The sequence below is a fragment of the Buttiauxella sp. AC142 genome, from assembly GCF_979253435.1.
Genome location: NZ_CEEDCH010000001.1, coordinates 3,279,098 through 3,509,783 on the forward strand (window position 1 = coordinate 3,279,098; position 230,686 = coordinate 3,509,783).

General features: G+C 51.1%; 193 protein-coding genes, 7 tRNA genes, 3 rRNA genes, 1 other RNA gene, 5 pseudogenes and 1 other annotated feature (1 of these 210 only partly in view). Of the genes and pseudogenes, 83 read left to right on the forward strand and 126 right to left on the reverse strand.

Annotated elements, in window-relative coordinates; genetic code table 11:
- Positions 1 to 156: 156 nt before the first annotated feature.
- The 6 genes from napC to aegA form a co-directional block, all read right to left on the reverse strand.
- The gene (napC, locus tag AC0IWZ_RS15325) at positions 157 to 759 is read right to left on the reverse strand and encodes a cytochrome c-type protein NapC (RefSeq protein ID WP_120065936.1); all 603 of its coding nucleotides are present in this window, start codon (positions 757 to 759) and stop codon (positions 157 to 159) included.
- An 8-nt stretch (positions 760 to 767) separates the two neighbouring features.
- On the reverse strand, positions 768 to 1,205 hold the full coding sequence (gene napB / locus AC0IWZ_RS15330) for a nitrate reductase cytochrome c-type subunit (protein ID WP_115627644.1): 438 nt from the start codon (positions 1,203 to 1,205) through the stop codon (positions 768 to 770).
- Between the two features lie 10 nt (positions 1,206 to 1,215).
- Entirely contained in the window at positions 1,216 to 3,702 is a 2,487-nt protein-coding gene (napA, locus tag AC0IWZ_RS15335; RefSeq protein ID WP_471678985.1) for a nitrate reductase catalytic subunit NapA, read from the reverse strand.
- A complete protein-coding gene (gene napD / locus AC0IWZ_RS15340) occupies positions 3,699 to 3,962 on the reverse strand; it encodes a chaperone NapD (protein WP_034497534.1) in 264 nt (87 codons plus the stop codon). Before napD ends, napA begins: the two co-directional genes overlap by 4 nt.
- Positions 3,952 to 4,443, reverse strand: a complete 492-nt coding sequence (napF, locus tag AC0IWZ_RS15345; RefSeq protein ID WP_034497536.1) for a ferredoxin-type protein NapF — start codon at positions 4,441 to 4,443, stop codon at positions 3,952 to 3,954. The genes napD and napF overlap by 11 nt, the downstream gene beginning before the upstream one ends.
- A gap of 230 nt (positions 4,444 to 4,673) precedes the next feature.
- Positions 4,674 to 6,671, reverse strand: a complete 1,998-nt coding sequence (gene aegA, locus AC0IWZ_RS15350; protein WP_471678984.1) for a formate-dependent uric acid utilization protein AegA — start codon at positions 6,669 to 6,671, stop codon at positions 4,674 to 4,676.
- Between the two features lie 196 nt (positions 6,672 to 6,867).
- Here aegA and narQ point away from each other — a divergent pair, with 196 nt between their 5' ends.
- From narQ to acrD, 3 genes are all read left to right on the forward strand, one after another.
- On the forward strand, positions 6,868 to 8,583 hold the full coding sequence (gene narQ, locus AC0IWZ_RS15355; protein ID WP_471678983.1) for a nitrate/nitrite two-component system sensor histidine kinase NarQ: 1,716 nt from the start codon (positions 6,868 to 6,870) through the stop codon (positions 8,581 to 8,583).
- Positions 8,584 to 8,614: 31 nt separating this feature from the next.
- Entirely contained in the window at positions 8,615 to 9,259 is a 645-nt protein-coding gene (gene narP, locus AC0IWZ_RS15360; protein WP_172893501.1) for a nitrate/nitrite response regulator protein NarP, read from the forward strand.
- 136 nt (positions 9,260 to 9,395) lie between these two features.
- Positions 9,396 to 12,512, forward strand: a complete 3,117-nt coding sequence (gene acrD / locus AC0IWZ_RS15365; protein ID WP_471678982.1) for a multidrug efflux RND transporter permease AcrD — start codon at positions 9,396 to 9,398, stop codon at positions 12,510 to 12,512.
- Positions 12,513 to 12,613: 101 nt separating this feature from the next.
- On the opposite strand, the gene ypfM is transcribed toward acrD, so the two are convergent.
- Complete coding sequence (gene ypfM, locus AC0IWZ_RS15370; protein WP_087867655.1) at positions 12,614 to 12,673, reverse strand: protein YpfM; 60 nt, start codon at positions 12,671 to 12,673, stop codon at positions 12,614 to 12,616.
- A gap of 411 nt (positions 12,674 to 13,084) precedes the next feature.
- Between ypfM and AC0IWZ_RS15375 the strand changes: the two genes are divergently transcribed.
- The 3 genes from AC0IWZ_RS15375 to AC0IWZ_RS15385 all read left to right on the forward strand — a co-directional run bounded on the left by AC0IWZ_RS15375 (position 13,085) and on the right by AC0IWZ_RS15385 (position 14,924).
- The gene (locus AC0IWZ_RS15375; protein WP_034497549.1) at positions 13,085 to 13,441 is read left to right on the forward strand and encodes an ArsC family reductase; all 357 of its coding nucleotides are present in this window, start codon (positions 13,085 to 13,087) and stop codon (positions 13,439 to 13,441) included.
- Positions 13,442 to 13,445: 4 nt separating this feature from the next.
- On the forward strand, positions 13,446 to 14,573 hold the full coding sequence (dapE, locus tag AC0IWZ_RS15380) for a succinyl-diaminopimelate desuccinylase (protein WP_034497551.1): 1,128 nt from the start codon (positions 13,446 to 13,448) through the stop codon (positions 14,571 to 14,573).
- Positions 14,574 to 14,732: 159 nt separating this feature from the next.
- Complete coding sequence (locus AC0IWZ_RS15385) at positions 14,733 to 14,924, forward strand: YpfN family protein (protein WP_034459091.1); 192 nt, start codon at positions 14,733 to 14,735, stop codon at positions 14,922 to 14,924.
- Positions 14,925 to 15,018: 94 nt separating this feature from the next.
- Here the strand turns inward: AC0IWZ_RS15385 and ypfH are convergent, their stop codons facing one another.
- The 6 genes from ypfH to dapA all read right to left on the reverse strand — a co-directional run bounded on the left by ypfH (position 15,019) and on the right by dapA (position 21,588).
- Complete coding sequence (gene ypfH, locus AC0IWZ_RS15390; protein ID WP_471678981.1) at positions 15,019 to 15,717, reverse strand: esterase; 699 nt, start codon at positions 15,715 to 15,717, stop codon at positions 15,019 to 15,021.
- A gap of 74 nt (positions 15,718 to 15,791) precedes the next feature.
- Entirely contained in the window at positions 15,792 to 17,807 is a 2,016-nt protein-coding gene (locus AC0IWZ_RS15395; protein WP_471678980.1) for a tRNA(Met) cytidine acetyltransferase TmcA, read from the reverse strand.
- Between the two features lie 24 nt (positions 17,808 to 17,831).
- Positions 17,832 to 18,707 carry a KPN_02809 family neutral zinc metallopeptidase gene (ypfJ, locus tag AC0IWZ_RS15400; protein WP_034497560.1) on the reverse strand — a complete coding sequence of 292 codons (876 nt, stop codon included), beginning with the start codon at positions 18,705 to 18,707 and terminating at the stop codon, positions 17,832 to 17,834.
- A 129-nt stretch (positions 18,708 to 18,836) separates the two neighbouring features.
- The gene (gene purC / locus AC0IWZ_RS15405) at positions 18,837 to 19,550 is read right to left on the reverse strand and encodes a phosphoribosylaminoimidazolesuccinocarboxamide synthase (RefSeq protein ID WP_034497563.1); all 714 of its coding nucleotides are present in this window, start codon (positions 19,548 to 19,550) and stop codon (positions 18,837 to 18,839) included.
- A gap of 108 nt (positions 19,551 to 19,658) precedes the next feature.
- Positions 19,659 to 20,693, reverse strand: a complete 1,035-nt coding sequence (bamC, locus tag AC0IWZ_RS15410) for an outer membrane protein assembly factor BamC (protein ID WP_410373465.1) — start codon at positions 20,691 to 20,693, stop codon at positions 19,659 to 19,661.
- Between the two features lie 16 nt (positions 20,694 to 20,709).
- A complete protein-coding gene (gene dapA / locus AC0IWZ_RS15415; protein WP_471678979.1) occupies positions 20,710 to 21,588 on the reverse strand; it encodes a 4-hydroxy-tetrahydrodipicolinate synthase in 879 nt (292 codons plus the stop codon).
- A gap of 145 nt (positions 21,589 to 21,733) precedes the next feature.
- On the opposite strand from dapA, the gene AC0IWZ_RS15420 reads away from it, so the two are divergent.
- Together AC0IWZ_RS15420 and bcp are read left to right on the forward strand one after the other, a co-directional pair.
- Positions 21,734 to 22,291 carry a glycine cleavage system transcriptional repressor gene (locus AC0IWZ_RS15420; protein WP_034497570.1) on the forward strand — a complete coding sequence of 186 codons (558 nt, stop codon included), beginning with the start codon at positions 21,734 to 21,736 and terminating at the stop codon, positions 22,289 to 22,291.
- A 14-nt stretch (positions 22,292 to 22,305) separates the two neighbouring features.
- Positions 22,306 to 22,776: a thioredoxin-dependent thiol peroxidase gene (bcp, locus tag AC0IWZ_RS15425; protein ID WP_034497573.1), complete on the forward strand. Its 471-nt coding sequence runs from the start codon at positions 22,306 to 22,308 to the stop codon at positions 22,774 to 22,776.
- 54 nt (positions 22,777 to 22,830) lie between these two features.
- Here the strand turns inward: bcp and AC0IWZ_RS15430 are convergent, their stop codons facing one another.
- Positions 22,831 to 23,901 (reverse strand): AI-2E family transporter, encoded by a 1,071-nt coding sequence (locus AC0IWZ_RS15430; protein ID WP_034497575.1) that lies wholly within the window; start codon positions 23,899 to 23,901, stop codon positions 22,831 to 22,833.
- A 211-nt stretch (positions 23,902 to 24,112) separates the two neighbouring features.
- On the opposite strand from AC0IWZ_RS15430, the gene bepA reads away from it, so the two are divergent.
- Together bepA and arsC are read left to right on the forward strand one after the other, a co-directional pair.
- Complete coding sequence (gene bepA, locus AC0IWZ_RS15435; protein ID WP_471678978.1) at positions 24,113 to 25,576, forward strand: beta-barrel assembly-enhancing protease; 1,464 nt, start codon at positions 24,113 to 24,115, stop codon at positions 25,574 to 25,576.
- An 11-nt stretch (positions 25,577 to 25,587) separates the two neighbouring features.
- Positions 25,588 to 25,941: an arsenate reductase (glutaredoxin) gene (arsC, locus tag AC0IWZ_RS15440; protein WP_471678977.1), complete on the forward strand. Its 354-nt coding sequence runs from the start codon at positions 25,588 to 25,590 to the stop codon at positions 25,939 to 25,941.
- A 78-nt stretch (positions 25,942 to 26,019) separates the two neighbouring features.
- Here the strand turns inward: arsC and AC0IWZ_RS15445 are convergent, their stop codons facing one another.
- The 3 genes from AC0IWZ_RS15445 to upp all read right to left on the reverse strand — a co-directional run bounded on the left by AC0IWZ_RS15445 (position 26,020) and on the right by upp (position 28,817).
- Positions 26,020 to 26,721: a DnaA inactivator Hda gene (locus tag AC0IWZ_RS15445; RefSeq protein WP_246864883.1), complete on the reverse strand. Its 702-nt coding sequence runs from the start codon at positions 26,719 to 26,721 to the stop codon at positions 26,020 to 26,022.
- A 102-nt stretch (positions 26,722 to 26,823) separates the two neighbouring features.
- Positions 26,824 to 28,107 carry a uracil permease gene (gene uraA / locus AC0IWZ_RS15450; RefSeq protein WP_034497586.1) on the reverse strand — a complete coding sequence of 428 codons (1,284 nt, stop codon included), beginning with the start codon at positions 28,105 to 28,107 and terminating at the stop codon, positions 26,824 to 26,826.
- An 83-nt stretch (positions 28,108 to 28,190) separates the two neighbouring features.
- Positions 28,191 to 28,817 (reverse strand): uracil phosphoribosyltransferase, encoded by a 627-nt coding sequence (upp, locus tag AC0IWZ_RS15455; protein ID WP_034459132.1) that lies wholly within the window; start codon positions 28,815 to 28,817, stop codon positions 28,191 to 28,193.
- Positions 28,818 to 29,031: 214 nt separating this feature from the next.
- Between upp and purM the strand changes: the two genes are divergently transcribed.
- The 4 genes from purM to ppx all read left to right on the forward strand — a co-directional run bounded on the left by purM (position 29,032) and on the right by ppx (position 34,518).
- Complete coding sequence (purM, locus tag AC0IWZ_RS15460; RefSeq protein WP_471678976.1) at positions 29,032 to 30,069, forward strand: phosphoribosylformylglycinamidine cyclo-ligase; 1,038 nt, start codon at positions 29,032 to 29,034, stop codon at positions 30,067 to 30,069.
- Positions 30,069 to 30,710: a phosphoribosylglycinamide formyltransferase gene (gene purN, locus AC0IWZ_RS15465; RefSeq protein ID WP_034497590.1), complete on the forward strand. Its 642-nt coding sequence runs from the start codon at positions 30,069 to 30,071 to the stop codon at positions 30,708 to 30,710. Before purM ends, purN begins: the two co-directional genes overlap by 1 nt.
- Before the next feature lie 182 nt (positions 30,711 to 30,892).
- Complete coding sequence (ppk1, locus tag AC0IWZ_RS15470) at positions 30,893 to 32,953, forward strand: polyphosphate kinase 1 (RefSeq protein WP_034497592.1); 2,061 nt, start codon at positions 30,893 to 30,895, stop codon at positions 32,951 to 32,953.
- A gap of 23 nt (positions 32,954 to 32,976) precedes the next feature.
- Positions 32,977 to 34,518: an exopolyphosphatase gene (gene ppx, locus AC0IWZ_RS15475; RefSeq protein WP_471678975.1), complete on the forward strand. Its 1,542-nt coding sequence runs from the start codon at positions 32,977 to 32,979 to the stop codon at positions 34,516 to 34,518.
- Positions 34,519 to 34,550: 32 nt separating this feature from the next.
- Here the strand turns inward: ppx and AC0IWZ_RS15480 are convergent, their stop codons facing one another.
- Complete coding sequence (locus AC0IWZ_RS15480; RefSeq protein ID WP_471678974.1) at positions 34,551 to 36,797, reverse strand: sensor domain-containing phosphodiesterase; 2,247 nt, start codon at positions 36,795 to 36,797, stop codon at positions 34,551 to 34,553.
- A gap of 348 nt (positions 36,798 to 37,145) precedes the next feature.
- Here AC0IWZ_RS15480 and AC0IWZ_RS15485 point away from each other — a divergent pair, with 348 nt between their 5' ends.
- Positions 37,146 to 37,334 carry a YfgG family protein gene (locus tag AC0IWZ_RS15485; RefSeq protein ID WP_072011191.1) on the forward strand — a complete coding sequence of 63 codons (189 nt, stop codon included), beginning with the start codon at positions 37,146 to 37,148 and terminating at the stop codon, positions 37,332 to 37,334.
- A gap of 150 nt (positions 37,335 to 37,484) precedes the next feature.
- A complete protein-coding gene (locus AC0IWZ_RS15490; protein ID WP_471678973.1) occupies positions 37,485 to 38,375 on the forward strand; it encodes a manganese-dependent inorganic pyrophosphatase in 891 nt (296 codons plus the stop codon).
- Between the two features lie 83 nt (positions 38,376 to 38,458).
- Here the strand turns inward: AC0IWZ_RS15490 and guaA are convergent, their stop codons facing one another.
- The gene (gene guaA, locus AC0IWZ_RS15495) at positions 38,459 to 40,036 is read right to left on the reverse strand and encodes a glutamine-hydrolyzing GMP synthase (RefSeq protein WP_034497631.1); all 1,578 of its coding nucleotides are present in this window, start codon (positions 40,034 to 40,036) and stop codon (positions 38,459 to 38,461) included.
- A 66-nt stretch (positions 40,037 to 40,102) separates the two neighbouring features.
- Complete coding sequence (guaB, locus tag AC0IWZ_RS15500; protein WP_034497634.1) at positions 40,103 to 41,569, reverse strand: IMP dehydrogenase; 1,467 nt, start codon at positions 41,567 to 41,569, stop codon at positions 40,103 to 40,105.
- Positions 41,570 to 41,738: 169 nt separating this feature from the next.
- On the opposite strand from guaB, the gene xseA reads away from it, so the two are divergent.
- A complete protein-coding gene (xseA, locus tag AC0IWZ_RS15505; protein WP_471680506.1) occupies positions 41,739 to 43,121 on the forward strand; it encodes an exodeoxyribonuclease VII large subunit in 1,383 nt (460 codons plus the stop codon).
- Positions 43,122 to 43,124: 3 nt separating this feature from the next.
- Here the strand turns inward: xseA and AC0IWZ_RS15510 are convergent, their stop codons facing one another.
- Together AC0IWZ_RS15510 and AC0IWZ_RS15515 are read right to left on the reverse strand one after the other, a co-directional pair.
- Positions 43,125 to 43,346, reverse strand: coding sequence for a zinc ribbon domain-containing protein (locus tag AC0IWZ_RS15510; protein WP_172893484.1), 222 nt, complete (start codon positions 43,344 to 43,346; stop codon positions 43,125 to 43,127).
- A gap of 170 nt (positions 43,347 to 43,516) precedes the next feature.
- The gene (locus tag AC0IWZ_RS15515; protein ID WP_471678971.1) at positions 43,517 to 44,512 is read right to left on the reverse strand and encodes a LacI family DNA-binding transcriptional regulator; all 996 of its coding nucleotides are present in this window, start codon (positions 44,510 to 44,512) and stop codon (positions 43,517 to 43,519) included.
- 264 nt (positions 44,513 to 44,776) lie between these two features.
- Here AC0IWZ_RS15515 and AC0IWZ_RS15520 point away from each other — a divergent pair, with 264 nt between their 5' ends.
- The 6 genes from AC0IWZ_RS15520 (at position 44,777) to AC0IWZ_RS15545 (ending at position 52,385) form a co-directional block, all read left to right on the forward strand.
- Positions 44,777 to 46,015, forward strand: coding sequence for an oligosaccharide MFS transporter (locus AC0IWZ_RS15520; RefSeq protein ID WP_471678970.1), 1,239 nt, complete (start codon positions 44,777 to 44,779; stop codon positions 46,013 to 46,015).
- 19 nt (positions 46,016 to 46,034) lie between these two features.
- Positions 46,035 to 47,471 carry a glycoside hydrolase family 32 protein gene (locus tag AC0IWZ_RS15525; RefSeq protein ID WP_471678969.1) on the forward strand — a complete coding sequence of 479 codons (1,437 nt, stop codon included), beginning with the start codon at positions 46,035 to 46,037 and terminating at the stop codon, positions 47,469 to 47,471.
- Between the two features lie 96 nt (positions 47,472 to 47,567).
- Positions 47,568 to 48,836, forward strand: coding sequence for an OmpG porin family protein (locus AC0IWZ_RS15530; RefSeq protein ID WP_471678968.1), 1,269 nt, complete (start codon positions 47,568 to 47,570; stop codon positions 48,834 to 48,836).
- A 14-nt stretch (positions 48,837 to 48,850) separates the two neighbouring features.
- Positions 48,851 to 50,344 carry a glycoside hydrolase domain-containing protein gene (locus tag AC0IWZ_RS15535; protein WP_471678967.1) on the forward strand — a complete coding sequence of 498 codons (1,494 nt, stop codon included), beginning with the start codon at positions 48,851 to 48,853 and terminating at the stop codon, positions 50,342 to 50,344.
- Between the two features lie 12 nt (positions 50,345 to 50,356).
- Positions 50,357 to 51,370: an OmpG porin family protein gene (locus tag AC0IWZ_RS15540; RefSeq protein ID WP_034497655.1), complete on the forward strand. Its 1,014-nt coding sequence runs from the start codon at positions 50,357 to 50,359 to the stop codon at positions 51,368 to 51,370.
- 46 nt (positions 51,371 to 51,416) lie between these two features.
- Positions 51,417 to 52,385: an aminoimidazole riboside kinase gene (locus AC0IWZ_RS15545; RefSeq protein ID WP_034497658.1), complete on the forward strand. Its 969-nt coding sequence runs from the start codon at positions 51,417 to 51,419 to the stop codon at positions 52,383 to 52,385.
- Here AC0IWZ_RS15545 and AC0IWZ_RS15550 read toward each other — a convergent pair.
- Positions 52,363 to 52,485 (reverse strand): annotated as a pseudogene (locus AC0IWZ_RS15550) (hypothetical protein); the annotation flags it as partial. The gene AC0IWZ_RS15545 and the pseudogene AC0IWZ_RS15550 overlap by 23 nt on opposite strands.
- Here AC0IWZ_RS15550 and AC0IWZ_RS15555 point away from each other — a divergent pair.
- Positions 52,480 to 52,650: pseudogene (locus tag AC0IWZ_RS15555) on the forward strand (hypothetical protein); the annotation flags it as partial. The pseudogenes AC0IWZ_RS15550 and AC0IWZ_RS15555 overlap by 6 nt on opposite strands.
- A gap of 9 nt (positions 52,651 to 52,659) precedes the next feature.
- Positions 52,660 to 53,283 (forward strand): lysozyme inhibitor LprI family protein, encoded by a 624-nt coding sequence (locus tag AC0IWZ_RS15560; protein WP_471678966.1) that lies wholly within the window; start codon positions 52,660 to 52,662, stop codon positions 53,281 to 53,283.
- Positions 53,284 to 53,363: 80 nt separating this feature from the next.
- On the opposite strand, the gene der is transcribed toward AC0IWZ_RS15560, so the two are convergent.
- The 10 genes and pseudogenes from der to AC0IWZ_RS15610 form a co-directional block, all read right to left on the reverse strand.
- Entirely contained in the window at positions 53,364 to 54,869 is a 1,506-nt protein-coding gene (gene der / locus AC0IWZ_RS15565; protein ID WP_034497662.1) for a ribosome biogenesis GTPase Der, read from the reverse strand.
- Positions 54,870 to 54,991: 122 nt separating this feature from the next.
- Positions 54,992 to 56,173, reverse strand: a complete 1,182-nt coding sequence (gene bamB, locus AC0IWZ_RS15570; protein ID WP_034497664.1) for an outer membrane protein assembly factor BamB — start codon at positions 56,171 to 56,173, stop codon at positions 54,992 to 54,994.
- Positions 56,174 to 56,183: 10 nt separating this feature from the next.
- Complete coding sequence (locus tag AC0IWZ_RS15575; protein ID WP_034497666.1) at positions 56,184 to 56,804, reverse strand: YfgM family protein; 621 nt, start codon at positions 56,802 to 56,804, stop codon at positions 56,184 to 56,186.
- Positions 56,805 to 56,840: 36 nt separating this feature from the next.
- A complete protein-coding gene (gene hisS, locus AC0IWZ_RS15580) occupies positions 56,841 to 58,115 on the reverse strand; it encodes a histidine--tRNA ligase (RefSeq protein WP_034497669.1) in 1,275 nt (424 codons plus the stop codon).
- A gap of 117 nt (positions 58,116 to 58,232) precedes the next feature.
- On the reverse strand, positions 58,233 to 59,354 hold the full coding sequence (ispG, locus tag AC0IWZ_RS15585; RefSeq protein WP_471678965.1) for a flavodoxin-dependent (E)-4-hydroxy-3-methylbut-2-enyl-diphosphate synthase: 1,122 nt from the start codon (positions 59,352 to 59,354) through the stop codon (positions 58,233 to 58,235).
- Between the two features lie 36 nt (positions 59,355 to 59,390).
- Complete coding sequence (rodZ, locus tag AC0IWZ_RS15590; protein WP_471678964.1) at positions 59,391 to 60,392, reverse strand: cytoskeleton protein RodZ; 1,002 nt, start codon at positions 60,390 to 60,392, stop codon at positions 59,391 to 59,393.
- Between the two features lie 439 nt (positions 60,393 to 60,831).
- A complete protein-coding gene (gene rlmN, locus AC0IWZ_RS15595; RefSeq protein ID WP_034497676.1) occupies positions 60,832 to 61,998 on the reverse strand; it encodes a dual-specificity RNA methyltransferase RlmN in 1,167 nt (388 codons plus the stop codon).
- Positions 61,999 to 62,176: 178 nt separating this feature from the next.
- Positions 62,177 to 62,608 carry a nucleoside-diphosphate kinase gene (gene ndk / locus AC0IWZ_RS15600; protein WP_034459186.1) on the reverse strand — a complete coding sequence of 144 codons (432 nt, stop codon included), beginning with the start codon at positions 62,606 to 62,608 and terminating at the stop codon, positions 62,177 to 62,179.
- A gap of 177 nt (positions 62,609 to 62,785) precedes the next feature.
- Positions 62,786 to 65,067, reverse strand: a pseudogene (gene pbpC, locus AC0IWZ_RS15605) (peptidoglycan glycosyltransferase PbpC).
- Positions 65,068 to 65,119: 52 nt separating this feature from the next.
- Positions 65,120 to 70,084 carry an alpha-2-macroglobulin family protein gene (locus tag AC0IWZ_RS15610; protein WP_471678963.1) on the reverse strand — a complete coding sequence of 1,655 codons (4,965 nt, stop codon included), beginning with the start codon at positions 70,082 to 70,084 and terminating at the stop codon, positions 65,120 to 65,122.
- 323 nt (positions 70,085 to 70,407) lie between these two features.
- Between AC0IWZ_RS15610 and AC0IWZ_RS15615 the strand changes: the two genes are divergently transcribed.
- The 4 genes from AC0IWZ_RS15615 (at position 70,408) to AC0IWZ_RS15630 (ending at position 75,187) form a co-directional block, all read left to right on the forward strand.
- Complete coding sequence (locus AC0IWZ_RS15615; protein WP_471678962.1) at positions 70,408 to 71,952, forward strand: PTS transporter subunit EIIC; 1,545 nt, start codon at positions 70,408 to 70,410, stop codon at positions 71,950 to 71,952.
- A gap of 11 nt (positions 71,953 to 71,963) precedes the next feature.
- Positions 71,964 to 73,331, forward strand: coding sequence for a 6-phospho-alpha-glucosidase (locus AC0IWZ_RS15620; RefSeq protein WP_471678961.1), 1,368 nt, complete (start codon positions 71,964 to 71,966; stop codon positions 73,329 to 73,331).
- 231 nt (positions 73,332 to 73,562) lie between these two features.
- Positions 73,563 to 74,414 (forward strand): 3-mercaptopyruvate sulfurtransferase, encoded by an 852-nt coding sequence (gene sseA / locus AC0IWZ_RS15625; protein ID WP_410373480.1) that lies wholly within the window; start codon positions 73,563 to 73,565, stop codon positions 74,412 to 74,414.
- Positions 74,414 to 75,187, forward strand: coding sequence for a MurR/RpiR family transcriptional regulator (locus AC0IWZ_RS15630; RefSeq protein WP_034497691.1), 774 nt, complete (start codon positions 74,414 to 74,416; stop codon positions 75,185 to 75,187). Before sseA ends, AC0IWZ_RS15630 begins: the two co-directional genes overlap by 1 nt.
- A gap of 4 nt (positions 75,188 to 75,191) precedes the next feature.
- Here AC0IWZ_RS15630 and sseB read toward each other — a convergent pair whose 3' ends face one another.
- The 11 genes from sseB to trmJ all read right to left on the reverse strand — a co-directional run bounded on the left by sseB (position 75,192) and on the right by trmJ (position 83,938).
- Positions 75,192 to 75,968, reverse strand: coding sequence for an enhanced serine sensitivity protein SseB (gene sseB / locus AC0IWZ_RS15635; RefSeq protein ID WP_471678960.1), 777 nt, complete (start codon positions 75,966 to 75,968; stop codon positions 75,192 to 75,194).
- A gap of 136 nt (positions 75,969 to 76,104) precedes the next feature.
- The gene (pepB, locus tag AC0IWZ_RS15640; protein WP_034497709.1) at positions 76,105 to 77,391 is read right to left on the reverse strand and encodes an aminopeptidase PepB; all 1,287 of its coding nucleotides are present in this window, start codon (positions 77,389 to 77,391) and stop codon (positions 76,105 to 76,107) included.
- 70 nt (positions 77,392 to 77,461) lie between these two features.
- Positions 77,462 to 77,662 (reverse strand): Fe-S cluster assembly protein IscX, encoded by a 201-nt coding sequence (iscX, locus tag AC0IWZ_RS15645; protein ID WP_471678959.1) that lies wholly within the window; start codon positions 77,660 to 77,662, stop codon positions 77,462 to 77,464.
- A 12-nt stretch (positions 77,663 to 77,674) separates the two neighbouring features.
- Positions 77,675 to 78,010 (reverse strand): ISC system 2Fe-2S type ferredoxin, encoded by a 336-nt coding sequence (fdx, locus tag AC0IWZ_RS15650; protein ID WP_034459208.1) that lies wholly within the window; start codon positions 78,008 to 78,010, stop codon positions 77,675 to 77,677.
- A 1-nt stretch (position 78,011) separates the two neighbouring features.
- A complete protein-coding gene (gene hscA / locus AC0IWZ_RS15655; RefSeq protein ID WP_471678958.1) occupies positions 78,012 to 79,862 on the reverse strand; it encodes a Fe-S protein assembly chaperone HscA in 1,851 nt (616 codons plus the stop codon).
- A 13-nt stretch (positions 79,863 to 79,875) separates the two neighbouring features.
- Positions 79,876 to 80,391 (reverse strand): co-chaperone HscB, encoded by a 516-nt coding sequence (gene hscB, locus AC0IWZ_RS15660; RefSeq protein ID WP_034497715.1) that lies wholly within the window; start codon positions 80,389 to 80,391, stop codon positions 79,876 to 79,878.
- Positions 80,392 to 80,460: 69 nt separating this feature from the next.
- Positions 80,461 to 80,784 carry an iron-sulfur cluster assembly protein IscA gene (iscA, locus tag AC0IWZ_RS15665; protein WP_034497717.1) on the reverse strand — a complete coding sequence of 108 codons (324 nt, stop codon included), beginning with the start codon at positions 80,782 to 80,784 and terminating at the stop codon, positions 80,461 to 80,463.
- Between the two features lie 24 nt (positions 80,785 to 80,808).
- On the reverse strand, positions 80,809 to 81,195 hold the full coding sequence (iscU, locus tag AC0IWZ_RS15670) for a Fe-S cluster assembly scaffold IscU (protein WP_015703172.1): 387 nt from the start codon (positions 81,193 to 81,195) through the stop codon (positions 80,809 to 80,811).
- 42 nt (positions 81,196 to 81,237) lie between these two features.
- Positions 81,238 to 82,452 (reverse strand): IscS subfamily cysteine desulfurase, encoded by a 1,215-nt coding sequence (locus tag AC0IWZ_RS15675; protein WP_471678957.1) that lies wholly within the window; start codon positions 82,450 to 82,452, stop codon positions 81,238 to 81,240.
- A 126-nt stretch (positions 82,453 to 82,578) separates the two neighbouring features.
- Entirely contained in the window at positions 82,579 to 83,067 is a 489-nt protein-coding gene (iscR, locus tag AC0IWZ_RS15680; RefSeq protein WP_034497720.1) for a Fe-S cluster assembly transcriptional regulator IscR, read from the reverse strand.
- Between the two features lie 130 nt (positions 83,068 to 83,197).
- Complete coding sequence (trmJ, locus tag AC0IWZ_RS15685; protein ID WP_115627589.1) at positions 83,198 to 83,938, reverse strand: tRNA (cytosine(32)/uridine(32)-2'-O)-methyltransferase TrmJ; 741 nt, start codon at positions 83,936 to 83,938, stop codon at positions 83,198 to 83,200.
- A gap of 119 nt (positions 83,939 to 84,057) precedes the next feature.
- Between trmJ and suhB the strand changes: the two genes are divergently transcribed.
- Complete coding sequence (gene suhB / locus AC0IWZ_RS15690; RefSeq protein WP_034497722.1) at positions 84,058 to 84,861, forward strand: inositol-1-monophosphatase; 804 nt, start codon at positions 84,058 to 84,060, stop codon at positions 84,859 to 84,861.
- A gap of 143 nt (positions 84,862 to 85,004) precedes the next feature.
- Here the strand turns inward: suhB and AC0IWZ_RS15695 are convergent, their stop codons facing one another.
- Complete coding sequence (locus AC0IWZ_RS15695; protein ID WP_471678956.1) at positions 85,005 to 85,988, reverse strand: nickel/cobalt transporter; 984 nt, start codon at positions 85,986 to 85,988, stop codon at positions 85,005 to 85,007.
- Positions 85,979 to 86,614, reverse strand: a complete 636-nt coding sequence (locus AC0IWZ_RS15700) for a DUF1007 family protein (protein ID WP_246864884.1) — start codon at positions 86,612 to 86,614, stop codon at positions 85,979 to 85,981. Before AC0IWZ_RS15700 ends, AC0IWZ_RS15695 begins: the two co-directional genes overlap by 10 nt.
- A 138-nt stretch (positions 86,615 to 86,752) precedes the next feature.
- Between AC0IWZ_RS15700 and csiE the strand changes: the two genes are divergently transcribed.
- Entirely contained in the window at positions 86,753 to 88,033 is a 1,281-nt protein-coding gene (csiE, locus tag AC0IWZ_RS15705; RefSeq protein ID WP_034497725.1) for a stationary phase inducible protein CsiE, read from the forward strand.
- On the opposite strand, the gene AC0IWZ_RS15710 is transcribed toward csiE, so the two are convergent.
- The 4 genes from AC0IWZ_RS15710 to AC0IWZ_RS15725 form a co-directional block, all read right to left on the reverse strand.
- Positions 88,020 to 89,171 carry a 3-phenylpropionate MFS transporter gene (locus AC0IWZ_RS15710; protein ID WP_471678955.1) on the reverse strand — a complete coding sequence of 384 codons (1,152 nt, stop codon included), beginning with the start codon at positions 89,169 to 89,171 and terminating at the stop codon, positions 88,020 to 88,022. The genes csiE and AC0IWZ_RS15710 overlap by 14 nt on opposite strands.
- 85 nt (positions 89,172 to 89,256) lie before the next feature.
- Entirely contained in the window at positions 89,257 to 90,099 is an 843-nt protein-coding gene (locus AC0IWZ_RS15715) for an aldose 1-epimerase (protein WP_471678954.1), read from the reverse strand.
- 3 nt (positions 90,100 to 90,102) lie between these two features.
- Positions 90,103 to 91,542 (reverse strand): sugar porter family MFS transporter, encoded by a 1,440-nt coding sequence (locus AC0IWZ_RS15720; protein WP_471678953.1) that lies wholly within the window; start codon positions 91,540 to 91,542, stop codon positions 90,103 to 90,105.
- 65 nt (positions 91,543 to 91,607) lie between these two features.
- A complete protein-coding gene (locus AC0IWZ_RS15725) occupies positions 91,608 to 94,895 on the reverse strand; it encodes a DUF5107 domain-containing protein (RefSeq protein WP_471678952.1) in 3,288 nt (1,095 codons plus the stop codon).
- A gap of 115 nt (positions 94,896 to 95,010) precedes the next feature.
- Between AC0IWZ_RS15725 and AC0IWZ_RS15730 the strand changes: the two genes are divergently transcribed.
- A complete protein-coding gene (locus tag AC0IWZ_RS15730; RefSeq protein WP_259266595.1) occupies positions 95,011 to 96,207 on the forward strand; it encodes an ROK family protein in 1,197 nt (398 codons plus the stop codon).
- Between the two features lie 43 nt (positions 96,208 to 96,250).
- Here the strand turns inward: AC0IWZ_RS15730 and glyA are convergent, their stop codons facing one another.
- Complete coding sequence (glyA, locus tag AC0IWZ_RS15735; protein WP_034497731.1) at positions 96,251 to 97,504, reverse strand: serine hydroxymethyltransferase; 1,254 nt, start codon at positions 97,502 to 97,504, stop codon at positions 96,251 to 96,253.
- Positions 97,505 to 97,850: 346 nt separating this feature from the next.
- On the opposite strand from glyA, the gene hmpA reads away from it, so the two are divergent.
- Positions 97,851 to 99,041: an NO-inducible flavohemoprotein gene (hmpA, locus tag AC0IWZ_RS15740; RefSeq protein WP_471678951.1), complete on the forward strand. Its 1,191-nt coding sequence runs from the start codon at positions 97,851 to 97,853 to the stop codon at positions 99,039 to 99,041.
- Positions 99,042 to 99,134: 93 nt separating this feature from the next.
- Here hmpA and glnB read toward each other — a convergent pair whose 3' ends face one another.
- From glnB to purL, 5 genes are all read right to left on the reverse strand, one after another.
- Positions 99,135 to 99,473, reverse strand: a complete 339-nt coding sequence (glnB, locus tag AC0IWZ_RS15745) for a nitrogen regulatory protein P-II (RefSeq protein ID WP_002438074.1) — start codon at positions 99,471 to 99,473, stop codon at positions 99,135 to 99,137.
- Between the two features lie 50 nt (positions 99,474 to 99,523).
- Positions 99,524 to 100,861, reverse strand: coding sequence for a two-component system response regulator GlrR (gene glrR, locus AC0IWZ_RS15750; protein WP_034497734.1), 1,338 nt, complete (start codon positions 100,859 to 100,861; stop codon positions 99,524 to 99,526).
- The gene (qseG, locus tag AC0IWZ_RS15755) at positions 100,858 to 101,526 is read right to left on the reverse strand and encodes a two-component system QseEF-associated lipoprotein QseG (RefSeq protein WP_471678950.1); all 669 of its coding nucleotides are present in this window, start codon (positions 101,524 to 101,526) and stop codon (positions 100,858 to 100,860) included. Before qseG ends, glrR begins: the two co-directional genes overlap by 4 nt.
- Positions 101,527 to 101,529: 3 nt before the next feature.
- A complete protein-coding gene (locus AC0IWZ_RS15760; protein WP_471678949.1) occupies positions 101,530 to 102,966 on the reverse strand; it encodes a sensor histidine kinase in 1,437 nt (478 codons plus the stop codon).
- A gap of 528 nt (positions 102,967 to 103,494) precedes the next feature.
- Positions 103,495 to 107,382 carry a phosphoribosylformylglycinamidine synthase gene (purL, locus tag AC0IWZ_RS15765; RefSeq protein WP_471678948.1) on the reverse strand — a complete coding sequence of 1,296 codons (3,888 nt, stop codon included), beginning with the start codon at positions 107,380 to 107,382 and terminating at the stop codon, positions 103,495 to 103,497.
- A gap of 270 nt (positions 107,383 to 107,652) precedes the next feature.
- Between purL and mltF the strand changes: the two genes are divergently transcribed.
- Complete coding sequence (mltF, locus tag AC0IWZ_RS15770) at positions 107,653 to 109,209, forward strand: membrane-bound lytic murein transglycosylase MltF (RefSeq protein WP_471678947.1); 1,557 nt, start codon at positions 107,653 to 107,655, stop codon at positions 109,207 to 109,209.
- On the opposite strand, the gene tadA is transcribed toward mltF, so the two are convergent.
- Entirely contained in the window at positions 109,094 to 109,597 is a 504-nt protein-coding gene (gene tadA, locus AC0IWZ_RS15775; protein WP_471678946.1) for a tRNA adenosine(34) deaminase TadA, read from the reverse strand. The two genes, mltF and tadA, sit on opposite strands and share 116 nt — an antisense overlap.
- Positions 109,598 to 109,675: 78 nt before the next feature.
- Positions 109,676 to 110,314, reverse strand: a complete 639-nt coding sequence (gene yfhb, locus AC0IWZ_RS15780; RefSeq protein WP_034497737.1) for a phosphatidylglycerophosphatase C — start codon at positions 110,312 to 110,314, stop codon at positions 109,676 to 109,678.
- Between the two features lie 272 nt (positions 110,315 to 110,586).
- Here yfhb and AC0IWZ_RS15785 point away from each other — a divergent pair, with 272 nt between their 5' ends.
- Both AC0IWZ_RS15785 and AC0IWZ_RS15790 read left to right on the forward strand, forming a co-directional pair.
- On the forward strand, positions 110,587 to 111,435 hold the full coding sequence (locus AC0IWZ_RS15785; protein WP_034497738.1) for a MurR/RpiR family transcriptional regulator: 849 nt from the start codon (positions 110,587 to 110,589) through the stop codon (positions 111,433 to 111,435).
- A gap of 55 nt (positions 111,436 to 111,490) precedes the next feature.
- Positions 111,491 to 111,751 carry a YfhL family 4Fe-4S dicluster ferredoxin gene (locus tag AC0IWZ_RS15790; RefSeq protein WP_034497739.1) on the forward strand — a complete coding sequence of 87 codons (261 nt, stop codon included), beginning with the start codon at positions 111,491 to 111,493 and terminating at the stop codon, positions 111,749 to 111,751.
- Here the strand turns inward: AC0IWZ_RS15790 and acpS are convergent.
- The 12 genes from acpS to AC0IWZ_RS15850 all read right to left on the reverse strand — a co-directional run bounded on the left by acpS (position 111,748) and on the right by AC0IWZ_RS15850 (position 121,198).
- Positions 111,748 to 112,128: a holo-ACP synthase gene (acpS, locus tag AC0IWZ_RS15795; protein WP_034497740.1), complete on the reverse strand. Its 381-nt coding sequence runs from the start codon at positions 112,126 to 112,128 to the stop codon at positions 111,748 to 111,750. The genes AC0IWZ_RS15790 and acpS overlap by 4 nt on opposite strands.
- The gene (gene pdxJ, locus AC0IWZ_RS15800) at positions 112,128 to 112,859 is read right to left on the reverse strand and encodes a pyridoxine 5'-phosphate synthase (protein WP_034497741.1); all 732 of its coding nucleotides are present in this window, start codon (positions 112,857 to 112,859) and stop codon (positions 112,128 to 112,130) included. Before pdxJ ends, acpS begins: the two co-directional genes overlap by 1 nt.
- A 76-nt stretch (positions 112,860 to 112,935) precedes the next feature.
- The gene (gene recO / locus AC0IWZ_RS15805; protein ID WP_034497742.1) at positions 112,936 to 113,673 is read right to left on the reverse strand and encodes a DNA repair protein RecO; all 738 of its coding nucleotides are present in this window, start codon (positions 113,671 to 113,673) and stop codon (positions 112,936 to 112,938) included.
- A 4-nt stretch (positions 113,674 to 113,677) separates the two neighbouring features.
- On the reverse strand, positions 113,678 to 114,586 hold the full coding sequence (gene era / locus AC0IWZ_RS15810; RefSeq protein WP_034497743.1) for a GTPase Era: 909 nt from the start codon (positions 114,584 to 114,586) through the stop codon (positions 113,678 to 113,680).
- Complete coding sequence (gene rnc / locus AC0IWZ_RS15815) at positions 114,586 to 115,266, reverse strand: ribonuclease III (protein ID WP_034459305.1); 681 nt, start codon at positions 115,264 to 115,266, stop codon at positions 114,586 to 114,588. Before rnc ends, era begins: the two co-directional genes overlap by 1 nt.
- A 171-nt stretch (positions 115,267 to 115,437) precedes the next feature.
- A complete protein-coding gene (gene lepB / locus AC0IWZ_RS15820; protein ID WP_115627570.1) occupies positions 115,438 to 116,412 on the reverse strand; it encodes a signal peptidase I in 975 nt (324 codons plus the stop codon).
- Positions 116,413 to 116,426: 14 nt separating this feature from the next.
- Positions 116,427 to 118,226 carry a translation elongation factor 4 gene (lepA, locus tag AC0IWZ_RS15825; RefSeq protein WP_034497745.1) on the reverse strand — a complete coding sequence of 600 codons (1,800 nt, stop codon included), beginning with the start codon at positions 118,224 to 118,226 and terminating at the stop codon, positions 116,427 to 116,429.
- A gap of 206 nt (positions 118,227 to 118,432) precedes the next feature.
- The gene (rseC, locus tag AC0IWZ_RS15830; RefSeq protein ID WP_471678945.1) at positions 118,433 to 118,912 is read right to left on the reverse strand and encodes a SoxR-reducing system protein RseC; all 480 of its coding nucleotides are present in this window, start codon (positions 118,910 to 118,912) and stop codon (positions 118,433 to 118,435) included.
- Positions 118,909 to 119,865, reverse strand: coding sequence for a sigma-E factor regulatory protein RseB (gene rseB / locus AC0IWZ_RS15835; protein WP_410373501.1), 957 nt, complete (start codon positions 119,863 to 119,865; stop codon positions 118,909 to 118,911). The genes rseC and rseB overlap by 4 nt, the downstream gene beginning before the upstream one ends.
- The gene (gene rseA, locus AC0IWZ_RS15840) at positions 119,865 to 120,512 is read right to left on the reverse strand and encodes an anti-sigma-E factor RseA (RefSeq protein ID WP_120065345.1); all 648 of its coding nucleotides are present in this window, start codon (positions 120,510 to 120,512) and stop codon (positions 119,865 to 119,867) included. Before rseA ends, rseB begins: the two co-directional genes overlap by 1 nt.
- Before the next feature lie 31 nt (positions 120,513 to 120,543).
- Positions 120,544 to 121,119: an RNA polymerase sigma factor RpoE gene (gene rpoE, locus AC0IWZ_RS15845; protein ID WP_034497749.1), complete on the reverse strand. Its 576-nt coding sequence runs from the start codon at positions 121,117 to 121,119 to the stop codon at positions 120,544 to 120,546.
- A 22-nt stretch (positions 121,120 to 121,141) separates the two neighbouring features.
- Positions 121,142 to 121,198: a hypothetical protein gene (locus AC0IWZ_RS15850; RefSeq protein ID WP_370511345.1), complete on the reverse strand. Its 57-nt coding sequence runs from the start codon at positions 121,196 to 121,198 to the stop codon at positions 121,142 to 121,144.
- A gap of 356 nt (positions 121,199 to 121,554) precedes the next feature.
- Between AC0IWZ_RS15850 and nadB the strand changes: the two genes are divergently transcribed.
- Positions 121,555 to 123,171 carry an L-aspartate oxidase gene (nadB, locus tag AC0IWZ_RS15855; RefSeq protein WP_034497772.1) on the forward strand — a complete coding sequence of 539 codons (1,617 nt, stop codon included), beginning with the start codon at positions 121,555 to 121,557 and terminating at the stop codon, positions 123,169 to 123,171.
- Here nadB and trmN read toward each other — a convergent pair.
- Complete coding sequence (gene trmN / locus AC0IWZ_RS15860; RefSeq protein WP_471678944.1) at positions 123,156 to 123,893, reverse strand: tRNA(1)(Val) (adenine(37)-N(6))-methyltransferase TrmN; 738 nt, start codon at positions 123,891 to 123,893, stop codon at positions 123,156 to 123,158. The genes nadB and trmN overlap by 16 nt on opposite strands.
- Positions 123,894 to 124,026: 133 nt before the next feature.
- Here trmN and srmB point away from each other — a divergent pair, with 133 nt between their 5' ends.
- The gene (gene srmB / locus AC0IWZ_RS15865) at positions 124,027 to 125,349 is read left to right on the forward strand and encodes an ATP-dependent RNA helicase SrmB (protein WP_034497752.1); all 1,323 of its coding nucleotides are present in this window, start codon (positions 124,027 to 124,029) and stop codon (positions 125,347 to 125,349) included.
- A 145-nt stretch (positions 125,350 to 125,494) separates the two neighbouring features.
- Here the strand turns inward: srmB and grcA are convergent, their stop codons facing one another.
- A complete protein-coding gene (gene grcA, locus AC0IWZ_RS15870; RefSeq protein WP_034497754.1) occupies positions 125,495 to 125,878 on the reverse strand; it encodes an autonomous glycyl radical cofactor GrcA in 384 nt (127 codons plus the stop codon).
- A 320-nt stretch (positions 125,879 to 126,198) separates the two neighbouring features.
- On the opposite strand from grcA, the gene ung reads away from it, so the two are divergent.
- Complete coding sequence (gene ung / locus AC0IWZ_RS15875; RefSeq protein WP_034497756.1) at positions 126,199 to 126,879, forward strand: uracil-DNA glycosylase; 681 nt, start codon at positions 126,199 to 126,201, stop codon at positions 126,877 to 126,879.
- A 54-nt stretch (positions 126,880 to 126,933) separates the two neighbouring features.
- Here the strand turns inward: ung and AC0IWZ_RS15880 are convergent, their stop codons facing one another.
- Complete coding sequence (locus AC0IWZ_RS15880; protein WP_034497757.1) at positions 126,934 to 127,995, reverse strand: tRNA/rRNA methyltransferase; 1,062 nt, start codon at positions 127,993 to 127,995, stop codon at positions 126,934 to 126,936.
- A 211-nt stretch (positions 127,996 to 128,206) separates the two neighbouring features.
- Between AC0IWZ_RS15880 and trxC the strand changes: the two genes are divergently transcribed.
- The 5 genes from trxC to AC0IWZ_RS15905 all read left to right on the forward strand — a co-directional run bounded on the left by trxC (position 128,207) and on the right by AC0IWZ_RS15905 (position 133,948).
- The gene (trxC, locus tag AC0IWZ_RS15885; RefSeq protein ID WP_034497758.1) at positions 128,207 to 128,626 is read left to right on the forward strand and encodes a thioredoxin TrxC; all 420 of its coding nucleotides are present in this window, start codon (positions 128,207 to 128,209) and stop codon (positions 128,624 to 128,626) included.
- 71 nt (positions 128,627 to 128,697) lie between these two features.
- Positions 128,698 to 129,399: a tRNA-uridine aminocarboxypropyltransferase gene (locus AC0IWZ_RS15890; protein ID WP_471678943.1), complete on the forward strand. Its 702-nt coding sequence runs from the start codon at positions 128,698 to 128,700 to the stop codon at positions 129,397 to 129,399.
- A 34-nt stretch (positions 129,400 to 129,433) separates the two neighbouring features.
- The gene (locus AC0IWZ_RS15895) at positions 129,434 to 132,094 is read left to right on the forward strand and encodes a bifunctional acetate--CoA ligase family protein/GNAT family N-acetyltransferase (protein WP_034497761.1); all 2,661 of its coding nucleotides are present in this window, start codon (positions 129,434 to 129,436) and stop codon (positions 132,092 to 132,094) included.
- 114 nt (positions 132,095 to 132,208) lie between these two features.
- Positions 132,209 to 133,564, forward strand: a complete 1,356-nt coding sequence (pssA, locus tag AC0IWZ_RS15900; protein WP_471678942.1) for a CDP-diacylglycerol--serine O-phosphatidyltransferase — start codon at positions 132,209 to 132,211, stop codon at positions 133,562 to 133,564.
- A 60-nt stretch (positions 133,565 to 133,624) separates the two neighbouring features.
- Positions 133,625 to 133,948 carry a YfiM family lipoprotein gene (locus tag AC0IWZ_RS15905; protein WP_471678941.1) on the forward strand — a complete coding sequence of 108 codons (324 nt, stop codon included), beginning with the start codon at positions 133,625 to 133,627 and terminating at the stop codon, positions 133,946 to 133,948.
- On the opposite strand, the gene AC0IWZ_RS15910 is transcribed toward AC0IWZ_RS15905, so the two are convergent.
- The 9 genes from AC0IWZ_RS15910 to rluD form a co-directional block, all read right to left on the reverse strand.
- A complete protein-coding gene (locus tag AC0IWZ_RS15910; protein WP_034497767.1) occupies positions 133,945 to 135,249 on the reverse strand; it encodes an MFS transporter in 1,305 nt (434 codons plus the stop codon). The two genes, AC0IWZ_RS15905 and AC0IWZ_RS15910, sit on opposite strands and share 4 nt — an antisense overlap.
- Before the next feature lie 214 nt (positions 135,250 to 135,463).
- Positions 135,464 to 135,579, reverse strand: a 5S ribosomal RNA gene (gene rrf, locus AC0IWZ_RS15915).
- Positions 135,580 to 135,692: 113 nt separating this feature from the next.
- A 23S ribosomal RNA gene (locus AC0IWZ_RS15920) occupies positions 135,693 to 138,601 on the reverse strand.
- Between the two features lie 206 nt (positions 138,602 to 138,807).
- Positions 138,808 to 138,883, reverse strand: a tRNA-Ala gene (locus tag AC0IWZ_RS15925).
- Positions 138,884 to 138,996: 113 nt separating this feature from the next.
- A tRNA-Ile gene (locus AC0IWZ_RS15930) sits at positions 138,997 to 139,073 on the reverse strand.
- A gap of 69 nt (positions 139,074 to 139,142) precedes the next feature.
- Positions 139,143 to 140,682, reverse strand: a 16S ribosomal RNA gene (locus tag AC0IWZ_RS15935).
- The 16S, 23S and 5S rRNA genes sit together here with 2 tRNA genes alongside, the layout of an rRNA operon.
- A gap of 473 nt (positions 140,683 to 141,155) precedes the next feature.
- Positions 141,156 to 143,729 (reverse strand): ATP-dependent chaperone ClpB, encoded by a 2,574-nt coding sequence (gene clpB / locus AC0IWZ_RS15940; protein ID WP_410373998.1) that lies wholly within the window; start codon positions 143,727 to 143,729, stop codon positions 141,156 to 141,158.
- A 130-nt stretch (positions 143,730 to 143,859) separates the two neighbouring features.
- Positions 143,860 to 144,591 carry a purine nucleoside phosphorylase YfiH gene (gene yfiH, locus AC0IWZ_RS15945; RefSeq protein ID WP_471678940.1) on the reverse strand — a complete coding sequence of 244 codons (732 nt, stop codon included), beginning with the start codon at positions 144,589 to 144,591 and terminating at the stop codon, positions 143,860 to 143,862.
- A complete protein-coding gene (gene rluD / locus AC0IWZ_RS15950) occupies positions 144,588 to 145,568 on the reverse strand; it encodes a 23S rRNA pseudouridine(1911/1915/1917) synthase RluD (protein WP_034497779.1) in 981 nt (326 codons plus the stop codon). Before rluD ends, yfiH begins: the two co-directional genes overlap by 4 nt.
- Positions 145,569 to 145,698: 130 nt before the next feature.
- Between rluD and bamD the strand changes: the two genes are divergently transcribed.
- The 4 genes from bamD to pheA all read left to right on the forward strand — a co-directional run bounded on the left by bamD (position 145,699) and on the right by pheA (position 148,460).
- Positions 145,699 to 146,436 (forward strand): outer membrane protein assembly factor BamD, encoded by a 738-nt coding sequence (gene bamD, locus AC0IWZ_RS15955; protein ID WP_034497781.1) that lies wholly within the window; start codon positions 145,699 to 145,701, stop codon positions 146,434 to 146,436.
- A gap of 272 nt (positions 146,437 to 146,708) precedes the next feature.
- Positions 146,709 to 147,047: a ribosome-associated translation inhibitor RaiA gene (gene raiA, locus AC0IWZ_RS15960; RefSeq protein ID WP_034457302.1), complete on the forward strand. Its 339-nt coding sequence runs from the start codon at positions 146,709 to 146,711 to the stop codon at positions 147,045 to 147,047.
- Positions 147,048 to 147,151: 104 nt separating this feature from the next.
- Positions 147,152 to 147,278: a sequence feature (Phe leader region), on the forward strand.
- Entirely contained in the window at positions 147,153 to 147,200 is a 48-nt protein-coding gene (pheL, locus tag AC0IWZ_RS15965; protein ID WP_193216298.1) for a pheA operon leader peptide PheL, read from the forward strand. Its footprint overlaps the feature before it by 48 nt.
- 21 nt (positions 147,279 to 147,299) lie before the next feature.
- A complete protein-coding gene (gene pheA, locus AC0IWZ_RS15970; protein ID WP_471678939.1) occupies positions 147,300 to 148,460 on the forward strand; it encodes a bifunctional chorismate mutase/prephenate dehydratase in 1,161 nt (386 codons plus the stop codon).
- 29 nt (positions 148,461 to 148,489) lie between these two features.
- Here the strand turns inward: pheA and AC0IWZ_RS15975 are convergent, their stop codons facing one another.
- The 3 genes from AC0IWZ_RS15975 to aroF all read right to left on the reverse strand — a co-directional run bounded on the left by AC0IWZ_RS15975 (position 148,490) and on the right by aroF (position 151,643).
- On the reverse strand, positions 148,490 to 149,365 hold the full coding sequence (locus AC0IWZ_RS15975; RefSeq protein ID WP_471678938.1) for an SMP-30/gluconolactonase/LRE family protein: 876 nt from the start codon (positions 149,363 to 149,365) through the stop codon (positions 148,490 to 148,492).
- Between the two features lie 74 nt (positions 149,366 to 149,439).
- On the reverse strand, positions 149,440 to 150,561 hold the full coding sequence (gene tyrA / locus AC0IWZ_RS15980; RefSeq protein ID WP_471678937.1) for a bifunctional chorismate mutase/prephenate dehydrogenase: 1,122 nt from the start codon (positions 150,559 to 150,561) through the stop codon (positions 149,440 to 149,442).
- 11 nt (positions 150,562 to 150,572) lie between these two features.
- Positions 150,573 to 151,643, reverse strand: a complete 1,071-nt coding sequence (aroF, locus tag AC0IWZ_RS15985; protein ID WP_034497787.1) for a 3-deoxy-7-phosphoheptulonate synthase AroF — start codon at positions 151,641 to 151,643, stop codon at positions 150,573 to 150,575.
- 287 nt (positions 151,644 to 151,930) lie between these two features.
- Between aroF and AC0IWZ_RS15990 the strand changes: the two genes are divergently transcribed.
- On the forward strand, positions 151,931 to 152,302 hold the full coding sequence (locus AC0IWZ_RS15990) for a DUF2799 domain-containing protein (RefSeq protein WP_172893441.1): 372 nt from the start codon (positions 151,931 to 151,933) through the stop codon (positions 152,300 to 152,302).
- Between the two features lie 56 nt (positions 152,303 to 152,358).
- On the opposite strand, the gene rplS is transcribed toward AC0IWZ_RS15990, so the two are convergent.
- The 5 genes and pseudogenes from rplS to ffh all read right to left on the reverse strand — a co-directional run bounded on the left by rplS (position 152,359) and on the right by ffh (position 155,878).
- Entirely contained in the window at positions 152,359 to 152,709 is a 351-nt protein-coding gene (gene rplS / locus AC0IWZ_RS15995) for a 50S ribosomal protein L19 (RefSeq protein ID WP_034457314.1), read from the reverse strand.
- A gap of 40 nt (positions 152,710 to 152,749) precedes the next feature.
- A pseudogene (gene trmD, locus AC0IWZ_RS16000) lies at positions 152,750 to 153,518 on the reverse strand (tRNA (guanosine(37)-N1)-methyltransferase TrmD).
- Positions 153,519 to 153,563: 45 nt separating this feature from the next.
- Entirely contained in the window at positions 153,564 to 154,112 is a 549-nt protein-coding gene (gene rimM, locus AC0IWZ_RS16005; RefSeq protein WP_034497792.1) for a ribosome maturation factor RimM, read from the reverse strand.
- Positions 154,113 to 154,130: 18 nt separating this feature from the next.
- Positions 154,131 to 154,379, reverse strand: coding sequence for a 30S ribosomal protein S16 (gene rpsP, locus AC0IWZ_RS16010; RefSeq protein WP_034457320.1), 249 nt, complete (start codon positions 154,377 to 154,379; stop codon positions 154,131 to 154,133).
- A gap of 137 nt (positions 154,380 to 154,516) precedes the next feature.
- Positions 154,517 to 155,878 carry a signal recognition particle protein gene (ffh, locus tag AC0IWZ_RS16015; protein ID WP_034497794.1) on the reverse strand — a complete coding sequence of 454 codons (1,362 nt, stop codon included), beginning with the start codon at positions 155,876 to 155,878 and terminating at the stop codon, positions 154,517 to 154,519.
- Between the two features lie 172 nt (positions 155,879 to 156,050).
- Between ffh and AC0IWZ_RS16020 the strand changes: the two genes are divergently transcribed.
- Positions 156,051 to 156,839 (forward strand): cytochrome C assembly family protein, encoded by a 789-nt coding sequence (locus tag AC0IWZ_RS16020; RefSeq protein WP_034497796.1) that lies wholly within the window; start codon positions 156,051 to 156,053, stop codon positions 156,837 to 156,839.
- A gap of 25 nt (positions 156,840 to 156,864) precedes the next feature.
- Complete coding sequence (locus AC0IWZ_RS16025; RefSeq protein WP_034497798.1) at positions 156,865 to 158,151, forward strand: HlyC/CorC family transporter; 1,287 nt, start codon at positions 156,865 to 156,867, stop codon at positions 158,149 to 158,151.
- A gap of 70 nt (positions 158,152 to 158,221) precedes the next feature.
- Here the strand turns inward: AC0IWZ_RS16025 and grpE are convergent, their stop codons facing one another.
- The gene (gene grpE, locus AC0IWZ_RS16030) at positions 158,222 to 158,806 is read right to left on the reverse strand and encodes a nucleotide exchange factor GrpE (protein WP_034497825.1); all 585 of its coding nucleotides are present in this window, start codon (positions 158,804 to 158,806) and stop codon (positions 158,222 to 158,224) included.
- A gap of 130 nt (positions 158,807 to 158,936) precedes the next feature.
- Here grpE and nadK point away from each other — a divergent pair, with 130 nt between their 5' ends.
- The 3 genes from nadK to bamE all read left to right on the forward strand — a co-directional run bounded on the left by nadK (position 158,937) and on the right by bamE (position 162,093).
- Entirely contained in the window at positions 158,937 to 159,815 is an 879-nt protein-coding gene (gene nadK / locus AC0IWZ_RS16035) for an NAD(+) kinase (RefSeq protein ID WP_034497800.1), read from the forward strand.
- Between the two features lie 86 nt (positions 159,816 to 159,901).
- Positions 159,902 to 161,563, forward strand: coding sequence for a DNA repair protein RecN (gene recN / locus AC0IWZ_RS16040; RefSeq protein WP_471678936.1), 1,662 nt, complete (start codon positions 159,902 to 159,904; stop codon positions 161,561 to 161,563).
- A 188-nt stretch (positions 161,564 to 161,751) separates the two neighbouring features.
- The gene (gene bamE, locus AC0IWZ_RS16045; protein ID WP_034497803.1) at positions 161,752 to 162,093 is read left to right on the forward strand and encodes an outer membrane protein assembly factor BamE; all 342 of its coding nucleotides are present in this window, start codon (positions 161,752 to 161,754) and stop codon (positions 162,091 to 162,093) included.
- 61 nt (positions 162,094 to 162,154) lie between these two features.
- Here bamE and AC0IWZ_RS16050 read toward each other — a convergent pair whose 3' ends face one another.
- The gene (locus AC0IWZ_RS16050) at positions 162,155 to 162,445 is read right to left on the reverse strand and encodes an RnfH family protein (protein WP_034497805.1); all 291 of its coding nucleotides are present in this window, start codon (positions 162,443 to 162,445) and stop codon (positions 162,155 to 162,157) included.
- Entirely contained in the window at positions 162,435 to 162,872 is a 438-nt protein-coding gene (locus tag AC0IWZ_RS16055; protein WP_034497807.1) for a type II toxin-antitoxin system RatA family toxin, read from the reverse strand. Before AC0IWZ_RS16055 ends, AC0IWZ_RS16050 begins: the two co-directional genes overlap by 11 nt.
- Before the next feature lie 154 nt (positions 162,873 to 163,026).
- On the opposite strand from AC0IWZ_RS16055, the gene smpB reads away from it, so the two are divergent.
- The 6 genes from smpB to ssrA all read left to right on the forward strand — a co-directional run bounded on the left by smpB (position 163,027) and on the right by ssrA (position 182,661).
- On the forward strand, positions 163,027 to 163,509 hold the full coding sequence (smpB, locus tag AC0IWZ_RS16060; RefSeq protein WP_259267724.1) for an SsrA-binding protein SmpB: 483 nt from the start codon (positions 163,027 to 163,029) through the stop codon (positions 163,507 to 163,509).
- A gap of 781 nt (positions 163,510 to 164,290) precedes the next feature.
- Positions 164,291 to 177,334 carry a BapA/Bap/LapF family large adhesin gene (locus tag AC0IWZ_RS16065; RefSeq protein ID WP_471678935.1) on the forward strand — a complete coding sequence of 4,348 codons (13,044 nt, stop codon included), beginning with the start codon at positions 164,291 to 164,293 and terminating at the stop codon, positions 177,332 to 177,334.
- 139 nt (positions 177,335 to 177,473) lie between these two features.
- On the forward strand, positions 177,474 to 178,877 hold the full coding sequence (locus AC0IWZ_RS16070; protein ID WP_471678934.1) for a TolC family outer membrane protein: 1,404 nt from the start codon (positions 177,474 to 177,476) through the stop codon (positions 178,875 to 178,877).
- Entirely contained in the window at positions 178,874 to 181,069 is a 2,196-nt protein-coding gene (locus tag AC0IWZ_RS16075; protein WP_471678933.1) for a type I secretion system permease/ATPase, read from the forward strand. The genes AC0IWZ_RS16070 and AC0IWZ_RS16075 overlap by 4 nt, the downstream gene beginning before the upstream one ends.
- 7 nt (positions 181,070 to 181,076) lie before the next feature.
- Positions 181,077 to 182,240, forward strand: a complete 1,164-nt coding sequence (locus tag AC0IWZ_RS16080; protein WP_156104900.1) for an HlyD family type I secretion periplasmic adaptor subunit — start codon at positions 181,077 to 181,079, stop codon at positions 182,238 to 182,240.
- Between the two features lie 57 nt (positions 182,241 to 182,297).
- Positions 182,298 to 182,661, forward strand: a transfer-messenger RNA (tmRNA) gene (ssrA, locus tag AC0IWZ_RS16085).
- A 494-nt stretch (positions 182,662 to 183,155) separates the two neighbouring features.
- Here the strand turns inward: ssrA and AC0IWZ_RS16090 are convergent.
- The 4 genes and pseudogenes from AC0IWZ_RS16090 to uraH form a co-directional block, all read right to left on the reverse strand.
- Positions 183,156 to 183,350 carry a hypothetical protein gene (locus tag AC0IWZ_RS16090; protein ID WP_034497844.1) on the reverse strand — a complete coding sequence of 65 codons (195 nt, stop codon included), beginning with the start codon at positions 183,348 to 183,350 and terminating at the stop codon, positions 183,156 to 183,158.
- A gap of 585 nt (positions 183,351 to 183,935) precedes the next feature.
- The gene (locus AC0IWZ_RS16095; RefSeq protein ID WP_471678931.1) at positions 183,936 to 184,445 is read right to left on the reverse strand and encodes a hypothetical protein; all 510 of its coding nucleotides are present in this window, start codon (positions 184,443 to 184,445) and stop codon (positions 183,936 to 183,938) included.
- Positions 184,446 to 184,646: 201 nt separating this feature from the next.
- Positions 184,647 to 184,877, reverse strand: a pseudogene (locus AC0IWZ_RS16100) (IS3 family transposase); the annotation flags it as partial.
- 213 nt (positions 184,878 to 185,090) lie between these two features.
- Positions 185,091 to 185,492, reverse strand: coding sequence for a hydroxyisourate hydrolase (uraH, locus tag AC0IWZ_RS16105; protein WP_115627524.1), 402 nt, complete (start codon positions 185,490 to 185,492; stop codon positions 185,091 to 185,093).
- A gap of 442 nt (positions 185,493 to 185,934) precedes the next feature.
- Between uraH and AC0IWZ_RS16110 the strand changes: the two genes are divergently transcribed.
- The 3 genes from AC0IWZ_RS16110 to AC0IWZ_RS16120 all read left to right on the forward strand — a co-directional run bounded on the left by AC0IWZ_RS16110 (position 185,935) and on the right by AC0IWZ_RS16120 (position 188,034).
- Positions 185,935 to 186,222, forward strand: a complete 288-nt coding sequence (locus AC0IWZ_RS16110) for a helix-turn-helix domain-containing protein (RefSeq protein ID WP_471678930.1) — start codon at positions 185,935 to 185,937, stop codon at positions 186,220 to 186,222.
- Positions 186,223 to 186,361: 139 nt separating this feature from the next.
- Positions 186,362 to 187,006 (forward strand): Qnr family pentapeptide repeat protein, encoded by a 645-nt coding sequence (locus AC0IWZ_RS16115; protein ID WP_410373968.1) that lies wholly within the window; start codon positions 186,362 to 186,364, stop codon positions 187,004 to 187,006.
- A 167-nt stretch (positions 187,007 to 187,173) separates the two neighbouring features.
- On the forward strand, positions 187,174 to 188,034 hold the full coding sequence (locus tag AC0IWZ_RS16120) for a PA4780 family RIO1-like protein kinase (RefSeq protein WP_471678929.1): 861 nt from the start codon (positions 187,174 to 187,176) through the stop codon (positions 188,032 to 188,034).
- Positions 188,035 to 188,116: 82 nt separating this feature from the next.
- On the opposite strand, the gene AC0IWZ_RS16125 is transcribed toward AC0IWZ_RS16120, so the two are convergent.
- Entirely contained in the window at positions 188,117 to 188,365 is a 249-nt protein-coding gene (locus tag AC0IWZ_RS16125) for a DUF4282 domain-containing protein (RefSeq protein WP_410373966.1), read from the reverse strand.
- 291 nt (positions 188,366 to 188,656) lie between these two features.
- On the opposite strand from AC0IWZ_RS16125, the gene AC0IWZ_RS16130 reads away from it, so the two are divergent.
- The 3 genes from AC0IWZ_RS16130 to alaE all read left to right on the forward strand — a co-directional run bounded on the left by AC0IWZ_RS16130 (position 188,657) and on the right by alaE (position 190,269).
- A complete protein-coding gene (locus AC0IWZ_RS16130; RefSeq protein WP_471678928.1) occupies positions 188,657 to 189,181 on the forward strand; it encodes a rhodanese family protein in 525 nt (174 codons plus the stop codon).
- Between the two features lie 72 nt (positions 189,182 to 189,253).
- Complete coding sequence (locus tag AC0IWZ_RS16135) at positions 189,254 to 189,433, forward strand: hypothetical protein (RefSeq protein WP_471679119.1); 180 nt, start codon at positions 189,254 to 189,256, stop codon at positions 189,431 to 189,433.
- Between the two features lie 380 nt (positions 189,434 to 189,813).
- Positions 189,814 to 190,269, forward strand: a complete 456-nt coding sequence (gene alaE, locus AC0IWZ_RS16140; protein WP_034497865.1) for an L-alanine exporter AlaE — start codon at positions 189,814 to 189,816, stop codon at positions 190,267 to 190,269.
- A gap of 45 nt (positions 190,270 to 190,314) precedes the next feature.
- On the opposite strand, the gene AC0IWZ_RS16145 is transcribed toward alaE, so the two are convergent.
- A complete protein-coding gene (locus AC0IWZ_RS16145) occupies positions 190,315 to 190,656 on the reverse strand; it encodes a DUF2002 family protein (RefSeq protein WP_034497867.1) in 342 nt (113 codons plus the stop codon).
- Positions 190,657 to 190,815: 159 nt separating this feature from the next.
- Between AC0IWZ_RS16145 and AC0IWZ_RS16150 the strand changes: the two genes are divergently transcribed.
- Positions 190,816 to 191,142, forward strand: a complete 327-nt coding sequence (locus AC0IWZ_RS16150) for an ElaB/YgaM/YqjD family protein (protein ID WP_034497868.1) — start codon at positions 190,816 to 190,818, stop codon at positions 191,140 to 191,142.
- A 116-nt stretch (positions 191,143 to 191,258) separates the two neighbouring features.
- Here the strand turns inward: AC0IWZ_RS16150 and pdxR are convergent, their stop codons facing one another.
- Entirely contained in the window at positions 191,259 to 192,590 is a 1,332-nt protein-coding gene (gene pdxR / locus AC0IWZ_RS16155; protein WP_471679118.1) for a MocR-like pyridoxine biosynthesis transcription factor PdxR, read from the reverse strand.
- A gap of 132 nt (positions 192,591 to 192,722) precedes the next feature.
- Here pdxR and AC0IWZ_RS16160 point away from each other — a divergent pair, with 132 nt between their 5' ends.
- The 15 genes from AC0IWZ_RS16160 to emrB all read left to right on the forward strand — a co-directional run bounded on the left by AC0IWZ_RS16160 (position 192,723) and on the right by emrB (position 207,416).
- On the forward strand, positions 192,723 to 193,151 hold the full coding sequence (locus AC0IWZ_RS16160; RefSeq protein ID WP_034497884.1) for a carboxymuconolactone decarboxylase family protein: 429 nt from the start codon (positions 192,723 to 192,725) through the stop codon (positions 193,149 to 193,151).
- Positions 193,152 to 193,618: 467 nt separating this feature from the next.
- Positions 193,619 to 193,777 carry a hypothetical protein gene (locus tag AC0IWZ_RS16165; protein WP_156104903.1) on the forward strand — a complete coding sequence of 53 codons (159 nt, stop codon included), beginning with the start codon at positions 193,619 to 193,621 and terminating at the stop codon, positions 193,775 to 193,777.
- A gap of 176 nt (positions 193,778 to 193,953) precedes the next feature.
- Entirely contained in the window at positions 193,954 to 194,190 is a 237-nt protein-coding gene (gene nrdH / locus AC0IWZ_RS16170) for a glutaredoxin-like protein NrdH (RefSeq protein WP_034497886.1), read from the forward strand.
- Positions 194,187 to 194,597: a class Ib ribonucleoside-diphosphate reductase assembly flavoprotein NrdI gene (gene nrdI / locus AC0IWZ_RS16175; RefSeq protein WP_034497888.1), complete on the forward strand. Its 411-nt coding sequence runs from the start codon at positions 194,187 to 194,189 to the stop codon at positions 194,595 to 194,597. The genes nrdH and nrdI overlap by 4 nt, the downstream gene beginning before the upstream one ends.
- Positions 194,570 to 196,717, forward strand: a complete 2,148-nt coding sequence (gene nrdE, locus AC0IWZ_RS16180; RefSeq protein ID WP_034497890.1) for a class 1b ribonucleoside-diphosphate reductase subunit alpha — start codon at positions 194,570 to 194,572, stop codon at positions 196,715 to 196,717. The genes nrdI and nrdE overlap by 28 nt, the downstream gene beginning before the upstream one ends.
- Before the next feature lie 9 nt (positions 196,718 to 196,726).
- Complete coding sequence (gene nrdF / locus AC0IWZ_RS16185) at positions 196,727 to 197,689, forward strand: class 1b ribonucleoside-diphosphate reductase subunit beta (protein WP_034497893.1); 963 nt, start codon at positions 196,727 to 196,729, stop codon at positions 197,687 to 197,689.
- Between the two features lie 342 nt (positions 197,690 to 198,031).
- Entirely contained in the window at positions 198,032 to 199,231 is a 1,200-nt protein-coding gene (gene proV / locus AC0IWZ_RS16190; RefSeq protein ID WP_034497895.1) for a glycine betaine/L-proline ABC transporter ATP-binding protein ProV, read from the forward strand.
- A complete protein-coding gene (proW, locus tag AC0IWZ_RS16195) occupies positions 199,228 to 200,310 on the forward strand; it encodes a glycine betaine/L-proline ABC transporter permease ProW (RefSeq protein WP_034497897.1) in 1,083 nt (360 codons plus the stop codon). The genes proV and proW overlap by 4 nt, the downstream gene beginning before the upstream one ends.
- Positions 200,311 to 200,369: 59 nt before the next feature.
- Positions 200,370 to 201,362: a glycine betaine/L-proline ABC transporter substrate-binding protein ProX gene (gene proX, locus AC0IWZ_RS16200; RefSeq protein ID WP_471678927.1), complete on the forward strand. Its 993-nt coding sequence runs from the start codon at positions 200,370 to 200,372 to the stop codon at positions 201,360 to 201,362.
- Positions 201,363 to 201,558: 196 nt separating this feature from the next.
- Positions 201,559 to 202,734: an MFS transporter gene (locus tag AC0IWZ_RS16205; protein ID WP_410373959.1), complete on the forward strand. Its 1,176-nt coding sequence runs from the start codon at positions 201,559 to 201,561 to the stop codon at positions 202,732 to 202,734.
- Positions 202,735 to 202,858: 124 nt separating this feature from the next.
- Entirely contained in the window at positions 202,859 to 203,599 is a 741-nt protein-coding gene (locus AC0IWZ_RS16210; RefSeq protein WP_410373958.1) for an AzlC family ABC transporter permease, read from the forward strand.
- Positions 203,596 to 203,937, forward strand: a complete 342-nt coding sequence (gene ygaH, locus AC0IWZ_RS16215; protein WP_471678926.1) for an L-valine transporter subunit YgaH — start codon at positions 203,596 to 203,598, stop codon at positions 203,935 to 203,937. The genes AC0IWZ_RS16210 and ygaH overlap by 4 nt, the downstream gene beginning before the upstream one ends.
- 84 nt (positions 203,938 to 204,021) lie before the next feature.
- The gene (mprA, locus tag AC0IWZ_RS16220; RefSeq protein ID WP_034497909.1) at positions 204,022 to 204,552 is read left to right on the forward strand and encodes a transcriptional repressor MprA; all 531 of its coding nucleotides are present in this window, start codon (positions 204,022 to 204,024) and stop codon (positions 204,550 to 204,552) included.
- Between the two features lie 134 nt (positions 204,553 to 204,686).
- Positions 204,687 to 205,859, forward strand: coding sequence for a multidrug efflux MFS transporter periplasmic adaptor subunit EmrA (gene emrA, locus AC0IWZ_RS16225; RefSeq protein ID WP_034497911.1), 1,173 nt, complete (start codon positions 204,687 to 204,689; stop codon positions 205,857 to 205,859).
- Between the two features lie 15 nt (positions 205,860 to 205,874).
- Positions 205,875 to 207,416: a multidrug efflux MFS transporter permease subunit EmrB gene (emrB, locus tag AC0IWZ_RS16230; RefSeq protein ID WP_471678925.1), complete on the forward strand. Its 1,542-nt coding sequence runs from the start codon at positions 205,875 to 205,877 to the stop codon at positions 207,414 to 207,416.
- An 88-nt stretch (positions 207,417 to 207,504) separates the two neighbouring features.
- On the opposite strand, the gene luxS is transcribed toward emrB, so the two are convergent.
- The 18 genes from luxS to mltB form a co-directional block, all read right to left on the reverse strand.
- Positions 207,505 to 208,020: an S-ribosylhomocysteine lyase gene (gene luxS / locus AC0IWZ_RS16235; protein WP_115627502.1), complete on the reverse strand. Its 516-nt coding sequence runs from the start codon at positions 208,018 to 208,020 to the stop codon at positions 207,505 to 207,507.
- 154 nt (positions 208,021 to 208,174) lie between these two features.
- Positions 208,175 to 209,731 (reverse strand): glutamate--cysteine ligase, encoded by a 1,557-nt coding sequence (gene gshA, locus AC0IWZ_RS16240; RefSeq protein WP_471678924.1) that lies wholly within the window; start codon positions 209,729 to 209,731, stop codon positions 208,175 to 208,177.
- Positions 209,732 to 209,810: 79 nt separating this feature from the next.
- A complete protein-coding gene (locus AC0IWZ_RS16245; RefSeq protein ID WP_172893415.1) occupies positions 209,811 to 210,239 on the reverse strand; it encodes a YqaA family protein in 429 nt (142 codons plus the stop codon).
- On the reverse strand, positions 210,236 to 210,802 hold the full coding sequence (yqaB, locus tag AC0IWZ_RS16250) for a fructose-1-phosphate/6-phosphogluconate phosphatase (RefSeq protein WP_034497919.1): 567 nt from the start codon (positions 210,800 to 210,802) through the stop codon (positions 210,236 to 210,238). Before yqaB ends, AC0IWZ_RS16245 begins: the two co-directional genes overlap by 4 nt.
- Positions 210,803 to 211,099: 297 nt before the next feature.
- Positions 211,100 to 211,176 (reverse strand) — tRNA-Arg (locus AC0IWZ_RS16255).
- A 62-nt stretch (positions 211,177 to 211,238) separates the two neighbouring features.
- A tRNA-Arg gene (locus tag AC0IWZ_RS16260) sits at positions 211,239 to 211,315 on the reverse strand.
- 62 nt (positions 211,316 to 211,377) lie between these two features.
- Positions 211,378 to 211,454, reverse strand: a tRNA-Arg gene (locus AC0IWZ_RS16265).
- A 196-nt stretch (positions 211,455 to 211,650) separates the two neighbouring features.
- Positions 211,651 to 211,727: transfer RNA gene (locus AC0IWZ_RS16270), tRNA-Arg, on the reverse strand.
- 4 nt (positions 211,728 to 211,731) lie between these two features.
- A tRNA-Ser gene (locus AC0IWZ_RS16275) sits at positions 211,732 to 211,824 on the reverse strand.
- Positions 211,825 to 212,150: 326 nt separating this feature from the next.
- A complete protein-coding gene (csrA, locus tag AC0IWZ_RS16280) occupies positions 212,151 to 212,336 on the reverse strand; it encodes a carbon storage regulator CsrA (RefSeq protein ID WP_013574027.1) in 186 nt (61 codons plus the stop codon).
- A gap of 249 nt (positions 212,337 to 212,585) precedes the next feature.
- Positions 212,586 to 215,213, reverse strand: coding sequence for an alanine--tRNA ligase (gene alaS / locus AC0IWZ_RS16285; protein ID WP_471678923.1), 2,628 nt, complete (start codon positions 215,211 to 215,213; stop codon positions 212,586 to 212,588).
- 161 nt (positions 215,214 to 215,374) lie between these two features.
- A complete protein-coding gene (locus tag AC0IWZ_RS16290) occupies positions 215,375 to 215,875 on the reverse strand; it encodes a regulatory protein RecX (protein ID WP_471678922.1) in 501 nt (166 codons plus the stop codon).
- A 74-nt stretch (positions 215,876 to 215,949) separates the two neighbouring features.
- Complete coding sequence (recA, locus tag AC0IWZ_RS16295) at positions 215,950 to 217,014, reverse strand: recombinase RecA (RefSeq protein ID WP_410373956.1); 1,065 nt, start codon at positions 217,012 to 217,014, stop codon at positions 215,950 to 215,952.
- 83 nt (positions 217,015 to 217,097) lie between these two features.
- Positions 217,098 to 217,607 carry a nicotinamide-nucleotide amidase gene (gene pncC, locus AC0IWZ_RS16300; RefSeq protein WP_471678921.1) on the reverse strand — a complete coding sequence of 170 codons (510 nt, stop codon included), beginning with the start codon at positions 217,605 to 217,607 and terminating at the stop codon, positions 217,098 to 217,100.
- 130 nt (positions 217,608 to 217,737) lie between these two features.
- Positions 217,738 to 218,616: a metal ABC transporter substrate-binding protein gene (locus AC0IWZ_RS16305; RefSeq protein ID WP_471678920.1), complete on the reverse strand. Its 879-nt coding sequence runs from the start codon at positions 218,614 to 218,616 to the stop codon at positions 217,738 to 217,740.
- Entirely contained in the window at positions 218,613 to 219,497 is an 885-nt protein-coding gene (locus tag AC0IWZ_RS16310) for a metal ABC transporter permease (protein WP_471678919.1), read from the reverse strand. Before AC0IWZ_RS16310 ends, AC0IWZ_RS16305 begins: the two co-directional genes overlap by 4 nt.
- Positions 219,494 to 220,222: a metal ABC transporter ATP-binding protein gene (locus AC0IWZ_RS16315; RefSeq protein WP_410373952.1), complete on the reverse strand. Its 729-nt coding sequence runs from the start codon at positions 220,220 to 220,222 to the stop codon at positions 219,494 to 219,496. Before AC0IWZ_RS16315 ends, AC0IWZ_RS16310 begins: the two co-directional genes overlap by 4 nt.
- Positions 220,223 to 220,446: 224 nt before the next feature.
- Positions 220,447 to 221,520 carry a lytic murein transglycosylase B gene (mltB, locus tag AC0IWZ_RS16320; protein ID WP_034497930.1) on the reverse strand — a complete coding sequence of 358 codons (1,074 nt, stop codon included), beginning with the start codon at positions 221,518 to 221,520 and terminating at the stop codon, positions 220,447 to 220,449.
- 250 nt (positions 221,521 to 221,770) lie between these two features.
- On the opposite strand from mltB, the gene mutS reads away from it, so the two are divergent.
- Positions 221,771 to 224,332 carry a DNA mismatch repair protein MutS gene (mutS, locus tag AC0IWZ_RS16325; protein WP_471678918.1) on the forward strand — a complete coding sequence of 854 codons (2,562 nt, stop codon included), beginning with the start codon at positions 221,771 to 221,773 and terminating at the stop codon, positions 224,330 to 224,332.
- A 126-nt stretch (positions 224,333 to 224,458) separates the two neighbouring features.
- Here the strand turns inward: mutS and rpoS are convergent, their stop codons facing one another.
- The 8 genes from rpoS to ftsB form a co-directional block, all read right to left on the reverse strand.
- A complete protein-coding gene (gene rpoS / locus AC0IWZ_RS16330; protein WP_471678917.1) occupies positions 224,459 to 225,451 on the reverse strand; it encodes an RNA polymerase sigma factor RpoS in 993 nt (330 codons plus the stop codon).
- Positions 225,452 to 225,530: 79 nt separating this feature from the next.
- On the reverse strand, positions 225,531 to 226,661 hold the full coding sequence (nlpD, locus tag AC0IWZ_RS16335; protein WP_471678916.1) for a murein hydrolase activator NlpD: 1,131 nt from the start codon (positions 226,659 to 226,661) through the stop codon (positions 225,531 to 225,533).
- Positions 226,662 to 226,793: 132 nt separating this feature from the next.
- The gene (locus AC0IWZ_RS16340; RefSeq protein ID WP_034497944.1) at positions 226,794 to 227,420 is read right to left on the reverse strand and encodes a protein-L-isoaspartate(D-aspartate) O-methyltransferase; all 627 of its coding nucleotides are present in this window, start codon (positions 227,418 to 227,420) and stop codon (positions 226,794 to 226,796) included.
- Positions 227,414 to 228,175, reverse strand: a complete 762-nt coding sequence (surE, locus tag AC0IWZ_RS16345) for a 5'/3'-nucleotidase SurE (protein ID WP_471678915.1) — start codon at positions 228,173 to 228,175, stop codon at positions 227,414 to 227,416. Before surE ends, AC0IWZ_RS16340 begins: the two co-directional genes overlap by 7 nt.
- A 113-nt stretch (positions 228,176 to 228,288) precedes the next feature.
- Positions 228,289 to 229,335 carry a tRNA pseudouridine(13) synthase TruD gene (gene truD, locus AC0IWZ_RS16350; RefSeq protein ID WP_471678914.1) on the reverse strand — a complete coding sequence of 349 codons (1,047 nt, stop codon included), beginning with the start codon at positions 229,333 to 229,335 and terminating at the stop codon, positions 228,289 to 228,291.
- Positions 229,335 to 229,814: a 2-C-methyl-D-erythritol 2,4-cyclodiphosphate synthase gene (ispF, locus tag AC0IWZ_RS16355; protein ID WP_034497950.1), complete on the reverse strand. Its 480-nt coding sequence runs from the start codon at positions 229,812 to 229,814 to the stop codon at positions 229,335 to 229,337. Before ispF ends, truD begins: the two co-directional genes overlap by 1 nt.
- Complete coding sequence (ispD, locus tag AC0IWZ_RS16360) at positions 229,814 to 230,524, reverse strand: 2-C-methyl-D-erythritol 4-phosphate cytidylyltransferase (RefSeq protein WP_471678913.1); 711 nt, start codon at positions 230,522 to 230,524, stop codon at positions 229,814 to 229,816. Before ispD ends, ispF begins: the two co-directional genes overlap by 1 nt.
- Positions 230,525 to 230,544: 20 nt before the next feature.
- Positions 230,545 to 230,686, reverse strand: partial view of a cell division protein FtsB gene (gene ftsB, locus AC0IWZ_RS16365; RefSeq protein ID WP_034497953.1) — the 3' end only. 173 nt of this gene lie beyond the right edge of the window; the window shows 142 of its 315 coding nt (coding positions 174–315); its start codon lies beyond the right edge, outside the window — the gene reads right to left on this strand; the stop codon is at positions 230,545 to 230,547.

Sequence of the window (230,686 nt, forward strand, 5' to 3'; positions counted from 1 at the left end):
CAGTGAGTTAGGGGAGCCGATAATCATAGGCTTTGATATGGTGGTTATCAATCTCGTTGTAAAGGCAAAATGTAGGGTGGATAAGCCGTAGGCGTCATCCACCATTTACACCTCTGGTGTCGGATGACGCTGACGCTTATCCGACCTACGAAGGGGTTAGAAACCGTTCTTCACTTCGCTCATATCCGGGAGTTTGTGCGCAATCCCCTTATGGCAATCCACACAGGTCTGCCCGTCTTTGACCGCTTTATCATGCATTTTCGCCGCCACGGTTTTCTGCGCGGTGAAATCCATGTAATCGAAGTTATGGCAGTTGCGACACTCTTGCGAGTTGTTGTTTTTCATCCTTCGCCACTCGTTTTGCGCCATCGCCAGGCGATGGTCATCAAACTTTTGCGGCGTGTCGATTAAGCCAAATGCTTTGGCATACAACTCTTTGCTGGCCTGAATCTTACGTATGATTTTTGGCCCCCACTCATGTGGAACGTGGCAGTCCGGGCAGGTTGCCCGCACGCCGCTGCGATTGTTGTAGTGCACCGTCTGCATATATTCTTCGTAGACGTTGGCGCGCATTTCGTGGCAACCGATACAGAACTCTTCGCGGTTTGTCATCTCCATGCCGGTGTTAAAGCCGCCCCAGAAAATAATCCCACCAGCGAAACCAATCAGCAATAACGTGCCAAGTGCCAGGCGGCTCGGGCGACGCCACCACTGCCATATACGACGGATGATGCCGGGTTTTCGGGTTGATTTATCCATAATGGCCTCTAGTTTCCAAAGCCTTTAGACGGCGTGAATGTGTTTTCGACAATCGGTGCCGCATCGGTTTGTGGAACGTGGCATTGCAGGCAGAAATAACGGCGCGGGGCGACGTTAGAAAGCACTTTACCGTCGCTGTCCATAAAGTGCGTTGGGCTGACTCGCGGTGCGCCCGTCGTGCGGTAATGCTCAACGCCGTGGCATTGCAGGCAGCGGTTAGTGTTTTTGGAAACCTGATAACCGTCAACGCTGTGCGGGATCATTGGCGGCTGATTCACATAGTTCAGCGCCATACGGCCCTGTTGTTTTGGCATTTTGACTGAGCCTTCCGGGGTACCGGAAACTTCTGGTGATTGCGTAAGATCAACCCCGTTTGCCGCCCATAACGCACCACTGATCAGCAGCGTTAATGCAGCCATCCATTTGAATAACATTCTGTTTTTCATGATACCCCCCTTACACCTTCGCCAGTTTCACAGCGCATTTTTTATAATCCGTCTCTTTGGAAAGCGGATCGGTTGCATCCAGCGTCAGGTTATTCACCAGTTGCGCGGCGTCGAAGAACGGCATGTACACCAGTCCCCGCGGTGGACGGTTGCGGCCACGTGTTTCAACAATCGAAATCAATTCACCACGGCGCGACAGCACTTTCACTTTGTCGCCACGGCGCAAATCACGCGCTTTGGCATCAAGCGGATGGATAAACAGCAGTGCTTCAGGGAACGCACGATGCAGTTCCGGTACGCGGCGCGTCATGCTGCCGGTATGCCAGTGTTCCAGAACGCGTCCGGTGGATAACCACAGGTCATATTCCTCGTCAGGGGACTCTGCCGCAGGCTCAAATGGCAGCGCGAAAATCACCGCTTTTCCGTCTGGTTTGCCATAGAATTTGAAACCCTCACCCGCTTTCACGTAAGGGTCATGCCCTTCGCTATAGCGCCAGAGCGTCTCTTTGCCATCGACCACCGGCCAGCGCAGGCCGCGTGCTTTGTGGTAATCATCAAACGGCGCGAGATCGTGGCCGTGGCCGCGCCCAAATGCGGCGTACTCTTCGAACAACCCTTTTTGCAGGTAGAAACCTAATTCATGGGATTCGTCATTCAACTGCCCTTCGGCCAGTTCAGTCACCAGGAATTTGCTGACGTTAGAGTTGGCGAAAAGCACGTCGAACAGCGTTTTGCCACGATATTCTGGTTTTTGATCGACAAGTTCCGCAGGCCACACTTCTTCGACTTTGAAGCGCTTCGCAAACTGAACCAGCTGCCAGAGATCGGATTTTGCCTCACCCGGCGCTTTAACCTGCTGACGCCAGAATTGAGTGCGGCGTTCGGCGTTACCGTATGCGCCTTCTTTTTCCACCCACATGGCGGTTGGCAGGATCAAATCCGCGCTCAGGGCGCTGATCGTCGGATATGGATCGGAAACGATGATGAAGTTGCGCGGATCGCGCCAGCCCGGCATACGCTCTTCGGTAATGTTCGGTCCGGCCTGCATGTTGTTGTTACACATCACCCAGTAGACATTGAGCTTGCCATCTTTCAGCGCACGGTCTTGTGCTACGGCATGTAAACCGACTTTTGCAGGAATAGTTCCCGCAGGCAGTTGCCACATATTTTCTGCGATTTGGCGGTGCTTTTCGTTGGTCACCACCATGTCAGCAGGCAGGCGGTGAGAGAAAGTGCCCACTTCACGCGCCGTACCACACGCAGATGGCTGCCCGGTTAGCGAGAACGGCCCGCAGCCTGGCTGAGAAATTTTGCCGGTCAACAGGTGGATGTTGTAAACGAGGTTGTTGGCCCACACGCCACGGGAATGCTGGTTGAAGCCCATCGTCCAGTAAGAAATCACTTTCTTATTCGGGTTGGCATAAAGCTTCGCGAGCGCTTCGAGTTGGTCTTCTGGCACGCCGCTCATCTGCGCGGTTTTTTCCAGCGTGTACTCGGCAACGAACGCTTTGTAATCTTCAAAACTCATCGGTTCGGAAGCATCAGAACCCGGGTTTTTAGCGGCCTTTTCTAACGGATGCGTTGGGCGTAAACCATAGCCAATATCCGTCACGCCCTTACGCAGATTCACATGCTGCTTAAAGAATGATTCGTTGATGGCATTGTTTTGAATGATGTAATTGGCGATGTAATTAAGGATCGCCAGGTCGGTTTGTGGCGTAAACACCATGCCGTTATCTGCCAGCTCGAAACTACGATGCTGGAAGGTAGAAAGTACCGCGACTTCAACGTTTTCATTCGACAGGCGGCGGTTAGTGATGCGCGACCACAAAACCGGGTGCATCTCCGCCATGTTCGATCCCCACAGCACGAAAGCATCGCCCTGTTCGATATCGTCGTAGCAGCCCATCGGCTCATCCATACCAAAGGTACGCATAAAGCCGACCACCGCAGAAGCCATGCAATGACGAGCATTAGGATCAAGGTTATTGGTACGGAAACCCGCTTTGAATAATTTTGATGCGGCGTAACCTTCCCAAACCGTCCATTGCCCGGAGCCGAACATGCCGACCGCTTCTGGCCCTTTCTCTTTCAGGCTGGTTTTGAATTTTTCTTCCATGATGTCGAAGGCCTGGTCCCAGGTGATGGGAGCAAACTCGCCTTCTTTATCGTACTGGCCGTCTTTCATGCGCAGTAGCGGCTGCGTGAGACGGTCTTTTCCGTACATGATTTTTGGCAGGAAGTAGCCTTTGATGCAGTTCAGGCCACGGTTAACCGGCGCATCCGGGTCGCCCTGGCTTGCCACCACACGTCCATCCTGAGTGCCGACTAATACGCCACAACCGGTGCCACAAAAACGGCACGGGGCTTTATCCCATTTAATGGCATCTTGTTGCCCGACAACCGCACGGGCAACACTCGGTACGCTAAGGCCAGCGGCGGCCGCCGCGGCTGCAATAGCGTTCGCTTTCATAAAGCTACGACGACTGAGTTTCATGGTGTTTCCTCACCTTGCTCATCCTGCTGGTGATAAACCAGCGACACCGCCAGCACGCCCGCAATATTGCGTGCTGACTCAATTTGATTTAGCAGCACGTCACTACGTTCTGCTTCCATAACCACCACCAATTTGCCGTGTTCAGCATCACTTGCCGCGACTTCGCTGCCCGGTAGCTCGTTTAATGCGGCGCTCACCGCAAGAATATTTTGGGGTTGGGCCTGAACCACCAGGCCTGCGACGTGCCAGTTAGCTTGCATTTGCGTGCCTCATCGTGATGGCGGAAACCGGGCAACCGGAGATGCATGCGCCGCAGGCGGTGCAATCGGTGTGGTTAACTAAAGGTTGTGCGATACCCAATAATGACGGGCGAAACGAGATGGCCTGCGGTTCGCAGATATCCTGACAGCTACGGCATTCGACGCTGTTTTTAGCCAGGCAATTATCGCCAATCGATAACGTATGTTCCCAGGGTGAAACCTCACGCGTAAGAAATAGTTTTTCCGGGCAAGCTTGCGCGCAGGCGTAGCAAAATGTGCATTCGCCGCGCTCAAAGTTAACTTCGGGGTATCCGCCCTGGCCGCGTCTTAACACACGGGTTTCGCAGGCCGATAAGCAGGCATTGCAGCGCGTGCAATCCACCAGAAAATGTTGTTCGTCCCCGCTCCAGGGCGGGCGAAAAGCTGTCGAGGAGCGTTGAAAGCTCCCGGTGAGTAATCCACGTCGGGAAAAATTAGCCATAAAGCACATCCTTGCATCACAAGTGCCAGATTTCGCCATGCAAGAAATCGGCAAACACTTCTGTGTTATTTCCGTAGTTTTCTACGGGTTTTTATTAGGTAATACGTTATGTGACGAAGGGGTGGTAGAGGCATCACCCTTTAGGGGTAAATACCGGTGTGGGATCAAAAAGGAATTCGGTTTGTAAAACAAACACTCACCCCGGCTTTACGTCGGGGCAAGTTTGTCGATTAATTCACGCGTTGAGGCGCAACGTTCAGATACTCCATTATCCCCGCAGCGGCATGACGCCCTTCCGCCATTGCGGTCACAACTAAGTCGGCACCGCGCACCGCATCGCCACCAGCAAAAATTTTCGGGTTGCTGGTCTGGAAACGTATTTTGTCTTCAACGCTGGCGATAATTCGGCCCCAGCTATCCAGTTTTACGCTGTGCTCCTCCAGCCACGGCATGCCGTGTGGGTGGAAACCAAACGCCATAATGACCGCGTCTGCTGGCATGACAAATTCAGAACCGGCAATAGGCTCCGGGCGGCGACGGCCCTGTTCGTCCGATTCACCCATTTGGGTGCGCAGCATCCGAATCCCCATCACACTCCCGCTGTCATTCAGCTCAATGTTCAACGGCTGGACGTTAAATTCAAACTGCGCCCCTTCTTCACGGGCATTTTTCACCTCTTTTTTGGAGCCTGGCATGTTGGCTTCGTCACGGCGATAAGCGCAGGTGACTTGCTCAGCGCCGTGGCGAATTGAGGTGCGCACGCAGTCCATCGCCGTATCACCGCCGCCGAGGACGACCACTTGCTTGCCCGCCATGTTGATGTACGGCTCGTCTTCAAGCTCAGGTAAACCCATCACCTGTTTAGTATTGGCAATCAGGAACGGCAACGCGTCGTAAACGCCCGGCGCGTCTTCGTTTGGCAGCCCGGCTTTCATAGAACGATACGTTCCCACGCCGACAAACACCGCGTCGTAATCGGCCAGAACCTGTTGCAGCGAGATATCACGACCAATCTCGCAATTGAGTTTGAATTTAATGCCCATCGCACTGAAGATTTCACGGCGACGGCTTAACAGCGATTTATCCAGCTTGAACGCCGGAATGCCAAACGTCAGCAAGCCACCGATTTCCGGATGGCGGTCAAACACCGTTGCTTTAATACCGTTACGCGCCAGAATATCTGCACAGGCAAGCCCGGCTGGCCCCGCGCCAATCACCGCTACGCGACGGTCTGTTGGTTTCACATAGGAAAGATCCGGCGTCCAACCGCTGGCAAACGCATTATCAGAAATATAGCGTTCAATGTTGCCGATGGTGACTGCGCCATATTCGTCTTTAAGCGTACAGGCACTTTCGCATAAGCGGTCTTGTGGGCAAACGCGCCCGGTGACTTCTGGCAGGCAGTTGGTCTGATGTGAAAGTTCTACTGCTTCCAGCACGCGCCCCTCTTTGACCAGCTCAATCCACTGCGGAATATGGTTGTGTAGCGGGCAAGTCCACTCGCAAATACTGTGATTGCCACATTTCAGGCAGCGGTCAGCCTGGCTTTCCGCCTGGTTTTTATCGAAGGTACAATAGATTTCGTCGAAGCCTGTTTTGCGCCGTACCAGCTCAATTTTGTCCGGGTCCTGGCGTGCCGGCGTCATGCGCATTTTGTTGGTTTTGGTTAAATCCGCCCCCAATGATTGCTGCTGCGCCATTTGCTGTGCGGTACTGTGCCACGGCTGCGACTCTTGCGCCGCCGAGCGTAAACGTCGGGCTTTCGCCAGCGCGACCAGGGTTTCACTATTGATTAATTTCAGCGCTTTGCTCGGGCAATTTTCCACACAGGCAGGGCCGTTTTCACGGTGCTGACATAAGTCACATTTGTGGGCGTTGGCTTTAACGGGCCGCCCATCATTCATTGGAACGGTGATAATCTGCATCGCGCCAAACGGGCACGCCACCACGCAGGATTTGCAGCCAATACATTTTTGCTGATTCACCTGCACGCTGTCGCTTACTCGCCTGATGGCTTCATTAGGGCAACTGCTGGCACACGGGGCATCTTCGCAATGGCGGCATGTCACGGCATTGCGCCGTCCTTCATGCTTTACCACCGAAATGCGCGGCTGAAATTGTTGGCTGGTCAGAACATGCTTTTCTTCATTGTGGGCCATCACGCAGGCCACTTCACAAGCATGACACCCGATACACTGCTGAGCATTGGCAAGAACAAAACGATTCATTTTACCCCTTTGCCCGTTATTACAAACAGGAGGCTTATTTTTTATGGGGATATGTTATGACCTGGCAAACTATTAACTGGCAATGGTCATTTGCCCAGTTTGCATTGAAATCTGACAATAACCTGGTACGGATCAATTTCTTTTCGTGTTTAATGAAACATCGTTTCCTCCTCCATAATTCTCAGGATATTGACAGGTGATAGTAAAACGCTCGGTCTCAACGAGCCTGGCCCGCGCCTTCTTTTACATTGTTCTGCTATCGCTGCTTTCTACAGGCATTGCGATGCTGACGCTCGCCAGCAGTTTACGTGACGCCGAAGCCGTCAACGTTGCGGGTTCATTGCGCATGCAAAGCTATCGTCTGGGATATGATTTGCAGGGCGACCGCAGAGAATTAGATAAGCATCTTGAGCAATATGCCCAGTCGCTGAGTTCTCCCGCCTTATTGAAAACGGAGAAATTCTGGGTACCAGCCGAAGTTCGGGATCGCTTCAAAGTGATTAATTATGCCTGGCTGGAGATGGAGGAGCATATTCGCAACGGAGATTTAGCGTGGTATCAGGCGCATATTTCCGGCTACGTTGAGCAAATCGATTTATTTGTTCTGGCGCTTCAACATTATGCCGAGCGCAAAATGATGCAGGTGGTTTTCGCCTCAGTAGTCGGCTTTATTGCGATTTTCACGCTGGTGTTTTTCACGCTGCGCCGCTTTCGCCATCAGGTTGTCGCCCCGCTGAATAAATTGATGGAAGCCAGTGCCTCCATTGAGCGTGGCGAATTTGATCACCCTCCTTTGAATACACAATTGCCTAATGAACTGGGGCTCCTGTCGCAAACGTTCACACGCATGTCGGGCGAATTACAAAAACTCTATCGAACACTTGAAGAAAGCGTGCAAGAAAAAACGCGGGATTTGCAGGAAGCGAACCGCACCCTGGAAGTGCTGTACGCCTGCTCGCAAGCGCTGACCGTCAGCACTATCGATAAACAGTGTTTCGAGCGCGTTTTGCAACAGGTACGCCAGAAAACACCGGTTAATTATCTGGAGATGAAAACTGGCGAAAACTGGAAAATTCACGACGGTGAAGAGCAAGACAGCGAGTCATGGCAGACCTTGCCGATTGTTCTTGAGCAAAAAGAGTTAGGATTACTGCGCTGGCAGGCAGCAGAGGGCGTCCCCCCACTGCCGCTGATGCAAAGCCTGGCGAACATGCTGGGGCGCGGCCTGTATTTCAACCAGGCGCAAAAACATTATCAGCAGTTACTGTTGATGGAAGAGCGCGCGACGATTGCCCGGGAGCTACACGACTCACTGGCGCAAGTGCTCTCTTATTTGCGCATTCAACTGACGCTATTAAAACGCACGGTTCCAGTTGAAAACCAGCCTGCGCAGCGCATTATTAATGATTTCTCCCAGGCGCTGAATGACGCATATCGCCAGTTACGCGAATTACTGACCACGTTCCGTCTGACGCTCCAGCAGGCCGATTTGCCTTCTGCGTTACAAGAGATGGTTGCTCCGCTACGCAACCAGACCGATGCCATCATTACGCTTGATTGCGATATTCCGACTCAGGCGCTGGATGCCTCCCAACAGGTGCATTTGTTGCAGATTATTCGTGAAGGCGTTTTAAACGCGATTAAACATGCGCAAGCCCGTAAAATATCCGTAAGCTGTAATACATCCGTATCAGGAATTCATACCGTGAATATTTTTGATGATGGAACCGGGATTGCCAGCCTGACGGAACCCGAAGGGCATTACGGATTAAATATTATGCATGAACGCGCCGCGCGTTTAGGTGGCGAGTTGACTATTTCCCGTCCTGATTCGGGTGGGACGTTGATTACGATGAATTTTCGCTCGCCGCCAGGGGATTTAGCGACCAGCGAAACAACCGTAAATCCATAACGATAATAATGTGAAAGTTCTGGGAGTTGTTATGAATGAGCAAACTGTCTGTCAGGTATTAATCGTCGATGATCATCCTTTAATGCGCCGTGGCATTCGCCAGTTGCTGGAAATTGATGACACTTTTTGTGTGGTGGGTGAAGCCAGTAGCGGTGCCGAAGCGATTAGTATGGCTAACCGTCTGGCGCCCGACCTGATCTTGCTCGATTTAAATATGAAAGGCTTGAGCGGGCTGGATACGTTAAACGCGCTGCGCCGTGACGGCGTCAGTGCGCGCATTATCGTGCTAACAGTTTCTGATTCGCGCAGCGATATTTTCACACTGATTGATGCGGGTGCCGACGGATACTTACTCAAAGATAGCGAACCCGATGTGTTGCTCGATAATATTCGCCGTGGGGCCACCGAAGGCGAAGCTTACAGCGAGCAGGTCGCGGAATATTTACGCAACCGCGGCACCGATAAGCGCAGCGATGACCCGTTCGCCGTACTGACCGAACGCGAACTGGACGTATTGCAGGAAGTCGCCCGAGGTTTATCGAATAAGCAAATTGCCTCCGGCTTGCATATTTCAGAAGAAACGGTGAAGGTTCATATTCGCAATTTACTGCGTAAACTTCAGGTGCGATCCCGAGTTGCGGCGACGGTGCTGTTCCTTGAAAGTCGGGGCTTTTAGGCCGCTCAGGCACTACAAAGGACGAAGATAATTTACATTATCTCCTCAATTTCTCCACGTTTGGACTTGCAGTTAAGGCTACAGTGACGGCTTACCCAAAAATCATAATCTGAAGTACTGACGAGGTCCTGACTGAATGGCGAATTTCTTTATCAATCGCCCCATTTTTGCCTGGGTGTTGGCCATTATTTTGTGCCTCACCGGCTTGCTCGCCATTTTTTCGCTTCCCGTTGAGCAATACCCTGACCTCGCGCCGCCGAATGTGCGCATTACTGCAAACTACCCTGGTGCATCTGCACAAACTCTGGAAAACACGGTAACGCAGGTTATCGAGCAGAATATGACCGGGTTGGACAACATGATGTACATGTCCTCCCAAAGCAGCAGTACCGGCCAGGCTACTATTACGCTGAGTTTTAAAGCCGGGACCGATCCTGACGAAGCGGTGCAACAGGTGCAAAACCAGTTGCAATCCGCATTGCGTAAATTGCCGCAGGCTGTGCAAACCCAGGGTGTTACCGTCAGGAAAACGGGTGATACCAATATTTTGATGGTGGCCTTTGTTTCCACCGATGGCAGCATGGATAAGCAAGATATCGCCGATTATGTTGCCAGTAATATTCAGGACCCGATCAGCCGTATCAATGGCGTGGGCGACGTAGACGCCTATGGTTCGCAATACTCGATGCGTATCTGGCTTGATCCGACCAAACTCACCAGCTACCAGATGACCACGCAAGACGTGGTGGATGCGATTAAATCGCAGAATGCGCAAATTGCCGTCGGTCAATTGGGTGGCACACCTTCGGTCGATACGCAGGCACTGAACGCCACAATTAACTCCCAGTCGCTGCTGCAAACGCCACAGGAATTCAAAGATATTACGTTGCGTGTCAATCAGGATGGTTCGCTGGTTTCGTTAGGCGATGTGGCAGAAGTTGAGTTGGGTGCCGAGAAGTATGACTTTCTCAGCCGTTACAACGGCCAGCCCGCGTCGGGCCTTGGGATCAAACTTGCGTCGGGTGCTAACGAGATGGAAACCGATAAGCTCGCACGCGCCAAAATAGAAGAGTTATCGCAATATTTCCCTCATGGTCTGGAAGCGAAAATCGCTTACGAAACCACGCCATTCGTGAAAGCCTCAATTATTGACGTGGTGAAAACGCTGCTGGAAGCCATCCTGCTGGTGTTCCTCGTCATGTATCTGTTTTTACAAAACTTCCGCGCCACGCTGATTCCCACCATCGCCGTACCAGTGGTGCTGTTGGGGACGTTTTCCGTGCTCTATGCCTTCGGCTACAGCATCAACACCCTGACCATGTTTGCGATGGTTCTGGCCATCGGTTTATTGGTCGATGACGCCATTGTGGTAGTGGAAAACGTTGAACGCATCATGAGCGAGGAAGGATTATCGCCCAAAGAAGCAACCCGAAAATCCATGGGCCAGATTCAGGGCGCACTGGTCGGGATTGCGCTGGTGCTTTCCGCCGTGTTTGTACCTATGGCCTTTTTTGGTGGCACCACCGGGGCGATTTACCGCCAGTTCTCGATAACGATTGTTTCGGCCATGGTGTTGTCGGTATTGGTGGCGATGATCCTGACTCCCGCATTGTGCGCCACGATTTTAAAGCCGCTGCATAAAGGTGAACATCACGGTCAGAAAGGTTTCTTCGGCTGGTTTAACCGCATGTTTAACCGCAATGCGGCCCGTTATGAATCGGGTGTTGGCAAGATTCTGGCGCACAGCCTGCGCTGGATCCTAATTTATGTGCTGCTGATTGGCGGTATGGTGTTCTTGTTCCTGCGCTTGCCGACCTCCTTCCTGCCGCTGGAAGATCAGGGTGTATTCACCACTTCAATACAATTACCGAGCGGCGCCACACAGCAGCAAACCACCAAAGTGGTTGAAAAGCTCGAGCAATATTATCTGACCAAAGAGAAAGATAACGTGCTGTCGGTGTTTGCGACCATCGGTTCAGGCCCTGGCGGTAACGGGCAAAACGTGGCTCGTATGTTTGTGCGCCTGAAAGACTGGGATGAACGCGACCCGAAAACGGCCAGTTCGTTTGCCATTATCGAACGGGCAACCAAAGCCTTCCGTGAGATAAAAGAAGCGCGCGTGATTGCCAGCAGCCCACCAGCCATAAGCGGTTTAGGGAACGCGGCAGGTTTTGATATGGAATTGCAGGATCACGCGGGGGCCGGGCACGATGCGTTAATGCAGGCGCGCGATCAATTGCTGGAGATGGCTGGCGACGAAAAATTGCTGACCCGCGTTCGCCACAATGGTTTGGACGACAGCCCGCAAATGCAGATCGATATCGATCAGCGTAAAGCGCAGGCGCTGGGTGTATCTATTGATGATATCAATAACACGCTGCAAACCGCCTGGGGTTCGAGCTACGTGAACGATTTCATGGATCGTGGTCGTGTGAAGAAGGTGTATGTGCAGGCGGGGGCGAAATACCGCATGCTGCCGGAAGACATTAACCAGTGGTACGTACGTAATAAAGATGGCGGAATGGTGCCTTTCTCCGCGTTTGCCTCTTCGCATTGGGAAACCGGCTCGCCTCGCCTTGAGCGTTACAACGGCTACTCCGCATTAGAAATTGTTGGTGAAGCGGCACCAGGCGTCAGTACCGGGACCGCGATGCAAGTGATGGAAACCCTGGTGCAGAAGTTACCGACAGGTTTTGGCCTCGAATGGACGGGAATGTCCTATCAGGAACGGCTATCTGGGGCGCAGGCTCCGGCGCTGTACGCCATCTCGTTATTGGTGGTGTTCTTGTGTCTGGCGGCACTGTATGAGAGCTGGTCGGTGCCATTCTCGGTGATGCTGGTGGTGCCATTGGGCGTGATTGGTGCACTGCTGGCAACGTGGATGCGCGGCCTGGAAAACGATGTTTACTTCCAGGTAGGACTGTTGACGGTCATCGGTCTTGCCGCCAAGAACGCCATATTAATTGTTGAGTTTGCTAACGATATGAATGCGCAAGGTCGTGAACTGGTAGCGGCAACACTTGATGCCTGCCGCCAGCGCTTACGCCCGATATTAATGACCTCACTGGCGTTTATCTTCGGTGTTCTGCCGATGGCTACCAGCAGCGGCGCAGGTTCCGGTAGCCAGCACGCGGTTGGGACCGGGGTGATGGGCGGAATGATTTCGGCGACAGTGCTGGCTATATTCTTCGTACCGTTATTCTTCGTGCTGGTACGCAGAAGATTCCCGCTCAAAGAACATTCTGAAAACTAACCCACAAAAAAGCGACCTTAAACGGGTCGCTTTTTTGTTTGGCTCAAAGGAATATTGAAAATAAGAGCATCATGCCCTTGAGATTTTTATACCCGGTCAGATCATTTACGAAGCATATCTTCAATGAAATCTTTCCAGTTCCCTAGTTCGTGTTCAATCATAACCGCCTCTCTATTTCTATTCTCATTATACGTAATCCCTTCCCTGGAGTGAAGCCACGTTACTTTGCGGCTTCGCTGGCTATCATCAAATATTAAGAGTCGACTGCGTATTGGCTTAATTATTAGCTGAACAGGTAATTAAAAATGTGACAAAGCACCTGAAACAAAATGTTTCATCTACTTTAAGAATTCGCCCTGGAAGTCACTAAAAATCTGACTTGTCGCCGCAACCAGAGGATCAGAAAAGTGTTGCAGTGAATGGTGAGTAATTAATCAGCCCGGAAAAAAAATACTATTACCTAACCTTTAGAGTAGCAACCAGGTTATATTTTTCCTTGCGACTTTTTTATCATTTTAATTATTCTGATTACCTGCATAAAAAATCATTTTTTAAAGATAAGGATTAACTCCGTGATAATTCTCTACGGTATAAAAAACTGCGACACCATCAAGAAAGCCCGACGCTACCTGGAAACTCAAGGGGTGGAATATCAATTTCATGATTATCGCGTTGACGGCCTTGATGCCGAATTATTGAATAGTTTTATCGCGGAACTCGGGTGGGAAGCATTGCTAAATACACGTGGGACGACCTGGCGTAAGCTCGACGAAGCGCATCGCGCAAGCATTACGGATGCACAAACCGCAGCGAAGCTGATGCTCGAAATGCCAGCAATCATCAAACGCCCATTGCTCTACGCGCCAGGGCAGCCTATGCTGCTGGGTTTCAATGAATCGAACTATCAGCAGTTTATCAACGAGGTATAGTCCTATGTCTTGCCCGGTTATTGAGCTGACGCAACAGCTTATCCGCCGCCCTTCCCTCAGCCCTGACGACGCTGGCTGCCAGGCGCTGATGATTGAGCGACTACGTGCCATCGGTTTTACCATCGAGCATATGGATTTTGGCGACACACAAAACTTCTGGGCATGGCGAGGAAAAGGCGAAACGCTGGCGTTTGCTGGTCATACCGATGTCGTGCCTTCTGGTGACGCTGACCGCTGGATTAACCCGCCGTTTGAACCGACTATTCGCGATGGCATGTTATTTGGCCGTGGCGCTGCGGATATGAAAGGTTCGCTGGCGGCGATGGTAGTGGCTGCCGAGCGTTTCGTTGCACAGTACCCGCACCACAAAGGCCGCCTGGCATTCCTGATTACTTCCGATGAAGAAGCCAGTGCAAAAAATGGCACGGTAAAAGTCGTCGAAACGCTGATGGCACGCCACGAAAGGCTCGATTACTGCCTGGTGGGCGAGCCTTCGAGCACTGAAGTCGTCGGCGATGTGGTGAAGAATGGCCGCCGTGGTTCATTGACCTGCAACTTGACCATTCACGGCGTGCAGGGCCACGTTGCTTATCCGCATCTGGCTGATAACCCGGTTCACCGTGCAGCACCGATGTTGAACGAGTTAGTCACGATTGAGTGGGACAAAGGCAACGAATTCTTCCCGGCGACCAGTATGCAGATTGCCAATGTTCAGGCGGGCACTGGCAGCAACAACGTGATTCCAGGTGATATGTTCGTCCAGTTCAACTTCCGTTTCAGCACGGAACTAACCGACGAAGATATTAAACAGCGCGTGATTGCGCTGCTCGATAAATATGAGTTGCGTTACACGCTGGACTGGTGGCTTTCAGGTCAACCGTTCCTGACGTCACGCGGAAAGTTAGTGGATGCGGTAGTGAATGCAGTTGAGCACTATAATGAAATCAGGCCGCAACTGTTGACCACTGGCGGCACATCCGATGGACGTTTTATCGCGCGGATGGGGGCACAAGTGGTGGAGCTGGGGCCAGTGAACGCGACTATTCATAAAATTAATGAGTGTGTTAACGCCGCTGACCTGCAACTTCTTGCCCGTATGTATCAACGTATTATGGAGCAGCTTGTCGCCTGACAGGTCGCAATTAACATTAACAATCGCCAAATTAATTGGCGTTGTAGCAAGGCAGCCAGAGAGCTTATCCCGATGAGCTTACTTGAGTAAGTGATTCGGGTAAGTGAGTGCAGCTAACGCCGCGACAACGTCAAGTAAGAAGGCGAAAGAGGTATGAGCATGGAATGGCTATCGCATTACTGGTGGATCATCGTACTGGTGCTGCTACTTGGCATTTTCCTTAATGTTATTAAGGATCTGAAACGTATTGATCCGAAAAAATATATGGCGAATAAACCTGAGCTTCCTCCACATCGTGACTTTAACGATAAGTGGGATGACGAAGATGATTTCCCGAAGAAAAAGCCTTAAGTTTCGCCCTCACCCCGGCCCTCTCCCCTAGGAGAGGGGAAAACCGATCTATCCTCTCCCCCTGGGGAGAGGGTTAGGGTGAGGGAGTTCCATCTCAAAGAAACTCAACAATATCGTCGTCGTTCGGTTTACCGCCGCTCAATGCTTCATCGAAGTAATGTTTTGGCACTGTATAGCGCAGGTGATCCAGTGCAATCTGAATACTGCGGTCATCAATGGCGTGACCTAAATCGTCAAGCACGTCCAGCGTCACATCTCCACCCAACTGCGTTAATGCTTCTGATGCATCAAACGCGTGTTTCACATCAATCACTCTATCATCATCACCATGAATCAAATGAATGGTGGTTGCGGTAGAGGCTGCCTGCGGAAGCTGCGCATATCGGCCATTAAATGCCACCACGCGCGAAGCCAGCTCAGCTTCAGCTTTAACGCCCTCAAGTGCCATGATGGCTCCTTGTGAGAAACCAATCAGTGCTGTGGCATTCGCGGGTACACCGCTGTGTTTTTGCCAGTAACGCACGACTTCGACAAACGTTGGCATGATAGCGTTGACCCGCTGCTGCCGGTTTTCTTCCGTCACGCCAGCCACTGAAAACCATTCACGCCCCTGATACGGGCCGCTTGATGCCGGGCCGCCGATGCTGACGACCAGTGCATCCGGGAAATGCGGCGCAAACCAACTGCCGATTTGCCCCATCGCAACCGGGTTATCGCCCACGCCATGAAACAGCAACAACAGTTGTTTTGCAGGTGTCGCCGGGCTTTGGACAACAAAGTGTTCGTGTTTCATGGTTTTCTCCTTAAGTTTCTGGAGTTGACTATACGCTGACTACTTTTGATGACCATGCCATTTGACTGAACGACTTAGTGGAAAAATTGCAATTGCAAAAGCGAGGTTTTCAGAGCAATACACTGTTGCTTATCGAGTTTTTCCAACGCTTTTTGTACCTCCTGGCGCATGACATTGAGCAAGCCCTTACGACCCGAAATCTGTAATTGTTGGCAAATGGTGTCCACATTTGATTGCTGTTGCACTCGCGCACGCAGCGCATTGAGCGGCAAATCACTGGCAAGTAACAGACGATTAAGTGAACCCAGGCAGGCTTCAAGCGGGCGATGGCCAAATGCAAAACCGGTCAGTTCCAGCCAGTCATCACTATTTAGCGCAGCCTCTGCGAGGGAAATCACTGGCAAAGGTTGATCAATCCACGGTTGCAGCCAGCAGATATCGCGCTGTAGCCGGGTTTGTTCGTGTTCAGTCAGCGCTTTGCCTTGCCCCGTCAGTGGCAATAATGCCATCGCGGTGTAGCAGCCGCTGCTGGCCTCACGGTGGCTGCCGACACGCACTAACTCAAATCCACAACATTGCCAGAAGCGCCATAGCTCATCGGTGAAACCGAAGCTGACCGAAAGATAATCAATATCCTGCGGCGCATGCTCCTTCGCCCAGGCAATCATCTGCTGGCCGATTTGCTGACGTTGACGCAGCGGATGCACCGCAATACGGCTGACGCGTAATCCCTTAAGCGTTGCGGCAAGCGGGCTGCCCCCATGCGCGGCCAGCGACTGCGCGACTAAATTACCGCGAGGGCGGCGAAAACCCGCCCACACAGCGCGACTCAGATGCTCATCCAGCCCCCCCTCTTCGACAAGCCAGGTAGCACCTACCGTTTCATCATCGCTGATAGCGGCAATAAAATGCTGACCAGGGGCATCGAGCATACGACGCCAGTCCAGAGGGCTGGTTCGATAATGCGCCCCAGATAGCAGGCGGTACATCCCTTGCCACTGTTCAGAGGGTTGCAATTCGCTGCTACGTTCAATGGTTTGCAGAGAAACCCCGCCTTGTGGTGCCGTCGTCACGTCAGGTTCATCAAACAGCAAAATGGTGTCGATAAGTTGTTCCAACGGATCGTTTACCGCCCAGCGGATGGGAGTCGAGAGGGTGTAACGCGTGAGAGCATCAAGGCTTGCACAGAATTTGAGAACAAACCCGCGCCCGGTGCCTTCATAGCCCTGAACGGTGGTAGTCAGTAAAACTCGCGGAAAATGGGCAATGAGTTCGCGTAACTGTGGCGCGGGAAGTGCCGCCGCTTCATCAATGATCAGCCAGTCGGCCTGAAAAGCTGCGGTATTCGCCAGCAATGCATCAGGGGCGACAAAACTAAAGCCATCGCCCGCATGTTCTGCCAGCACGTCCGTCGCGGCTTTACCGGGTGCGGTGACTAACCCTTTTCCGGCAATCATGCGTAATAACATGCCCGCCAGCGCGGATTTCCCCCGGCCCCGCGGGGCGGTCACTACCGCGACACCTGGCGGCATTTTTACAAGCTCGTTGAGTATGGCTGCCTGCTCATCGAAAGGAGCGCCCTGGGCGGCGTGCCACATAGGACGTGATGCAAATTCGGGGAAACTTAGCGCCTGGTTCTGCTGCCAGAGCACGCACTCGCTATCGGCATCAATGCAGTGTTGCAGGTGAGCGACAAAATGAGGGGTAGGAATCGCTTCCGGTTGTTCACTCCAGCGGTTTGAATCACAGTCCGGTCGCATCGGCCATTCGTTCCACAGCGGTGCCAGAAGCACTAACCAGCTTCCTGCTTTCAGCGTTCCAGCCAGAGCGGCGAGCGCTTCAGCATCCAGCCCGTTGCGCGCATCAAAAACCGCGTGGAGAAATTCGCGACCCAGCAAGGTGCGTATGGCTGAAGTTGCACAGTGCAGCGGCAATTCTGGTGCCGCTCCAACCCACAACCAGTCGCCGGGTAATTGCCGGGCGAGCGCCTGAACATGCTGGCTGCTCCACGCACTCTCGCCCGCCAGAATCATCATCCGGCGAATACCGGCATCAGCCATAATGGCAGTTGCGTGCCTTAGCTGTTCCATAGCATCAATCCTTGCCACATCTCGTTATTTGACGGTATTACCGAAGGTATTGCATTGTGCTGGGTCGCCGCTGTCAAACCCACGTTTAAACCAGGTGTAACGCTGCTCTGAAGTCCCATGAGTGAAGCTGTCTGGCACTACGCGTCCTTGCCCTTGCTGTTGCAGACGGTCATCGCCAATGGCTTCCGCCGCGTTCAGCGCTTCCTGCAAATCTCCGGCATCCAGCACTTCTTGTTTTTGCATGCTGTTGCCCCAGACACCTGCGAAGCAATCAGCCTGTAATTCCATTTTTACGGACAGGCGATTGCCTTCAGCCTGGCTTGCGCTTTGCTGAAGCTGGCGTACTTTCGGCTCAATGCCGAGCAATTTCTGCACATGGTGGCCGACTTCATGAGCAATAACATAGCCCTGAGCAAAATCACCATCCGCACCCAGCTTGCTTTTCATGTCATCGTAGAACGAAAGGTCGATGTACACGGTGCTGTCTGCCGGGCAGTAGAATGGCCCCATCACTGATTGACCCGTTCCGCATCCCGTGCGCGTCGCGCCACGGTACATCACCAGTTTTGGCTGCTGATAGGTACGACCCATTTTCTGGAAAATCTGCCCCCAGGTGTCTTCTGTGGTTGCCAGAATAACCGAGGTGAATTTAGCCGCTTCGTCATCGTTAGGGCTGATAGAACGTTGCGCAGATTGCTGCTGCGGAACCGGTTGGCCACCAAGCATTGAAGTGAGATCGACGCCGTAATAACTCGCTACGACCACAACGATGAGTAAAATGATGCCGCCTTTCCCACCGGGCAAGCGGAACCCGCCGCCTCCCCCACCAAAGCTTGGACCGGAAGAGTTATTTCTTCTGTCTTCAACATTGTCGCTTTCGCGACGACCTTGCCAGCGCATAGGCGGCCTCTTTTAATATTTTGTAATAGATAGATCGTAGGTGGTTAATTCCAGAATTACCATAAGAAACAAGACGTGAAAAAGCCGAATGTGAGAACACATTCGGCTTCATAAGAATCGTGCGAGATTTTAGTCTAATTTAACGCCAATACGCTTCGCGACTTCTTCGTAGGCTTCAATCAGTCCACCCAGGCTTTGGCGGAAACGATCTTTGTCCATTTTATCGAGAGTTTCTTTGTCCCACAGGCGGCTACCGTCTGGGGAAAACTCATCACCCAGTACAACCTCACCGTTGAACAGACCGAACTCCAGCTTGAAATCGACCAGGATCAGGCCCGCGTCGTCAAAGATTTTGCTCAGGACATCGTTAGCTTTGTAGCTGAGCTCACGCATACGCGCCAGATTCTCTTTGCTCACCCAACCAAAGGTTTCGCAGTAAGACTCGTTGACCATCGGGTCATGCATCGCATCGTTTTTCAGGAACAGGTCAAACAGCGGCGGGTTGAGCACAATACCTTCTTCAATACCCAGACGCTTTACCAGAGAACCTGCCGCGCGGTTACGAATGACGCACTCAACCGGCACCATATCGAGCTTTTTTACCAGCACTTCGTTGTCGGAGAGCAGAGCTTCCATTTGCGTAGGAATGCCCGCTTCTTCCAGTTTAGCCATAATGAAATGGTTGAACTTATTGTTCACCATGCCTTTACGGTCAAACTGTTCGATGCGCGCACCGTCTCCTGCTGACGTATCATTGCGGAATTCGAGCACCAACAGATCCGGGTTCTCCGTGCTGTATACGGTCTTCGCTTTTCCACGATACAACTCAGCTTGCTTTTGCATCTTTCTTACTCCAGGTGTGATTTAACTAAAAAATTCCGCTATCTGTGGCTACGCACACGTTTGCGTAGCCTATCAGAAAAAAGGCCAGATTGCTCTGGCCTCTAAATGTTACTTGCTGAAAGCTGCCTGGAATGCGGCTACCAGTGCATCATTCTGCGACTGCGTTAGCGTGTGACCTTTAGGGTCGATGAACTGCAAACTACTGCGGTTATCGAGGTCGCCAACTTGCAGTTTATAGTCGCCACTGGACAGACCTGGGTCTTTCGCCCCTAAATCCTGCCATGCGCTATCAGACAATGGTTTGTACGTCACCGCCACGCTGCCGGTTGAACGCGTTGAGTCGGTAACTTTCATGCCCACTTTTTCAAGCGTTGCAGGTAAACGGCTCCACACCACGTTGTACGGACCACGCACCACCAACATTGGTAAACCAGTGTCATCCGCAGCACTTTGTACATCAAGCTGCGTTGCTACACGGCTGTCTTTGGCGTTTTGCAGGTCAGTCTGGGTTTTGTCCAGACCCGCGCTGATGCTGTTCAGCATTTCTGCGCTGTAACGCTGCATAGAGGCTGCATCTGAAACCGGCTTGCCCGCCTGCTCCAGGTTCAGCAATTTAACCACCACGGCTTGTTGATAGCCCTGTGGTTTCACACTGATTTGATAGCGGCCACGATACTGGTCATCTTCATCAGCACGGTTCCATTGCACCCAGTCAGTCGTCAGGGTTTGTGTCGCGTCATCACGTTTATCGATGCCGTAATTTTTCGCCTGAAGGACGCTAACAACCTGTGGCCAAAGCGTTGCGCTACGCGAACTTTCAACCATCAGTGTTGCGGTATCACCCGTAAACTGAGTTCGTGCGCCACTGACTAATGCCAGAGGTTGAGCTGGCGGACGAATATCCAGCCCTTTGCCTACTGCGCCGCTGCCGTTGGTGACCGGAATGTCATATTGGCCATTCTGCACCGGCAGGATCATCCCGGTCGGTGCGTGAATTTCCGCGAGGGGTGCAGCATCCAGATAGGATTCGTCACCACTAACCTGGCGCTTATAACGCTGGTCGGTGCTGCATGCTGCTAACAGCATTGCAAGCGATACCACTGCAACTTTCGCCACCGTCGACTTCTGTACTGAGTAAGCCATCAAATCTCCCTAAACTTTACAGCAAACCGGCATGCTTGAGCGCGCTAATAATCACCGGACGACTGGCTTCAGTCAGCGGTGTCATTGGCAGGCGCAAGGTATCGGTTGCCACAAGTCCCAACTCTCTACAAGCCCATTTGACTGGGATAGGGTTGGGTTCTACAAATAATTTATTGTGCAGCGGCATCAAACGTTCGTTGATAGCACGCGCTTGCGCATATTGCCCATTGGCGGCCAGTTTACACACTTCTGCCATTTCACGCGCGGCTACGTTTGCCGTCACAGAAATCACACCGTGACCACCCAATTGCATGAAATCGAGCGCACTGGCGTCATCGCCGCTGACCAGGATGAAGTCATCTTCAACCAGCTCTTTGATCTGGTTTACTCGTGTTAAGTTCCCGGTTGCTTCTTTGATACCAATAATATTTTTTATCTTCGCCAGACGGCCTACGGTTTCAGGCAGCATGTCGCAACCGGTACGAGATGGCACATTGTACAGCATCTGCGGCAGGTCGGTGCTTCCAGCGATTGCTTTGAAGTGCTGATACAACCCTTCCTGAGTTGGGCGGTTGTAATATGGCGTGACTGTCAGGCAGCCCACCACTCCGCTGTTTTCAAAACGCTTTGTCAGGGAGATAGCTTCAGAGGTGGCGTTGGCGCCAGTCCCTGCGATAACAGGAATACGGCCATCGGCCAGTTCCAGAGTCATCAGTACCACATCACCGTGCTCGTCGTGACTCAACGTAGCAGACTCTCCGGTAGTACCTACCGATACAATCGCCGATGTTCCGCTGGCGACATGGTAATCAATCAGTTTTTTCAGGCTTGACCGGCAGACATTACCTTTCTCATCCATCGGCGTCACAAGCGCGACAATACTTCCAGTGAACATTGGCCATCCTCTGTGCTAACAAGTGTCTCAATGGTACGTTTGGTGCAGGATCAAAAGCAAGTCACCAAGTGATGCCATACGGTTGTACGCAAGTTTTTTTTATGCTTTCCTTATGTTAACTCACCGATTCACAGGAAGAATACGTTTGACTCCCTCACCACACCATTATTTGGTCATCACGGCCCTTGGGGCTGACCGGCCGGGTATTGTAAATACCATCACCCGCCATGTGAGCAGTTGCGGCTGTAATATTGAAGACAGTCGCCTCGCTATGCTCGGTGAAGAGTTCACGTTTATTATGCTGCTGTCGGGTACCTGGAATGCGATAACCCTGATTGAATCAACGTTACCGCTAAAAGGCGCCGAGCTTGATTTGCTGATTGTTATGAAGCGAACCGCCGCGCAAGAGCGCCCGGCGATGCCTGCGACGGTATGGGTTCAGGTCGAAGTCACTGATTCGCCTCATTTAATTGAGCGCTTTACCAATCTGTTTGATATTCACCACATGAATATCGCGGAGCTTAGCTCACGGACACAACCCGCGCAGGATGGCAATCCGGCACAGCTATACATTCAGATTACGGCGCATAGTCCGGCATCTCAGGATGCGAGCGTTATCGAAGATGCGTTCAAGGCCCTCTGTACAGAACTCAAAGCACAGGGCAGTATTAACGTTGTGAATTATCCACAGCAAGATGATTAAGACGGAGAGTTGTAATGAGCCCACTGAAAGCCGGTGATAGCGCACCGAAATTTAGCTTGCCCGATCAAGACGGTGAGCAAATAAATTTAACCGACTTCCAGGGACAGCGCGTTCTGGTTTATTTCTATCCTAAAGCGATGACGCCAGGCTGTACCGTGCAAGCGTGTGGTTTGCGTGACAACATGGACGAGTTGAAAAAGAAAGGTGTGGAAGTGCTGGGCATCAGCACCGACAAACCCGAAAAACTTTCACGTTTTGCCGAAAAAGAGTTACTCAACTTCACGTTGCTTTCTGACGAAGACCATCAAGTCTGCGAGCAATTTGGCGTCTGGGGTGAGAAATCGTTTATGGGTAAAACCTACGATGGTATCCATCGCATCAGCTTCCTGCTGGATGGCGAAGGAAAAGTTGAGAAAGTGTTTGATGATTTCAAAACCAGCAACCATCACGATATCGTGGTGAACTGGCTGAAAGAAAACGCTTAAATATCGCAGGAACAATATTAAAAAAGCCGACTTCACGTCGGCTTTTTACTGTCTCTAATTCGTCTTGTCGTCTATCAGTAAGCTATCCGGCCAGGCATGAACCACCGCTTTGATAAGCGTAGCGAGTGGAATAGCGAAGAACACGCCCCAGAATCCCCACAAACCGCCAAATATCACGACCGAAAGAATAATCACCAATGGATGCAAATTCACCGCTTCAGAGAATAACACCGGCACCAGCAAGTTGCCGTCCAGCGCCTGAATGATGAGATACACGGCGAAAAGCGTCCAGAATTCGGGGCCAATGCCAAACTGGAACAGCGCCACGCAGACCACTGGAATAGTCACGACAAACGCGCCTATGTAAGGAATCAACACCGAGAACCCCACCAGCACGGCAAGCAGCAGTGAATAGTTCAGCCCAAAAACCACAAAACCGATATACGTCACCACGCCCACGACCAGCATTTCTAATACTTTGCCGCGAATATAGTTAGTGATTTGCTGGTTCATCTCCAGCCAGACCTGCCCTGCCAGCCCGCGATTTCGCGGCAAGACTCGGCGCACTGCATTGAGCATTTGCTCTTTGTCTTTGACCAGGAAGAACACCATCAGCGGAACCAGCACCAGGTAAATCGCCAGCGTGAGTAGACCCACCAACGAAGCCAGCGAGTATTTCACAACCTGGTCACCCATCCCCATCATGCGGCCACGCATATTCTCGGCGATGGCATCAATAATGCCCGCATCAACCAGCGCCGGATAACGTCTTGGGAGTGTGGCGGCATATTCAGAAAGTTTATTCAGCATTCCTGGCATATCGCGAATCAGATAGATGCCTTGCTGCCAGGCCACGGGTGCGACGACCAATACCATCAACAGCAAAATGCCAACGAAAAGCACCAGAATAATCGTCGTCGCCCAGGTTCGGGAACACCCGACACGTTGAAGTCGCGCGGTTGGCCACTCCAGCAAATAAGCCAGAACTATCGCCACCAGCAGCGGCGCTAAAAGCCCGTGGAAGAAGAACAGGATGACAAAACCTGCAACCAGAATAACCAGTAGCGCGATAGCTTCTGGATCGCTAAACCGTCGTCGATACCATTGCAACAACATTTCGAGCATACAACCCTTCCCTGACAGCATTGAGCGAAAAGAGATTGTATCTAAATGTCACTGTAAAGACTTCGCTTTTTATCTCTGTTCAATAGCAGTTTAAAATTGCCACGGCTAAGATAGGTTTCAATCACGGTGTGGGCTAAAGTTCATCAAGGCTGGCGAACAAAACCACCTAATACGTGTCGAAGATTAACTTTGATTAAACAGGACAGGACGTATGTTCAAGCAGTTGAAAAAATCGCTGGTTGCAACTCTGATGGCCGCTCTACTCGCCGGCCCGGCAACACCCGCCTTTGCAGATGTTACCGATCAACTGCCTGATATGGGCACGTCTGCGGGAAGCACTCTGTCGATAGGACAGGAATTGCAGATGGGCGACTATTATGTTCGTCAGTTGCGAGGCAGTGCTCCTTTAATCAATGATCCTTTGCTCGTACAGTATATTAACCAGCTCGGTATGCGTTTAGTTAGCCATGCCAACTCCGTCAAGACACCGTTCCATTTCTTCTTGATCAACAACGATGAAATCAACGCCTTTGCTTTCTTTGGCGGCAACGTGGTGCTGCACTCAGCACTATTCCGTTATGCCGATAACGAAAGCCAGCTTGCATCGGTTATGGCGCACGAAATCTCCCACGTCACGCAACGCCATTTGGCACGCGCTATGGAAGATCAGAAAAAGAACGCCCCACTCACCTGGGTTGGCGCTTTAGGGTCTATTTTACTGGCAATGGCCAGCCCGCAGGCCGGGATGGCGGCATTAAGCGGCACCCTTGCGGGAACGCAGCAAGGCATGATCAGCTTCACGCAGCAAAACGAACAGGAAGCAGACCGCATTGGTATTCAGGTGTTGCAGCGTTCAGGTTTTGATCCGCAAGCGATGCCAACCTTCCTTGAAAAGCTGCTCGATCAATCGCGCTATTCATCACGTCCGCCGGAAATCCTACTGACTCACCCATTGCCGGAAAGCCGTTTGTCGGATGCCCGTAACCGCGCCAACCAAATGCGCCCGGTCGTCGTGCAATCTTCCGAAGATTTTTACATGGCGAAAGCGCGTACGCTCGGCATGTATAATTCTGGCCGTAACCAGTTAACCAGCGATATATTAGATAATTGGGCGAAGGGTAATATCCGTGAACAGTATGCCTCTGCCTATGGCCGCGCACTTCAGGCGATGGGTAACGATAAATGGGATGAAGCTCGCAAGCTGTTGCAACCGCTGCTGGTCGCACAGCCTGCCAATACCTGGTATCTCGACTTAGCGACGGATATCGATCTTGGGCAGAATAAAACGGCAGATGCGGTAAACCGCCTGAAAAACGCCCCGGATCTGAAGCAAAACCCGGTATTGCAACTTAACCTTGCCAACGCTTACGTTCAGGCAAAACAACCCGCTCAGGCCGCAGCCATTCTGAATCGTTATACGTTTAGCCATCCTGATGACAGCAACGGCTGGGATTTGTTAGCGCAAGCCGAGGCGGCATTAGGCAACCGTGACCAGGAACTGGCGGCTCGTGCAGAAGTCATGGCGCTTGTCGGCAAACTCGATCAGGCTATCACGCTGCTCAGTAGCGCCAGTTCACAAGTGAAACTCGGCAGCTTGCAGCAGGCTCGTTATGACGCGAGAATCGATCAGTTCCGCGAATTGCAAAAACGCTTCCTTCAGTATTCTAAGATGTAACAGGAGTTACGATGCCCACCGTTTCTATTTACCACAATCCGCGCTGCTCTAAGAGCCGTGAAACGTTAAGCCTTCTGAAAGCGAATGGTGTAGAACCTGAAGTTGTGCTGTATCTGGAAACCCCGCCAGATGCCGCAACGCTCAAATCGTTATTAAGCAAGTTAGGCTTTGCCAGCGCGCGCGATTTAATGCGTCAGAAAGAGGATTTGTACAAGGAGTTAAAGCTGGCGGATTCCGCGTTAAGCGAAGATCAGTTAATTCAGGCGATGATAGAAAACCCTAAATTGATTGAGCGCCCGATTGTGCTGGCAAATGGTGAAGCAAGAATTGGTCGCCCGCCGGAGTCGGTGCTGGAGATTTTGTAATTTAACGCCCTCTCCCCCAGGAGAGGGAACTGCCGCGTCTCCTTCTCCCTCAGGGAGAAGGCCGGGATGAGGGTGGTTTTACAGGCCTAAAATATCTTTCACAAACGGGATCGTCAGTTTTCTCTGTGCCGTAATCGACGCATGATCAAGCTGATCGAGCGTCATAAACAGTGTGCGCATTTCCCGGTCCAGACGCTTTAACAGGAAACGGCCCACGTCTTCTGGCAATTCAAAACCACGCTGCTTCGCACGCAATTGCAGGGCCTGAAGTTTATCGTCATCCGATAATGGCTGTAGCTTGTAGATTTGCCCCCAATCCAGGCGCGATGCAAGGTCGGGTAATTGCAGATTCAGCTGGCGCGGCGGGCGATCGCCGGTGATCAGCAAGCGGGTTTTCCCAGATTCCAGAATGCGGTTATAGAGATTAAAAATCGCCATTTCCCACAGTTCGTCGCCCGCCACGCACTCGATATTATCGATGCACACCAACGAAAGTTGTTCCATGCCATCAAGCACTTCCGGGACAAACCAGGTGCGTTTATCAAGCGGCACATAGCCGACAGCTTCGCCACGTTGGGATAGTTCCGCACAGGCGGCATGCAGCAGATGGCTGCGCCCTCCTCCTTCTCGCGACCAGAAATAAATATAGCCGCTATGATCCTGGCGGAGCACAGACTGGAGTGCAGCGAGTAAAGCAGGGTTATCACCCGGCCAGAAACTCGCAAAAGTTTCGTCATCAGGTAAATAGAGTGGCAGTGATAGCTGTGCCGGCGTATTCAGAATTACCTCAACCATAACAGGCAGAAAAACGCAGAGAGTCTATCACAGAAATGAGGATCAGGAGAACCGGGCGAGCACGCCGCCCGGCTTTAAGCTAAATGGCTATTTTACGTCGTTTTCTTCGGCATCCAGCACCACTTCTTCCGGGCGCAAGACGCTGATCAATTTGAAGATAAGGCTCAGGCCCACACCCACGATCGTCGCCAGCGCCATGCCTTTCAATTCTGCTGCGCCGATGTGCACTTTCGCGCCACTCACGCCGATGATCAGAATCACTGAAGTCAGGATCAGGTTTTGCGTTTTGTTGTAATCGACTTTTGATTCGATCAACACGCGAATACCGGACGCGCCAATCACGCCGTACAGCAGCAGTGAAACACCACCGATGACCGGAACCGGGATGACTTGAATCGCCGCCGCCAGTTTGCCAATGCAAGAAAGCAGAATGGCCAGAATCGCCGCTCCGCCAATAACCCAAGTGGAATACACGCGGGTAATCGCCATGACGCCGATGTTTTCGCCGTAAGTCGTATTCGGCGTAGAGCCGAAGAAACCTGAGAAAATAGTCGAAATGCCGTTGGCAAACATGGAACGATGCAGACCAGGGTCGCGAATCAAATCTTTCTTCACGATGTTTGCCGTCACGACAAGGTGACCCACATGCTCGGCAATCACCACCAGCGCCGCTGGCAAAATGGTGAGAATGGCGAACCATTCAAAGCGCGGAGTATAGAAGGTTGGCAATGCAAACCAATGCGCTTCGATAATTGGCGTGATGTCTACCACACCCATGGCGAAGGAGAGTGCATAACCCGCCAGCACGCCGATAAGAATCGGAATGATGGCCAGGAAACCACGGAACAACACAGAGCCAAAGATAGTCACGGCAAGCGTAACCAGAGAAATGATGATGGTCGTTGAATCTGGTGAAGTACCATCAGCAGGCAGTAAACCCGCCATATTCGCTGCCACACCCGCCAACTCAAGACCGATAACCGCCACAATCGCGCCCATCGCCGCCGGTGGGAACATCACATCCAGCCAGCCAGTACCGGCTTTTTTCACAATTAGCGCCACAATACAGAACAGCACGCCGCACATGATAAAACCGCCCAGAGCAACTTCATAACCCAGCGGCAGGAGCAGGAGCACTGGCGAAATAAACGCAAAGCTCGAACCGAGATAAGCCGGGATTTTACCTTTACAGATAAAGAGGTACAGTAGCGTCCCGATCCCGTTAAACAGCAGCACAGTCGCCGGGTTGATGTGGAACAAAATAGGCACCAAAACGGTGGCACCAAACATCGCGAACAGGTGTTGCAAACTTAACGGTATCGTTTGCAGCAGGGGTGGTCTTTCGCTCACTCCAATGGCGCGGCGTGTCATTGTGTTTTCCTCTGAGTATTGTTTTTTGAAATAACGGCTCGAACAAATCAAAAAAAAGCCGACTTTCGAAGTCGGCTCAATTTTTACTTAGTACCAAATATTTTGTCCCCGGCATCGCCGAGGCCCGGAATAATGTATCCGTGCTCGTTCAGGCCCTGATCGATAGAAGCGGTGAACAGCTCTACGTCCGGGTGCGCTTTTTCCAGCGCGGCGATACCTTCAGGTGCTGCCACCAAAACCAGCACTTTGATGCTGGTACAACCGGCGTTTTTCAGCAGGTCGATGGTTGCGATCATAGAACCGCCGGTTGCCAGCATAGGGTCAACCACCAGCGCCATACGTTCTTCAATGTTAGAAACCAGTTTCTGGAAGTAAGGGACTGGCTCCAGGGTTTCTTCGTTACGGTAGATACCCACAACGCTGATGCGCGCGCTTGGAACGTTTTCCAGCACACCTTCCATCATGCCCAGGCCTGCACGCAGGATTGGCACAACGGTAATTTTCTTGCCTTTAATCTGATCGATCTCTACCGGGCCGTTCCAGCCTTCGATAGTGACTTTTTCAGTTTCCAGATCCGCCGTAGCTTCGTAAGTCAGCAAGCTGCCAACTTCTGAGGCGAGTTCACGAAAGCGTTTGGTGCTAATGTCGTTCTCACGCATCAGGCCCAGCTTGTGTTTGACGAGTGGGTGTTTGACTTCCACGATCTTCATACTCTTTCTCCCCGAGATAGTTGGCCACCATAAAAAAAATCGCCGGATTATACCGCTTTTTTAACACCGCGCCACCGCTTCGAGATCAAGCTGGGTGAAATCAGTATAGAACGATAATAATTACATCCCGCTGAACAAGAGGCTCGCAAACGTTTGCCTCCACTGTTAGAATTGCGGCGTTTTTTATTTCTAACCCATCCGCGGGGACTTAGCAGTGACCGACAAAACCTCTCTTAGCTATAAAGATGCCGGTGTTGATATTGATGCTGGTAACGCTCTGGTCGATAAAATCAAAGGTGTAGTGAAAAAGACTCGCCGCCCGGAAGTCATGGGTGGGCTGGGTGGTTTCGGTGCGCTGTGCGCGTTGCCTCAGAAGTATCGTGAACCTGTGCTGGTTTCTGGCACCGATGGTGTGGGTACGAAACTGCGTCTGGCGATGGATTTAAAACGTCACGACACAATCGGTATCGACCTGGTCGCAATGTGTGTCAATGACCTGGTTGTTCAGGGTGCTGAGCCGCTGTTTTTCCTCGATTATTATGCGACGGGCAAACTTGAAGTCGAGACCGCTGCCAGTGTTATCTCCGGTATCGCCGAAGGTTGTCTGCAATCTGGTTGTGCGTTAGTCGGCGGTGAAACTGCTGAAATGCCAGGGATGTATCATGGCGAAGATTACGACGTTGCCGGTTTCTGCGTCGGCGTGGTTGAGAAATCTGAAATCATCGACGGTTCCAAAGTAACCGACGGCGATGTGCTGATCGCCTTGGCTTCAAGTGGCCCGCACTCCAACGGTTACTCTCTGGTGCGTAAAGTGCTGGAAGTGAGTGGTGCTGACCCGCTGACCACCGAACTGGAAGGCAAGCCGCTGGCCGATCATCTGCTCGAACCGACCCGCATCTATGTGAAGTCGATTCTTGAATTGATTGAACAGGTGGACGTTCACGCAATTGCACACCTGACCGGTGGCGGTTTCTGGGAAAACATCCCGCGCGTACTGCCGGACAACACTCAGGCCGTGATCGCTGAATCTTCATGGCAATGGCCTGCGGTATTCAACTGGTTGCAACAAGCCGGGAATATCAGCCGCCACGAAATGTACCGCACCTTTAACTGCGGCGTCGGCATGCTGATTGCTCTGCCTGCGGCTGAAGCTGATAAAGCGGTAGCATTCCTGAACGCAAAAGGTGAAAACGCCTGGAAAATCGGTAGTATCAAAGCTTCTGATTCCTCCGAGCGTGTGGTTATTGAATAATGAAACGCATTGTGGTGCTGGTTTCCGGTAACGGAAGCAATCTTCAGGCGATTATTGATGCCTGCAAGCATAAAAAAATTAATGGCACCGTTGCGGCTGTATTCAGCAATAAAACCGATGCTTTTGGGCTTGAACGTGCGCGTGAAACAGAAATTCCTGCGCACGCATTAACGGCCAGCCAGTTCGCCGATCGCGCTGCGTTCGATCGTGAATTGATGCTTGAGATTGACGCCTACGCGCCCGATCTGGTGGTTCTGGCAGGTTACATGCGCATTCTTAGCCCGGAGTTTGTCGGGCACTATGCGGGCCGCCTGATTAACATTCATCCTTCTTTGTTGCCTAAATATCCAGGCCTGAACACACATCGTCAGGTTCTGGAAAATGGCGATGAAGTCCACGGAACGTCGGTGCATTTTGTGACTGATGAACTGGATGGCGGCCCGGTCATTCTTCAGGCTACGGTTCCCGTGTTTGAAGGTGATGATGAAGAAGACATCACCGCGCGCGTGCAAACTCAAGAACACGCTATTTATCCGCTGGTTGTTTCCTGGTTTATCGACGGGAGACTAGAGATGCGCGATAACAGCGCATGGCTTGATGGCACTCAACTGCCACCGCAAGGTTATGCCGCAGACGAATAAAATTAAGGGGCTTTTGCCCCTTTTTCATTTCTCCGACCTACGACGCTTACTTAACGTAAATCACATCTTAAATCGCGTTTTGTCATACTTTACGGCCAGCGTTGGACATTCCCCGCCAAAGCTCGCCATAATGACAGACGTGACGGCATTTTAACGTCCACGAAAACGGAGTGTGAGGGCTAATGGGTCAGGATAAGCTGTACATCGAAAAAGAACTGAGTTGGTTGAATTTTAACGAACGCGTGCTCCAGGAAGCGGCGGATAAAATTAACCCGCTGATCGAGAGAATGCGTTTTCTCGGCATCTATTCGAATAACCTTGATGAATTCTACAAGGTCCGTTTCGCCGAACTTAAACGGCGCATTCTGATCAGTGAAGAACAAGGTACGGCACCTAATTCGCGCCATTTGCTTAATAAAATTCAGGCGCGCGTGCTGAAAGCCGACCAGGAATTTGATGGGCTGTATAACGATTTGCTGTTGGAAATGGCGCGTAATCAGATCTTCTTGATCAACGAACGCCAGCTTTCGCCAAATCAGCAAAACTGGCTGCGTCATTACTTCAAACACTATTTGCGCCAGCACATCACACCGATCCTCATCAATAACGAAACCGATCTGGTGCAGTTCCTTAAAGATGATTACACCTATCTGGCGGTTGAGATTATTCAGGGCAGCGATATTCGTTACGCCCTGCTAGAAATCCCGTCCGATAAAGTGCCCCGTTTCGTGAATTTGCCGCCGGAAGCACCCCGTCGCCGCAAACCAATGATCCTGCTCGATAACATTCTGCGTTATTGCCTGGATGACATTTTCAAAGGGTTCTTCGATTACGATTCGTTGAATGCTTACTCAATGAAAATGACCCGCGACGCAGAATACGACCTGGTGACAGAAATGGAGTCCAGCCTGCTGGAACTGATGTCATCAAGCTTAAAACAGCGCCTCACCGCCGAGCCGGTGCGTTTTGTTTACCAGCGCGATATGCCTGATGCGATGGTCGAAATGCTACGTAATAAGCTGACTATCACTAATTACGACTCCATTATTCCCGGTGGCCGTTACCACAATTTTAAAGATTTCATTAACTTCCCAAATGTTGGCAAAGCCAATTTAATCAACAAACCTCTGCCGCGGCTGCGCCATATCTGGTTCGATAAATTCCGTAACGGATTTGATGCGATTCGTAATCGTGACGTGCTGCTTTATTACCCGTATCACACTTTTGAACACGTGCTGGAATTACTGCGTCAGGCCTCGTTCGACCCGAGCGTACTGGCGATTAAAATCAATATTTACCGCGTCGCGAAAGACTCGCGCATTATTGAGTCGATGATTCATGCCGCACACAATGGCAAGAAAGTCACCGTGGTGGTTGAGCTGCAAGCGCGTTTTGACGAAGAAGCCAATATTCATTGGGCAAAGCGCCTGACCGAAGCCGGGGTGCACGTCATTTTCTCGGCACCGGGTCTGAAGATCCACGCAAAATTATTCCTGATTTCGCGTAAAGAAGGTGAAGAAGTGGTGCGTTATGCCCACATCGGCACCGGTAACTTTAACGAGAAAACCGCTCGTCTATATACCGACTATTCCTTGCTGACCTGCGATGCGCGCATCACCAATGAAGTGCGCCGGGTATTCAACTTTATCGAAAACCCGTATCGCCCGGTGACGTTTGAACATCTGATGGTTTCGCCGCAGAACTCACGCCGCCTGCTTTACGATTTGGTCGATAAAGAAATTGCGAATGCGCAAAACGGCGAACCGTCTGGCATTACTCTGAAACTCAATAACCTGGTCGATAAAGGGCTGGTAGACAGGCTGTATGCTGCGTCAAGCTCGGGTGTGAAGGTGAATTTGCTGGTGCGCGGTATGTGCTCGCTTATCCCAAATCTGGAGGGGATCAGCGATAACATTCGGGTTATCAGTATCGTAGACCGTTATCTGGAACACGACCGGGTCTATATATTTGAAAATGGTGGCGATAAGAAAGTGTATCTTTCGTCTGCCGACTGGATGACGCGCAACATTGATTACCGTATCGAAGTTGCGGTTGCCATCCTCGATCCGCGCCTGAAACAACGGGTGCTGGATATTATTGAAATCTTGTTCAGTGACACGGTGAAAGCCCGCTATCTCGACAAAGAGTTGAGTAACCGCTATGTTCCGCGCGGTAATCGCCGCAAGGTGCGCTCACAGCTGGCGATTTACGATTACATCAAGTCTCTGGAACAACCTGAATAACGCATCATGCTGACTATAAAATCATGCCAATAAAAAAACATGCTCCACGACCGCAAGAATTCGCTGCGGTAGATCTTGGCTCGAACAGCTTCCACATGGTTATTGCCCGTGTGGTTGACGGCGCGATGCAAATCATCGGACGCCTGAAACAACGTGTTCATTTGGCTGATGGCCTGAATGCCGACAACGAGTTAAGCGAAGAGGCGATTGAACGTGGGCTGTCATGCCTTGCGTTATTTGCTGAACGTTTGCAGGGTTTCTCGGCCGATAACGTCTGCATCGTCGGCACGCACAGTTTGCGTCAGGCAGTGAACGCCGAAGAGTTCCTCAAACGTGCCGAGCAGGTTATCCCCTACCCGATTGAGATTATTTCCGGTAATGAAGAAGCGCGCCTGATTTTCATGGGTGTGGAACATACCCAACCTGAAAAAGGCCGCAAACTGGTGATTGATATCGGTGGCGGTTCGACCGAGTTAGTCATCGGCGAAGATTTCGAGCCGATGCTGGTCGAAAGCCGCCGTATGGGCTGTGTGAGCTTTGCGCAAAACTTTTTCCCACGGGGTGCTATTACCGCCGAAAACTTCAAACGCGCGCGGCTTGCTGCGGTACAAAAGCTGGAGAATCTTTCCTGGCAGTACCGTTTACAAGGCTGGAATGTGGCGATGGGCGCTTCTGGCACCATCAAAGCGGCCCACGAAGTGCTGGTCAGCATGGGCGAAAAAGACGGCATTATTACGCCTGAGCGCCTGGAAATGCTGCGCGATGAAGTGTTGAAGTACAAAAGTTTCAGCGCAATGAGCCTGCCGGGTTTATCCGAGGAACGCAAAGCGGTGTTTGTGCCGGGGCTGGCGATTCTGTGCGGCGTGTTTGACTCATTGGCTATCCGTGAACTGCGTTTGTCTGACGGGGCGTTGCGTGAAGGCGTGCTGTATGAAATGGAAGGCCGTTTCCGCCATCAGGACATACGCATCCGTACTGCGCAAAGTCTGGCTGACCAATATCATATCGACAGCGATCAGGCCAAGCGCGTGCTGGCGACAACCGAACATATTTATCAGCAGTGGGAAGTGCAAAACCCGAAACAGGCAAATCCGCAAATGTCCGCGCTGTTGAAATGGTCAGCCATGCTGCATGAGGTCGGGCTGAATATTAACCACAGCGGGCTTCATCGCCATTCGGCTTATATTCTGCAACACAGCGACCTGCCTGGATTTAACCAGGAACAGCAGACGCTCATTGCATCGTTAGTGCGTTATCACCGTAAAGGGGTGAAAATTGACGATCTGCCGCGCTTCACGCTGTTTAAGAAAAAGCAGTTCTTGCCGTTAATCCAGATTCTGCGCCTGGCTGTATTACTCAACAATCAACGCCAGGCGACAACCACGCCACCAACGCTGGTGCTGGAAACGGACGAGCATCAGTGGACGCTGCGTTTCCCCTATGACTGGTTCAGCCAGAACACACTGGTGTTGCTGGACTTAGAGCGGGAACAGCAATACTGGGATAATACGCCAGGCTGGAAACTTAAAATTGAAGAAGAAGCCAGCCCAAACATCGCGGCGTGATGATTAACAAATTTAAGCGCCCAAACGGGCGCTTAGTTTTTCACCTGTAAGCGCTGTTTAATGAGAAGTGATTCAAGTAACCGCGGACGCCCAATTAAATATCCCTGAATGTAATCAATCCCCAGGCTTTGTACTGCCGCTTTCACCGCTTCATTTTCGACATACTCGGCAACTAACTGCATCTTTTTCATGCGCGCTAACTGGCAGATGGACTCAACAATCTGGTAATCCAGACTGCTGGTCAGTATGTTGCGAATAAAACTGCCGTCGATTTTTAGGATGTCGGCACTAATGTCTTTCAGACGCGCATAACTGGCATAACCTGTGCCGAAATCATCGATTGCCACGCGGCATCCCATGTTTTGCAATGTGGTCAGCGTCATATTGGCCTGCTCAAGATTGGTTAATGAGTTACTTTCGGTCACTTCAAAAATGAGCTGCCAGGGCTGAATTTTATACTGCGCCAGCAGGCATTTGACTTCACTGGCAAACTGCAAGCGCCCGACCGAAGCCGGTGTCAGGTTAATCGAAAAACGGCTGCCGGGGAGTTGTTCACGGTGTGCGTCCATGAATTTTAGCGTTGCTTCAATCACCCATTTATCGATTTTAGATGACAAGCCAAACTCATGCGCCACTGGCAAAAAGGTATCAGGCATAAACAAATTATCACCTTCATTATCCCCTTTCATTCGCAACAAAATCTCATGGTAATGGTCGCCTCGAATCCCTTCGATTCGCTGCGCCATCAAAACGAAATCCCCTGAATCAATGGCACTTTGCACACGATTCATCATGGCGACTTTATTTTTTATCGCATTCTGCACAGGGTTTGTGCCCTGCTGCTGCAAGTTCTCAGGCTTAGACGTCGCGAGCGACAAATCCGCCATCGTACTGAGCTCGCCTAACAAGAAATAAATATGAGTCACCGGTTGGCGAATGTAGCAATAACTCATGCCCACTTGCGGCTGCATTGCCATTCCATCCCACATAAAACGGAACTGTTTGACGCGCTGGTCGATAGCTTCAATACGCTCGTGGTAATCATCATAATTTACCCGCACTGCCAGTTCATGCCCCGACAAGTGATAAACCTTTTCTCTATCCTCAAGCACTGGCTGCAAGTAATCATTTAGCTGCTGCTTATATTGAATGCGAAGCTGCACGCCATAGTTGCGACCCAGAAGTTCAAGCTCAGGTATGCGTAAAAAAGCCAGAGCCGAATATGGGTGACGGGATAAATCTCGGTTAAGCGCCCGCAGATTTGGCATCTGTACCACGGGGTCGATAAAAGCAACGCGTCGCGCTTTGTTGTGCAAAAAACGCTGGCGCGTGGTGACGACCGCCATCAAATAAATGGTAATAGAAAAAACCGCATAACAAGATGAGGCAATTGCCAGGTGAAGCTGGAAGCCCATATACGGTGGCAAGTAGTTTTGAAAACCGCTACACAAGATAGTAAGAATCACCATCCAGATCGTGGTGATAAACAGAAAACCAAAGCGCATCGCGCCCCACAACATCAGCGGCAGAATCAGCGTTAAGGTGTAATCGGTCGTGAAAATGCTACTGACATCGTCAATCGGTATTAATAACAAACTCATCAGCGCCATAACAATAACTGCCCATATCGCAATCTCGCCTTTGGTCACGCCCGATTGCATTTGGGCTTTCATTCGCGACAAAAACGAAAAAATAAAGCGCGGGTTTCGGCACATGCGAATGATGGAATAGAAAAATGGCATTCCCGTCAGGCAGCCAACAAGCACAGCCTGGAAATTAATCAATGTACGAGCGTGAAACGGGTTTTCCGCGACCGTTGAGTTGACGCCGTCATACCAGCCGAAGAAAAGCCCAAGCTGATAGATAATCAAAAAAATAAATGAGTTGACGATGACCAGCCACAGCATGCGTTGCGCCGTTAATTTGATGATGCCAAACATCACTGAACTGCGCCGGGGCACGAATATACGGTAGCCTCCCCAGCTAACCGCAATGGGGAGCAGAAAATGAATCACCGACAATAACGCGGTAATTTCCCCTTTCATAGGAACGTAACGGATTAACAACGCGAGAATAATGCCAGGGAAAGCGGCCCAACCGAAAAGCAGTGTGAAAGCCGTCATCAGACCAAGCGGCATATAGACGAGGAAAACGCGGCTCCCTTCCATCACGGTATTAGCATTACACCAAACAGCAATGGGAAGCAGCAGACTCGGCAGCACCAGAGGTAGCGCCCACCATTTGTTCTTATTGTTCTTGTACCAGCTTGCCAGAGACATTGAAATTCGCCAGGAACCCTATCATCCAGCTCGGGTAAGTTTCGAACAGGTATCCAACCCGGACGTTATGCCCATATTGCTATGGGATAGAGTGCAGATTTTAGTTAGGGATTACGTTATGAATATGATCTAAATCAATTTCCTTAATGAGTATGTCCTTTATTTACGATTTATTCAAAAAAGTAACTGGAGATATACTGATCAACTAATATTAAGAAATGTTTATATAACAAGGAGAAATGATTTCGCGTTCATTTCCAGGAAGAACAGGATTTGACCTTCAGGCATCACTATGCCTAAATATTGCTGTCGCCCGCGGTTGACGGGTAAACATCAAGGATCATTTGCGTGACACAGGTTACGAGTATGCGAAGACGACATAAATTTAATAATCGTATGACCCGCATTATTCTGCTCATCAGTTTTCTCTTCCTTTTTGGCCGTTTTGTCTATTCTGCCATCGGTGCCTGGTACCATCATCAGGACAAAGTAGAAGCACAGCAAAGTAGCCTGTCCGTGGACAATACTAGCCGGTAAGGCCTCACTTCAAGACATTGATATTCTAACCGCCAAACAGGTGGTCGATGCCTCACGCCTGAAGGTTGTGAAATGAGCGCGGATGGCATCCTATACTCTAACGACACGCAGTGAAGTGCACAGAATAAATTTGTGACAAGGAGAGAGTAGATGATACATGTCTTTGGCCATCTAAATCCCGATAGCGATACCGTCTGCACAGCGTACATGGCTGCACGCTGGCTGACGATTAAAGGGCGTAATGCCCAGGCGTTTCGTCTCGGTGAGTTAAACAGAGAAACAAACTATATATTCCGCCATGCGGGCCTGACGCCTCCGCCGCTGCTTGATGATTCCCTTGCTGGCAAAGATGTCTGGCTGGTTGATTTCACCGAACCCGCGCAAGGGCCAGCCTCGCTGAATGAAAGCAATGTTGTCGGGATTATCGACCATCACCGTCTTGGCGGCCTGATCACTCAGCTCCCTCCTGAAGTGTGGATAAAACCTGTCGGCAGCAGTGCGACATTGTTATGGCAACTGATGACTCCGACCATTCGCCATGAGATTTCCCGCAGCGAAGCCATTTTGCTTTTGGGAGCGGCGTTGAGTGATACCGTCGCACTTCGCTCGCCGACGACCACTGATGAAGACCGCCAGGCTGTAGATGAGCTCTGCTCTCTCGCCAAAGTGGATCGTGAAGATTTCATTCGTGATTTGCTGACCGCCAAGACAGATATTGTCGGTTTGAACGCAGACGAACTGTTGAATAAAGACAGTAAAATGTTTGATATTTCAGGGAATAAAGTACTGGTCGCACAACTCGAATTGTATTCTCTGGACCAGGCAGAACCGCTTATCGATGAGCTTAAATCAGCGATGGAGCAGCGGGTCACAACTTCGGGAGCTGGCCTGGTGGTTTTGATGCTGACCGATATCAGCGCTGAGTGCTCAAGGCTCTACTTTGCTGGCCCCGCACTTACCGATAACGCTCCCTGCACCATCGCCGGGATGTTAAGTCGCAAAAAACAATTACTTCCCTGGCTGCATGCGCGGCTCGGTTAAATTGCACCATAAAAAAAGCCCATTAAAAAATGGGCTTCGATTTAACTGACTACGAGATAGTGACAGTTATGCCTGACGGCTCGTTATTCCCACTCGATAGTCGCTGGCGGTTTGCCAGAAATATCGTAAACCACACGGGAAATACCGTTAACTTCGTTGATAATGCGGTTGGAAACACGGCCAAGGAAATCGTATGGCAGGTGCGCCCAATGCGCGGTCATAAAGTCGATGGTTTCAACTGCACGCAGTGAGACAACCCAATCGTATTTACGGCCATCGCCCATCACGCCAACAGAGCGTACCGGCAAGAACACGGTAAATGCCTGGCTGACTTTGTTGTAGAGATCTGCTTTATGCAGTTCTTCAATAAAGATCGCATCAGCACGACGCAGCAGGTCGCAATACTCTTTCTTCACTTCACCCAGCACGCGCACGCCTAAACCTGGCCCCGGGAACGGGTGGCGGTAAAGCATGTCGTATGGCAGGCCCAGTTCCAGGCCAATTTTGCGTACTTCGTCTTTGAACAGCTCACGCAGCGGCTCAACCAGACCCATCTTCATCTCTTTCGGCAAGCCGCCCACGTTGTGGTGAGATTTGATGACGTGTGCTTTACCGGTCGCAGAAGCAGCAGATTCGATGACGTCAGGATAAATGGTGCCCTGAGCCAACCACTTCACGTCTTCCAGTTTCAGTGCTTCTTCATCGAACACTTCAACAAACACGCGGCCAATGATTTTACGTTTCGCTTCCGGATCGTTCTCACCCGCCAACGCGGACAAGAAACGTTCTTCGCCTTTAACGTGAATGATGTTCAGACCGAAGTGATCGCCAAACATGTCCATCACTTGTTCAGCTTCGTTCAAACGCAGCAGGCCGTTATCAACGAATACACAAGTCAGACGGTCGCCAATCGCGCGGTGCAGCAGCATGGCGGTAACGGAAGAATCCACGCCACCTGACAAGCCCAGAATCACTTTGTCATTGCCCACTTGTTCACGCAGGCGAACAATCGCATCTTCGATGATTTTTGCCGGAGTCCACAGTGCTTCGCAGCCGCAGATATCCAGAACAAAACGTTCCAGCAAACGCTGGCCCTGACGGGTATGGGTCACTTCCGGGTGGAACTGCACACCATAGAAACGTTTTTCTTCGTTCGCCATAATCGCGAACGGGCATGTTTCGGTGCTGGCAACGGTCACGAAGTCTGAAGGGATCGCGGTGACTTTATCGCCGTGGCTCATCCAGACATCGAGCAGTGGTTTGCCATCTGCACTCAGGGAATCTTCGATACCGCGAACCAGTGCGCTGTCTGTTTTAACTTCGACCTGCGCGTAACCAAATTCACGTTCGTTAGAACCCTCAACGTGGCCGCCAAGCTGCATCGCCATGGTCTGCATGCCGTAGCACACGCCAAATACTGGCACACCTGCGGTGAAGACATATTCAGGCGCACGTGGGCTGTTATGTTCAGTGGTACTTTCCGGGCCACCAGAAAGGATGATACCGCTTGGGTTGAAATCACGAATCTGTGCTTCAGTGACATCCCATGCCCACAGCTCACAGTAAACGCCCAATTCACGCACACGGCGCGCAACGAGTTGAGTGTACTGAGAACCGAAATCAAGGATAAGTATGCGATGTTTATGGATATTTTCCGTCATTGAGGCTAATTCCGAGGCAAGTGAAACAAAATAAAAACACCCGGCATAAAGCCGGGCGCAGAAATTTTAAGAACCCATACGGTAGTTCGGGGACTCTTTAGTAATCGTCACATCGTGAACGTGACTTTCCTGAATGCCCGCACCGCTGATGCGTACAAATTCCGCTTTGGTACGCAGCTCGTCGATAGTACCACAGCCGGTCAGACCCATGCAGGAGCGCAGGCCACCCATTTGCTGGTGAACGATCTCTTTCAGGTGGCCTTTGTAAGCCACGCGGCCTTCGATACCTTCCGGCACCAGTTTGTCCGCTGCGTTGTCAGTCTGGAAGTAACGGTCTGAAGAACCTTTAGACATCGCGCCCAGGGAACCCATACCGCGGTAGGATTTGAAAGAACGGCCCTGGTAAAGTTCGATTTCACCTGGAGATTCTTCAGTCCCTGCCAACATACCGCCAACCATCACCGCAGAAGCGCCTGCTGCGATAGCTTTCGCAATATCGCCGGAGAAGCGGATACCACCGTCAGCAATAACCGGGATGCCGGTACCTTCCAGCGCTTCAACTGCGTCAGCAACCGCAGTGATTTGTGGAACGCCCACGCCAGTAACGATACGAGTGGTACAGATGGAGCCAGGACCGATACCGACTTTAACCGCACTCACACCAGCGTCAGCCAGCGCGCGAGCGCCGTTCGCCGTAGCCACGTTGCCGCCAATGATTTGCAGGTCAGGATATTTAGCGCGAGTTTCACGAATACGTTGCAGAACGCCTTCGGAGTGACCGTGAGAGGAGTCAATCAGCAAAACATCGACACCAGCGGCTACCAGAGCGTCGATACGCTCTTCGTTGCCCGCACCTGCGCCAACGGCAGCCCCAACACGCAGACGGCCCTGGTCGTCTTTACAGGCGTTAGGTTTACGTTCTGCTTTCTGGAAGTCTTTTACGGTAATCATGCCCTGCAGGTGGAAGTTGCCATCGACAACCAATGCCTTCTCAACGCGTTTTTCGTGCATTTTAGACAGCACAACATCACGCGCTTCGCCTTCTTTCACGGTAACCAGACGCTCTTTCGGGGTCATGTACACGCTGACAGGCTGGTTTAAGTCAGTGACGAAGCGAACGTCACGACCGGTGATAATACCGACCAGTTCGTTGGCTTCGGTGACAACAGGATAACCCGCGAAACCATTACGTGCGGTGAGTTCTTTAACTTCGTGCAGAGTGGTTGTCGGCAGCACGGTCTGTGGGTCAGTCACAACGCCACTTTCGTGTTTTTTCACGCGTTTGACTTCTTCAGCCTGGCGCTCAATCGACATATTTTTGTGGATGAAACCAAGTCCACCTTCCTGAGCCAAAGAAATGGCCAGACGGGCTTCCGTTACGGTATCCATGGCTGCGGACAGCATAGGGATATTCAAACGAATAGTTTTGGTCAACTGGGTGCTGAGATCGGCCGTGTTAGGCAGAACTGTAGAGTGAGCTGGAACGAGGAGAACGTCATCAAACGTCAGTGCTTCTTTAGCGATTCGTAGCATGGCAATATCTCAACCTGGGGTGAATGAGAACAGATAAAATATTGCCGCGGCATTATACAGAGCGGAATCGATTGCATCCACACTTTTTTAAGAAAACTCCTTGCCTAGGAGAATACGAAAGGTACTATTGACCGAATAACTTGCTGATTTAGAATTTGATCCAGGTCACATGCCAACGATAAATACTCCATCAATTTTTACCGTCAGCCGTCTGAATCAGACGGTTAGAATGCTGCTGGAACAAGAGATGGGGCAAGTCTGGATCAGCGGTGAAATTTCCAACTTCACCCAACCGGCTTCCGGTCACTGGTACTTCACGCTCAAAGACGATACCGCACAAATTCGTGGTGCAATGTTCCGTAACAGCAATCGTCGCGTCACCTTCCGTCCGCAACATGGGCAGCAGGTTTTGGTGCGTGCGACTCTGACGTTGTACGAGCCACGCGGTGATTACCAGATTATCGTTGAAAGCATGCAACCGGCGGGCGAAGGTTTGTTGCAGCAGCAATACGAAGAGCTGAAACAACGCCTCACCGCTGAAGGGTTGTTTGAACAAATCCATAAGCAGCCGTTACCAACACCGGCACACCAGGTCGGCGTCATTACCTCAAAAACCGGTGCCGCGCTGCATGACATTTTGCACGTGCTCAAACGCCGCGACCCTTCTCTGCCGGTAATTATTTATCCGACCGCTGTTCAGGGCGCTGATGCGCCGATGCAAATCATACGCGCTATTGAGCTGGCAAACGTGCGCAAAGAGTGTGACGTGCTGATTGTCGGGCGCGGCGGCGGCTCGCTGGAAGATTTATGGAGCTTTAACGATGAGCGCGTTGTCAGGGCTATCTTCGCAAGCAAGATCCCGATCGTTAGTGCCGTAGGGCATGAAACTGACGTCACGATCGCCGATTTTGTCGCAGATGTCCGCGCGCCAACGCCTTCAGCCGCAGCGGAAATTGTCAGCCGTAATCAGCTCGAATTACTGCGTCAGTTGCAATCGTCGCAGCAGCGTATGGAAATGGCGATGGATTATTATCTCGCCCAGCGCACGCAGCGCTTCACGCGCTTACAACATCGCCTGCAACAACAACATCCGCAACTGCGCCTGGCTCGCCAACAAACGACGCTTGAGCGTTTACAGCAGCGTTTGACCGTGGCAATGGACGCAAAACTGCGCCGCAGTTCGCAACAGCAGCAGCGCCTGATGCAGCGTTTGAACCAGCAACAACCACAAGCTCGAATTCATCGCGCGCAGACTCGTTTACAGCAGTTGGAATATCGTTTATCGCAGGTGGTCACGGCGCGTCTTAGCCAGACTCGCCAACGCTTCGGCACGGCTATCGCACAGCTTGAAGCAGTCAGTCCGCTGGCGACACTGGCGCGTGGTTATAGCGTCACAACGGCGACAGACGGCAAAGTGCTGAAGAAAACCAAACAGGTGAATTCTGGGGATACGCTAACAACGCGTCTGGAAGATGGCTGGGTGGAAAGCCAGGTCACCGGCATTACACCGGTGAAGCCTGTACGCAAGCGTAAAACGGCGGCGAAAAGCTAAAACTTATTCGACAACAGGCACGAACTCGACGCGTTTCTTCGAGATCAAACCATGTCCATTCTGGCAAAAATAATCCACCGCACCGCAGGCTTTTAAAACTTCCAGCGGCTTGTGGCAATCCGGGCAGCGAGCCTCAAGACGAAAATCCTGTTTGCAGGCTTCACAGTGCGCGCCTGTATCGGTTGGCTGGAGCGGGTTTTCACACACCGGGCATTTCGTTTCCATAATTACTCCTTTCAGTTCTACAACTCTATTCATCTTTTGTTGTACCCAGATGGAAACCTAAGCGCAAACCGATGGAATCGGAACACAACTGCATTTTTATTATTCGCCGGGAAGGTTTATTCCAAATATCGTCATTCGCATGCTGAGAATTATAGTTCCTCAATGCTTTCTCAAAATGATTCTCGCAACAGCCAGGGACTATCGACCAGCACTTTCTCTCGGTGGCTGTCGCCGTTGATGATGTGCAATGTACTTAAGCGCCCAATCTCATAGTGCGGTAGCTGGACAGTGGATAGCGGGGGGATAAACAAATTCCCGATCCCTACGAGGTTATCGTACCCAAGAACAGCAATATCCTGTGGGATTCGGATCCCTTGTGTCAACAGCGTCTGATATACCATAAATGCAATACGGTCATTGCCACAGATAACCGAATCAAATTGCGGTTGCCCCTGATGGATATGCGCCAGCAGAATGTCCGGAATATCACGGTAGTGCTCGTCACCATATTGCATATAGCAGTGCTCAAGCGTATCGGGATTGATATTGGCTTCACGGCAAGCGCGATCAAGCCCCCGACAGCGGCGAAGCGTCGCCAGATGGTTGGCAGGTAAATGCAAGCAGAGAGGGCGACGATACCCCGCCGCTAATAGCGCCTGCACTGCGGTATACTGCCCTTGTTCATCGTTAGGAATATAGCTGGCAACCAGTTCTCCCTTGTTCTCGCAATTGGCGAGTACAAGGGGGTGCTTCAGCAACTTGGGGGAGATGCTCACTTCGCGCAGCCCCATGGTGGTGAAAATAATCCCCCCAGGCCGGTGCGCGAGTAGCAGATCGACAATATCGTCAGGATTGTCATCAGCAAACATGTTAACCACGAAGCTATTCCAGCCATACGCCCGTGCGGTTTCTTCGATAGACAGCGTAATTTCGACTGAAAAAGGGGTAGTGACTGTATCCAGAGCAAGCACGCCAATTGTTTTATTCCTGGAGCCAACACGGCGCACCTGGCGGGCAGACAGATCCGGCACATAGTTGAGCTGTAAGATAGCCTCCTGCACCCGTGAAAGGGTTTCAGGTTTCACGCGTTTCGGATCATTCAGCACCCGCGACACGGTCATTAGAGATACATTGGCCAGTCTGGCCACATCTTTTAAAGACGCCATAACCTTCCATTAAAAAACTAACGATCCAATCCTGGTTTTGCACTCAATCCAGCGATTTAAGGGTTGTGATCAAACGCGAATTCCCTATTTTAAGCATCGAACCCCAAGGCTATGCAAACCACGATAAAAAATTTGATCTTGATCGCAACATATTAATGTTAACGTTAACTTTTGTGATTAACATCGGTTAACAAGCCAAAACTAAGTGTACATCAAAAATGTTAACGTTACCATTTATGCATACCCTCTTATGAGATTACATAAATGAAAAAACGGCCTTCACGCAGCTACCTGCTGCTCAGCGCTCTGCTGTTCTTTTTCTTTGTGACTTGGTCCTCGTCAAGTTCACTTCTCTCCATTTGGCTTAACCAGGAAGTGGGGCTAAAAGCATCGGAAACCGGCATTATCTTTTCCGTCTTATCCGTTTCCGCGCTCTTCGCTCAGGTTTGTTATGGCTTTATCCAGGATCGACTTGGCCTGCGCAAACATCTGTTATGGTTCATCACCGCCCTGCTGATCCTCTCCGGCCCCGCTTATCTGCTGTTTAGCTATTTGCTGAGCATCAACATTCTGTTGGGGAGCGCGTTCGGTGGTTTATTTATCGGGCTGACATTTAATGGTGGTATCGGCGTTCTGGAGTCTTATACCGAGCGCGTTGCGCGTCAGAGTACCTTTGAGTTTGGACGGGCCCGCATGTGGGGGTCTCTGGGCTGGGCTGTCGCCACGTTTTTTGCCGGGTTACTGTTTAATATCAACCCTGACCTTAACTTCCTGGTGGCCTCTTGCTCAGGGATAATCTTCTTCTGCCTGCTGCTCCGCTTAAAAGTCGCGGCTCCGGCATGCATGGAGAAACTCGAAATAGGCGCTAAAAAAGTCTCCCTGACAGATGCCCTGCGCTTGCTCACCTTACCGCACTTCTGGGCACTTATCTTCTTTGTGGTCGGAACCTGCATTTACGGCGTATACGACCAGCAATTCCCGGTCTATTTCTCTTCACAGTTCCCGACATTAAGAGAAGGGAACGCGATGTTTGGCTATTTAAACTCCTTCCAGGTCTTTCTAGAGGCAGCAGGCATGTTTTGTGCACCGTGGCTGGTTAACCGCATTGGCGCTAAAAATGGTCTGATATTCGCAGGGATGGTAATGGCGCTGCGCATGATTGCTTCCGGTCTGGTGGAAGGACCCCTGCTGATTTCAATTACCAAACTGCTTCACGCTGTTGAACTGCCGATACTGTTAGTCGCCATTTTTAAATACAACAGTCTAAATTTCGATAAACGCCTGTCCTCCACGATTTATCTGGTGGGATTCGCCTGCACCAGCTCGATTATTGGCTCCGTGTTATCCCCGCTGGCGGGCTTTAGCTATGAGAAATTCGGCTTCGCTCAGTCCTATCTGATCATGGGCATTACGGTGTTCTGCACCACGTTTATTTCCATTTTCCTTTTGCGCTCAAATCAACCCTCATCTGAGCCATCCTTTCTGCAGCAAAACGCTGTTTAATGTACTGAGAGTAAAGACAATGACATCCTTATTAGAACAGGCTGAACAGACGCTTGAAAAAGCACAATCCGCTATCAATCCACGCTGGTATCCGCGGTATCACCTTGCCGCTCGCGCAGGCTGGATGAATGATCCTAACGGCCTGGTGTGGTTTGATGGTTGGTATCACGCGTTTTATCAACATCACCCCTTTTCCCCTCAATGGGGTCCGATGCACTGGGGGCACGCCCGCAGCAAAGATCTGGTGCACTGGGAACATCTACCGGTTGCGCTGGCCCCGGAAGGCCCGGCGGATAAAGACGGCTGTTTCTCCGGCTCCGCCGTGGTGGACGGCGATACGCTGGCGCTGATTTATACCGGACATAAATTTCACGGTTCGGCAGACACCGACGACAATCTCTACCAGGTGCAGTGCCTGGCAAGCAGCTGTGACGGCATCCATTTTGAACGGCATGGCATGGTGATTGATACACCGCCAGGACTGCATCATTTTCGCGATCCGAAGGTGTGGCGCGAAGGTGAGTTCTGGTACATGGTTGTCGGTTCCCGCGTGGAGAATACTGGCCAGGTGCGCCTGTACCGCTCCACCGATCTCCGTGAGTGGCACGACAAAGGTATTTTCGCCGAGGCTGACGAAGGCATGGGTTTTATGTGGGAATGCCCGGATTTCTTTACCCTGGGAGATAAGCGCGTCCTGATGTTCTCCCCACAAGGGATGGCGGCGGAAGGTTATCATCATCGCAACCTCTTCCAGAGTGGCTATTTGCTCGGGGAATGGCAGCCAGGACAACCGTTCACCCATAATGGAGAATTTATTGAGCTGGACCATGGACACGACTTTTATGCTCCGCAAAGTTTCCTGACCCCGGATAACCGCCGCATTGTCATCGGCTGGCTGGCTATGTGGGAATCGCCGATGCCCGAACAGCAGGATGGATGGGCCGGTATGCTCTCTCTCCCGCGTGAATTAAGCCTTGATGACAATCATCGTGTGAAGATGAAACCCGCTGACGAAGTCACCGCACTGCGCGGCAGCTATTATCCCGCGCCCGTTCGCGACCTGAATAATCAGAAAGTCCTTGTCACGGCAAATGCCGAAGCGGTCGAGGTGCAGCTGGCATGGGATCTGAGCGCGTCTACGGCTGAACAGTTTGGCATGGCGTTAGGCGACGGGCTGAGAATATACGTCGACAATCAGGCCCAGCGTCTGGTGGTGGAGCGTAGCTATCCGAAATATTCACTTGAAGGGACGCGCAGCATTCCGCTGCCCGCAAACAGCTTACTGTCACTGCGAATATTTATTGATCGCTCATCAGTGGAAGTATTTGTTAACGATGGCGACGCTTGCTTAAGCAGCCGAATTTATCCGCAGCCGGATCAACGCGATATTTCACTGTTTGCGAATCACGGTATTGCCTCATTACAAGATGCCGGATACTGGTCTTTGGATAAATAATCCCACTCAGTTTCGACGTGTTTCTTACATTGAAAGCTTTTTATTTCTGCCAGTCTCTGGCTGGCATATTACTGTCTGGAATAATGAGATAGCAAAATGGATGAAATATTAGCACCTCAGCATCGCATTAGAGCGACAAATAAAAAAATATTCGTTTCAAGAAAACAGACACTGGCATTGATACTGTCATTGGTTACATATCCTGCCATTGCTGAAGAAACAACAGAACAGGCAGTAGATTATACAGGAAGCTATGAAAGCTATTTTCAAGATGAATCTGACACCAAAACAACGAGTACATCACTGGCAAAAAAAGAAAATAAGCAATCATCACTTAGCGTTGTTACTGCGGGTAAAGAATCTGAACCCACGGCATCGTCAGTGCCAGTAACATTATCAACTGATAATAAAACAGCTGAAGTGAAAAAAAATAATAACGTAGATAACCCGGAAGATGTCAGCCTATTGCGTTTAAGACAGGAAGACCCGCCGGTTCACTGGAACAGTATTGGTCGCAACATGGAAGTCGGCGGCCTGCACGGAAACATCGGGACTCAGGTAGAAATTGATGATGTTCGCTGGAGTAATAATAAGAAAGACAGCGGAAAATTCAAACTCGCCACCATCCAGGCTTTTTTAAGGCACGATGAATTACCAAACTGGTATTTTGGTTTCTGGAATGCCAGGGAAGATAGTTATAAAGGCCAGTTTAGCAATCAGGACTACAATGGAACCAATACCATCAATGAGATTTTTGTTGGTCATATTGTTGAAACCTGGCGAGGTAATATCGGTACGGAAGTCATGGTCGGTTCCGAAACAGCAACTAAACGCTGGAAGAATAGGTTCAAAGTCTGGCAAGACCTGCGACTGAGCAACAAATGGAGCCTTGCCGGATATGCTTATGGTGAATATCAGCCGCAGGGTAATGAGCCAGGAAATGGCGATCTTGATCAGTATATATTTGAAATTGAACCTGCCATTCAATACCGCGTGAGCTCGGATCTTGGTTTGTATCTTCGACCTTATTATTACTATAACCGTCAGGAGCGTGAAAGCTGGGGCGACATTATTGAAGAAGAATGGAAAGTCACGGCTGGACTCTGGCGAAATTGGTACCCTCTATTAACCTCGCTGTATTTTGGATTCGGTCAGGACAAAATAGATAATGCCAGCAATGCCAAAGAAGTTTTTTATGATGGCCGATATAAATTTATTGGCGGCACCATCAGCTATCCGGTTGTTGGTGAAGTGAGATTATATGGTGAATTCAAAGCGCAATTTACCAAAGAAACCGGACTCTGGACATCTACCGGTCACTCATGGAATCCATTTACCGTGGTTGGCGTGAATTATAACTTCTGACATTCAGGTATAGCATGAAAAAATCAACGTTGGTGGCATTCGTCGCTCTGCTGGCGCTCTCTGTTGGAAATACGACAGCCTGGTCGCAGCCATCTAAAGAAACATTACATAATAAAAGCATTAGTCATATTAATAACTTTTTCCCACGAGTGGAGGGTTCATTTATTGGTGACCCGATGCCTGTTTATAGCGATGGCAAATTTGATATTTTTTATCTTAATGATGTACGCGGTGGTAGCGATGTAGGAGTACACGCAATTCATCTGCTGTCGAGTGCCAACTTATATGATTATCAGAACCATTCGGAAGTGATTCCCTACGTTAACGACGTTGACGATCCTGAACTGCTATTGGGAACCGGCTCGATTATTAAAGTCGGCAATATCTGGCATGCCTGGTACACCGCACATAATGAAAATGTGTTCCCGGTGGAGTCCATTATGCACGCGACCAGTGAAGACCGTCTTCACTGGGTGAAACACCCTCAGGATACGATTCTGCCAGGCGGTAACTATCGGGGTAATGACTTCCGCGATCCCCATATTGCCTGGATTGAAGAAAAGAAAGAATACTGGATGTTAATTACTACCCGCAGCAATGGTCGTGGTGTTATTGCCCGGTACAGCTCAACCGATTTAAAGAACTGGGAAGACCGTGGGGTATTTTTTAATAACGATACTATTACCAGCAACGCAAACCTCGAATGCCCGACGCTTGTGTTCTTCAACGGACGTTGGTATCTCAGCTTTAGCGACCAATGGCCGCTACGCCTGACACAATATCGGGTCGCGGAGAATCCGGACGGGCCGTGGCGGAAAATGGACAATTATGTGGTCGATGGGTCGGGTTTATACGCAGGCAAACTGGCTCTCAAAAACGACCGCTTGTTTGTTTTCGGTTGGATCCCGACCAAAGCGGGAAACCGCGACAGCGGCAACATTGACTGGGCAGGAAATCTGGTAGTTCATGAGCTGACCGCAGATGACAAAGGCCAGCTCAATAGCATCCTCCCCCATGAGCTACTGACGGTCATCGATGACAACCCAGGTCCAGTTACCACCTTAACAAGCAGTAAAACGCTAAAAACGGCAACGCAGTTCGGCTTGTTACAGTCTTCTGTGTACCCACCCCTGCCCAAACGAGGTGAGTTAAGCGCAACGGTAGATGTTCCCTCTGCGGGAATGGTCATGAGCTTTGGGCTGACTGACGACAGAGTCAGTGATGCGACGCTCAACGTTGTGTTCAATAAGAGCAAAGGGAAAGTCTACTTTTTTAACGCTCCGCTCGCGTCGATTCATCAGGCCAACGCTGAATCCTGGGTGAATGTTCCGCTCGATGACAAAGTTGAGTTACGTGTTCTGGTTCAAAACTCAATTGCTGTTTTTTACATAAACAATAAAGCGGCATTCAGCACCCGGATGTATTCCATGCAGGAGAAACCATGGAGTATCAGTCTGCCTCAAAACGATAATTTTCACGCAATGCTGAAAATAAAAGAAATGATTTAACGGGATATTATTATGAAAAACCATCATGCCCTGTCTGTTATTTTTGTTCTTCTTTTTCCAGCGCTGGCGAATGCGAGTATGAGCATCATGAAGGATTCATCGGGAAAGGTTATTGCCGTGGATCCGTGGTCATATCTGGATGAGGATGTCATGTGGACCTCAACTCGCTCCTCCAATCCTGCCGGTGGTCGCGTTCACGGCCAGCTTAAAATGAAATATGCCATTGAGGATAATAACTGGCGTAACAGCCATTTCCACAGCGGGAATGATTCACTGACGTTTGTACAAGGGGTAATGCGTCATGATGCATTACCCGGTTGGTATCTGGCGTTCTCTGATGGCAGAACCACCAACTATAACGGCACGTGGGAGAACCAGACTTACATCAGCCAGAATCAGTGGACTCAGTTGATTATCGGCCACGAATATTTCTATAAGCGCCTTCGTTATGGCTGGGATGTTATGGGCGGGAGTGCGTCAATCGACGATCGTTGGCAAGGACGCGCCAAGTTCTTTACCGATTTGCGTGTTACGGACAATTTATCCTTCTTTAACTACCTGTATCAGCAGATTGACCATCGCCGCAGCGGTGGTTCACAAAATGACCGTGACGTACGTTCATTTCAGATTGAACCAGGGGTGCAATATATTATTAACAACACCACCGGGGTCTGGTTCCGCCAGCAATTTGCTTCTGCCATTTTAGACAGAGCGCAGTGGGGCGATATCGACGAAAAAAGCTGGACCGCTTCATTCGGCGTCTGGCGCAACTGGGGGAAATTATCCACAACACTGAGCGGCGGTTATGGGCATTATAAGAAAAACAATGCGCAGCCTGAAGATGGCGAAGTATTCCAAAATACCCGCAATCGCTTCCTGAAGGTGTCGGTGAATTATCCTTTGACCTCTCGTTTCACAGCATCTGGGGAAGTTACCGGTTCGTTGATAAACCAGAGCGGAAGCTGGGTCACTAATGGCGATGCCCTCACCACCGATTATAAGTTGATGCTGGATTATAACTTTTAAAAAATACGTTTGAATAAAATGAGTTAATTATCATTAAGGAAATATCATGAATATCTGGACTCTTGGCGATGCGGTGGTCGATCTTTTACCGCTTTCAGAGATGCAGTATCAAGCCTGCGCAGGAGGAGCCCCATTCAATGTTGCGGTAGGTGCTGCACGTTTACACAGCCAGAGTGGCTTTATTGGCCGGGTTGGTGATGACGACTTTGGTCATTTTCTAAAAAAAACGCTGTCTGACTCAGGCGTCTCAACCGCATGCCTTCAACTGGATAACCAGCACAAAACCAGTACGGTGCTGGTCTCTCTGAATAGTGGCGGAGAGCGCGAGTTTACGTTTTTAACCACCCCCTCCGCCGATCAATTTTTAACGTCCGATGCCCTTCCAGAATTTAGCAACGATATTCTGCACTTCTGCTCTCTGGCAATGGTCACCGACGTTTGCCGTAATACATTGGTTGCCGCCATCAGCAATGTTAAACAACGCGGGGGATTGCTGAGTTTCGATGTGAACTTACGGGAGCAAATGTGGCTCGACAAGCATGAAATGCTCGAGACGGTGCGCCATTTTTCCTCTCAGGCCGACATTCTTAAACTCTCGGAAGAAGAATGGTACTGGATGACAGGTACCCACAATTTTACCCTGGCGCTTGAAGGTCTTAAGGCGCTACCTGCACAACTGAAAGTAGTGACCTACGGTTCGCAAGGCGCCATGGTGTTATGGCGCGACAGCGTCATCCATTTCAATGGCTATACCGTCGATAGTGTCGATACAACCGGGGCTGGCGACGCTTTCGTCGCCGGTTTGTTGGCCTGGATTGCACATAATGGGATGCCGGAGAGCTTTGAACAGATCCATCAGGCCATTGCTCAGGCTGGTGCCTGTGGTGCCCTCGCGACAACCCGCAAAGGTGCATTGTCTGCCCTGCCGGATACCAAAGCGCTCAATGCCTTTATCAGCCAATTTTCTCTACCGGACTATGAGATAAAAAACCAAACGGGTTCTCGCCTTCCTTGAACTGGATACGGATTAGTGTACCCATAACATCCAGCGATTTGCGGAAGTAGTTCATCAAGTAACGCTTGTAGGAGTCCGGCAGGTCTTTAATCTGGTTGCCTACACCGCTGCCGCGTTTAAAGTTGCATGGCTCCTGGAATAAGCCTTCTTGCGCCGGTTAACCGGGGTGAAGCTGAAAGATGACAGTGATAATCCAGCCTTACATGAGCGTGTTAAATTCCCTGGCATAACGCATACTGAAGCCAGTACGCAAATTTCGACCTAAGGGTTCATCATGAAAAATATCGTTCTCATTGCGTTAGTTTTATTTCCGCTCGCTTCGCAAGCGGCGACTGAAAAGACGACACCTCCGCAGGCGTTCAATTTTAGCTGTGGGAAAACGGGCGGAACTTACAGTGACGGTAAAGGTGGCGTGTGGGTAAATGGTCAAAAAGCGACAATTAAACAGAGCAGCCCGACCTATTGGGAAGCGACCAGCGGTAAAACGGTGATCAGCATTGTGCGTTCAACAGACGGTAATCCTGAGATCTCTTTGACCGGCCCCAATCGTACTCACGGCGTCTGTTTGCCTGAAGATGAAGTAAGCTTCGCACCCACTGAAAATAAAAAATCGCAGCAGCAAACAGGCCCATCGTTTTCTTGCGCGGCCGTCAGCAAAGGCAGCATGGAAGACCTCATTTGCCAAAGTAAAACCCTTTCTGCTCAGGATCTAAAACTTACCGAGACGTACAAGCAAGCGCTGGCTAAATCCAAAAATAATCCGACGCTTAAAGCTGAACAACGAGGCTGGATTAGAGGGCGCAATGAGTGCTGGAAAGAAGACGATAAAAACGCGTGCCTGGCAGGCTCATATCAGCAACGCATCAGTGAGTTGCAAAGCAAATATGGCGTGAAGTGAAGATTAATTGCGAAATTTAAAGATAAAAAAACCCGGTTAAACCGGGTTTTTTTATGGCCAGGATGACTCCTCGCTACGAATTATTTGCTTTTCTTGATGTGTTTGATCAAACGCTTACGTTTACGCATCTGGTTCGGTGTCAGGGTGTTACGTTTGTTGGCAAACGGGTTCTCCCCTTCTTTAAACTGAATACGGATTGGCGTACCCATCACATCCAGCGATTTGCGGAAGTAGTTCATCAAATAGCGCTTGTAGGAATCCGGCAGGTCTTTAACCTGGTTGCCGTGAATCACAACGATTGGTGGGTTATAACCACCGGCATGCGCATATTTCAGCTTAACGCGACGACCACGAACTAACGGCGGCTGGTGATCTTCCGCAGCCATAGTCATGATGCGAGTCAGTAACGCAGTGCTTACGCGACGCGTTGAGCTGTCATAAGCTTCACGAACAGATTCGAACAAGTTACCCACGCCGCTGCCGTGCAGTGCGGAGATAAAGTGCACGCGAGCAAAGTCGATAAAGCCAAGACGGTAATCCAGGGTCTCTTTAACTTGCTCTCTGACTTCGTTGCTCAGACCGTCCCACTTGTTGACGACAATCACCAGTGAGCGCCCACTATTCAGGATAAAGCCGAGCAGAGACAAATCCTGGTCGGAAATACCTTCGCGAGCATCAATCACCAACATAACAACGTTAGCGTCTTCAATCGCTTGCAGGGTTTTGATTACCGAGAATTTCTCAACGGTTTCAGTGATTTTGCCGCGCTTACGCACACCAGCGGTGTCGATAAGAATATATTCACGCTCATCACGTTCCATCGGGATATAGATGCTGTCACGCGTGGTGCCAGGCATGTCATAAACCACTACACGATCTTCACCCAAAATACGGTTGGTAAGCGTTGACTTACCTACGTTTGGACGGCCAACGATAGCCAGTTTGATAGGCAAATCGATAGGATTGAAGGCTTCTTCTTCTTCCTCTTCGATTTCTTCTTCACCTTCAGGAACAATGCCATGCTTAGCATTAAATGCCGCCCAATAGGCTGCATCTTCATCAATTTCTTCTTCTGGTTCGCGCGGGTTTTTATCGTCGATAAACGGAATCAGCACGTGTTCCAGCAAGGTTGTCACACCGCGACCGTGAGAGGCAGCGATTGGGTGAATTTCACCTAAACCCAGGGAGTAAAAATCAATTACCGCCTGATCGGGGTCCATACCGTCTGTTTTGTTCGCCACCAGGAAGGTTGGCTTCTGACGTGAACGCAAATGCTTAGCGATAGCTTCATCTGCAGGCATCAAGCCTGCACGCGCATCAACCATAAATAGCACGACATCAGCTTCTTCAATCGCTAAAAGCGACTGCGCAGCCATATGTGTTTCAACGCCATCTTCAGTGCCATCAATACCACCGGTATCAATAGCAATAAACTCGCGACCTTCCACTTCAGCACGACCATACTTGCGGTCGCGAGTCAGCCCCGGGAAATCCGCGACCAGCGCATCTCGGGTACGCGTCAAGCGGTTAAACAACGTGGATTTTCCGACATTAGGGCGCCCGACGAGCGCAACCACAGGTACCATGATAAAAGCCTCATTACTCAAAATTCATCATAAAACGACGTCAATTCACGTCGTTTCTAAAAACAGGAAACGGCTCCCGGACTACGGGAACCGTTTCGCTCATGCTATTACGTCAGGTAAGTTTAACGCTTGATAGCGTACAACGTACCATCTTTCGCCTGAATCAACAGTTTGTCGCTGGCAACAACGGGCTCAGTCTGGAACCCAGAGCTGTCCACTTTCTGTTGAGCAACAAAGCGACCATCGTCGGCATTGATCCAGTGCATATAGCCTTCGCTGTCGGCTACAACCAGATAACCGTTGTACAGAACAGGAGAGGTCAAATTACGGTGCAGCAAATCGCTTTGCGTCCACAGAGTCACGCCGCCATCAGCGTTTAATGCCACAACGCGGTCATTCTGATCGACGAGGAAAATGCGGTTCGCATCCACGATGAAATCGTTCACTGAACCCAGTTCACGTTTCCACATGACCTGACCCGAACGTAAGTCCAGCGCAGTCAGGTTGCCGTTATATGCCAATGCATATACAACACCATTCACGATAACTGGCGTGGTATCAACATCGCTCAGACGGTCGATTTCAGTCGCACCAGTTGCCTGAGAAATACGTTGCTGCCAAATCAGCTGACCTTGTTTCATCAACACAGCGCTGACACGTCCGTTATCGCCACCGACAATAGCTGCACCAAACGCTACTGCTGGAGCTGATTCGCCGCGCAGGGAAAGCGCTGGCATATCCAGGTTTACGGTCCATTTCACCGCACCGTCAGCTTCATCAAATGCCTGGAGCTGGCCGTTGCTGGTGTGAACCAGAACTAAACCGTCGCTCACAACCGGGCGAGAAAGGACTTCGCCAGCCGCTTTGCTTTGCCACGCAATACTACCATCAGAGGTATTAAGCGCATAAACCTGTGCTTTTTCACTGCCGACGTAAACGTGCGCACCTTCAACCGTTACGCCACCAGAAAGCAGTGCCGGAAGGTTGCTGGAATAGAAATTCGTTTTTTCAGAGAGATCGACGGACCAGACTTCTTTACCGTCGTCCGCGTTTACGGCTTTAACGGTGCCACGGCGGTCAGCGGCATAAACGTTGCCGTCCTGCCACGCTGGGTGCAGATTGGAATAAAAATCACCAATGCCGCTACCAACAGAAGTGCTCCATGTTTTTTCAGGTTCAAACTGGTTTTCAACTGTCGGCAGTGGAGACATTTTAACCACGTCTTCTTCACCGCTAAACAGTGAACAACCGCTGAGCAGCGTCAGAGAAATCAGCCCTGGTACAAGTAGTTTACGCAATTGCATCGGGTCCCTCTTAGCTCGACAAATTATTAATTTTCATCTGCATCATTTCGCGCAGGGCTGGAGAAGCATCAGTGTTTGAGCCTTTGCTCCACGCATCGCGTGCACCTTGCTTATCCCCTTTGCTGAGTAGCGCTTCACCGCGCAAATCAGCAACAATCGCTACCCAACCTTCACCTTTAATGCTGTCGAGGGTTTTCAGCGCCGCATCAGATTGCTTCTGTTGAATTTGAACACGCGCCAGACGTGCGTTGATCAACGCCTGCAGGTTTTCATCAGTTGTGTTGGCAAGACCTTGCTGCAGCTGAGCTGCCGCTTTCGCAAGGTCATTGTTATCAGCATACTTCTGCGCTAATTCCAGTGCTGCCAGAGCACCATAAGTATTTTTTGTGCCGGCTGCGAATTTCTCAGCGGCAGCCAGTGTGGCAGGATTATCTGCGCGCACAGCATCTGTCACTGTTTGGTATTCAAGAGAAGAAGCCATTACGCTTTCAGCTTGATGGCTGTTCCAGTAACGCCAGCCAACCAGTGCGCCAATACCCAGTACGACACCCACAACCAGCGCTTTGCCATTTTCAGCAAAGAAGCGTTTTACCGCATCAACCTGTTCGTTATCGTTTTCGTAAATTTCCACGCAGTCCTTCTCCTTAACGATTAATCACTGGGGAAATTAACCCAGTAGCGCCTGCAAATGAGCCACCGCGTTGGTTTGTTCAACAGTAGTTTGCTCACCTGTGCGCAGATCCTTCACGACCACCTGACCATTTGCGACTTCCGTTTCACCCAGCACCAGAGCCGCACGAGCGCCCCACTTATCTGCACGGACGAACTGTTTCTTGAAGTTGCCACCGCCATAGTTGGTCATCAGTTTGATAGCTGGGACCTGGTCACGCAATTGCTCGGCGAATAACATTGCCGCAGCTTGCGTTCCCTGACCTGACGATATCAGGTAAATATCGACAACAGATTCTGCTTTAAATTCAGGATTAATAGCCTGAACCAGTAAAACAAGACGTTCAAGGCCCATTGCGAAACCAACTGCCGGTGCTGCACGGCCACCGAGCTGCTCGACTAAACCGTCGTAACGGCCACCAGCACAAACGGTGCCCTGAGAACCAAGACTGCTGGTCACCCATTCGAAAACGGTACGGTTGTAGTAATCCAGGCCGCGCACCAGGCGCTGGTTTACGGTATACGCGATACCCGCAGCATCCAGGTACTGACACAGGCCAGCAAAGTGTTCACGAGAATCCTCGTCCAGATAATCGCCAAGCGTTGGCGCATCATCTAACAGTGCCTGTACTTCAGGATTTTTGGAATCGAGCACACGCAGTGGATTGCTGTACATACGACGCTGGCAATCTTCGTCGAGCTTTTCTTTGTGCTGCTCAAGGAATGCCACTAGCGCATCACGATAGTTAGCGCGTGCTTCCAGCGAACCAATAGAGTTCAGCTCAAGGCTGACGTGCTGGTCAATACCCAGCGCACGCCACCAGCGCGCAGTCAGCATGATTAGTTCAGCATCTATATCGGGCCCTTGCAGACCAAAGACTTCAACACCCAACTGATTGAACTGGCGGTAACGCCCTTTTTGCGGGCGCTCATGGCGGAACATCGGCCCGATGTACCACAAGCGCTGTTCCTGATTGTACAGAAGACCATGTTCGATACCGGCACGCACGCAGCCCGCGGTGCCTTCAGGACGCAGAGTCAGGCTATCGCCGTTGCGGTCCTCAAAGGTATACATCTCTTTTTCAACCACGTCGGTGACTTCACCGATGGCGCGTTTGAATAACGGGGTCTGCTCTACAATCGGCAAACGGATTTCACTGTAACCGTAGCTGCCGAGCACCTGTTTCAGAATGCCTTCAATGCGCTGCCAGATGGCGGTTTCGCCAGGCAGGTAATCGTTCATGCCGCGGATGGCTTGAATGTTTTTTGCCACGTTTATTCTCTACCGAATTTATACAAAAAATGAACCCGAAATCAGACTGTTTGCGAAAGCGAAACGTCTGGCGGGTTCAATCATACACGGGAAGCCGAATGCTTCCCATGTTTCGCACTATTTTTCCAACTGCTGGATACTAATCCGCTGCGATTCATCAAGCATGGACGCCTTGGCACGAATACGCGCTTCAAGCTGCGCAATCATGTTGTCGTTATCCATTCGCTCTTTTTGACGCACACCGTCTTCGTAAAAACCACTCTTCTTGTTGCCACCCGTCACACCCAAAGTGGAAACCAACGCTTCACCCGGCCCGTTCACCACACAGCCAATGATCGAAACATCCATTGGGGTGATGATATCTTCCAGGCGCTGCTCGAGAGCGTTAACGGTTCCAATAACATCGAATTCCTGACGCGAGCAGGTTGGGCAGGCGATAAAGTTAATACCGCGAGCGCGAATGCGCAAAGATTTCAGAATATCGAAACCGACCTTAATTTCTTCCACCGGATCAGCAGCTAACGATACGCGCAGCGTGTCACCAATACCTTCAGAAAGCAGTAAGCCCAGACCAATGGCAGATTTTACTGAGCCTGCACGCATGCCACCCGCTTCGGTGATCCCGAGATGCAGCGGCTGATCAATTTGCTTAGCCAGTAAACGATAGGATTCTACCGCCAGAAAAACATCGGAGGCTTTAACGCTGACTTTGAACTGATCAAAGTTAAGACGATCCAGATGATCGACGTGGCGCATCGCTGACTCTAACAATGCCTGCGGCGTTGGCTCGCCATATTTTTCCTGGAGATCTTTTTCCAGAGAGCCGGCATTTACACCGATGCGGATCGGAATGTTTTTATCCCGAGCGCAATCGACAACGCTGCGAATACGCTCTTCGCTGCCAATATTACCTGGGTTGATGCGTAGACAATCGACACCATACTCAGCAACTTTGAGGGCGATACGATAGTCAAAATGGATATCAGCGACCAATGGGACATTGACCTGCTGTTTAATCAGCTTAAAGGCTTCGGCCGCGTCCATAGTGGGAACCGATACACGAACGATATCGGCGCCTACTCTTTCTAACGCTTTGATCTGGTTGACAGTGGCTTCAACATCCGTAGTACGGGTGTTGGTCATTGACTGGACGGCGATCGGTGCCCCGTCGCCGATTGGCACATTCCCGACATAGATCCGTTTGGATTTTCTACGTTGAATTGGGGCTTGGTTATGCATTACAAATCTCCACAATTACGCGTCATGCAGGCTGGATTATTCAGCACTTACTGTAAGACGTGCAACCTGGCTAGTTCTGATAAAACGACTCAGATCGACAGGTTTACCCTGGAACTGAATCTGTACTGCCGCCGGAGCACCAATTTTCAACTTATACGGTGCCTGACCGGCTAAATTTAAATTGCCATCTTTACGCTGCATACCGCTGAACAATTTTTTACCCGTCGCATCGGTCACTTCCAGCCAGCAATCAGCATTGAAGTTCATGACTAATGCATTAGGATCAGCCGCAGGAGTGGTTACCGCAGCCTGGTCAGTTGGCAGAGCTGTATTGGGTGCCGGTGGCGTCGTTGTCTGGGCATTATCAACTGGAGCCTGGCTTGGTGCTACCACAGCGGAAGAGTCCGCCGGGGTAGTTTGTTGAGCCGTTGCTGCCGCAGCCTGACTTTGCGCTGGGTCAGTCGCAGAAGTCGATTGCGGTGCTGGGGTCTGCACAGGTTGCTGTGCAGAGGTATCAGCAGTAGACGAATCGCTGGTAGTCAATGGAACTGACTGGGAGTTACTGTTGCTGGCAGAAAGTTCAGCTGAAGATTGATCAGCCATTGTCGAGATTTCTTCCTGCGCTGCCTTATGGTTTTGCCACCACCAGGCGCCGGTCAGACCGACAACAACAAACAACACGAGCCAGGTAAAGCTCATCAGCCAGCCGTCACGTTTCTTACGGCGTTTCCCCAGAGAAAAACTTTGCATCGGAGCGACAATCGCCGCTCTGACTGGAGCTTGTTTTTCCATCATTGGCAACAGTTCTTCTTCCGGGATACGCACCAGACGTGCATAGGACCGGATATAACCACGCAGGAAGGTCGATGCTAACTCAGCTGGCGCCTTGTCATCTTCAATATCCCGAACGGTAGAAACTTTCAGGCACAGGCGTTCTGCCACGGCTTGTTGGCTAAGACCGAGTTCTTCACGGGCAACACGTAAACGTTCACCCGTGGTTTTTGCTGCATTTGATTCGTGAGTGGCTTCAGTATTCATTAGCTACAACTGCTGGAACTGTTCGATTGAGGAATTAGGCAGGAGCCTTGTCGCACAGCATTTCCGCTACGCCACAACTCCCGCTCCGCGAAACAAATTTGTGTTCTGAAGGCAACACCTTCAGACAACATAACATTTAGTTCAAACAACTTGTTCACTTAAACGAACCGCTTAACCTGAACAACTTCATCACTGATGAATTAACCATAGACAGCATTTGTAATGTTGTCAGCGGATTGCGACTGTGATGGCTTAAATAGATGCGCCTAAACTATTGTTGTACCGTTACATACTGCCTTAAAAGGCAGTGAAACGCACCGTAATTATTAATCTTAAAGACACTCGCGAAACTTGCATAACTGCAAGATATCACTATGTGTTTTTTGCACCACGCAGCAATTCAACCGCGTGGCACGAATCTGATTTAAACGAATGCTAATCAGACTGCTTTAACATCAATAGGTTCACCTTGCATACGTTTACGTAACGTACGCTTGGTGCGGTCGATAACTTCACCCGCCAACTGACCGCATGCTGCGTCAATATCATCACCGCGAGTCTTACGCACGATGGTCGTAAAGCCATAACTCATCAATACTTTTGAGAAACGGTCGATACGGCTATTGGAGCTACGGCCATACGGTGCGCCCGGGAACGGGTTCCATGGGATCAGGTTGATTTTACATGGCGTATCTTTCAGGCATTCTGCCAGTTGATGCGCATGATCAGTCCCATCGTTAACGTGATCCAGCAGAACGTATTCTACGGTGACACGGCCCTGGTTGGCGTTGGATTTCTCCAGATAACGGCGAACCGCAGCCAGGAAAGTCTCGATGTTATACTTTTTGTTGATAGGCATGATTTCGTCACGAATATCATCGGTCGGAGCATGCAGAGAAATGGCCAATGCCACATCAATCATGTCGCCCAATTTATCGAGCGCAGGAACCACACCAGAAGTAGAAAGCGTTACGCGACGTTTGGATAAACCAAAACCGAAATCATCAAGCATGATTTCCATCGCCGGTACCACGTTGTTCAGGTTCAGCAACGGCTCACCCATGCCCATCATCACCACGTTGGTGATAGGACGAACGCCGGTTTTCTTTTGCGCACCGATAATTTTCGCCGCACGCCAGACCTGACCGATGATTTCAGAAACACGCAGGTTACGGTTAAAGCCCTGCTGAGCCGTAGAACAGAATTTGCATTCCAGAGCACAACCTACTTGTGAAGAAACACACAGTGTGGCGCGGTCTTCTTCCGGGATATACACGGTTTCTACCAGCTGATCGGCAATCCTGATAGCCCATTTAATGGTGCCATCAGCAGAACGCTGTTCTTCAGCGACTTCCGGTGCACGGATCTCAGCAACTTCTTTGAGTTTGTTACGCAGAACTTTATTGATGTCAGTCATATCATCGAAGTCATCACTGCAATAGTGATACATCCATTTCATGACTTGATCGGCGCGGAATGGTTTTTCGCCCATTTCAGCGAAGAACTCACGCAGTTGCTGGCGGTTTAGATCCAACAGATTAATTTTTTCTGACTTGTTGGAAACGACTGAAACGGGTGTCTCAGGATTGACAATTTGCTCTGACATATTTTCTTCCGGCCTCGTTGTTACACGTTACGGCCCCAGGTGGGTTAAAAAAAGATACGCCCCGGAGAGCAGGCTCGTCCGGGGCGCAGCATTGTACAAATTCTATGGCACAGATGCCATGACTGAAAGCGAAGTACATACAAATAAAATGTAACTGTCGCTTAACAGTTAATGCTTATTAGCGAGTACGCGGGCAAACTTCGCCTTCAGCGAAGAAATAAGCAATTTCACGAGCCGCTGACTCTACAGAATCAGAACCGTGTGTGCCGTTCTCGGTGAAGCTATCAGCGTAATCTGCACGCAGAGTCCCAGCCAGCGCGTTTGCTGGGTTAGTTGCACCCAGAATATCACGGTGACGCTGAACGGCATTTTCGCCTTCCAGTACGCTAACCATGATTGGACCGGAAGTCATGAACGCAACCAGGCCATCAAAGAAAGGTTTGCCTTCGTGCTCAGCATAGAAACCCTGAGCCTGCTCAGAAGTCAGGTGCAGCATTTTTGCGCCAACAATCTTAAACCCTGCGGATTCAAAACGAGCATAAATGTTACCAATAACGTTTTTTGCCACCGCGTTTGGTTTGATGATGGAAAAAGTACGTTCAATAGCCATGATTACCTCTGTGTCTGTTCTGTTTGCCCGGTCCCTGATGGGATAACCGGTTATGATTTGGCGCCGATTATAATGAGCAAGTCTCGCATTGCCTATGGATGCAGATAACATTTTTTTAAAATAAGATGAATGTCAGCAACATTTTCAATGCGAAAGCCTAAAAATTAGGCTATTAGCTCATTGCAACGTGAAATGAGCGGCCGCTATCTGCCCCGCCTCATCAAGAGCTAAAACCTGATACGCCCCTGGTTTAACCAGATCCAACGCGATTCCATTGCTATTGTCACCCACCGGTTCGCCATTCAAAAACCACCAGCGTTTTCCTTGCCCACCTTGAGCGCTAAGACGAAGCACTAAGCGTAATTCTCCAGGCAGGCGCTTCAAAATAGCGCCCTCACGAACCCCTAACAACAATAAAGGCGTAACTTCATCTTTCTGCTGCGGAGGACATTGCTCTGAAACCGGCGGTAAACGCGCAGACCTTCTTTCACTTGCGGGCAACCACGGCTCAAGCGGCAACGGCCACAAAGAGATAGTTTGTTGTTTCGCGCCCGGGCAATCAGCAGCTACCTGTTTACCGTTATCATCCAACCAGACAACCTTTCTTGCGCCCTGCACGCCCTCTTGTCCCGGCGCTTCAAGCGTGGGCGGTTGGCTATTCTCCAGCAACCAACTGGTTAATCTGCGTCGGCAATTGTTGTCTCCGGCAGCCAGATTTTGCCCACCCGGCCAACAAATTTGCCCTTCAGAAACGGAGGCCGGACGAGGATCAACCGGCAGACGCGCCTTCTGCACGGCGGAACTGGCTTGCAGCAAATTGTTCACCTGGTTTAACAGCGGAATTGCACTGCCCGTTCCGAACTGCCCTGCAACCGGCGTGCTGTCCGGGCGTCCGGTCCAGATACCAATCAGATAGCGAGGATTGATCCCGATAGCCCACGCATCGCGGTAGCCATAACTGGTACCCGTTTTCCATGCCAGCGGCACGACAGCAGGTAATGTTGCGTCCGGTTGCGGTTGTGCTTCACCAGCCAGAACTCGACGAATAATCCAGGCCGCTCCGGCAGACATCAATGGCCGTTCAACGAGTGGTTGTCCGGGCTGCAAGCGCAACTGTGCGGCACGGCCATGGCGTGCAAAGGCGCTATAGGCTGCAACAATCTGATCCAGACGAGCGCCGCCGCCACCCAGAATCAACGAAAGATTAGGCTCACTTCCAGCCGGAAAACGCAGGTCCAACCCCACATTACGCAATTGTGCAGCAAAGCGTTTTGGACCATACGCCTCAAGAACCTGCACAGCCGGAAGATTAAGCGAGCGCACTAACGCTTCGCTCATGCTGACCGGGCCATGAAAGCCAGTGTCAAAATTTCCAGGGCGATAATCGCCAAAGCGCCGGGGAACATCCTGTAACAATGACGTGGGGTGAATCAGGCCATCGTCCAGCGCAAGAGCATAGGCAAAGGGTTTTAATACCGAGCCGGGTGAGCGAATGGCCGTCACCATATCTACATGCCCGAAACGGCTTTGATCATTAATATCAACCGAGCCAACCCAACCGCGAACCTCCATAGTAGTGTGGTCAACGACCAGTATCGCGAGAGACGAGCGTGGAGGAAGCTGCGCTTTCCAGTTCAGAGCCAGTTCTTCGAGTTGGCGCTGCAACGGCGCATCGAGCGTGGTCGTTATTTTCTGCGCTTTGCTGCGGCTCACCAGATAACGCGAAAGCAATGGCGCCAGCTGTGGCATCTGTCTTGGTGCCAGCCAGACCGGTTCTTCAAGGGATTCTTTTACCTGCTGCGGTTCCCAGACGGCTTGCTCCGCCATGCGCATCAGGACTTTATTACGCGCGGCTTGTGCTCTTTCGGGCCAACGATCAGGGCGCAAACGACTAGGCGCTTGCGGCAACACTGCCAATAAAGCGGCTTCTGCATAACTCAACTGCTGCGGGGATTTCCCAAGGTACACCCAACTGGCTGCCCCCACGCCCTGCAACGTACCGCCAAAAGGAGCACGATTCAGATAAAGCGTGAGGATTTGTTCTTTTGAGAGATACCACTCAAGTTGCAACGCTCGCCATACCTGCCGAACTTTGCCACCCAATGTTCGAGGATGCGGATCAAGCAAACGAGCCACTTGCATGGTCAACGTGCTGCCACCAGAAATCACTTTACCACTGAGAAGATCTTGCCAGGCAGCACGAATTATCGACAGCAGATTGATCCCCGGGTGATCCCAAAACCAGCGATCCTCATAATTGATCAAGGCTTCGAGGTAACGGGGGAAACATCGCTAACGGTGACTGGATAGCGCCAGATGCCATTCTCATCGGCAAAGCGCCACAGCGGAGTGCCATCCGCCGCGACCACAACTCGCGCTGGATTTGCCTGAGAAAGCGGTAGCGGCCAAAGCCTGTCCGCCAGCCAAATACCCAGCAATAAAACGAGTGGCAGCACCACGAATAGATAGCGGTGCCGCCAGCGTAAAGGCTTTCGCACTTTGTTTAGCCTTTTACGGATGTATAGTCAGCATACCGGTGCTGGCTCCCGTTGCCCGCCATTGCGGCACATACATTGATTCAACTTGTGATACAGGGACATGGTAGGTTCCCGGTGTGACAGCACGAGCAAGGTAAACCAGGGTCGCATGTTGGCTTTCGTTAAGCGGCAATGCGGCAACAAAGCGATCGTCACGGAATTCCATATGTTGAATGTCAGCCTGCTGCATCTGATTCAGTAAACCCTGAACCTGATTATCACTATCACTCAGGCTGGCACTGCTTTCAGAAAGGTTCTGGTTTTCGAGTTCAAGACCTGCTGGTAACAGATCAACAACTAACGCATCCGGCACATTTTTATCCGCCCAAACATCCAGCCAGACCATCACTAGCTCGCCACTTTTCAGTTCAGACAATGATTTACGATTGCCTTTTGCATCCAGGAACTGACGCTCAATATGCAAAACGTTGCTGTAAGGTGCCGGAGCCTGCTGCGGATAACCCACACTGTCTAAACGCAGGTATAAATTACCCGCACCGGTGTTAGTAACCTGCAACCCTGCGAGCTGCTCGGCATTCAAATTACGCGTGATGGACTGCGTGCCCGCCAGCGGCTCAGCAATAAATGACACCTGCGATTGCCAGTCACCTTTCGCTGTTTGCCAGTTACGACCTGCCAGGAACAGCGCGTTACTTTCCTGAGTGGAAAGCCAGCGTTGGCTGTAAGCAAGATTAGAAAGCTCCATCAGCAATTGATTTTGCTGCTCTGGCAGCAATTTGTTCTCTTCCAGAAGACTCAACTCCATGGCTTTATCACGCAGTTCGCTGCCGTAGTCAGCCATCCAGATACGTTCGTCGCTACGATTGGTTTTCAGTCCTAAAGTGATAGCCTGGTCACCACGTGGCGCATCGCCCATTAGTTTCAGCGCCACACCCAGTTGCACTAAAGGTAAACCAGCACGCGCCCTGTCATGGCGTGACCACAGTTCACGAAGCGCGCCTAATGGTGCTTTTTGCTGACGTGCAAGCACTTGCCCGGCATAAGCCTGCACAGCGAATTTACTGGCAGCAGCATCATCGCTGTAACGCAGCGCAATCAGCCCCGAATCCTGAAGATAACGCAGCAGGCGCTGGTTAGCTTTGTTCAGGGAATCGGTATTTACGCTGTATCCTTGCTCACTGGCACGCACCAGGAAATCAGTAACATAAGCGGTTAACCAGTATTCCTCCGGCCCCTCTTTATCCCACAGGCCAAAACTACCGTCGTCGCGTTGCATATCCAACAGACGCGAGATTCCCAGATCGATTGCAGCGCGACGCTGTTCATCCGTGGTTCCTTTGATTCCCAGAGACGCTAACTGTGCCTGATTGGTATAAAGCGATGGGAAAAGCCCGCTGGTTGTTTGTTCAAGGCAGCCATATGGATACGCTTTAAGTTCACGGATATAGCGTGCCAGGTTCAGCGGCGGACGCCCACTGAGCAGCACTTGTCCTTCAAGTGTTGCGGGAGCTAATCCTGAAATATGCTGCGGCGGAATATCCCATACTTCGCCCGGAGTCAGCACTGCACCGCTATTGATATTTTGTGCCGGGAAAGGAGGACGAACCCCGAGTTTCCATTGTTTCTGAATAGCTGGCAGCGTTTCGCCTGGCAGATTAAGGCCGCTGATTTGCGCCTCTAGCTGACCATCCCCAAAACCCTGCAACCCACGTACCGAAACAAACAACGTTTTACGTGCACCAGGAAGCAGTTGCACCGTCTGCGACGGTGCGGAATCCAGGGCAATCAAGCCACTGGCACTGAGGTTGATACTCAGTTGCTGTGGTTTATCGGTCAGGTTAGTGAGATCCATCGCTAAGCGACTGGTATCCCCACTCGCCATAAAGCGCGGAGCTGCAAGCTCAGTCACCAGCGGTGCGGCGACGACGACTTTATCTTCGCTATTGCCAAAATGATCGTCGGTCCAGGCTTGCGCCATCACGCGCAGTTCCCCATTAAAATCGCCAATTGGCAGGGAGACAGTCCCTTCGCCTTTATCGTTCAATTGCACCGGTTGAGCTTGCTGCGCAATGATAGTGACATGATTTACCGGTTTTTTACCGCCACGGCTGAGTTCATCACCTTCGTCGCCGCTACCACCAAAGCGCAATGCAGCCAAACGCCCTTCACCTTCAATTACCTGACCATAGATATCGTATAGATCCGCGCCGTAACGCTTGCGACCAAAGAAAGCGTCCCATGGATCCGGTGTTTTGTAGTCGGTAATATTCAGCACACCGCTATCAACGGCTGAAACCAGCACGTTAATTTGCTTCGGCATGACGCCATTAATCGCCTTAGTTTTGACTTTCACCGTGAGGTTTTGGTTAGGGCGCATTTTGGCCGGAGCATCTAGCTCGAGCGCCAGGCGGCGGCTTTCATCACCTAGCGGCAGATGTAAAATCCCCACAGCGCGTTTCGGCGTTGCAGCGCGGTTTTTATCACCCGGGCGAATGACCAGCGTGCTCAAATACAAGTCATGGCGCTGCCAGTTTTTGTCGACTGGAATTTCAATATCCAGCCCTTTTTCTGGCACATCAATTTCCTTCCACCACAACGGACCATCGCTGGACTCCACCATCGCGTAGCCTTTACCTGCTGCCGGAGCAGAGATATGCAGATTGATAGTGTCGCCTGCTTTGTAGCTCGGCTTGTCAATTTTCAACGTGACGCGGTCAGGACGGACAGCACCTTCCCCGTCGCTATTATCTTGCCAGCTGTAACCTGCCCAAAAACGGATACTGCTTATGATATCGTTTTCGGTGTCGCGCACTTCAAGACGGTAAGAACCCCACTCAACCGGGAAGGCTACTTTGCCTGTTTCGCCCGCCGCGAGATCCATTTTTTGTTCCGCTTCTACTAAATCTTTTTGGTCATACTGCGACTGCCAGCCTTGACCCTCTTCCCAACTCCAGAAGTAATCGCGACGTTCGCGAATCAGCCGGACATCGAGGCCAGAAACCGCCAGTTTTTCACCTTTTACATTGGCATAGACAATGTCAAAACCCGCGTTGGTATCTTCGTCGACGATCGGTTGAGTGCGGGTGCTATCGGTGCGGTAATCGTATATTTCTTTACTGGCAAACTGAGGGCGAATACCAGGCAGCGCTTCGGCAGGCCAGATTGCTTGCTCAGCACGTCGCGTGACCGGGCGGCCGCCGGACTCCAGCAAACTTGCTTGCAGCACCAGCTTTAACGGTGAATGAACATCAGACCATTGGCTGTCTGTGCTGACCGTTGTTTTGCCCTGCTCGTCAAGCTGGAGCTGGACTTCATCCAGGTTACGGGTGAGATTTTCTTCGTTTACGTCACCAAACTGGAATCCCGGTAAAGCCGCCACAGCTTCACGCAATGGGCGTAAGAACAGCTGGCCTTGCAGGTTATTCCCGGAGGCAGGCGCGCCATATAAATAACGCCCGGCAATCTGGAAGCTCACAGATTCATCTGGGCTTACGGGTTGTTTACTGTTGGTGATGTTGAGCGCCATACGCTCAGGCATGAAGTCTTCGACTTTAAATGTCCAGATACGTGGCTGGTTGTCACCCGTATTCACACGGACTTGCCAGTTGCCGGTCTGGACATCTTGATTCAATGGATAGCTAAACTGATACAGGCCATTTTCAGGTTTCCAGACTTGCGTTCTGGCAACCTGGCCGTCAGGTTTTACCACTTCCAGTTTTACAGGTTGCTCAGGAAGGACTTTACCATCGCTGTCACGCAGCAGGGCATTCACCAACACTGTTTCACCCGGACGATACAAATCACGAGGACCAAACATAAAGAACTGTTTGCTAAAGCCAGTCTCACCGGCAATGTTAAATTCAGCCAGGTCCAGCGCCGGGCGGCTCAAATCAAGCATGGTGGTTTGCTCAGCGGTACGCGCCAGCAATAACGTCCCTTTATCGGTTTTTTCAAGCGTGGCATGGCCATCACCGTCGCTCTTAGCTTGAGCCACGGTTTGCCCTTTCTCATTGAGCAATGTGATTTCTACACTGGATTGCGCCGCCCCGTTTTCCAGACTCTGCGTAAACACATCTAAACGGTTGTGGTAACGGTGCGCCGAGATACCAATGTCGCTCAGGGTGAACAACGTTGCCGCATTGCTGTAACTGTAATGCCCAGCCTGATTCATGATGGCGATATAGACACCAGGCGCTTGCAGCGGCTTAATTTCGCCTAACGGCAAGAGTAGTTTTTCTCGGGTATTGCGAGCGGGGTTGAGATCAAACCGTCCGGTGTACACCAGGTCTGCAAGCTTGAGTAAATTATCAGACTCCCAGTTAGACACGGAATTTCGGTACTGCCACTGGCTGATAAAGGAGCCCAATGATTCACTTTTTATACGGTAGAAATTGACGTCAATTTTATCAACGTTTAACGCCATTACGGGTAAACCGGCGATCACCTTAGTAGGCAGTAAGGAGCCGCGACTGGCAAAACCAACGCTCGGCTGAATATCACGGGTTGAGATTTTCTTCTCAAAATTCCTGTCGAAGGTCGCTTTATTTAAGGCAATTAGCCCGCTATCAACCGTGAGTATTAATTCGCGTTTGGGTTCAAGATGGCGCAGACGTAATTCTTTGAGGTTTGTGGAAATTTCCCAGGCCCCATCGACTTTACCGCTGGTTTTATCCACCAAATGCGCCACGCGTGAGAAATCCTGGTTGGGGTCTAACGGAATAGAAAATGTGAGAACCAGCGTACTTGCGCCATCGAGCTGTACTTCCGAAGCGTCCAGCAAGTTCAGCGGTTTGCCCGCAGAATTCTTCGCCAGCTTTTCAAGTTGAGAGGCATCTGGTTTTGCCGCTTTTTCAACAGGTTGTTGGGTCGAGGAATGACCTTGATCCACCGCCTGCGGTTTATCGTTATTGTCGCACCCAGAAAGAGACAGTGCAGCCAGCAGAGTCGCAGCCAGCGCGCCCAGACGTATTATTCTCATGCTTTATCCCTGGCCAATATGGCCCATTAGTCCATCCAGTATTACTTCTATTATGCGGGTACATTAAAAAAACGAAAGTATGAAGATTCTGCATTGCGGTATTTCTCGCAAAGGAAAAGATTATTTTTGCAACGCTTTCACTCCGCGTTCGGTTTCAAAGTGGAAGCCCGATCACGCCCTGAAAGGTTACATGTTACCTTCTGAGTCATTTGTTTTTAAAACAATAAGATAGATAGATCACCAGTTCATATTATTGCTACATTTCATGCTGAGTCGCTGCCCCAACGCGGTGTTTAGCCAAAGTGATAATAAGAGACTGCTAAATGAAAAGTGCCGTTAACGCCCTACAAAATTTCGGAAAATCGCTCTATGGCCCAGTGCTTATTTTGCCGATCGTCGGTTTATTTATCGCGTTTGGTAATGTATTGGGCAACGGTAATCTCGCTGAATATTTACCTTTTCTCGGCCATCCTTCGATTCAACATACCGGCGTTCTGATTTCTAAATCTGCCGTTTCGGTGCTGGCAAATCTGGCGCTGGTATTTGGCGTTGGTATTCCCATTGGTCTTGCAGCAAAAGACAAAGGCTATGCGGCTTTGATTGGCCTGGTCACGTTTATCGTCTTCATTAATGCGATGAACGTAACGTTGCAATTGCAGGGCGAGTTAGCACCAGCCGACCAAATGCGTGCCGCCGGGCAAAGCATGGTGCTCGGTGTGCAAGTGCTTGAGATGGGCGTTTTCGCCGGTATCCTGACGGGAGCATTATCGGGATATCTGTACAACCGCTATTCCAGCGTACAGTTTTCCGGGGCAATGGCGATTTACTCAGGCCACTGTTTTGTCGCCATTATTATGCTGCCCGTGTCGATGTTGCTCGGCGTGGTCATGAGCGAACTCTGGCCGTTTGCTCAGCATGGCATCAGCGCTCTGGCGCTGGCGATTAAAGGTGCCGGGGCGTTTGGCGTTGCCATCTACGGTTTCCTGGAACGCATTCTGGTGCCAACAGGTCTGCATCACCTGGTTTATACCCCCTTCTTGTATACCGAATTAGGCGGCACGGCCGATGTTTGCGGCAGCGTTTACCAGGGCGCGCGCAATATTTACTTCGCAGAAATGGCCTGCCCGAGCGTCCATCAACTTAGCAGCACCGTGGTGTGGGATGCACGAGGCATTAGCAAAATGTTCGGTCTGCCTGCCGCCGCTCTCGCCATGTATATGACTGCAAAACCCGAGCGTAAAGCCGCAGCCAAAGCGATTCTGATTCCCGCTGCGCTAACGTCGATGCTGGTTGGTGTGACCGAGCCGCTGGAATTTTCCTTCCTGTTTGTCGCTCCGCTGCTGTTCGGCGTACATGCGGTTCTGACCGGCATAGGCATGATGCTGTTCTATCTGCTGGGCGTTCACGCCATCGGCGCAAACGGCATTATCGATTTCATTCTTTATAACCTGCCGCTAGGCACGGAGAAGTCCAACTGGCCGATGTACATCGCTGTTGGGCTCACGATGTCGGTGATTTATTTCGTGGTGTTCCGCTTCCTGATTCGCCGTTTCGATATGAAAACACCAGGCCGTGAAAGCGATGACGAAGAGACAAAACTGTATAGCAAACAAGAATATCAAGCCAAAGGCAGCAACGATGGCTTGGGTGAAGCAATTATCGAAGGCCTCGGTGGCCGCGCAAATATTGAAGTGGTCGACAACTGTTACACCCGCCTGCGAGTTACGGTGTGCGATGTCTCAGCTATCGACGAGCCCCGCCTGAAATCGACTGGTGCTAAAGGGGTGATTAAACAAGGTAATAACGTTCAGGTGGTCTACGGGCTACATGTCAAAAAAATGCGTGAAGCAGTAGAGACGTTTCTCTAAAGGAGTCAATGATGTTTAAACCCCCATTTATTTTGTCCATTGCCGGTGGCGGTAGTACTTACACGCCGGGCATTGTTAAAAGCCTGATGGTGCGCCTGGCCGATTTCCCGTTAGCTGAAATTCGCCTCTACGATATTGATGGTGAGCGCCAGTCAGTGATTGCGCCGGTGGTTGAGAAAGTCATTCGTGACCACAGCCAAAGCATTAAATTTACCGTCACCACCGACCCGGAAGTGGCGTTTAGCGGAGCTCATTTCGTCTTCGCTCAAATGCGCGTCGGGCAATATAAGATGCGTGAGCAGGATGAAAAGATTCCACTCCGCCATGGTGTTGTCGGGCAAGAAACCTGTGGCCCTGGTGGGCTGGCATACGGTTTGCGCACTATTTTGCCGATGGTCGAGCTTTGCGATTTTGTTGAACGTTACGCCCATCAAAAAGCGTGGATTGTGAACTATTCCAACCCGGCGGCGATTGTCGCAGAAGGCGTGCGACGCCTGCGCCCGAAAGCACGCGTGTTGAACATTTGTGATATGCCCGTCGCCGCCATGCGTAATATGGGTGCCATTCTTGGTGTGGATCGCCACAAGCTGGAAGTCGATTACTTCGGTTTGAACCATTTCGGCTGGTTTACCCGTGTGCTGGTTGATGGTGAAGATCGCCTGCCGGAGTTGCGCCGCCATATCGCTAAGTTTGGCCTGCTGACGGAAGACGCCGCGCAAACCGATCCGCAGCATTCGGATCCTTCATGGGTGAAAACCTGGCGTCATATCAAACCGATTATGGACCATTTCCCGGAATTCCTGCCGAACCCATATTTGCAGTATTACCTGATGCCAAACGACATCGTTGAGCACCAAAACCCTGATTACACTCGCGCCAACGAAGTGATGGATGGGCGCGAGAAGAAACTGTTTGCTGCCGCCGACGAGTATAAAAAAACCGGTATTTTGCCGGATGCGTTCCACGTTGGTGTGCATGGGGCGTTTATCGTTGACGTCGCCTGTTCGCTGGCCTTTGATTTGCGCCAGCGCCATCTGGTGATTGTGGAAAACAAAGGGGCGATTGCCAACCTGCCATATGATGCAATGGTTGAAGTTCCGGCTTACATCACTTCGGAAGGGCCAGAACCTGTGCGCATGGGCGCGGTTCCGCTGTTCCATCAGACACTGCTCATGCAACAGTTAGCCTCTGAACAACTGCTGGTTGAAGCCACCATCGAAGGCAGCTACGAGAAAGCATTGCAGGCGTTTACTCTTAACCGCACCGTGCCGACAATGCAGCATGCAAAAGCAATTCTCGACGATATGATTGAAGCAAACCGCGATTATTGGCCGCAGTTACAGCAAGCGTGGAAAGATGGCGAAACCGTGAAAGCGTAACTTTATCTAATATTTACGGCGCACTTCGCAGCAGTAAACATGGTTGCTTGTCGGTTTGGTGAAAAACACCGACAATCCGTTAGCCCCAAAATAATTCGAGTTGCATCAAGGCGGCAAGTGAAAGAATCCCAAGGAGCTTAGTAAACTAAGTGATTTGGGTGAGTGAACGCAGCCAACGAAGATGTAGCTTGAAGTATGAAGGGGATATCAATTGACGATTCGGAGGCAACCATGTCCACCACTTTCTTCGTTGCGGGCGACTGGCTCGCAGAACATATTAATGACGAAAATATCCAGATTATTGATGCTCGCATGTTGCCTCCGGGCCAGGAGCATCGTGATGTCGCTGGCGAATACCGTGCCGGCCATCTGCCTGGTGCGGTATTTTTCGATATCGAAGCCCTTTCCGACCACACCAGTCCCCTGCCCCACATGATGCCTCGCGCTGAGGCCTTTGCTGTCGCCATGAGAGAGCTGGGTGTCAGCAGTGATAAACATCTGGTGGTTTACGATGAAGGCAACTTGTTCTCCGCACCTCGTGCATGGTGGATGCTGCGGACTTTTGGTGTGGAAAATGTCTCTATTCTGGCAGGCGGCCTGGCCGACTGGCTGCGCGAAGAATTGCCTCTTCAGCAAGGTGATGTTGAATTGCCGGAGGGTGAATTCGACGTGAATTTCGACCCAATGGTCATTAAACGTCTGACCGATGTTTTGCTGGTCAGCCATGAAGGAACGGCACAAATTGTCGATGCCCGCCCTGCTCCGCGTTTTAACGCGCAAGTCGATGAACCTCGTCCAGGTTTGCGACGCGGGCATATTCCTGGTGCGTTCAACGTTCCATGGAATGACCTGGTAGAAAACGGCCAACTGAAAACCACCGACGACTTGAACGAAATATTCACCCGTCAGGGCGTCAGCTTTGATAAGCCGATTATTGCAAGTTGCGGCTCAGGCGTAACGGCCGCCGTAGTTGTTCTGGCATTAACCACACTTGGCGTTAACGGTGTTTCACTGTACGACGGTTCCTGGAGTGAATGGGGAGCACGCTCTGATTTACCCGTTGAACCGGCACAAGCGCAATAATGGATAACCGCCTGGTCGGTTTGCTTGAACGCGGGGATTCATTGACCCGCGCTGAGTATCGCGTGCTCTCGCACCTGACTAACCACCCATTGCTGGTGGGGAATATTACGGTACGGGAACTTGCCCACGCGACGTTTGTTTCCAGCGCGACCATAATGCGGCTGTGCCAGAAGCTCGGATTTAGTGGTTTTAGCGAGTTTATCTGGCACTGCAAACAACTGCTTTCCAGCACGCCGCATATCGCCAATCAACCGGCACAACCCGCCGCCACGCTGCCGATTCTGTTTGACCAGTTCGTGGAGAATTACCGCCAGACGTTCCGATGGGTAACGCCGGAATTAATGGCGCAGTTCGCCACGCTACTGCGTGAAAAAGAGAGCTTCTTTTTGTATGGTGCCGGGTTTTCGTATCTATTCGCCGAATACCTGACCAAAAAACTTCAGGTATTGGGTAAAACGGCGTTCATTTCCGGGCCTGGCGATAGCCGGGGAATTTTCCTGAGTAATGCCTCTAAATATGAGGTTTTTATCGCCATTTCACGCAGCGGTGAAACCGAGCAGGTTTTGGATAAGGCGCGGATTGCGCAAAATGTGGGGATGTCGATTGTGGCGTTCACGCGAGCATCGCCAAACAGTTTGTCTGAACTGGCCGATGTGCATTTTTCTCTGTATGACGAGGCGATCCATTATGCGGCCGAAGCCGCAGGGATTACGTCTTTTGAATCAAACTTGGTGATGCTGATTGATTTACTGCTGCTGCAAGCAACAGCATAAGTCATCAAATAATGCGGTTGGTTTTGAAATCGCGCAGGAAGCTTCCCCAGCGGCGCTCATAGAATGGCGTAATGTGCGCCATCATAAAGTGGCTGATGCCCTTTTCGCCTTCGACAACCTGACAAATATCAACGGGTTCATCGCCCGGTAAAGTATCGGTCGCGACACTTCCCGCCTGGCGAATAATCGCTTCGATATCCCCTTCTGCTTCAATACCAATCAATAAGTTAGGCTGCTCGTCTGCTCGCTCTTTGATGGAACAAATAAACGCGCGCTTCACGGTTTTCAGGTTTTTAAACAGCGTCGTGAGCGAGTCAACCATTTGTGCAGGCGGTTCAGCCACTTCGGAAAGCAGCAAAGAAGTCCCGCCATCCAGCACTTCCTGCTGGGTTAAAGGATCGCTTTCATCGCTGATCAAATGGGTAATTTCGCGTGGAGTAAATTCTTTGCCGGTTGGCAGTTTCGCATTCAGGAATAATGTCGCGCCCTGCGTCATTTCAAATAGCGTGCGCACTGGCATTACGACAAATGCCTGCTCGTGGCTGATAGCTTGTTGCAGCGCTTCAACTGAGGTGAAGAACGGAATGACTGAGGTGCCATCGTCTTTTTCCCAGTGCTGTAATTCAACGGCACTATCGGCATCAATGGCTTCGCCTTCAGCGGCGGTACCGGGCACCCATACGGTGGATTCCAGTAATACGCGAAAGAATGCCGGGCGGTGAGCAGGTTCAGTGGCAGCCTGCTCAAGCAGCGTTTCAAGTTCGTTTTTGAGTTCTGACATGGCCGTTCCAGATTATTCAGGTTTGATCCCCTCTCCCATTGGGAGAGGGTTAGGGTGAGGGGTAAGCATTGATGACAACCATCAAGCCAGGTCGCCCTCATCCCGGCCTTCTCCCCCAGGAGAAGGAGAAAAACAGTTACTGACTAACCAACAGATTCGCAATCGCGCGTACACCAATACCTGTTGCGCCAGCAGACCACTGCTCAACCGCACCTTTACGGTAAGTAGCAGAGCAGTCAATGTGCAGCCAACCTGCGTGGTAGTTTTCCACGAAGTGGGACAAGAAACCCGCCGCCGTGCTGGCACCCGCCGGGAAAGAGGCGTTAGAGGTGTTGTTCAGTTCAGCAAAGTTAGACGGCAACTGGTTGCGGTGGAACTCGGCCAGCGGCAAGCGCCAGAACGGCTCGTTTTCTTCCGCGGCACTTTCCATCAGGCGGTTTACCAGCCCATCGTCGAAGCTAAACAGCGCGTGGTAGTCGTTACCCAATGCGGTTTTCGCCGCACCCGTTAGGGTCGCGCAGTCGATGATAAGCTCAGGTTTTTGCGCACTCGCATCAATCAGGCCATCGGCCAGCACCAGGCGACCTTCGGCATCAGTATTCATCACTTCAACGGTTTTACCGTTGCGATATTTAATGATGTCGCCCAGTTTGAATGCGTTGCCGCTGACCAGGTTGTCCGCGCAGCACAGGAACAGTTTCACACGTTTGTTCAAGCCGCGAGTGATCGCAAATGCCAGAGCGCCGGTAATGGTGGCAGCGCCGCCCATATCAGACTTCATGGAGTCCATGAATGCGCTTTGTTTCATGCTGTAGCCGCCGGAATCAAAGGTGATACCTTTACCGACCAGGCATGCGTAAACCGGTGCATCCGGGTTGCCAGTTGGGTTGTAATCCAGCGCCAGCAGTACCGGTGGGCGCTCTGAACCACGACCTACGGTGTGGATACCCATGTAATTCTGCTCGCGCAGATCTTCACCTTTGGTGATGCGGTAAGAGACGTTATCGCAAGCCACATCACACAGCAGGTCAACGGCGCGGGAGGCGAGTTGCTCCGGGCCGAGTTCTTCGGCTGGCGTGTTGATGGTATGGCGAACCCAATCAATGATTTTCAGGCGGTTATTGAGTTCTTTTTGTTCTTCATCGCTCAGCACAGCCCAGTCAACTTTACGGGTGCCTTTTGGTGCACGGTAGCCCTGCCAGAATGCCCAGCTTTTCTCGACATCCCAGCCTTCGCCCGCCAACTGTACGTGCTTCAAGCCCTGGCCGTCGATTTTACGTGCGGCGCGTTGGATTAACCCCAGGTCATCTTTGCCTGTCAGGTGCAGGGTAATCCCTTCGTCGTTGATGCTATAAGCGGCTTTTTCACCCCAGCGCGCATCGGCAGACGCGGTGGAAAGCGTGATTTTCATGGCTTCTGACATTTTCTTTTCCTTATACTTTTCAGCTCATGCTTCATATAAAAACGGGCCGCCAGAGGCAGCCCGCTTATTGTTATTCTGCTTCATCTAACCAGACTAACAGAATCGCTTCCAGAATTTTTTCATTGGATGCGCCTGGATCGTCATCAAAATCTTCCAGATCGCAGATCCACTGATGCAGATCGGTAAAACGTACCGTTTTAGGATCAAGATCCGGGCGGCTGTCGTACAGAGCTTCACCAATTTCGCGGCTATCGGTCCATTTCAGTCCCATAAGCGACTCCTGTTAGTGCTCACGTGCATGGTTAATGGTGTAACGTGGCATTTCTACCACCAGATCTTCATCCGTTACACGCGCCTGGCAGCTTAAGCGGCTTTCAGGTTCCAGACCCCATGCTTTATCAAGCATGTCGTCTTCGTCTTCCGTGCTTTCAGCAAGGGAGTCGAAACCTTCACGCACCACACAGTGGCAAGTGGTGCAAGCACAGGATTTTTCACAGGCGTGTTCAATCTCGATACCGTTGCGCAGCGCAACATCAAGAATAGTTTCACCGACATTCGCTTCCAAAACTGCGCCATCTGGACACAAATCCTGATGAGGCAGAAAAACAATCTTTGGCATGTTAAACCTCGTCCACGGAGTGGCCTTTCAGCGCCTTACGGATTGATTCATCCATACGACGTGCGGCGAAATCCTGTGTTTGTTTGTCTACGTTTTTAATGGCTTGTTCAATAGCATCGGTGTCATCGCCCGCAGCTGCGGCGCTTAACGCCACCATCGCTGAGTCAATTTCCGCACGCTCTGCCGCACTTAACAGCGCGGCATCAGTCGCTAACGCACCTTGCAGGCTTTCCAGCACGCGGGCAGCGTCAACTTTTTGCTCAGCCAGCATGCGCGCTTTCACATCATGCTCGGCATAACTCATGGAGTCCTGAATCATGGTGGCGATTTCGCCATCGCTCAGGCCATAAGATGGTTTCACCTGGATAGAGGCTTCAACGCCGGTGGATTTCTCCATCGCGGTGACGCTCAGTAAGCCGTCAGCATCAACCTGGAAGGTCACGCGAATATGCGCCCCACCCGCAGGCATTGCCGGAATACCGCGCAGTGCAAAACGTGCCAGCGAACGGCAATCTTGCACCAGTTCACGTTCGCCCTGCATCACGTGAATCGACATCGCCGTTTGGCCGTCTTTAAAGGTCGTGAAGTCTTGCGCACGCGCTACCGGAATAGTGGTGTTACGCGGAATGACTTTCTCAACCAGGCCGCCCATGGTTTCAAGGCCAAGCGACAGCGGGATCACATCAAGCAGCAGCATTTCGCTGTCCGGCTTGTTACCCACCAGAATATCCGCCTGAATAGCAGCACCAATAGCGACGACTTTATCCGGGTCGATAGATGTCAGCGGCATGCGGCCAAAGAATTCGCCCACACGTTCACGCACCAATGGCACGCGAGTAGAACCGCCGACCATCACCACTTCCAGCACTTCATCGGCTTCGACGCCAGCGTCTTTCAGCGCACGGCGACAAGCCAGCAATGTCCGTTTAACCAGGGCTGCAATCAGTTCGTTGAACTGCTCGCGCGTCACGGTGCCTGTCCAGCCTGCGACTTCTACAGTCGCCGTTTCGACATCGCTCAGGGCGATTTTCGCGGCAATTGCGGCATCCAGTAACTGGCGCTGCACGCGGTCGTCGCTACGGTCAGCCACACCGGCTTGCTCACGCAGCCAGTCGGCTAACAGGTGGTCGAAGTCGTCGCCACCGAGTGCAGAATCACCGCCAGTTGCCAGCACTTCAAACACGCCACGGCTTAAACGCAGAATAGAAATATCGAAAGTGCCACCGCCCAAATCGTAAACGGCAATAACGCCTTCTTTGCCGGAGTCCAGGCCGTAAGCAATAGCGGCGGCGGTCGGTTCATTGAGCAGGCGCAGAACATGCAGGCCCGCCAGACGTGCTGCGTCTTTGGTGCCCTGACGTTGTGCATCGTCGAAATAAGCGGGAACGGTGATCACCACGCCATCAAGCTGACCTTCCAGCGCTTCAGTCGCGCGTGCGGAAAGGGCTTTTAAGATGTCGGATGAGATACGAATAGGGTTCAGCAGACCCGCCGGGGTGTCGATCATCGGCAGGCCATTTTCACTCGCTTTGAGCGCGTAAGGCAGATGCGGGTAACGCGCCTGGATATCGGCAAGCGATCGGCCCATCAGACGTTTTACCGAGCTGATAGTGTTTGCCGGATCGGTTGCGGCTTGCGCACGCGCGTCCCAACCGACATTCAGGCCTTGTTGCTGATAGTGCACCACAGAAGGCAGCAGATGACGGCCTTCATGGTCAGGCAGCGTTTCAGCTTGCCCGCTACGAACAGTTGCAACCAGTGAATTTGTGGTGCCTAAATCGATACCCGCCGCCAGCTTGCGCTGATGCGGTGCCGCACTCAGGCCCGGCTCACTAATTTGTAATAACGCCATATTGAGCTTCCAGTTAAAAATCGAGCAGCTTTTCTTCGAGTTGTTCTATTTGGCTGCGCAGTTTATCGAGAAAACGAAGTTTACGCACAGTATCCGCCGCTTGCGTCCAATCCTGATTATCCAGTTGCTGCACCATTTGCGCCATGCGGGTTTTCACCATCGCATTAACGTTGGCACTGAAGGATTCCAGGCGGTCGCTATCTTTGGCGTGCTCGATATTATCAAGCTCTTCACGTAATTCGAGTTGCTCCATCAAAAACGCGGTATCGCGCACGGTATGCTGCTCGTTAGCCAGATCAAAACCGTTGAGGGAGAGAATGTACTCGGCACGCGGCAGCGGATGACGCAGCGTTTGCCATGCCTGGTTGATGGTCGCAGATTGTTGGACCGCCAGCAGTTGTTCCGCCTGAGGGCGGCTGGTGTACTTGTCAGGGTGGAACTGGCGTTGCAGCTCCTGGTAACGTTTAGCCAGCAACTCGGTGTTAAGGGCGAAGCCTACTGGTAATCCAAAGAGGGTGAAGTAATCCATAACAGACTCGGGGGGGTTACCTGAGATACCCCCACATAACGGTACGTTACGTGGGGGAAGTGGCGAGCATCAGACGTGGAAGCTTTCGCCGCAACCGCACTCATCTTTCACGTTCGGGTTAGTAAATTTAAACCCTTCGTTAAGACCTTCTTTGACGAAGTCCAGCTCGGTGCCGTCTAAAAATTGCAGGCTTTTACCATCGACGACCACTTTCACGCCTTTGTCTTCAAACACGGTGTCTTCTGCCATCGGCTCGTCAACAAACTCAAGAACATAAGCCATGCCAGAACAGCCAGAAGTACGAACGCCTAAACGCAGTCCAAAACCTTTACCGCGATTGGACAAGAAGGCATTCACGCGTGCGGCAGCACTGTCGCTAAGGGTAATCGACATACAACAACCTCTACTCAACAATAATTATTTAGCTTCACGCTTGCTTTTGTAATCCGCAATGGCCGCTTTGATAGCGTCTTCTGCAAGGATTGAGCAGTGAATCTTCACCGGCGGCAGTTCGAGTTCTTCTGCGATGTCGGTGTTTTTGATGGCCTGCGCTTCATCCAGAGATTTACCTTTGACCCATTCGGTCACCAGCGAGCTGGAAGCAATGGCAGAGCCACAGCCGTAGGTTTTGAAGCGAGCGTCTTCAATAATACCTTCATTGTTGACTTTGATCTGCAACTTCATCACGTCGCCACAAGCTGGTGCACCCACCATGCCTGAACCTACGCTGTCATCGCTGTTATCAAAAGAACCAACATTGCGTGGGTTTTCGTAGTGATCGATTACTTTTTCGCTGTAAGCCATTTTTATTCTCCTGAATCCGATATCGACGCTCGAAAAGAGCGATTAGTGATGAGCCCATTCGATGGAATTAATATCCACGCCCTGCTTGAACATTTCCCACAGTGGAGAAAGGTCGCGCAGACGGCCAATGGACTTACGTACCAGTTCGATGGTGTAGTCGATCTCTTCTTCAGTAGTAAAACGACCCAAAGAGAAACGGATAGAACTGTGAGCCAGTTCGTCGGTCATACCCAGTGCGCGCAGCACGTAGGATGGCTCGAGGCTTGCTGATGTACAGGCAGAGCCGGAAGAAACCGCGAGGTCTTTCAGTGCCATAATCAGCGACTCACCTTCAACGTAGTTAAAGCTCACGTTGAGAATCGTTGGAACGCCATTTTCCAGGTCGCCGTTCAGATACACTTCTTCCATATCTTTCACGCCGTTCCACAGACGGTTACGCAGACCGCGCAGACGGGACATTTCTGTTTCCATCTCTTCTTTCGCGATACGGTAAGCTTCGCCCATGCCGACAATCTGGTGAACAGGCAGAGTACCAGAACGCATGCCGCGCTCGTGACCACCGCCGTGTACCTGAGCTTCGATACGAATACGTGGTTTACGACGAACGTACAGTGCGCCGATCCCTTTCGGGCCATAGATTTTGTGACCTGAGAAAGACATCAGGTCAACTTTAAGGCTGCTCAAGTCGATAGGCAATTTGCCTACGCTCTGAGTCGCATCCACGTGATAGATAATGCCACGCGCACGGCAGATTTCACCGATTGCCGCGATATCCTGCACCACGCCGATTTCGTTATTCACATGCATGATGGAAACCAGAATGGTGTCGTCACGCATTGCCGCTTGCAGCACGTTCAGGTCAACGATACCGTTGCTCTGGGGTGCCAGGTAAGTCACTTCAAAACCTTCACGCTCAAGCTGGCGACAGGTGTCCAGCACGGCTTTGTGTTCGGTTTTTACGGTGATGATGTGCTTGCCTTTCTTCTGATAGAAGTTAGCCGCACCTTTGATAGCGAGGTTGTCTGATTCAGTTGCGCCGGAGGTAAAGACGATTTCACGCGGGTCTGCACCAACCAGTTCAGCGATTTGGTTACGGGCGATATCTACTGCTTCTTCCGCCTGCCAACCGAAACGGTGGGAACGAGAAGCCGGGTTACCGAAGGTTCCGTCCATAGTCAAACACTGCATCATTTTCTGCGCAACACGCGGATCAACCGGCGTAGTCGCAGAGTAGTCGAGATAAATCGGTAATTTCATTGCTCTTTAAGCTCCGTACATCACTTCAATACGATACGAAGAACCAGGCCTAAAAATGGAATGCTGCTGTTTTTAAAAGGGAGCGGCAAGCCCCCAAACCTGATTCTAAAAAATCTAATTGTCTGCTTATGCGCGCAGTTTGACGTCGATCGCGTCTTGGGAGCGCGTACTGCGATGGTTTTCATTGTGCTGGCGACCAGAAACATCCAACACTTCCTGGTTATTCACCAGTTCACCCAAGGTGATGTTATTTAAAAAACCGGTCAGACGGTCGCTCAGGTCGCGCCACAGCGCGTGAGTCAGGCATTTATCGCCGCCCTGACAACCACCTTTACCCGCACAACGCGTGGCATCAACAGATTCATCTACTGCGCTAATGACTTCACCAACCGCGATGGCGCTTGCTTCTTTACCCAACAGATAACCGCCGCCAGGACCACGAACGCTGGCAACGAGGCCATTTTTACGCAGACGGGAGAATAACTGCTCCAGATAGGAGAGAGAGATTCCCTGACGTTCAGAAATATCAGCCAGTGGCACTGGGCCTGATTCGGAGTTCAACGCAACGTCAAGCATTGCGGTCACGGCATAACGTCCTTTGGATGTCAGTCTCATGTCTTACTTAACCTCTAATCGCCCCTCGAACCGGGGGTTTTTTATAAATGTGATTGTCACATAGCAGGCCGCAAGTCTGACATTCCCGAGTAAATTGGTCAACTATTTAACCTAGTAATTTACTCAAGTATTATTTGCCGTGTTTTTTCTCGTTATCAATAGAAGAAAGCATGCCGCGCAGAATGTTAAGTTCCTGAGTTTCCGGGCGTGCACGGTTATATAAGCGGCGTAATTTGCTCATAATCTGGCCCGGATGGCTGGTGCGAATAAAGCCGGTTTTCAGCAACACTTGTTCCAGGTGAACGTAAAAACGCTCGAGATCGTCAGCCGACGGATACTGAGTCTGGTCTTCAACCACTGCCGCTTCTTTGCCTTCTTCTTGTGTAGCAAGCCAGGCAATTCTCACTTCATAAGCGAGGATTTGCACGGCCATCGCCAGGTTCAGCGAGCTGTATTCTGGATTTGCCTGAATCGCGACGTGGTAATGGCATTTCTGCAATTCGTCATTGGTCAAACCAACACGTTCACGGCCAAACACAATCGCCACTGGCGCATCTTGCGCTTCAGAAATGGTCTTTAGACCACATTCGCGCGGATCGAGCATCGGCCACGGTAATGTGCGTGAACGCGCACTGGTACCCACGACCAGGCTGCAACCTGCCAACGCTTCATCCAGCGTATCGACAATTTTGGCCTCACCGATAACATCACTGGCACCTGCGGCGAGCGCAATAGCCTGAGAATCAGGTTTAACCAACGGATTTACCAACCAAAGATTTGTCAGCCCCATGGTTTTCATGGCACGAGCGACAGACCCCATGTTGCCGGTGTGGGAGGTTTCAACCAGCACTATACGTACGTTTTGCAGCATTCTAGACTCATTGCCTGAAAAGATTATCGCGATATCCTATCATAACCCTGGGACATATTCCGAACGCTCTGCTATACTCCGCCGCGTTTTCCCGTTCTTTAACATCCAGAGAGAGACCGATGCATCCGATGCTCACCATCGCCGTGCGCGCTGCGCGCAAGGCGGGCAATTTAATTGCCAAGAACTACGAAACCCCTGACGCTGTAGAAGCGAGCCAGAAAGGCAGCAACGATTTTGTGACTAACGTAGATAAAGACGCCGAGCGTCTGATTATCGAAATTATCCGCAAATCCTACCCGCAACACACCATTATCGCTGAAGAATCAGGCGAACTGGCGGGTACCGAGCAGGATGTGCAATGGGTTATCGATCCTCTGGATGGCACTTCAAACTTCATCAAACGTTTGCCACACTTCTCTGTCTCTATCGCTGTCCGTGTTAAGGGCCGCACCGAAGTTGCTGTTGTTTATGACCCAATGCGTAATGAGCTGTTCACAGCCGTTCGTGGTCAAGGCGCACAGCTGAACGGTTACCGTCTGCGCGGCAGCAATGCACGCGACCTCGACGGCACCATTCTGGCAACGGGCTTCCCGTTCAAGCACAAGCAACACGCGACTCCTTATATGAACATCGTGACCAAACTGTTCACGCAGTGTGCTGACTTCCGTCGTACCGGTTCAGCCGCGCTGGATCTGGCATACGTTGCGGCAGGCCGCGTTGACGGTTTCTTTGAGATTGGCCTGAAGCCATGGGATTTCGCAGCAGGTGAACTGATTGCTCGTGAATCCGGTAGCCTGGTGTGTGATTTCACCGGCGGCCACAACTACCTGACCAGCGGCAATATCGTTGCAGGTAACGCGCGAGTTGTTAAAGCGATGCTGGCAGCTATGCGTGATGAATTGAGCGAAGCGCTGAAGCGTTAATCTTTAAAGCCCTCACCCTAACCCTCTCCCCCAGGAGAGGGGACTGTTCGGTTTCCCCCCTCGCCTTCAGGGAGAGGAGACTGTCCGGTTTTCCCCCTCGCCCTCAGGGAGAGGGCCGGGGTGAGGGTTGTTCTAATCAAGAACTAAAACGGTCTAATCCCACGCATGACCGGTTGAGCACTCAGCCACATAACCCCCGCTGCTAATACCAAAATTCCCCCACCTGCAAATGCCAGTGTTGCCCAGGCCACTTGTCGCCACAAAACCGGTGCTTTATTGCCGCTTAAGCGAACCGCCAGCTTGCGGAAACTGTGTACCAATAATGCCAGGCCGGAAATAGTGAGCGATGTCCCCGCCGCCATCGTCAACGCCGACGCAATTCCCCATGTATACACGCCGATCACTTTGCTGAACAACAGCACCATAATGGCTCCGGAACAAGGGCGCATTCCCATCGACAACACAATCATCGCCCGGGCGCGCCAGTCTTCCCCGGCATCAAGTTGTTGTTCAGTCGGCAAATGCTGATGACCGCAGCCACATTTTTCATGATGAACGTGGTGCGGTGTGAAAGAAGTAAAGCGCGCGGGTTTACGCAATATGCGGCGCAATTTGCCCACAGCCCGGCCACATAACATCAAGCCTAAAATCCCCACCAGCAAATAACTCCCCTTCTCCAGCCAGAAACTGCTCATATGTAATTGCCGCGAAGGGAGCGCCAGAATTCCCAGCACCAGCGTCACTAAGCCAATCGCCACCAGTCCTTGTAATAAAGAAGCGGCAAATGTCAGTTTGAGGCTGCTTTTCAGGCGCGACGGGTGCGTGGCAAGCCAGGTGGTGATCACTACTTTTCCATGCCCTGGTCCTAAAGCGTGAAGCACGCCGTAGACAAAACTAAATGACAGCAAAGACCAACCGGCGCGCGCCGGGTTTTCGGCTACCTCGCGCAAAAGCCCACTCATCTGTTGGTTAATGGATTTCTGCCACATCGCACTATTCAGGATGATTTGCGGCCAGTAATGCCAGAGGCTATAAAATGCAGCGGCGCAGACAATAAGGAAAAACGCCAGCGGCCACATATGGAGCCAACGGCGGGATTGCGGTTTGGTCGAAGGCATTACTGACATTGCACGATCACCTGTTGAGCAAATTGTTTACCCAGTTCCATATCTTCGGGCGGCGCGTCGGCTTTATCTAAAGAGAGTGCAAACGCCTGCATGTCTTCCGTCGGCTTAGGCGTTTTCACTGAGATTTTGCATTGTTTGGCTAATGTTTCCGGCAGTTTGGCATCGCTATTATGGTCGTAACTCATATCAACAAAATAGGTCGGGTCGAAGGTGGCGAACTGATAGGTTTGGCCTTTTAGCGGCTGCGGATGCGCCAACGGTAAAATGAAGGTCAGCACCGCCTGATGCCCAACCCGTGCGAGTCCATACTGCGGCGGCAAATTATCAAACGTCACCTTTTGGCCGTTATGCCAGAATTCGGTGAAATAATGTTGCCCCAGAACATTCGCCATCACTTCAGCCGCCAGCTTCTTCCACACGGGTGAATCCGGCTTCGCATTACCTGCGTCATACAGTAGATCGGCTGAAGTAATTTCATCCATCGTCCACTGCATTTTCAGGCCGGTGAGCTGGTCATTTTCAGCCATTACGGTCGTGACCAGGGTAATGAAGCTGTGCGGGTGTGCCAAAGCCATCGGGCTAAAAAGCGCCGTACTCAAGGCAAAAAGCGCAATTCTGTTACACATTTTCCTGCTCATTATTCTCTCAAGATTAAAATTCTGTGAGCCAGTCAGAATTCCGTAATTAAAAAGCTCAAATCCTAAGCTGTACGGCAAAAGCTTTAGCTACTCTTAGCAATAATTAACTTTGACTTGGTTATGCGGATGATGACACTGCTTTCCCCAACACCATCTGTACTCTCCAGTCCGCAGCGTCGCTGCCACCTGCTTTTGTTGCTTTACTTACCGGGCCAAACCGTCACCCCAGAGATCTTAGCCAGACTCAACGGGGTCGATGACGCCAAAGCCCTGCAAGATATAGCCGACACCGGCGATGAAATCCAGCGCTATCACAGGCTGAGCCTCATCACGCAACAGGACGGCAGCTACCGGATTGAGGGCACGCCTCTGAATAGACGCTTGTGCTTATTGCACTGGCTGCGTCGTGCTTTACGTCTAAGCCCACACTTTGTGCAGCAGCATTTTACTCCGGCACTAAAAACCCAACTTAAACAACAGGGCATCCTGACTGCGCTGTATGACGAAAAAAACCTCCAGGCGCTGATAAGCCTGTGCGCCCGCCGTTTGCAGCGCCAGTTTGATGCCCGTGACGTGCAGTTTTTAACGCTGTTTTTGCAGTATTGTCTGCATCAGCATCATGCGGGAATTATTCCAGAATTCACCGAGCAGCAGCGAGCATGGACGCAAATTCGCCCTGAATACCTGGCAGCCCTTGAGATTGCCCGCCACTGGAAGCGGCGAGTGTTGCAAACCGCCAATGAAAACGAGCAGCTATTCCTCGCGTTGCTATTCCAGCTCCTGCGAATGCCCGATCCGATTGGTGATAACCATGAGCAAGATTTACGTCTACGCGGCGCGATTGTCACCATGATTGCGCAGTTTCGTGAACAAGCGGGAATGTCGTTTAGCGATGAACAGGGACTGAGCGATCAGCTCTATATTCATCTCGCTCAGGCGCTGGACCGCTGCCAGTTCGGAATCGGGATTGATAACAGCCTGCCGGAAGAAATCACGCGTTTATATCCACGTCTGATGCGCACCACGCGTGAAGCGTTTAGCGATTTTGAAAGCCATTTTGAGATGCGTTTTTCTGACGAAGAAGTGGGTTTGGTCGCGGTGATTTTCGGCGCGTGGTTAATGCAGGAAAACGATCTGCACGAGAAACAAGTATTGCTGCTGACGGGCAATAATTTAGAGCTTGAGCAAACTATTGAACAACAGCTACGCGAACTCACGCTGCTGCCGCTCAATATCAAACATTTGACGATTCACAGCTATCAAAAAGAGGGCGCGCCAAAAGAAGTGGTGCTGGTGATTTCACCCTATTCCACTACGTTGCCGCTTTACTCTCCACCACTCATTCACGTCGAGCTGCCGCTGGGCGAACACCAGCAGCAGCAAATTCGTAAAATTATTGAGTGTTAACGCAATACGAAATTGGGCGTGGGCGAATCAACAACGCAGGAACGGCGACCAACGCCATAATCCAGAACACCCCACCCTGCATATGCTGGTAAAGATAGCCGGAGAACATGGTCATAATCGCAATACCGCCGCCCATCGCCACCGCAGAATAGACCGCCTGCAAGCGAATCACTTCGTTGCCTTCACGCGCTGAGATATAGCGCATCGCCGCAAGATGGCACACGGTGAAACTGCCGCAATGGAGGATTTGCGCCGCAATCAGCCACGGCAAATCGGTGGTGTATGCCATCAGGCTCCAGCGCAAAATCCCCGTCACGCCAGAAAGCAGCAGCAAATCACGCGCGCTCCAGTTGCGGAACAGTTTGTTGCTCAGCGCAAAAATCACGATTTCTGCCACCACACCCAGCGACCACAAATACCCGACAACCGAGGCGGAATACCCCGCGCCCTGCCAGTAAATTGCGCTGAACCCGTAGTACGCCGCGTGTGCTCCCTGCAACAACGTCACGCATGCGAGAAAACGCCATGAACCCAACACCAGTTTCTTCCACGCTGGCCAGCCCGCGCCTTCGTTGTGTCTCGCTTCGCCCTGCGGCATCACCGATGGACGCAACATCATGCCGATTAACATCGACGCGACGCCGATACTCAGCAGCACCAGAATCGCCTGGTAGCTAAACAAACTCACCAGTTTACCCGTCATGGCAGAGCCAATAACAAACGCCAGCGATCCCCACAGGCGAACTCGGCCGTAATCCATGGTGATTTGTCGCTGCCAGGTTCCAGCCAGTGCATCGGTCAGCGGTACGAGTGGTGAGAAGAATAGGTTAAAGCCGACCATCACAATCAATAGCCAGGCGGAGGTTTGCCCGAACCAAAAAGCGACGGCAAAAAGTAATGTGAGTAAGGCGAGGATTCTGAGGGCAAAGACAAGTCGGGAGGGGTCGGTAACTCGAGGGGCAAGTAACAAGCTGCCGAGGAAACGGGCGATTAAACCAGCCCCTAATAATAACCCGATGGTTTCAGGTGGCAGGCCAACTCCAGCGAGCCAGACGCTCCAGAAAGGTAAGAAAATCCCGTAGCTAAAGAAGTAGGTAAAATAACTGAGCGCCAGCCAGCGCGTTGAATGCAAAACCATGATCCCTCCCGTTTTGGAGGCGTTAGTGTGTCCGAGCGTTGGCTGGCTTGCAAGCATTCATTAACAGACTAATAACACGTAATAATTACGGAGTTTTATCATCACGAGACAAAACCGTAATCTCCATTTTGATCGCCGTTGATTGCTCGTTTTGCAACAACACCAAACCCGGTTGCCCCGCCATATTATGCGCATTCACCGGATGAGTTTGTGGTTCGAGGCAAATAAACGTTTCATCTTCCATGCGGAAAACCATCAAATACGGCGTGGCGCAACGCAGTTGAACACGCATTTCGTCGTTTTCAATTAACGCTCTGCCATTCCAGCCGGAATAGCCGACGTTCAACCACTGGTTATCCGGCGTTTTCGGTTGCAGGAAATCGGTTTGCGCGGTCAGTTCACCCTGCCATTCCAACGGCAAGTGGTTATCTCCTTCCGGCCAGAACCCTGTTGCGCCAAACTGCACGCGAGTGGAAGGTGTGAGATGGAAAAAGGGATGGAAACCCAGGCCATAAACCATCGGCTTACTTCCCCGATGAGACAATTCCAACTCGGCGATAAACCGTATCCCTTCCAGTCGATAAGCGAGCCGCGCCTGATAATCAAATCCGCAGTCGTGCTGGTTTTCCATTGTCAGCACGAGATTCAAAGAATCATGCTTTTCTACCTCCCAGGGTTTCAGCCAGCCATCGCCATGTAGAAAGAATTGCTCATCCACCGGACTTTTTGGCAATTCGATTAACTCGCCGTGTAGCGGAAAACGATTCCCGGCAACGCGGTTTGCCAGCGGCAACATCGGGAACAGCGCTTTATCGCCAGGGTGAAGTATTGGCTGTTGATGTGTGAGCGACTCCAGGCTCCGAATTGCCGCCCCTCGCGGGGCGACGGTTAAACGTAAATGTTCATTTTCAAGTAACAGCATTTCCATATCTTAATGGGCCGTTCTTTCGGCACGCGCTTTCGCCGCTGCACCGTATTGGTCTGCCATACGTTTTTCCAGCGTTTCCAGACTCACACCTTTCGTTTCAGGCACATAACGGCGCACATAGATAAAGCCTGCGGCACAAATCACGCCGTAGAGCAGGAAGCTGCCCGCCGCGCCAAGACTGGCGTTCAACAGCGGGAAGGTATACGTCAGTAAGAAACAGGCGACCCACAGCGCCAGTGTTCCTAAAGACATTGCCAGGCCACGCACACGGTTTGGGAAAATCTCAGACAGCAGAACCCAGGTGACAGGGGCCAGCGTCAGAGCGTAAATCGCAATCGCCGCCAGAACCAAAATCAACACTGGCAGTCCCATAATGCCCAGCCCGTAAGCCGCACCGATTAGCGCATAGATGATGGTCAGACCGGCCGCACCAAACAGCATCAGTTTGCGGCGTCCGATTTTATCCACCAGCGGCAGCGCTGCGAGGGTAAAGATAAGGTTAATCAAACCTGTCGCAACAATGGATTTCAGCGTGCTGTTGATATCAAAGCCTGCGGAGGCAAATATTTCCTGCGCGTAGTTAAATATCACGTTAATGCCGCACCACTGCTGGAACACAGCCAACACCATCCCAATGATAATGATTGGCTTCACTTGCGGCTGCCACAACGCACTCCATGAGACTTTTTGCGTGTCATTGTTCAGCGTTTGCAGAATATCGTTCAGCGTGTCGTCGGCATATTTTTGATTACCGATACGTTTAAGCATCTGATGAGCGCGTTCGTTTTTACCGGCACGCGCCAGCCAGCGTGGCGATTCCGGTACAAAGAACATCAGCACTAAAAATGCCAGCGCAGGAACCAGTTCAGCACCAAACATCCAGCGCCAGCCGACCTGCCCGTTCCAGCTTTCGGTGATTTGCTGCATCGTTGCCGCGCTGCCGACCGGTTCTGCAATCACCAGGTTGATAAGCTGTGCTGCCAGCACGCCAATCACAATTGTTAACTGGTTGATGGCAACAAACTTACCGCGTTTTTCAGCCGGGCTGACTTCTGCGATATACATCGGACTGAGTGCTGATGCGAGGCCAATCCCTACCCCACCGACGATGCGATACACCACAAACATGTCGAAGTTGCTGGCCATGGCAGTGCCCCAGGCCGAGGCGGTGAATAAAATCGCCGACATAATCAGCGGCGTTTTGCGCCCGAACCGGTCTGCGCACCAGCCGGAAATTAATGCCCCGAAAATACAGCCGACCAGGGCGGAACTCATCGCCCAGCCAGATTGCGCGGGGTCGGTTATTGAGAAGTAGGCTTCGTAGAACGGTTTCGCTCCACCAATTACCACCCAGTCATATCCAAACAGCAAACCTCCACAGGCGGCCACCAGACAGATAGTCCAGACATACCCCATGCGTAATTGTGTCTGTGCAGTGTTCATTGTTAATCCTCGTTTAAATCTTGTAGAGATACAGAGGAGCGGGAGTTATCTCCCGCCGTTTATTGTTATTTCAACACCAGGGGAAATACGCCGTTATGCACTGCCAGTTGCAGCAAGTGCGCTTTGTCATGAGCCGGATTTTGTGACAGCAAGGCTTTCAAGGCTGCTTCAAATTCGGCGAGCTCACCCAATCCAAGATGCCCAAGGGCTGCGACAAACAGGCAGTGTTGGTGATGCACAGCCTGACGATCGGCATCTAGCGCCACTAAATCTGGTAGGGAGACAGCAAAGAAATCGGGTTCAGACAGATCGTTAAAGTGCGCATCAGCCCAGGCAATAAAGTGGCGAAACTGCATCTCGGCCTGCTCTTTTTCGCCGATACGGACCAACGCCATGGCCTGGTAGAACAGGTAATCAACCGGCTGATCGTTGTAGTAACGCCCGGCTTCCAGCGTGGAGCCGCCCTCCAGCGCACGTTCGTAGCAATGCTGCGCACGCTCTGGTTGTTGGCTTTGCTGCGCACACCAACCCAGCAGATACCAGATATCGTTATCGCTCTGGCCAACTAAACGTCCTTCGCCGAGGTTTTCCGGGTAACTGAGCGCCTGCTGAAGTCGCTCTTCGGCTTTTCCAAACTGCTTATCGGCAATGTACGCCAGCGCCCTGCGTTGAAGATTTATCAGATACTGCCCGGTGACTTTGCCTTCGCCGCCCTCCCACGGGTGAAATTTACGCTGCGCTAAAACTTGCGCTGCGGCATCTGTTTCTCCATGGATATTCCACAGGCTGAGTAATTCTGCGGTCAGATCGTCACGTTTAAGGACCACGTCGCGGCGAGCCGCAAGATGCGCCAGGCGTTGTTCGGTAGAGCGACCGGTGAGTTTTTGCAAGTAATCCAGTTCAAACAGGAAGCGGGCGTTATCCGGCTCCAGAGCAACCGCGCGTTGCAGATACTGTTCCGCCAGTTCGGCATTGTGTTTTTTATTCCAGGCATGAATGCCCAACACCCGCTGAACCGCAGCAAATTCCGGGAGCTGCTCAGCAGCGAATTGCCAGCAGGCCACCGCGTCGTCATAGCGACGTTTGCTGTACCAGAAACATCCCAGCAGATATTGCGCGAAGCCATCATGCGGCAAACGTTGCAGCATTTGCACTTCGTCCAGCGTGTTCGGGAAGCGAACTTTGCGGGCAAAATTGTCCTGCGCCTGCTGCACAAAAGCATGTTGCTGTGCATGGTCAGTTTCCAGTGCCGCACGCCACAACAGCGGCATCGCTTCTTGTGAATCCATCACACTCAGCAATTCCCGGGCCTGCGTTTCATGGCCCAGACTCACCAGCCAACCCGCGAGAACACTGGCATTCACGCCGCGTTTACCGGTCACGCGCAGCAGTTCAGCACGGTCAGTTTCACTTTGCGTAATCACCCAGCGGGCATAATGCAGAACGTAACTGAGCGGGTATTCTTCAAGCTGCTGCGCAACCCAGCCCAGTGCTTTTTGTGACGCGCCGGTTTGATGAAACGCCAGCGCTTTCAGCCCCATTGCCAGGTGATTGCTGGCGTTAAATTTCAGGCTTTGATTCACAAATGCCAGCGCCTGCGCGGCTTCATCTTTGCGCAGCGCCAGGCGAGCAAGCGCGTAAAATGCGGCATCACGGCAATTGCCACTCCAGCTCGCTTTAAAATAATCGTCAAACGCCCCGGCGCAGTCGTCCTGCCTCTCTTTTGCCGCCCCACGCAACATGCTGGCATCACCGTTTTGCGGGTTTTTGTTCAGACGATGCGCGCGTTTCAGCGCGGCGTCGGCGTACTGTTCGGCAAGCGCCCAGTTTCCCCGGTTCAGCTCGAGCTGGCCTAATGCCACGTTACAACGGTAATCCTCCGGGTCCAGCGCCAGCGCTCGTTGGTAATAATCAAACGCCGAGCGGCTGGCGTGCAGATATTGCTCCAGATGCTGGCCGATGAAATACAGCTCGTCGCAATGGGTGATGTCCTGTGGTTTTGCCGGAACACTGGCAGGCTGCGGCAGCGGTAGATCTTCTGGAACGTGTTCGCAGTAGCTGAGAATAAGTTTGCCCTGCGCATCACGCAGATTCAGCGTCAGGCGCTGTGGCCAGCCGTCGCTGATAGCTTCCTGCCACGCCTGCGCGGGTTGCAGTGAAAGTGGGGTTTTCCACAACGTTCTACCCGCTGATTCAATGTCTAACGTAACGTCTGGCAACGGCGCGATGGCGTAGACTCCGAGGTGCAGTTCACCGTTATGGCGCTCAAGTTTCATCGCCGCCTGAGTGTTGGCGTTTTGCAGCGTGCCCAATTGGCTGTATGGCAGGAAATTCTGCACGAAGATTTTTTCTTCGTAAGGCGCAATCCAGGTGAAATCCGGCTGGTTATCGGTGAACACCCCCGTCATTAACTCGATATAGGGGCCGTTTTCATCCGTCAGATTGCGATCCCACGCCTGGCCGAAATCACAGTTTCCCCACGTCCATTGTTTCTTGCCTGGTGAAACATGGTGATCGGCAATATGCAGCAAACCGCCCTGCTCGCCGTGATGGTAAGCGCCGACAAAATCGTAATCTGATTTATCCGCCATGTAAGACGTTGGCACAGGAATGTTTTTGTAGCGCGAGATATCCACGCCTGCGGAATAGTCGACTTTGTAGTAGGTGCCGTGGGCGATCGGGAAGGCGGAAACATCACGTTTGCCGTGATCGAATACCGCGGTGACATCAGGGGGGAATACGCTTTGGTGATCGTCGCCGCCTTTGACTGCCGGATTCGCCCACCACAGGAAATGGCGCGGCGTGGCGTTGCCGTTGAATACTTTGCCGGTGATTTCAATCAGCGCTTTTTCCGGGTAGAGCGTAAACCCGGTCATGACTTGCAAGCCGCGCATCGGCTCCACTTCACCCAACCAGACGGTTTGTGCGCCGTTGCCATGCTTCTGGAAAGTCACATCGACAGGCATAAAAGTGGTTGGGCGATGATGTTGCGGCCAGTTAAATTCGATACCGCCGGAAATCCACGGCCCGACCAATCCCACCAGCGCCGGTTTCACCACTTCGTTGTAGTAAACGAAATCGCGCTCCATCACTTTGTCATAAGCGCGGTGAATACGCCCCCCCAGTTCTGGTAGCAGCATCACGCGGATAAAATCATTTTCTATCCAGACGGCATTGTAATCACGCATTTCGCGCACACCGCTCAGGGTGTCAATCACGCCGTAGGGATAAACCGCACCGGATGATCCCTGGTAAACACGGCTTTCAAGGAACATCGGATTCGGGTCTTCTGCACCGGTCGTCCATGTGGGTAACGCAATCGTCTCTTGCCAGACGTTAACGGCTCCGTACATTTCGCTTCTCCAGTAAACAAACAACAGTGAAATACGTTATGTTTGCAGTGTAGAGAACTCATTGCGCCTTAGAATGCTTAATGCTCACACAATAAAGTTAACGGAGTTTAGTGAAATGTATGATTCAGGGCTGAACAACCAACGCGTGCGGCAACTCAATCGCCAGACGTTGATGAAACTGGTGTGGCAGCATAAGCGGCTCAGTAAATCGCAGTTTTCGCAGTACACCGGGCTATCGATTCCCGCAGTGAGCAAGATTCTTGATGAATTAGTCGTAGACGGAAAGCTCAGCCATTCCAGTGAAAATCTGAGTAACCGTGGAATCAACAGCGGCAGTTACCAAATCCCGCCCGATGGCGATTTCATTCTTTGCATGAATGTCACCCCCACCAGCATTGAAAGCCAGCTGTGCGATGCACAGCTTTCACCGCAGGGGGAGTTTGAACGGATTCAGGTTAATGCTGCTACGCCACAGGCACTACTCGCGGCTATCGAGAATATCTGGCGCACGCAACGTAAATGCTGGCCGAAAAAGAAAATTAACCTGGCGCTCGGGATCCACGGGCAAGTCGATCCGGTTACGGGAGTGTCGCAAACCATGCCGCAAGCGCCGTGGCGTGAACCGGTCGAAATCAAATATCTTCTGGAAGAAAAGCTCGGCGTAACCGTCAGGGTGGATAACGACTGCGTGATGCTGGCGCTGGCAGAGAAATGGCAGAATCCGGCGAATCGCCAGGATTTCTGTGTGATAAACGTCGATTACGGTATCGGTTCTTCATTTGTGATTAACGGGCAAATTTATCGCGGCAGCCTGTACGGCAGCGGGCAAATCGGCCACACGATTGTGAACCCCGACGGCATGGCGTGTGACTGCGGACGTTATGGCTGCCTGGAAACTGTGGCCTCGTTGACGGCGTTAAAAAAGCAGGCGCGCATCTGGCTAAAATCACAACCCATTTCGCCAAAGCTCGACCCGGAATCTATTACTTCAACACAGTTAATTACCGCCTGGCATGAAGGTAATGAATACGTTTGCCGTTGGGTAGAAAACGCCGCTAACGCCATTGGGTTAAGCCTGTACAACTTCCTCAATATTTTGAATATCAATCAGATTTTGTTTTATGGCAGAAGCTGCGGGTTTGGCGAAAGCTGGCTTGCGACCATCGACAAGCAAATTGGATTTAATCCGTTTGACCATGGCGATTCACTCAAGGCAAATGCGACACAAATCAGTTTCGGGCAGTTGAGTCGACCGCAACAGGTGATGGGAGTGGGTTATTTGTACGCTGAAGAGTCGTTGAATCAGGTGTGATTTGGGCATAAAAAAACCCCGGCGAGCCGGGGTCTTCAACAGATTATGCGTACACCGGTAAGCGTGCGCAGATATCGAGAACTTTCTGCTTAGTGCGCTCGATAACCGCTTCGTCGTTGATGCTATCCAACACATCACACATCCAGCCAGCCAGTTCACGGACGTCAGCTTCAGTGAAGCCACGGCGCGTCACAGCAGGCGTACCGATACGGATACCGGAAGTCACAAACGGGCTCTTAGGATCGTTTGGCACGCTGTTTTTGTTCACGGTGATGTTTGCACGGCCCAGCGCTGCATCAGCTTCTTTACCGGTCAGGTTTTTATCAACCAGGTCCAGCAAGAACAGGTGGTTATCAGTACCGCCAGAAACCACTTTGTAGCCACGTTCCAGGAACACGGCAACCATCGCTTTCGCGTTTTTGGCAACCTGGTGCTGGTAAGTTTTGAACTCAGGTTCCATGGCTTCTTTCAATGCCACAGCTTTGCCCGCGATGACGTGCATCAGTGGGCCGCCCTGCGCGCCTGGGAATACCGCGGAGTTCAGTTTCTTGTACAGCTCTTCGCTGCCGCCTTTCGCGAGGATTAAACCACCGCGTGGGCCTGCCAACGTTTTGTGCGTTGTGGTCGTCACAACATGAGCATGTGGAACCGGGTTCGGGTAAACGCCAGCCGCAATCAGGCCTGCAACGTGCGCCATATCGACGAACAGCTTCGCATCGACCATGTCAGCGATTTCACGCATTTTTGCCCAGTCAACGACGCCGGAATAAGCAGAGAAACCACCGATGATCATTTTCGGTTTGTGTTCTTTGGCTTGTTTTTCCAGATCTGCGTAATCAATGTGACCTGTTTCATCGATGCCGTAAGGAACGATGTTGTACAGCTTGCCGGAGAAGTTAACCGGGGAGCCGTGAGTCAGGTGGCCGCCGTGTGCCAGGTTCATACCCAGAACGGTATCGCCTGGTTCCAGCAAAGTGGTGTATACCGCAAAGTTAGCCTGTGAACCGGAGTGCGGCTGTACGTTAGCGTAATCAGCGCCGAACAGCTCTTTTGCACGGTCGATAGCCAGTTGCTCAACCACGTCGACATATTCACAGCCGCCGTAGTAACGCTTGCCTGGGTAGCCTTCTGCGTATTTGTTGGTTAACTGAGAACCCTGAGCCTGCATCACGCGCGGGCTGGTGTAGTTTTCGGAGGCGATCAGTTCAATGTGCTCTTCCTGACGTACTTTTTCTTGCTCCATAGCCTGCCACAGTTGGGCATCATAATCGGCAATGTTCATTTCACGTTTTAACATTCGCATCTCCAGACTCAGCTAACAGTAAATATTTGAACAGCTTTTTGGCCGCCTTAAATACAACGGGCAACAGTGTAAACCGAAACAGTGTTGCGTGATAGGTCTTGACATAGGTTTTTACGCAAACGATTGGCTTGGCGTCCTGCAAGGGTTTGAAGGCAAAAGTCATCGCTTATTTCAACGGATATTAATTCATCATCAACTTGCAGAAATTTCATGTTCTGTGAGCCGAATCGACTCAGTCAGTATCCATTTACAATGTAGTGCTTTTTTTTTGGCGAAGAGTTTTATAAGATGCATTTAAAATACATCATTAGATTTTAATGTCAGAAAATGGAGCTATACCATGCTTGATGCCCAAACCATCGCTGTTGTGAAATCCACCATTCCCCTGCTTGCCGCGACCGGCCCAAAACTTACCGCACATTTTTACGACCGTATGTTCAGCCATAACCCTGAGCTGAAGGAAATCTTTAATATGAGCAACCAGCGCAACGGCGATCAGCGTGAAGCGCTGTTCAATGCTATTTGCGCGTACGCGACCAATATTGAAAATCTGGCTGTGCTATTGCCTGCGGTAGAAAAAATTGCGCAGAAGCACACCAGCTTCCAGATCAAACCTGAGCAGTACGATATTGTCGGCGGCCATCTTTTGGCTACGCTGGATGAAATGTTCAGCCCGGGCCAGGAAGTGCTGGATGCCTGGGGCAAAGCGTATGGTGTGCTGGCGGGCGTGTTTATCAATCGTGAAGCGGAAATCTATCAGGACAATGCAGCGAAAAATGGCGGTTGGGAGGGCACTCGCGCGTTCCGTATTGTGGCAAAAGAGCCGCAAAGCACGCTGATTACCAGCTTTGAGTTTGAGCCTGTCGATGGCAAATCCGTTGCCGATTATCAGCCAGGCCAATACCTCGGTGTGTGGTTGAAACCAGAAGGTTTCCCGCATCAGGAAATTCGCCAGTATTCACTGACTCGTAAAGCCGATGGCAAAAGCTATCGCATCGCAGTGAAGCGTGAAGATTTGGGCCAGGTTTCAAGCTGGTTGCATAACCACGCACAAGTCGGTGATGAAGTGCATCTGGCTGCGCCTGCCGGTGATTTCTTTATGGACGTGAACGCACAAACTCCGGTTACGCTGATTTCCGCAGGCGTTGGCCAGACGCCAATGTTGGCAATGTTGGATACGCTGGCAAAAACTCAGCATGCAGCCCAGGTGAACTGGTTCCACGCGGCAGACCATAGCGACGTGCACGCATTTGCCGATGAAGTAACTCTGTTGGGTGCGCAATTGCCACGTTTTGAAAGCCACGTGTGGTATCGCCAACCGAGTGAAAACTGCCGCGCGCAGGCGAAGTTTGATAGCGAAGGTTTGATGGATTTAGTCGCTTTTGAGAGCAGAATTAGTGCGCCTGATATGCAGTTTTATCTGTGCGGTCCGGTGAGCTTTATGCGTTTTGCGGCGGAGCAGCTAGTGAAATTGGGCGTTGAGCAGAGCCGAATTCACTATGAGTGTTTTGGCCCGCATAAAGTGATGTAATTTTTCAGCCGAAAACATGCCCTCTCCCACAGGAGAGGGGATTTTCTTTCCCCCTAGCCCCTTTGGGGAGAGGGCCGGGGTGAGGGGTAAAAATTAAATCGCGGCGTCGTCTTCTTCGCCAGTACGGATACGCACCACGCGAGCAACATCGAAGACAAAGATTTTACCATCGCCGATTTTGCCTGTTTGCGCGGTGCGGATGATGGTATCCACGCAGGTATCAACGATATCGTCGGTGACGACAATTTCAATTTTCACTTTCGGCAGGAAATCCACCATGTACTCAGCGCCACGGTACAGTTCGGTATGCCCTTTCTGACGACCAAAACCTTTAACTTCTGTGACCGTCATGCCAGTGATGCCAACTTCTGCCAGCGCTTCGCGAACGTCATCCAGCTTGAACGGTTTAATAATCGCATCAATTTTTTTCATAGTTTTCTCTGTCATCCCGCACTTCATCGATAGCCCAAACTTACCACAGACTACTCTTTAAAGTCATTGGCATCGAGCTCATGCCGTGAGAGTAATTTGTAGAATTCAGTACGGTTACGTCCCGCAACACGCGCCGCCTGAGTCACATTTCCTTTGGTCATTTGCAACAGTTTGCGCAGGTAATTCAGCTCAAACTGATTACGCGCCTCGACAAACGTCGGCAGCGCGGTGTTCTCACCTTCCAGCGCCTGATGCACCAGCGCATCGCTGATAACCGGAGCGGACGTCAACGCTACACATTGTTCAATCACGTTGACCAACTGGCGCACGTTGCCCGGCCAGCTTGCCGCCATCAGCCGCTTCATGGCATCGGTTGAGAAGCTGCGCACAAACGGCTTATGCCTGTCGGCGGACTGGCGTAACAAATGGTTTGCCAGCAACGGCACATCTTCTGCACGCTCTTGCAACGCAGGAATTTTCAGGCTCACCACGTTGAGGCGGTAAAATAAGTCTTCACGAAACTCGCCGCGCTCCATCGCTTTAGGTAAATCACGGTGAGTAGCCGAGAGAATACGCACGTCGATATCCAGGTCGCGGTTGCTGCCCAACGGGCGCACTTTACGCTCCTGCAAAACACGTAACAATTTGACCTGCAAAGGAATCGGCATGTCGCCAATTTCATCGAGGAATAACGTTCCGCCTTCTGCGGCCTGGAATAACCCTTCCCTGCTGCTGACCGCGCCAGTAAACGCACCGCGGGCATGACCAAAAAGCTCGGATTCCAGTAGCTGTTCCGGCAGCGCGCCGCAGTTAATGGCGATAAATGCTTTTTTGCTGCGTGGGCTGGCGTTATGAATGGCCTGCGCCAGAATCTCTTTGCCGGTGCCACTTTGCCCGTTAATCAACACACTGACGTCCGACTGCGCGACCATCCGCGCCTGCTCCAGCAAACGCAGCATAACGGGGCTTCGTGTGACGATGGTATCGCGCCACATGTCGTCCCCGGCGATGACCGAGTGCACCAGCGCATCGTCAATGGCTTTATAAAGCGCGTCTTTATCGACAGGCTTAGTCAGGAAGCTAAACACGCCCTGTTGCGTTGCCGCGACGGCGTCAGGTATCGAGCCGTGAGCGGTCAAAATGATCACCGGCATGCCCGGATACACTTTCTGGATTTCAGCGAACAGCGCCATACCGTCCATTTCGTCCATCCGCAAATCACTGATCACCAGGTCGATTTTTTCACGACCAAGCAGACGCAACCCTTCGGCACCGCTTTCGGCAGTCGAGACGGTGTAACCTTCGCTGGTCAGGCGCATACCGAGAAGTTTCAGCAAGCCCGGATCGTCATCGACCAGCAGTAATCTGGCGGGTTTACGTTGCGTCATGGTTTCGCCTCCTGCGCGGGTTTGGTGTTGTCCGGCAATTCTGTGCTGGCAGGTTTACGGCTGGAAAGCTGACGCTCGATGTCGGTTAAGTTTTCCAGTTTTCGGGTGGTCAAACTTAACTGGCTTCTGAGTCGTTGTTGCTGCTCGCGCAGCGTGTCCAGCTCGCTGTCTGAGGATTGCTGCAATTTACTGTAGCGCGTGCGTTCGTCTGAAAGCGCCAGCAAAGATGCCTGCCCATCACGCCATACCTGGAACAATGAACGCACCTGCGAAGGGACTTCAGCTGTCATCGTATCGAGCTTAACCATATAACGGCGGCGCTCGGTGGGGGAGATTTTGGCATTCGCCAGCAAAATGCCTCGCTTGAAGGTATCGCGCCAGCTATCGGACGGCCAGCGACGTGCTTCCGCTCGCGCCTGTGCAGGCGCTAAACGTTCGGCGCAGTCCATCGCCCGCAGCCAGTACAGCGGGTTGCTCATGGAGTCGTGGCTCTGGTTTTGCCAGATATCTTCACAATCTGTCGATAGGTAATCCGCCAGCTGTTGTTCCGGCTCTTCTGCCACCGGCGGATGTTTTACGTCTTTGGGCGCTGCGTTTTGCACACAACTCGCCAGCAATAAGGGCAGGAGCAATGCTGACAAAGGGCGAAAAATAGTCACTTTCATTTTTTATTTGTTCTCGGGAAAAACAGGCAACTCAATTCGGAAGCAGACATCTGCCGTTTCATCGTCAATCAGATGCAATTCGCCATGCATGCGACGGATACAATCCTGGGCAATACTCAGGCCCAGGCCACTCCCTTTAACCGCACCTTTGCGCTGGTGACTTCCCTGATAAAAAGGTTCAAAAATCATCTCTCGCTCCGCAGGCGGAATAGGATCACCCGTATTACCGACATCAATGTGAAGAGTTTTCCCCACCTGCGTGCTACGTAAATAAATGGTACCGGATTCAGACCCATAGTGCACCGCATTGGAATAGAGATTATCCAGTACGCTCATGAGCAACATGGGTTCGGCGAGGACAGGCTCCGGGCTAAATTCACATACGGTACGCATCATTTTAGCCCGTGCTGGCAAACTGTGAGCGGCAATAATCACATCCACTAACGGTGCCAATTCAACTTTCTCAAGTTCGACCGGAACGTCCGCCAGTTTGCGGTTGTAATCCAGCAGTTGTTCAATCAATTTTTGCAGGTGACGACTGCTGTTATCGAGGATTTCGACCACCTCTTTTTGGTCGTTGGTTAACGGCCCAACAACTTGGTCTGCCAGCAGTTCAGTGCCTTCGCGCATACTGGCGAGGGGAGTTTTTAACTCATGTGAGATATGGCGTAAAAACTCATGGCGCTGAGATTCAAGCCAGGACAGACGTTCGCTTAACCAGACAATTCGCTGCCCCACCGAGCGCAGTTCGCGCGGCCCTTTAAACAACACCGCGTTGCCCAATGAATGACCTTCGCCCAGTAAATTGATCATCCGTTCAATGCCTTTAACTGGGCCGATAATCATGCGCGTGAAGATAATCACCAGCGCGACGCTTAACAAAAACAGCACCAGCGCCTGCCAGCCGAAGAACTGTCCGCGTTCGGCGATTTCTTGCTGGAGTTGCTGCCCACGAGAGAACACCACCGCGCGTGTCGCTTGCACCATTTCAGCATTAGCCGTGGCGAAGGTTTCAAGGTGTGCCGCGGCAGCGGAATCTGGCCCACTGTTTTTGCATTGAATTTCAGCGAGCTCGTTTAGCGACTGGCGCAATGTTTGATAAAGATGGTTGTCCGGCAGGACGCCTGCGTGGGCCTCGAGCATCTGGGCGTAACGTTTGCGCTGCCCCTCATAAACCTTAGCGAGAGTGGTATCGTCCAGCACACAGTACTGTCGATAGCTACGTTCCATTTCCAGCGCCACGTTGGTCATCGCTTCACTGCGACGCGCATCCACAAGCGTTGTGCGATTGGTGACGGCGGCCTGGTCGCTCAGCGCATTCAGGCTTTGCCAGGCTTGCCACGCCAGCACCAGCAAGGGAACCAGAACCAGCAAAAAGGCCATCATGACGAGCTGACGTAGGGAGCGAGGGAAAAAGTGCCACTGGTTCAATAGCTTCATCTCATTGTCTACCTGAATGATTCGATGCTAACGGGGATTGGCGGGAGTTGAAAGTTCAGAAACAACAAAGGCAGAGAATATTCTCTGCCTTTGTTCTGGAATCAGGCGGTGCCTTACTCAACGTTTCGCCCGGAGCATGATAAAGCAGTACAAGACTGACAATAATCAAAAGGTGGACGGCAGGCACCTGGAGTGCGTCATTCTAAGTTTTATGTAGCACAACCCTTGCGGGGGCTGACATAGGAGGGTGAATGAGCCACTGCGCAGTATTATGCATACTATGTGCCATGTTTGCTACAAATAATACATGCCAATGTTTCTATTATGTTTATTTGTTTAATCACTCACACTGCAAGCTGATTGTTTTTCAACCGTAACGTCGCTATTTAGCAACACTTAAATTTCATATTTTACATATCAATTAAAATCAATATGTTAAGTGTCGCAAATTAGAGACACACCAAGAGAGCCATTGTCGGGATAGGGTGACAAAAAAAATCCCTGCCGAGGCAGGGATTCCACAACAACTTAACCGAGTTGCTTACGCGCATTACGGAAAATGCGCATCCATGGGCTATCTTCGCCCCACTCTTCCGGGTGCCAGGAGTTACTTACAGTACGGAACACACGCTCAGGGTGCGGCATCATAATGGTCACGCGCCCGCTTTCGTTGGTCACCGCAGTAATACCGTTCGGGGAACCGTTCGGGTTCGCCGGGTAGTTTTGCGTAACTTTGCCGAAGTTGTCGATAAAGCGTAGTGCCACCAGCCCTTTGCTTTCCAGCGCTGCCAGATGCGCCGCATCACGCACTTCAACGTGCCCTTCGCCGTGAGAAACCGCGATTGGCATGTGGGAGCCGACCATGCCTTGCAGCAGTAAAGACGGGCTGGAGGTGACTTCTACCAGACTGAAGCGCGCTTCAAAGCGGTCTGAATGGTTACGCACAAAGCGCGGCCACAGGTCGCTTCCAGGAATCAGTTCGCGCAGGTTCGACATCATCTGGCAACCGTTACACACGCCCAACGCCAGAGTTTGTGGACGATGGAAGAAGGTTTCGAACTCATCACGCACGCGAGAGTTAAACAGAATGGATTTCGCCCAACCTTCTCCAGCACCCAGTACGTCGCCGTAAGAGAAGCCGCCACACGCCACCAGCGCCTGGAAATCTTCCAGACCACGACGGCCTGCCAGTAAATCACTCATGTGCACGTCAATGGCATCAAAGCCCGCACGGTGGAAGGCGGCCGCCATTTCAACGTGGGAGTTAACGCCCTGCTCGCGCAATACAGCCACTTTCGGACGCGCGCCTTTGACGATAAACGGTGCGGCGATATCTTCTTTAATATCGAAGCTCAGTTTAACGTTCAGGCCAGGATCGTTGTCATTGGCTTTCGCTTCATGTTCTTGATCGGCACATTCCGGGTTATCGCGCAGACGCTGCATCTGCCAGGTGGTTTCTGCCCACCACATGCGAAGCGTGGTGCGGCTTTCGCTAAATACCGTATGACCATCGGCAGTCAGTGTGAAACGGTCCCCCGCCACGGCTTTACCGAGGAAGTGAACGCATTCCGCAAGACCGTGGTCTGCCAACGTTTTCTCAACGGCGGCACGATCGGCTGCTTTCACCTGGATTACTGCACCTAACTCTTCATTAAAGAGTGCAGCCAGATGGTCTTTGCCAAGTGCGGCAATATCCGCTTCCACGCCACAGTGGCCGGCAAATGCCATCTCCGCCAGCGTGACCAACAGACCACCATCAGAACGGTCGTGGTAAGCCAGCAGTTTTTGCTCGGCCACCAGCGCCTGAATGGCGTTGAAGAAGCCTTTGAGTTGTTCGGCACTGCGAACGTCAGCAGGTTTGTCGCCAAGCTGGCGGTAAACCTGAGAAAGCGCAGTAGCGCCCAGCGCGTTGTGGCCCGCGCCCAAATCAATCAGCAACAGGGCGTTATCTTCGGTTTTCAGCTGTGGCGTTACGGTGCGGCGTACATCTTCAACACGGGCAAATGCGGTGATCACCAGCGACAGCGGAGAGGTCATCTCGCGTTGCTCGGTGCCTTCCTGCCAGCGGGTTTTCATCGACATAGAGTCTTTGCCGACTGGAATTGTCAGGCCAAGCGTCGGGCAAAGTTCTTCGCCCACGGCTTTCACCGCTTCGTACAGGCCAGCGTCCTCACCCGGATGACCGGCTGCGGACATCCAGTTTGCCGAGAGTTTAATACGGTTGAGTTCACCAATTTGCGTAGCCGCAATGTTGGTCAACGCTTCACCGACCGCCAGGCGACCTGATGCCGCGAAGTCCAGCAACGCAACCGGCGCACGTTCGCCCAGAGACATCGCTTCGCCGTAATAGCTATCCAGACTTGCGGTCGTGACCGCACAGTTAGCCACCGGGATCTGCCACGGGCCAACCATTTGATCACGCGCGACCATGCCGGTGACTGAGCGGTCGCCGATGGTCACGAGGAACGTTTTTTCCGCAACCGTTGGTAAATGCAGCACACGGTTGACCGCATCAGCAATCGTGATGTTACGGCAATCCAGCGCGTCACCTTTTGCTTTCAGCGTTTCAACGTTACGTTCCATTTTCGGCGTTTTGCCGAGCAACACATCCAGCGGCATATCAATTGGCTGGTTGTCGAAATGGCTATCGTTAAGCGTCAGATGTTTTTCTTCCGTCGCTTCACCAATCACGGCATATGGCGCTCGTTCACGGCGGCACAGTTCGTCAAACAGCGGCAACTGGTCTGGGGCAACGGCCAGAACATAACGTTCCTGGGATTCGTTACACCACACTTCCAACGGGCTCATGCCCGGCTCATCGTTCAGGATATCGCGCAGTTCAAAACGACCACCACGGCCGCCGTCACTCACCAACTCAGGCATGGCGTTGGAAAGGCCACCCGCGCCTACATCGTGAATAAACAGGATTGGGTTGGCATCGCCCAGTTCCCAGCAGCGGTCGATGACTTCCTGGCAACGGCGTTCCATTTCTGGGTTATCACGCTGTACGGAAGCAAAATCCAGATCCGCATCAGACTGGCCTGAAGCCATAGAAGAAGCTGCACCGCCGCCCAGGCCAATGTTCATGGATGGGCCACCGAGGACGATAAGTTTCGCGCCCACGGTGATTTCGCCTTTCTGCACATGATCGGCGCGAATGTTGCCGATACCGCCCGCCAGCATGATTGGCTTGTGGTAGCCGCGCAGTTCGACGCCGTTGTGGCTGTTAACTTGCTCTTCGTAGGTACGGAAGTATCCCGTCAGCGCCGGACGACCAAATTCGTTGTTAAATGCCGCACCGCCCAGAGGGCCGTCGGTCATGATATCCAGCGCGGTCACAATGCGATCGGGCTTGCCGAAATCTTCTTCCCATGGCTGTTCAAAGCCCGGAATACGTAAGTTAGAAACCGAGAAACCCACCAGGCCCGCTTTCGGTTTTGCGCCACGGCCTGTTGCGCCTTCATCACGGATTTCGCCGCCTGAACCGGTCGCCGCACCCGGCCAAGGGGAAATCGCGGTTGGGTGGTTGTGAGTTTCAACTTTCATCAGGATATGTGCGTCTTCCTGGTGATAGTCGTAACGTCCCGCTTCGTGGTCGGCAAAGAAGCGCCCTACCTGCGAGCCTTCCATGACTGCAGCGTTATCTTTATATGCCGATAACACGTAGTCAGGCGTTTTCTCAAAGGTGTTTTTAATCATTTTGAACAGTGATTTAGGCTGTTCCACGCCGTCAATAATCCAGTCGGCGTTAAAAATCTTGTGGCGGCAATGTTCGGAGTTAGCCTGCGCGAACATATACAGCTCGATGTCATTCGGGTTGCGACCCAGTTTAGTGAACGCATCCTGCAAGTAGTCGATTTCATCTTCTGCCAAAGCCAGCCCTAAACGGATGTTGGCTTCTACCAGCGCTTCGCGGCCCTGCGTTAACAGGTCAACGCTTTGCACCGGGGCAGGCGTGTGATGAGAGAACAGTTGCTGTGCATCGTCCAGCGCACCAAACACGCTTTCCATCATGCGGTCGTGCAGCAACGCAGCAACTTCCTGGCGCTGTGCATCGGTCAATGTGCTGGCAGTGATGTAATACGCCACGCCGCGTTCAAGGCGCTTAACTTTGGCGAGATCGCAGTTACGGGCAATGTCGGTGGCTTTGGAGGACCAGGGTGAGATGGTACCAGGACGTGGCGTAACCAGAATCAGGTTGCCAGTCGGGGCGTGGTCGGCAAGGGTTGGACCATATTTCAACAACCGTTGCAGGCGGGCGTGCTCTTCAGCCGTTAGCGGCGCCTCGAGATCGGCAAAGTGAATATACTCGGCATAAATGTCGCTGACCGGAAGGTTGGCGTCATTAAAGCGGGCCAGTAATTTGTTAATACGAAATGCCGATAAAGCGGGCGAACCACGCAGAATTTCCATCATCAAAGATCTCTCGTCTTCGAAACGCCAGGGGGACGCTTCAGTGGGCGCAAGGGGAAAACGGGCGCCATTATAGAGAATCCGCCGCCATGACGAAACCGTTTGCGTATAAATAAACGCATTAGTTTTCACTGATGGAAATTTAACCAGAAATGTTGAATATGTTGCACAGTGGCGTTTTGTTAAGCAAAATGCGCCACACCTTTTGGGAGCACCTCCACTTTTGAAGCCTGTTGTTAGCGAAAACTCTACGCCTCGTTGCAGATTAACTATTTGAAAAGATTTAAGATTAATTATCTGCTTATCGGTGCCGTAACCGTGTTGCTGGCAGTGGCGCTATGGCCCTCCATTCCCTGGTTCGGACAAGCCGAAAACCGTATCGCCGCCATTCAGGCGCGGGGGGTTTTGCGCGTCAGTACCATTCAATCACCTTTGACTTATGCCCAGTATCAGGGAAAAGAAATTGGCCTCGATTACGAGATGGCCGAACAATTTGCCCGTTACCTTGGCGTGAAACTGGAAGTGACCGTTCGTCCAAATATTCAAGAGCTGTTTGATGACATTGATAATGACAAAGCCGATGTGATTGCAGCAGGCCTGGTCTACAACACTCAACGCAGCCAGCATTACCAGGCGGGACCAGCCTACTATTCCGTTTCGCAGCAGATGGTTTATCGCATGGGTAGCCCGCGACCTAAAACATTGGCTGGCGTTAAAGAGAACCAGTTGGTGCTTTCGCCAGGCGTGACCTCGCTTAATGCATTGAAAAAGCTTAAAGAAGAGAAGTACCCAGATTTGAGCTGGCGTATCGACGAGAGGCACAGCAGCACTGAACTGTTGCAACAAGTTGTAGACGGGAAGATCGCTTTTACGATTGCAGATTCCGTCGCGATAAGCACTTTCCAGCGCGTTCATCCGCAACTTGCCGTCGCTCTGGATGTGACTGACGAGCAGCCCGTGACATGGTTTAGCGCGCTGGATGGCGATGATAGCCTTTCTGCGGCCCTTCTCGATTTTTATAACAAATTGAACAGCGACGGGACTTTTGCTCGCCTGGAAGAGAAATATCTTGGCCACGTTGGGGATTTTGATTACGTCGATACCCGCACGTTCCTCAAAGCCGTGGATTCCGTGTTGCCTGAGCTTCAGCCATTATTCGAAAAATATGCCACTGAAATAGACTGGCGTTTACTGGCGGCAATTTCGTATCAGGAATCACACTGGGACAACCAGGCTACGTCGCCAACCGGCGTGCGCGGGTTGATGATGCTGACTAAAAACACGGCACAAAGTCTCGGTGTGACGGACCGACTGGATCCAGAGCAAAGCATTGCAGGTGGAAGCCAGTATCTGAAAGATATGATGGCGAAAGTGCCTGAGAGCGTGCCGGAAGAAGAGCGGATTTGGTTTGCGCTGACAGCGTACAACATGGGGTATGCCCACATGCTGGATGCACGCCAACTAACAGCGAAGCAAAAAGGTAATCCGGATAGCTGGGCGGATGTTAAAATTCGTCTGCCTCTATTGAGCCAGAAACAGTATTACAGCAAAACAACTTATGGTTATGCCCGTGGCCATGAGGCGTATGCGTACGTCGAAAATATCCGTAAGTACCACATAAGCCTGGCAGGGTATTTACTTGAAAAAGAGAGACTGGAAGCGCAGGAAGAAAAATACGCGCAAGCGTATCCTGTCGTCGCGCCTGGAGAGCTGGCTACTCCGCGCTTCGGGCCTTTTCCTTTAGGGCCTTTTTCTCAAGACGACGCGCTCGAAAGAAATCGCTCAGCATTGCCGAACACTCTTCTGCCAGCACACCCTCAGTCACAGTAACCTGGTGGTTCATGCCAGGGTGTCTGAGCACGTCCATCAAAGAACCAATCGCACCCGTTTTGGCATCACGCGCACCAAATACCAGGTTGCCTATACGCCCGTGAACCATGGCTCCAGCACACATGACGCATGGCTCGAGGGTGACATAAAGCGTGGTGTCCAGTAGACGGTAGTTTTGCAAAACGACCCCACCCTGGCGCAGCGCCATGATTTCGGCATGAGCCGTGGGATCGTGTCGGCCAATCGGGCGATTCCAGCCCTCGCCAATCACCTGGTTGTGATGAACCAGCACCGCCCCGACCGGAACCTCACCTTCATCCCATGCGCGACGAGCGAGTACTAACGCATGACGCATCCAGTATTCATGGGTAAATTCACTTTCTGACACGGGATTCTCCGGGCACGGCTATATTCGGGCGCGCATTATACACACTCAACGCACCTATAACTTGAAGTATGAAGGATATTATTCCAACTGCTGCAACTGGCCAAGCGGTGTGACGCGCCAGCGATGCTGGCAAAAATAGAGCAGCGGGTTATCCTGGTTGCTGTCGCTATAACCACTATAAAGCTGTAGCGGTGTGCCAATTTTTTGTTCCAGCTGCGCCACTTTCTCATGCCCAAGACAGCGCAATGTAAGCACCCACCCTCCATGCGAGCGTTCAATCTGGCTGGCAATTAGCTTAACTTTCGGTAGCCACGGCGTGTCGAAATAAACTTGCTGAACAAGCGGTTGCGGTGAACCCGTGATTAACCAGACATCAGCATCTGAACTGGTCAGGTAATCCGTCAGACGCTGCTGGACTATCGGGAAGGCAGTGACACGCCCACGGAACCAGGCAACGAAGTTCGTTTCCAGCTGTTTGAGGCGTGTTTCGCTATGACCAAAGGTTGCTCCCCACAATAACAGGCTCATCGGCCAACGAGCGGCGCGTCCTTTAATCAGCAATGCCCCCCCTATCACCGGCAAAAGCGGAATGACAAGTAACAGATTGAGGGGCAGATGGCGCAACAGATAGCGCAAAAAGCTGCCGAACATATCCTGCTGATGCAGCGTGCCATCTAAATCGAAAAAGACTACCCGACGCTCACTCTGAGTTGCCAAACGTTACTCCTCTGGATCGTTATCACGTAAATATCAAACTAGCGATTACCGCTATCAGAAAGCCTAACAGATAGACCATCACTTTTCCGGTAACGGACAGCAAAGATTGCGAGTATTGGCTTTCGCGAACCTGTGAACCGGACTTTTCCGCCACCTTTGAATAATTAATTCCTTCAGGTTTCATAATAATGGAATATACAATTAATTCAGGCGAGTGAATTTACGTTATTATTGGGCCGCTCAGGTATTTGACCCGGCACACTGGAGAGGAAATGAATTGTTTACTGCGAATCCGAAGCCGCTACTCAACACTGGCACAGAGTGACCGTAAACTGGCCGACTTTCTGCTGGAAAAACCCGATCATGCCCGTCATTTAAGCTCGCAACAGCTTGCGGCTGAAGCTGGTGTAAGCCAATCAAGTGTGGTGAAGTTTTCACAAAAACTGGGCTTTAAGGGCTTCCCTGCCCTCAAACTCGCCATCAGCGAAGCGTTGGCAAGCGGCCAGGATCCACAATCTGTACCGGTTCATAATTTGATTCTTGGTGATGATCCGCTGCGTCTGGTCGGTGAAAAGCTGATTAAAGACAATATGGCGGCGATGCATGCCACGCTTGATATCAATAGCGAAGAAAAGCTGCTTGCCAGTGTGAATATGTTGCGTAATGCGCGGCGTGTCTTGTTGGTGGGGATAGGCGCATCCGGTCTGGTCGCCAAGAATTTTGCCTGGAAGCTGATGAAAATTGGCATTAATGCGGTCGCAGAACAAGATATGCACGCGCTGCTGGCGACCGCCCAAGCTTCAAGTACCGACGACGTATTGTTGGCTATTTCCTATTCTGGTGAACGGCGTGAGATAAATCTCGCCGCGGATGAAACTCTGCGTGCAGGTGCAAAAATCCTCGCCATTACCGGCTTCACGCCAAATGCGTTGCAGCAACGAGCCTCTCTTTGCTTGTATACCATCGCTGAAGAACAGGCGACGCGTAGCGCGGCTATCTCATCCACCAGCGCACAGATGATGCTAACCGATTTGCTGTTTATGGCGCTGGTTCAACGGGATCTGGAACACGCACCAGAACGCATTCGTCATAGTGAAGCGCTGGTAAAAAAACTGGTTTGATCGAGGATTGGGCGTATAATGCCCGCCCTGTTTCTGTTGTTATCGAGATTTTCCCATGGCGCTACTTATCACTAAAAAATGTATCAACTGCGATATGTGCGAACCGGAGTGCCCGAACGAGGCCATTTCCATGGGGGATAGCATTTATGAGATCAACACCGATCGCTGCACTGAGTGTGTTGGTCATTACGAAACACCGACTTGCCAGAAAGTGTGCCCGATCCCGAATACCATCATCAGCGATCCCGCGCATATCGAGAATGAAGAGCAGCTTTGGGACAAGTTTGTTCAGTTGCATCACGCCGACAAACTCTAGTTTTCTATGATCACCGTTGCACACGCATAGTGCCGTTCATCGGCAAGCGTAACGTGCACTGAGCGCACACCCATTCTTTCTGCCAGTCGTTCTGCCTCTTCCCAGAATCGCAGTTGCGGTTTACCTAACGGGTCGTTAAACACTTCAAACTGATTAAACGCCAGGCCATTGCGAATACCGGTGCCGAACGCTTTTGCCGCCGCTTCTTTCACCGCAAAACGTTTTGCCAAAAAGCGCACCGGTTGCTGGTGCGCCTGGTATTGCAGCCATTCATTGGCACTCAGCACACGCTTCGCCAGACGGTCGCCCGAGCGTGAAATAACGCCTTCAATGCGCGCTATCTCAACAATGTCTGTGCCGAGGCCAAGAATCGCCATTAGCTACGCGCTTCCTGCATCAGGCGTTTCATTTCTGCCACCGCTTCTTTCAAACCACTCATTACTGCACGGCCAATAATCGCATGGCCGATATTCAGCTCGTGCATTTCTGGCAGGCGAGCAATGGCTTTTACATTGTGGTAAGTCAGACCGTGTCCGGCATTCACTTTCAGCCCTTTTCCAGCTGCGTAAGTTGCTGCTTCTGCAATACGAGCCAGTTCTTTGGCCTGGGTCACTTCGTCTTGCGCATCCGCATAGCAGCCGGTATGAATTTCGATATAGGGCGCGCCAACGGCCACAGCAGCATCAATTTGCGCGTGGTCAGCATCAATAAACAGAGAAACCAGAATTCCAGCATCCGCGAGGCGTTTGCAGGCGTCGCGCATTTTATCCAGTTGACCGGCGACATCCAGCCCGCCTTCGGTAGTGACTTCCTGGCGTTTTTCCGGCACCAGGCAGCAGAAATGAGGTTTAGTTTCGCAGGCAATACCAATCATCTCCTCGGTAACTGCCATTTCGAGGTTCATACGCGTGTCGAGGGTCTGTCGCAGAATGCGGACATCGCGATCGGTGATATGACGGCGATCTTCACGCAGGTGAACAGTAATACCGTCTGCGCCTGCTTGCTCGCAAATGAATGCGGCCTGGACAGGATCAGGATATGCCGTGCCACGCGCGTTACGCAAAGTTGCGATGTGATCGATGTTGACGCCTAACAGTAATTCAGACATGCCTTTCCTCGGGGTCAGAACGGTTTGAGTTCCGGCAGTTTACACCTGAGAAGGAAAGCATGGCTACGCCCAGGCGTTATTGCGGGTCTTGAGGTGATTTGAGTGGTGGTTTTTTGGGCACAAACTGGCGGAACAATTCGCGGCTTTTGAGGGGTTTTCCTCCCAGATAGGGTTTTAACGCTATGCGAGTAAAACGTTTGGCAGCGCGCAAACTGGCTAAATCTGGAAACTCGCGGTTAGCAAGCGCCTTTAATTCGTGGCCAGTGAAGGTGCGGTTATCCACCACAAGGCTTGCGATAAAGCCTTTCTCTTCACGATAGCGATAAGTCATGGTATCGCTGACTTCTTCGCCGCTACCGGCACAATGCAGGAAATCTACGCCGTAACCCAGATGTCCGAGCAGCGCCAACTCAAAACGACGCAATGCCGGTTCAGGAGAACCGCTGGTTCCGGCTAAAGCCTGAATACAATGGAGGTAATCGAAGAATAATTCAGAGAAACGGGTTTCATCTTCAAGCACGCGTGAAACCAGTTCATTCACGTACAGGCCGCTGTAAAGCGTAATACCGCTCAGAGGAAGTGCCAGCGAGACAGCTTCGGCGCTACGCAGTGTTTTAACTTCACCACGTCCACCCCAGCGAACCAGCAAGGGAGTAAAGGGTTGGAGTGTCCCTTTGAGGTTTGAACGGCGAGAACGAGCGCCTTTCGCAATTAAACGAACACGCCCTGACTCTTCTGAAAAGAGGTCAAGCAGAAGGCTGGTTTCGCTCCAGGGGCGACTATGCAGGACAAAAGCCCGTTGCCAGCCTTCCATATTATTACTTCAGATCGTCGGTATAACCCAGACTACGCAGTGCGCGTTCGTCATCTGCCCAACCGGATTTCACTTTCACCCACAGCTCAAGGTGAATTTTGGCTTCAAACATCTCTTCCATGTCTTTACGCGCTTCGATACCGATGGTTTTGATTTTGGCGCCTTTGTTGCCAATAACCATTTTCTTCTGGCCTTCACGTTCAACCAGAATCAAACCATTAATGTCGTACCCGCCGCGGGCATTCGAGACAAACTGTTCAATTTCAACGGTAACGGAATATGGCAATTCCGCGCCAAGGAAACGCATCAGTTTTTCACGGATGATTTCAGAGGCCATGAAACGCTGTGAACGGTCTGTAACGTACTCTTCCGGGAAGTGATGAGTCGCTTCTGGCAGACGTTTGCGAACGATGCTCGCAATCGTATCTACGTTCATGCCGTTTTCCGCAGAAATAGGCACGATGTCGAGGAAGTTCATCTGGCTACCGAGGAATTGCAGATGCGGCAACAGAATGCCTTTATCTTGCACGTTATCGACTTTGTTCACTGCCAGAATCACCGGCGCTCGCGCGTCACGCAGTTTGTTAAGCACCATTTCATCGTCTGCGGTCCACTTGGTCCCTTCAACGACGAAAATAACCAGCTCAACATCACCGATGGAGCTGCTCGCAGCTTTATTCATCAGGCGGTTGATAGCGCGCTTTTCTTCCATATGCAGCCCTGGGGTATCGACGTAAATCGCCTGATACGGGCCTTCGGTATGGATACCCATAATGCGGTGACGAGTGGTCTGCGCTTTACGGGAAGTGATAGAAATTTTTTGCCCAAGCAACTGGTTTAGCAGCGTGGATTTGCCGACATTAGGGCGACCAACGATGGCCACGAATCCGCAAAAGGTTTGTTCTTCGCTCATTATTCCAGCTCCAGCTTGATAAGCGCCTGCTCAGCTGCAGCCTGTTCCGCCTTCCGGCGGCTTGAACCGGTGCCAATCACCGGCTCAGGCAGGCCACTCACCTGACAGTGAATGGTAAATTCCTGATCGTGCGCTTCACCACGAACCTGCACCACCAAATAAGATGGCAGTGGCAAGTGGCGACCCTGCAAATACTCTTGCAGACGCGTCTTAGGGTCTTTTTGCTTATCGCCTGGGCTAATTTCATCCAGACGAGATTGATACCAGGAAAGAATTAAACGCTCAACATTCTGGATGTCGCTGTCGAGGAAAACGCCACCAATTAAGGCTTCTACGGTATCGGCCAGAATGGATTCGCGGCGGAATCCACCACTTTTTAATTCACCCGGCCCAAGACGCAGACATTCACCTAACTCAAATTCGCGGGCAATTTCTGCCAACGTATTGCCACGCACCAGCGTCGCACGCATACGGCTCATATCACCTTCGTCTACGCGTGGAAAACGATGGTAAAGCGCGTTTGCAATAACATAGCTAAGAATGGAGTCACCCAGAAATTCCAGACGCTCATTGTGTTTGCTGCTGGCACTGCGATGCGTTAATGCCTGCTGCAACAGATCCTGATGTACAAAAGTGTAGCCCAGCTTACGTTGCAGCCTATTAATTACGATGGGGTTCATGCGATACCAATTAATGAATGCGTCAATTATTCAGCACACGGAACAGACCTGAAAAAGAGAACCAACGCTGTTTCGTTTGCCGTGGCTCCTCAGAGAGGAGCCAACCTTAATACGGGGGGATATTCTATAGATAACGACGTGGAAAGTCGTTATCTGAATGGATTTAATTGATCAATGAATTCCGCCAATACGACTTAAACGAACACCCGTTGGCCATTCACCTTCTTGTTTCTCGAAACTCATCCAGATTGCGGTAGCTTTACCGACCAGATTTGCCTCGGGAACAAAGCCCCAATAACGGCTATCAGCGCTGTTATCGCGGTTATCACCCATCATGAAATAATGGCCCGGTGGAACAATCCAGGTCGCCAGTTGTTGGCCCGGTTGCTGGTAGTACATACCCAGCTGATCCTGCGCAATTGGCACGGTCAGAATATTGTGAGTCACATCGCCCAAAGTTTCTTTGCGCTCGGAAAGACGGATACCATTTTCTTTGGTTTGGTTCTGTGGCAACTGGAAGAAACCAGAGTTTGCTTCACTGCCGTTACGACGTGCAAATGTCTGCACAAAATCGCTGGGTTCTACATTGCTGTAAGTGATTGGCAATGCGTTGTCACAGGCCTGGCCTGAACTGCAATTTGGCTGAACAGTGACTTCTTTTGCCACAGGATCGTAACTCACACGATCGCCCGGTAAACCGACTGCACGCTTGATGTAATCAAGACGCGGATCTTGTGGATATTTGAACACCACAATATCGCCGCGTTTTGGATGGCCGGTTTCAATGAGCGTATTCTGGTAAATAGGGTCTTTTATGCCGTAGGCAAATTTCTCTACCAGAATAAAATCGCCGATTAAAAGCGTTGGCATCATGGAGCCGGAAGGTATCTGAAAGGGTTCATAAATAAATGAACGCACAATCAGAACTATCGCGAGCACCGGAAATACGGATGCCCCCGTTTCTAACCAACCTGGTTTCGGTCCGACTTTTTTGAGCGTTTTGCCATCAAGCGCATCACCCGTGGCAGCTTGCGCTGCCGCCTGTTTTTCCCGACGTTTTGGCGCAAAGATAAATTTATCAATGCACCATAAAATACCCGTCACCAGCGTCGCTATCACGAGGATTAGCGCAAACATATTCGCCATGCCAACTCCTTAATTTATTTGCTGTCTTTGCCGACATGCAGAATGGCGAGGAACGCTTCCTGAGGCAGTTCGACGTTACCGACTTGCTTCATACGCTTCTTACCGTCCTTCTGTTTCTGCAACAGCTTTTTCTTACGGCTTACGTCACCGCCGTAGCATTTTGCCAGAACGTTTTTACGCAATTGTTTAACGGTAGAACGCGCAATAATGTGTGCGCCGATAGCCGCCTGAATCGCAATATCAAATTGCTGACGCGGGATCAGCTCTTGCATCTTCTCGACCAGTTGGCGACCACGGAACTGTGAATTGCCACGGTGAGTAATCAATGCGAGGGCATCAACACGATCGCCGTTGATCAGAACATCAACACGCACCATGTCAGAAGCCTGGAAGCGTTTGAAGTTATAGTCCAGAGACGCATAACCACGAGATGTCGATTTCAGACGATCGAAGAAGTCGAGGACCACTTCAGCCATCGGAATTTCATAGGTCAGCGCAACCTGATTACCGTGGTAAACCATGTTGGTTTGCACGCCACGTTTTTCGATACACAGAGTGATTACGCTGCCCAGGTATTCCTGAGGCATCAGCATATGACATTCTGCAATCGGCTCACGTAGTTCGGCGATGTTATTCAGTGCTGGCAGCTTAGATGGGCTATCAACATAGATCGTTTCGCCAGTGGTGGTTTCGACTTCGTAGACTACAGTTGGCGCGGTGGTAATCAGGTCGAGATCGTATTCACGTTCCAGACGTTCCTGAATGATTTCCATGTGCAACAGGCCAAGGAAGCCGCAGCGGAAGCCGAAGCCCAGCGCCGTTGAGCTTTCTGGCTCAAAGAATAAGGAAGCGTCGTTCAGGCTCAACTTGCCGAGCGCATCACGGAAGTTTTCGTAATCGTCTGAGCTAACCGGGAACAGACCTGCATAAACCTGCGGCTTCACTTTTTTGAAGCCTGGCAGCGCTTTATCTGCCGGGTTACGTGCAAGAGTCAAAGTATCACCAACCGGTGCGCCGAGAATGTCTTTAATCGCGCACACCAACCAGCCTACTTCACCACAGCCCAGAACATCACGATCGACACGTTTCGGCGTGAAAATGCCCAGACGGTCAGCGTTATACACCTGGCCGGTGCTCATAACTTTAATTTTGTCGCCCTTTCTCATGGTGCCGTTTTTGATACGCACCAGGGAGACAACACCAAGGTAGTTATCGAACCAGGAGTCAATGATCAGCGCCTGCAATGGTGCTTCTGGATCACCTTCAGGGCCTGGGATGTCGCGCACTAGACGTTCAAGAACATCCGTTACACCAAAACCAGTTTTAGCTGAACAACGAACAGCATCAGTGGCATCGATACCTACGATATCTTCAATTTCTTGCGCAGCACGTTCAGGGTCCGCTGCTGGCAGGTCAATTTTGTTCAGAACAGGAACAACTTCCAGATCCATTTCCATGGCGGTATAGCAGTTTGCCAGGGTCTGAGCTTCTACACCCTGCCCGGCATCCACCACCAGCAACGCGCCTTCGCACGCCGCAAGCGAGCGGGAAACTTCATAAGAGAAGTCAACGTGACCAGGGGTGTCGATGAAATTCAGGTGATAAGTTTCACCATCACTTGCTTTGTAATCCAGAGTAACGCTTTGCGCTTTGATGGTAATCCCGCGCTCACGTTCAAGATCCATGGAGTCAAGAACCTGGGCTTCCATTTCGCGATCGGACAAGCCGCCGCAAATTTGGATAATACGGTCAGACAGCGTCGATTTGCCGTGGTCGATGTGGGCAATAATAGAAAAGTTACGTATATTCTTCATAGTTAGAGGTTTTTATGCCTTACAAATCCGGGAAAGCTCGGCGCTACGCGCTGTACAGAGCATGATGTCAATGGCTGTCTTTTGCCTGAAACGCCGCATTCTACACTACAACCAGAAAGCGAGGAAACAGGTCATCATGCAAGCTTAGCTGAGCGATGAAAAGCCGATGGAGTGAGTGTCAAAACAGATGGTGGGCAGCATGCGCTTCACGGGTTATCTGCAGGCGTCATGGTTTCGACTCTGAGCGCATCTGGCGGCAGAGCAACGCTGAGAATAACCGGCTGCCAGTTTTCACGGCGACTGAGTTTCACAGAGAACCCGCGAGCGATAAGAAAACCGCCTACGCCTCCCAGTAATGCACCACAAATCGCGGCAAGGTTTGTATCAAACATCGCCTGAAAAAGAGCAGATACGATAAACAAACCGACCAGTGGAGACATGTAAACCAGTAATGCAGAACCTATCAGGCTGCCTTCAGCGATGCCCAATTCAACTTTTTGACCGGTTACCAGCGGAGTTTCGCAGGCAACCGATAAGGTGTGACTCGTTTGTGGGCCGAGCTTATTAAGGATGCGACTACCGCAGCCAGCGCGTGAAGCACAGCTGCTGCAAGATGCTTTCACATCGCAGCTTAATAATGCTTCACCTTGTTTCCAGGAGACAACGGTTGCCCACTCTTTGATCATTGCCCATTCCTGAATTTGATGCTGTCCGCAATACGTTTTGCCGTTTGCGGCGGTAGTTCACCCACGATGGTGATTTCAGTTTTATCACGAATCTCAGAACTTACGGTGCGACGCCCCGTGCGTAGAATCTGATCGGTGCTATTACTGGCCGCCCGGCTAATATTGACCGAGAAGCTAAACAGACCATCTGAATAAAGACGTGATTCGATAGGGACATCAACCGTTGGTAATGGCCGACGACTGCTGGAAACTTCACTAAATCCTTGCGGCAGCCAGGTCGGTGCCCAGGTAAAGTTAATTTTTTCAGCACCAGGGACTGACAATAACGGCGGTAAATTCGCCTTTGCCAGACTTTGCATTATGCCGTTCGCTTCTTTACTGACGTTAAAGGAGATCACACGGAACTGTTCCAGCGTTTCGCCATCACGGTCCAGCAAATCAACACGCAGGGGTAATTTGGTTTCTGAATCCATCCACACCATATAGCTGTAACGCGTACCGTCTCTGGCCACCACACGGATGACTTCGCAAAGCCTGTCGGCAATACGAGTGCGTCCGACAGAGATGAAGTCGTAATATGGCGTTAAGCGTTTGAAATCGGTGTAAACGATTGATGGAAGCGAATCAACGATGTAATCCCCGGTGAGCGTAAATGGCTCAAGCCCAGGTTCAAAATAGCTGATTTCGCTGCCACGCTGGACGACTTCTCGGCGCGGGCCGTCCATCTGAAGCAATTGAGCAAGCGGACGATTATCAAGCCTTGCATGGCGATACCGTAAGGATTCTATGCCTTGCTTATTAATGCTGATAAATGCCAACTCATAATTGAGTGACTGACTCGCCTGGTTCATTTGCTGCAACAATGCCCCGGACGAAACAGTGTCCGCCGAGGCATTTGAGCTGAACAACAGGCTGCTTGTCATAAGAGACAGGGCATACCAAAGTTGCTTCATTACTGCGATTGAGTTCCTAAAGTTTGGTTTCCTGGCACTTGTACCGCAGCTTGCTGGGTTTGTGCCTGTTCAAACTGGAGTTGCTCGGCGTGTAAACGACGCTGCAATTCGTAATCTTGCAACATGGCATTGATACGTCGACGCTGTTCCTGTACCTGCTGCTGACCCGTACTGGCTGTGCTGTCAGACGGCACACCTAAACTTACCGGACTCGCTTTACCCATCATAGGCAAAGTGTTGAACACTGGAGCCTCGGGTTGAGCAGGGTTGTCAGACTGGCCATTATAGTGCTGCACACCAACGATTACTGCAAGTGATACACATGCAGCAACACCCATTTGGGTAAGTTGGCTAGCCCACGGACGCACCTTGTTCCAGAATGACATTTTCTGCCATTGTTCTGGTTTTGGTTGCTGTTCAGTAATGAGTGGCGTGACATGACGCACTGGCTCATTTTCAATTGCGGCCATGACATTAGCTGCAATATCAAAATGAAGTAATTCACTGGTATCGCCGCGCATTGTGTCGCGGATTAGGTGGTAGCTCTCCCAGCTTTGCTGCATTGATTCGTCTTTCGACAAAATACTTAGCAGTTCGCTATCCAGAGTTTCCCCATCCATTAAAGCGGAAAGCTGTTCTTTCTGCATGCCTAATTACCCTTCCAGTAACCCGCTATCGTCAACGCCTGATAAGCGGTTGAACTTTATTATCAATAGCTTCCCGCGCACGGAAAATACGAGAACGTACAGTCCCTACCGGACAATCCATGATGGCGGCTATTTCTTCATAGCTCAAACCATCCAACTCCCGCAACGTAATTGCCATACGTAAATCTTCCGGAAGTGACTCAATAGTACGGAAAACTATTTGTCTCAGTTCTTCAGACAACATTAAGTTCTCAGGGTTCGAAATTTCTTTCAATGCGCTGCCACTTTCGTAGTTTTCCGCATCAATTGCGTCCACATCACTTGATGGAGGACGACGACCCTGAGCAACCAGATAATTTTTCGCCGTGTTGACCGCTATACGGTACAACCATGTGTAAAACGCGCTATCGCCACGGAATGAATCCAGTGCGCGATAAGCTTTAATGAAAGATTCCTGCACTACATCAGGGACATCCCCTGATGGTACATAGCGGGAAACCAGGCTCGCCACTTTATGCTGATAACGAATTACCAGTAAATTGAATGACTTCTGATCTCCCTTCTGGACCCGTTCGACGAGGACCTGATCCGTTAACTGCTCGCTCATCCGAGGTAATGTCTCCCCAAACCTATTTCCACGCGTAATTGAAAAGCCACCCGAACTCTGCATACATGAGCAAGTTCACGGTTGGAACGCTCGATTTGAGCAAAGTTCCGTTACGCCTTTGTTTTCCTGATCTGTTCCACAAATTATCTCTTCTTGATTATAAGTTTCGTGGCACAAACGGTGACACCTTTTTTATCGTAAAAGGCGATCGCTAAATTGCATGCAGAGTATCGCATGAATCATGATTTTTCATCAGAAAATCTGCCGCTCACGGTGGCCTGACTGCAAATATGGCTTATTCCGCACATAATTCAGATGAAACTGACTTCTGCACGTCGTCCTGTTTAGTTGATATAACACTGCTTTAAAAAAAGCGTGTTGTAGCCCACATCGGGTGATATGCTGGCCCAACCATTGTTTAGTAAATTAAACACGATGAACGCAAATTCCGAACTCGCTTGTGATGTATTAATCGTCGGTAGCGGAGCTGCTGGCCTCTCTCTTGCTTTACGGCTTGCCGAAAACAGCAAAGTAATAGTTCTGAGTAAAGGGCCGATTAATGAAGGCTCAACCTTATATGCTCAGGGCGGCATTGCCGCTGTGTTTGATGAAACGGACAGCATCGACTCACATGTAGAAGATACTCTGATTGCAGGCGCTGGAATTTGTGACCGTGAGGCGGTGGAGTTTGTCGCCAGTAATGCACGTCACTGCGTGCAATGGCTGATTGACCAGGGCGTGTTATTTGATACCGAAGTTCAGCCAAATGGTGCAGAAAGCTATCATTTAACCCGCGAAGGTGGACATAGCCATCGTCGAATTCTTCATGCCGCTGACGCCACGGGTAAAGAAGTAGAAACCACTCTGGTAGGTAAAGCGCTTAACCACCCGAATATTCGTGTCATCGAACGCAGTAATGCCGTCGATTTAATTGTTTCAGACAAAATAGGTTTACCGGGTACGCGACGCGTGGTTGGGGCCTGGGTCTGGAACCGCAATCGTGAAAAAGTGGAAACCTGCCGTGCGAAAGCGGTGGTTCTGGCCACCGGTGGCGCATCGAAAGTTTATCAGTACACCACTAATCCGGATATTTCTTCAGGCGATGGTATTGCCATGGCCTGGCGCGCCGGTTGCCGCGTCGCGAACCTGGAATTTAATCAGTTCCACCCAACCGCATTGTTCCACCCTCAAGCACGTAATTTCCTACTGACCGAAGCCTTACGCGGCGAAGGTGCTTATCTCAAGCGCCCTGATGGCTCACGGTTCATGCCTGATTTTGATGAGCGTGGTGAACTGGCTCCGCGAGATATCGTCGCTCGCGCCATCGATCATGAGATGAAGCGTCTGGGTGCAGACTGCATGTACCTTGATATCAGCCACAAACCAGAAGAGTTTGTACGCCATCATTTCCCAACAATTTACGAAAAGCTGATGGGGCTGGGTATTGATCTCACCAAAGAACCCGTCCCGGTGGTGCCAGCGGCACATTACACCTGCGGCGGTGTGATGGTCGATGAAAATGGGCGGACTGATGTTGACGGGCTATATGCTATCGGCGAAGTCACTTATACCGGTCTGCATGGTGCAAACCGTATGGCTTCAAATTCGTTGTTAGAATGCCTGGTTTACGGCTGGTCAGCGGCTGAAGATATTATAAAGCGTATGCCATACGCCCGAATTTCCAGAAAACTGCCGGACTGGGATGATAGCCGCGTCGATAATCCAGATGAACAAGTTGTGATTCAACATAACTGGCATGAGCTTCGCCTGTTTATGTGGGATTACGTTGGGATTGTACGATCCACGCGCCGTCTGGAACGCGCACTGCGCCGAATTACGATGTTGCAGCAAGAGATCGACGAATACTATGCCAACTTCCGCGTGTCGAACAATTTGCTGGAACTGCGCAACCTTGTGCAAGTTGCTGAGTTAATCGTGCGCTGTGCCATGATGCGTAAAGAAAGCCGGGGTCTGCACTACACTCTGGACTACCCGGATTTGGCCGAAAACTCTGGGCCAAGCATTCTTTCGCCACTCTACATAAATAAATAGAAATCCTGGGTCAGGCTGCAATAGCCTTCGGAATACTGTTGGTCTGGCCCACGAATGATTAATCGTTCAGTAAAGTATTCACCATCTGTTGGTGACAACGCCAACATGACTCGATGCGGCATACGCGTTTCATTATCTGCGATATCTGTACGGTAACGTACAAACCATCCCTGTGTTTTTGCCAGTTCACAAAAAGCCGTTCCCGACGTTTCAGGCATGATCACACAGAAAAAGCCATCCTCAGTGATCAACTGTGCGGCACTACTCAACAACGCGTTATGATCAAGCGTTGTGGTATAGCGAGCCTGAGCACGCTCCGGCGAAGCACAATCACTGCCCTGGGTAAAAAACGGCGGGTTGCTGACGATTAACGAGTAACGTTGCGTGGCTTGTTGCGCCCATTCACGAATATCAGCGCAATGAACCGATATACGCGAAGACCACTTGCACCCTGCGGCGTTTTCCGCAGCTTGCTCAGCGGCAACAGGATCAAGTTCTACTGCATCGATCGTGACATTATCAGGCGTGCGCTGCGCGAGCATTAATGCCAGTAAGCCGCTTCCGGTGCCAATATCCAATACGTTTTTCACATTTGCTACGGGTACCCATGCGCCCAGCAACGTGCCATCAGTTCCGACTTTCATTGCACATCTGTCGTGCGCTACAAAGAATTGTTTAAAGGTGAATCCATCACGACGCAATACTGCTCTTTGACTGCACATCTTAGCTACCCTGTAGAGAAACGGGTGTAGCATAGGGGAAAGTTGCTGCCAGGAAAAGCGTCAGTTATCCACACAAACAGATGAAGATCGCAGCCATAACGTCTATAATCGGCGCCCTACATAGAGGAAGACCATGACTGTAACCACTTTTTCCGAACTGGAACTTGACGAGAGCTTGTTGCTCGCGCTCCAGGACAAGGGCTTTACCCGCCCGACAGCTATTCAGGCTGCCGCCATTCCACCTGCACTTGAAGGGCGTGATGTCCTCGGTTCCGCACCAACCGGTACCGGTAAAACAGCCGCTTATTTGCTGCCTGTGTTACAGCATTTGGTCGATTTCCCGCGTAAAAAATCTGGCCCACCACGTATTTTAATCGTCACGCCAACGCGTGAACTGGCAATGCAAGTGGCCGATCACGCTCGTGAGCTGGCAAAACATACACATCTTGATATCGCAACTATCACTGGTGGCGTGGCTTATATGAACCACGCTGAAGTGTTTAGTGAAAATCAGGATATCGTTGTCGCAACAACGGGCCGCCTGCTGCAATACATCAAAGAAGAAAACTTTGATTGCCGTGCGGTTGAGACACTGATTCTTGATGAAGCCGATCGCATGTTGGATTTGGGCTTTGCGCAGGATATCGAAACCATTGCTGCAGAGACTCGCTGGCGCAAACAAACCATGCTGTTCTCTGCCACGCTTGAAGGCGATGCAATCAAGAACTTCGCTGAGCGTTTGTTAGAAGATCCTGTTGAAGTTTCAGCAACGTCATCAACACGTGAACGCAAAAAAATCCACCAATGGTACTACCGTGCCGATAATATTGAGCATAAAACCGCTCTGTTGGTACACCTGCTGAAACAACCGGATACCACTCGTTCAATCGTCTTTGTGCGTAAACGCGATCGTGTGCATGAACTGGTTGCCTGGCTTCGCGAAGCGGGGATCAATACCTGCTATCTCGAAGGCGAAATGGTGCAGATGAAACGTACCGAGGCAATCAAGCGTTTGACTGATGGCCGCGTGAACGTTCTGATTGCAACTGATGTTGCCGCGCGTGGTATTGATATTCCAGAAGTGAGCCATGTGTTTAACTTCGATATGCCACGTACTGCTGATACCTATCTGCACCGTATCGGGCGTACGGGTCGTGCCGGTCTGAAAGGCACTGCAATCTCATTGGTTGAAGCGCATGACCATTTGCTGCTAGGCAAAGTCACTCGCTACATGAAAGAACCAATGAAATCTCGCGTGATTGATGAGCTGCGCCCAACCACCCGCGCACCGAGTGAAAAACTCACCGGAAAGCCGTCGAAGAAAGTGCTCGCTAAGCGCGAAGAGAAGAAGAAAGACGAGAAAGAAAAACCGCGTGTGAAAGTGCGTCTTCGCGATAAAAAGAATGTCGGTAAGCGCCGTAAACCAAGCAGTACGAAAACCGATTCAGCTGAATAATTCATCAGCAGCTATATAAACCGTCTCCCAGGAGGCGGTTTTTTTATGATTTGAGTTAGAGTTTTAACCATTTTGTTACATTTCTGAATCAGAACCATAAAAAAAGCCGGTGCAACTGCCACCGGCTTTTTAAATACTTTAGAAATTACAGGCTTGCAGTGAAGGTACGAGCAATCACGTCACGCTGCTGTTCTGCAGTCAGTGAGTTGAAACGTACGGCATAGCCAGAAACACGGATAGTCAGCTGCGGATATTTTTCTGGGTGTTTAACAGCATCTTCCAGAGTTTCACGACGCAGAACGTTCACGTTCAGGTGCTGACCACCTTCTACACGAACTTCAGGTTTTGCTTCCACACCGATTTCACGATATTCGAACTCGCCCAGTTTGCTCACTGCGACAACTTCGTCCTCTGCAAAATCTGCTTTAGCACAGACACAACGCGCTTCGCCTTTCTCGCTGTCCAGCAGCCAGATAGAGTTCAGGAGTGAATCATTTGCAGCTTTAGTAATTTGGATACCAGTAATCATTTTATTTCTCCCTATGGGCTAATTTTGTGATTCTATTTCGGGCCATAAACTGGCTCATTGGTAAAACCATTGTTGCGTTACTGATCTTTATACTAGCCAAACCGGCTTCAAACTTTGATTTAAATCAATTAAATCCATGCCATCAATGTGCCTATGATATCATTTATTTGTTTTACATCAACTTAGCTGGCCTGGTTGAAATTAAAAATTATGTAAATTTTCAAATTTTTTTAGGTTTAAGTCTCAACAGTGACTCATCCATTTTGTTTAGAAGAAAGAAGCCGTTAAGCTAGTGAGATTCCAAATCGCAGGAGAGCGAGATGACGCCCCCCCTCACCTGGCACGATGTGCTGGCTCAAGAAAAGCAACAACCCTATTTCATTCATACGCTAGCAACCGTTGCTGAACGACGCGCTGCTGGAGTCACGGTTTATCCTCCTCAGAAAGACGTATTCAACGCATTCAGATTTACGGAGCTGGGTGACGTGAAAGTGGTCATCCTTGGACAAGACCCTTATCACGGTCCAGGGCAAGCACACGGTCTGGCATTCTCTGTTCTGCCTGGTGTTGCAGTGCCACCGTCTTTAAAGAATATGTACAAAGAATTGCAGAGCGACATTGCTGATTTTGTGCAACCCAATCATGGTTATCTCGAAAGCTGGGCGCGTCAGGGCGTACTTTTACTCAACACAGTATTAACCGTCGAGGCAGGTAATGCGCATTCGCATGCGAAATTAGGCTGGGAAGCATTCACAGATAAGGTAATTGCGCTGATTAACGAACACTGTGAAGGCGTCGTATTTTTACTCTGGGGATCACATGCGCAGAAGAAAGGCAGTTTTATTGACAGAAACCGCCATCACGTTTTACAAGCCCCTCATCCCTCGCCTTTATCGGCGCATCGTGGTTTTCTGGGATGTGGGCATTTCTCTAAAACCAATCAGTATCTGACCGAACGCAACCAGCCCGCAATTGACTGGACGCCGGTCTTGCCAGAATAAAGAGACAAAAAAGCCAGCTTTCGCTGGCTTTTTAAAACGGTCATTCTCAAAGCATTACGCTTTGTTTTGACGCCACCATTCAGACAACAACACACCGGTTGCCACTGATACGTTCAAGCTTTCAACATTACCAGTGCCTGTGATCGCGACGCTCATGTCAGCATTTTCAAAGGTCGCATCAGAAACACCTTCGCGTTCCTGACCTAACACCAGAACCATTTTCTTCGGCAACTCAGCTTTGAAAAGCGGAGTTCCTTTATGGCTTGATGTTGTGACAATCGCGTAACCGGCTTTACGGAATTGCTCCAGGCCTTCTTCGAAAGTCTCGCCGCTGATTGCTTCAACATGCTCCGCACCGCCTTCAGCAGTACGAACCGCAGCGCCAGATTCCAGCATTGCTGCATCTTCCACCAGCAAGCCTTTCACACCGAAATGTGCGCAGCTACGCATAATGCCGCCGAGGTTATGCGGGTTAGCCACGTTTTCCAGCGCCAGAACACAATCTTCTTCGCCAGCTTTAGATAACCAGCTGTCAACAGTAATGCCGCGACGCTTTTTAATGATGAAGCAAACGCCACCGTGGTGTTCTGTACCGGATGCTTTAACCAACTCCGCATCATCTACCACATGGTAGGCTTTACGGTTTGCAGCCATCCAACGCAGTGCTTCTTTGAAACGCGGGGTCACGCTCTGGATGAACCAGGCGCGTACGATGCAATCAGGACGGCTCAGGAACAAAGCCTGACAAGCGTTCTCACCGTAAACACGTGTTTCTTCCGCACGTTGGCGGCGAATGATTTCAGGGTCAACAATAGGTCTGCCATTGGCACCCATTTGCTCGCCTGCTTCAGACACTTCTTCTCTTGGCGGTCGTGAAACCGTGCGCCATGGGTTATCACCACGATCTTCACGATCGTCACTACGATTCCGCTCGCGCCCTGCGCCAGGTTTATCATCGCGACGTGGACCACGACGGCCCTCACCGCGTGACGCTGCTGCCGGACGCCCACCACCTTTACCTGTGCGCGGGTTTTGGCTGCGTTTTTCGCTGTCATCGTCACCGCGGACATACATCACTTTGACCTTGCCGCTTTTACCTTTAAATTCGTCGTTCATGCTTTTCTCCACCTGGCTGAGCGCGTGGCGCGCAGATTACCCGATGTGGCACTGGTTAGCCATTAACTTTGGTCAAAAGCCCACAACTATTGTATTCATCGAATAAATCACTTTGCTGGCACTCGACTAATCGCTGATAATATTTAACATATAAGAAACATCATCTGTGAATTTCGCCATTTTTGGACAACACATCCTTTAGAGGTTAGTTATGAATACCGTTTGTGCCGCCTGCCAGGCAATTAATCGCATCCCCGATGAGCGTATTGATGACGGTGCCAAATGTGGCCGTTGTGGTCATGAGCTGTTCGATGGTGAAGTGATTAATGCCACCAGCGAAACCCTGGATAAATTGCTGCAAGACGACTTACCAGTGGTTGTCGATTTTTGGGCGCCATGGTGCGGCCCATGTGTCAACTTCGCGCCAATCTTTGAAGATGTGGCGGAGGATCGCAGCGGCAAAGTCCGTTTTGTTAAAGTGAATACAGAGGCGGAGCCAGCGCTAAGTGCTCGTTTCCGCATCCGCAGCATTCCGACCATTATGGTGTTTAAAAAAGGTGAAATGGTCGACATGCTAAACGGTGCGATGCCAAAGGCCCCGTTTGAAAGCTGGCTGAACGAAAACATCTAAGCCGCGGGCACGTTTATTGTGCCCGGATACTTCATCTACGTTAGAATGGCGTTTTTAAGCTTGTTTATCTGATGACTGAAAACGCCGTCTTACGTCTTCGCGCTGAACGCCTGGAGCGTGCAACTCGTCCTTTCCTTGCCCGTGGTAATCGCATACGCCGTTGCCAGCGTTGCCTGTTGCCGCTAAAAACCTGTCTGTGTGAAACGCTACAACCTCAGAATGCACGTAGCCGCTTTTGCCTGGTGATGTTTGATACAGAGCCGATGAAGCCAAGCAATACCGGGCGATTAATTGCCGATATTTTACCGGATACCGAAGCATTTCAGTGGTCACGTACAGAACCACCTCAGGCATTGCTCGATTTAGTCAGCTCCCAAGATTACCAACCAATGGTGGTATTCCCGGCATCTTATGCAAGCGTTGGGCGCGAAGTGCTGACCACCCCACCAAAATCTGGCAAGCCACCACTCTTCATTATGTTGGATGGCACGTGGACCGAAGCACGCAAGATGTTCCGCAAAAGTCCTTATCTTGATGGACTTCCGGTGATTTCAGTCGATTTAAGTATTGTCTCTGCCTATCGTCTTCGTGAAGCCCATGCCGAGGGGCAATACTGCACGGCGGAAGTCGCTGCGGCATTGCTTGCCCTGGCAGATGATGAACAAGCCGCCATAGGTCTGACGGAACATTTCACGTTATTCCGTGAGAGGTATCTGGCAGGGAAACCTCATCATCAATCCAGCATCACAGCACCGGAGCCAGAAAGCGTTTAAACTCACTGAGTTAATTCTCAGGAGAGAGAGAGCTATGAGTCAACGTGGGCTGGAGGCGCTGCTGCGCCCCAAATCAATTGCGGTTATCGGGGCTTCTGCAAAAACAGATCGCGCGGGTTATTTAATGATGCGCAATCTCCTGGCTGGCGGTTTCAACGGCCCGGTCATGCCGGTAACACCCAGCCATAAAGCGGTCTGCGGCGTGCTTGCCTGGCCTGATATTGCAAGCCTCCCCTTCGCCCCCGATCTCGCCGTCATCTGCACTCACTCAAAACGTAACCTGGAATTACTGCAATCACTGGGAGAAAAAGGCTGTAAAGCCTGCATTATTCTCTCCTCTCCCCCTGAACAATTGCCTGATTTACTGGCTTGCGCTGCACAGTGGCAGATACGTTTACTTGGCCCAAATAGCCTGGGTTTACTTGCTCCGTGGCAGGGCCTCAATGCGAGCTTCTCACCTGTCCCGATTCAAAAAGGTAAGCTGGCTTTTATCTCCCAATCTGCGGCTGTTTCTAACACCATTCTGGATTGGGCACAGCAACGTGAAATGGGCTTCTCGTGGTTTATTGCGTTAGGCGACAGCCTCGATATTGATGTTGATGAATTACTGGATTATCTGGCTCGCGATACCAAAACGAGCGCCATTTTGCTTTATCTGGAACATTTGAGCGATGCGCGGCGTTTTGTTTCGGCCGCGCGAAGTGCTTCTCGTAACAAACCCATTCTGGTGATTAAAAGCGGCCGTAGCACCAAAGCACAAGAATTGCTGAAAACACATCCCGGACTCGATGCTGCCTGGGATGCGGCGATTCAACGAGCCGGTTTGTTACGGGTGCAAGACACTCATGAACTGTTTTCGGCCGTAGAAACATTGAGCCATATGCGACCGCTTCGCGGCGAACGCCTCATGATTATCAGTAACGGCGCTGCTCCAGCAGCGTTGGCGCTGGATGAGTTATGGTTACGCAATGGCAAACTGGCAACATTGAATGAAGAAATACTCGGTAAGCTAAAAGGTGCTTTGCCCATCAGTGTTGAAAGTGGCAACCCGTTAGACTTACGAGATGATGCCACGCCAGAACGTTATCTTCACGCCGTGGAGATCTTACTTGATAGCCAGGATTTTGATGCACTAATGGTGATCCATGCCCCGAGCGCTGCAGCGCCGGGGACTGAGAGCGCCACCGCATTAATCGACTTAATCCGCAGGCATCCACGAGGGAAATACATCACGTTGATTACCAACTGGTGCGGTGAGTACTCGTCTCAGGAGTCCAGGCGCTTGTTCAGTGATGCCGGTATTCCGACTTATCGCACGCCTGAAGGCGCAGTTACCGCCTTTATGCATATGGTGGAATATCGTCGCAACCAAAAACAGCTGCGTGAAACACCCGCGCTGCCCGCCAATCTGCAAGCGAATGCCAGCGAGGCGCATCAATTGCTGATGCAGGCATTAAAAGAAGGCGCGACTTCACTCGATACACATGAAGTGCGCCCTATCTTGCAGGCCTATGGCTTGAACACATTACCGACCTGGATTGCCGGTGATAGTGCGGAGGCTGTGCATATTGCCGAGCAGATCGGATATCCCGTGGCATTAAAGCTCCGCTCTCCCGATATTCCACATAAATCGGAAGTTCAGGGGGTAATGCTTTACCTCAGAACAGCCGCTGAGGTTCAACAAGCCGCTGATGCCATCATCGACCGTGTGAAAATGGCGTGGCCGCAAGCGCGAATTCATGGGTTATTGGTTCAAAGCATGGCTAATCGCGCAGGCGCTCAGGAACTACGAATCGTGGTTGAGCATGATCCTGTCTTTGGCCCTTTGATTATGCTGGGCGAAGGCGGTGTAGAATGGCGACCAGATCAGCAAGCCGTTGTCGCATTACCTCCGTTGAACATGAACCTTGCCCGCTATTTAGTTATTCAGGCGATAAAAAGCGGAAAAATTCGTGGGCGTAGCGCGCTACGCCCATTAGATGTTCCCGGTATTAGTCAGATTCTGGTTCAGGTTTCTAACTTAATTGTCGATTGTCCGGAAATCCGTCGCCTGGATATTCACCCACTTCTGGCTTCTGGAAACGAATTCACATTGCTGGATGTCACCTTACAGCTCGCTGAATTCGAGGGTGATCCGGAGACCCGGCTGGCTATCCGTCCTTATCCATACCAACTTGAAGAAAACGTGGTCCTCAAGAATGGTGAGCAGTGCCTGTTTCGCCCGATTCTTCCAGAAGATGAACCACTGCTACGACAGTTTATTTCCCTGGTCACCAAAGAAGATCTCTACTACCGATATTTCAGCGAGATCAACGAATTTACCCATGAAGATTTAGCCAATATGACCCAGATCGACTACGATCGAGAAATGGCATTCGTTGCAGTCCGGCAACAAAACGGTAGCAGCGAAATAATCGGCGTAACTCGTGCAATCTCCGACCCAGATAATATTGATGCCGAGTTTGCGGTGCTGGTGCGCTCTGATTTAAAAGGACTTGGATTAGGCCGAAGACTACTGGAGAAACTTATTGCCTATACGTTAGAGCATGGGCTTCAACGACTTAACGGCATAACAATGCCAAATAACCGTGGCATGGTCTCATTGGCCCGAAAACTTGGATTCGATGTCGATATACAACTGGAAGATGGCATTGTCAGCCTGACACTTCCATTGATAAAAAGCATGGATTCGTGAGTAAGGTACTGGAAAACTTACTCACTTTGCGGGTCAGTAGTGGTATTATCAGCAAGTTCTGACGTCTGGATTTTGCAGAAGGCCATCCAATGAATAGAGAAGATACGCACTGTGATGTTGTCTAAATTTAAACGCAATAAACATCAACAACACCTTGCCCAATTGCCGAAGCTTTCTCAGTCAGTTGATGATGTAGAGACCCTTTTCTCCCCAGCGGATTTCCGTGAAGTCCTGCTGCAAAAAATTGCTAGTGCAACTCGCCGCATCTGTATTGTCGCTCTATATCTTGAGCAAGACGATGCGGGTAAAGCCGTGTTAGCTGCACTTTACCAGGCGAAACAACAACGCCCGGAAATTGAAGTGACTGTCCTGGTAGACTGGCATCGTGCTCAGCGAGGCCGAATTGGTGCTGCTGCAACTAACACAAATGCCGACTGGTATTATCGCATGGCCGAAGAACATTCAGGTGTAGATATCCCTGTTCACGGTGTGCCTGTGAATACTCGCGAAGCGTTGGGCGTTCTGCACTTCAAAGGCTTTATTGTTGATGATTGCGTGATTTATAGCGGCGCCAGCGTGAATGACGTTTATCTACATCAGCATGATAAATATCGTTATGACCGCTATCAGGTCATCTGTAATCCGCAGCTTTCCGACATCATGTATAACTGGATGCAGCAAAATCTGGTGCGTGGACGTGCGGTACATCGCCTCGATAGATTACATAGACCAAAAAGCCCTGAGATTAAAAATGATATTCGTTTGTTCCGCCAGGAATTGCGGGATGCGAGTTTCCATTTCCAGGGGAATGCCGATAACGAGCAGCTTGCCGTTACGCCTTTGGTTGGCTTGGGTAAAACAAGCTTGCTCAATAAAACTATCTATCATTTGATGCCGTGTACTGAGCAAAAATTAGTTATTTGCACGCCTTATTTCAATCTTCCGGCGGTACTGGTACGAAATATTATTCAGTTGCTTCGCGAAGGTAAGCAGGTCGAAATTATTGTCGGCGACAAAACGGCGAATGATTTTTATATTCCGGAAGATCAGCCATTTAAGATAATCGGTGCATTGCCTTATCTCTACGAAATTAACCTTCGTCGCTTCCTGAGCCGTTTGCAATATTACGTTAATAGCGGGCAATTAATTGTGCGTTTATGGAAAGATGAAGATAACAGTTATCACTTAAAAGGTATGTGGGTAGATGACGAGTGGATGCTGCTGACGGGAAATAACCTGAACCCGAGAGCATGGCGGCTGGATCTGGAGAATGCGATTCTTATTCATGATCCTAAACACGAACTCACCACGCAACGCGATCATGAACTGGAATTGATCCGCACGCATACTACTGTCATTCAGCATTATCGAGATTTACAGAGTATTGCGGAATATCCTATAAAAGTTCGTAAGCTCATTCGCCGTTTGCGACGTATCCGCATCGACCGTTTGATCAGCCGTATTCTGTAATTCATCGTTATACTGATAAAACCCTGCTTGCAGGGTTTTTTTATAGCCTGAGGATAGTGAATGCTTCGTTTATTACTTCCATTAGTGTTCCTCTTGAGTGGTTGCAGCCATATGGCGCAAGATCAGTGGCACGGGCAGGATAAAGCTCAACATTTTATCGCCTCTGCAATTCTTTCCGCTGCGGGGAATGAATATGGTCATCATCAGAACTGGAGTGATTCCCGTAGTGCTAATTTTGGTTTCTTATTTTCAGTCAGTCTTGGGGCAACAAAAGAGTTTTGGGATAGTCGTGAGGCAGGGAGCGGGTGGAGCTGGAAGGATTTCACGTGGGATGTAGCCGGTGCGGCCACCGGCTATGCAATATGGCAATTTGCCAAATATTAAAGTTTTATTCCTTTACCCTTGCGATGTAGCAACAGTGACACCAGGAATGCTAAAGCTCCCATTCCGGAGACATACCAGAAAAATGCTGTTTCCATACCGATAGATTTGAGGGAAAGCGCAACATATTCCGCTGAACCACCAAACAGCGCATTGGCTACGGCATAAGATAAACCGACACCTAATGCCCGGACTTCTGGCGGGAACATTTCAGCCTTCAAAATCCCGCTGATCGAAGTATAAAAACTGACGATTAACATAGCGAATATGACAAGGCCAAATGCCGCGTAGGGAGAGGTGACGTTTTGCAAAGCGGTAAGAATAGGAACTGTCACTACCGTCGCTAATCCACCAAAGAACAGCATGGAATTACGGCGACCAATTCTATCTGATAAAGCTCCAAAGAAGGGCTGTACCAACATAAATATAAACAATGCGAACGTCATTAATGCGCTGGCAGTATTAGCATGCATTCCTGCTGTATTAACCAAATACTTTTGCATGTAAGTCGTGAAAGTATAAAAACTTAGTGAACCGCCAGCGGTAAATCCAAGAACCATAATAAAAGCGCGGCGGTTTTTCCAAAGGCCGCCCAGAGTCCCTGCATCTTTGTGTTCCCGGGTCGCTTTATCTGAAGTTTCATCTAATGAACGGCGTAAATAGAGGGCGACAACGGCAAGTACTGCGCCCAGTGCGAAAGGTATCCTCCACCCCCATTCACGCAACTCTCCATCACTGAGAACTTGTTGAAGTACAACCACAACGAGTAGCGCTAAAAGCTGCCCACCAATGAGTGTTACGTATTGAAAAGAAGCATAAAATCCTTTACGGCCCTCTACTGCCACTTCACTCATATAAGTTGCACTCGTACCGTATTCCCCTCCTACAGATAGCCCCTGAAATAAGCGAGCCAGTAAAAGCAGTGCTGGGGCCCAGGTGCCAATGGTTTCATAGCCTGGTAAACAGGCGATCACCAAAGATCCGAAGCACATCATACAAACTGAGATTAGCATTGAGTTTTTACGCCCATGCTTGTCGGCAATATAACCAAACAACCAACCACCAATCGGACGCATTAAAAAACCGGCGGCAAATACCCCGGCAGTTTGTAGAAGTTGTGTTGTGTTGTTACCTGAAGGGAAAAAAATATGGGCGAAGTATAGCGAACAGAAGGAATATACGTAGAAATCAAACCACTCAACCAAATTCCCCGATGATGCTCCAACAATGGCCCAAATACGGCGGCGTGTATCTGAACTTGTAAGAGCGGTTTTATCCTGCTGTGTTGATACTGTTTCAGTCATTTTAATTTTCTCCTGTCTTCCTGAATAGGCGAACGCCCAAAGATCCAGTAAAGCAGGAGATAAAACAGATGCGACTCAGAGTTATCTGTTTCGATGTAGTTGCTTAAAAAATTGTGAGCAGGCTAATCTTTTAAAGTGGATTGCGAGAAAATTTCATAAATCACAGACAGCAAAAAGCCCTGTACGTCAGTACAGGGCTTTACACTTATTTGGAGCCTGGCAGTTCCCTACTCTCGCATGGGGAGACCCCACACTACCATCGGCGCTACGGCGTTTCACTTCTGAGTTCGGCATGGGGTCAGGTGGGACCACCGCGCTACTGCCGCCAGGCATATTCTGTTTCATCAACCGTTATGCTGTTCACACAACCATCGACTTAAAATCTCGGTTCAAGCTGAAAATTAAATATCTTAGTCTCTCAACCAAAACACCTTCGGTGTTGTAAGGTTAAGCCTCACGGATCATTAGTACTGGTTAGCTCAACGTATCGCTACGCTTACACACCCAGCCTATCAACGTCGTAGTCTTCAACGTTCCTTCAGGACCCTTAAAGGGTCAGGGAGAACTCATCTCGGGGCAAGTTTCGCGCTTAGATGCTTTCAGCGCTTATCTTTTCCGCATTTAGCTACCGGGCAATGCCATTGGCATGACAACCCGAACACCAGTGATGCGTCCACTCCGGTCCTCTCGTACTAGGAGCAGCCCCCCTCAATTCTCCAGCGCCCACGGCAGATAGGGACCGAACTGTCTCACGACGTTCTAAACCCAGCTCGCGTACCACTTTAAATGGCGAACAGCCATACCCTTGGGACCTACTTCAGCCCCAGGATGTGATGAGCCGACATCGAGGTGCCAAACACCGCCGTCGATATGAACTCTTGGGCGGTATCAGCCTGTTATCCCCGGAGTACCTTTTATCCGTTGAGCGATGGCCCTTCCATTCAGAACCACCGGATCACTAAGACCTGCTTTCGCACCTGCTCGAGCCGTCACTCTCGCAGTCAAGCTAGCTTATGCCTTTGCACTAACCTCACGATGTCCGACCGTGATTAGCTAACCTTCGTGCTCCTCCGTTACGCTTTAGGAGGAGACCGCCCCAGTCAAACTACCCACCAGACACTGTCCGCAACCCGGATCACGGGTCTACGTTAGAACATCAAACATTAAAGGGTGGTATTTCAAGGTTGGCTCCATGCAGACTGGCGTCCACACTTCAAAGCCTCCCACCTATCCTACACATCAAGGCTCAATGTTCAGTGTCAAGCTATAGTAAAGGTTCACGGGGTCTTTCCGTCTTGCCGCGGGTACACTGCATCTTCACAGCGATTTCAATTTCACTGAGTCTCGGGTGGAGACAGCCTGGCCATCATTACGCCATTCGTGCAGGTCGGAACTTACCCGACAAGGAATTTCGCTACCTTAGGACCGTTATAGTTACGGCCGCCGTTTACCGGGGCTTCGATCAAGAGCTTCAGCTTGCGCTTAACCCCATCAATTAACCTTCCGGCACCGGGCAGGCGTCACACCGTATACGTCCACTTTCGTGTTTGCACAGTGCTGTGTTTTTAATAAACAGTTGCAGCCAGCTGGTATCTTCGACTGCCTTCAGCTCCATCCGCGAGGGACTTCACCTACCGACAGCGTGCCTTCTCCCGAAGTTACGGCACCATTTTGCCTAGTTCCTTCACCCGAGTTCTCTCAAGCGCCTTGGTATTCTCTACCTGACCACCTGTGTCGGTTTGGGGTACGATTCGTTGTTACCTGATGCTTAGAGGCTTTTCCTGGAAGTGCGGCATTTGTTACTTCAGCACCGTAGTGCCTCGTCATCACACCTCAGCGTTAGATAAGAGTCCGGATTTACCTAAACTCTCCGCCTACATGCTTAAACCGGGACAACCGTCGCCCGGCTAACATAGCCCTCTCCGTCCCCCCTTCGCAGTAACACCGAGTACAGGAATATTAACCTGTTTCCCATCGACTACGCCTTTCGGCCTCGCCTTAGGGGTCGACTCACCCTGCCCCGATTAACGTTGGACAGGAACCCTTGGTCTTCCGGCGAGCGGGTTTTTCACCCGCTTTATCGTTACTTATGTCAGCATTCGCACTTCTGATACCTCCACCAGACCTCACAGTCCAGCTTCAACGGCTTACAGAACGCTCCCCTACCCAACAACGCATAAGCGTCGCTGCCGCAGCTTCGGTGCATGGTTTAGCCCCGTTACATCTTCCGCGCAGGCCGACTCGACCAGTGAGCTATTACGCTTTCTTTAAATGATGGCTGCTTCTAAGCCAACATCCTGGCTGTCTGTGCCTTCCCACATCGTTTCCCACTTAACCATGACTTTGGGACCTTAGCTGGCGGTCTGGGTTGTTTCCCTCTTCACGACGGACGTTAGCACCCGCCGTGTGTCTCCCGTGATAACATTCTTCGGTATTCGTAGTTTGCATCGGGTTGGTAAGCCGGGATGGCCCCCTAGCCGAAACAGTGCTCTACCCCCGAAGATGAGTTCACGAGGCGCTACCTAAATAGCTTTCGGGGAGAACCAGCTATCTCCCGGTTTGATTGGCCTTTCACCCCCAGCCACAAGTCATCCGCTAATTTTTCAACATTAGTCGGTTCGGTCCTCCAGTTAGTGTTACCCAACCTTCAACCTGCCCATGGCTAGATCACCGGGTTTCGGGTCTATACCCTGCAACTTAACGCCCAGTTAAGACTCGGTTTCCCTGCGGCTCCCCTATACGGTTAACCTTGCTACAGAATATAAGTCGCTGACCCATTATACAAAAGGTACGCAGTCACCCCATAAAAGAGGCTCCCACTGCTTGTACGTACACGGTTTCAGGTTCTGTTTCACTCCCCTCGCCGGGGTTCTTTTCGCCTTTCCCTCACGGTACTGGTTCACTATCGGTCAGTCAGGAGTATTTAGCCTTGGAGGATGGTCCCCCCATATTCAGACAGGATACCACGTGTCCCGCCCTACTCTTCGAGTTCACAGCATGTGCATTTTTGTGTACGGGAGTATCACCCTGTACCCTGCGACTTTCCAGACGCTTCCACTAATACACAAACTGATTCAGACTCTGGGCTGCTCCCCGTTCGCTCGCCGCTACTGGGGGAATCTCGGTTGATTTCTTTTCCTCGGGGTACTTAGATGTTTCAGTTCCCCCGGTTCGCTTCGTTAAGCTATGTATTCACTTAACGATAGTGTGACGAATCACACTGGGTTTCCCCATTCGGAAATCGTCGGTTATAACGGTTCATATCACCTTACCGACGCTTATCGCAGATTAGCACGTCCTTCATCGCCTCTGACTGCCAGGGCATCCACCGTGTACGCTTAGTCGCTTAACCTCACAACCCGAAGATGTCTCGTGAGACACAATCGATGTTGTGAAAATTTGAGAGACTCGAACATATCGTATTCCCATTCCTTATTACGGAGGAATGAGACGACATGTCGTTTCAATTTTCAGCTTGTTCCGGATTTTTAAAGAGCAAATACTTCTCAGCACACTGTTAAACAGTACACTTAGAAGTATTGGGTGAGCATGAAATGATGGTGGAGCTAAGCGGGATCGAACCGCTGACCTCCTGCGTGCAAGGCAGGCGCTCTCCCAGCTGAGCTATAGCCCCATCGATTTCGTAAAACCTTTGATTTACCGTGAATTATTCGCTAGTCAAGGCGCAGCGTCACGAAGCATATTGAAATATGCGAGTGATGCTGTAACGCAGGATAGCGGAGAATCTGGTAGGCCTGAGTGGACTTGAACCACCGACCTCACCCTTATCAGGGGTGCGCTCTAACCACCTGAGCTACAAGCCTATAAGGTTTTACTGCTCGTTTTCTATCAGACAATCTGTGTGAGCACTACGCAAGTTCGTATCTTTCAGGTAAGGAGGTGATCCAACCGCAGGTTCCCCTACGGTTACCTTGTTACGACTTCACCCCAGTCATGAATCACAAAGTGGTAAGCGCCCTCCCGAAGGTTAAGCTACCTACTTCTTTTGCAACCCACTCCCATGGTGTGACGGGCGGTGTGTACAAGGCCCGGGAACGTATTCACCGTAGCATTCTGATCTACGATTACTAGCGATTCCGACTTCACGGAGTCGAGTTGCAGACTCCGATCCGGACTACGACGCACTTTATGAGGTCCGCTTGCTCTCGCGAGGTCGCTTCTCTTTGTATGCGCCATTGTAGCACGTGTGTAGCCCTACTCGTAAGGGCCATGATGACTTGACGTCATCCCCACCTTCCTCCAGTTTATCACTGGCAGTCTCCTTTGAGTTCCCGGCCGAACCGCTGGCAACAAAGGATAAGGGTTGCGCTCGTTGCGGGACTTAACCCAACATTTCACAACACGAGCTGACGACAGCCATGCAGCACCTGTCTCACGGTTCCCGAAGGCACTAAGGCATCTCTGCCGAATTCCGTGGATGTCAAGAGTAGGTAAGGTTCTTCGCGTTGCATCGAATTAAACCACATGCTCCACCGCTTGTGCGGGCCCCCGTCAATTCATTTGAGTTTTAACCTTGCGGCCGTACTCCCCAGGCGGTCGACTTAACGCGTTAGCTCCGGAAGCCACTCCTCAAGGGAACAACCTCCAAGTCGACATCGTTTACGGCGTGGACTACCAGGGTATCTAATCCTGTTTGCTCCCCACGCTTTCGCACCTGAGCGTCAGTCTTTGTCCAGGGGGCCGCCTTCGCCACCGGTATTCCTCCAGATCTCTACGCATTTCACCGCTACACCTGGAATTCTACCCCCCTCTACAAGACTCTAGCCTGCCAGTTTCGAATGCAGTTCCCAGGTTGAGCCCGGGGATTTCACATCCGACTTGACAGACCGCCTGCGTGCGCTTTACGCCCAGTAATTCCGATTAACGCTTGCACCCTCCGTATTACCGCGGCTGCTGGCACGGAGTTAGCCGGTGCTTCTTCTGCGAGTAACGTCAATCACTGCGGTTATTAACCACAATGCCTTCCTCCTCGCTGAAAGTACTTTACAACCCGAAGGCCTTCTTCATACACGCGGCATGGCTGCATCAGGCTTGCGCCCATTGTGCAATATTCCCCACTGCTGCCTCCCGTAGGAGTCTGGACCGTGTCTCAGTTCCAGTGTGGCTGGTCATCCTCTCAGACCAGCTAGGGATCGTCGCCTAGGTGAGCCATTACCTCACCTACTAGCTAATCCCATCTGGGCACATCTGATGGCAAGAGGCCCGAAGGTCCCCCTCTTTGGTCCGAAGACGTTATGCGGTATTAGCTACCGTTTCCAGTAGTTATCCCCCTCCATCAGGCAGTTTCCCAGACATTACTCACCCGTCCGCCGCTCGTCACCCAGGAGCAAGCTCCCTGTGCTACCGCTCGACTTGCATGTGTTAGGCCTGCCGCCAGCGTTCAATCTGAGCCATGATCAAACTCTTCAATTAAAAGCTTGATTTGCTTCAACTCGTGAAGCGGTGCTCAAAAATTAACTTTCGTAATAATTCAACTAAATGAATTACTGCTTGGTCACTCTTCAAGACTTGATATTTTTTTGATACCCGAAGGTATCTGAGATATCAATCCTGCGAGTGCCCACACAGATTGTCTGATAAATTGTTAAAGAGCAGTGAGTTACGCGCTTTCGCTTGCTAACTCGAGGTGGCGTATATTACGCTTTCCTCTTTCAGAGTCAAGCGTTTATTTTCGCTTTTCATCTGAGTGACGGGCCGGTTTGTAAGCCGTTGTGCCGTGTCAGTGGAGGCGCAGTATAGGGATTTTCTGGAGGCTGACAAGTACTAAAATACAAAATACTTATCGACCGCTCACTTTCCAGGCAACACACCTTTAAAAACTCTCACATCGCCTGGTTTTTAAACAAAAACGAGCCCCAAAGGGCTCGTTTTATCTTTTTTGTGACTTACTGCACTGCCACAATATGATTGTCTTTTACTTCCAGATGCACAGATTTCCCAGGAATCAGCTCTCCAGAAAGGATTTGCTGAGCAAGCGGGTTCTCAATTTGCTGCTGGATGGCTCGTTTCAACGGTCTTGCACCATACACCGGGTCATAACCATTCTCGCTAAGCAGCTTCAGAGCCTCTTCAGAGATAGTGACTTCATAGCCACGGTCTTCGAGACGTTTATACAAACGCTGCAACTGAATCTGCGCGATAGAAGCGATGTGTTTTTCACCCAGAGGATGGAACACCACGACTTCATCTATACGGTTAACGAATTCAGGACGGAAGTTCTGGCTAACAACGCCAAGTACAATGTCCTTCATATGACCATAATCCAACTCGCCGAAACGTTCCTGAATCAAATCGGAACCGAGGTTAGAGGTCATAATCACAACCGTATTACGGAAGTCGACCGTTCTCCCCTGCCCATCAGTCAGGCGTCCGTCGTCCAGCACCTGTAATAGGATGTTGAACACATCCGGGTGCGCCTTCTCAACTTCATCCAACAGAATGACAGAGTAAGGACGACGACGAACCGCTTCTGTCAGATAACCGCCCTCTTCGTAACCAACATACCCCGGAGGCGCACCGACCAAACGAGAGACCGAGTGTTTTTCCATAAACTCGGACATATCGATACGCACCATTGCGTCATCGCTATCAAACATAAAGTTCGCCAGCGCTTTGCACAGTTCGGTTTTACCTACACCCGTTGGCCCAAGGAACAGGAACGAGCCTATTGGGCGGTTCGGGTCAGACAAGCCCGCACGGCTACGGCGAATTGCATTCGATACGGCTTCAACCGCTTCATTCTGCCCAATAACACGAGTATGAAGTTGTTGTTCCATACGCAGCAGTTTCTCGCGCTCACCTTCAAGCATTCGCGCCACAGGGATCCCCGTCCAGCGTGCCAGCACTTCCGCAATTTCTGCATCAGTGACTTTATTACGCAAAAGACGCATGGTTTTCCCTTCATTCTGAGTGGCAGCTGCAAGCTGTTTCTCAAGCTCAGGAATTTTCCCGTATTGCAATTCAGACATTCTGGCCAGGTCGCCGACACGGCGAGCCTGTTCAATGGCAATTTTCGCCTGCTCCAGCTCCGCTTTAATTGTCTGTTCACCAGAAAGGGATGCTTTCTCAGCTTTCCACTCTTCTTCCAGCACGGAATACTCACGCTCTTTTTGCCCTAACTCTTCTTCAAGCATACTTAAACGTTTCTGGCTGGCTTCGTCAGACTCTTTCTTCAGTGCCTGCTGTTCCAGTTTGAGTTGGATAATTCGACGATCCAGACGGTCAAGCTCTTCTGGCTTCGAGTCAATCTGCATACGAATGCTGGAAGCCGCTTCATCAATCAGGTCGATGGCTTTATCCGGCAGCTGACGGTCAGCGATGTAACGGTGCGATAGCGTCGCAGCCGCAACAATCGCCGGGTCCGTAATTTGCACGTGGTGGTGCAATTCGTAGCGTTCTTTCAGCCCACGCAAAATCGCGATGGTGTCTTCTACAGTAGGCTCGGCAACAAATACTTTCTGGAAGCGACGCTCAAGTGCCGCATCCTTCTCTATATACTGACGATATTCATCAAGTGTGGTCGCACCGACGCAATGAAGTTCACCGCGAGCCAGTGCTGGTTTGAGCATGTTGCCCGCATCCATTGCACCGTCAGCTTTACCTGCACCAACCATGGTGTGCAATTCGTCAATAAACAGGATGACATTACCTTCCTGTTTAGAAAGGTCGTTCAACACACCTTTAAGACGTTCTTCAAATTCGCCACGATATTTCGCACCAGCCACCAGCGAGCCCATATCCAGAGCCAATACACGACGCCCTTTCAAACCTTCCGGCACTTCACCATTAATAATGCGCTGCGCCAGGCCTTCAACGATGGCGGTTTTACCCACACCTGGTTCACCGATTAATACCGGGTTGTTTTTGGTACGACGTTGCAATACCTGAATAGTACGACGAATTTCTTCATCACGGCCAATCACCGGATCGAGCTTGCCTTGTTCCGCACGCTCGGTCAGATCGACGGTATATTTTTTCAATGCCTGACGTTGGTCTTCGGCACCTTGATCATTCACGTTCTCGCCTCCACGCATTTGCTCAATTGCTGCTGTCACATTTGCCGTGGTAGCACCCGCTGATTTCAGTAAATCAGTTAATGTTCCGCGTGATTCAAGTGCTGCCAGAACAAATAACTCTGACGAAATGAAGTTGTCATTTCTTTTTTGCGCCAGTTTGTCACACAGGTTTAATGCACGGACTAAATCCTGAGAAGGCTGAACGTCACCGCCCGTCCCTTCAACTTGTGGCAAACGGCTTAATGCTTGCTCGATCTCAGTACGCAGCTTTCCGGCATTTACACCAGCAGATGTCAGTAAAGGGCGTACAGATCCGCCTTCCTGATTGAGCAAAGCGCTCATCAAGTGAAGGGGTTCGATAAATTGGTTGTCGTGCCCGAGAGCTAAAGATTGGGCATCGGCGAGAGCAAGCTGGAATTTATTAGTAAGACGATCCAGACGCATAACTCCTCCCATAAACAGGTCAAATTTGCTACTGGAGATTAAATGAGGTCATCCCTCAATTATTCAAGGTTAATGACCTGAAATATTTGAAGCGTTTGTTACCTGCGCTGGATCGTCTTGATTCAATAAGTTATATCAGCCAAATGAAACTTGCCATACGGCCTGCGGTTCTGTCGCGTCGATATGAGAAAAAATCATCCGCTTCGCTGTAGGTACAACGGTCGCCACCATAAATTTGGGTAATGCCTACAGCTGACAAACGCTGGCGGGCCAGCGCGTAGATGTCTGCGAGGTATTTATCCCCAGACGGGCGAAATGCGCTGTCGGCCTGAATATCTTTGGCCATAAACGCTTCACGCACTTCAGGGCCAACTTCAAATGCTTCAGGTCCGATAGCCGGGCCAAGCCACGCCATAATATTTTCTGGCGCGTCTTTAAAACAAGCTACGGTTTCTTCAAGAACGCCTTCGCACAGGCCGCGCCATCCAGCATGAGCAGCCGCAACTTCCGTTCCGGCCTTATTACAGAATAGCACCGGCAGGCAATCAGCAGTCATTACCGCACAAACAGTACCTGGCGTTGAGCTATATGAAGCATCAGCACGTTTGGACAGATAAGGTTCACCGGTCAGCTTTAATACTTCTTTGCCGTGAACCTGCTCTAACCAAACAGGCTTAGAGGGCAACATTGCTGCGGCAAAGAAAAGGCGACGGTTTTCTTCGACATCATCCAGATTATCACCGCAGTGAGCACCCAGATTAAGCGAGTCGTAAGGCGGCTGACTCACGCCGCCAATACGTGTCGAACTGCACGCAGCCACTCCTTGAGTAAGCGGCCAATGCGGGACGATCAATTTACTCATAGCCAGTCCAGTTGGTCCTTGTGGAGTTCTGTATCAACGCGCAACGCTTCAATTAACTCGACCATATCCTGAGGAATTGGCGCATGCCATTCCATCAACATACCGCTGATCGGGTGATGGAGGCGCAGCATAGTTGCGTGTAAAGCCTGCCTGTCAAACTTACGCAGCACGCTGACAAACTCTTCCGATGCACCTTTTGGTGGGCGTGGACGACCGCCATAAAGCTGATCGCCAACCAACGGATGAGTGATATGCGACATGTGTACACGAATCTGGTGAGTACGACCGGTTTCCAGACGCAGGCGCAGACGCGTATGAACACGGAAATGCTCCATGATTCGATAGTGTGTAACCGCAGGTTTACCCATTGGATGCACAGCCATATGTGTACGTTTGGTCGAATGGCGACTGATTGGCTCATCTACTGTGCCACCTGCCGTCATATGACCAATTGCGACTGCTTCATACTCACGCGTGATTTCGCGTAATTGCAAAGCCTCAACCAGGTGAGTTTGCGCCGGTACTGTTTTCGCCACCACCATCAAACCGGTGGTGTCTTTATCCAGACGATGCACAATGCCCGCACGCGGCACATCGGCAATCGGTGGATAATAATGCAGCAGTGCATTTAGTACGGTTCCGTCAGGATTACCCGCACCAGGATGCACAACGAAATCTCGCGGCTTGTTAATCACCAGAATATCGTCATCTTCATAGACAATATTAAGCGGGATATCTTGTGGTTCCCAGCGCACATCCTCTTCGATTTCTGCATTGATTGTGACGCTCTCGCCACCCAATACTTTTTCTTTTGGCTTGTCGCTGATCGTGCCGTTGACCAGCACGCGTTGTTCAAGAATCCATTCTTTTATGCGCGATCGTGAATAATCAGGGAACAATTCGGCCAAAGCTTGATCTAAGCGTTGACCGAGTTGAGATTCGGACACTGTTGCGGTGAGTTGTACTAGTTGTGCCATAGACAGCTTCTTCGTTAACGTTGGGTTTTACGGCAATGCCGTTTAATATAGTGTGCTATTGTAGCTGGTCTTTATCGGGAGCTGGTACTGTGAGCCTCCCGGATAACATTCTGAGGAAAGTCAAAACGTCATGACGCGTATGAAATATCTGGTGGCAGCAGCCACGTTGAGCCTGGCTTTGGCTGGTTGCTCCAGTTCCAAGGATGAGGTTCCTGATAATCCACCTTCTGAGATCTATGCGACTGCCCAGCAAAAGTTGCAGGACGGTAACTTTAAAGCGGCGATAACGCAACTGGAAGCGCTGGATAACCGTTATCCGTTCGGGCCTTACTCACAGCAAGTGCAGTTAGATCTTATTTACGCTTACTATAAGAACGCTGATTTGCCGCTGGCTCAGGCTGCGATCGATCGCTTTATGCGTCTGAATCCTACCCATCCAAACATCGACTACGTACTTTACATGCGTGGTCTGACGGATATGGCGTTGGATGATAGCGCATTACAAGGTTTCTTCGGTGTAGATCGTTCAGACCGAGATCCTGCTCATGCTCGTGATGCTTTCAACGATTTCTCTAAACTGGTTCGTGGTTATCCGAACAGCCAGTATGTCACCGATGCCACCAAGCGTCTGGTGTTCCTGAAAGATCGTTTAGCGAAATATGAGCTTTCGGTGGCGCAATACTACACTAAACGCGGCGCGTGGGTTGCAGTAGTTAACCGTGTCGAAGGAATGTTGCGCGATTTCCCTGATACTCAGGCCACTCGTGATGGTCTGAAGTTGATGGAAAATGCTTACCGCGAAATGCAAATGCCGGCTCAGGCCGATAAAGTTGCTAAAATTATCGCGGCTAATAGCAGCAAAGCCTGATTCGCTGATTTATAAAAACAAAATGGCAGCCCTGGTGGCTGCCATTTTTATTGCCTGAAACACCAAACTGAAACGGTTTAGCGTCAGGTCATCCCATCAAATATGGACGCAATTTCTTCGTTCCACAAGCTTTAAAAACAGAGATCCTGTCCTGCCTCACAAAAAGGGTTTGCTGACAAAATGTGACAAAATAGTGTGATTCACATCACGCATTTTGACATTCAGAAAGGTATGCTGGAGTTACCAAGACGGGAAAGACAAGAGGTAACTTTATGACAATGAACATTACCAGCAAGCAAATGGAAATCACCCCAGCTATTCGTCAGCACGTCGCAGACCGTCTCACTAAACTGGACAAGTGGCAAACTCATCTAATTAATCCACACATTGTTTTGTCCAAAGAACCGAAAGGATTTGTGGCTGATGCCACCATTAATACGCCAAACGGCCAGCTCGTAGCGAGCGCTAAACACGATGATATGTATACGGCTATCAACGATTTGATTAACAAACTGGAGCGGCAGTTGAATAAAGTGCAACACAAAGGTGAAGCGCGTCGCACAGCAGGCTCAGTGAAAGACGTTGCTATCGCGGAAATTGAAGAAGAGTAAATTTTAGCTTTATCAATCACACCAACGCGCCTCCGGGCGCGTTTTTTATTGACAGAGCGAAAACAGACCGGGTACCTTACTTGTACGACTTATCAGGAACCGCCCATGAAATTATTTCCGTTTTTCTTCGCATTCTTTTTTACCTTCCCCTGAATGGGAGGCAATTCGTCGTGTGATAAAGAATGCGAAGACGAACAAACAGGCCTCCCCCAGCGGGGAGGCCTTTTTTATGGAATTTAAAAAGGTAGCGTTATGAGTGAGACAAACCCATTGCTGGCACTACGCGATAAAATCAGTGCACTGGATGTAAAACTGCTGGCTTTGCTGGCAGAACGTCGCTTGTTGGCTGTAGAAGTCGGAAAGGCGAAACTTGCGACTCATCGCCCAGTGCGTGATATCGATCGTGAGCGAGATTTGCTGGAGCGCCTGATTACTCTGGGTAAAACGCATAATCTGGACGCCCATTACATCACTCGTCTGTTTCAACTTATCATTGAAGACTCAGTCCTGACACAGCAAACGCTATTGCAGCAGCATCTTAATAAAACTAATCCGCAATCAGCTCGAATCGCGTTCCTCGGCCCAAAAGGTTCTTACTCGCACCTTGCCGCTCGTCAGTATGCCGCTCGTCACTTTGAACAGTTTATTGAAAGTGGCTGCGCTAAGTTCCATGACATCTTCAACCAGGTTGAAACGGGCCAGGCCGATTACGCCGTCGTACCGCTAGAAAACACCAGCTCAGGTGCCATCAATGATGTGTACGATTTATTACAACACACCAGCTTGTCTATCGTTGCTGAAATGACCGTGCCAATCGACCACTGTGTGTTAGTTAATGGCACAACCGATCTGAACACTATCCAGACGGTGTACAGTCATCCGCAACCGTTCCAGCAATGCAGCCAGTTCATTAATCGCTACCCGCACTGGAAAATTGAATATTGCGAAAGCACCTCTGCGGCGATGGAAAAAGTGGCTCAGGCAAATTCTCCACTTGTTGCAGCTCTGGGCAACGAAGCCGGCGGTGCGCTTTATGGTTTACAAGTTCTTGAACGCAACCTGGCAAACCAGACACAGAACATTACCCGTTTCATTGTGTTGGCACGCAAAGCGGTAGAAGTGACCGACCAGGTCCCTGCCAAAACGACCTTGCTGATCGCTACCGGTCAACAAGCCGGTGCTCTTGTAGAAGCGCTGCTGGTTCTGCGTAATCACAATCTGATTATGACGAAACTGGAATCTCGCCCGATTAACGGCAATCCGTGGGAAGAGATGTTTTATCTGGATGTTCAGGCAAACCTGAACGATGAAACGATGCGTAAAGCTCTGCGCGAACTGGGTGAAATCACTCGCTCCATGAAAGTGCTCGGCTGCTATCCAAGCGAAAACGTAGTGCCTGTCGATCCGGTATAACACTGGCAGTAAGCCAGCGCCATGCTGGCTTACTGCGTCTGTTTAAACTTCAGTTTGGGCATTCCCGCAACCGCGACGCCGAGCATAAAAATCGCCCCAGATAATGGCTTCGCAGCAACTTCTGCATCATCCATATTTTCTCGCGTCGTTGTGATAAACAACGTTTTCATATCATCGCCGCCAAAGCACACCATTGTCGGGCATCGCACCGGTAAACGGTATTCTTCAAGTATTTCACCGGTCGGCGATATACGGGCAATCCGATAACCATCAAACAATGCTGTCCAGTAGCAGCCTTCCACGTCAATTGCGGCGCCGTCAGGAATGCCTTGCCCTGGCTCGAAACGCTTAAACACTTCGCGTTTGCCCGGTTCACCTTGCTCATTTAAAGGGGTTCGGTAAATCACTCGATTTGGGGTATCGGAGGTAAACATCCATTTTTTATCTTCACTAAACGCTAAACCATTAGCCCCGTGAATATCATGTTGGATGACATGCGGCGTCAGATCGTTGTCCACGCGGCACAGTAACGCACCGTTGTAATCGCCCGGTCCCCAAAATGTTCCGGCGTAAAAACGCCCTTCTCTGTCAGTTCCACCATCATTAAAACGAGCCAAAGCCGGATTATTGGGATTATCACAAACTTTATGAGTGATAAGCCCAGTGCGATTCGTGAGATAAATTCCACTTCGCAGCGCAACAATAAAACCGCCCGTTTCGCATAAAGCAAAACAGCCGACTTCCTCTGAAAATTGGATTACATCGTGTTTTTTGCTTTCGACGTTATAGCGATGAATTTCATTTTCGAGAATGTCTGTCCAGTAGAGGCAATTTTCTTCTGCACTCCATGTCGGGCATTCAGGTAAGTGACCGGTGTAATCGAACAGAACCTGCGGCTGTGCCATTTCTCTATCCTTTTGCCAATAAAAAAAGCCAACGAGTTTCCCCGATGGCTTTCAATTATAAAACTATTTCACAATTACGGGCGGCTATCATTAGCCTGGCGTAATAAAGTGCGGCTTTCACTCTGGAAGCGCTGTGCGTAATCACCAAACCAGTGTTCAACCTTACGGAAGCTGTCGATAAATGCTTGTTTATCGCCATGCTCTAGTAAGCCTATGGCCTCACCAAAACGTTTGTAATAGCGCTTAATCAGATCCAGATTGCTTTCTGAAGACATAATAATGTCTGCGTAAAGCTGCGGATCTTGTGCGAACAAGCGCCCTACCATTGCCAGTTCCAGACGATAAATCGGCGATGAAAGCGCAAGCAACTGCTCTAACTGAACATTCTCTTCAGCCAGATGCAAACCATAGGCAAAGGTTGCGAAGTGGCGCAGCGCCTGAATAAACGCCATATTCTGATCGTGTTCAACTGCGGTGGAGCGATGTAAACGTGCCCCCCAAACCTGAATCTGCTCCAGGAACCACTGGTACGCTTCCGGCTGGCGACCATCACAATAAACCACGACTTGCTTCGCAAGGCTTCCACTATCAGGGCCAAACATAGGATGCAGACCGAGCACAGGTCCCTGATGTGCAGCCAACATAGCTTGCAATGGGCCATTCTTCACGGATGCGAGATCGACCAGAATACAGTCATCAGGCAGCCGGGGTAATTGAGCGATAACCTGTTCTGTGATGTGAATCGGAACACTCACAATCACCATACCAGAATCAGCCATTAACTCTGGCGCTTTAGCCCAGTCTTCTTTTTCAAGAATACGAACCTGATAGCCTGACAAAGTGAGCATCTTTTCAAACATGCGCCCCATCTGACCGCCACCACCGACGATAACCACCGGGCGTAACGCAGGAAACAGTGTTTTGAAACCTTTGTCGTTCTCGCTTGAGTAAGACTCTCGCATCACGCGGCGCAGAACATCTTCAATCAGATCAGGTGGAACTCCCAAAGCTTCAGCTTCTTTGCGGCGTGAAGCCAACATTGCAGCTTCACGTTCCGGGACATAAATCGGTAAACCATACTGGCTTTTGACTTCGCCAACTTCTGCTACCAGTTCCAGGCGGCGTGCCAGTAGCCCCAGCAACGCCTTATCCACTTCGTCAATTTGATCGCGTAGCGCGGTCAATTCAGCCACCATAGTAAAACCTCTTATGCCTGACGCGCCGCAAGCGTACCGTTCAGATCTTTATGAATCTCACGCAGTAAAGTCTCTGTCGTTTCCCAATCGATGCATGCATCTGTTACAGAAACACCGTATTTCATTTCACTGCGAGGTTGCTCTGAAGATTGATTTCCCTCGTGGATGTTACTTTCAATCATCAGGCCAATAATAGAACGATTGCCATCTTTGATTTGAGCGACAGCTGATTCAGCGACGCCCGGCTGGCGGCGGTAGTCTTTGTTTGAGTTGCCATGGCTGCAATCTATCATCAAGGCCGGGCGGAGTCCCGCCTGCTCCATCTCTTTTTCACACTGCGCGACATCTGCCGGGCTGTAGTTTGGCGCTTTGCCGCCGCGTAAAATCACGTGGCCATCAGGATTTCCCTGAGTTTGCAGTAAGCAAACCTGGCCCGCCTGATTGATGCCGACGAAACGGTGCGGCATAGATGCGGCACGCATCGCATTGATCGCAGTACCGAGGCTGCCATCAGTACCATTTTTGAAACCAACTGGCATAGAAAGGCCGGACGCCATTTCACGGTGAGTCTGAGATTCAGTAGTACGCGCACCGATTGCAGACCAACTGAACAGATCGCCTAAGTATTGCGGGCTGTTTGGATCAAGCGCTTCGGTCGCCAACGGCAGGCCCATGCTGACCAGCTCTACCAGCAAGTTACGTGCGATTTTCAAACCACCTTCAACATCAAACGAACCGTCCATATGAGGATCGTTAATCAATCCTTTCCAGCCCACAGTAGTACGTGGCTTTTCAAAATAGACGCGCATCACGAGGTACAGACTATCGCTGACTTGTTCAGACAGTGTTTTAAAACGACGAGCATATTCAATCGCGGTTTCAGGATCGTGGATTGAGCAAGGTCCACACACCACCAACAGACGAGGATCGCGGCCAGCGATAATGTTGGAAATCGTCTGACGGGACTGTTCAATCTGCGCTTCCTGAGCGGCAGTCAGCGGGAATTCCGCTTTCAATTGGTCCGGAGTGATAAGTACCTGTTCGTCAGAAATATGAACGTTGTTCAGCGCGTCTTTTTGCATGATGGCGATCCTGTTAGCTCGTTTGCGATAGTCGTTTCCTCAGTGAGGATGGAGCTACCTTATCATCTTTAGTAAAGATTGCAATCCATTTTACGTAAACAATTCGTTACACCAAAAAAATAATTGCCGTTTAAGGCACATTTAAACATTATAAGCGTAAATAAAAATATACACTCTGCATAAACAAGTCCGTTTCCTGCGCATTCATGCATTCTTTAAAAAATAACGTCATGGGAACCATAACCACTCTATGCTCAGAGAATACCCTTTGAAATGGATATCCCGGAATGCGTTACCTAGCTCTGATTCCTGCCTTGTTATTGACTGGCTGTTATGTCGACCCCTATACCCATGCCCCAACGCCCGCCCCCACCGACTGGTATCAGGCTGGCTGGGATGATGCGATGTCGGGACAACCCATAAGAAGCAACCCTGTCATTGCGCATTTGCATAACGATGAAAATGTTGACCGTGAGGAATGGTTAAAAGGTTATGCCGGTGGCCAGGAGCGGATTTGTGATCCTAAATTTTTAGAGATCCTGGGAGAAAGCGGAAAGTCGTTCCCAGCCAGCTGCGAAACACTTCCGGATGTAGCCGAGCGGCAAGCGCAATGGGAAAAAGCGAGTCGTAAAGGCTTTCAGGACTCTTTCATGCATTAAGCAAAAAAAGGGCTGCCAAATGGCAGCCCTTTATATGGATGTCGCGTTAGCGAATCTTACTTAGTCAGACGCTCTTTAATACGAGCAGACTTACCAGTGCGCTCACGCAGGTAGTACAGTTTAGCTTTACGAACGGCACCACGACGTTTAACAGTAATGCTATCGATTACTGGGGAGTGAGTCTGGAATACACGCTCAACACCTTCGCCGTTGGAAATCTTACGAACAGTGAATGCAGAGTGCAGACCGCGGTTACGGATTGCAATAACCACGCCCTCAAATGCCTGCAGACGTTTTTTAGAACCTTCAACGACCCATACTTTCACTTCCACGGAATCACCCGGACGGAATGAAGGTACATCCTGTTTCATCTGTTCTTGTTCAATTTGCTTAATAATGTTGCTCATAATTTTGTCTCTTATCCTGGGTAAACTGATAATCGGGGGCTTACGCCATCCCATCATGTTTATGTTGCTGTATTTGCGTGTTCACGTTGGAACTCCGCCAGCAACCTTGCTTGCTCTTCAGTCAGAGCCAGGTTTTCCAGAAGTTCAGGTCTTCTAAGCCAGGTACGGCCCAGCGACTGTTTCAGGCGCCAACGGCGAATATCAGCATGGTTTCCCGACAGCAAAACTGGCGGAACCTCCATGCCTTCTAACACTTCAGGACGAGTATAGTGTGGGCAGTCCAGCAATCCATCGGCAAACGAATCTTCGATTGCTGATGCCTGATGACCCAAAACTCCCGGAATAAACCGTGAAACTGAGTCAATCAATACCATTGCTGGTAACTCACCACCACTGAGAACGTAATCGCCGATTGACCATTCTTCATCAATTTCGGTTTGGATTACACGCTCATCTATCCCTTCGTAACGGCCACAAACCAGAATTAACTTCTCATTTGTTGCCAGTTCACAGACGCCTTCTTGATCAAGCTTGCGTCCCTGAGGTGACAGATAGATAACCTTAGCACCTTCCCCCGCCGCTGCTTTCGCTGCGTGGATAGCTTCCCGCAAAGGATTTACCATCATGAGCATACCCGGTCCGCCGCCGTAAGGACGATCGTCCACGGTACGGTGTCGGTCATAAGTGAAGTCACGTGGACTCCAGCTCTGGATGCTCAGCAGGCCATTTTTTACTGCCCGGCCAGTTACCCCGAAATCGGTAATTGCACGAAACATCTCTGGAAACAGGCTAACTACACCAATAAACACAAGCCAATCCCCATAACGCCGTCTTTTACCGTTTATCCGGAGGTTTTAAAAACCAGGATCCCAATCTACTTCAATGGTTTGAGTAGCGAGATCGACTTTCTTGATAACCTGCCCATCGAGGAACGGAACCAGCCGCTCCTTGATACCGAACGCATCTTTCAGGTTTGCCTTAATGACGAGAACGTCATTTGAGCCGGTTTCCATCATGTCGATGACTTTACCGAGCTGATATCCCTGAGTCGTTACCACCTGGCAACCCATAAGGTCTTTCCAGTAGTAATCGCCCTCTTCGAGACCTGGCAATTGCGCTGAATCAATCACAATTTCGCAATTAGTGAGTAGATTCGCCGCATCCCGATCGTCAACGCCTTTCAGCTTGATGATCAGATCCTGATTGTGGTGCTTCCAGCTTTCCAGCTGTACTTGCTGCCACTGACCCGCCTTCTGGATAAACCAGGGCTGATAGTCAAAAATGCTATCGGCGTCTTCGGTGGAGGAAAACACTCTGAGCCAACCTCGAATACCGTAGCAGGATCCCATCTTACCCAATACGATTGGGTTAACAGGTGCCTTTGCGGAGATTTGATTGCTCATCATGACCACCGTGACAGATTAAGCTGCTTTTTTTGCTGCTTTGATCAGCGCAGATACGCGATCAGAAACGGTTGCGCCTTGGCCAACCCAATGCTCGATGCGATCCAGATCCAGGCGAGTTGCCTCGTCTTTTTCGCCAGCGATAGGGTTGAAGAAACCAACGCGCTCAATGAAGCGACCGTTACGTGCATTACGGCTGTCAGTAACAACAACCTGGTAGAACGGACGCTTTTTAGCGCCGTGACGTGCTAAACGAATAGTTACCATAACATCCTCTTTAGTGAATAAAACACCAGGCCCCATCGAGGGATGGAGCCTGGTGTCATATTAAAAGCCCGAAAATTGTACTCATTCCTGAGCGGAAATCAATTTTTGTTTTACAAGCAAAACAAAAATTACAGAAATTAACGGCCTGGGAAACCTGGCGGCATCATACCTTTCATGCCGCGCATCATTTTCGCCATTCCGCCTTTCTTCATCTTTTTCATCATGCGTTGCATGTCGTCGAACTGCTTAAGCAGACGGTTGACGTCTTGCACCTGCATACCCGCACCCATCGCGATACGACGTTTACGTGAACCTTTGATAATCTCTGGCTGCGCACGCTCTTTGAGCGTCATGGAATTAATAATCGCTTCCATACGCACCAGAACTTTGTCATCCATTTGCGACTTAACGTTATCCGGCAACTGCCCCATACCTGGCAGTTTGCTCATCATACTCGCCATGCCGCCCATGTTTTTCATTTGCTTGAGCTGGTCAAGGAAGTCGTTGAGATCAAACCCATCGCCCTTCTTGAGTTTGGTGGCAAGTTTTTCCGCCTGAGCACGGTCAACTTTGCTCTCAATATCTTCGATAAGTGACAGAACATCGCCCATCCCCAGAATACGAGAAGCGATACGATCCGGGTGGAAAGGCTCCAGCGCTTCGGTCTTTTCGCCCACGCCGAGGAATTTAATCGGCTTGCCGGTGATATGACGAATGGAAAGAGCCGCACCACCGCGTGCATCACCGTCGACTTTGGTCAGTACGACACCCGTCAATGGCAACGCTTCGTTGAAAGCTTTTGCGGTATTTGCCGCATCCTGGCCGGTCATGGCGTCGACAACAAACAGAGTTTCAACTGGGTTAATCGCAGCGTGAACCTGTTTAATTTCGTCCATCATCGCTTCATCAACGTGCAAACGACCGGCGGTATCCACCAGCAGCACGTCAAAGAATTTCAGCTTCGCTTCTTTCAGCGCAGCATTAACGATATCGACCGGTTTTTGACCAACATCAGACGGGAAGAAATCGACACCGACTTGTTCAGCCAGCGTTTCCAACTGTTTGATCGCCGCGGGGCGATAAACGTCAGCAGACACCACCAGCACTTTTTTCTTGTGCTTCTCACGCAGGAATTTACCTAACTTACCTACGCTTGTGGTTTTACCTGCACCTTGCAGACCCGCCATCAGCACAACGGCTGGCGGCTGTGCTGCAAGATTCAGGCTGGCATTCTCGTCGCCCATCGCCGCAACCAGTTCGGCGCGCACGATTTTGACGAACTCCTGACCCGGAGTCAGGCTTTTGTTAACTTCATGGCCAACCGCTTTTTCTTTTACGCGGCTGATAAAGTCACGCACCACCGGCAGCGCAACGTCCGCTTCCAGCAATGCCATGCGCACTTCGCGCAGTGTTTCTTTTACATTCTCTTCAGTCAGCCGCCCGCGGCCGCTGATATTGCGCAGTGTGCGCGACAGACGGTCAGTTAAATTATCAAACATTGTCTTTTGCCTAACGTGGTAACTTAGGGCCGCAGCTTGCGACACAAAACAGAATTTGGCGGATTATAACATGAAGCCGCCTTTGGTGTGATGCAACGGTTAGAGTTGGAGCAGGCGGCAGGTAACGTTATACTGGTTTTTTTCTTCTCTGGCTAATTGACCGACACTTTATATGCCTGTTTTCGCAATCCTTGCGCTTGTAGCCTATTCCAGCAGCCTCGCGCTGATTATCCCAAGTCTGCTGACAAAAAACAGCGGATGGCGGCGTTTCGCTATCATCTCTGCTGTTATCGCGCTGGTAAGTCACGGCCTGGCGCTTGAAGCACGTATTTTTAACGCTGACGGGGGGCAGAACCTCAGCTTGCTTAACGTCGGCTCACTCGTCAGTTTGATGATTTGCACGGTGATGACCATCGTTGCGTCACGTAATCGCGGTTGGCTACTGTTGCCAATTGTTTACGCATTTGCGCTCATCAATCTGGCGCTTGCCACCTTTATGCCCAATGAATTCATCACCCATCTGGAAACAACACCGGGTATGATGGTGCATATTGGTCTGTCACTCTTTGCCTACGCCACGCTGATTATTGCGGCACTTTACGCGCTACAGCTGGCATGGATTGACTACCAGCTCAAAAATAAAAAACTCGCCTTCCGTGCTGAAATGCCGCCGTTGATGAGCATTGAGCGCAAAATGTTTCATATCACCCAAGTCGGCGTGGTCCTGCTGACGCTAACTCTGTGCACCGGCCTGTTTTATCTGAAAAATCTTTTCAGTCTCGAAAACGTCGATAAAGCGGTGTTGTCGATTCTCGCATGGTTTGTCTACATCGTTTTACTTTGGGGACACTATCATGAAGGTTGGCGTGGCCGCCGTGTGGTGTGGTTTAACGTCGCGGGTGCAGCGATTCTGACTCTCGCCTATTTTGGTAGCCGCGTCCTGCAACAATTCGTCGGCTAATGTTGTCTTTATAAAGGAAATCCTTTTGGAACAGATCTCAACGACTACGTTGATTGTCACACTGATCATCATGGTAGTCGTTTCAGCGTACTTCTCCGGCTCTGAAACCGGCATGATGACGCTTAACCGTTACAAGCTGCGCCACCTCGCCAAACAGGGCAACCGCGCCGCTAAACGGGTCGAAAAACTGCTGCGCAAGCCAGACCGCCTGATTAGCCTTGTGCTCATCGGGAATAACCTGGTCAACATTCTGGCCTCAGCCATTGGCACAATCGTCGGCATGCGTTTATACGGTGATGCTGGCGTTGCTATCGCAACCGGTATCCTCACCTTCGTGGTTCTGGTCTTTGCTGAGGTGCTGCCAAAAACTATCGCCGCGCTGTATCCAGAAAAAGTCGCCTTCCCGAGCAGCTTCCTGCTCGGCCCGCTGCAAATCCTGATGATGCCACTGGTGTGGTTGCTAAACATCATCACGCGTATGTTGATGCGCCTGATGGGTATCAAAAATGTCAGCACCGTCAGTAGCGCGCTAAACAAAGACGAATTACGTACCCTGGTGCATGAGTCACACACAAAAATCTCCCGCCGCAACCAGGATATGCTGCTCTCGGTTCTGGATCTCGAAAAAATGAGCGTCGACGACATCATGGTGCCGCGAAATGAAATCGTCGGTATCAATATCAACGACGACTGGAAATCTATCGTTCGCCAACTGACGCACTCCCCTCACGGGCGCATTGTGCTGTATCGCGACACGCTGGATGACGCCATCAGCATGCTGCGAGTGCGTGAAGCCTACCGTTTAATGACGGAAAAGCAGGAGTTCACCAAGGAAACCTTGCTGCGTGCATCCGATGAAATTTACTTTGTCCCGGAAGGCACGCCGCTCAGCGTGCAACTGGTAAAATTCCAGCGCAATAAGAAGAAGGTCGGCCTGGTTGTTGATGAATACGGCGACATTCAGGGATTAGTCACGGTCGAAGATATTCTTGAAGAGATTGTCGGCGACTTCACCACGTCAATGTCCCCAACACTCGCCGAAGAAGTGATGCCGCAAAACGATGGCTCCGTGATTATCGAAGGCAGTGCGAACGTGCGTGAAATCAACAAAGCGTTCAACTGGACGTTACCGGAAGATGAAGCACGCACCATCAACGGTATGTTGCTCGAAGAGCTGCAAGAGATTCCGGCTGTTGAAACGCGCGTGCGCTTAAGCCACTACGATATTGATATTCTCGATGTGCAGGACAACATGATTAAGCAAGTCCGCGTGACCCCAGTTACGCCGCTTCGCGAGAGTGTTCAAGAGTAAATCGCTTTTGTAGCAGACACAAAAAAGCCAGCCGCGAAGGCTGGCTTTTTATTTAAAGCAATAGTGCGAATTACGCTTTGGCTTTAGCCACAGAAACCATTGCTGCGCGCAGTGTGCGGCCATTAAGGGTGTAACCCTTTTGCATCACCATCAGCACATGGTTTGGTGCAACATCTTCGGACTCAACCATTGCAATCGCCTGATGGACATCCGGGTTGAACGGAACATTGGTCTCGCCAACCACTTCCACACCAAATTTACGCACCACATCCAGCATTGATTTCTGAGTTAATTCAATGCCTTCAATCATCGCGGCTAAATCGGTGTTGGATTTGTCTGCCACTTCCAGAGCGCGATCCAGGCTGTCGATAACCGGCAGCAGCTCGTTGACAAATTTGTCCAGAGCGAACTTGTGCGCCTTCTCAATATCGAGTTCGGTACGGCGACGGAGGTTTTCCATTTCCGCTTTATTGCGTAACACGCTGTCACGCTCGCGCTGCTGAACTTCTTCCAGTTGCGCTGTTAAATCGGCAATTTGTTCATCGCGCGGATCAACCACTTCGGCACCCTCTACGGCCTCGACTTCTTCGTGGCTTTCCATTGCAATTTCGTCCGAGACTTGCTCGTCTGGTGTTTTCTGATCTTTACTACTCATGAATTTCTCCGCGTTTTTAGCATTCATCTCGCTGGTTCGCTTATTATGGGGATCAGTTTCCGGGATTCAAGGGAACGTGACATATTGTCATAATAAGACGGCATATCTGCGCATAAGGACCTTCAGCATAATGAACAAACATTTCAACTGCATTGGTATTGTCGGGCATCCACGTCACCCTACAGCCCTCACCACGCATGAAATGCTGTATCGCTGGCTATGCAAAAAAGGCTACGACGTGATTGTCGAGCAGCAAATCGCCCAGGAACTTAACCTCCAGAATGTGAAAACTGGCACGCTGGCGGAAATCGGGCAACAAGCTGATCTTGCGGTCGTGGTCGGTGGCGACGGCAATATGCTAGGTGCCGCGCGTGTACTTGCCCGTTACGATATCAAAGTCATCGGCATCAACCGTGGCAATCTCGGTTTTCTGACCGACCTTGACCCAGACAACGCGCAACAACAACTGGCCGATGTGCTCGAAGGGCATTACATCGCCGAGCGCCGCTTCTTACTCGAAGCACAGGTGTGCCAGCAGGACACGCCGACGCGCCTGAGCACCGCTATCAACGAAGTGGTTCTGCACCCTGGCAAAGTCGCCCATATGATTGAATTCGAAGTCTATATCGATGAAGTCTTCGCATTCTCACAACGTTCCGATGGGCTAATAATTTCGACCCCCACTGGCTCAACGGCCTACTCACTCTCGGCAGGCGGGCCTATTCTTACCCCGTCGCTGGACGCCATCACACTGGTGCCGATGTTCCCGCACACGCTTTCTGCTCGCCCGTTGGTCATTAACAGCAGCAGTACCATCCGTCTGCGTTTCTCGCATATGCGCAGTGACCTTGAAATCAGTTGCGATAGTCAGATTGCCCTGCCAATTCAGGAAGGGGAAGATGTTTTAATTCGCCGCTGCGACTATCACCTCAATCTCATTCACCCTAAAGATTACAGTTATTTCAACACATTAAGCTCAAAACTTGGCTGGTCGAAAAAATTATTCTAAAAAGTGCCACTAGTTCTTTACTGTATATAAAACCAGTTTATACTGTATGAAAACACAGTCATGTCTTTTCATACAGGAAAGCTATTATGCTGGCACAACTCACCATCAGTAACTTCGCAATCGTTCGTGAACTGGAAATCGATTTTCATCACGGCATGACCGCCATTACCGGTGAAACGGGTGCCGGTAAATCTATTGCTATTGATGCCTTAGGATTGTGTCTTGGGGGCCGCGCTGAAGCTGATATGGTTCGTCAGGGTGCCAGCCGCGCTGATCTTTGCGCCCGCTTCTCTTTGAAAGACACCCCTGCCGCCCTGCGTTGGCTAGAAGAAAATCAACTTGATGATGGTCGTGAATGCTTGCTGCGCCGCGTTATCAGCAGCGATGGCCGCTCACGTGGCTTTATTAACGGCACGGCGGTTCCTCTTTCTCAATTGCGCGACCTCGGCCAGATGCTGATTCAAATTCATGGTCAACATGCGCACCAGCTTTTGTTAAAACCTGAGCATCAAAAAAATCTGCTGGATGGATATGCAGGTGAATCCGCACTGCTTTTGAAAATGGCAGAGAACTATCGCGACTGGCATCAAAGCTGCCGCACTCTGGCACAACACCAACAACTTGCTCAGGAACGCGCATCCCGCAGCGAATTACTGAATTATCAATTGAAAGAACTCAATGAGTTCTCACCGATTGCAGGTGAATTTGAGCAAATCGACGAAGAGTACAAACGTCTGGCCAACAGCGGGCAATTGATCTCCTTCAGCCAGCAAGCGCTGGCGATCCTTGCTGATGGCGAAGACAATAACCTGCAAAGCCAGCTGTATACCGTTCGTCATTTGATGGAAGAACTGGCGGGAATGGATAGCAAACTCTCCGGCGTATTAAATATGCTCGAAGAAGCTAACATTCAGATTTCGGAAGCCAGTGACGAGCTACGCCATTACTGCGACCGCCTCGATCTCGACCCGAACCGTTTGTACGAACTGGAACAGCGTATCTCGCGGCAAATCTCGCTGGCACGCAAACACCATATTTCTCCGGAAGAGCTGCCCGCTTTTCATCAGCAATTGCTCGAAGAACTTCAACAGTTGGACGATCAGGCCAGCTCTCAGGATGAACTGATGCAGGCGGTAGCCATCCATCATCAGCAAGCGCTTAGCACCGCACGCGAGTTACACCAGCGTCGCGCGCACTACGCGGCGGAACTTTGTGAGCTGATCACCGAAAGCATGCATTCCTTGTCTATGCCTCACGGCAAACTCGCCATTGACGTTGAATTCAATGAAAACCACCTGACAGCAGAAGGTGCGGACCGCATTGATTTCCGCGTCAGCACCAACCCTGGTCAGCCGTTGCAACCGCTGGCGAAAGTGGCCTCAGGTGGCGAGCTTTCACGTATTGCGCTGGCAATTCAAGTGATCACCGCACGTAAAATGGAAACACCAGCGCTGATTTTCGATGAAGTGGATGTCGGTATCAGCGGCCCAACAGCAGCAGTGGTGGGTAAATTATTGCGCCAGCTCGGCGAGTCAACCCAGGTTATGTGCGTCACGCATCTGCCGCAAGTTGCAGGCTGTGGCCATCATCACTTCTTTGTCAGTAAAGAAACCGACGGTGAAATGACAGAAACTCACATGCAGCCGCTTGATAAGCGCTCACGCTTGCAAGAATTGGCTCGTTTACTTGGTGGCAGCGAAGTCACCCGTAATACACTGGCTAACGCAAAAGAGTTGTTGGCGGCATAACCTCATCGTTCAAAAAAGCACCAATCAGCTAGCATATTGTTAATTGAGCAGGTTTTAAGCCAACTTTTTTGCCGTACCAGGGTCAGAGTTAAGCGCCTTAATGTTTTAAACTGCGTAAAGGTTTATTATCATCGGCATATTATGAATGAGCCATGTGCTGCTCGGGCCCGAAAAGGAATCAAATCACTATGCGCTGTAAAACGCTGACTGCTGCCGCAGCGGTTCTTCTTATGCTGACCGCAGGCTGTTCCACTCTGGAGCGAGTGGTTTACCGCCCCGACATTAACCAGGGGAACTACCTGACACAGAACGATGTGTCAAAGATTCGTACTGGCATGACTCAACAACAAGTTGCGTATGCTCTGGGTACGCCAATGATGACCGATCCATTCGGTACAAGTACCTGGTTCTATGTCTTCCGCCAGCAACCAGGGCATGAAGGCGTAACTCAGCAAACACTCACTCTGAGTTTCAACAGCAGCGGTGTGTTGACCAACATCGACAACAAACCGAAGCTGGAAAAAGAATAACCAACAAAAAAGGTGCCGATGGGCACCTTTTTTTTGGCTACTGTTTTGACTACTTATTTGTCTACTTCTGAGCAGCCTTTTCAGCGCGCTGGCGTCTTAACTCTTTCGGGTCAGCAATGAGCGGCCGATAAATCTCCACCCGATCTCCGTCGTTAAGCGTGTCGGTCAGTTTTACCGGGCGGCTAAAAATCCCAACCTTATTCTTCGTCAAATCAATATCGGTACGCAATTCAAGGATGCCCGATGCGGCAATCGCCTGCTCAACGGTACTCCCGTACGCCAGCCGGACTTTAAGCAAGTACTGCTTTTCAGGCAGCGCATAAACCACTTCGACCTTAATTTCAGGCGACACTGTAGACCTCTTTCGCACGCACGGTAAACGCCTGAACCATGTTACCCGCAAGCTCTTTGAAGATACGCCCAAATGCCAACTCAATAAGTTTGTTGGTAAATTCAAAATCAAGCTGGAACTCAATACGGCATGCTTCAGCGCTTAATGGCGTGAACTTCCAGCCCCCCATTAATGACTTAAACGGCCCATCGACAAGATGCATCAAAATACTTTGATTGCTGGTCAAGGTGTTACGCGTCGTGAAAGTTTTGCTGATCCCAGCTTTGGAAACATCGACCGCCGCCGTCATCTGTTCGGCCGACGCGTTAAGCACCCGGCTGCCAGTGCAACCCGGTAAAAAATCTGGATAGGATTTCACGTCGTTCACTAATTGATACATCTGCTCCGCGCTGTAAGGCACTAGCGCAGTACGGGTAATCTGAGGCATAGCATTTCCTGAGAGTCACAAAACGGGCAAATAATAACATTTATCATCACGCAAAGAAAAACTCTTAGCCTGGAGCCGTGCTAAGATATGCCTTCATCCTCGCAGCGAAGCGGGGTGTATTTGAACTCCTGGATTACATATACTGAGCAGCACTATGACAAAGAAAAAAGCATTCAAACCAGGTTCAGCCACCATTGCGCAAAACAAACGCGCCCGCCATGAATACTTTATCGAAGATGAGTATGAAGCGGGGCTAGTGCTACAAGGCTGGGAAGTAAAATCTCTACGTGCCGGGAAGGCCAACATAGGTGATAGCTACGTCATTTTGAAAGACGGCGAAGCATACTTGTTCGGTGCCAACTTTACCCCACTAAATGTGGCTTCAAGCCATGTGGTCTGCGACCCTACACGCACGCGTAAACTCCTGCTTAATCAGCGCGAACTGGACAATCTTTACGGCCGTATCAACCGTGATGGTTATACCGTCGTGGCTCTGTCGATGTACTGGAAAAATGCCTGGTGTAAAGTCAAAATCGGCGTTGCAAAAGGTAAGAAACAACACGACAAGCGTACAGATTTGAAAGACAAAGAATGGGCGCTGGATAAAGCTCGCATCATGAAGCACGCCGGTCGATAACCCTTATTCTATAACCTCCAGATATCATTACCGGTTCTTATTACTAAGAACCGGTAATGTATTTTACATTCCTGTTTTATAAATAAGTTAAATATAAAATTATCATTCTGAACAATTAGTTTCGGTAAGTTATTTATGGAAAATATATTCCACACGTTTATTAGTTGTGTGCTACCCCTCATAAACACATTCAGTGTTATCCGCAACAACCCGCTTCGTTGGATAAACCCTGCTTAATAAAAGCAAAATTTTTCACCTCTATTTCAACTCAAACAGATAAATGAACAACTTTCCCATCGGGAAATAACCTTATAAAAAAAGCGCCTTAAGTTGTTCTAGTCATCATATCCCCAGCCCAAACAAACCCTGTAACACATTGAATGAATACAAATTTAACCACCGCTAACTGTATAGCCACCCTTCAGGTAAATCCCGAAAATCTAGTCCCGATAACTCATGTTTTGGCAAAATGATAGTTCATAGATACTAAAGATTTTCTTTAGCAATCCTTAATTTGCGCTTTCATACTTTCCTGTCTATATCTTCAATAACCCTGAAATAAAATGATAAGAAAGTATGAAGTTTCCATTTATATAAATATGTGACCCGGTAGAAAACCTAATTCATCAATAATGCTAGTCGTCATCATTCTGATGTCCGGATTCGCTCGCTTCAAATTTATAGATCAATGGAATCATTTTAACACTTTGTTCAGGGGAAGTTATTTGCGTGCATCAGCTGTGTCAAAGCCCCTACGTTCACATTGAATGGAGTGATAATAATGCGTTCAATATCAATCATCTCAAAACTGACTGGCGTAACGAATAATGTTGAAAGCTCAGAAATCACGCTGAATGCTCCCTCAATTGTAGAACTCAGGGCCGAGCGTGCTGATATCGCCAGTATTGCTCGCACTAATCAGGATATGGTTATCACTCTGCGAGATGGTGAAGTGATTACCGTTAAAAATTTCTATGCGTTTGCCGATCAGGGCGGCAACCAATTAGTTCTTGAAGACAGCAAAGGCGCGCTGTGGTGGGTGCAGGATACCGACTCTGCTTTTCACTTCGAAAACATCGCCAATATTGATGAGCTGATGGCCGCCACGGGTGCCGAATCCCATGGCGGCGGAGCGATTTGGCCCTGGGTGCTGGGCGGAGTCGCGGTTGCAGGGGGGATTGCCCTTGCTGCTGGCGGAGGCGGCGGAGGTGGTGGCGGGAGCGACAACTCTAACGGCAACGGTAGCCCTGGTTCACCAAACCCTCCACCGCCAGCGGCTGACACCACCCCACCCGCAGCACCGACAAATCTGAACGTCTCGGCTGACGGTAAAACTATTACCGGCAGAGCAGAACCTGGCAGTACCGTGACCATTACCGATAGCGCAGGCCAGGTTATCGGAACAGGGACGGCTGATGGTAATGGCAATTTTTCAATCCCACTGACCAATCCGCAAATTAACGGCGAAGATCTCACAGCGCACGCCACCGATCCCGCAGGAAACATTGGCCCTGATGCCACAGTCACCGCCCCGCTAATTCCCGATCCTGTCGAACCCGTGGTAACCGCTGTAAATGATGACGCTGACCCGACAATCGGCCTGGTTTTGGACGGACAATCGACGAACGATAACACTCCGACAATAGAAGGCGTCGCACTCGCAAACTCCACTGTACGTATTTTCGACAACGGTCAGCAAATTGGCACCGTAGTCACTGATGCCAGCGGCAACTGGAGCTTTACACCAGGCACCCCCCTCGCTGATGGAACGCATAATTTCACCGCCACCGCCACCAATGAAAAAGGTGAAAGTGATCCATCCGGCAGCTATACCGTCACTATTGATAGCCAGGGGCCTGCCGCCCCCGAAAATCTTGATGTGTCTGATGATGGAGCAAGAGTCACCGGCATCGCCGAATCGGGCTGCATGGTGATAATTACCGACGCCAATGGCAACGAAATTGGCAAAGGAATGGCAGATGCCGCGACAGGTGTCTTCACCATCACACTTTCTCCTGCGCAAACAGCGGGTGAAGAACTCTTCGCTGTTGGTGTTGATGCGCTGGGAAATATTGGCACGGAAGCTGAATTCACCGCTTTCGACGCCCTCCCGCCATCCACGCCTGTGATTACCAGCGTAGTGGATGATGTCACACCCGTAACCGGCAGCCTGACTAACGGCCAACTCAGCAACGATCCTCGTCCAACGCTCAATGGCACTGGCGAAGCCGGTAGTACCGTGGCGATTTTCGATAATGGAACAACATTGCTGGGCACCACTCAGGTCCAGGCCAATGGAACCTGGAACTTCACGCCAGACACAAACCTGGGCGATGGAAGCCACGTTTTCACCACCAGCGCGACGGATGCTGCGGGTAATCTAAGCGGAACATCGCCAGGATTTGCAGTGACTATTGATGCGACAGCGCCTGCGCTACCGTCAATCACAGGCGTATACAGCGAGAACGGTTCGCTGGAGACACCTATTCTTGCCAACCGCGACACCAACGAAAATCACCCTTCTCTCAAAGGGTTAGGCGAAGCTAACACCACCCTCACCCTCAAAGACAATGGTGTGGTTATTGGAACTATCACCGTTGATGGAACGGGTCACTGGAGCTACACCCCAACCGCCCCGCTGGGAAATGGCAGCCATAATCTGACCCTCACCGCCACCGATGAAGCAGGCAACGTTAGCCAGCCTTCTACGGGCTTCGCCTTTACGGTCGATACCACCGCACCGGACGCGCCGGTCATTTTGAATGCCGACGATAATGTCGGTGATCTCCAGCAACCAGTGCTCAGCGGCGGTATTACTGACGACACGACCCCCACCTTCCACGGAACGGGTGTCGATGGCGATATCATCAAGCTCTACAACGGCAGCACCTTGCTTGGTATCACAACCGTTTCAGGCGGAGTCTGGAGCATCACCCCAACAGAGGCGCTGGCGGGTGGCCCATTAAATCTGACCGCAACCGCGACCGATGCAGTCGGTAACGTCAGCGATCCTTCGGCCAATTTTGCCTTGACCATTTACACCACCCCGCTCACCGAACCTGTGGTAACAGGCATTGTGGATGACGTAGGGGCGATTCAAACCCCGCTGACCGATGGCAGTTTCACGGACGACAAAACGCCAACCTTTAACGGCACAGGCACCGCGGGCAGCACGATTAATATTTATGATAACGGCGGAAGCACGCCGATTGGCACGACCGTTGTCGCCCCGGATGGTAGCTGGTCAATTACGCTGCCAGAACTTAGCGAAACGGAGCACTCTCTGACTATCGGTGCGACCGATCCTGCGGGTAATTCCGTCGGGCCATCAGCACCGATTGTCATTACTGTCGATAACACAGCGCCGCCTGTACCTCAAATCACTCAGCCCGTTGAAACCACCGGAACGCAGGTTAGCGGGACCGCCGAAGCAGGCAGCACCGTCATTATTAAAGATGCAGGTGGAACTGAAATCGGCAGAGGGACGGCCGACAGTAGCACCGGCACATTCACGGTTAATATTTCCCCGGCGCAAACCGCAGGGGGAACGCTGACTGCCATTGCCCAGGATCCTGCCGGAAATACCAGCGATTCAACCAGCTTCACTGCCAGCAACTCCGGCCTGCCGCAGCCGCCTGTCATCACACTGCTTGTTGATGACGTGGATCCGGTGAGCGGGAATCTCACCAGCGGGCAATCTACCAATGACACGCTGCCAGAAGTTCACGGTACGGCAGCCCCGAATGCCATCGTAAATCTCTATCTTGATGGCATCCCGGTGCTGGGGCCTATCATCGCGGACGTAAACGGCAACTGGACTTATCAATCCTTGTTCCCGATGTCAGAAGGCCCACATACCTTCACGGCAACCCAAACAACCAATGGCGAAACCAGCGGATTTACCGTCACCTTTACCGTCACTATTGATACTGCGGCGCCTGGCGCGCCTGCGATCACTGGCGTGATTGATGACGTCACGCCGGGAACGGGTGAGCTAACAAACAATCAGGCGACCAACGATTCGCGTCCAACCATTCACGGCACAGGTGAAGCGGGTACAACAGTGACCATTTTCGACAATGGTGTCCTGCTGGACACCGCTGTCGTCAATACCGACGGAACCTGGACATTCACACCTAGTTCGAATCTGCCTGATGGCCCACATATCTTTACCGCCCAGGCAACGGATTTAGCCGGTAACGTCGGCACCACATCGACAATTTTTACGATTGATATTGATGCAACCGCACCGATTGCGCCCGTTATCACGGGTGCCATTGACGACAACGGCACAGCGCAAGTGGCTGTGATCTCCGGGCAATCGACCAACGACACAACGCCGATCCTCAGCGGAACAACAGAAGCTAATTCCACCATTACCATCAGCGATAACGGTACCGTCATTGACACAATTCTTGTCGATGGCACAGGTACCTGGAGCTATACGCCGACGGCTCTGGGTGAAGGCAGCCACAGTTTCACCGTCACCGCCAAGGACGCCGTGGGCAACGTCAGCACCGTATCAAATACCTATACCGTGATTGTTGACACCACTCCCCCCGCCGCCCCAACCGGTCTGCAAGTTTCAGTCGATGGTCTGCATGTCACCGGCACGGCGGAAGCCGGCAGCATTATTACCGTCACCGACGGGAATGGTCTGGTGCTGGGAACGGGTACTGCGGATATCAATGGCGCATTCGATGTCACTCCGCTGACGACGGCGCAAACTAATGGCGAAGCGCTGTTGGTCAGCGCCACAGATGCGGCAGGTAACGAAGGCCCGAATACCGGCGTACTGGCCCAGGACACCACCGACCCTGGCGCCCCGACCAATCTGGCGGTTAACGACGAAGGAACTGTGGTCACCGGTAACGCCGAACCCGGCAGTACCGTGACGGTTAGCGACAGTAGCGGCAACCCGCTGGGTGATGGAAAAGCCGGGGATGACGGCAGCTTTAGCGTCACCATAACGCCTGCACAAACCAACGGCGAAACGCTGGAAGTCACCGCCACGGATAAAGCCGGGAACACCGGGCCAGAAGCGCCGGTTGATGCCCCCGACTCCACGCCACCAGCAGTTCCGGTGATTGGCGCGGTGATTGACGATGTTGCCAATATCACAGGCAATCTGAACAACGGCGATACTACCAACGACAATAAACCGACGCTGCAAGGCACCGCCGAACCAGGTGCAACAATCAACATCTATGATAACGGCGGGACCACGCCAATCGGCACTGTTACCGCTGACCCTGGCGGCATCTGGAGTTTCACGCCGACGACTGCGCTGGGGCAAGGGCTGCATAACCTGACGGTCACCGCGACCGATGCCGATAACAACATAAGCCCAGCCGCATCGTTTAGCCTGACTGTCGACTCCATCGCCCCGCTCGCTCCGGCAATCACTTTGGTGAGTGATGATGTTGGAACAATTACCGGTTCCGTGCCGAATAATGGCGTCACTAACGACACGACCCCAACCCTCCAGGGCACCGGTGAACCTGGCTCGACGGTGACTCTGACGCTCGACGGCACAACGACGCTGACGACGTTTACTGTTGATGCCTCCGGCACCTGGAGTTACACGCTGACCACCGCACTTAGCGAAAGCGAGCACCGCTTTACGGTCACGGCTTCAGACTCCGCGGGTAACGTCATTGCTCCGTCTACCGAGTTTGTGATTACGGTAGACACCACGCCGCCAGCAACCCCGGTCATTACTGGCGCGGTGGATGATATCGGCAGCGTAATCGCCCCGCTTGGCAACAATTCTTCCACCGATGATACCCGTCCGCAATTCAACGGCACCGGGGCGCCAGGCTCAACCATCACGCTTTACGATGGCGCAACAGCCATCGGCTCATTCACCATAGGAATAGATGGCCAATGGAGTATCACGCCAGCGCAACCTCTGACGGAGGGAGCGCACGCACTTACCGCGGTGGCGACCGATGCGGCGGGCAACGCCAGCCCTGCGGCCAACTATAATCTGACGATAGACACCACGCCTCCGGCTGCACCGTTGATTGTGAACGCCGTGGGTGAAGTCGGCGGTGCCAACGCCACACTGGTCAGCGGCGGCAGCATACAAAACGGGACTCCAACGCTTTCAGGAACCGGGGAAGTGGGGGCCACCATCAGGATTTACGATAATGGCGGCACCACGCCTATTGGCACGATTACCGTTCCGGCTGGCGGAAACTGGACATTTACCCCAACCACAGCATTAACTGAAGGCGCTCATACGCTCACCGCCGTGGCGACCGATCCCGTAGGTAACGTCGGCCTACCATCGGCTGGCTTTACGTTAACCGTGGACTCCTCGATCCCAGCCACACCGGGCATTCCAACCGTGACTGACGATGTGTCCCCAGGGCTTGGAACCATCGCCAATAACGGCAGCACCAACGACACCACACCGACCTTCTCCGGCACGGGAACGGCGGGCGATACCATCACGATCCTCGATAATGGCGATCCTATTGGCACCACGACCGTCCTGGCAGATGGCACCTGGAGCTTTACGCCGGGTACGCCATTCACCACGCCAGACCATTCGGTAAGCGTGACCGAAAGCGATGCAGCGGGTAACAAAAGCCCGGCCTCAGGCACCATTAACTTCACCCTCGATACCGAGCCGCCTGCTGCGCCAACCATTGATTCCGCGGACGATAACGTCGGTGCGGTGCAACAAACATTGCTGACCAATGGCGTCACCGATGACAATACGCCGACCTTCCACGGCACTGGAATCAATGGCGATACCATCACGCTGTACAACGGCAGCACCGTGCTTGGCACCGCTCTCGTCACAGGTGGTGTGTGGACGATTACGCCTGCTACCGCGTTGCCGAACGGCACGCTGAACATTACCGCCACCGCAACCGATCCGGCAGGTAACGTCAGCGACCCGACAGCGGCCTTTACCTTAACCGTTGATAACACGCCGCTCACCGCTCCGGTGGTGATAGAAATTGTTGATAACGAAGGCGTCATTCAAACTCCGCTAACGAGTGGCAGCGTTACCGACGACAAAACCCCGACCTTCAACGGCACTGGCACCGTTGGCAGCACGATTAATATTTATGACAACGGCGGAGCCACGCCCATTGCGACAACAACCGTTGGCGCGAATGGTACCTGGAGTGTGACGTTGCCTGAGCTGGCAGAAAACGGGCATTCGCTGACGATTGGCGCAACCGATCCGGCGGGTAACTCGGTTGGGCCATCTGCGCCAATTTTGATTACGGTGGATACAGCTCCGCCAGCCGCGCCGACTGTTTTAGTCCCTGATGGCACAGTTGTCAGCGGCACTGCCGAAGTTGGCAGTACTGTCATCATCAGAAACAGTACAACGGAGCTGGGCCGTGGCATCGCTGATGCAGATGGAAAATGGGCTATCACTCTGTCGCCTGCCCAGTTACCTGGCACATCGCTGATAGCGATAGCGCAGGATATTGCAGGAAACCAAAGCCCATCAGCAGGCTTTGATACAACTCTCTCACTCACCCTTCAACCTCCAACCATTGACCATGTTGTGGATGACGCGGGAACAATTACCGGAGATATCGCCAATGGAAAAACAACCAACGACACCACGCCGACACTGAATGGCTCAAACGCTGCATCTCTCGCAACTGTTCATATCTTTGTGGATGGTGCAGAAGTTGCCACTGTGACTGCCACTCTTTCAGGCACATGGAGCTACCAGATCCCAGCAGCGCTGGCCCAAGGCTCGCATACCTTTGCCGTCAGCCAGAGCACACTCCTTGAGACCAGCGGCCAGTCGCCGGCCTTTACTGTCATCGTTGATACAGCCGCACCGACGATTCCAGTTATCACATCTGTTACTGACGATGTGGCACCGATAACAGGCAATGTCAGTAGCGGGCAAGCCACCAACGATCCGCGCCCAACCCTTACCGGCAGCGGGGAAGCAGGCTCGACAATCACCATCCTTGATAACGGCTCGTCAATCGGCACCGCCGTAGTAGGCGCTGGGGGCACCTGGACCTTTACGCCGACGGTGGATTTGGGCAATGGTTCGCATCCGATAACCGTCACCTCAACCGATGCCGCCGGGAACGTCAGCGTACCGTCTGCAGGTTTTTCATTAAACGTGGATACCACCGCGCCCCTTGCACCAGTGATTAGCAGCGTGACGGATGACGGCACCACACCAGGAGCGGTGGTTTCTGGTCAACCAACCAACGACAACACGCCAACCTTTAGCGGAACCGTTGAACCCAATACCACGCTGATTATTAGCGATAACGGTACGGTGGTTGCGACGATTCCTGTCGGTATATCCGGTAACTGGACATGGACACCAAATCCAGCGCTGACCGAAGGCAGCCACCCGCTCACACTCACCACCACCGACGCGGCGGGGAACGTGAGCCCGGCCACCACCTTTACTGCGGTGGTCGATACCAGCGCGCCGATACTTCCGGCGATCACGTTGGTGGTTGATGACCAGACACAAACGGGAACCGATCTAACGTTAACCAGCGGGCAAGCGACCAAGGATACGTTGCCAACATTGAGCGGCACCAGCGAAGCCAACGCCATTATCACGCTCAAAGATGGCAATACGATTATTGGCACCACGACGGCGAACGGTGCAGGTGAGTGGTCATTGGATCCGACTACCGCTCTCGGCCAGGGCAGCCACAACCTGACCGTAACCGCCACAGACGCCGCCGGAAACGTCAGCAATCCATCCGGTGTCTTTACGGTCGTCATCGACTCGGTGGCACCAATCGCCCCGTTGATTGTGACCGTCACCGACAACACCGTGCCAAACATTGGGCCAATCACCAGCGGCGTGCCAACCAACGAAACGCGTCCGGTGATTACCGGCTCAGGGGAAGTGGGCGCGACCATTACGGTTTCTGACGGCAACCAGGTGCTGGGCACGACCACCGTGGGTGCTGGCGGAACGTGGAGCTTTACGCCAGGCACACCGCTCACCAGCGGGTCGCATAATTTGACCGTTACCGCCACGGATGCCACCGGAAACGTCAGTGCGCCATCAGCAGGCTTTAACGTCGTGGTTGATGTCGCGGCTCCCACCGCGCCAGCGATTACTAATATTGTTGACGATATCGGTTCAGCCACCGGTGATTTGGCTAATAACCAGGTGACGGACGACACTCGCCCGGCGCTAAGCGGCACCGCCGAAGCCGGTGCAAGCGTCAATATTTACGATAACGGCGCATTGATTGGCACCGTGACTGCAACGGGCGGCGTGTGGAACTTTACGCCACCAGCAGGCGCACCGTTGGGTAACGGTAATCACGCGTTTACCGTCACCGCCACCGATGCGGCGGGCAATATCAGCGCGTTGTCGCCAGCCTTCAATATTGTGGTGGACACTGCCGCCCCAACGTCCCCAATCGTGATTCAGGCATTCGATGATGTCGGCCCGGTTACGGGGCCGTTAGTCAGCGGGCAAACCACCAACGACAAACAGCCGTTGCTCAGTGGTACGGCTGAAGCCAACTCCACGGTGAATATTTACGACAACGGCGGCACCACACCAATCGGCACCGTCACTGCTTTGCCGAACGGCACCTGGAGCTTCACTCCTTCTGGCGATTTGGGCGAAGGGGCGCATGTGTTCACCGCCACCTCTACCGATGCGGCAGGCAACCTGGGGGCAGTATCAGGCACCTTTACGCTGAATATCGACAGCTTTGCACCGGCCACGCCAACGCTCACCACGGTAGTGGACGATGTGGCTGGCGGCGCAGTAGGTTCGCTGGGCAACGGGCAAGTCACCAACGATGCGCGGCCTACGCTTAACGGCACGGCAGAAGCAGGCAGCACGCTTGCCATCTTTGACGGCGCAACACAAATTGGCACCGTGACGGTTCCTGTTGGCGGCAACTGGACATTCACCCCGACCACGCCGCTGACAACAGGTCTGCATACCTTTACGCTCACCTCAACGGATGCAGCGGGTAACGTCAGCCCCACCAGCGCGGGCTTTGCCATTGTGGTTGATACCACCGCGCCGACTGTCCCGATTATCACCTCGATTGTCGATGATGTTGCGGGTGGCGTATTTAACGGTTCACTCGCCAATAACCAGGCGACCAACGACAGATTGCCAACGCTTAACGGCACGGCGGAAGCCAATGCCACGGTGAATATTTATGACAACGGCACGCTGTACACCACCGTCACCGCCAATGGCAGCGGCATCTGGACGTATACGCCGATGGTAGATTTGCCTGAAGGTAGCCATTCCTTCACCGTCACCGCTACCGATTTAGCGGGTAACATCAGCGCCCTTTCGCAGCCAGCGGCGATTGTCGTCGATGTCACACCGCCTGCGTTGCCGACCGGACTGGCGGTTAACGCCACAGGGACGAGCGTCACGGGAACTGCCGAAGCGGGCAGCACCGTGACGATTACCACCAGCGGCGGAACGGTGCTCGGCACCGCAACGGCGGACGGCACAGGCGCGTTCACCGTCGCCATTTCTCCGGCACAAACCAACTCGCAAGTCCTACAAGCGTTTGCTCAGGATGCGGCGGGCAACACAGGTAACGCCGCCAGCGTGACCGCACCTTCAACGGCATTGCCTGGCGTGCCGGTCATCACCAGCGTGGTGGATGACTTCGCCGCAGTGACCGGGAATGTCGCCAACGGGCAAAGCACTAACGATGCCACGCCAACCATCAATGGCATCGCGGATGTCGGAGCGACTGTCAACGTCTACAACAATGGCGTGCTGATGGGCACCACTGTTGCGGGAGTCGGCGGGGTCTGGAGCTATACGCCAACGGGCGCGTTGAGTGAAGGCTCCCATGCCTTTACCGCGACGGCCACCAACGTCAACGGCACCGGCGGCTTCTCCACTCCGGCAACGGTCGTTGTGGATACCATCGCCCCGCTGGCACCAACAGCCTCCATCAGCGCCGATGGCACAACCATCAGCGGCACCGCCGAAGCCAACAGCACCGTGACCATCACATTGCCTGGCGGCGCAACCGTCACCACCACCGCCAACGCCGGGGGCAGTTACAGCCTGACGCTACCGACACGTGAAATTAGCGGGGAAGTGATTTCCGTCAAAGCCACCGATGCGGCGGGTAACACCTCGCCGTCCATTACGGCGACTGCGCCGGTTCTGCCACTGGCGGCAGACGACAACGTGGTGAACCTGGCGTTAACCACCGACGCGCAAGTGACAACTTCGCATGCCAGCGACTACGGCGTATTGCTGGTCGGCGCACTGGGTAATGTGGCATCAGTTCTCGGCAATGACACCGCGCAGGTTGGCTTTAATATCGCCGCGGGTGGCAGCGGCAATATCACCATTGATGCATCCGCCACGGGAGTGGTGCTTTCACTGCTCAATACACTGGAAGTGGCGGTTCAGAAATACGATGCAAATACCGGAACATGGAGCACCATTATCGACTCGTCGATGCCGCAGTTTGCCAACCTGCTAACGTTGGGTGCCAGCGGCGTGACGATGAATATCACCGGGCTGCCGGAGGGTTCGTACCGTGTTCTGAGTTACAACACCAGCCTGCTGGCGACAGGTTCGCTGACCAACCTCGACGTTTCCGTGGTGCAAACCAGTGCGGGAACGATCACCAGCGGCACCACGCATCCGGGTAACGTGATTACCGACGCAGGCCCGACTGGCAGTTCAGACACCGCTCCGGCAGGAACGGTGGTGAGTTCCGTCACCAATGCGCAGGGCGTTACCACCCTGATTGGTGCGGGCGGGGCTGATATTCAGGGCCAGTATGGCGTGCTGCATATCAACCAGGACGGCAGTTATACCTACACTCTGACCAACACGTCCGCCACGGTTCTTGGACATACAGAAAACTTCACCTACACCATCACTTTCAACGGCGTGAGCAATTCGGCACAACTGGTCGTGACGCTGGGTAATGGCGCTCCGGCGAACACCGTTACCGCAACGGATAACACCGCATCGCTGACCTACAACACCGACGTTGAAGCGGTCAACCACGGGGCGTCATCGCAAAATGGCTTCTCGGTAGTCGGCGTCGGGCTTGGGAATGTGTTGAATCTAGATGTGCTGGCGAACATGTCGAACCCGATAATCTTTGATGTTGATGACGGTTCGACGCGCACCATGACGTTGCAGGCAAGCGTAGGCGGTGTGGCATTGCTGTCAACCTTCGACCTGTACATCTACAAGTTCAACGATGTCACCCAGCAGTTTGAGCAATATAAAGTGGTGAATACCTGGCTGACCGCGCCGTTGCTGGGCGGAACTTCGGGGCAATTAACGTTAACGCTGCCGGGCGGCGAGTACCTGTTCCTGCTCAATAATGCCAGCGGCGTCACCGTGCTAACGGGCTACACGCTGAACATTTTGCAGGATCATACTTATGCGGTGGAAAGCGTTACCGCTTCGACGACGGGTAATGTGCTGGCAGACGATGTGGCTCCGGTGAATAGCCACATCACGCAGGTCAACGGCGTTGCTGTCGCAGCCAGCGGAACCACCACCATTGTTGGCGAATACGGCACGCTGACGATTGATGCCAACGGCAACTACACCTACAAACTGAATGCGGGTGTGGGTGCTGACAGCATCAAAACGCCGGATAGTTTCATCTATACCGTGACCGCGCCAAATGGCGACACCGATACCGCGTCGTTAAATGTCACTGCCACACCGACCCCGGTGAATGCCATTGACGACGTCAGCACGGCAATGGCGGTTAGCACCGCGCAAACCACCGCGAATTACTCCGATACCACGGTGGGTTCGGCGGTCTGGAACGCAGCATTGCTTTCGCCAACCAGCAAAAGCGGCAGTGGGACATTTGTCGTCGGCGCGAATGACGTTTTGCACAATCCGGTTCTGCATTTCAACGTAGCGTCGTTGCTGTCTCTGGGCGGATTAAACGTGACCTGGAATATCACTGATGGCTCGGGCGCGGTGGTCAGAAACGGTTCGTTTAGCGGTGGTATTTTGCTCGGTGGCGTAGCAGATATTAACTTAACCGGGCTGGATCTTCAGGCTGGCACCTACACCCTGAACTACACCGGGAGCATGGGGCCGCTGGCATTAGGCCAGGTAAGCATCACCCCAACAGTCACCGGCACCACCATTGATCTGGATAATTATTTAACGCAAGGCGGCAGCACCGTTCACGGTAACTTGTACGATGGAACGGACTCCTCAGGCGCGATTGATCAGTTAGGCACCGTGCACACGCTACTGAGCATTACCGGCTTTAACGGCAGCACCGCAACGCTTGATCCGCTCACTAACAGCAGCGCCTCCGCCACCATTCAGGGGCATTACGGCACGCTGCAAATTGGCATCGACGGGGCGTATACCTACACGCTCAATAACGGGATTAACCCGGCGTCGATCACCACCAGGGAGACATTCACCTACACGCTGAACGACCAGAACGGTCATTCCGACAGCGCGACATTAACCATCAATATGAACCCGCAATTCGTCAGCACCGCGTTAAGCGATGTGATAACCGGCTCGGCTTATGGTGACACGCTGGTTTATGACCTGCTCAATAACGCCAACGCCACGGGCGGCAATGGCGCAGATACCTGGAAAAACTTCTCGCTGGCTCAGGGCGATAAAATAGACATCCACGATTTGTTAGTGGGCTGGAACCCGGCAAGCTCCAACATCGCCAACTACCTGAACGTCACCACCAGCGGCAATAACACGGTGATTTCCATCGACCGTGACGGCACCGGCACGACTCACAACGTAACCCCACTCGTCACTCTGGAGAATGTTCAGACCACGCTCGATGAGCTGGTACAGCAACACCATATTATTACCTGAACGGCGTAAATGGTGGATGACGCTAACGCTTATCCCCCCTACAAAATCAAAAATGTAGGTCGGATAAGCGCAGCGTCATCCGACAAAAGCAGGCAAGCCATACCAATTAGAACGTAGTGACTTTTAAAAGGGACTAACTATGGGAAAATTACAGCCGTTTGCACTGTGGCTGGCATGCAGCCTGTGTATAGCCCAGGCGCATGCCGATGACACACCACAATTTATCAGTACTCAGGAACTCTCTGAGCAACAACTACCGGCACTTGATGGCTCCACCAGCTTACCGTTGGACGCCCCCGCGCCGGGAACGCTGACTCTCAATGATGCGGTCAACCGCGCCGTTACCTGGCATCCGAGCATTCACGAAGCCATCGGTAAACTGGCCGGGCAATCTGAACAGGTCAACGTCGCAAAATCAAAATACTATCCGCAAGTCACGGCGGGCATGAATAACGGCTACAGCAACGGTTACACCGACAGCGGTTTTAGCCCATCGCTGGTGCTGTCCGTTTCGCAGATGCTGTATGACTTCGGCAAAGTCTCAAGCCAGGTACGAGCCGAAAGCGCAGGCGTGGCACAAGAGCAAGCAAACGTGCTGGTGAGCATCGACAATGTCGGCCACGACACCGCTAATGCCATGATTCAGGTGCAGATGTGGCAGCAAATGGTTGATATCGCCAAAGATCAATTAGCTGCCCTGAGCGCGATTGGGAAGTTAACCGAGAAGCGCAACGATGAAGGAGCCACGTCAATGTCGGACGTGGTGCAAACCAATGCGCGTATTGAATCTGCTCGTTCACAACTCATTCAATATCAGTCCAATCTCGACAGCGCCCAGGCCACATTAACGAGCTGGCTGGGCTGGAACAACCTCAACGGTATCAGCAACGAGTTCCCTGATAAGCTAGCAAAAAGCTGTGACATCGCCAAACCGGATGACCGGTTAGTCCCTGCGGTTCTCGCCTCGTGGGCGCAGGCCAGTGTCGCCCAGGCCAATCTTGATTACGCCAACGCGCAGATGACGCCAACCATCTCACTGGAGCCGCAGGTTCAGCACTATCTGAATGACAAATACGCCAGCCACGAAGTGCTGGATCGCACCCAATATTCCGCGTTTATCAAAGTCGAAATGCCGCTTTACCAGGGCGGCGGCTTAACGGCGCGTCGCAATGCGGCCAGCCACGCGGTGGAAGCGGCACAATCTGGAGTGCAACGCACCCGCCTCGACATTCGCCAGAAACTGATGGAATCGCGCAGCCAGGCACTCGGGCTGATGGGCGCGGTTCAGGTGCTGCAACGCCAGGAACAATTGAGCGAACGCACCCGCGAACTCTATCAACAGCAATATCTGGATTTAGGTTCACGCCCGTTGCTCGACGTACTCAACGCGGAACAGGAAGTTTTTCAGGCCCGTTTCGCGCAGCTACAAATCCTCAGCCAACTTCATCAATTGCAGCTCAACTGTTTGTATAACTCTGGCCGCTTACGCAACGCATTTGGCCTGGAGCACCGCACCATCCAGTCACTGGAGATCCAGCCATGAGCCAAACACCGCCTCCTGTTGATGAACACCTGACTGAACATGCGCTAAGCCACTGGGCGCAGTTGATTAGCCACGTCGCCGCGCATTATCGCGTCGCCTGCTCTCCCGGCACCCTCCAGGCAAACGCCCCGTGGTTTAAAGACAAAAACATGCTCTCGGCACTCACACAGTTATCGCGCCAGGCGGGGCTTTCATTTCATATGATGAGCGCCCCGGAACTGGCGATTGGCAAATGGCGGTTGCCTCTTGCGGCGAGCCTGAACAACGGGCAACTGGCGGTCATCGAACATTTCGACGGCGAGGATACGGTTGAAATTTGCGTTATTGACGGCGAACGCCAGACCAACCGGGTATCGCTCACTACGCTGCTGCCGGAAATCCGTTTTGTAGCCGCACTTCGCCCGCTGTCGGCGCTCAAAGACAGCCGCGTGGATGCGTATATCTCACGCTTTAGCCCAGACTGGCTAAAAGAGCTGGTGATGCAGGATCTGCGCCCTTACGGCCCGGTGATGCTGGCGGCTTTCCTCATCAATGTGCTGTCGCTTTCCGGCATCCTTTTCTCGATGCAGGTTTATGACCGCGTGATCCCCGCACAGTCGTACCCCACGCTGTATGTGCTGGCTTCCGGCGTGTTGCTGGCGGTGATATTTGGTTTTGTGCTGCGCGTGGCGCGTGGTCATATTATGGATGTGCTCGGCAAACGGGCGGATATGCGTGTTTCCGATCGCGTATTCAGTCACGCGCTGCGCCTGCGCAACAGCGCCATCCCCCGCTCCACCGGCAGCTTTATTTCCCAGCTTCGCGAACTCGAACAGATCCGCGAAATGATCACCTCATCAACGATCTCGACGATCGTCGATTTGCCGTTCTTCTTTATGTTCATCATCGTACTGGCGATTATTGCCCCGCAACTGGCGTGGATTGCGCCGGTCGCCGCCGTACTGATGGTGCTGCCGGGCATCCTGCTACAGAAAAAACTGGCGATGCTCGCCAACCAGTCAGCCCATGAAGCGACGCTGCGTAATGCGGTATTAGTGGAGAGTGTTCAGGGGCTGGAGGACATCAAACTGATGCAGGCGGAGAACCGTTTCCTGCAACAATGGAACAGCTACATTCGCATTACGGCGGAATCTGGCCTGCGCACCCGCCAGCTTTCGCAAGGGCTGATTAGCTGGGGAATGACGGTGCAAAGCCTGGTGTATGCGGCGGTGATTCTGTTCGGCGCACCGCTGGTCATCGAAGGCGATATGACCACCGGTGCGATGGTTGCCGCCTCAATGTTAGCCTCAAGAATGATTGCCCCGATGGCAAACCTGTGCGGCGTGCTGGCTCGCTGGCAGCAGGTCAAAGCCGCGAAACAGGGACTGGACAGCATTATGCAGTTGCCGGTGGAAACCCAGCGCGACGAAAGCCTGGTGCATCAGGATATCTTCCACGGCCACTATCTGTTTGAAAACGCGCAGTTTCGTTACCACAACGAAGACCAGCGCATCCCTTTACGCATTACTCGCCTCGAGATCCAGCAAGGCGAGCGCGTGGCAGTTTTAGGGCGCAACGGCGCGGGGAAATCCACGCTATTGCAGGCGTTAGCGGGCGGCGTCGATTTAATCAGCGGTGATGCGCGGCTCGACAACCTGAGCATGACGCAAATTGATATGGCGGATTTGCGCCGCAATATCGGCTTTATGAGCCAGAACGCCCGTCTGTTTTACGGCACGCTGCGCGAAAACCTCACGCTTGGCGCACCGAATGCCAGCGACGAAAATATCTTCGAGGTGCTGGAAATCAGCGGTGCGGGCAACTTTGTTAAGAGTCTGCCAAAAGGACTCGACCACGCCATTATGGAAGGCGGAACCGGTTTATCCGGCGGGCAACGCCAGTCGATTTTGCTCGCCCGAATGCTGTTACGCTCGCCCAATATTGTGCTGCTCGATGAACCGACTGCCTCGCTCGACGACCACACCGAACGCGAGTTCATTCAGCGCCTGGGTCTTTGGCTTGGGCATCGCACATTGATTGTCGCCACTCACCGCGTACCGATGCTTGAACTGGTCGAGCGCGTGCTGGTTCTCAAGGAAGGCCAACTGGTGATGGATGCACCGAAAGCTCAGGCGCTCAGTAACAGTAACAACAGCCGCGCCACCGTACAGCCAAATGGGCGGGAGTGGAAAAATGAAAACCAATCAGCGTGACGTCGCCATGGACGACCCGGATATTCAGCGCGAGCGCGAGTTTTCCGGTGCCAGCCGTATCATCATCATCAGCGTGCTGCTGTTTATTTTGCTCGGCGTGTGGGCGTGGTTTGGCACACTCGATGAAGTCTCGACCGGCACCGGGAAAGTGGTGCCGAGTTCGCGTGAACAGGTACTACAATCGATGGATGGCGGCATCGTCACCGAAGTGTTGGTCCACGAAGGCGACAAAGTTGAAGCCGGGCAAATCGTGGCGCGCCTCGACCCAACCCGTTCGGAATCAAACGTGGGCGAAAGTGCTGCGCGTTACCGTGCGTCCCTGGCCTCCAGCGTGCGGCTTAACGCGGAAGTGAACGATTCGCCGCTGGTTTTCCCCGATTCGCTCAAAGCCTGGCCGGAACTTATCGCCTCCGAAACGCGCCTGTATAAAAGCCGCCGTGCACAGCTCAACGACTCCGCATCCGACATACAAGATGCGCTGGTTTCGGTGAACAAGGAACTGGCGATAACGCAACGGCTGGCGAAAAGCGGTGCGGCGAGTAACGTCGAAGTGCTGCGTTTACAGCGGCAAAAAAGCGATCTGCAACTCAAAATCACCGACCTGCGCTCGCAATATTACGTCCAGGCACGCGAGGCGCTTTCCAAAGCGAACGCTGAAGTCGATATGTTATCGGCCATTATCAAAGGCCGTGAAGATTCCGTGAGCCGCATGACTGTGCGTTCGCCGATGCGCGGCATCGTGAAAAATATCCAGGTGACCACCATCGGCGGCGTGATCCCGCCCAACGGGGAAATGATGGAGATCGTGCCTGTAGATGACCATTTGCTGATTGAAGCTCGTCTCTCCCCGCGCGACATTGCGTTTATCCACCCCGGCCAGCGTGCGCTGGTGAAAGTCACCGCCTACGATTACGCCATTTACGGTGGGCTGGAAGGCGAAGTTGAAACCATTTCACCGGACACTATTCAGGACAAAGTTAAGCCAGAAATCGTTTATTACCGGGTATTTATCCGCACCCATCAGGATTATCTGGTGAATAAAGTCGGGCATCATTTTTCGATATCGCCGGGGATGGTCGCCACCGTAGACATTAAAACCGGGCAAAAAACCATCGTCGATTACCTGATAAAACCGTTTAACCGCGCCCGCGAAGCGCTGCGTGAACGTTAGCGCAGATGAGGGGTGGTAAGTGGCGCTACAACTCTGTTATACTTACAAAACACTTGTGGGGCTGATTCTGGATTCGACGGGATTCGCGAAACCCAAGGTGCATGCCGAGGGGCGGTTTGCCTCGTAAAAAGCCGCAAAAAAATAGTCGCAAACGACGAAAACTACGCCCTAGCAGCTTAATAACCTGCTAAGAGCCTTCTCTCCCTAGCTTCCGCTCTTAAGACGGGGATCAAAGAGAAGTCAAACCCAAAAGAGATCGTGTGGATACCTTGCCTGTGGTTGAAGCATTAAAACTAATCAGGATAGTTTGGTAATGGCGTGTCTACCCGCAGTTGCCCGGCGAATGTAAAGATAGACTAAGCATGTAGTACCGACGGCGTAGTAATTTCGGACGGGGGTTCAACTCCCCCCAGCTCCACCAAAATCTCCGTCAGTGGTTACCAGAGCCATATGATGAAGTCGAAAGCCCGCTTAACGAAAGTTACGCGGGCTTTTTTGTGCCTCCAGTTTGTCCCGCGAAGTCTGAAGCCAACTAATTAAATCCGAACCTTTTAGGCCCATTGATAGGCCCAACGAAAAGATCTATTGTTTTCGTTGGGCCTAAAAGCAGGGAGACACCCCATTGCGTCAGCAAGATAACGTGCGGCGAGGTTTTCGGGGGCGACCTTCGTATGCTTCCTCTGGCTCGTTGTCGACTGTGGTCGTACTAAACGCCTCGCATTCTTCGTCTTCATGGTCGTCGTGGTTATGGTTCAGTTCCATTGTCAGTCCTGGTGAGTTGCGGGCGAAAAAAGGGTAATACCTGCGGTGAACAGAGCAATGACGACCAGAATATAAATCATGTTAACAGACTGATAAGTAAAGGGGATATATCAGACAGGGCGGGAGTATGGCGATTGTCGCGTTCAGATGCAGCTACCAGTGCCGCCGGTATTCTTCTTCTTCCATCGCTTCCAGACAGTCATCGCAAATCTCTTCGTGCAGGCCATTGAAACACACCAGCAGGTTGCGTTTTTTCTGGCAGTAAGGGCAGGTCCTGTGGCGTAACAGCAGCACTGCGACAAAGACCGTAAACAGCAATCCTGCGAAGATCAGTAAATAAATGAACATGCAAAAACCCCTGTAAATGAATGGATACCATGCTACGGAGGTCACTCGCGAGCGTCCAATAGGCAGTACAGATCAATAATGGCCTATTGATCGTTGTGAGCGATCGTTGGTGTGAAAGCATCAGGGGCTCTTGTGCAAACAACAAAAATCGGCCTCACCCGCGAAGATGAGTCCGGCCAGCATTACTCAGGAGTGATATGGGTTTGAAAAAATTGGAACAGGGATCAGGAACACCTGTGTAGAATTCTAATTTTAAACAGTTGTAGTAAATTACGAATAATTGCTTACATCATTATCGAATTCTTGATTCAGGAGAAAATGACGAGTATCAGGAGCATAGATATACGGCATATTTACTTGATGATAATTATTTGGATATCCACATAGATGTATGTGAGTTAGGGTGTTCATTTCCTTGTGAATTGCATTTCAACTGATTACAAGTGAGATAACATCGGGCCAGGCCAGAAAGGATAATAATCCATACGTGTTTGAATTTTTTAAACCATAATATCAGCGACAGTTATTTACGAATAAATCATAAAAGAACCCGCTCGCGAAGCGGGTTTTCCAATTTTTAGTTACCTACAACACTATATCGCACGTAGTCGTGAATTTTTTGATCGCTTTTTTGGCAAATGAAACAGAGCCAGATCCTGAAGAAACCTGATTCCCATTCTTATCAATAACGCCCACTAAAAAATCTGAAGTTGAAGACTGGCTACTGAGTTGTTTTAGTAATGTTTTTATCTTGTCAGTTTCTTTACTTGTGAGCTGAATCTCACTGGCGTTACGACGTGACAAAACAGTATCAAAGGTTATCAGACTATTATCGTAAGTCTTAACCAGCGCCTTATAAGGCAAAGGTGTGCTAATGACAGTAGTGGGATCTATTTCCACACGGTTTAACGATAATTTGCTTTTGGTACAATCAAAAATAAGATACTGATGACTATTTGCAATCTCTCCAATCATCATGGCTTTCTTACCTGAAGTGAAAATATCCTCTTCAGTCGTAGTTTTCCAGGATGCCTGAGCATAAGGGAGGTACGCGATATTGATAGCTGCTACAATGTATATCACATTCTTAAACATAACATGGCTCCACTAAATATTGCATATTAAGGATTTTCATAGGAATCTGTTTGATTAATATGGCTTTATTCATTCAGTGAATGTAATAATGTTGTTGCATGTAATTTAATTATTAAATGGGTTTAAATTGCCACCTTGCTTTTAGAATTCAAAGTTAATAATGGCGCAGCTAAATTTTCTATCTGAATCGCCACCGATTACCTAGACATTTCCGAGCCGTTGATAATATTGGTTTTCATATTCTGTCGGTGATATCCGATCGCTCGAACCATGCCGACGCTTACTGTTATAAAACATTTCGATGTAATCAAAAATATCGCTGCGCTTCTTCCCGCGTGCCGTAGATCTTTTTCTTTATCAGCTCGCGATTCAGTAGTTGGAAAAAGCTTTCTGCAACCACGTATGGTGACTGTTACCGCAACGGCTCATGCTACGGCCTGATCGGAACGTGCAATCCCAAGGGTATCGATCCGGAGGCTTATCTGCGTCAGTAGTTACCAGAGCCATATGATGAAGGCGAAAGCCCGCTTAATGAAAGTTACGCGGGCTTTTTTGTGTCTGCGATTTGTACCGGCCCCATAAAAAAGCCACCAGCAAATGCCAGTGGCCATCAATAAACTCAGGCTCAATTAACGATGGTTGAACTTAACTCCCCCGGTAAGTTGAGTAACCGTATTGACTCAACAACAAAGGGATATGGAGTTTTTGATTCGTCTTTGTGACGTTGAAAATCACGGGAACAGATGGGAAGAATGTTTCCTGATTATTTGCTTTGAAATAATCCCCCACTTTAAAGGTCACTTTATAGATGCCAGGTTCCATATCACCAGCGTCCGGGAAAAGTGATTTGATTCTGCCGCCGGTATCCGTTTTCGAAGTCGCAAGATGCTTCCACGAAGAACTCTCTTGTTTGTCCAACTCGACGACTACGCCTTGCGAAGGTAAACCAGTCTGTTGGTTGAGAATATGGACACTGAGCGTTCCTTCGGGTGCTGCAAGTACGCTGAAGCTGATCAAAGAGAGAATAGAAGCCGCTAAAATTTTCATCGCGTTAACCTGTTGTGAATTTGTTAACGGATTATATGAACCTATACGCATAATAAAATTAAACTTTTTGTTATATGTTTGCATCTTGCAGCCTGCGACTGGCGCTGCTTCTTTGCAATTCCTGCAACGCAGAAACATTCTTTGGAAAACAACTCGCATTCCGTCTATTAGCGGGTTGGTTAACATCTTCTATTTACGATATAGTCGCCACCGCTGCGGCAAAATCCGCAGCCGGGATTTGCACCCCGCCAGAAACTACAAGGATTACTCAGTGTTCGCATTGAGTGTCAATGCCTCTGCACACCCGTTCAATGGTGACTCAGGCAGGGCAGCTTTCGGGCTGGCCGGTGTCCTTGTAGGCCGGTAGTGCAAACCCTGTCTGGGTTACCACCAAGAGATTTGCACCTCTGGTGGTAGCTGTTATCACTACAAGGAGATGTAAATGACACTTTCACACAGCCCCACTTTCCTGCCCTTCCAGGACTGGCACCCAGCCGACATCATCGCCGCACTGCGTAAAAAAGGCACCTCACTGGCAGCCGAATCCCGCGCCGCGGGTTTAAGTTCATCAACGCTTGCCAACGCCCTGACACGCCCGTGGGCAAAAGGGGAACTGCTAATAAGCAAAGCGATTGGCGTACCCGCAGAAACCATCTGGCCGAGCCGCTATTTTGACCCGCAGACCCACGCGCCAGTCACAAGGCTAATGCGCACACGTCATCCGAAATAAACGATTAGCGCCATCCGCCAGGCTATTGCGAGCGGGTGGCGCAACGCTCCACACAAAAAACGTCCCCCAAACCGTTTTCCCCCTCTCTCAATTCAGTTACAATAAATCATTGACTGTATAAATAAACAGGTTAATTGCAATGAATCTGGCTTTGAATGGCGAAAAAGTGGGTCGTAATCAGTTTACCGGCGCGAAAATTGAGAACAGCACTTTCTTTAACTGTGACTTTTCAGGCACGGACCTGACCGGTACCGAGTTTATTGGCTGCCAGTTTTATGACAGAGAAAGCCAGCAAGGTGGCAATTTTAGCCGGGCAATCCTGAAAGATGCGGCCTTCAAAAGCTGTGATTTATCGATGGCAGATTTCAGAAACGCCAGCGCACTGGGTATTGAAATCCGCGAGTGTCGGGCGCAGGGCGCGGACTTTCGCGGCGCAAGTTTTATGAATATGATCACAACTCGCAGCTGGTTTTGCAGTGCCTATATCACCAAAACCAACTTGAGCTACGCCAACTTTTCAAAGGTGGTGCTTGAGAAGTGCGAACTATGGGAAAACCGCTGGAATGGCGCTCAGATACTCGGCGCGACATTTAGCGGTTCCGATCTCTCCGGCGGTGAATTTTCTTCATTTGACTGGCGTGCGGCCAATTTTACCCATTGCGATTTGACCAATTCAGAACTGGGCGACCTGGACGTGCGAGGCACCGATTTACAAGGCGTTAAGCTGGATAATTATCAGGTAATCCAGATAATGGATCGCCTGGGGATCACAATTATCGGCTAGGTTCATTTCATGGCACCTGTTCAATTAAATGCTCACCTGCGGACAAGCAATAAAATACATATAGTTACGGTATTCCTACCGATGCGGCCTGAAAATCTCCCACATTTTCTCGTATCCTCAACGGTGCTATTGGTACGAAAAGCGTCAGAAATAAGGTATAAAGCGGCATGAAAATCCCAAATAGAATCCAACCGCTGGTTGATGACGGGCTGATAGACGATGTTCTTCAGCGCCTGAAAAGCGGTAAAGAAGCTGACGTTTACACTGTTTTATGCGGTGACAAAATCCAATGCGCCAAAGTGTACAAAGAAGCGACGCAACGTAGCTTTAAGCAGGCGGTGCAATACCAGGAAGGGCGTAAAGTCCGGAATAGCCGTAATGCTCGTGCTATGCAAAAAGGCTCGAAGTTCGGCCGCAAGCAGCAGGAAGAAACCTGGCAAACAGCAGAGGTTGAGGCGTTGTTCCGTCTGGCAAATGCGGGGGTTCGCGTGCCGCAGCCCTACCTGTGTATCGACGGTGTGTTGTTGATGGAGTTGGTCACCGATGCTGACGGCGCAGTCGCACCACGTCTGAGCGACGTCACCCTCGACGAAGAAACCGCGATTGCAGATTTCAACACCATGATCGGCAATATCGTACGCATGTTGTGCGCAGGTCTGGTGCATGGTGATTTATCGGAATTTAACGTGCTGCTCGATGCCCACGGCCCGGTCATTATCGACTTGCCACAAGCCGTTGACGCCGCCGCCAATAACCACTCCGAGTCCATGTTTGAACGCGATGTGAATAACATCACCGAATACTATGGCCAGTTCGCCCCGCAATTATTGAAAACGCGATATGCGAAAGAGATTTGGGCGTTATATGAAGATGGAAAGCTCACGCCAGAAACGGTGTTAACCGGCCTCTTCGTTGAAGAACAACATGACGTGGATATGGATTCTCTGATGGATGAAATCATCACAGCAGAAGATGAATATTACGACCGTCAGCGAGCAGCCAAAGAGCGCGATCAGCAATACGAATGATGGCGTTAGGAATTAAAAGCCCGCATAGCAATAGTTACGCGGGCTTGTTTGTTTTTTACGCAAGGCGTCATTAACAAAAATATTAGTTGGTTTCAGTCAAGTGATCAGCAATACGCTTCAGATACTCGTTATTTTTAAACGCGATCATGATCAATTCAAAACCGACACGCACGCCTAATGAACCGAGGATCAGGGCGAGGATACCTGCGATCATCTGCCCCGCAAACATAGTGATCACAGCAGAGATAAGGATTGAAATTAAACTTAACCAATACAGTACAACCAGAAGTTTTGGAGTAATCAAACTTTCAAAAAAGAAGATATTTTTCATGTTATTCCATTAAGTATTATAAAAACCAACCATGTTTATACTTTCTATACCAAACCGACAAATTATATTCTCACCCAGGGATTCCAACAACAAATTTCAATTAAAATGCCGATACCAACAGGTCGTTTCAGATATTAACTATAGCAGCAAAAATAATTCACAATAGGAATTAACCAATCGCTGTAAATATTAACGAGGTAAACTCAATCACGTGCATTTTTTCTCTAAAAGTGATTCCATACGCCAGATTATCAGCACGTTTAAAGGCATTTACAGTCCATGAGGAACAACATGACTATCGAGACTATTTCCCCGGCACAAGCCAAGATTCTGGTCGCGCAAGGTGCCGCGCTGATTGATATCCGTGAACGTGATGAATATGCCCGTGAGAATATTGAGCAGGCCCATTTGCTGTCGCTTTCCGCGATTGAAAATGGCGACCGCCTCGGCCCGTTCGATCCCTTCGATACCGTCATTTTTCACTGCCAGTCTGGGGCGCGAACTGCGCAGAACGCGCAAAAGCTGGTTGATGCCGTGGCTCCGGCAAAAGTCTTTCTGCTTGAGGGCGGTCTTAATGCCTGGAAAAAAGACGGGCAGGAAATACGTGCAGATAAATCACAACCCCTGCCGTTAATGCGTCAGGTGCAAATCGCCGCAGGGTCACTGGTGCTGGCGGGTGTGATACTCGGCTTTAGCATTCATCAGGGGTTCTTTTTACTTTCCGGTTTTGTTGGTACGGGATTGCTGTTTGCAGGGATAAGTGGCTTTTGCGGTATGGCTCGCTTATTGGAAAAAATGCCCTGGAATCAGCGTTAATTCGACTGCTTTGGACTATGGTTAACCATATATCTCTCCATCAAAATGAGGTTGGCTATGTCTAAAACAAGTGTGTTTAAAGCAGGCGATTTGGTGCAACCGAAAAAAGGCGGCCCGAAATACGAAGTTCTGGATGTTCAGGGAGATATGCTGTTCTGCACGCCCAGAAGTATTTTGACCGGTGAAACCGTCACACTAAAAGCTGAAGACGTTGCGCTGTATAAAGAAGACGGTGATTTCGGTATTTGCTAGCCATGAATGATACAGGCGGGCCAGGTTTCCCGCCTGAAATCCTGGCTGGATATGCAACAACGCTATCCGCCATTTTTGTCGGATGACGCTACGCTTTTCCGACCTACAAAATCATTTCCCCCTTCCTCGTTCTTCAAGAAAAGTAACCATCTGAATTTCAACAATAAAAAATAAGCGAAACGACAAAATCAGGAAACACTGCCTGTAATGTCTCATTTAGCGCATTTTATCGACCAAATGCGATTAAATAAAAATTTATCGCTAATTGCCTGTTTACTTGCAGAGATATAACCTACTCACGATCAACAACCTAACCATTCACACTGTAATTAACATGTTAATTCAGTGTTTATCGCTACTTTCCGTTCGGAGCCAGAATAATGTTTTCTCCTGAGTCACGCTTGCGCCATGCCGTCGCTGATACTTTCGCGATGGTAGTGTATTGCTCGGTTGTGAACATGATGATTGAGATATTTCTCTCAGGCATGAGCTTTGAACAGTCACTCTCTTCGCGTCTGGTCGCCATTCCAGTCAATATTTTGATTGCCTGGCCGTATGGCTTTTATCGCGATGCATTTATGCGTTTCACCAAACGCTACAGCAATGCAAGCTGGGCGAAGAATCTCGCCGATGTGTTGGCTTACATTACGTTTCAGTCACCCGTTTATGTCGTCATTCTGTGGTCGGTGGGTGCGGACTGGAACCAAATCGTCGCAGCGGTCAGCTCGAATATTGTGGTTTCAATGCTGATGGGTGCGGCTTACGGCTATTTTCTCGATTATTGCCGCCGCTTATTCCGCATCAGTGGTTATCGGAATGCAAAAGCGGGAGTTTGATATTTAGCAGTATGGAGGCGTGGCTCACCACAACGCCTCTTCCAATTAGTGCTCGCCAAACAAGCCTGAAAGATAACGCTCCAGCGCAATGCGTGAGCTAAAACCATGTGGAATGCCGTAATGTTGGTGCGTTTCACCCGCCAGATAGAGCGGAAATTGCTGGTAATGGTCGCAGGTTTTCACGTCCGTCGCGGGATCTGCCAGGGTCTGGCTTCGTTCTTTTAATGTTGGATGAATAATCAGAGCAGTGCGCCCCATGCGCGCTTCGCGATTGACATAAACATAGTTTTCGCCACGGCGATAGCCGTAGGTTTTGGGTGTCACGATATCCATGGTAAAACCGGCTTTTTCAAGAACGCGGGCCACCTCATCAGGTCGTAAATACATAATTTTTCCTCGTCATCTTCTATTGCAGCGCAACCTTACAATAACCAGCATTAGCAACGCTTTCAGATTAGTCCATAAAGACCAGATAAGAGCGTGAACCCAGTCATTACTAAAAATTATGGTCTACACTGAAAAGTACATCGCAAAAAGGAGAAAACAATGTTTAACCGAGTCAATCGAAATGATGTAGATGAAGGTGTTGACGATATCAACCATGACGTGAACCAACTGGCCGATACGCTGGAAGAGGTTCTTAAATCATTCGGTAGCGATGTTAAAGAGGAAGGGGAAGCCGCCCGCAAAAAAGCGGAGTCTCTGTTGAAAGAGACGCGCGCTCGCCTTCAGGGTCGCACTCGAGTCAAACAGGCCGCCTGCGACGCGGTCGGTTGCGCAGACACCTATGTCCGCGATAAACCGTGGCAGAGCGTGGGTATTAGCGCCGCTGTCGGTATTTTCATCGGCGCTCTGTTAGCGTCGCGTCGATAGTCAGTTTGACGGTTACAGAGTCACTTCGGCTTTCATAAAGTGTAGTGATAATAAATATGCGTCTGACCCCGGAATTAATTCCGGGGTTTTTAGTTTTGTAGGGTGGATAAGCGTTTTCAGGAAATGGCTTCACGCAGTTGTTTCGCGGCTTTCAGCGCCATGGCCTGCGACGTCAGATTAGTAAAACTCATCAATATTCCCCCTTCCCCGTTTGAAACCATGCGCCAGTCACTTAACGCCTGCACCGCAAGCCCCGATGCACGCGCTTTTGCGACTAACGCACGGTCGTCACCGTTTACACGCATCACCATCTGAATGCCTCCCGCCTGGGGAACGACATCAAACCCCTGCTGTTGCAGTGCGTGTTCGAGCCATAGCCTTCGCTCGCTGTAGCACAAACGCATCTTTTTCAGGTGCCGCCAGAAGTGGCCTTCGCGAAGGAAATCGGCAATGGTCTGCTGAACAAGCAACGGCGCGGTGCAGGGCAAGAAATGCGTGTGTTGCGAGAATGCCTCGACCTGTTGCTGCGGCACCACCAGCCAGGCGACGCGCAGCGCGGGAAAGAGCGATTTGCTGAATGTTCCTGCATAGATAACGCGCTGCGGGCCATCGAGGCTTTTTATCGGCGGGAGCGGTTTGCCGTGGTAGCGAAACTCACTGTCGTAATCATCTTCAATCACCCAACTTTGATTTTCCGCTGCCCAGTCGAGCAACTGGTGACGGCGGTTAAGCGACAGCGCAACCCCCAATGGGCTTTGATGCGCGGGCGTCAGCAATGCAAAACGGGCATCCGGGAAATGGTTAACGCCGTAGTCAATTTGCATCCCTTCACCATCGACCGGAACCGGATGCAACGACATCCCCGCTTCGGCAAAAACCGGGCGCACATAGCGGTAGCCGGGATCTTCCAGCCAGATGCCATCTCCGGGTTTTGCCAGCGTATGGGCCACCAGACGCATAGCGGCCTGAAATCCTGAAGTGATGAAAACCTGTTCTGGCTGGCAGTCGATACTGCGTGAAAAACGCAGGTAATCTGCAATCGCCTGGCGCAATGTCGATTCGCCATTCGCTTCCGGCAAGAGCAAATCGAAACGAGTTTGCAGGCGCAGTCGTCGCCCCATAACGCGCGACCAGAGTGCGCGAGGAAAAGCGTCCAGAGCCGGTAATCCCATCTGGAATGGGCGCGGTGCGCCCTGCGGTTGGCTGGTTGGCGTCGCGAGATTGTTGGCACCACTCGTCGCGGACGGGCTAACGAACGTTCCCGCCTGGCCACGTCTTTCCAGCCATCCTTGTGCGACTAATTCACCATAGGCATTTTCGACGGTTGCCCGCGCGACACCAAGTTCAAGCGCCATTGTCCGGCTGGAAGGCAGGCGGCTACCGGCGGCGAGTTCCCCATCACTAATGGCTTGTTTTAGTTGCCGTGCTATTTGCTGGTAACGCGGGATTGCGTGGTGAGCGCTTACTATCGGTTCGATCGACCTTGCCATTATGGCCTGCTTTATTAGTTAATTTATGGCTCTCTTTAGTAGTCCATCATAGTGCTAAATTGTCGGCATACCAATACGAGGAATAAAACCATGATTGAATTACGCCAACCTTACTACGACCTTTCTCCTGCCGTGTTTAAGCCAATGCTTCAGGCACTGAAAGGTCTGGAATCCAGCTCGCTCGGTTCAACACTAATTGAACTGGTTTTCCTGCGCGTCTCGCAAATTAACGGCTGCGCCTATTGCCTGGAGATGCATTCTAAAGCCTTGCGCAAAGATGGCGTCGAGCAGACCAAACTGGATGCCCTGGCAGGCTGGAAGGTGAGTAATCACTTCAGCGACAAAGAGCGTGCCGCGCTGGCCTGGGCAGAAGCGGTGACGCTGATTACCGAAGGGGCGGAAGATGCGGTGTATCAGCCGCTGCTGCAATTCTTTACGGCACAAGAGATCAGTGATTTGACCTTTACTGCGAGCCTGATGAACGCGTTTAACCGCCTGGCGATCAGTATGCGTATGTAGTTTATCGCCCTCACCCCGGCCCTCTCCCTCGGGGCTGTCTCTCAGTCACATCTCTGTGAGTTGTGGGACAGTTCCGTTCACCCGGTGTTCAGTGTTTTATATAGCCACTGAACCGGTGAACGACTTAGGGTGGCCACCGTCGCCACCCTAAGAACCCGGACTCCCGGCAAATCAATCGCCGCAAGCGGTAAACCTCCATTTTGTCTCCGTGTCCAGGTCGGTTGCGATTCGCTCCGGGCGATCGCGCCCTCCAGCCGTTCCCGACGGCTGGACCCGGCCACCTGGAGTCAAAATGGAGGCAATTGAAGCCGGAACCAGAGGTCAACGTCAAAACCGAAAGATCACACCGAGCCGGTTTTGACCTTGTTCCCGGTATAAATTGCCCCAGTGTTCCCCATAAGTCAGGGTTGAGCTGCCGGGAGCAGCGAAAGAGAGCGATCGTCGGGAACGAGTCGCGAACGACCCTGATGTTGGGGATAAGCTGGGGTTTACCGCGCAGCGGCAATTTAATCACCGGGCGACGGGGTCGCCAGGGGGATGTCGTTATCCACCTGGCACGTTCACCGTTTGCGGGAATGAAAGAGATTACTGAACACACGGGTGAACGGAAAATCGGCAAGGCTTAAAGATCTCACCCTGACAAAATTGCCAGGGTGACTTGTGTATCAGAGACAGCCAGGGGGAGAAAGCTGTGGTGAGGGCCAATTCCTCCCTTATCTAAAAATACTATATCTTGTATGGTTGATAATTTTCCCACCCACATCTAGTATTCATATTCTCAACCACAGAGAGAATAAGAATCATGCGCATTACCATATACACTCGAAATGACTGTGTTCAGTGCCATGCTACCCGCCGTGCAATCGAAAGCCGTGGGTTCACATTTGAGATGATTAATCTCGATGTAAACCCAGAGGCGGCCGACGATTTGCGTGCTTTGGGTTATCGCCAGTTGCCGGTTGTGATCACCGAGCAGGAAAGCTGGAGCGGGTTTCGCCCGGATATGATTAACCGCCTGCAAACCCGAGCCACAGCATGAGCAATCTCGTCTACTTCTCCAGCACCTCGGAAAATACTCTGCGTTTTATCGAACGCCTGGGTTTGCCCGCGCTGCGCATTCCGTTGGATTTCAAACAACGGTTGGAAGTGACGGAGCCTTACATCCTGATTGTGCCGAGTTATGGCGGCGGCGGAATTGCCGGTGCCGTACCCGCACAAGTGATCCGATTTTTAAATAACCCCAACAATCGGGCATTACTGCGCGGCGTGATTGCCAGCGGTAATCGAAACTTCGGCGAAGGGTTTTGCCGGGCGGGCGATGTGATAGCCCAAAAATGCCAGGTGCCGTATCTCTATCGTTTTGAGTTACTCGGCACCGACCAGGACATTGAAAACGTGCGTAAGGGAGTCAACGAATTTTGGCAACGACAGAAGCTATCCGCCTGACGGCGAACGAAAGCGCGGATTATCACGCGCTCAACGCCATGCTGAATCTTTATGATTCCCAGGGGCGCATTCAGTTTGAGAAAGACCACCTGGCGGTGGAGCAATTCCATCAGCAATATGTGCTGCCCCGCTCGCGCCAGTTTGCCAATCCGCAGGCGCGCCTGGAGTGTCTGGTGGCTGAAGGCTATTACGACAATGCGGTGCTGCAACGTTACCCGAGAAGTTTTGTGGTCGGCTTATTTGAGAAAGCACATCACAGTGGGTTCCAGTTCCAGACTTTCCTCGGCGCGTGGAAGTATTACACCAGCTACACGCTGAAATCTTACGATGGCAAAGAGTATCTGGAACACTTCCCCGACCGTGTGTGCATGGTGGCGTTAACGCTGGCTCAGGGTGACGAAAAGCTGGCACTGCAATTAATGGATGAAATGCTCAGCGGACGCTTTCAGCCTGCGACACCCACATTTCTTAACTGCGGAAAGATGCAGCGTGGTGAGCTGGTTTCCTGTTTCTTGCTGCGTATTGAAGACAATATGGAGTCCATTGGGCGCGCGGTAAATTCTGCGTTGCAGCTTTCAAAACGCGGCGGAGGCGTGGCGTTTTTACTCTCAAATTTACGCGAAGTGGGCGCGCCGATTAAACGCATCGAAAACCAGTCATCCGGCGTGATCCCGGTGATGAAAATGCTCGAAGATGCATTTTCTTATGCGAATCAACTGGGTGCGCGCCAGGGCGCGGGGGCGGTTTATCTCCACGCTCATCACCCGGATATTTTGCGTTTCCTCGATACCAAGCGTGAAAACGCTGACGAAAAAATCCGTATTAAATCGCTTTCGCTAGGTGTTGTGATCCCGGATATCACTTTCCAGTTAGCGAAAGATAATCAGCCCATGGCGCTGTTTTCGCCTTACGATGTCGAGCGGATTTACGGCAAGCCGTATAGCGATATTTCAATTAGCGAATGCTATGAAGAAATGCTGGCTGATGAGCGCATCTGCAAAACCTTTATTAATGCCCGTGAGTTCTTCCAGCGCCTGGCGGAAATTCAGTTTGAATCTGGCTATCCGTACATCATGTTTGAAGATACGGTAAACCGTGCAAACCCGATTGCTGGCCGCATCAACATGAGCAATTTATGCTCGGAAATTCTCCAGGTTAATAGCGCATCGACGTACGACGAAAACCTCGATTATGCGCAAGTTGGGAAGGATATTTCCTGTAACCTCGGATCGCTGAATATCGCGCATACCATGGACTCACCTGATTTTGCCAGGACCATCGAAACCGCGATTCGCGGCCTGACGGCGGTTTCTGATATGAGCCATATTCGCTCAGTGCCGTCGATTGAAGCCGGAAATGCCGCGTCCCACGCCATCGGCCTTGGGCAGATGAATTTGCATGGTTATCTGGCCCGGGAAGGCATTGCTTATGGCTCGCCGGAAGGGCTGGATTTCACGAACTTCTATTTCTACACCGTCACCTGGCACGCCGTCCGCGCCTCAAATTTGCTAGCTCGCGAACGTAAACAGCGCTTCGCCGGTTTCGAGCAATCGCGTTATGCCAGTGGTGAGTATTTCCGCCAATATCTGCAAGAAAACTGGCAGCCAAAAACCGAGAAAGTGCGCGCTTTATTTGCCAGGGCCGGAGTCGCCATTCCCACCCGCGAGCAGTGGCAGCAGTTGCGCGATGATGTGATGGAATTCGGGCTGTATAACCAGAATTTGCAGGCCATTCCGCCGACCGGTTCTATCTCTTATATCAACCACGCGACCTCGAGCATTCACCCGATTGTCTCGCGTATTGAGATCCGCAAAGAAGGTAAAACGGGGCGTGTTTACTACCCCGCCCCGTTTATGACCAATGACAATCTGGAGTTTTACCAGGACGCGTATGACATCGGCCCGGAAAAAATCATAGATACCTACGCCGAGGCCACGCGCCATGTCGACCAGGGCTTGTCACTGACGCTGTTTTTCCGTGATACCGCCACCACTCGCGATATTAATAAGGCGCAGATATACGCCTGGAAAAAAGGCATTAAAACGCTGTATTACATTCGCTTACGCCAGATGGCGCTGGAAGGAACAGAAGTCCAGGGCTGCGTGTCCTGCGCTTTATAAGGAGAGAAAATGAATCAGTTAACCCGCGTGCGCGCCATCAACTGGAACATTATTGAGGATGAAAAAGACCTCGAAGTCTGGAATCGCCTGACCAGTAATTTTTGGCTGCCAGAGAAAGTGCCGTTGTCGAATGACATTCCGGCCTGGCAATCATTAAGTCACGATGAGCAACAACTCACTATTCGCGTGTTTACCGGCCTGACGTTGCTCGACACGGTTCAGAATACGGTTGGCGCGCCGATACTGATGAGTGATGCAATTACACCACATGAAGAAGCGGTATTGTCGAACATCAGCTTTATGGAAGCGGTGCACGCGCGTTCTTATAGTTCGATTTTCTCGACGCTTTGTCAGAGCAAAGATGTGGATGCGGCTTATGCCTGGAGTGAAGAGAACGAACCCTTGCAGCGCAAAGCACAAATTATCCTCGCCTATTATCATGCCGATGACCCATTGAAGAAGAAAATCGCCAGTGTATTTCTGGAATCATTCCTCTTTTATTCAGGCTTTTATTTGCCGATGTATTGGTCGAGTCGCGGCAAGCTGACCAACACCGCAGATCTCATTCGCTTAATTATTCGTGACGAAGCGGTGCATGGCTATTATATCGGCTATAAATTCCAGAAAGTGCTGGCTCAACAAAGCGCTGAACGCCAGGCCGAGTTACAGAATTTCGCCCTCGATTTGCTGATGGATCTTTACGATAACGAAGTGGCGTATACCGATGCGCTATATGGGGGCGTGGGCTGGCAAGAAGAGGTGAAAGCATTTCTGTGCTACAACGCCAATAAAGCATTGATGAACCTGGGCTATCACGCGCTGTTCCCACCTGAAATGGCAGAGGTCAACCCGGCGATACTGGCCGCTCTTTCGCCCAATGCGGATGAAAACCATGACTTTTTCTCAGGTTCAGGTTCGTCATATGTGATGGGGAAAGCGGTGGAAACCGCTGATGAGGATTGGGATTTTTAAATAAGCATATAACCTTAATGTAGGTCGGATATGCATCGCGTCATCCGACATTAATAAATGTAAAAATTGGTGGATGACGCTGTCGCTTATCCACCCTACATATTATTGATGATCGCCTCTCATTTAACCGAATTTCCCATCCGCTTACAAAAAATATCATCTTTCTCTGATTTGCCCTCAGCCCTTTACTCATGGGAAATTCTGCCCACTCAAGCCGCATGGATATTGGATATATCGGAAATCGAGGGTTGTCTCAGATTCTGAGTATGTTAGGGTATATGCAGTGAATATTTCCATCAGGAATTGTGTATAAATATATAAATACAGGAATAACTTTATTGCATGGCAATTAAACTTGAAGTAAAGAATTTATATAAGGTATTTGGCGAGCATCCACAGCGTGCATTCAAATATATAGAGAAAGGTATTTCAAAGTCTGAATTATTGGAGAAAACAGGGCTGTCGCTTGGCGTAAAAGACGCCAGTCTGGCCATTGAAGAAGGCGAGATTTTTGTCATCATGGGGTTATCGGGGTCCGGTAAATCCACCATGGTTCGCCTTCTCAATCGCCTGATTGAACCAACCCGTGGGCAGGTACTCATTGACGGCGTTGATATTGCCAAAATATCCGACGCAGAACTTCGTGAAGTCCGCAAAAATAAAATCTCTATGGTATTCCAGTCATTTGCTCTGATGCCCCATATGACGGTGTTAAATAACGCCGCATTTGGCATGGAATTAGCCGGCATCCCGGTTAAAGAACGTCAGGAAAAAGCGCTTGATGCGTTACGTCAGGTAGGGCTTGAAAATTATTCCCATGCTTACCCTGATGAGCTTTCTGGTGGTATGCGTCAACGTGTGGGTTTGGCACGCGCTTTGGCTATTAATCCGGATATATTATTGATGGATGAAGCCTTCTCCGCACTCGATCCTTTAATTCGTACTGAGATGCAGGACGAATTAATTAAATTGCAGGCGAAACACCAGCGTACCATTGTATTTATTTCCCACGATCTGGATGAAGCAATGCGTATTGGCGACCGAATTGCCATTATGCAGGGCGGCGAAGTGGTGCAGGTCGGGACACCGGATGAAATTCTGAATAACCCGGCGAACGATTATGTGCGCACCTTCTTCCGTGGTGTGGATATTAGCCAGGTATTTAGTGCCAAAGATATTGCCCGTCGTAGCCCGGCAGGGCTGTTGCGTAAAACCGCCGGTTTTGGCCCTCGTTCTGCACTTAAACTGCTCCAGGATGAAGACCGTGAATATGGTTATGTCATTGAGCGCGGGCAAAAATTCCTCGGCATTGTCTCAACCGATTCTCTGAAAGCCGCACTCGCTAAGGGTGAAGGTCTGGATGGGGCTTACCTCGAATCTCCTGCGGCGGTTTCCGCAGAAACGTCGCTGAGTGACTTACTTACCCATGTCGGCCAGGCTCCGTGCGCGGTTCCGGTTATTGGGGAAGAGAGTCAGTACGTGGGCATCATCTCAAAAGGGGTGCTGCTACAGGCGTTAGATCGTGAAGGGGTAAGTCAATGAGTGCATCAAATCCGTGGGATACCGGCAGCGCAGCGACTGCCGACGCAACAACACAACAAGCGGCTTCAACTGCCGATGCGTGGGGAAGCCAGGCCGCTTCAACACCCGCAGCAAGCAGCAGCGCAGACTGGCTGAATTCAGCGCCTGCTCCGCAAGCCGAGCATTTTAATATTCTCGATCCCTTTCATAAGACGCTTATCCCACTCGATAGCTGGGTGACAAGCGGCATCGATTGGGTCGTTATGCATTTCCGACCGGTGTTCCAGGGCATCCGCGTCCCGGTGGATTACATCCTCAGCGGTTTCCAGCACTTCTTGCTGGGCATGCCGGCCCCCGTCGCCATCATTTTGTTCGCGCTGATTGCGTGGCAGATGTCGAGCCTCGGGATGGGTATCGCAACACTGGTTTCGCTGGTGGCGATTGGCGCAATTGGTGCCTGGTCGCAAGCGATGGTAACGCTGGCGCTGGTGCTCACCGCCCTGCTGTTCTGCATGATAATCGGCCTGCCGCTTGGGATTTGGCTGGCACGCAGCGAACGCGCCGCGAAGATAATTCGCCCATTGCTTGATGCGATGCAAACCACTCCGGCGTTTGTTTATCTGGTACCGATTGTGATGTTGTTCGGTATCGGTAATGTGCCGGGCGTGGTGGTGACAATTATCTTTGCCCTGCCGCCAATCGTGCGTCTGACGATCCTGGGCATTAAGCAAGTGCCGGAAGATTTGATTGAAGCCTCACGCTCGTTTGGCGCAAGCCCGCGCCAGATGCTGTTCAAAGTTCAGCTTCCGCTGGCAATGCCAACCATTATGGCCGGCGTTAACCAGACGCTGATGCTCGCACTTTCAATGGTGGTTATCGCCTCGATGATTGCCGTTGGCGGTCTGGGCCAGATGGTACTGCGCGGGATTGGCCGCCTCGATATGGGTCTTGCGACCGTCGGCGGCGTCGGTATTGTCATACTTGCCATTATTCTCGACCGCTTAACTCAGTCCATTGGCCGCGATTCACGCAGCCGTGGCAACCGCCGTTGGTACAACTCAGGTCCAATTGGTTTAGTGACCCGTCCCTTCATTAAATAAGCCTGGCGGCGGCATTCGTGCCGCCCCTCGCCCCATCACCACAATCAGGAATAACGACGATGCGACACACAACTTTATTAGCTACAGCTCTTGCCACACTCGTTACTACCACCACTTTTGCTGCTGATTTGCCGGGTAAAGGCATTACCGTTCAGCCCATTCAAAGCACCATTTCTGAAGAAACGTTCCAGACTGAACTGGTCAGCCGGGCGCTGGAAAAAATGGGTTACACCGTCAATAAGCCAAGTGAAGTCGATTACAACGTCGGTTACACCTCAATTGCCTCTGGCGATGCTACGTTTACCGCAGTGAACTGGCAGCCTTTGCATGACGATATGTATGCCGCGGCAGGCGGCGATAAGAAATTCTATCGTGAAGGTGTGTATGTTACCGGCGCTGCACAGGGTTATTTGATTGATAAAAAAACCGCTGACCAGTATCACATTACCAATGTTGAGCAGCTAAAAGATCCCAAAATCGCCAAACTGTTCGACAGCAACGGCGACGGCAAAGCCGACATGATGGGCTGCACGCCGGGTTGGGGTTGTGAAGCGGTCATTAATCACCAGAACGAAGCGTATAAGCTGGCTGATACCGTCACGGTGAATCACGGTAACTATTCCGCCATGATGGCTGACACGATTGCGCGCTTCAAAGAAGGCAAGCCGGTGCTGTATTACACCTGGACGCCATATTGGGTAAGCGATGTGCTCAAGCCGGGTAAAGATGTGGTGTGGTTGCAAGTACCGTTCTCTTCTTTGCCGGGTGAGCAAAAAGACATTGATACCAAACTGCCGAATGGCGCGAACTACGGTTTCCCGGTGAATACCATGCACATTGTGGCGAACAAAGCCTGGGCTGCGAAAAACCCGCAGGCCGCGAAACTGTTCAGCCTGATGAAATTACCGCTGACGGATATTAATGCTCAGAATGCGATGATGCACAGCGGCCATGCTTCAGAAGCTGATATTCAGGGTCACGTTGATGGCTGGATTAAAGCTCACCAGGCCGAGTTTGATGGCTGGGTGAACGAGGCGCTGGCAGTTAAGTAATAGTTCATATCTAGCTGAGGACGCCCTCATCCCGGCCTTCTCCCCCAAGAGAAGGAGAAAACCGTACAGTTCCCTCTCCAGAGGGAGAGAGTTAGGGTGAGGGCGTCCCAATAAAATCAAACCGCACAATCCGACTCCCGCTTGCCTTAATTTTCGCTATTATTCCCGTCCTGTCATTTCCAACCGAAGAATAAGAATGAATAAAACCTCCCAGGGACTTAGCCCAGCGCTCATCGTCCTGATGTCTATTGCCACGGGTCTGGCCGTTGCAAGCAACTACTACGCACAACCCCTGCTCGACACCATCGCGAATGCGTTTTCACTCTCTATCAATCAGGCCGGATTTATTGTGACTGCGGCGCAGCTTGGCTATGCCGCAGGTTTACTGCTGCTGGTGCCGCTGGGGGATATGTTTGAGCGCCGCGGGCTGATTGTGTTTATGACGTTGCTGGCGGCTGGCGGCATGGTCATCACGGCACTAAGCCAAACGCTGTGGGTGATGATCCTCGGCACTGCACTGACCGGGTTGTTCTCGGTGGTAGCGCAAATCCTCGTGCCCCTGGCGGCTACGCTTGCCGAGCCTGAAAAGCGCGGTAAGGTCGTCGGCACGATTATGAGCGGGCTGTTGCTCGGCATCTTACTGGCACGAACTGTTGCCGGATTACTGGCAAGTCTCGGCGGCTGGCGGACGGTGTACTGGGTGGCGAGTGTACTCATGATCTTTATGGCTGTCGCGCTGTGGCGCGGGCTGCCGAAAGTGAAGTCTGAAACGCACCTTAATTACCCGCAATTGCTCTCTTCGGTATTCGGCCTGTTTATCAAAAACCCACTATTGCGTACCCGCGCATTGTTGGGCTGCCTGACGTTTGCGAACTTCAGCATTCTCTGGACATCAATGGCATTTCTGCTGGCATCACCGCCGTTTAACTTCTCGGATGGGATGATTGGCCTGTTTGGCCTGGCAGGTGCGGCGGGGGCTTTGGGTGCGCGTCCGGCGGGCGGTTTTGCCGATAAAGGCAAAGCGCATCTTACGACGACCATTGGGCTGGTGCTGTTGTTGCTGTCGTGGATTGCTATCGTGATGGGGCAGTATTCAATCATCGCACTTATCATTGGTATCCTGGTTTTGGACTTAACGGTGCAGGGCGTGCATATCACCAACCAAACCGTTATCTACCGCATGATGCCGGATGCGCGAAATCGCCTGACCGCCGGTTATATGACCAGCTACTTTATTGGCGGGGCCGCAGGTTCGATTATTTCTGCCAGCGCCTATCAACATGCTGGATGGAATGGCGTGTGCGCGGCGGGTGCCATCATTGCCCTACTAAATTTGGTAGTGTGGTGGCGCGGTTATCACCGTCAGCCGTGATACCACTAATCCTTTACAGACCCTGCGGATAATTTGGGGTATTAAGGGTCGTACCAGTCTGTTAAGGTTATCCCTGTTTGTTCATTCGAGTGACATTAACGTCAGAAATAGATAAATAGTTAATATGGATAGTCCTGCAACAGTTCCCTTAAATAACGAACAAAATGATGCTACCTGGGTTGAAGGGCTGAAAGACAGTTTACCGATTGTCATCAGCTATATTCCGGTAGCATTCGCATTTGGATTGAATGCGACCAAGCTGGGATTCACGCCATTTGAGAGCCTGTTTTTCTCCTGCATTATTTATGCTGGTGCCAGCCAGTTTGTGATTACCGCTTTATTGGCTGCTGGCAGTTCTTTGTGGGTAGCCGCATTAACAGTCATGGCAATGGATGTGCGCCACGTCTTATACGGCCCTTCCCTGCGCCAACGAATTACCCGTCAGTTGAGCAAACCTAAAACCGCGATTTGGGCTTTTGGCCTGACCGACGAAGTTTTTGCCGCAGCCACTGCGAAGCTGGTGCGCGATAACCGCCGCTGGAGCGAAAACTGGATGATCGGCATCGCATTCAGCTCCTGGTTCTCGTGGATACTGGGCACCGCACTAGGTTCATGGTCCGGGAATGGTTTGCTGGATAACTTCCCTGCTGTGGAAGCGGCGTTAACCTTTATGTTGCCTGCCCTTTTTATGAGCTTCTTACTGGCGTCGTTCCAGCGTAAGCAGTCATGGACGGTGACCGCTTCGCTTGCGGGCGCATTACTGGGCGTCACGCTGATTTCTATTCCTGCGGCGATTTTTGCGGGCATTGCGTGTGGATGCCTGGCGGCATTAGTGCAGGCGTTTTATCAGGGAGAACCAGAATGAGTACACAAGTGCTTTTGCTGGGTCTGCTGGTCGGCTTTGCTAACTATATGTTTCGCTATTTGCCTCTGCGCATCCGGGCAAATTCGACGCGCCCGGCAAAACGTGGCGCGACAGGCGTCCTGCTCGACAGTATTGGCATTGCGTCAATTTGCGCTTTGCTGATGGTTTCCAGCGTGCCTGAAATCATGCATGACGCGCAGCGTCTGGTCCCGACGTTAATGGGATTTATCATTCTCGGGCTGAGCTTTTACAAAACTCGCAGCATTATTATCCCGACGTTATTAAGTGCTCTGGGTTATGGATTAACCTGGAAACTCATGATGGTGATCACCGTCTGACGATGAAAAACGTATAAACAATACATTTACTTTATTTGTCACCATCGTTATTATATCGACCGCAACTAATGAGGTTATGCCAAAATGGATAGTTCGTTTACGCCCATTGAACAAATGCTAAAATTTCGCGCCAAACGCTACGAGGAATTCCCATACCAGGAAGTTCTTCTGACCCGCCTGTGCATGCATATGCAGGGCAAGCTTTTGGAAAACCGCAATAAAATGCTGAAAGCTCAAGGGATTAACGAGACGCTATTTATGGCGTTGATCACTCTTGAATCGCAGGAAAGCCATAGCATTCAGCCTTCAGAATTGAGCTGTGCTCTGGGGTCTTCCCGTACCAATGCGACCCGTATTGCTGATGAACTGGAAAAGCGTGGCTGGATTGAACGCCGTGAAAGCGATAACGATCGCCGCTGCCTGCATCTGCATTTGACCGAAAAAGGTCACGAATTCTTACGTCAGGTGTTACCGCCGCAACACCGCTGCTTGCATGAGCTGTGGTCTTCACTGAGCGGTACGGAGAAAGAGCAGTTGGAAAATATTACCCGCAAACTGCTGACCCGCCTGGATGAAATGGATGAGAACCAGACCGTACTTGAAGCCGTGCGCTAAGTGCCGTGATCGCGTGAAATCGTAGTGCCCCAAAAAAGATGAATACCGACAGGCCAGCAACTCACCTTGCTGGCCTGTCGGGTCTAACAGGTCGGCTCAGCCGATCACTATAATAAAAAAGTGTGGAGATAAGCATGAGCGCACATGCGGAGACTCAAACCCCGCAGCAGCCGGGTAACAAGAAAGGCAAACGTAAAGGTGCCTTACTCCTGTTGACCCTGCTGTTTGTCATTATTGCTGTGGCATATGGGATTTACTGGTTTTTAGTATTACGTCACTACGAAAATACGGATGATGCGTATGTGGCCGGTAATCAGGTACAGATAATGTCCCAGGTTTCCGGAAGCGTAACCAAGGTTTGGGCTGATAATACCGACTTCGTTAAACAAGGCGATGTGCTGGTGACGCTGGACCAGGCTGATGCAGAGCAAGCCTTTGAGCAAGCACAAACCGTGTTGGCTTCAAGTGTTCGTCAGACGCGTCAGTTAATGATTAACAGCAAGCAATATCAGGCCAATATTGAGCTGCAAAAGACTTCTCTTGCACAAGCTCAAAGCGACCTGAATCGCCGCGTACCGTTGGGGAATGCCAACCTGATTGGTCGTGAGGAATTGCAACACGCCCGTGATGCCGTTGCATCGGCTCAAGCGCAACTGGATGTTGCCGTTCAGCAATATAATGCCAATCAGGCGATGATCCTGGGCACTAAACTCGAAGAGCAGCCAAGCGTTAAGCAGGCCGCAGCCGAGTTGCGTAATGCCTGGATGGCGCTGCAACGTACCAAAATCGTCAGCCCAATGACCGGCTATGTTTCGCGCCGTGTCGTGCAAGTTGGCGCGCAAATTAGCCCAACGACTCCGCTGATGGCCATCGTGCCTGCGAGCGGTTTGTGGGTGGATGCAAACTTCAAAGAGACCCAACTTGCGCATATGCGCATCGGCCAACCGGCGACTGTCGTCAGTGATATTTACGGCGATAAAGTTGAGTACACCGGTAAAGTTGTCGGCCTGGATATGGGCACCGGCAGCGCGTTCTCTTTGCTCCCGGCACAAAATGCGACGGGTAACTGGATCAAAGTCGTTCAGCGTTTGCCTGTGCGTATTGAACTGGATGCAAAGCAGCTTGAGCAACATCCGCTGCGAATCGGTTTGTCGACACTGGTGACTGTGGATACCAGTAACCGCGAAGGCAGTATGCTGGCAAATACGACTCGTCACTCTCCGGTGTATGAAAGCAATGCGCGCGAGCTGAATCTTGCGCCTGCCAACGAGCTTATCAATAACATCATCCAGGCCAATGCGGGTTAACAAAGCGGAGCTTGTATGAAACAGCAGAAACCGCTGGAAGGTGCTCCACTGGTCATTATGACCATCGCCTTGTCATTGGCGACCTTTATGCAGGTGCTGGACTCTACCATCGCCAACGTGGCAATTCCGACTATCGCCGGGAACCTTGGCTCATCATTGAGCCAGGGAACCTGGGTTATTACCTCGTTTGGGGTGGCGAACGCCATCTCCATTCCGATAACCGGGTGGCTTGCCAAGCGCCTTGGTGAAGTGAAGCTGTTCATGTGGTCAACGATTCTGTTCGTGTTGGCATCATGGGCATGTGGCGTGTCCAAAAGCCTGGAGATGCTGATTTTCTTCCGCGTTATCCAGGGGATTGTTGCCGGGCCGTTGATTCCGCTCTCACAAAGTCTGCTGCTGAACAACTATCCGCCTGCTAAGCGAAGTATCGCTCTGGCGCTGTGGTCGATGACGGTTATCGTAGCGCCAATTTGTGGGCCAATTCTCGGTGGTTATATCAGTGATAACTACCACTGGGGTTGGATCTTCTTTATCAACGTGCCGATCGGTGCGGTGGTGGTTCTGCTGACGCTGCAAACGCTGCGTGGGCGCGAAACTAAAACCGAGCATCGTCGCATTGATGCCATCGGCCTTGCGCTGTTGGTTGTGGGCATTGGTAGCCTGCAAATCATGCTCGACCGCGGTAAAGAGCTGGATTGGTTTAACTCAACCGAAGTGGTGGTTCTGACTGTCGTCGCGGTGGTGGCGATAAGCTTCTTGATTGTCTGGGAGCTGACGGACGACAATCCGATCGTTGATTTGTCGCTGTTTAAATCGCGAAACTTTACCATCGGGTGTCTGTGTATCAGTCTCGCCTATATGCTCTACTTCGGCGCAATTGTTTTGCTGCCGCAGCTATTGCAGGAGGTATATGGCTACACGGCAACCTGGGCGGGTCTGGCGTCGGCACCGGTCGGGATCATTCCAGTTCTGCTATCACCGATTATCGGGCGCTTTGCTCACAAACTCGATATGCGGCGTCTGGTGACGTTCAGCTTTATTATGTACGCCGTCTGTTTCTACTGGCGTGCTTATACCTTTGAACCGGGGATGGATTTTGGCGGGTCAGCCTGGCCGCAATTCATTCAGGGCTTCGCTGTGGCCTGTTTCTTTATGCCATTGACGACGATTACCCTTTCCGGTTTACCGCCTGAGCGCATGGCTGCAGCATCGAGTTTGTCGAACTTTACCCGAACCCTTGCCGGTTCGATTGGTACGTCGATAACCACGACGCTTTGGACTAACCGCGAAGCGTTGCACCACGCGCAGTTAACGGAGTCGGTCACGCCATTTAACCCGAATGCGCAGCAGATGTATTCGCAGCTCGAAAATCTCGGTATGTCGCCGCAACAAGCCTCTGGCTATATTGCGCAGCAGATTACCAACCAGGGGCTGATTATTTCGGCCAATGAGATTTTCTGGTTCTCAGCGGGAGTCTTTATTCTGCTGTTGGGGTTGGTGTGGTTTGCCAAACCACCGTTTGGTGCCGGCGGCGGCGGCGGCGGCGGAGCACACTAAGTCAGACAGAATGTCAGAAATACAAAAGGGGCCGATTGGCCCCTTTTTGCTTTTACTCATTATTGTCGGATGACGTTGCTTATCCGACCTACAGGTGCAGCTCTTTGAGTGTCTCTTTCGGCAGAGCCAGCTCTTCGTTGCTGTTTACGCTCACGCCATGCTCAAGGATATGACGCGCGATATCCTGTGCTTCTTGCAGCGAGTGCATGTGGTAAGTGCCACATTGGTAAACGTTCAGCTCAGGGATCTGGTTTTGCTCTTTTACCTTCAGTACGTCTTCCATTGCCGCTTTCCATGCATCAGCAACGCGAGTCTCTTCAGGCACACCAATCAGGCTCATGTAGAAGCCTGTACGGCAGCCCATTGGTGAAATATCTATAATCTCTACGCCATTCCCGTTCAGGTGGTCACGCATAAATCCAGCAAACAGGTGCTCAAGAGTATGAATCCCTTTTTCTGGCATCACTTCCTTGTTCGGGATACAAAAGCGCAGATCAAATACAGTGATAGTATCGCCATGAGGCGTATGCATCGTTTTGGCCACACGCACTGCTGGTGCGCCCATTCGGGTATGGTCAACGGTGAAGCTATCCAACAACGGCATCTGACAACCTCCGATAAGTGATTTTTTTAAAAATAAAATGAACCATTCTTTCCTACGCTACTCTGAGTATATGAAAGACGCGCATTTGTTATCATCATCCCTGATTCAGAGATGAATATTTTGGCCACACTCATTGTGGCCTTTTTCTTTTGTATCAAGAGTGACTTTCAAGCCAGACATCAAACGGCTCAGTATCACTGGCCTCGATATCACGCTGGCGCTGCCATGAAGCATCACACTCTTTCTGTAATACTTCTTCAGTCAAAATCTCCAGCGGCTCTTGTACCAGAACCTGACGGTATTGCTCTGCCAACGCAAGCCCTGTACCGCCAATACCATTATCAATCATAGACCGCAGAATACGTGCTGAGTACGTTAATTCTGGATCGTCAAAGCACGCAACCAGTTGGTCGCACACATCCTGATATTCTGTATTTCCGGCAATGCCATCGAGCGTTTCGGCAACGCGGCGTAAATCTGCAAACAGATCCTTGCCCACTTTTGGCAGCGGATGTTGCGCGGTTTCACAGCCCATACCCAGCGTCAGGCCCGGTTTGCGGCCTTCAAGAATCACACGATTCCAGTTTTTGCGGGTACATAACAATTCGTCGCTGCTCATTTCAGGTGCGTCAGCCAACACACACCAAATCATAAACAGATCAAGGAAACGAACCTGCTGCTCGTCAACGCCAATTGGCGAGAACGGGTTGATATCGAGGGAACGCACTTCGATATACTCAATCCCGCCACGCATCAGCGCATCAGAAGGCGACTCACCCGGCCCTGTAACGCGTTTAGGGCGAATCGGTGCATAGAGTTCATTTTCAATTTGCAGCACGTTGGTGTTGATTTGAAGACGCTTGCCGTCCTTCTCTAACCCCATCTGCTCGTATTCTTCCGATGGCGTCTTAATGGCACGTTTCAACCCGGCGACATAAGTCTCCAAATCGTTAAACGTGATGCCAAGATTGCTCTGGGATTTATTGGTATAACCCAAATCGCTCAGGCGCAATGAAGTCGCATACGGTAAGTAATTCATGCCGCATTCGGTTTTTTCAAACGGCAATGCGCTTTCTTTCCCTTGCAGGAAGGATGAACAGATTGCAGGCGATGCACCGAATAAATAAGGGATGACCCAACCAAAACGGTAGTAGTTACGAATCAGGCGGAAGTATCCGGCGGAAATCGCTTCTTTACCGCTCTGCGCATCTTCTACGCCCAGACGAGCCTGCCAGAACTCCAGCGGCAACGAGAAGTTGTAGTGAACGCCAGAGATGGTCTGCATCAACGCACCGTAACGGTTTTTCAAGCCTTCACGATATAAGGTCTTTAAACGACCGTTGTTGGATGAGCCGTACTGTGCCAGCTCAATGTTCTGACCATCGTTGATGTAGCATGGCATGCTCAGCGGCCACATGCGCTCGTCACCCAGTTCACGGGCCGTATGGCGATGGAGATCGCGCATAAACGTCAGCATATGGTCGATGTCGCCATCAACTGGAGTGATAAACTCCAGCAGTGCTTCGGCGAAATCGGTGGTTATCCATTTGTGTGTCAGTGCAGAACCAAGGATTTCCGGGTGTCCGGTTGTTGCCAACTGGCCATCTGGGGTGACTCGTAGCGTTTCACGCTCAAGACCACGATGAATACCTTTTACTGCCTGAGGATGCTTTTCCAGCCAGGCCAGCGCCTGTGATACGTTCGGGATCAAATTGACCTCCCGCCTGTCGAATTCATTTTTATTAAGCATAATTGTTTTAGGTGGGGGTGATATTTATCATTCCACTCAATTAGTGCCACCACGCCATGCCTTGAACCGTTGCAGCCGCTACAACGATATAGCGAAGCGCTTTACCAAGGCATAAAAAAAAGATTACCGGTCCCCAGCTCATTCTTAATAAGCCAGCTAACAGGCACAGCAGATCGCCGATTACAGGCATCCAACTGAGTAATAATGTTACCGGGCCAAAACGCTCCAGCCACGCACTTGCCTTTCCGTGCCAGCGCGACGTTTCCCGTAACGGGAAAAACCGCCCCAGAATAACGTTAGTCAGGCCTCCAAGGCTATTACCCATTGTTGCTATCACAATGAGTAACCAGGTCGGCCCTGTGCCTGCAACTAATAGCGCAATCAGCACCGCCTCTGAACTTCCTGGCAATAAAGTAGCGCTAAGAAAACTGCTGGTAAATAACGAAAAAAGCGAAAGCGCCTCACTCACAGCAAACGGACGTCCACACCATCCATTCCAGCCGCTCGCGCCGCTTCGAGGCCGAAATCGGCATCTTCAAACACCACACATTTTTGCGGTGCAACGCCCATTAATTCAGCGCATAGCAAAAAAGTATCAGGAGCGGGTTTGTGATTTTTAACATGATCGGCCGCGACAACTGCGGAGAAATACTGACGTAAACCTAAGTGGTTTAGCAGCGCCTCGGCAATATCGCTTTCGCTGCCAGTTCCCACGGCCATTGGCCGACGACCATGCCAGGATTTAACGACTTCAATGAGGGGAAGTGGGCGCACCGTATCAAGAAGCATAGCTCTTACGGCCTGCGTTTTTTCCTGCGCAAGACGATGGGGATCAAGATCTGCACGATTGAGTTCGATAATCGCCTGCGCAATACGCCAGGTTGGGGAGCCATTCAACGCAACCATTGCCTGTTCGTCGAACTGCATACCATAACCCGCTAACGTTTCACGCCACGCCTTACGATGTGTTGGCTCGGTATCGAGGATGGTTCCGTCCATATCGAAAATCAGACCGTCGTAACGTTCGTACATCTCATCCCTCACATCACACAATATTGAGGCGTTACTTTAGCGTAAACCAATAATATTGTCGCTTATTTGTAATTGAGATAGTTCAGAAGGTAACTAATGGGTTTGTTTGGTGTTACTGGGGATTTTGTTTTTGAAATTCAGGAGGTAAAACTTGGGGGAAAGATGGTGCACCCAGGAAGATTACTCGCCGAAGGCTCGCCCTTCGGGCCGTTGCTGAAGCAACGTTATCTTCCCTTGTGCTTGCTGAGAAATTGAATTTCTCTGAAGCGCTACCATTGCTGGTATTTGGGAGGAATATGGTGCACCCAGGAAGATTCGAACTTCCGACCGCTCGGTTCGTAGCCGAGTACTCTATCCAGCTGAGCTATGGGTGCATCGGGTTACTGCTTTGACTTCTGAATCAATGTCACTGAAATTGCCGTAACATCGAAGAAGATGGTGCACCCAGGAAGATTCGAACTTCCGACCGCTCGGTTCGTAGCCGAGTACTCTATCCAGCTGAGCTATGGGTGCATCGGGTTACTGCTTTGACTTCTGAATCAATGTCACTGAACTTGCCGTAACATCGAAGAAGATGGTGCACCCAGGAAGATTCGAACTTCCGACCGCTCGGTTCGTAGCCGAGTACTCTATCCAGCTGAGCTATGGGTGCACAGGATTACTTCTTTTACTGCTGACTTAATGCTGTTTGTTGTTCTAAACAACATCAACAAGATGGTGCATCCGGAGCGTTACTCGCGGTGCTTGCCCTGACGGGCCGTTGCGTGAGCAACGTTTTTCTCCCTGCTGCTCGCTAAGAAATTAACTTTCTTTGGAACACTACCAGTGCTACGTGGTAGGAGGAAGAATGGTGCACCCAGGAAGATTCGAACTTCCGACCGCTCGGTTCGTAGCCGAGTACTCTATCCAGCTGAGCTATGGGTGCAAAATGGCGGTGAGGCGGGGATTCGAACCCCGGATGCAGCTTTTGACCGCATACTCCCTTAGCAGGGGAGCGCCTTCAGCCTCTCGGCCACCTCACCACACGCCTCTTTCGAGGTGTACCGTTGAACTTGTTTCTGCTCATCGGCACTGCGTGGCGCACATATTACTTTCCCGCACTTATAAGTCAAACAATTTTTCCCAACTAATTTTTAATTGCACACTTCACACACAATTCGGGCGAATTCACGGCAAAAAGAGTGTTTTATCAACAAGCAAGATAGGGGTAATGGCGAAAAGAAAGCGATTAGGGCAAGTGAGAATTTATGATGATGACAGGAAACATGGGAGGTATTGCGAGGTAATGCGAAGAAAATAAGCCTGTAAAACGAAGCGTCTCGCTAGTGGTTAGCGAGACGCAGTAACTTTAGTAACTCGTTTGTTGCGATTTTTCAGCCTGGATACGTTGGTAGATCTCTTCACGGTGAACAGAAACTTCCTTAGGGGCGTTAACACCAATACGAACCTGGTTACCTTTTACCCCAAGTACTGTCACGGTCACCTCATCCCCAATCATGAGGGTCTCACCAACTCGACGAGTTAGAATCAGCATTCTTTGCTCCTTGAAAGATTAAAAGAGTCGGGTCTCTCTGTATCCCGGCATTCTCCATCATATACGCCAAAAAGTAAGTAGTGACAAACACATAAAGAGTGAACGGCCACGACACTACATTCTGTTATGACTAAGTCTAGCCGATATACGGGACTTTAACCTGACTTTATCATTATTGAGTGTGTGCAAATTAGTAAGACGCCATAACCTGAATGAGCTATGGCGTCTGTCTGCACTTTATTTTTTTACTTAGAGCTTCGCCGAGACCCAGGCTTCCACACCGGCCAGAGCGCCTGGCAATGCTGCCGCGTCTGTACCACCTGCTTGAGCCATATCTGGACGACCGCCCCCTTTGCCTCCAACTTGCTGGGCAATGACTCCAATCAGTTCCCCCGCCTTGACGCGGTCGGTCACATCTTTAGATACACCAGCAATCAAAGAAACTTTGCCTTCTGATACCGTCGCCAGAACAATAATTGCCGAGCCAAGCTGATTTTTGAGGTCATCAACCATGGTACGCAACATCTTCGGTTCAACGTTGGCAAGCTCACTCACAAGGAGTTTAACGCCTTTCACATCGACAGCTTTGCTGGAAAGGTTTGCACTCTCCTGCACCGCCTGCTGTTCTTTCAACTGCTGCAATTCTTTTTCAAGCTGACGGGTACGCTCCAGTACTGAACGCACTTTCTCATTCAGATTCTGGCTGTCACCTTTAAGCAACTGTGCAATATCCTGCAACTGTTCGCTCTGCGCATGCAGATTTGCCAGCGCGCCCTCACCCGTAACAGCTTCAATACGACGAACACCCGCAGCAGTACCTGATTCAGCGACGATACGGAATAGGCCAATATCGCCAGTACGTTTGGCGTGAATCCCACCGCAGAGTTCAGTTGAGAAATCACCCATGCTCAGAACACGCACGTGATCATCATATTTCTCACCAAACAGGGCCATCGCACCTTTCGCTTTAGCCGACTCCAGGTCCATGACGTTGGTTTCGATTGGCAAGTTGCGGCGAATCTGGGCGTTCACAATATCTTCTACCGCACGCACTTCAGCTGGTTTCATCCCTTCAAAATGAGAGAAGTCAAAACGCAGGCCTTTGTCGTTTACCAGTGAACCTTTCTGCGCAACGTGAGTGCCCAGAACCTGGCGCAATGCCGCATGCAGCAAGTGAGTCGCAGAGTGATTCAGACGAATCCGAGAACGACGCTCTTCATCAACTTCAGCTTTTACGCTATCGCCGACTTTCACAACGCCCGCAATTAACTTACCCAGATGACCGATAGCCTGGCCATACTTCTGCGTATCGCTGACAGCAAAATCTACGCCGTTCGCTTTAATCGCACCTTTGTCGCCAACCTGACCGCCAGATTCTGCATAGAATGGCGTCTCGTTGAGTACCACAACCGCTTCTTGTCCGGCAGTAATTTGCTCTACCGCTTTACCATCAACAAACAGCGCGGTGACTTTCGCGGTCAAATCGGTGTGATCGTAGCCTTTGAACTCAGAAGCAGAATCCACGCGAATCATGCTGTTGTAGTCAGCGCCAAAACCGCTGGACTCACGTGCACGACGGCGTTGCTCTTCCATAGCAGCTTCAAAGCCTGCTTCGTCTACCTTGAGGTTACGTTCACGGCAAACATCTGCTGTCAGGTCAACCGGGAAACCGTAGGTGTCGTACAGACGGAAAGCAGTTTCGCCATCAAGAGTGTCGCCGGTCAGTTTCGCCAGTTCTTCATCCAGCAGCGCCAAGCCACGCTCAAGTGTACGAGCAAATTGCTCTTCTTCAGTTTTCAGAACTTGCTCAACCAGCGCTTGCTGGCGTTGCAGTTCTTCGCCCGCCGCACCCATCACTTCAACCAATGGGCCAACCAGTTTGTAGAAGAAGGTTTCTTTCGCGCCCAACATGTTGCCATGACGAATCGCGCGACGAATGATGCGACGCAGCACATACCCACGGCCTTCGTTCGACGGAGTAACGCCATCAGCCACCAGGAATGCGCAAGAACGAATATGGTCAGCGATAACACGCAGCGACTTGCTGGTCAGATCGGTTGCGCCAGTGACTTTGGCAACAGACTGAATCAGCTTGCTGAACAAGTCGATCTCGTAGTTGGAATTAACGTGTTGCAGCACAGCGGCAATACGCTCCAGACCCATACCGGTATCAACCGACGGCTTCGGCAGTGGCAGCATTGTGCCATCCTGCTGACGGTTGAACTGCATGAACACGAGGTTCCAGATTTCGATATAGCGGTCACCATCTTCTTCAGGACTGCCCGGAGGGCCGCCCCAAATGTGGTCGCCATGGTCAAAGAAGATTTCAGTACATGGGCCGCACGGACCGGTGTCACCCATCTGCCAGAAGTTGTCAGATGCGTAAGCGCCGCCTTTATTATCGCCAATGCGGATAATGCGCTCACGCGGAACACCAACTTCTTTTTCCCAGATTTCAAACGCTTCGTCGTCAGTCTCGTATACCGTGACCCACAAACGGTCTTTTGGCAGGTTAAACCACTGCTCGCCGGTCAATAATTCCCATGCGAAATTGATGGCATCATGCTTGAAATAATCGCCGAAGCTGAAGTTACCCAGCATCTCAAAGAAAGTGTGGTGACGGGCAGTGTAACCGACGTTTTCCAGATCGTTGTGTTTACCACCTGCGCGGACACAACGTTGGGACGTTGTTGCACGGGAATAATTACGTTTGTCGAGACCAAGGAATACATCCTTGAACTGGTTCATCCCGGCATTGGTAAACAGCAAAGTAGGATCGTTATTCGGAACCAGGGAGCTACTCGCTACAACCTGGTGACCTTTACTATGGAAAAAATCGAGAAACGCCTGACGGATCTCAGCGGTGCTCTTGCTCATAATTATCCTGAAATCAAGCTAACGAGGAGTTAGCAAACCGGTCATAGCCAATTTTGATGCTTTGGTCTTGACCTGTTTGCCTGGAAAAAGTGGGAATAAGATAAGTTTTCTTATCGGGGAAGTAAAATCCCGCGTGGCCCTAATCGGCAAAATTTAGATATTTACCGTGAATAAACGCCCTGGACATCTTCCATGAAGAATCCGCGGTATAGAAGAAAACGCTGCACCTTAGCTCGTTCTTTCCATTCAGTTGGAAGCGGCTCACCAAATTTTCGCTCAGCAATTTCTTGTGCCATCACCTGCCAGTCTATTTCACAATTCAGCATTGCGGCTTCACTGGTCTCTCGCGAAATACCTTTGCTTTGCAATTCCTGGCGAATACGCTGCGGGCCATAACCTTTGCGGCCACGACTGGCTATAAAGCGTGTTGCGAAAAGTTCGTCATCCAGCCAGCGATGTTCATAACACCAGGCAATCACCTTTTCGATATCTTCTGGCGTAAAAGGATCTTCGTCTGTTTTTGGTTTTCCGGGAAAAGTCGACTGGGCCGTGAGTTTGCGACGAAGTTCTTGTTCGCTGTGATCGCGCATCGCCAAAATGCGAGTGGCTTTGTCTAATAATCTGGAATAAGGGCTGCGGCGGGAAGTAGATTCAGCAGGCATAGCGGATAACCTGTTTAATAGAAATGTTGTTACGCAGAAACAAACAAGGGCTGCCGTAGCAGCCCTTGTGGGATTTAGAAGTCTTCTTTGGTTTCGGCAACGTCTTTGTCGTGGTCATCAGCAACAAAGTCTGGTGTGCCATCTGGATTATTCAGCAGCATATCACGCAGTTTCTTCTCGATTTCAGCAGCCATTGGCTTGTTTTCTTTCAGGAAGTTACTGGAGTTTGATTTGCCCTGGCCAATCTTCTCACCGTTGTAGCTATACCAGGCGCCCGCTTTTTCAATCAGCTTGTGCTTCACGCCTAAATCAACCAGCTCGCCGTAGAAGTTAATACCTTCGCCGTACATGATCTGGAATTCAGCCTGTTTAAACGGTGCAGCAATTTTGTTTTTAACGACTTTAACGCGGGTTTCACTCCCCACCACGTTATCACCATCTTTCACTGCGCCAATACGACGGATATCCAGACGGACAGAAGCGTAGAACTTCAGCGCGTTACCACCGGTAGTGGTTTCTGGGTTACCAAACATCACACCAATTTTCATACGAATCTGGTTGATGAAGATAAGCAGGGTATTGGATTGCTTAAGGTTACCCGCCAGTTTACGCATGGCCTGGCTCATCATACGTGCCGCAAGGCCCATGTGAGAGTCACCGATTTCGCCTTCAATTTCAGCTTTCGGCGTCAGTGCAGCAACGGAGTCAACAACCAGGACATCTACAGCACCAGAACGTGCCAGTGCATCACAGATTTCCAACGCTTGCTCACCAGTATCTGGCTGGGAGCACAGCAGGTTGTCGATATCTACGCCCAGTTTTTTAGCGTAAACCGGGTCCAGAGCGTGCTCGGCATCGATAAACGCACACGTTTTACCTTCACGTTGAGCGGCGGCAATAACTTGCAAAGTCAGCGTCGTTTTACCAGAAGACTCTGGCCCGTAGATTTCAACGATACGCCCCATTGGCAGGCCACCGGCCCCCAGAGCGATATCCAGTGAAAGTGAACCGGTAGAGATCGTTTCCACGTCCATGGTACGGTCTTCACCCAGACGCATGATGGAGCCTTTACCGAATTGTTTTTCAATTTGGCCAAGTGCTGCCGCTAACGCCTTCTGTTTGTTTTCGTCGATAGCCATTTTTACTCCTGTCATGCAGGGTGATACACGGATGTGCCACACTGCTTACTATGCTGTTTTGTTGTGCCAATTATACTGTATGGTCATACAGTATCAAGCTTATTTTTGAGAAATTCTTCCCACAGAGTTTGCAGTGCGTATTCCGTGGCCTGGCGGCGAACTGAGTCACGGTCGCCGTCAAAACATTGATGGTGTGCAACCGTTCCATCTTTCTTTGAAGCAAAACCAAACCACACCGTACCGACGGGTTTTTCAGCACTGCCGCCATTTGGCCCGGCAATTCCGCTAACAGCAACCGCGAAGTCTGCTGCGGCCGCATATAACGCCCCTTGCGCCATTTCGCACACTACGGCTTCACTCACTGCGCCGTGAGTTTCCAGGGTGCCGCTGTCAACACCAATCATCTGATGTTTTGCTTCATTACTGTAGGTAACAAAGCCGCGTTCAAACCAGGCGGAACTGCCCGAAACATCGGTAATCACTTTCGCAATCCAGCCACCAGTACAAGATTCCGCAGTGGTAAGAGTGGCGCCGAGCTGACCCAGCGCTTCACCGACCTGGTGACTTAATTGACGCAATGTTTTCTCTGTCATGTTGGCTCCGATTGTAGACATATCGCAGGCTTACACGATAGCACTTAACGATGCTTTCAGAGGATTACATTAGATAATACGAGGCGGTTCCAGAAAAAACAGAACGGCCAGCGATTGCTGGCCGATTAAATCACTTCATGCTGTTAGCGATGGCGTCCACATTGTGTTTAAACGCCATTTCATAGGTGCTGGCTGGGCCACCTGCGGGTGAAAGCGCTTCAGGATAAAGCTCGCCCCCCGGCTGTGCGCCACTGGCCGCAGCAATTTGTTTGACCAGTCGAGGGTCGGTCTGGTTCTCAATAAAGTAAGTTTTGATGTGCTGATTTTTAAGCTGTTTAATGAGTGTCGCAACATCGCTGGCGCTCGCTTCAGCTTCTGTTGAAAAACCCACTGGCGCCAGGAAAGTAACACCATATTGCTGGCCAAAATACCCGAATGCATCGTGACTGGTAAGCACTTTGCGGTGTGATTTTGGAATAGACTCAAAACGTGTTTTCGCCCAGCTATCCAGCAGTTTCAAGCGGGTGACATACTCGGTGCCGCTCTCGCTAATTGCTGACGCGTCTTCAGGGTCGGCAGCCATCAACGCTTTAGTAATATTTTGCGCGTAGATAGCTCCATTTTCAGCACTGTTCCAGGCGTGCGGATCGGTAATTTGCTTACCTTCCTCCTCCATTTTACGCGTGGAAACGCCTTCGGAAGCAACAATCACTTTGCCTTTATATCCTGACGCACTCACCAGGCGGTCCATCCACCCTTCCATTCCCAGCCCGCTCACAATAACCACGTCAGCTTTGCTTAACGCAACGCTATCTTGTGGTGAAGGTTCAAAGCTATGGGGATCACCATCTGGCCCCACCAGACTTTTCACCGTCACATGCTCACCGCCTACCTGTTTTGCCATATCAGCCAGCACCGTAAAACTGGCAACCACATTGAGGTTTTTAGCGAGTGCCGCCTGGCTGGAGCAAGCCAGCACCAATGCCATCATCATCCCAAAACGTTTCATTTAATCCCCTTGCTTGTTGTTATCCAGCCTCTACAAAGGCTCCGAGCCAGCCCGCTACGCGAACCAAAAAGTATTGAGATAAAGAAGCCTACGCTTGCCGTTAATACGATGGCCGGGCCTGCGGGGAGTGCTGCGGCAAAAGACCACGCCAGCCCAAACCAGGCGGATAACAGGCCGCAAATCACGGCAATCAGCATCGCGCCTGGTAACGTTTTCGCCCAGCAACGCGCAGAAACAGCGGGCAGCATCATCAATCCGACAGACATCAGCGTGCCGAGAATTTGAAATCCCGCGACCAGATTAAGCACCAGCAACGCCAGAAAAACACCGTGTATAAGATGGGGAGCAAAGCGGTTATTGACCTGCAAAAAGCTGCGATCAAAGGTTTCCATCACCAACCCTCGATACAACCCGGCCAGAATAAGCAACGTCACGCTCGCAATCACGCCAACAAAGAGAGTGGCCTGGCTATCCACCGCCAGAATGGAACCGAACAATAGATGCAGCAAATCGACACTGGAACCCCGTAACGATATCAGCGTCACGCCCAGTGCCAGCGAGCCGAGATAGAACCCGGCAAAACTGGCATCTTCTTTTAGATTGGTTCGTGAACTCACCAGGCCTGAGATTAACGCCACCAGTACGCCTGCCACAAAACCACCAATACCCATGGCGATCAATGACATACCTGCCAATAAATACCCTACGGCAACACCGGGTAAAATCGCGTGCGACAGCGCATCGCCCACCAGGCTCATGCGTCGCAGTAAAAGGAAAATCCCTAACGGAGCGGTACTAATAGATAACGCCAGGCACGCCACCAGCGCCCGGCGCATAAAGCCGTAGTCGATAAATGGTTCAATTAAAAAGTGATAAATCATGCGGATAACGCCAAAGATGTGCCTGTTTGCGAGTAACGAGGCAATACTTGAGCAGCATCCCCCCAATGGAAATTTTCTTGCTCAAGCAGTAATACTTGCGGGAAATGTCTGCTGACGCGTTCGTTGTCGTGCAGTACCGCCATGACCGTTTGCCCTGCCTGCTGCATCTGGCAGATTAACGTCATCAAAAAATCACTGGTCTGGGAATCAACGCCGGTAAAGGGTTCATCCAGCAATACCAGAGGTGCGTTTTGCACCAACAGCCGCGCGAATAACATTCTTTGAAACTGACCACCGGACAGCATTTCGATAGGTTTTTTGCTGTAAGCGCCTAAACCAACACGCTCAATAGCATCGGTTACTTGCTGGCGATTTTTGCGATTCAACGCAGAAAACAGGCCACGCGCAGGCCATGCCCCCATGCAAACCACATCGTAAACGGTGGTAGGGAACTGCCGTTCCATCTCGGCGAGCTGCGGCAACCACGCAATGCGGGGGGCGCATCCATCCGTAAATAATAATTGCCCGGAGACCGGTGGCTGTAGCTTCAGCAGCGTTTTGAGTAAGGTCGATTTCCCAGTGCCGTTCGCACCGATGATGGCCGTCATGCTGCCTTGCGTAATATGGCCGGTTAATGGCGCAGTTACGGCCTTTCCCTGGTAGCCCAGCACTAATTGATTTAGCGAGATCATGGCAGTGCAATCGCCCATAAAATTGCCAGCCATAGCCCAGCCAGCAAAATTAAGACGGCACAAAATCGTACCGGCGCAGCCATGGTAAAGAGTGTCCGTGAAGGAAGCATTGCGGGATAAACCATTCAATCTTGATTTGTTATAACATAACATAAATTAAATTGAATGCGATGTAAATTCCTGATCGTCGATCAGGAAAAACCTTCACGATATAAACGAGGGGAAAACCCCCGCCTCAGAATAAGGCGGGGAAAAGCTTACTGAACGCGAGCCAGCGCAACCGCCTGACCTAGCTGCCAGACCGCCATCGCATAATGCGTGCTGTGGTTGTAGCGCGTGATGGTGTAGAAGTTCGGCATGCCGTACCAGTATTGATATCTGTCCCCCATATCCAGGCGCAACAAACTGGCTTCCTGATGATTCCCCAGGGAACTTTGTGGGGTAAGTCCGGACTGCTGCAACGCAGAAACCGAATATTTGGTTTTGAAACCGTTCGCCAGTCCAGGGACCTGGCCGTTGGCCGGAACCGCGACTAAATCGCCCTTCACCCAACCGTGACCTTTAAAGTAATTCGCGACGCTGCCGATGGCGTCTTCCGGATCCCATAAATTCACATGGCCGTCGCCGTTGAAATCAACCGCGTATTCTTTAAAGGAGGATGGCATAAACTGACCGTAGCCCATCGCCCCGGCAAACGAACCTTTCAATGCCAGCGGATCATCGCCTTCATTACGCGCCATCAACAGGAAGGTTTCCAGTTCGCCCGAGAAGTATTGCGCACGACGCGGATAAGCAAATGACAACGTCGCCAGTGCATCAATGATGCGCGTTTTACCCATCACGCGGCCCCAGCGGGTTTCCACACCGATAATCCCGACAATAATTTCCGGTGGCACGCCGTAAACCTGGAAAGCACGTTTCAGCGCGTCATCATATTGATTCCAGAACGCGACGCCATTTTGCACGTTATCTGGCGTAATGAACTTAGCGCGATAACGTAACCATGCGCCATTTGGACCCGGAGGTGGCGCGGTGGTTGGCGCTTGTTGATCCATCAAACGCAGCACGTAATCTAATCTTTTCGCCTGAGAAAGCACTTCATGCAATTGCTGGCGGTCAAAGCCGTGCTCGCTCACCATTTTATTGATGAATTTCTCGGCCTCAGGATTATTGGCAAAATCCCCCGTCTGCATAAAGACATCATGCTGCGGCTGCAACAGGAAACCACCCGAAGGCGTGCCGGCTTGCTGCTGCGGAGTTTCAGTTTTCGGTTTGCTGCTACATGCGGCCAGCAAAACAATAAGCGGAAGTAACGCGACGGAGTAACGCATGTGTTGAGATATCCATATGACTAACGACGAATGTGTATTCCTTATGGTAAATCAAAATCACAGCGGGAGTAACAGACTCTGCGAGCCGACGCGAAGATTTCCTGCTGTTTGGCGATATGTCAGCGAGTGGTTCTATGGTGTAATAGCGAAGCTTTTCACGGTGAATCAGCTTCATGCGATAATGTGACCACTAACAATAATAAAAAATCGCAATTAACTTTTAATTCAATGGATTAAAAAGAAAAACATTATGAGTACAACGGAAAATTTCGACGCCCATACCCCCATGATGCAGCAGTATCTGCGCCTCAAAGCAGAACATCGCGACATCTTGTTGTTCTATCGCATGGGTGACTTTTACGAGTTGTTTTATGACGATGCAAAACGTGCGTCGCAGCTGCTCGATATTTCCCTGACTAAACGCGGCGCATCCGCCGGGGAACCGATTCCTATGGCTGGCGTGCCACATCACGCCATCGAAAACTATTTAGCTAAGCTTGTGAATCTGGGTGAATCTGCCGCAATTTGCGAACAAATTGGCGATCCGGCTACCAGCAAAGGGCCTGTCGAGCGCAAAGTCGTGCGCATCGTTACGCCAGGCACCATCAGTGATGAAGCCCTGCTGCAAGAGCGCCAGGACAACCTGCTGGCCGCCATCTGGCAAGACGGCAAAGGCTTTGGATATGCCACGCTCGATATCAGCTCCGGGCGTTTTCGCCTGTCCGAGCCGGAAGATATCGAAACTATGGCGGCGGAGCTTCAGCGCACAAATCCTGCTGAACTGCTGTACGCAGAGGATTTTGCCGAAACTCGTTTGATTGAAGGCCGCCGTGGTTTACGTCGCCGCCCGCTGTGGGAATTTGAAATCTCCACCGCGCGCCAGCAGATGAATATGCAATTCGGCACACGTGATCTCACCGGTTTTGGCGTCGAAAATGCCCATCACGCGTTATGTGCTGCTGGTTGCCTGTTGCAATACGTTAAAGACACACAGCGTACTTCACTGCCGCACATCCGTTCAGTCACCATGGATCGCCAGCAAGACAGCATTATTATGGACGCCGCAACGCGCCGTAATCTGGAGATTACCCAGAACCTGTCTGGCGGCTTTGAAAACACGCTCGCGTCAGTGCTGGATTGCACCGTCACGCCGATGGGCAGCCGTATGCTCAAACGCTGGCTGCATATGCCGATTCGTAATGTTGATATTCTGCAAAAACGCCAGCAGACCATCGCCGCTCTGCAGGATCGTAGCGCTGAAGTTCAGCCGGTATTGCGTCAGGTCGGCGATCTCGAACGTATTCTGGCGCGCCTGGCGTTACGCACCGCGCGCCCACGTGATTTAGCGCGTATGCGCCACGCATTCCAACAGTTGCCAGAACTGCGTGAGTTACTGGCCGATGTCCCGACTGATTATGTGCAAACGCTGCGTGAGAACATGGGCGAATTCACCGAACTGCGTGAATTGCTCGAGCGCGCGGTGGTGGAGTCGCCGCCCGTGCTGGTGCGCGATGGCGGCGTGATTGCGCCGGGTTATCACGAAGAGTTAGACGAGTGGCGTGCGCTGGCTGATGGCGCGACAGATTATCTTGATAAACTAGAAATCCGCGAGCGTGAAAAACTCGGTCTGGATACGTTGAAGGTCGGTTTCAACGGCGTGCACGGCTATTACATTCAGATTAGCCGCAGCCAGAGTCACCACGCCCCGATTCACTACGTGCGCCGCCAGACGCTGAAAAATGCCGAACGCTATATCATTCCTGAACTGAAAGAGTACGAAGACAAAGTTCTGACTTCCAAAGGGAAAGCATTAGCGCTCGAAAAACAACTTTACGATCAGCTGTTCGACGCGTTGTTGCCTCATCTTGAAGCGTTGCAACAAAGTGCGACCGCTCTCGCGGAACTGGATGTTCTGGTGAACCTTGCTGAACGTGCGTACAGCCTGAATTACACTTGTCCGCAATTAAGTGATAAGCCAGGTATTAAAGTCATCGGGGGTCGCCATCCGGTAGTTGAACAAGTGCTGAGCGAACCATTTATCGCTAACCCGCTAAGCCTTGCTCCGCAACGCCGTATGCTGATTATTACTGGCCCGAACATGGGCGGTAAAAGTACCTATATGCGCCAGTCCGCGCTGATTGTATTGCTTGCCTATATCGGCAGTTTTGTTCCCGCACAACAGGCAGAAATTGGCCCAATTGACCGTATCTTCACCCGTGTCGGTGCCGCAGATGACCTGGCATCCGGGCGCTCAACCTTTATGGTGGAGATGACCGAAACCGCCAATATTCTGCATAACGCCACCGAACACAGCCTGGTGCTGATGGATGAAATTGGCCGTGGAACATCCACTTATGATGGTTTGTCGCTCGCCTGGGCGTGTGCCGAAAGCCTGGCAAATCGCATCAAAGCCATGACGCTGTTCGCCACGCACTATTTTGAGCTGACAACGCTGCCTGAAAAAATGGAAGGTGTAGCGAACGTTCATCTTGATGCGATTGAACATGGCGATACCATTGCGTTTATGCACAGCGTGCAAGACGGTGCAGCAAGCAAAAGTTATGGCCTGGCCGTTGCCGCGCTGGCGGGCGTGCCAAAAGAAGTGATTAAACGCGCGCGTCAAAAACTGCGCGAACTGGAAACGCTTTCTAACAACACCGCAGCCACGCAAGTAGATGGTACACAGATGTCGCTGTTGTCAGTGGCGGAAGAAACCTCGCCTGCGGTGGAGGCGCTGGAAGCATTAGATCCGGACTCGCTGTCACCGCGTCAGGCACTGGAGTGGATTTATCGCCTGAAGAGTCTGGTGTAGTTTTCGGCATCGGGTCGCCCTCATCCCGACCTTATCCCCCAGGAGAAGAAGAAAACCACGAACATAAAAAAGCGGTGACCTGAGTCACCGCTTTTTTATTTGAACAGTCGATTATTCGCGGAACATTTACTCGCGGAACAATGCTTCGATATTCAGACCTTGCGTCTGCAAAATTTCACGCAGACGACGCAGACCTTCAACCTGAATCTGACGAACACGTTCACGAGTCAGGCCGATTTCACGACCCACATCCTCCAGTGTTGCAGCTTCATAGCCTAGCAGTCCAAAACGACGAGCCAGCACTTCACGCTGTTTGGCGTTCAGTTCAAATAACCACTTAACGATACTTTGTTTCATATCGTCGTCTTGCGTGGTGTCTTCCGGGCCGTTGTCTTTTTCGTCAGCCAGAATATCCAGCAGCGCTTTTTCAGAATCGCCACCCAACGGGGTGTCTACTGAAGTAATGCGCTCGTTGAGACGCAGCATACGGCTAACATCATCAACCGGTTTATCCAGTTGCTCGGCAATCTCTTCTGCACTCGGCTCATGGTCAAGCTTGTGAGAGAGTTCGCGAGCGGTACGCAGATAAACGTTCAGCTCTTTCACGATATGAATCGGCAAGCGAATCGTACGGGTTTGGTTCATGATTGCCCGTTCGATGGTCTGACGAATCCACCATGTTGCATACGTTGAAAAACGGAACCCACGTTCTGGGTCAAATTTCTCAACGGCACGAATCAGCCCCAGATTACCCTCTTCAATCAAGTCCAGCAGAGCCAGACCGCGATTGCTATAACGACGGGCAATCTTAACCACCAGACGCAAGTTACTTTCAATCATGCGACGGCGGGAAGCGATATCACCACGCAGAGCGCGGCGGGCAAAATACACCTCTTCTTCGGCTGTCAATAATGGGGAATAACCAATCTCCCCAAGATAAAGCTGAGTCGCGTCAAGCACACGCTGAGTGGCCCCCTGTGACAACAACTCCTCTTCGGCTATGTCGTTATCACTGGGTTCCTCTTCTACGAGGGCTTTTTCGTCAAAGACCTCAACTCCATTCTCATCATATTCCGCGTCTTCATTTAACTCGTTAACTTTCAGCGTATTCTGATTCATAAGGTGGCTCCTACCCGTGATCCCTGGGCAAAATACTTATGTGCATAAATACAGCTCTGCAGTTAAGTACTTCGCCGGCTTATCGCTGCGGCAAGTAACGCAGCGGGTTGACGGATTTCCCCTTGTAACGAATTTCAAAATGTAAACGTGTTGAACTGGTTCCGGTGCTACCCATGGTAGCTATCTTCTGCCCCGCCGTGATTTCTTGTTGTTCCCGGACCAGCATTGTATCGTTATGGGCGTAGGCACTCAGGTAATCATCGTTATGTTTAATGATGATTAGGTTACCGTAACCACGCAGCGCGTTACCGGCATAAACCACACGCCCGGAGGCGGTAGCAACAACAGCCTGGCCTTTGCTGCCTGCGATATCGATCCCTTTATTGCCACCTTCGGTAGCAGAGAAGTTCTCAATAACCTTGCCTTCAGTTGGCCAACGCCAGGTCGAAATTGGCGCGCTATCGGACGTGCTGCTGGCAGTTGGTACAGTAGTCGTAGAGCTAACCACAGGTGCCGTAACCGGTGCTGTGACAGTTGTCGCAGTCCCTTTATTATTCGGCAACATTTTGTTATCACTCTGTTCACCTGAATCCTCAGAATACGTAATTACAGGTTTAGAAGCAACCACCGTGGTGCTATTTTGCACAGGCGTAGGCGCAACGCCTTGTGCGCTGGCATCTGCGGTAGTCACGGCATTACCACCGGTGATTGGCGTACCCGAAGCATTACCGATTTGTAGCGTTTGACCCACGTTCAGGCCATACGGTGCCGGTATACTGTTGCGCTGGGCTAAATCACGGAAATCGTTCCCGGTAATCCACGCGATATAGAAAAGTGTGTCGCCGCGTTTAACGGTATAAGTGCTGCCGCCGGTATAGCTACCTTTAGGGATATCGCCATATTTGCGGTTATAAACGATGTGGCCGTTTTGAGTTTGCACTGGCGTTGAAACCACCGGCTGCGTTTGCATCGGCTGGATCGTCGGTTGCTGCTGCACCGGTTGAATTTGTGGAGTCTGGCTTTGGGTGGACATTTTCGGTGGCTGGGTTACCAGCATGCCACCGGAAGAACTGCTGCTGGCATTGCTGTTGCCGCCTACAGAACTGATAGGCGCCTGGCTGTCATTGCTGGTACATCCAGCTAGCCACAGGCTCACCAGCGATAACGCTGCAATACGGCGTAAAGTAAAAGTTGGGCTTCCCGCGCTCATTAATCCCCCAAAAACAATCATATGCTTATGTATGAAAATACGGCAGAACCGGCGCTTACGGCCAGTTATCAAAATCTCGCTGCGCGTAACGTTACGCCAAAAACCTTAGAAAAAAAGCAAGATATTTCCGGGTTATGCCAGTTCACCCTTCACTAAGGGTACAAAACGAACAGCTTCTACCGTATCAATGACAAATTCCCCACCAAGTCGGCGAACGCGCTTCAGATACTGTCTTTCTTCGCCAACCGGGAGAACTAAAACACCACCTTCGTCCAGCTGAGACAATAGCTCGGCGGGAATCTCTGGCGGTGCAGCCGTAACAATAATAGCGTCAAATGGGCTTCGCGCATGCCAGCCCTGCCAGCCATCACCATGACGGGTCGAGATATTGTGCAGATCGAGCTGCTTTAAACGTCGCCTTGCGTGCCATTGCAGGCCTTTGATGCGCTCAACTGAACAAACATGATGCACCAGATGCGCCAAAATAGCCGTTTGATACCCGGAGCCGGTGCCGATTTCCAGCACACGCGACTCAGGAGTTAACTCCAGCAACTCGGTCATTCTGGCAACCATGTAGGGTTGTGAGATGGTTTGGCCTGAGCCAATCGGTAATGCCGTATTCTCCCAGGCTTTGTGTTCAAACGCTTCATCGACAAATTTTTCTCGCGGCACCGACGCAATCGCATTCAGAACTTTTTCGTCCGTTATGCCTTGATTACGCAGCTGTGTGAGAAGGGCTTGTACGCGTTTGCTTACCATTGCTCATCCACTCCTGATTTGTTCAACCAGTGGCTGACGACCTCGCGAGCGCTATGGGCAGTCAGGTCAACATGCAATGGCGTTACCGAAACATAGCCTTCATCAACGGCGGCAAAATCGGTATCCGGGCCTGCATCGAATTTATCGCCCGGAGGCCCAATCCAATACAGCGTATTTCCACGAGGATCTTCTTGCGGAATGACTTTATCTGAAGGGTGACGGCTGCCACAGCGAGTCACCCGGATGCCCTTGATTTGATCAAGCGGCAAGTCCGGCACATTAATATTTAAAATGCGCCCGGTACGCAGCGGCTCACGCATTAGCGCACGCAAAATTGTGCATGTCACGGCAGCGGCCGTTTCATAGTGCTCATGGCCATTAAGCGAAACAGCCAGCGCCGGAATGCCCAAATGTCGTCCTTCCATCGCCGCCGCAACGGTACCGGAATAGATAACGTCATCGCCCAGGTTTGGCCCCGCGTTGATACCGGAAACCACCACTTCAGGGGCGGGACGCATCAAAGCATTTACGCCGAGATAGACACAGTCTGTCGGCGTGCCCATTTGCACTGAAATATCGCCGTTTGCCAGCGTGAAAGTTCGTAATGAAGATTCGAGCGTCAGTGAGTTTGAAGCCCCACTGCGATTACGGTCAGGGGCAACAACCTGCACTTGAGCAAATTCCTTTAGTCGGGCAGCCAGAACTTGAATGCCCGGCGCGTTGACCCCGTCATCGTTACTCAAAAGTATTCTCATATTGAATTTACAAAGCTTCTTATTGTTTTATCCCAGATAGCTGATTTTAGTGCAGCCGTCATGAAATTGTTGCTGTTTTTGTAACATTCACAACCAAGAACTGTCCAGGATTACTATTCGGCAATATCAGCATAACCGCCCGGTGCGTTCATTAGTTCACGCACTACGCTTGTCGCGAAACTCCCGGCTGGCAGCCAGAATTTCAGCTCAACGGTAATATCATCCCACCAGGCCCAGCTTAACTCTTTCGGCATGACCAACATGGCGCGACGCGCCGCTTCTACACGCTCACGTACTAACAGTGACTGTAAATCCGTTTCCTGCGCCACACACTCTTGCTCAAACGCAAGTGCGGCGTTTTGTGAACCCCAGGCTCCGTCACCTGGTAAAGGCGCGGTAATCAGCAATTCACCCGCATCAACACGGTTTTGCAGCTCGGGCATCTCTTCAGGCGTTGCGACAAACCAGCTCCCACGCCCAGCGAGCTGCAAAGCGTCGCCATCGATAACCTGGTTAAAGTCCGGTTTTTTCAGCCTTTCGCTGACAATCTGGTTAAACATGGCGCTGCGAGCTGCTGACAGATAAAAACTGCGTTTATTGCGATCGCGGATTGGCGCATTGCTTTGCGCCCAACGCAGGGCCTGATGCAGGTTATTACCTGCAATACCAAAACGCTGGCTGCCGAAGTAGTTCGGCACGCCCTGGTGCAGAATTTTATTCAGGCGCTGTTCAAGCTCTGCGCGGTCACTCACGTCGCGCAGCACCAGCGTGAAGTTGTTACCTTTCAAAGCACCAAGGCGCAGTTTACGGCGATGGCGGGCAAATTCCAGCACCTTGCAGCCTTCAAGCTCAAACCCGCTCATAACCGGCATTTCTTTACCCGGCAGACGTACGCAGAACCACTGCTCGGTTACTGCATGCTTGTCTTTCTGCCCGGCAAAGCTCACTTCACGGGCTGGAACCTTCAGATATTTCGCCAGCGCATCAGCAACAAAGCGTGTGTTGCAGCCATTTTTCAGGATGCGTAACAGTAGTTGCTCGCCGTCGCCATCCGGCCCAAAACCCAGGTCTTCGATAACCACGAAGTCCTCTGGACTGGCTTTGATTAACCCGGTGCCTTGTGGCTTGCCGTGCAGCCAGGTCAGATTCTGCATATCCATTATTTACGCGCCTTATGCAGCAGAGCGACCGCTTCACACGCAATTCCTTCGCCACGGCCGGTAAAGCCGAGCTTCTCGGTGGTGGTGGCTTTCACGTTAACATCATCCATATGACAGCCGAGATCTTCGGCAATAAACACGCGCATCTGCGGGATGTGTGGTGCCATTTTTGGCGCCTGCGCAATAATAGTCACATCGACGTTACCCAGGGTGAAACCTTTAGCCTGAATGCGACGCCACGCTTCACGCAGCAACTCGCGGCTATCAGCGCCTTTAAACGCCGGGTCAGTATCCGGGAATAATTTACCGATATCCCCTAAAGCCGCCGCCCCCAACAAAGCATCTGTTAATGCGTGCAGCGCGACATCACCATCAGAGTGAGCGAGCAGCCCCTTTTCGAACGGTACACGTACGCCACCAATGATAATCGGGCCTTCTCCACCAAAGGCGTGTACATCAAAACCATGTCCAATACGCATTATTCAGTCTCCGTTTGGGTTAACCGCGTGAGGTAAAACTCCGCCAACGCCAGGTCTTCAGGACGAGTCACTTTTATATTATCGGCGCGGGCGCTAATTAATTCGGGATGGAAGCCACAATACTCAAGCGCTGAGGCTTCATCTGTAATCGAGGCGTGTTCATCGAGTGCGCGCTGCAAGCAGGTTCGCAGCAATTCCAGCGGGAACAGTTGTGGCGTTAAAGCATGCCAGAGGTCTTCGCGATCGACGGTGTGGGCTATCAGGTTTTTTCCCGGCTCGCCACGTTTCATGGTGTCGCGCACGGGTGCAGCCAGAATGCCGCCAATTTTGCTGGTTTCAGTTATCGCTAATAAACGCGCTAAATCACCCTGATGCAAGCATGGGCGCGCTGCATCATGTACCAGTACCCATTGAGCGCCTTGCACCACATTTAGCCCGGCAAGCACGGAATCAGCACGTTGCGCTCCACCCTCAATGACCGTCACATCTGGGTGTGAAGCAAGAGGCAAAGAGGCAAACCAGTTGTCGGTTGGGCTAATGGCGATAATGACATGAGCCACGCGTGGATGGGCCATCAGGCTTGCCACCGCATGTTCAAGAATAGTTTTATTGCCGATTTTTAGATATTGCTTAGGACATTCCGTTTGCATGCGGCTGCCGATACCTGCTGCCGGCACCACGGCAATTACGTCCGGGGAGGAGTCTGCCATGTAGATTCACTTACGCTTGATTATCGATTGTTCTGCCCGGCAGTGTTGCCTAAGCGCTTAGAGCTATCGGGTACCAGGCGGTAGAAAGTTTCACCCGGTTTGGTCATGCTGAGTTCGTTACGCGCACGCTCTTCAATGGCTTCCTGGCCGCCATTAAGATCG

What these genes read in the sequence shown, in the direction of transcription:
- napC (WP_120065936.1), bottom strand. Translation starts at nt 759, where the DNA reads ATGGATAAATCAACCCGAAAACCCGGCATCATCCGTCGTATATGGCAG.
- napB (WP_115627644.1), bottom strand. Translation starts at nt 1,205, where the DNA reads ATGAAAAACAGAATGTTATTCAAATGGATGGCTGCATTAACGCTGCTG.
- napA (WP_471678985.1), bottom strand. Translation starts at nt 3,702, where the DNA reads ATGAAACTCAGTCGTCGTAGCTTTATGAAAGCGAACGCTATTGCAGCC.
- napD (WP_034497534.1), bottom strand. Translation starts at nt 3,962, where the DNA reads ATGCAAGCTAACTGGCACGTCGCAGGCCTGGTGGTTCAGGCCCAACCC.
- napF (WP_034497536.1), bottom strand. Translation starts at nt 4,443, where the DNA reads ATGGCTAATTTTTCCCGACGTGGATTACTCACCGGGAGCTTTCAACGC.
- aegA (WP_471678984.1), bottom strand. Translation starts at nt 6,671, where the DNA reads ATGAATCGTTTTGTTCTTGCCAATGCTCAGCAGTGTATCGGGTGTCAT.
- narP (WP_172893501.1), top strand. Translation starts at nt 8,615, where the DNA reads ATGAATGAGCAAACTGTCTGTCAGGTATTAATCGTCGATGATCATCCT.
- acrD (WP_471678982.1), top strand. Translation starts at nt 9,396, where the DNA reads ATGGCGAATTTCTTTATCAATCGCCCCATTTTTGCCTGGGTGTTGGCC.
- dapE (WP_034497551.1), top strand. Translation starts at nt 13,446, where the DNA reads ATGTCTTGCCCGGTTATTGAGCTGACGCAACAGCTTATCCGCCGCCCT.
- AC0IWZ_RS15385 (WP_034459091.1), top strand. Translation starts at nt 14,733, where the DNA reads ATGGAATGGCTATCGCATTACTGGTGGATCATCGTACTGGTGCTGCTA.
- ypfH (WP_471678981.1), bottom strand. Translation starts at nt 15,717, where the DNA reads ATGAAACACGAACACTTTGTTGTCCAAAGCCCGGCGACACCTGCAAAA.
- AC0IWZ_RS15395 (WP_471678980.1), bottom strand. Translation starts at nt 17,807, where the DNA reads ATGGAACAGCTAAGGCACGCAACTGCCATTATGGCTGATGCCGGTATT.
- ypfJ (WP_034497560.1), bottom strand. Translation starts at nt 18,707, where the DNA reads ATGCGCTGGCAAGGTCGTCGCGAAAGCGACAATGTTGAAGACAGAAGA.
- purC (WP_034497563.1), bottom strand. Translation starts at nt 19,550, where the DNA reads ATGCAAAAGCAAGCTGAGTTGTATCGTGGAAAAGCGAAGACCGTATAC.
- bamC (WP_410373465.1), bottom strand. Translation starts at nt 20,693, where the DNA reads ATGGCTTACTCAGTACAGAAGTCGACGGTGGCGAAAGTTGCAGTGGTA.
- dapA (WP_471678979.1), bottom strand. Translation starts at nt 21,588, where the DNA reads ATGTTCACTGGAAGTATTGTCGCGCTTGTGACGCCGATGGATGAGAAA.
- bcp (WP_034497573.1), top strand. Translation starts at nt 22,306, where the DNA reads ATGAGCCCACTGAAAGCCGGTGATAGCGCACCGAAATTTAGCTTGCCC.
- AC0IWZ_RS15430 (WP_034497575.1), bottom strand. Translation starts at nt 23,901, where the DNA reads ATGCTCGAAATGTTGTTGCAATGGTATCGACGACGGTTTAGCGATCCA.
- bepA (WP_471678978.1), top strand. Translation starts at nt 24,113, where the DNA reads ATGTTCAAGCAGTTGAAAAAATCGCTGGTTGCAACTCTGATGGCCGCT.
- arsC (WP_471678977.1), top strand. Translation starts at nt 25,588, where the DNA reads ATGCCCACCGTTTCTATTTACCACAATCCGCGCTGCTCTAAGAGCCGT.
- uraA (WP_034497586.1), bottom strand. Translation starts at nt 28,107, where the DNA reads ATGACACGCCGCGCCATTGGAGTGAGCGAAAGACCACCCCTGCTGCAA.
- upp (WP_034459132.1), bottom strand. Translation starts at nt 28,817, where the DNA reads ATGAAGATCGTGGAAGTCAAACACCCACTCGTCAAACACAAGCTGGGC.
- purN (WP_034497590.1), top strand. Translation starts at nt 30,069, where the DNA reads ATGAAACGCATTGTGGTGCTGGTTTCCGGTAACGGAAGCAATCTTCAG.
- ppk1 (WP_034497592.1), top strand. Translation starts at nt 30,893, where the DNA reads ATGGGTCAGGATAAGCTGTACATCGAAAAAGAACTGAGTTGGTTGAAT.
- ppx (WP_471678975.1), top strand. Translation starts at nt 32,977, where the DNA reads ATGCCAATAAAAAAACATGCTCCACGACCGCAAGAATTCGCTGCGGTA.
- AC0IWZ_RS15480 (WP_471678974.1), bottom strand. Translation starts at nt 36,797, where the DNA reads ATGTCTCTGGCAAGCTGGTACAAGAACAATAAGAACAAATGGTGGGCG.
- AC0IWZ_RS15490 (WP_471678973.1), top strand. Translation starts at nt 37,485, where the DNA reads ATGATACATGTCTTTGGCCATCTAAATCCCGATAGCGATACCGTCTGC.
- guaA (WP_034497631.1), bottom strand. Translation starts at nt 40,036, where the DNA reads ATGACGGAAAATATCCATAAACATCGCATACTTATCCTTGATTTCGGT.
- guaB (WP_034497634.1), bottom strand. Translation starts at nt 41,569, where the DNA reads ATGCTACGAATCGCTAAAGAAGCACTGACGTTTGATGACGTTCTCCTC.
- xseA (WP_471680506.1), top strand. Translation starts at nt 41,739, where the DNA reads ATGCCAACGATAAATACTCCATCAATTTTTACCGTCAGCCGTCTGAAT.
- AC0IWZ_RS15510 (WP_172893484.1), bottom strand. Translation starts at nt 43,346, where the DNA reads ATGGAAACGAAATGCCCGGTGTGTGAAAACCCGCTCCAGCCAACCGAT.
- AC0IWZ_RS15515 (WP_471678971.1), bottom strand. Translation starts at nt 44,512, where the DNA reads ATGGCGTCTTTAAAAGATGTGGCCAGACTGGCCAATGTATCTCTAATG.
- AC0IWZ_RS15520 (WP_471678970.1), top strand. Translation starts at nt 44,777, where the DNA reads ATGAAAAAACGGCCTTCACGCAGCTACCTGCTGCTCAGCGCTCTGCTG.
- AC0IWZ_RS15525 (WP_471678969.1), top strand. Translation starts at nt 46,035, where the DNA reads ATGACATCCTTATTAGAACAGGCTGAACAGACGCTTGAAAAAGCACAA.
- AC0IWZ_RS15530 (WP_471678968.1), top strand. Translation starts at nt 47,568, where the DNA reads ATGGATGAAATATTAGCACCTCAGCATCGCATTAGAGCGACAAATAAA.
- AC0IWZ_RS15535 (WP_471678967.1), top strand. Translation starts at nt 48,851, where the DNA reads ATGAAAAAATCAACGTTGGTGGCATTCGTCGCTCTGCTGGCGCTCTCT.
- AC0IWZ_RS15540 (WP_034497655.1), top strand. Translation starts at nt 50,357, where the DNA reads ATGAAAAACCATCATGCCCTGTCTGTTATTTTTGTTCTTCTTTTTCCA.
- AC0IWZ_RS15545 (WP_034497658.1), top strand. Translation starts at nt 51,417, where the DNA reads ATGAATATCTGGACTCTTGGCGATGCGGTGGTCGATCTTTTACCGCTT.
- AC0IWZ_RS15560 (WP_471678966.1), top strand. Translation starts at nt 52,660, where the DNA reads ATGAAAAATATCGTTCTCATTGCGTTAGTTTTATTTCCGCTCGCTTCG.
- der (WP_034497662.1), bottom strand. Translation starts at nt 54,869, where the DNA reads ATGGTACCTGTGGTTGCGCTCGTCGGGCGCCCTAATGTCGGAAAATCC.
- bamB (WP_034497664.1), bottom strand. Translation starts at nt 56,173, where the DNA reads ATGCAATTGCGTAAACTACTTGTACCAGGGCTGATTTCTCTGACGCTG.
- ispG (WP_471678965.1), bottom strand. Translation starts at nt 59,354, where the DNA reads ATGCATAACCAAGCCCCAATTCAACGTAGAAAATCCAAACGGATCTAT.
- rodZ (WP_471678964.1), bottom strand. Translation starts at nt 60,392, where the DNA reads ATGAATACTGAAGCCACTCACGAATCAAATGCAGCAAAAACCACGGGT.
- rlmN (WP_034497676.1), bottom strand. Translation starts at nt 61,998, where the DNA reads ATGTCAGAGCAAATTGTCAATCCTGAGACACCCGTTTCAGTCGTTTCC.
- ndk (WP_034459186.1), bottom strand. Translation starts at nt 62,608, where the DNA reads ATGGCTATTGAACGTACTTTTTCCATCATCAAACCAAACGCGGTGGCA.
- AC0IWZ_RS15610 (WP_471678963.1), bottom strand. Translation starts at nt 70,084, where the DNA reads ATGAGAATAATACGTCTGGGCGCGCTGGCTGCGACTCTGCTGGCTGCA.
- AC0IWZ_RS15615 (WP_471678962.1), top strand. Translation starts at nt 70,408, where the DNA reads ATGAAAAGTGCCGTTAACGCCCTACAAAATTTCGGAAAATCGCTCTAT.
- AC0IWZ_RS15620 (WP_471678961.1), top strand. Translation starts at nt 71,964, where the DNA reads ATGTTTAAACCCCCATTTATTTTGTCCATTGCCGGTGGCGGTAGTACT.
- sseA (WP_410373480.1), top strand. Translation starts at nt 73,563, where the DNA reads ATGTCCACCACTTTCTTCGTTGCGGGCGACTGGCTCGCAGAACATATT.
- AC0IWZ_RS15630 (WP_034497691.1), top strand. Translation starts at nt 74,414, where the DNA reads ATGGATAACCGCCTGGTCGGTTTGCTTGAACGCGGGGATTCATTGACC.
- sseB (WP_471678960.1), bottom strand. Translation starts at nt 75,968, where the DNA reads ATGTCAGAACTCAAAAACGAACTTGAAACGCTGCTTGAGCAGGCTGCC.
- pepB (WP_034497709.1), bottom strand. Translation starts at nt 77,391, where the DNA reads ATGTCAGAAGCCATGAAAATCACGCTTTCCACCGCGTCTGCCGATGCG.
- iscX (WP_471678959.1), bottom strand. Translation starts at nt 77,662, where the DNA reads ATGGGACTGAAATGGACCGATAGCCGCGAAATTGGTGAAGCTCTGTAC.
- fdx (WP_034459208.1), bottom strand. Translation starts at nt 78,010, where the DNA reads ATGCCAAAGATTGTTTTTCTGCCTCATCAGGATTTGTGTCCAGATGGC.
- hscA (WP_471678958.1), bottom strand. Translation starts at nt 79,862, where the DNA reads ATGGCGTTATTACAAATTAGTGAGCCGGGCCTGAGTGCGGCACCGCAT.
- hscB (WP_034497715.1), bottom strand. Translation starts at nt 80,391, where the DNA reads ATGGATTACTTCACCCTCTTTGGATTACCAGTAGGCTTCGCCCTTAAC.
- iscA (WP_034497717.1), bottom strand. Translation starts at nt 80,784, where the DNA reads ATGTCGATTACCCTTAGCGACAGTGCTGCCGCACGCGTGAATGCCTTC.
- iscU (WP_015703172.1), bottom strand. Translation starts at nt 81,195, where the DNA reads ATGGCTTACAGCGAAAAAGTAATCGATCACTACGAAAACCCACGCAAT.
- AC0IWZ_RS15675 (WP_471678957.1), bottom strand. Translation starts at nt 82,452, where the DNA reads ATGAAATTACCGATTTATCTCGACTACTCTGCGACTACGCCGGTTGAT.
- iscR (WP_034497720.1), bottom strand. Translation starts at nt 83,067, where the DNA reads ATGAGACTGACATCCAAAGGACGTTATGCCGTGACCGCAATGCTTGAC.
- trmJ (WP_115627589.1), bottom strand. Translation starts at nt 83,938, where the DNA reads ATGCTGCAAAACGTACGTATAGTGCTGGTTGAAACCTCCCACACCGGC.
- suhB (WP_034497722.1), top strand. Translation starts at nt 84,058, where the DNA reads ATGCATCCGATGCTCACCATCGCCGTGCGCGCTGCGCGCAAGGCGGGC.
- AC0IWZ_RS15695 (WP_471678956.1), bottom strand. Translation starts at nt 85,988, where the DNA reads ATGTCAGTAATGCCTTCGACCAAACCGCAATCCCGCCGTTGGCTCCAT.
- AC0IWZ_RS15700 (WP_246864884.1), bottom strand. Translation starts at nt 86,614, where the DNA reads ATGTGTAACAGAATTGCGCTTTTTGCCTTGAGTACGGCGCTTTTTAGC.
- csiE (WP_034497725.1), top strand. Translation starts at nt 86,753, where the DNA reads ATGATGACACTGCTTTCCCCAACACCATCTGTACTCTCCAGTCCGCAG.
- AC0IWZ_RS15710 (WP_471678955.1), bottom strand. Translation starts at nt 89,171, where the DNA reads ATGGTTTTGCATTCAACGCGCTGGCTGGCGCTCAGTTATTTTACCTAC.
- AC0IWZ_RS15715 (WP_471678954.1), bottom strand. Translation starts at nt 90,099, where the DNA reads ATGGAAATGCTGTTACTTGAAAATGAACATTTACGTTTAACCGTCGCC.
- AC0IWZ_RS15720 (WP_471678953.1), bottom strand. Translation starts at nt 91,542, where the DNA reads ATGAACACTGCACAGACACAATTACGCATGGGGTATGTCTGGACTATC.
- AC0IWZ_RS15725 (WP_471678952.1), bottom strand. Translation starts at nt 94,895, where the DNA reads ATGTACGGAGCCGTTAACGTCTGGCAAGAGACGATTGCGTTACCCACA.
- AC0IWZ_RS15730 (WP_259266595.1), top strand. Translation starts at nt 95,011, where the DNA reads ATGTATGATTCAGGGCTGAACAACCAACGCGTGCGGCAACTCAATCGC.
- glyA (WP_034497731.1), bottom strand. Translation starts at nt 97,504, where the DNA reads ATGTTAAAACGTGAAATGAACATTGCCGATTATGATGCCCAACTGTGG.
- hmpA (WP_471678951.1), top strand. Translation starts at nt 97,851, where the DNA reads ATGCTTGATGCCCAAACCATCGCTGTTGTGAAATCCACCATTCCCCTG.
- glnB (WP_002438074.1), bottom strand. Translation starts at nt 99,473, where the DNA reads ATGAAAAAAATTGATGCGATTATTAAACCGTTCAAGCTGGATGACGTT.
- glrR (WP_034497734.1), bottom strand. Translation starts at nt 100,861, where the DNA reads ATGACGCAACGTAAACCCGCCAGATTACTGCTGGTCGATGACGATCCG.
- qseG (WP_471678950.1), bottom strand. Translation starts at nt 101,526, where the DNA reads ATGAAAGTGACTATTTTTCGCCCTTTGTCAGCATTGCTCCTGCCCTTA.
- AC0IWZ_RS15760 (WP_471678949.1), bottom strand. Translation starts at nt 102,966, where the DNA reads ATGAAGCTATTGAACCAGTGGCACTTTTTCCCTCGCTCCCTACGTCAG.
- purL (WP_471678948.1), bottom strand. Translation starts at nt 107,382, where the DNA reads ATGATGGAAATTCTGCGTGGTTCGCCCGCTTTATCGGCATTTCGTATT.
- AC0IWZ_RS15785 (WP_034497738.1), top strand. Translation starts at nt 110,587, where the DNA reads ATGAATTGTTTACTGCGAATCCGAAGCCGCTACTCAACACTGGCACAG.
- AC0IWZ_RS15790 (WP_034497739.1), top strand. Translation starts at nt 111,491, where the DNA reads ATGGCGCTACTTATCACTAAAAAATGTATCAACTGCGATATGTGCGAA.
- acpS (WP_034497740.1), bottom strand. Translation starts at nt 112,128, where the DNA reads ATGGCGATTCTTGGCCTCGGCACAGACATTGTTGAGATAGCGCGCATT.
- pdxJ (WP_034497741.1), bottom strand. Translation starts at nt 112,859, where the DNA reads ATGTCTGAATTACTGTTAGGCGTCAACATCGATCACATCGCAACTTTG.
- recO (WP_034497742.1), bottom strand. Translation starts at nt 113,673, where the DNA reads ATGGAAGGCTGGCAACGGGCTTTTGTCCTGCATAGTCGCCCCTGGAGC.
- era (WP_034497743.1), bottom strand. Translation starts at nt 114,586, where the DNA reads ATGAGCGAAGAACAAACCTTTTGCGGATTCGTGGCCATCGTTGGTCGC.
- rnc (WP_034459305.1), bottom strand. Translation starts at nt 115,266, where the DNA reads ATGAACCCCATCGTAATTAATAGGCTGCAACGTAAGCTGGGCTACACT.
- lepB (WP_115627570.1), bottom strand. Translation starts at nt 116,412, where the DNA reads ATGGCGAATATGTTTGCGCTAATCCTCGTGATAGCGACGCTGGTGACG.
- lepA (WP_034497745.1), bottom strand. Translation starts at nt 118,226, where the DNA reads ATGAAGAATATACGTAACTTTTCTATTATTGCCCACATCGACCACGGC.
- rseC (WP_471678945.1), bottom strand. Translation starts at nt 118,912, where the DNA reads ATGATCAAAGAGTGGGCAACCGTTGTCTCCTGGAAACAAGGTGAAGCA.
- rseB (WP_410373501.1), bottom strand. Translation starts at nt 119,865, where the DNA reads ATGAAGCAACTTTGGTATGCCCTGTCTCTTATGACAAGCAGCCTGTTG.
- rseA (WP_120065345.1), bottom strand. Translation starts at nt 120,512, where the DNA reads ATGCAGAAAGAACAGCTTTCCGCTTTAATGGATGGGGAAACTCTGGAT.
- rpoE (WP_034497749.1), bottom strand. Translation starts at nt 121,119, where the DNA reads ATGAGCGAGCAGTTAACGGATCAGGTCCTCGTCGAACGGGTCCAGAAG.
- nadB (WP_034497772.1), top strand. Translation starts at nt 121,555, where the DNA reads ATGAACGCAAATTCCGAACTCGCTTGTGATGTATTAATCGTCGGTAGC.
- trmN (WP_471678944.1), bottom strand. Translation starts at nt 123,893, where the DNA reads ATGTGCAGTCAAAGAGCAGTATTGCGTCGTGATGGATTCACCTTTAAA.
- srmB (WP_034497752.1), top strand. Translation starts at nt 124,027, where the DNA reads ATGACTGTAACCACTTTTTCCGAACTGGAACTTGACGAGAGCTTGTTG.
- grcA (WP_034497754.1), bottom strand. Translation starts at nt 125,878, where the DNA reads ATGATTACTGGTATCCAAATTACTAAAGCTGCAAATGATTCACTCCTG.
- ung (WP_034497756.1), top strand. Translation starts at nt 126,199, where the DNA reads ATGACGCCCCCCCTCACCTGGCACGATGTGCTGGCTCAAGAAAAGCAA.
- AC0IWZ_RS15880 (WP_034497757.1), bottom strand. Translation starts at nt 127,995, where the DNA reads ATGAACGACGAATTTAAAGGTAAAAGCGGCAAGGTCAAAGTGATGTAT.
- trxC (WP_034497758.1), top strand. Translation starts at nt 128,207, where the DNA reads ATGAATACCGTTTGTGCCGCCTGCCAGGCAATTAATCGCATCCCCGAT.
- AC0IWZ_RS15890 (WP_471678943.1), top strand. Translation starts at nt 128,698, where the DNA reads ATGACTGAAAACGCCGTCTTACGTCTTCGCGCTGAACGCCTGGAGCGT.
- AC0IWZ_RS15895 (WP_034497761.1), top strand. Translation starts at nt 129,434, where the DNA reads ATGAGTCAACGTGGGCTGGAGGCGCTGCTGCGCCCCAAATCAATTGCG.
- pssA (WP_471678942.1), top strand. Translation starts at nt 132,209, where the DNA reads ATGTTGTCTAAATTTAAACGCAATAAACATCAACAACACCTTGCCCAA.
- AC0IWZ_RS15905 (WP_471678941.1), top strand. Translation starts at nt 133,625, where the DNA reads ATGCTTCGTTTATTACTTCCATTAGTGTTCCTCTTGAGTGGTTGCAGC.
- AC0IWZ_RS15910 (WP_034497767.1), bottom strand. Translation starts at nt 135,249, where the DNA reads ATGACTGAAACAGTATCAACACAGCAGGATAAAACCGCTCTTACAAGT.
- clpB (WP_410373998.1), bottom strand. Translation starts at nt 143,729, where the DNA reads ATGCGTCTGGATCGTCTTACTAATAAATTCCAGCTTGCTCTCGCCGAT.
- yfiH (WP_471678940.1), bottom strand. Translation starts at nt 144,591, where the DNA reads ATGAGTAAATTGATCGTCCCGCATTGGCCGCTTACTCAAGGAGTGGCT.
- rluD (WP_034497779.1), bottom strand. Translation starts at nt 145,568, where the DNA reads ATGGCACAACTAGTACAACTCACCGCAACAGTGTCCGAATCTCAACTC.
- bamD (WP_034497781.1), top strand. Translation starts at nt 145,699, where the DNA reads ATGACGCGTATGAAATATCTGGTGGCAGCAGCCACGTTGAGCCTGGCT.
- raiA (WP_034457302.1), top strand. Translation starts at nt 146,709, where the DNA reads ATGACAATGAACATTACCAGCAAGCAAATGGAAATCACCCCAGCTATT.
- pheA (WP_471678939.1), top strand. Translation starts at nt 147,300, where the DNA reads ATGAGTGAGACAAACCCATTGCTGGCACTACGCGATAAAATCAGTGCA.
- AC0IWZ_RS15975 (WP_471678938.1), bottom strand. Translation starts at nt 149,365, where the DNA reads ATGGCACAGCCGCAGGTTCTGTTCGATTACACCGGTCACTTACCTGAA.
- tyrA (WP_471678937.1), bottom strand. Translation starts at nt 150,561, where the DNA reads ATGGTGGCTGAATTGACCGCGCTACGCGATCAAATTGACGAAGTGGAT.
- aroF (WP_034497787.1), bottom strand. Translation starts at nt 151,643, where the DNA reads ATGCAAAAAGACGCGCTGAACAACGTTCATATTTCTGACGAACAGGTA.
- AC0IWZ_RS15990 (WP_172893441.1), top strand. Translation starts at nt 151,931, where the DNA reads ATGCGTTACCTAGCTCTGATTCCTGCCTTGTTATTGACTGGCTGTTAT.
- rplS (WP_034457314.1), bottom strand. Translation starts at nt 152,709, where the DNA reads ATGAGCAACATTATTAAGCAAATTGAACAAGAACAGATGAAACAGGAT.
- rimM (WP_034497792.1), bottom strand. Translation starts at nt 154,112, where the DNA reads ATGAGCAATCAAATCTCCGCAAAGGCACCTGTTAACCCAATCGTATTG.
- rpsP (WP_034457320.1), bottom strand. Translation starts at nt 154,379, where the DNA reads ATGGTAACTATTCGTTTAGCACGTCACGGCGCTAAAAAGCGTCCGTTC.
- ffh (WP_034497794.1), bottom strand. Translation starts at nt 155,878, where the DNA reads ATGTTTGATAATTTAACTGACCGTCTGTCGCGCACACTGCGCAATATC.
- AC0IWZ_RS16020 (WP_034497796.1), top strand. Translation starts at nt 156,051, where the DNA reads ATGCCTGTTTTCGCAATCCTTGCGCTTGTAGCCTATTCCAGCAGCCTC.
- grpE (WP_034497825.1), bottom strand. Translation starts at nt 158,806, where the DNA reads ATGAGTAGTAAAGATCAGAAAACACCAGACGAGCAAGTCTCGGACGAA.
- nadK (WP_034497800.1), top strand. Translation starts at nt 158,937, where the DNA reads ATGAACAAACATTTCAACTGCATTGGTATTGTCGGGCATCCACGTCAC.
- recN (WP_471678936.1), top strand. Translation starts at nt 159,902, where the DNA reads ATGCTGGCACAACTCACCATCAGTAACTTCGCAATCGTTCGTGAACTG.
- bamE (WP_034497803.1), top strand. Translation starts at nt 161,752, where the DNA reads ATGCGCTGTAAAACGCTGACTGCTGCCGCAGCGGTTCTTCTTATGCTG.
- AC0IWZ_RS16055 (WP_034497807.1), bottom strand. Translation starts at nt 162,872, where the DNA reads ATGCCTCAGATTACCCGTACTGCGCTAGTGCCTTACAGCGCGGAGCAG.
- smpB (WP_259267724.1), top strand. Translation starts at nt 163,027, where the DNA reads ATGACAAAGAAAAAAGCATTCAAACCAGGTTCAGCCACCATTGCGCAA.
- AC0IWZ_RS16065 (WP_471678935.1), top strand. Translation starts at nt 164,291, where the DNA reads ATGCGTTCAATATCAATCATCTCAAAACTGACTGGCGTAACGAATAAT.
- AC0IWZ_RS16070 (WP_471678934.1), top strand. Translation starts at nt 177,474, where the DNA reads ATGGGAAAATTACAGCCGTTTGCACTGTGGCTGGCATGCAGCCTGTGT.
- AC0IWZ_RS16075 (WP_471678933.1), top strand. Translation starts at nt 178,874, where the DNA reads ATGAGCCAAACACCGCCTCCTGTTGATGAACACCTGACTGAACATGCG.
- AC0IWZ_RS16080 (WP_156104900.1), top strand. Translation starts at nt 181,077, where the DNA reads ATGGACGACCCGGATATTCAGCGCGAGCGCGAGTTTTCCGGTGCCAGC.
- AC0IWZ_RS16090 (WP_034497844.1), bottom strand. Translation starts at nt 183,350, where the DNA reads ATGTTCATTTATTTACTGATCTTCGCAGGATTGCTGTTTACGGTCTTT.
- AC0IWZ_RS16095 (WP_471678931.1), bottom strand. Translation starts at nt 184,445, where the DNA reads ATGTTTAAGAATGTGATATACATTGTAGCAGCTATCAATATCGCGTAC.
- uraH (WP_115627524.1), bottom strand. Translation starts at nt 185,492, where the DNA reads ATGAAAATTTTAGCGGCTTCTATTCTCTCTTTGATCAGCTTCAGCGTA.
- AC0IWZ_RS16110 (WP_471678930.1), top strand. Translation starts at nt 185,935, where the DNA reads ATGACACTTTCACACAGCCCCACTTTCCTGCCCTTCCAGGACTGGCAC.
- AC0IWZ_RS16115 (WP_410373968.1), top strand. Translation starts at nt 186,362, where the DNA reads ATGAATCTGGCTTTGAATGGCGAAAAAGTGGGTCGTAATCAGTTTACC.
- AC0IWZ_RS16120 (WP_471678929.1), top strand. Translation starts at nt 187,174, where the DNA reads ATGAAAATCCCAAATAGAATCCAACCGCTGGTTGATGACGGGCTGATA.
- AC0IWZ_RS16125 (WP_410373966.1), bottom strand. Translation starts at nt 188,365, where the DNA reads ATGAAAAATATCTTCTTTTTTGAAAGTTTGATTACTCCAAAACTTCTG.
- AC0IWZ_RS16130 (WP_471678928.1), top strand. Translation starts at nt 188,657, where the DNA reads ATGACTATCGAGACTATTTCCCCGGCACAAGCCAAGATTCTGGTCGCG.
- alaE (WP_034497865.1), top strand. Translation starts at nt 189,814, where the DNA reads ATGTTTTCTCCTGAGTCACGCTTGCGCCATGCCGTCGCTGATACTTTC.
- AC0IWZ_RS16145 (WP_034497867.1), bottom strand. Translation starts at nt 190,656, where the DNA reads ATGTATTTACGACCTGATGAGGTGGCCCGCGTTCTTGAAAAAGCCGGT.
- AC0IWZ_RS16150 (WP_034497868.1), top strand. Translation starts at nt 190,816, where the DNA reads ATGTTTAACCGAGTCAATCGAAATGATGTAGATGAAGGTGTTGACGAT.
- AC0IWZ_RS16160 (WP_034497884.1), top strand. Translation starts at nt 192,723, where the DNA reads ATGATTGAATTACGCCAACCTTACTACGACCTTTCTCCTGCCGTGTTT.
- AC0IWZ_RS16165 (WP_156104903.1), top strand. Translation starts at nt 193,619, where the DNA reads ATGTTGGGGATAAGCTGGGGTTTACCGCGCAGCGGCAATTTAATCACC.
- nrdH (WP_034497886.1), top strand. Translation starts at nt 193,954, where the DNA reads ATGCGCATTACCATATACACTCGAAATGACTGTGTTCAGTGCCATGCT.
- nrdI (WP_034497888.1), top strand. Translation starts at nt 194,187, where the DNA reads ATGAGCAATCTCGTCTACTTCTCCAGCACCTCGGAAAATACTCTGCGT.
- nrdF (WP_034497893.1), top strand. Translation starts at nt 196,727, where the DNA reads ATGAATCAGTTAACCCGCGTGCGCGCCATCAACTGGAACATTATTGAG.
- proV (WP_034497895.1), top strand. Translation starts at nt 198,032, where the DNA reads ATGGCAATTAAACTTGAAGTAAAGAATTTATATAAGGTATTTGGCGAG.
- proW (WP_034497897.1), top strand. Translation starts at nt 199,228, where the DNA reads ATGAGTGCATCAAATCCGTGGGATACCGGCAGCGCAGCGACTGCCGAC.
- proX (WP_471678927.1), top strand. Translation starts at nt 200,370, where the DNA reads ATGCGACACACAACTTTATTAGCTACAGCTCTTGCCACACTCGTTACT.
- AC0IWZ_RS16205 (WP_410373959.1), top strand. Translation starts at nt 201,559, where the DNA reads ATGAATAAAACCTCCCAGGGACTTAGCCCAGCGCTCATCGTCCTGATG.
- AC0IWZ_RS16210 (WP_410373958.1), top strand. Translation starts at nt 202,859, where the DNA reads ATGGATAGTCCTGCAACAGTTCCCTTAAATAACGAACAAAATGATGCT.
- ygaH (WP_471678926.1), top strand. Translation starts at nt 203,596, where the DNA reads ATGAGTACACAAGTGCTTTTGCTGGGTCTGCTGGTCGGCTTTGCTAAC.
- mprA (WP_034497909.1), top strand. Translation starts at nt 204,022, where the DNA reads ATGGATAGTTCGTTTACGCCCATTGAACAAATGCTAAAATTTCGCGCC.
- emrA (WP_034497911.1), top strand. Translation starts at nt 204,687, where the DNA reads ATGAGCGCACATGCGGAGACTCAAACCCCGCAGCAGCCGGGTAACAAG.
- emrB (WP_471678925.1), top strand. Translation starts at nt 205,875, where the DNA reads ATGAAACAGCAGAAACCGCTGGAAGGTGCTCCACTGGTCATTATGACC.
- luxS (WP_115627502.1), bottom strand. Translation starts at nt 208,020, where the DNA reads ATGCCGTTGTTGGATAGCTTCACCGTTGACCATACCCGAATGGGCGCA.
- yqaB (WP_034497919.1), bottom strand. Translation starts at nt 210,802, where the DNA reads ATGTACGAACGTTACGACGGTCTGATTTTCGATATGGACGGAACCATC.
- csrA (WP_013574027.1), bottom strand. Translation starts at nt 212,336, where the DNA reads ATGCTGATTCTAACTCGTCGAGTTGGTGAGACCCTCATGATTGGGGAT.
- alaS (WP_471678923.1), bottom strand. Translation starts at nt 215,213, where the DNA reads ATGAGCAAGAGCACCGCTGAGATCCGTCAGGCGTTTCTCGATTTTTTC.
- AC0IWZ_RS16290 (WP_471678922.1), bottom strand. Translation starts at nt 215,875, where the DNA reads ATGCCTGCTGAATCTACTTCCCGCCGCAGCCCTTATTCCAGATTATTA.
- recA (WP_410373956.1), bottom strand. Translation starts at nt 217,014, where the DNA reads ATGGCTATCGACGAAAACAAACAGAAGGCGTTAGCGGCAGCACTTGGC.
- pncC (WP_471678921.1), bottom strand. Translation starts at nt 217,607, where the DNA reads ATGACAGAGAAAACATTGCGTCAATTAAGTCACCAGGTCGGTGAAGCG.
- AC0IWZ_RS16305 (WP_471678920.1), bottom strand. Translation starts at nt 218,616, where the DNA reads ATGAAACGTTTTGGGATGATGATGGCATTGGTGCTGGCTTGCTCCAGC.
- AC0IWZ_RS16310 (WP_471678919.1), bottom strand. Translation starts at nt 219,497, where the DNA reads ATGATTTATCACTTTTTAATTGAACCATTTATCGACTACGGCTTTATG.
- AC0IWZ_RS16315 (WP_410373952.1), bottom strand. Translation starts at nt 220,222, where the DNA reads ATGGCTGGCAATTTTATGGGCGATTGCACTGCCATGATCTCGCTAAAT.
- mltB (WP_034497930.1), bottom strand. Translation starts at nt 221,520, where the DNA reads ATGCGTTACTCCGTCGCGTTACTTCCGCTTATTGTTTTGCTGGCCGCA.
- mutS (WP_471678918.1), top strand. Translation starts at nt 221,771, where the DNA reads ATGAGTACAACGGAAAATTTCGACGCCCATACCCCCATGATGCAGCAG.
- rpoS (WP_471678917.1), bottom strand. Translation starts at nt 225,451, where the DNA reads ATGAATCAGAATACGCTGAAAGTTAACGAGTTAAATGAAGACGCGGAA.
- nlpD (WP_471678916.1), bottom strand. Translation starts at nt 226,661, where the DNA reads ATGAGCGCGGGAAGCCCAACTTTTACTTTACGCCGTATTGCAGCGTTA.
- AC0IWZ_RS16340 (WP_034497944.1), bottom strand. Translation starts at nt 227,420, where the DNA reads ATGGTAAGCAAACGCGTACAAGCCCTTCTCACACAGCTGCGTAATCAA.
- surE (WP_471678915.1), bottom strand. Translation starts at nt 228,175, where the DNA reads ATGAGAATACTTTTGAGTAACGATGACGGGGTCAACGCGCCGGGCATT.
- truD (WP_471678914.1), bottom strand. Translation starts at nt 229,335, where the DNA reads ATGGATATGCAGAATCTGACCTGGCTGCACGGCAAGCCACAAGGCACC.
- ispF (WP_034497950.1), bottom strand. Translation starts at nt 229,814, where the DNA reads ATGCGTATTGGACATGGTTTTGATGTACACGCCTTTGGTGGAGAAGGC.
- ispD (WP_471678913.1), bottom strand. Translation starts at nt 230,524, where the DNA reads ATGGCAGACTCCTCCCCGGACGTAATTGCCGTGGTGCCGGCAGCAGGT.